The organism is Exiguobacterium sp. s125 (assembly GCF_018618605.1).
In the GTDB taxonomy this organism is placed as follows: domain Bacteria; phylum Bacillota; class Bacilli; order Exiguobacteriales; family Exiguobacteriaceae; genus Exiguobacterium_A; species Exiguobacterium_A oxidotolerans.
Map to the genome: position 1 here is coordinate 173015 of NZ_JACSMI010000001.1, position 230686 is coordinate 403700.

The window sequence follows — 230686 nt, forward strand, 5'->3', positions numbered from 1 at the left end:
GCAAATGCCTTTAAACACCGTTTTCCTTACGTCGAACAATATGATAGCGATGCCTGGGTCGGGGTACTGAAGCATAGCGTCATCTATTTCTTATCGATCACGGCGTCACTCGGGTTCATGATGCTTGTGCCGATGCGCAGGCTTCCACTCGTGACCCGGGCAGGGGAGCTGAGTCTCTACGTTTATCTTTTACACGTCTTCTTCGTCATGGCTTGGCGACAATATGTAACGGGTGCATTTGTAACAGAACCTTGGGTCGCTTTGTTGATCATTTTTGGCGTTGCGATTTTAATCGTCGGAATCATCGTTCACCCGGCAGTTGTTCGGATGTTACGCCCATTGATTGAAATTGACATCCGTCCGATTGTCGAGAAGCGGGAAGACCTTTCAAAAAAAGGTTAAATGCTATACACTTTAAAATAGATGGATTAATAGATGAAGGGCGTGGAAAGTATGTCATATAACTTAAACAACGCGGATGGTGTCGTAAACGTTTCTCAGCAGGTAATCGAGGTCATCGCCGGAGTTGCAGTCAAGGAAACAGAAGGTATCGCATTTACGCAAGATGATTCGAAACTGCAAGAAAAACAAATGGTCAAACTCGTTAAGGTCGAAGATGTCGGAGGCGAGATTACGGTCAGCCTGGCTGTTCATATCAAGTATGGTATGTCGATCATCAAGACAGCGGGTAAAGTGCAAGAACGGATTGTGCAAGACATGGAAAACATGTTGGCATTCCCACCGAAAGCAGTCGACGTCCGCGTCATCGGATTGTTAAAAGGATAAAAAAGGAACGAGGCGCTTCGTCAGTGGACGAGGCGCCTCGTTGTTGATTAGGGGAGGTAGCGGAGGGCGAACGTTTCAGTTGCCTTTGCCGAATAGTCAAACTGGAGGCGAATGGCATATTCGCTCGTTGAAAAAACAGATACAGCGGGGTGCTCGCTCTGCGCAAGCGTCGTTTCTCCGGTCACGAGTTCGAATGCCAACTGATCGAGTGTCAAAAGCTGATTACTTGGATTACGCACTAAGACAATCGCTTCAACGGAAGTCTCTTTTTTTAGAATCGATACCGGAAGGAGCGACCAACCGTCTGTCGGAGGAATCGGGTGAGAAAAAGCGATTTGGCGGATCCGTTGGCGTTCAGTCTCCGAGAAGGACGAATCAATCAGCACATCGGTCAACAATTCGTTCGAAAAGACAAGTTGGACCGGATCAGTAAGTGAATCCAGATCGACAAACACATCTTCTTCCGCAAACTCAAGCCAAAGCGGAATTGTTACCATTGGTAAAAGGACCGGTATCTCCTCGATACTAAGCGTTTTCCGGGCAATCAACTGGTCGCCGGACAGTGCAAGAACGACTAAATCATTCAGCTGGAAAGCTTGGTCAAGTGTATTTTGGAACAAGGCAATCAAGCGCAACGGCTTGTTTTCTAACCTTTGGAAGAGGTGGATTGCCATTTGACCAGGAGCGAGTCCAGGTAGTTGTGCCGCGACGTAGCGGAAGACATACTCATCTTCTTTGACGATTGGCATATCGTCCGTGAAATAGAGCGCAGGTTGAATAACCGGTGAATCAGTCGACGGTTGCATGAAGCATTCCTCCTTCAGTCGTAACACTTTCGAAGCGACAAAGACTAGAGACAATCTGTTTTTCAAAAGTAGAAATCGCATAAGTGAAGTAGTCCATTCCTTCCTGTTCAAAGATACGAACAGGTTGTTCCTGCGCATAACCGCGAAGATGAATCCCTTCCTTCAATGAATTCATCGCCGTTAAGTGACCCGTCCACTGTTCATCGAGTGCGAGCAGCATGAAGCGACGTGCTGTTTCTTCATGGGACGCAAGATGGTCTGCCATCGTGGTCTCGGTCTCTGCAATGAGTGGAGTCAATCGTTGTTTCATTTCTTCACGCGATTCGACGCGCTCGAGCAGGACCGGTTGTTGGACGAGCTGTTCAAGTTCCGATGTCAGTAATGCCAGTGGCCATTCTTCTGGAACGAGCGCGTCATGGAGATGCTCATCGACTAAGGCATGAATGACACGAGCAGCAAAGGGCTGTACAAACCCTTCAAGGGACTCGGACTCAACAATTTGATTGCGAAGACGATAGATCGCGAGGCGTTGCTCACTGATGACATCTTCTAGCTGGACGAGTTCATCACGGACGCTCCGGTTGACGGCTTCACATGTCTCCTGCGCATAACTCATCAACTGGCGCGCCTCTTTTAACGTGACAGGACCTGCGACATCGGGAAGCTTTTTTTGAACACGGGTGAGGCGGTCTTTTGCGAAGCGGCGGGGAAGCTCGTCTTCGAGCGATAAATAGAAGCGCGTCAATCCTGGATCACCTTGGCGACCGGCCCGGCCGCGAAGTTGATTATCGATGCGGACCGACTCGTGGCGTTCTGTCCCGATGACCAACAATCCACCTTGCTGTTTGGCAGAGGCATCGAGGACGATATCCGTTCCACGACCGGCCATGTTCGTCGCAATCGTAATCCGGCCGGCTTGTCCGGCTGACTCGATGATTCGGATTTCTTGATCAACCGTCTTTGCATTCAAAATCTCATAAGGCAACTGTTCGCGCTCCAGGACGTGAGCAACTTTTAGGGATTGTTCGATTGAAGTCGTCCCGATCAATACGGGTTGTCCTGTTTGATGTGCGAGTCGTGTTGCCTGTGCGATGGCCTGATATTTTTCCTGACGCGTCAAAAAAAGGACGTCTGGTTCATCGATTCGGATTTTCGGGCGATTCGGTGAAATCGATACGACATCCATCCGGTAAGTTTTCAGGAACTCATCGCGTGAGGTCGACGCGGTTCCCGTCATACCCGAAACATGACGGTAGAGGCGGAAATAATGTTGAATCGTGATTTGGGCTGTCGTCCGGTTTTCTTCAGTCACGGTAACATTCTCTTTTGCCTCGAGTGCTTGGTGTAGGCCGTCAGATAAACTGCGCCCTTCCATTAAGCGACCTGTGAATAAGTCGACGAGGGCGATTTTATCATCTTTGACGATGTAGTCGATATCGCGTGTCAAGACGACATGCGCGCGAAGTGCCTGGATGACATAATGAAACAAGACAGCATGTTCTGCCGCAAAGAGTTGATCGACTCCGAACGTTCGCTCAATCGTCTCGATGCCTTGGTCGGTTAAGGCAACCGCTTTAATTTCATCGTCAAACGTATAATCTTCCTCTGGCTGGAACGCTTCGATGACACGACGGACGAGTTGTTGGAGCGCTTCGTGAACGGTGTCACGTTCCGCCATGATGAGGGGGGTTTTAGCTTCATCAATCAAGATGCTATCGACTTCATCGATCAGAGCAAAGCGGGGAGGGCGTTGCAACCGGTCTTCTTTGCGCATGACGAGATGGTCGCGAAGGTAATCAAAACCGAACTCCGTTCCGACTCCGTATGTAATATCGGCAGCGTAGGCGGCTCGCTTCTCGTCAAATGATAAGTCGGAATGATTGATGCCGACCGTCAGTCCTAAAAAGCGATGGATTTGTCCGATTTGTTCCGCGTCACGGCGGGCCAAATATTCATTGACGGTGATGACATGGACGCCTTGCCCGTACAGACTCTGTGTAAAACTGGCGAGCGAAGCGACGAGGGTTTTTCCTTCCCCGGTCGCCATCTCGGCGATATGTCCTTCAAGTAGCGATAGGCCACCAATCAGCTGGACATCGTAATGGCGGAATCCGAGCGTCCGCTTACTCGCTTCCCGAACAAGCGCAAATGCAGTCGCAGTAATCGCTTCGACCGACTCACCCGTCTGAAGACGTTCTTTTAAAGAAGCGGTTAAGCGGCAGAGTTCGTCATCGGTCTTCTGTTGCATTTCCGCTTCTAGACTATTGATCGACAGGACGATTTTTTCATAACGTCGCATCCGGCGGCTCTGTTCGTCGAGCAGTTGTTTGACACGTTGAAACATACTGAGTCACTCCTTCAATTCCGATTCTAAAACTAACCTGATTATACCAGTTAAAAAATGTAAAACGAATAGTAAAGAGATAAAAAACGAAAACATTTATGCTTATTTGAAAGCGTTATCAATGTAAACTAATTTTTCCAGATAACTTCAAACGGTCTAAATGAAGAAATTTTTGATAACGCTTGCAAAGAGGTGTGTGAAGAGGTAAAATATTTCTTGAGGCAAGTGCAATCGTTTGCGCAAATCATTCGATTTCTTGTCTTTCATGTACGATGGATGAAAGGATGGATGTCGGATGGCACCAACGATTGAAGCGGTTATTTTTGACTTAGACGGCGTGATTACCGATACAGCCGAGTATCATTACTTAGCGTGGAAGCAACTCGGAGAGGAGCTTGAGATTCCGTTCGACCGGGATTTCAACGAAACACTTAAAGGTGTAAGTCGGACCGATTCGTTAGAGCGGATCTTGGCGCTCGGTGGAAAGCAGCATGCTTTCACGGAAGCCGAAAAAAACGCGCTTGCGACGAAAAAGAACGAGCACTACGTCGAGTTGATTCAACATATCTCAGAACAAGATCTTCTTCCGGGAATTATTTCGTTCTTGGATGAAATTCGGGTTGCTGGGCTGAAAATCGGTATGGCGTCGGCTTCGAAAAATGCGCTGACAGTCGTTGAGGCACTAAAGGTTCGACACTATTTCGATGATATCGTCGATGCGGCAACAGTTGCTCAGTCTAAACCACACCCTGAAGTGTTTTTACGGGCAGCTGAAGCGCTTGACGTCGATCCGAGTCGCTGTATCGGTGTAGAAGATGCAGCAGCCGGTATTACGGCCATCCACGCGGCAGGCATGTATGCTGTCGGCGTCGGACCGGAAACGACGTTACATGAGGCAGACTATCGTGTCGATTCGACAGATTTGCTTTCCCTTGAGCAAATCTTAGCTAGTCGCTAACGACAACGTTCCATTCCCTGATGGTTCGTTGTTTCATCTGATTGATCTCTTTTCATGTGAGGAAAAGGACCGCTTCCCTGAGCGGTCCTTTTTGCGTATAGACAAATTAAGCGGTTTTTAATCTTAACGGATGGTGAGAAGTTGCTTTCCTGCTTCTTCTCAAAACAAATTTTTTTCGCAATATTGGGAGATAAAGCGTCTTTTTTCGTTGCTTTCCTCGGGCGAGGCGCAAGCCGTTGCTCCTTGGTCCTCACGGCCAACGAGCAGGGTCTTGCCTGCCTCTGAACGTGCGTTAAAAACGCACTTTTTCCCGTAAGAGTCAACGAAATATGACGCTTTTTAGCTAATACCGTGACCAAAAAGCCGGGCATGGAGACGTTTTAGAGCGCAATCCGTTTCGAATCGCTTAGAACCGCGAAAAGCAATCGGTCGCGACCCTGCAGCTTTGCTGTAGCGGCGCGGAAGATTGCCGCTTTGAAGACGAGGCGAGACAGGGAAGCGCGAACGGATTGCATTTCCATACCATATGTTTACGCTTTTTAATAGTTTGTCTACACGCTGAACGCTAAAAGGATTGCGCATCGGTAGATGGCAATCCTTTTTTGTGATTGTATGTCATATTTTTTAGTCGGCTCGAAGTGTTGTGGAAAATTAAAGTGTCGCGAGAATTCCATCTGCGATCGCTTGTGCGTAACGTGCCTGATAGGCAGCGTTCGTTAATTTCGAACGATCCGTGCTGTTTGAAAGAAATCCGAGTTCTGTCAAAACGGCGGGAGCATTCGTGCCTCGGATGACCGCTAAGTTACCGAAATCCACACCGCGATTTCGCATACCGGCATAACTGACCAGCCGTTGTTGAATCGCATTTGCTAACTGAATGGATGTTGATCCGTTATAGTAATAGTTTTCGGCACCGGAAGCGCTCGTAGCGTTTGAGGCATTAATATGGATGCTGACGAATCGAGCAGTTGCATGTGAGTTCGCCATGACGCTCCGGTCGGTCAATGTCGGATAATAGTCATTCGTATACCGCGTTAATTGTAAATCGACTTTTCCTTCGAGAAGGCTTGCGACCTGACGCGCGACGGCGAGGACGATATCGCGTTCTGTTAGTCCGGCCCGTGTAGCACCGGGATCATAACCGCCATGACCAGGATCAAGGACGATCAATGGTCGATTCGAAGGAGCGGGTTGAAAGAGGGTTAAATACATCGACTCGACATAACCGGAGCGTCCGTCCGCTGTCTTGACCGCGACATAACCACGTGTTTTATGTGTACTGTTTGAGACGACGACCGGCGTACCGCGTCCGAGACGAGCGAGTTGGCTGCTTGAAGAAGACGGACCGGAGCGTAATGTGACCGTACTACCTGAGCTGATGAGGACATACATTTTTGAACCGCTGTAATCGACGCTCGCCGTGGAAGAAGAGGCGGGAGAAGAAGTCCCTTTTTTCAAGTAAGTACCGATGACATAACCCGTCGATCCGTTATAGGTCACTTTATGCCACGCGCCACTTGTAGATAGCGACTGAACGATGTGAGCTTTCGGAATCGTCAAGATCAGTTTCCCGGATGCACTCGGTGCGGTACGAAGATTTAACCGTTCGGTTGTTGTATAAGCAGTCGTTTTCGATGTTGTCGAAGCCGTGACTTTTTTTAAGTAAGAGCCGGAGACGTAGCCGGTTTTATTACTGTACGTGACTTTGTACCAGTTTCCGTCTTTATAGCTTGAGCTGATTTTTTTACCTGTTGGAATCGTCAACAGCCGTGTTGAAGAAGTCGTCGCTGCTTTGCGTAAAGAAAGTGCTGCGGTTGTTTGATAAGTTGTCTTCGCGAAAGTAGTCCCCGTGGCGACTTTCTTTAAGTATGTTCCTAGCACGTAGCCCGTCTTTCCTTGATAAGACAGTTTGTACCAATTCCCTTTACGATAAGAGGAGCTGATCTGTGTGTTTTTCGGAATCGTCGTCAACTTTTTCGACGTGGTTGTATTGGATGTCCGAAGATTTAAAGAATCTGTTGTTTTATAAGTCGTTTTCGTAAAAGAAGTACCGCTAGCTGCCGATACTAAAGAAGACGGAAACGCAACCGTGAGTAGAAGCAAAAGTACTAGTGCAAACGACAATATTTTAGTTAATTTGTCCATTAATTTTCCAGTCTCCTTTTGTGTAAAATCAATAGTTAGAACACCTTTACGAATAAAATAAGTGCTTTTGAGATAGTTTAATTTATAATTTATATGTTCCGTTCTAGCTCCTTTCTGTTAATATGAGGTGTAACCATTGTATCGGGTGTTTGATGAAAATATTACAGGATAATTAAATATTTAAAAAAATTATATATTACACAGACAATTTATAGTCTGTAATATTTCAATAAACATACAATTGAAACATAATTGAAATATTTATGTTTAATTTTGGAAGGTAGGGTAAACATGGGAACGAGTGAACACATTTATCGTGAGTTGATGGAGATTGAAGAGGAATACCGCCGTCTTCAACGGCGTGCAGAATACTTGATTGCAGAGTTGAGTCGTGGTGCTGGAGAGTATTCAAAAGAAATCGCCGTAGCACAAGAACGCCCTCTAAAACAACGGCGTGTCAATCAGCGTTACCCGCTTGAAGTGTACGTCCACCAAATCAGTGATTTGATGCGTGAACGTGAATCGATGTCGGCACGTGACATTCAAATGGAACTTGAATTACGTTACCGTCATCAAATCAGTAACATCTATCAATTGATGGCGAAAGTCGAGCAAGCGAACCCGGCAATCAAAAAGGTTGGCCGTGGGATTTATACATATGATCCGTCTGCTGAAGTCCCAATCTTCATGTGAGCCGCTCGTCGGCTCTTTTTTTTTATGATATAATTCGCGCAGGAGCGTGATGTTATTATGTTATGGACTGCGTCCATCGTCTGTTTTATCGCGGCCTTACTGATCACACCCGTCGTAAAACGCTTTGCGATTGCAGTCGGTGCCGTTGACAGTCCGGACGCGCGAAAAGTACATGTGCGAATCATGCCACGTCTAGGTGGTTTGGCGATTTATATCGCGTTCATGATTGGCTATTTTATTTTGCAACCTTCGAGTCCCTATGCGACTCATATTCTAGTCGGAGGATTCGTCATCATTTTGACGGGGGCCTTCGACGACCGATTCCAATTGAATGCCCGGTTGAAACTGATGGGACAAATTGTTGCTGCCGTCATCGTCTTAAATGGAGGTATTCGAATCGAATTCATCAACTTGCCGTTTGACCAGCAACTGTTTCTCGGTTGGTGGAGTGTGCCGTTGACGTTTCTTTGGGTCATCGGGATTACGAATGCCGTCAACTTGATTGATGGACTGGATGGACTCGCAGCCGGTGTCTCGAGCATCGTGTTGTTGACGTTGATCAGCCTCGCTGTCATCCAAGGAAATGTTTACGTGACGATCGTCGCAATTTTACTCTTGATGAGCACGCTCGGCTTTTTGTTCCACAATTTTTATCCGGCGAAGATTTTCATGGGGGATACAGGGGCATTGTTCCTTGGATACATGCTTGGTGTCTTATCGTTACTCGGTTTTAAAAACGTGACCTTGTTCTCGCTTGCCGTTCCCGTCATCTTGCTCGGGATTCCGATCTCCGACACGTTGTTTGCAATCGTCCGGCGTGTTCTTCAAGGGAAACCACCGTTCGCACCAGACAAAGCCCACCTGCATCATCGTCTGCTCGATCTTGGATTTACGATGCGCCAAGCTGTGCTCGTGATTTATGGGTTGTGTGCGATTTTCGGCATGACGGCGATTTTATTTTCACAAACGAATTCCGTCGGGGCACTCGTTTCGTTAATCATGTTATTGATTGTGCTCGATATCTTAGTCGAATCGCTGGGACTACTTGGCGAACGCTATCGTCCGTTATTGAATTTACTCGAACGACTTACATCAAAATGACCAATCAGCCGCTCAAAATTTGATTTTTGGGCGGCTGATTGACGATTAAGGAGACTATTATGAATCCGATAGCGGAAAAAGAACGGATTATTTATTTGGATGTCCTCCGTGGTTTTGCACTGTGTGGGATTTTGCTCGTCAACATGCCGAGTTTTCTCGGGGAACGGTTCGTGTCCGATATGGGACAAGTCGACCGATTGCTCCGGCTTTTCTTTGATTTGTTCATTCAAACGAAGTTTTATACGTTGTTCAGCGCGTTGTTTGGTGCTGGCTTTATCCTCTTCATCGACCGGCTCCGTCAAAAAAAGCGTTCGTTGTGGATTTTTGTTCGCCGTTTGACGATTTTATTTGCGATCGGTCTCATTCATTTATTGTTTTGGGAAGGTGACATTCTCCAAACGTATGCGTTTTGCGGATTCCTTTTGTTGCTCTTCGTCAAAACACGACCGCTGACCAAACTCTTCATCGGTCTTGCCCTCCAACTGTATACGGTCTCTCTCTATCTTTCAATTTATCTCTTTGCTCAATCAGAAGGCGATCGTTCCATCATTGAACCGGACGGTCGATTGACCGATCTTGTTGCTGGACGTGATCTCGGAGGTTATTTCATTTATCATGCGACCGTCCAATTGCCGGATGCACTCGGAAATACGTTGATGCTTTGGCCGGAAATTTTATCTCTCTTTTTAATCGGCGCCTATTTGATGGAACGCTTTTCAGTGCGGCCACCGACAACACGATTACTCATCGTAGGGTTCCTCGTAAGCTTGATTTTGTCACTCCCTGCACTAACGCAAATTATTCGCGTTCACCAAGGGCAGGTTGCAGATGGACTAATCAATTACTTTTTCGTCTGGTTATCCGGACGGACGCTCGCCATTACTTATGCGACAGGCATCGCCTTGGTCGTTCGAGCCGGGTTGCGAATGGAAGGGTTCCGCTTGCTCGGACGGATGGCGTTGACGAATTATTTGACGCACACACTCGTTTTTACAGTCCTTGTTTTCTTATCCGGGACATACGGCACGATTCCGCTGTGGCAAGGGACGTTAGGAGCTCTCATCTTATTAGCCTGCCAAACGTTTTTCTCGCGTTGGTATTTGCGACACCATCACCAAGGGCCAATCGAAGCATTGTGGAGAAAGGGGACATACGGAAAACAAAAGTCGACTGAATTGTAAGCTGTCACAAAAAATTTACAAACGTTTCGTATACTAGGTGTTGGAGGTGGAGAAATGAGTAGATGGATAGAAATCTTCATCGTCTCTTTGAAGCTCGGCTTGACATCGTTCGGAGGTCCTGTCGCGCATCTCGGATACTTTTATGAAGAATACGTCAAACGAAGGAAGTGGATTGACGAGAAAGGCTACGCCGATCTTGTGGCACTTTGCCAGTTTCTTCCCGGTCCGGCATCGAGTCAAGTCGGGATGGGAATCGGGTTGATTCGTGGTGGCGTCGTCGGTGCAATCATTTCCTTTATCGGGTTTACATTACCGTCGAGTCTGTTATTGATCATGTTCGCACTGCTTGCGACAACTTACGATTTGACCGATGCGGGATTCATTCACGGTCTGAAACTCGTCGCGGTGGCGATTGTTGCCGATGCTGTACTCGGAATGGGGATAAAGCTTGCTGTTGGACCGAAGCGGTTAGCGTTGATGTTGCTTGCGCTTGCAGGTGTCTTAATCTTCGATCATCCGCTTGCGCAAGTCGGTGTCTTACTACTGGCGGCATTGTTCGGATTACTCTTGTTTAAAGTTGAACCACAATCTGGTCAACCGTTAGCCATTCACGTATCACGCGTGTGGAGCATCAGTGCGCTCATACTCTTTTTCGGTTTGTTAGTCGCGACACCAATTTTAGCAACGGTGGCGACGGGAAACGTGCAGCTTGCGAGCATCATGTACAATGCCGGTGCACTCGTGTTTGGGGGCGGTCACGTCGTCTTACCGTTTCTCAACCAGGCACTCGTACCAGGATTTATGGACGGAACGAACTTTCTGGCGGGGTATGCCGCGGCCCAGGCCGTTCCCGGTCCACTCTTTACATTTGCGACCTACCTCGGGACGGTCATTTCAGGTGTGTCGGGTGGTCTGCTCGCGACATTGGCGATTTTTTTACCCGGTTTTCTGCTCGTGATTGGCGTCGTCCCGTTTTGGGATCGCGTCCGGATGAATAAACAAGTCGGACGGATGTTGATCGGCGTCAATGCAGCAGTCGTTGGTTTGTTGTTAGCCGCCCTATATGACCCCATCTTTACATCGAGCGTCGAGACGGGTCTCGATTTCTTCGTCGCCTTCGGGCTCTTTTGTTTACTTCGTTTTTATAACCAGTCGCCGTTACGCATCGTTTTACTTGGAGCAGTGATTGGAATGGTGTTAAGCGGGATTGGTCTCGCTTAACACAGAGGAGTGTCTAACCGGCCGTTACTTCATCTAGGTATGATACAAACTAAAAACGCCCTGTCTTTCTAATAGACAGCGCGTACAGCGTGTAGACAAACTCTTATGAAGCGTCAACATGCGATAACGAGAGACAATCCGGTCGCGCTTCCCTGTCTCGCCTCGTCTTCAAAGCGGCAATCTTCCGCGCCTCTACAGCAAAGCTGCAGGGTCGCGACCGATTGCTTTTCGCTTTAAAAGCGATTCGAGACAGATTGCGCCCTAAACCGTCTGCATGACTGGATTTCCGTCATAGTGTTACCTAAAAAGCGTCACGTTTCGTTGACTCCTGCGGGGAGAAGTGCGTTTTTAACGCACTTTTAGAGGCAGGCAAGACCCTGCTTCTTGTCCGTTAGGATCAAGGAGCAACGGCTTGCGCCTCGCCCGAGGAAAGCAACGAAAAAAGACGCTTGATCTCCCGATGGCACTTTGTCTACAGCCTGAACGCGCTGTCTTTCTAATAGACAGCGCGTAATCGTTTTGGACAAGGAATGCGAACTTTTCCATATGTGACTTGGATAGGTTTCAAGACGGCATGAGCGAAAAGTACGGAAATAGAAATGGCCGATGATTCCATAAAAGAGAGAATCATCGGCCATTTGATTGTTGTCGGAAACGTACGACATAAGGATTGATTTTACTCTGACTTATGAGTCAGCTCCATTGTTTCCAGTCTTACGCTTGAGGTGGACGAGGGCGATGTCTTGCCGGACGGTCGTCGCGTCTTCGATGAAACCGAATTGATGATAAAGCGCAATCGCCGGCGCGTTCAATTTTGCCGTTGAGACGAACTGCAGATCCTCTGCTGCAAGCGCATGGTGCAGTAAACGAGAGGCGACACCTTGCCGGAAAAAATCGGGTGCGACGAGCAGACGTGTAATCGTCCGATCGGAATACGTCAGGCAACCGATGAGTCCGGATTCGGACGTCAAGACGTAACCGAGCGGAGCTTCTTGCGTCAATTCAGCCGATGTTTGGCGCAAAGGTGGAAAATCGGTCGTACCGATTAACTCCGCCTCTATTTGATAAGCACGTTTTTGTAATGCGAACAACGCCTCAAAGTCAGTTTGCTTCAGTCGACGTATCATCTTTTGTCCCTGAATCGTCAGCTGATGCCTCACTTGCCTGGTTCGTCGGCAGAGCGAGTTGTTCTTTTAACATGTTTTTTGCTTCTTGGAGCGACTCTTCATCCAGCTTGTAGTAATAGCCGCCGTTGATTCGGGCATCCGATCCTTCTAAGTCGATCCGGTTGACGGTCGCGAGTGACTTGATGAACGGCTGCAGCTGGAATGCTTCCGTTAACGACATGTTCGTTTGGAAGTTATCGCCGGTCGCTTGCATCAATTGATTCAACTTTGTGATTGAACCGAGCGAAGTCGATTCATCGATGATGGCTTGTAAAATTTGTTGTTGGCGTTTTGTACGGCCGATGTCACCTTCGGGATCTTCGTAGCGCATCCGGGCATAGGCGAGTGCTTCTTCACCGGTTAATGTCTGAACGCCGGGATCGAGCTTGACGCCGCTCTGTTGATCAGATGAATCGAGTGTGTCGATCGGCAACTTGACGTCGACGTCGACTCCGCCAATTGCATCGACAATCGCGACGACACCATTAAAGTTGATTGAGCCATAATAGTCGATTGGGATATCGAGCAAGTTCTCGACCGTCTCAATCGTTGAATCGATTCCTCCGAACGCATACGAGTGATTAATTTTATCTTCGTAGCCGACAGACGGAATCATGACGAGGGAATCCCGGGGGATACTCAACATGCTGACTTTCTTTTCCGCTTTGTTGAAGGTGGCGACAATCATCGTGTCTGATCGTGAAGCAGTGTCACCAGGGCGTTCGTCCGTCCCGACGAGCAGGACGGAGAAATGATCTTTCGTCAAATCGACGGCCGCTGGACGTTTTTCTGATTTTTCACCACGGGATAATTTTACTTCTGTTTTGTTGGCTGTTTGAAAGGTTTTATATGCGACGTAGGCGAACGTAGCGCCACCTGTGACTAAGACGATGAGAAATACGGTGACGAAAATCTTAAACCAAGAGCGTTTTGATTTTCGGTTATTAGAACGAGATCGTGTAGAATCCTCCACTGTTCATTGCCCCTAACTTTACTGAATAATTAAAAAACTTTTAAATTCTTTACAAACAGTATAGCAGGTCGAGACAGAATGTCACGTCAGGTCACATCGTGCTCGATGTAGCGAGAACCATTTTCGTGTATCTTCGCTTGCCCATTCGTCAAGTTCGTCATCCACTCGATGAATGGGGCGACATCGTCTGAATTGACGAGGACGTCGATTTGAACATGATCGAGGTAATGGATTTGGTCGATGAGGTGACGCGTCGCCCGGAGTTCATTTTCTAATTTTCCGAGCCATGTGTAATCGACCGTCACTTCAAGGAGGTCGTGGGAAACGCGTTCGATGACGCCGATTGTATTCAATCCTTCTGAGACACTTGTGCCGTAAGCACGGATTAAACCACCGCCACCGAGCTTGATTCCTCCGAAGTAGCGGGTGACGACGACAACCGTATTCCGGAGATTACGTTTTTTCAACACTTCGAGCATCGGAACGCCGGCCGTTCCACTCGGTTCACCATCATCATTCGCTTTTTGAATGTCATTTCGTTCACCGATGACGTACGCTGAACAATTGTGATTGGCGTCATGGTGTTGCTTTTTAATCGCCGTGATGAAGCCCTGTGCTTCTTGCTCAGAGGTAGCGCGTGCTAAATATGTAATAAATCGTGACTTTTGTATAATGATTTCATGGAAACCATTTTCTTTTACTGTATAATAATTAAATAATGACATAATCAAAAATGTCCTCCTCGTTAACTAGTTCTTTCTAGCATAACGACGAATCGGGAGAGAGACAACCACGGGGGACTGGAGGGAGTAGCATGACGAATGAGATGAGGGAGCGGCTGTCCTTGAATGATATCGTACAGAACATCATTGGTGTCGTAGAAGAAAGTCGGGAAGAAATCGTTCGAATTACAGAAGATTCAAGAGAACAATACGCAGAAATCCAACAGGAGTTACGGGATTTGAAGACGCGTGTTCATGACTATATTAAAGAAGCCGAACGACTGGAACGACTGATCAAGGATTCAAAAGCACGACTCGTCGTCGTCAGCAAGAACTTCGATCATTACTCCGAACAAGACGTCAGAAGCGCCTACGAAACGGCGAATGCCCTTCAACTCGAGTCGTTCATCAACCAACGGGATGAAATGAACTGCCGAAAGCGGCGGGATGAACTCGAGCGTCGCTTAGTCCACCTTGATGAGACGATTGAGCGAGCCGATATGCTGATCAGTCGCGTCTCGGTTGTCCTGAATTTTTTGACGGACGATATGCAGGTCATGAATGAAAAGTATGAAAAGGCGATGCAAAAACAAGAGATGGGTTTAAAAGTATTTCAGTCGGCTGAGAATGAGCGACGGCGCTTATCTCGAGACATGCACGATGGACCAGCACAAACGCTTGCTCACGTTTTGATTCGTGCAGATTTGATTGAAAAGATTCACCAGCATAACGGAGCAGAAGCAGCCTTTGAAGAAATACATCGCCTCCGGATCTTGATTCGTGACGGGCTCGCGGATATTCGCCGGATCATTTATGATTTACGTCCGATGACACTCGATGATCTTGGATTTGTTCCGACACTCGAGCGTTATCTTCGTCATATGCAGGAAATTTCGAACATTCCGATTCATTTTAATTATCTTGGCGGTGGGGAGCGGATTGAGTCGACGTATGAAGTCGCTGTCTTCCGAATTGTTCAAGAAGCCGTCCAAAATGCAGTTAAGCATTCCAAAGCGAGTGATATTCGTATTATCATAGAACAGTATCAACATTCTGTCCGTATTCATGTGAAGGACAATGGGATCGGGTTTGACTTTGATGAAATTTTTGCTTCGTGCGATGAGTCGTTTGGACTTGTTGGCATGCGTGAGCGAATTGAATTGATTGATGGTTCGTTTGAAATCGAAACGAAACCAGATAAAGGGACGGTCATCAAGGTAGGGATTCCGATCGAAGAATCCGAAGCGAGAGGGGAAACACAGTGAATAACGAGCAAGTAAAAGTAGTCATCATCGACGATCATCAGTTATTCCGGGAAGGCGTCAAACGGATTCTTGATTTTGAAGAAGAATTCATCGTTGTCGCAGAAGGGGCGAGCGGAGCGGAAGTGATTCCACTCGTCGAAGCCCATCAACCGGATATCGTCTTAATGGATATTAATATGCCGCAAGTCAATGGTGTTGAAGCGACAAAACGTCTCATGGAGGTCCATCCGGATGTCCGCGTCATCATTTTGTCGATTCATGACGATGAAACGTACGTCATGCACGCGTTAGGCGCAGGAGCGGTTGGTTATCTTCTGAAAGAAATGGCGACGGATGAACTCGTGAATGCGATTCGTTCCGTCTATCGCGAAGGGGGATACGTCCACCCGAAAGTCACACCAAACCTTTTGCAAGAGTACCGTCGTTTGATGAAGATGAAACAAACGATGTCTTCCCAACCGATTGAAAAACGTGTCGCGGAAGCGCCGTTACACGTCTTGACGCGTCGTGAGTGCGAAGTACTGCAGTTGCTTGCTGACGGTTTCTCGAACCGGGCGATTAGTGATACGCTCTATATCAGTGAGAAAACAGTCAAAAATCATGTTTCCTCAATTTTGCGGAAAATGAATGTACCCGACCGGACAGGTGCTGTCGTCGAAGCAATCCGACGCGGCTGGGTCGTCGTCGTATAATAAAAAGACGGTTGCCAAAGCGGCGCCGTCTTTGTTTTTGTATCGAAATGAACTATGATACACTTAATAACGATTGTGACGTGTCAGAAAATTACAAGTCACGACGGAACTCTTAAAAGCGAGGAAATTCACGGATGAGCCAGATTGTGATTTTAACGGATAGTACAGCCTATCTGCCAACTACCTATTGTGAAGAAAATAATGTTCATGTCGCACCGCTCAGCGTCATTTTTGATGGTGACGCATACCGGGAAGGGTTCGATATCTCAGTCCCTGAGTTTTATGCGAAGATTCAAACGGGAAGTCTGCCAACGACTTCGCAGCCGAACATCGGTGACATCACGGATGCCTTTGAACGACTACCGGCGGGAACGGATATCATCGGAATTACGTTATCAAGCGGGATTAGTGGAACGTATCAAGCTTTACATACCATTAATATGATGGTTGATCACGTTCAAGTTCACCCGGTCGACTCACGAATTTCATGTATGCCGCAAGCATTCTTAGTGAAGGAGGCAGTTCGGATGCGTGATGCCGGGGCGACGGCAACAGAAATCGTCGCACGTCTTGAAAATCTTAAAGTGATGATTCGTGCGTATTTCGTCGTTGATGATTTAGAGCATTTACAACGGGGCGGACGTCTCAGTATGACGCAAGCCGTCGTTGGTTCTTTCTTAAAGATTAAACCGGTTCTTCATTTCGTCGATGGGAAAATCGTTCCGTTCGAAAAGATTCGGACGTTCAAACGGGCGGTTAAACGGATTGAAGAGATGATGGAAGATACGATTCATAATGAGGGTGCAGGATATGTCATCGGTGTCATCCATGCCGAAGACGATGCCAAAGCACGCGCTGAAATCGAAGTGCTCGAGCAACGGTTCCCGAAAGCGCAAATTGAAATGAGCGTGTTCGGTCCGGTTATCGGGACACACCTTGGTCCTGGTGCGATCGGGATCACGTGGTACAAAGCGGATTAATGAAACAAGTGTTGCACCGAGAAAGAACATCACTTCAATGGGATGTTCTTTCTTTTTTGACTCATCTTTACACTGCCGGCAGGAAGCGCACGCAAGACTGACGAAAGGAGGGGGAGTCTCATCAAGAAAGGGAGTGAGTCATGGATATTCGAGGACGCCTGATTCCGAGCGATCAAGTAAAGGTTTCGCTTGGTTCGAATGAACGTCGGTACCCTGCTGTGACATGGCGGTGTCAACGATGCGGGGGACTGCCGACACGCGGACCATGTACATGCGGGAAACGCTGTTACTATTGTCGGCACTGCCTCATCTTCGGTAAATTAAGAACGTGTGATACGCTCGTCACAGATGCCCGTCCGCTTGACTCCGTCCTGCCGAGTCGGCACGAGCCGCTCGCATTAACACCCGACCAACAACGGATTGCGACGGCGATTGAACGAACGATTGAGCAACAAGGACGTTTGCTCGTCCACGCTGTCTGCGGTGCAGGAAAAACACCGATGCTGTTTCCTGGCATCGAGACGGCACTGCGTCTGAAGAAACGTGTCCTCATCACGACGCCACGGGCGGATGTCGTCCGAGAATTAACGTTACACGTCAAACGTGCTTTTTTGGACGCGCGAATCGTCTCGTTGTTCGGCGGCTCGGAGGAACGTCTTCAGCTCGGAGATATTACGATCAGTACGACCCATCAATTGATTCATTACCGTGCTTGCTTTGACGTCGTCTTCATCGATGAGGTCGATGCCTTTCCCTATAGTACGGACCGGACGCTACATCGCTACGTCAAACGGGTGATGTGCCGCGCGGCATCACTCATCCTTCTCAGTGCAACCCCTTCCTTTAGGAACAAACGCCTGCCGACCGTCCGCCTGATGCGGCGGTATCACGGCTTCCCGTTACCCGTTCCGCAACTCCACTTTTCCTATACACCAGCCCATTTGATTGAATGGCTTCACAGTCACGCAGACAAACCACGACTCGTCTTTGTGCCGACCGTTGCCGTACTCGCGTTATGGCAGGAGCGACTCGAACAAGCGGGATTAACGGCTGAAACGGTCCACGCGGCAGATCCTGACCGGATCGTTAAGGTCGAACGCTTTCGGACGACAGCAACGATTTTATTGACGACGACGATTTTAGAACGTGGCGTCACCTTTTCGAATGTCCAAGTCGCGGTCGTCGATGCAGACGTGTCGTTTACGGCAGCGGCATTGATTCAAATCAGTGGACGTGTCGGGCGAGATGTCGATTTCCCGAGTGGGGACGTCATCTTTTTCGCAAATGATCGATCGAATGCGTTATACGAAGCAATCGCTGATATTCAGCGTGCGAACCGGGAGGGTTTCCGATGAATTGTCTGCTTTGCCAACAATTTTTTTTACCGAGCTGGTCATTGTCGAACGTATGGACTAGGCAAACGGTATGTCGAACCTGTAAAATAAAGTTTGTAAAAAGAGGGGAATGCACGGATTGTGGAAAACCGGGTCTCACCCTTTGCAGCGATTGTCAGCAGTGGCGGCGACTCGGTTATGATTTGAAGACGGACCCATTATTTTTATATGAGGCAACCGCAAAGGATTTTTTGAAGCGCTATAAGTTTTTAGGGGATACGGCGCTGTTGGACGTGTTTAAAGAAGAGCTGAAGAAGGTAAAAGTGAAACAGGATTTCATTGTGCCGATTCCGCTCAGTCGAGAGCGACTGAGCGAACGGCGTTTCAATCAGGCGGAAGGCATCGCCCGGATGATGCGTGGAAAGGTCACATTGTGTTTGGCACGTTCAGATGGTCCGGCGCAAAGTCGCAAGGCGAGGCGAGAGCGCCTGTCTCGGGCCAATCCGTATGAAGTGATCACTTCCGTCGAGGGGAAAACGATTTTACTCGTCGATGATGTGTATACGACGGGAACGACCTTGCATCAAGCGGCTTTGCGACTACATGAAGCAGGTGCAAAAGAAATTTCTGCCGTAACTTTATTTCGAAGTGTTTAAGAATTCTTCATTTCTGCCGATATTCATAATGAGGTGAAGGAAATGGATGTATTAAACTGCAAATCTTGCGGGAAATTATTTATTCGTCAATCTTCTGACCTGTGCATCGATTGCATTAGGAAAGATCATACTGATTTTGAGAAGGTGCGTGAGTTCCTGCGAGAACGGCGGAAAATCCGAACCTCACCTATTGATGTTGAGCAAGCGGTCGGGGTCAAACGAGAAACAGTCCTCCGGTACATTAGGGATGGGCGTTTACTGATGTCAGAAATCACACAGATGGAAATCACGTGTGAGAGTTGCGGGAAACCTACCCGTGACGGTACGATCTGTGCCGATTGTCGTGAGAAATTACGACGCGACCTCGCCCAAGCGATGCTAGATTCTTCTGCCCCTTCGAAACCGAGAACGTATCGAACATGAATTAAGAATCTTGTAATCTAGAAAGCAGGTGTTCACATGCGAATTGATTCTACGAAATGGGTGAATATGCCTAAAGCGTACGAAAGAAATCAAGCAGTAGAAGGAACAGAAGCAAAACGTACGAATCGGCCGGATGAAGTGACAATCTCGAGTGAAGCGCGTGCGCGTTTCAATGAGACACCAACATCACGGACCGAAAAAATCGAATCCCTTCGTCAAGCCATTCAGGATGGAACCTATAAACCAGACGCGAAAAAAATCGCGGAGCGTTTTTTGAACTTGTAAGAGGGACAACTATGACAGTAGAGGCGACTCGGGGCACGGATGCGCGGGTCGCTTTTTATATGAAGAGCAAACTGTGAGGAGGCAATCGGATGGAAATCCTTGAACAACTCGTAAGTGAGCACGATGCTTTATTGGATCTTGCAAAAGAAAAAAAGACAATTTTGATTCAAAATGATATGAAGCGACTCTCACAAATCGTCAAAGAAGAACCGGTACATCTGAAACGGATTGAACAGCTCGAACAACAACGGCTTGAACGGATGGGACAGGTGACGATGACCGAGTGGTTACAAGATCACCCGGAGGATGTCGCTTCATTACGCCGCTTGTTACAGACGATCGGTCAGCTCAAACGACTGAACGACTTGAACGCTGAATTACTCGAACAATCGCTTCATTATCTCGATTGGCACTTACAATTGCTGATCCCGGAAGCCGATGATTTTACATATGGTCAGTCCGCACTCGACCGCACACACTTTAACCGGAATGCTTAAGGAGGTAGACGAATGGCATCAACTTTTATGGGGCTTGAGACAGGACGTCGGGCACTGACGACGAACCAATGGGCGCTCCAATCCACAGGAAACAATATTGCGAACGCCGGAACGGCTGGTTTTTCACGTCAGCGCTTAATCATGGCGACGACAGAGCAACTCTCGATGTCGATCGGAACGGGCAAGATGGGGCAAATCGGCACAGGGGTCAAAGGGGAATTGCTTGAACGGGTGCGTGACGTGATGCTCGATAAACAGTATCGCGACGAAGCGACGAAGACATCGTACTATGGTACGAAAGAAGCGGCATTCGGCCGAATGGAAGACATCATCAATGAACCGTCGGATACCGGTCTATCAAAAGCTTTTGATGGATTTTGGGAGTCGCTTCAAACACTGTCGACGAATCCGCAAGATTCCGGGGCGCGCAGTGTCGTCCGTCAAAAAGCAGAAACCTTGACGCAAACGTTCAACTACATGGCGAAGGCGCTTAATCAAGTGCAAGGCGACCTGAAAAGCGAAATCGACGTCTCGACGAAAAAAGTCAACGATTTGTTCAAAAAAATTCACAATATCAATGCGGAAATCCATACGGTTGAGCCGCTCGGCGTCTTACCGAATGCGCTATACGATGAGCGGGACCGTTACTTTGATGAGCTCGCTGAATATGTCGACTTTGAAAAAGTCTCCGTCGACAGCGATGCGATCCAGCAAGGGCAGCTCGGAAATACCGTCAAAACGGCAGAAGGACGAATCGATGTCCGGATTAAACTACCGAACGGCGATAAGTTGCTTGCAGTCGACTCGGATTTACCGAAGGCCGGGACACTCACGTTCACGACCGATGCGAACGGACTCTATACAGGGTTTAAAACAGATTCACAAACGATTTCATTTGACACAGCAGGCGGCTTCTCATCAGGACGGCTAATCGGTCTGATTGAGATGTATGGTCATGTCGAGAATGGTCAAGCAACGGGCGAATACGTCAACATGCAAGGGCACCTCGATGAGATGGCAGCAACATTTGCCGAAGCCTTCAACACAGCCCACGCAGGGAATCTTAAAAAAGACGGGACGAATGGGACAAACGAATTTTTCGGTTCATCCAACGGTCCGATCACAGCGAAGACGATCGCACTAGGAAGCGAAATCAAGAGGAGTCTCGATAACATCGCGACGTCGACGGATGGAAACATCGGGGACAGCGCCGGTGCCTTGAAGCTCGCCAACATGAAGACGGCAAGCATTCGTTTCGACCAGTCGGATACGACAACGACAATCGGTTCCTTTTATCAAAACGTCATCGGTGACATGGCGGTCGCGACCGACCAAGTCGCGCGACTCGGGCAAAGCTCGGCCGTCTTGATGGAAAGCGCGGAACAGCGCCGTATGTCAGTCTCGGCTGTCTCAATCGATGAAGAGATGACGATGATGATTCAGTACCAACATGCTTACAACGCGGCAGCGCGTAATATCACGACGGTTGATGAGATGCTCGATAAGATCATCAACGGTATGGGAATCGTAGGACGGTGATGACTAAATGAGAGTAACGCAAACGATGCTGACGAAAACGAATATCGGACACTTATCGTCAAGCTACCAAAAATTAAGCACATTACAAGAGCAATTGATCAGCGGTAAAAAAATCCAACGTCCCTCGGAAGACCCCGTCGTCGCGATGCAAGGAATCCGTTACCGGACAGAAGTCCGTGAAGTCGAACAGTTCAAAAAGAACGTCAACGAAGCGACAGGTTGGATGGACTTAACCGATTCGGCACTGAACGAAGTGACGTCAGCGATGAGTCGTGTTCGTGAATTGACGACGCAAGCAGCAACGGATACGTATGACGCGACACAACGAAAAGCAATTCAAAGTGAGGTCGGGCAGCTGATTGAACACATCGGGACACTCGCCAACACGAAATACAATGAAAAAGTCATCTTCAACGGAACGAAGACGGATCAACCGTTCGTTTCGATGGAAGGTCTAAAAGAGTATTTAGCGACGCCTGGTAAGTCTGTCGATACGGTCTTTACGGACGGAAACCCGGGCGGTAAAGACAGCGAAGTAATCCGCTATGAAGTGTCGTCAGGAATCGAAGTCCAGGTCAATGTCTCGCCGACGAGCGTGTTTAGCGCAGAGACGTTTACAACACTAAAAAAATTATATGATGCGCTTGGTGGTGTCTCAGACACGGGAGCCGTCGATAGCTCAAACAATGGAGCCGAGTTGTCAGGGATGCTAAAGGATTTAGACACGATGCTGAATCAAACGGTCGAGACACGAGCGGATCTCGGAGCACGCGTCAATCGTCTTGAACTGAATGCGTCACGCCTTGAAGATCAAGAAATCATCGCGAAATCCGTCATGTCGGATAACGAAGACATCGAAGCGGAAAAAGTCATCATGGAACTCAAATCGTACGAGACGCTTCACCGGGCCGCACTCAGTGCCGGTGCGCGAATCATTCAACCGACACTACTCGATTTCCTACGTTAAGGAGGTGACGGGAGATGAACCTTCCGCATCTTGAAATGCGTCAAACGTCTGCTAAAATCGGTATCAATACGACACGGGCGACGCTTGAACAACACCAACAACAAGCGTCCTTGTCAATCGAGCAACCGAAAGGCGAGCTGTCGCTCGAAACGGTCGCGGCACGACTCGAAATTGATTCGTCACAGGCATGGATTGAAATCGGACGAATCCCGGCATTTGAATCCGTTCAGCGTTATGCTGATTACGGACGACAAATGGGACAACAAGCAGTCGGGCGGGCAGCAGCTGAAGGGGATCAGTTGATGCGGATCGAGCAACGGGGAGATGCCGTTGCTCGCATCGCGACATCCCGGCAAGCACCACCGGCAGAAGTGACGACGCTCGGCTTTACGCCACGCAGTCTCGACCGGGTCAAAATCAATTACACACCGGCAGAGGTGCGTGTCAACTATACGGCGCAAAAACCGCAAATCGATGTTGAGATACATCGACCGGAATTAAACGTCACGCCAGGCACGACAGAAATTTACCTACGGGAACAAAATCAACTGGATATGTGGCCAGTCGGCGGCATATTCGATGGGGAAGGATAATCACATGCATATCGAAACAGATTTTTTTGGAACGGTTCAAATCGAGGAAAGTGAAATCATCACGTTCGCTTCCGAAGTACCCGGTTTTCCAGAGGCACGTCGTTTTATCTTATTACCGTTCGGAGAAGGCATTCCGTTCTGGTCCTTCCAATCGATTGATCAAACGGAATGCGCATTCGTCGTGACGAATCCGTTTTGGATTGATCCGGAGTATGTCTTTGAATTACCAGAATCAGCGAAAGAACAACTCGGTATCCAAGATACGGCACAAGTCGCTGTCTATACGACGGTCACGTTACGTGAACGGTTCGAGGAGTCGACGACGAACTTACGCGCACCGTTCGTCATGGAGACGAAACGTCGGCAAGCGAAACAAGTCATCCTTGATGAAACGTATTCAAACCGGCATGTGATTGGTAGTCTAACGGAAGTAGGTGGTCGCTGATGCTCGTCTTAAAACGTAAAACGGGGGAAGCGATTCAAATCGGGGATGATATCGAGTTGACGGTTCTTGCAATCGAAGGGGACCAAATCAAACTCGGAATCGATGCGCCGCGTCACATCGACATCCATCGGAAAGAAATTTATCTTGCAATCCAAGATGAAAATGCGGAAGCATCTCGCAGTACCGGATTGATGAGTCAGTTGTTAAAACAGCGTTCTGAATAATGAGGTGAACTTCTTTTGTGCGCACGCGACCAAAAGAAGTTTTTTTCATTTCCACGAAAAAAATGCTCATTCCTTTCGAATCGTGTATAGTAATGTAGAGAAAAGAAACCTTTTTAGACAAAGAGGGAGTGTAAGCAATGAATGAGACGAAGCAGCTGAAAAAAGATGCGAATCGTGTACTAAAAGCGACGAGCCGAACCTTTTATATACCAATCAGTCGCCTATCGCAAGAACTGCAAGAGGCAGTCGGGTCTGCCTACCTGTGCATGCGTGCGATTGATGAGATTGAGGACCATGAAGACTTGCCGACAGACGTCAAGACGACGCTCCTTCGGGAGACGGCCCTCCAGATGCGTGGAACGTTTTCGGGAGCTGCTTATCAAGCATTGATTGCACCGTATGCAAATCAGTTGCCGGAAGTGACCCTTCGTCTTTCAGAATGGATTGCTTACTGTCCGGCGGGGATTCGGGCGAAAGTCCTTGAATCAACGGCAGAGATGGCAGAAGGGATGGCTGTCTGGGCAGAACGTGACTGGACGGTCGAGACGGAAGCTGATCTTGATGAGTACACCTATTATGTTGCCGGACTCGTCGGTGTCATGTTGTCAGATATTTGGTACTGGAAAGCGGGTATCGTCACGGATAAACAACAGGCGATTGGTTTTGGTCGGGGACTCCAAGCAGTTAACATCTTACGGAACCAACAAGAAGATGCAGAACGCGGTGTCGGATACTTCCCACCCGGTTGGACGACGGAGACGATGTTTACGTACGCGCAGGATAACTTGGCAGAAGCGGATTTGTATCTCGCGTCGATTCCGAAAGAGACGACGATCTACGAGTTTTGTAAGATTCCACTTGCCCTCGCACATGGAACGCTGGATGCGCTCGCTCGGGGAAAAGAGAAGCTCAGTCGACCAGAAGTCTTGAAAATCGTCGGAAGTGCGGTTTTAAAACGATAATGAACTGACTAAAAGAGAAACACTTACACATGACGCTTGGCAGGATGAGGCGTGTGGGTAAGTGTTTTTTGTCGTTAGCAGGAGTCCGGAACTTTAATGTTCTGCCGCGGTTTCTGAACAGTGTAGTAGCTGGGTTTAAACGTGTGGACAACGTGCAATCGGGAGAGAAGGCGTCTTCCTTGTTCGTTGTTCCTTAATCCCCACGGACAACGAGCAGGGTCTTGTCTGACTTTGAAAGTGCGTTAAAAACGCACTTTTTCCCGTAGGAGTCAACGAAACGTGACGCTTTTTAGGTAATACCGTGACAGAAATCCAGGCATGCAGGCGGTTTAGAGCGCAATCCGTCTCGAATCGCTTAGAACCGCGAAAAGCAATCGGTCGCGACCCTGCAGCTTTGCTGTATCGGCGTGACCGATTGCCGCTTTGAAGACGAGGCGAGACAGGGAAGCGCGAACGGATCGCATCTCGTTATAGCATGTTCACGCTTCATAAGCATTTGTCTAAGGTCTGAGCGTAGTCGCCGTGTTTTTCTCTAATTCGAATCATTTTAGTGAAGTCGTCCCAAACAAAAAAAGAGTCTAACCTACTGATAAAAAATCAGCTTGGATTGACTCTTTTTTTTGGGTTAAGAGATTGAAGGTACAGCGACTGTTCCTTAATTAAAGAGTTGCTGCGATTATTGATGTGAAATCATTTGATGTCTTCTAAATAAGATAGGACCTTGTCTTCATAGGCTTTGCGGTCATGGGCATAAGACTGGACATGTCCGCCGTTTTCCGTCACATAAAGCTCAGAATGTGGCGCCGCTTTTTGAAGGCGCATGCTTTCCGTGACCGGAATCGCATCATCGTCCTTGCCATGAATCATCAGGATGGGAAGATCAATCCGTCGAATCGCTTCAATCGGTTTGACACGTTCCGGGTTCAGCCCTGTCAGTGGAGGCGTCACTTGCAGGATGACGGGTGTGAACGGGAAGTTCGGCAACCCGCTCCAGACGGGGAGGTTCGTTTCTAAATAATTTTCTAAATCACTGAACGGACTATCCGCGATGACACCGGCGACATCTGCTTTTGGAGCCGTGACAAGGGCAGTCGAAGCGCCCATTGAGATACCATAAAGAACAACCGGCTCTGAAGCACGTGATTTGGCATAGCTGACAGCTGTCAGCAAGTCATCTTGTTCTTTTGCCCCGACCGTGACACGTTTTCCTTCCGAGATCCCGGACCCGCGGAAATCAAATGTTAAGACGTTATAGCCGGCATCATGAAATTTTTTGAAGAGCGGGAAGATGGGGACATCCGTCTGTTCCCGGTTTTTCCCATAGCCGTGAGCAAAGACGATTGTCAGTTTCGCATCCTCACTCGGAATCCACCAGCCGGATAGCCGCGTGCGATCTTTTAGCGAGCGGAAGGAGACGTCTTCATAAGCCAGTTTTTCTGCTTTTTTAGGATTCGTCGTCAATGCTTCCCGTTCCGGTTTCGTTAAGGACGAACCGACATAAGCAGAAATTCCGACGAGAGCAATCAACAAAAGAACGATGACGAGGATCAATCCCCCGATGATTTTCTTGCGATGTTTCTTCAACAACGGCGCGACTCCCTTTCTCGAACAACTGTGAATTAATGAATATCTTTTTTCTTGAAGCGGCCACCGTGGACGTCATGAATGTTGCCGATGGCGATGAAGGCCTGTTCGTCGAAGTCGCGGACGATTTCTTTTAATTTCGTTTCTTCGAGCCGGCTGATGACACAAAAAATGACTTTCTTATCATCCCCGGAAAAAGATCCTTCTCCATTTAAGTACGTCATGCTCCGACCGAGCCGGTCCATGATGGCAAGGCCGATTTCTTCGTAGTTCTCAGAAATGATCCATACACTCTTTGATTGATCGAGTCCGTCAATGACGACATCAATTGTCTTGAAGGCAATGAAATACGTAATCAGCGAGTACATCGCCCGGTCCCAACCGAAGACGAATCCGGCTGCTCCGAGGATGAAGACGTTAAAGAACATTACAATTTCACCGACGGAAAAGGGGGTCGAGCGACTGAAGGAAACAGCAAGAATCTCCGTTCCGTCGAGCGATCCACTGGCCCGGATGACGATACCGACGCCAATTCCGAGAATTAAACCACCGAAGACGGTCGCAAGGAGATCGACGTTCGTCATCGGTCCGATGCCTTCGAGTAATTTCGTCGCGACCGCCATGATGAAAATTGCATAAAGCGTAGACAGGGCAAAGGTCTTACCAATCTGTTTATAACCAAAAAAGATGAACGGGATATTTAAAAAGAAGAGCCATAATGCAAGTGTCGTATCCGTCAGTTTTGACCCAATGATGGAAATTCCGACAATCCCACCATCGATGATATTATTCGGAACAAGGAATCCTTTCAAACCGATTGCGAAGACGATGGCACCAATCGTCAATAACAAAAGGCGGCGTATAAGTTGCCATTTCGTCGTTCGTCGGTGAGCTTTCGTTTGGATCGCACCACTCATCGAATTCCCCCTTTTTGAAAAGTGTTTCTGTGTTTACTATAACAAAAAAGCACTAAGGCATGCGAGAGCAACCTTAGTGCGAATAATTAGATAAACGGTCGAATTGATTGGAAAAACCGTAAAACGAGTTCTGCTTCCGAAGTGTTCGTATAGGCACCGATATATTGTCCATGTTCGAAACCGATGACGGTCAGTGTGCAGCTGACAAGTTGTAACCCTTCGGATAAACGGACTTCGAAGGTCGCTGTGTTTAAAGGCAGCGGGACTTCTGTTGTGAAATAGAGGTGGCGTGTATCCGTCTGATGCGCATGAATGTCCGAATAATCGAAATCCAGCGCCATTTCATGGTGCGTCAACATCTTAATTTTCCCTTCAATCGAAAAACTGGGAGTACCTTCACTTGTCAGGGCGCAGGCTTCAATCGGATACAAAATTTCCCGTAACAAATAACTTTGCATGATTTCTGTTGAAACAGGACGACTGAACAAATATCCTTGAATGTTCGGACAATTGAGGTCACGGAACGTTTCCAGCTGTCGTATCGTTTCAATACCTTCTGCAACGACGGAAAGATTGAAGACGGACGCCATATAAAGAATGCTTTTAACAATGGCCTGTGCTTTTGCGTCATCAGCAATGTGCGTTGCAAACTGACGGTCAATCTTGACGACATCAATCGGATATCGCTGTAAATAAACCATCGATGAGTAACCTTTACCAAAGTCATCCAATGCAATTCGAACACCGAGGTGACTTAAGTGTTCGAGCATACGGTTCGTGTTCGGGTCTTCCATAATAAGTGCTGCTTCCGTGATTTCGAGTTCAAATAAATGAGGGGATAAATTGTATTTTAGCAATGCCTGCTCAATCTGATGTTCAAAACCGGGAATCAAGAAACGTTTTGGTGAGACGTTCACTGAAATTGGAATAAGATTTGAACCGGCCCGTGCCCAAGAGTTCATTGCTTGGCATGCGGTCTCAATGACCCAGTCGCCAATTGCAAGATGAAGTGAGCTTTCCTCAGCAAGGGGGATGAAGTCATTTGGCGGAATCCGTCCCCATTCTGGATGTTGCCAACGGATTAAAGCTTCAAGTCCAATGATTTTTCCGGTCCAGCTATCGACTTTCGGTTGGTATTCAAGGAATAGCTCGTTGCGTTCAATGGCATAGTGTAAGTCTTGTTCGAGTCGGTAACGTCTGTAGTAATCGATGTCAAGATTCGAAGCGTAATGATGAAACGTACTGTGATCTTCCCGTCGTGAACGGCGTAAAGCAGTGTAGGAATGTTTTAGCAGTTCAATCGCATCCTGACTGTCTCCCGGGAAACGACTAACCCCAGCAGAAATACGGGCGAACAATTCATACGGTTCAATCAAAATCGGATTTGCCGAGAGTGCGAGCAGTTTTTCCGCACAGGAAGTAATGTCATCACTGTAACTGGAGGGTACGAGCATGGCATACTCATCTCCCCCAAGATGGCCAAGGAATACTTCTTCCGGTTTAGTGATCGACAGAATGCGACTCGTCGCTTGTAACCATTGATCACCGGATGCATGGCCGAACGCGTTATTGATTTCAGAAATCCGGTTGAAGGAAACCGAAAGAACGGAGAAAGATTGATCGTTCTTCATCCATTCCTCAATGGTGTCCGTTAATAATTGACGGTTCGGCAATTCGGTGATTGCATCAATCAATGCGAGTTGCTGCAGCCGTTCCTCATACTCTTTTTGAAGCGTGATGTCATGCATGATACTGTTTGAATAGGCAATGTTCCCATCCAGGTGGAAAACAGGTAACTGTTGATCTTCAATCCATTTCCGTCGTCCATCTGGAAAGCGGAGACGATATTGAATCGTTCCGGATTTTCCAGAAAGCAGTTGTTGGATAAAATGTTTCATCGCCAGGTGATCCCGTTCGTCTATTCGCTCGAATAGCCATTTTTGACTTAAGCACAAATCCTCTGGCAATTCTTCAAAAATTTGAAGAAACCCCTGGGAGTGGAAGAGGACTCGGCCAGTAGAAGGGTCGATTTGCGAAATGGCTGCATCAAGCGCTTCGTAAATTTCACGTGTCTGTTCCCGTTCAAGCGTTAATTGGCGTCGCGCTTCGTTGACTTCCGATAAGTCATACAGGATAACGGAAATTAGTTCATTGTTTTCCGGGCGGCGAAATGCTTTTAAGCGTAATAATTGATATCCGTTTGAGGCATTTAAGACAGAAACCTCTTGTTCAAACATCTCCACTTCACAATCAATGAGTCGCTCCATATTAAACAGAAGCGGGTCAAAATCGCGCGGGTGAATGAGGTTATGTAACTGTTCGCGTGATAATGTCCCCAACTCGTCAGATGAAACGCCTAAGTAATTCATCAAAGAGGCGGAATGTTCGATGCTCCTCGTAGAAGGATCGTAATGGAAGACAACAAGTTCTGGAATGTGTTCCGTTAGTTCGAGCTGTGATCGAATTTGAACAACATCTTCTTCAAGTTGTTTTTCTCGAGTGATATCACGTGCGATCCCGTATACACCAATGACTCGATTATCTTGAAGAATGGGCATGTTCGTAATCTTTAAGGTCAGCCGATAATGATCGTTATGGAGGCCTTGGGCGGTGTAGTGAACGGTCTCTCCTGTAAGAGCACGTTCAAAAAATGCTGTGACTGCATCAATTTGTTCAGGGGGATTAAATACTCCAAAGTGTTCATACAGTGTTTCCGTGGAATACCCAAGCATTGCAGGCAATTTTTCATTGAAATATATGATTTCACCAAGATGGTTAAAAAAGAAAATCGCATCCGCGTTTTGATGGAAAAAGAATTCTGCGCTATCGGGATGTGAGAGTTCTAATCCACCAATGAATAGAGGGGATGTCGATGAACGACTTAGTCGTTGCATAGCGTCGAAAAAAGTCATAGCTATATCTCCTCACTAGAATGTAATTCAAGAATCTGTAATCCTATTTCTAGTATCGGTTCTAAGTGGCGACAATTGCAATTAAAGTTCGAAAAATAGACTGTTTTTTCAAAAAAAGAGAATCGGAATATCAAAAAACAAATAAAAGAACAGGTACAGAAGCACCTGTTCTTTTTGAATGGATTAAATGGCAAGATCGACAGATGTCTCGCTTGCATTCGGGTCCGTTGATTGATCCGTATTCTTTTCGTTCATTCCGTGGTGACGACCACCTTGTCTACCATCGCGTGGTCCTTGCTTAAGGTCGTCATAACTTGAGACCTGATCCGCACGTTCTTGCATCCGTTCCTTCATCGACGTCGCTTGTTTTTCTGTGATGGAACCGTCTGCTAGTTTCGCATCAATTGCAGCCGTTTGAGCGGTGAGGACCGCTTGCTCGAAGTCGTCGAAGGCGATATCGTTCGCTTTCGCAAATTCAGGAAGTGCTTGATCGGCAGCTTCGAATTTCGCTTCATCGAGTTTGAGACTCGCTAAGACCGTTGCAGTCGTGTCACCGAAGACGTCGCGTTGTCCGCCGTCACGTTTGCCTTGTCCTTGTTTTTCCCGATCCGGCAACTCGTCATAACTCGTCATGTCTGAGAACTCTTCAGTCATCCGTTCTTTAATCGTCGTCGCCTGTTTTTCCGTCATCTTACCGTCTTTGACGAATTGGTCAAGTTGTTCTGATTGTGAGGCGATGACCGCTTTTTTGTAGTCGGCGAACTGGATTGATTGGGCTTTCGCGAACGCGGCGAGTGATTGGTTTGCAGCATCGAAGTCCTCTTGATTTAAGTTGAGTGCGGCAAGGACATCTGCGACGAGTTCTTTATTAAAGAAACCGCCCTTGTCACCGTGACGTTGCCCTTTAGGCTGCTGTTCTTTCAATTCGTCATAGCTCGAGACTTTGCTGAAGCGCTCCGTTTGACGTTCTAACATATCAGCGGATTGTGTTTTCGTAAGATCCCCTGACGCGACAAGACTAGCGAGTTGTTCTTTTGTTGCTGCAAGTTCAGCGGCTTTGTAGTCGGCGAACGAGATACCTTTTTCTTCTGCGAGCTCAGCAATCGATGTCTTCGCTTCCCGTGCTGTTTGTGCCTCGTCTTCTGTGATGCCGAGTTTATCTAAGAGGATTGTAACGTCCATTTTTTTCATACCTTCGAAGTGATGACGCTCGGATTTCGTTTTCGATGCATCGCTATCATTTGTTGCAGCGAGAGCAGAAGCTCCTCCTACTGTTAATGCGCTGATTGTAAGTGCGGTGATCCATTGTTTTTTGAATTTCATGGTTGATCACTCCTTTCACCTTGTATGTTAGCGTGAATCGAAAACGAAGTTGTGAGGAAGTTGCAAAGAAATTGCCAAGAAAAGCAAATCGGCTGGAAAAGGCGGTACACTAAGCATGTGGAGGGATAACGATGAATATTTTATTGATTGAAGATGAAGTAAAGTTAGCACACGTGACAGAACGTTTTTTACGGCACCACGGATATGAAGTGACACTCGCGATGTCGATTGGACAAGCGAAGGACGCCTTAAGCAAAACGACGTTTGACGCGGTCCTCGTCGATGTTCGACTCCCGGATGGGGACGGCTGGTCGCTCGTCCCGTCGATTAAAGCGGTCGCTATGCCGCCCGTCGTCTTCATGATGACGTCGCGTGGTGAAGCGGATGACCGTGTATTCGGACTTGAGCTCGGAGCAGACGATTACCTCGTCAAACCCGTCGTCTTGAAAGAACTGACGATCCGGCTCGAGCGGGCGCTGAACCAGCGTCCGAAAGACACCGCCTTCCGGTTGGGTGACTTAACGTTGGATCCGAAAGCGCGTCTCGTCAAAAACGGCGAGCAGTCGCTTAGTCTAGCGAAGATGGAGTTTGAACTGTTGACATACTTCGTCGAACATATCGGTGAAGCACTCAGTCGCGATCAAATCCTGGATGATGTCTGGGGATATACGTTCGGTGGCGATACCCGGACCGTCGATACGCACGTCAAACAATTGCGTGATAAGTTACCGACGATCAAACAACAGTTAAAGACGGTCCACCGGGTCGGATATCGACTGGAGGCGATGGAATGAGTAAATTGATGCGGAAGTTTTTACTGGCGGTCGTCGCACCGCTCCTCGTCATGGGTAGCTTGAGTTTTATCTTGACGGCGGTGCTCGTCAATCGGTTTGCGGAAGACGAACGCTACAGTCAACTCGCACGTGAAGCAAATATCATTCAAGAAGCGATCGACGGCAATCAACCGCTTCCCCGTGACATTCAAGGTTTCATCACGATCGACGGACAAACGCAACGCCTCGGTGGACGAGGACCGCAACCGGTCAACTTACCGGCGCTCGAGAAGTTGCAGCAACAAGACGTGATTGATGTTCAGAATCAACGTTTGTTGACCTATCAGCTGAAAGAGGGGGACACGGTCATCACGACGATTCGAAATGCACCGCTCGCGAGTAGTGCGTTGAACGGTGTCTACTTGGCGATTGGTGTCGCGCTCCTCGTGACCTTGTTGCTTGCGACAGGGCTTGCTTATTATATGGGACGACAGTTCACGCGACCGATCGTCAACTTACGGTCCGTCGCCCAGCAAATCGGAGCTGGGAAAAAAAGCGTCCCGCTACCCGAACGACCGAATGATGAAGTCGGTGAGTTGATTGCTGCCGTCGATGAAATGCAGGAACAACTCCTCCAAAAAGAAACGTTGCAAAAGTCATTCATCGCCGGTATCACCCATGATTTGCGGACGCCGCTCGCAATCATCCGCAACGAAACGGAGGCGCTCGCAGCAGGAGTGATTCCGCTAGACGAACTACCGGATGTCACGGACAGCATCATCGAGGAGACGGATCGCCTCGGCCTATTGATTGATGAGACGCTCGTCTACTCGAAGCTTGCCGGAGGGATGATGCCGCTCGAGCGGGTTGAGACGCGACTAGACGACCTGGTGTTCGATACGATCGGACGGTTGGAGGCGACGTTTGCGAAGGAGGGGGTGGCACTTGTCGCTGAAGCTGTGCCCGTCACGCGTCGTGTTGACAGGCATATGTTCGAACGGGTCCTCGTCAACTTCCTGATGAATGCCCACGCTGCTGCTCCGCCTGATAGCCGGGTCATCATTCGGCTGACGGAGACTGAAATGACGGTCGAGGACGCGGGGCGTGGCGTCCCGGAGTCCGACCGGGCGACGATTTGGGATTTGTACGTCAAACAAGACGGCAGTTCCGGGCACGGGCTCGGGCTTGCGATTAGCCGTTTGATTCTCGACAGCCATGAACTGGTCTATGGCGTTCGAACGAGTCCGCAAGGCGGAGCGTGTTTCTTTATTCGTCTATAATGTAAAAAAAGCCCCGTTCCTCGTCGAGAGGAGCGGGGCTGTCAGTGCTTATTTTGATTCGTTTTCGTGGACGAGACTCGGTTTGACGAGTGTATAGAATTCATCACTCATGCCGACGCGGCTGCCCATTTGGCAAGCGAGTTCGAGTGTCTCTTGGTAAAATTTCGCGACGAGGTTGTGGTTTTTGATGTGCATGTCCTTCATCGCTTTTTCGACGCCGAGGACGACTTTCGCGATTTGGTCATCTGCATCATTACGGACAGGGACGACGTTTTCCGGGAGGTCGACTTCTTTATCGTGTCCGTTGAAGCGGAACGAAGCGCCGAATCCAAGATGCTCGAGGAAGAAGTGCGGTAACAATTTGCCGGCGAAGAATTGATGCCATTCCGATTCTTTCATCGCGTCCATATCCCGTTTGAAAGAAGTCGTTGCGAGTGCATAGCGGTCATGTGTATCTTTCATGAACTTCTCGAGGATTGGTACCTGCATCGCGAATGAGTTCTTGAGCAGATTATCGAGCTGTTCTTGTGTTAATTGTTCTTGTTCAGCCATCCTTTTAACCCCATTTCGTTTCGTTACTCTTATCGTAAGAAATTTAGACAATTCCGTCAAATCTTTTTCGAGAATAAGGTTTACCTATTGTACGAAAGGGAATTTTACTATTATCGCATACATAAAGGAGGAATCAGCATGAAACGAATCGCAATGACAGGACTATTAATCGGGGCATGTCTGATTCCGGTGACGGCCTTTGGTGCGACGAACGTCTCTTATCAAAAAGGGATGGTTCAAAACAAACAGCTTGGTTATTCGGTCAAGGCGACAGAGACGCTGAAGAAAGCGATCGCGCAAGACAAAGTCGAGCTGATCAAAAACAAGACGGTCAAGACGAAGTACGGTACCGTGACACGAAGCGGAACGTTTTCGCTCTATTATAAAGTGAAGGGAAAAGATCAGTTGCTCGTCAACTTGAACTATGAACCGAAGAAACTGTCGAAAAAACAGTTCGATCGTCAAGTCGGGTACGGCACGTATCTTGGGACGAAGGACAATAAAACGTACTATTATGTCCAACCGACGGAAGCCGTTAAAGGTGCAGTCGGGAACAAAACAATCGAACGCTTGATCACATATCACGTTCCGCGGATGATGAAAACATTTAAACTGCAGTAAGCATTAGCTTTTGCTAGTGCTTCTTTTAGTGGTTCGCTATAGTAAAGGTTGAGGTGAAGAGAGATGGAATTTACAGTAACGAAAGTCTTACAAACGACAGATGTCTTGCAACTTGAGAAATGTGTCAACGATCATGATGGAATTGAATTGAAGGTGGCGGCAGATTATGTCGGCGAGAATGATTTTGCTGTCTACGATGGCTCAAAATTGATTGGCTACCTGCAAGCCTTCGCGTATCTACCGACAGAATGGGAAGTCAACGTCTTCGTTGATCCCGATTACCGGCAGCAAGGGATTTTTAAATCGCTCGTCGAAACGGCGGCTGGCGTAGCGCGCGAAGCGGGTGCGGAAGCCTTTACGTTCGTCATTGATGATGCAAGTCAATCCGGTAAAGCAGTCTTGGGCAAGCTTGGGGCAGAGTACCGGATGACGGAATACAATATGGTGCTGAAAAAAGCGCAATTGTTCTTAAAAGCAGACCCTGATTTCGAATTACGCGAAGCGACGGCATCGGACCGTCCGTTCATCGTCGAGACGCTCGGACAGTCGTTCGGAAATACAGCGGACGAGGCGGAAGCGATTTATCAAGCGATTGAGACAGAGGATCGCGTCACGTATGTCGGTGTCGCGAACGGTCAGCCGGTCGGTGTCGTCCGTGCATATTTAGCATCCGAGACACAAGCGAGCATCCATGCGTTCGCCGTTCGTCCGGAAGCGCAGGGCAATGGCTACGGGAAGAAGATGTTGAAACTGATGGTCCAAGCGATGTTCCGGACAGGTCGAACGCAGCTTGAACTCGATGTCGAGACGGATAACGCACGGGCACTGGATCTCTATAAAGATGCCGGATTCGTCGTCGGTCGCGGTTATCAGTTCCACGTGCTTGAATTATAAGAAGTCTGAACGAAAGTCCACGGGAGTGGGCTTTTTTTGTGAAATCGTATAGCAAGCATAGACCTTAGGTCTTACTACTCTCTAAGAAAATAGAATATCGTTTCCGATCGTCCGCTGGCGCGCTTTCCTCGGGCGGAACGCAAGCCGCGATCGGCTTTTAGCCGACCGGGTCTCGCTTGTTCCTGACGGAAGGGACGAGCCCTTCCTTTTCCCGCAGGAGTCGCGCCCGGACGATAGGAGCATAAGCAGTTTGATGGAAAGTTCATGGGAGTGGGCTTGTTTATGTAATCGTTATAAAAGGCATAGGCGTTTGGGTCTTACTGATTTTAAAAAATAGAGTATCGTTTCCTATCGTCCTCGGGCGCGCTTTCCTCGGGCGGAACGCAAGCCGCGATCGACTTGCAGCCGACCGGGTCTTGCCTGTTCCTGACGGAAGGGACAAGCCCTTCCTTTTCCCACAGGAGTCGCGCCCGGACGACGGAAACTTTTTTGTTAGCAATTAGGGGACATGTAGCGAAGGAAACCACGTAAAAAAATAAGTTCATAATCTAAAGGAAGTCTGAAACCTCTCCCGTGTTTTGTCGTATACTAGATATATGGAAAAATAGAGGAGGCGACGACATGAATGATCGACAGGAATCATTACGGACGTTGAAGTGGGTGTCAGGTGGTTTAGAGGCCATCCTCGGGATTCCGATTCTCGGTGGATTGATTGTTCTCGGGTCAGGTTATAACGCTTTATGGTTGATGCTTGCGTTCCACATCGTGGTTGTGGTGTTGACGGCGCGGGCCGGCAATGTGTCAAAAGGAAACATCGTCGGAATCGTCGCATCGACAGTCGGTGTCATTCCGGTCGTCGGGATGTTATTACACATGGCAGCGGCCATCACGATTTTACTTGACGCGGCATTTGGTAACCGGATCATTACACGGACCCACGTCGAGCGGGTCGAACCGATTCGTCCCCGTCCGGTCCGGAAAGAACAGGAGAAACAGGAAGATCATCCGTTTTGAGCACTTTTGATTGACAGTGAAATCCGATCCGTGTAAAGTAAAGACCAAGTTAAGCCATATCAAACAAATCAACGACGCGGAGTAAGTACCGTCAACACTGCCGACAAAGCGAGTCAGGAAAGGTGAGAGCCTGACGCGGTAAGCTGATTAGGGAATGGACCGCTGAGAGCCTGTTGAACGATTGCAGTAGACAGGACGGTTGCCCCCGTTACAAGGCTAGCTGGTTGTTGGACCAGCGACAAGAGGAGATTTTTAATCTCAACTAGAGGTGGCACCGCGCGGATACAGGCGCCCTCTATGCAGCAGCTTTTGCTATGCATAGAGGGCGTCTTTTGTTTTACGTCAAGGAACGCCGAATCATCCAACGCACATTATCTTTAGGAGGAATTTTTTATGAAGAAGACATTGATCGCGGCGGCAAGCACGGCGTTCCTACTCGCAGGATGCTCGACGACAGACACAGAACAGGCAGCACCAAATGAAAACGAAAAGAAAGTCCTGCACACGATGGAAAGTTATGATCTCCTGTCGGTTGACCCGGCAGATGCCATCACGTCGAACATCTTCAACCAAATTTATGAAGGACTGTACCGCTTCGATGAAAACAATGAACTCGTCCCGGCAGCTGCTGCGTCACACAGCGTATCGGAAGACGGTAAAGTCTATACGTTCAAGCTCGACCCGACGGCGAAATGGTCTGACGGAAAACCCGTCACGGCAGAAAACTTCCGCTATGCTTATGAGCGCGTCATCGAGACGAACTCCCCGTTTGCGTACTTGCTTGAGCCCGTCAAAGAAACGAAAGTCATCGACGACGAAACGTTACAAATCGAACTGAAACGACCGACGCCGTACTTCCTCAGCATGACGACGTTCGGGACGTACATGCCGGTCCGTGAAGACATCGTCAAAGCACAAGGCGACAAGTTCGGGACGGATCCGGAGACGAATGTCTACAACGGACCGTTCACGTTCAAGAAGTATCAAGCGGAGCAAGGCTACACGCTCGCGAAAAATGCTGACTACGCCGACCAAAAACAAGTCAAGATTGACGAAGTCGACGTCAAAATCATCAAGGACCCGATGCTTGCGATCAACTTGTTTGAAACAGGCGAACTCGATGTCGCACCGCTCAACTCGGAAAACGTCATCAACTATAAAGATAAAAAAGAGTACAACACGTTCAGTGATTCACGGATGTTCTTCATCCGGATGAATCAAAAAACGGACGCTTTAAAAGACAAGCAGACCCGCCAAGCGATTGACGTTGCTTATAATAAAGAAGCGTTGACGGAAACGTTACTCGGAAACGGCTCGTTACCGGCCGACTATATCGTCCCGCAAGAGCTTGATCCGCAGTACGATAAAACACGTCAAATCACGTCATCATTCGACGAAGCGCAGGCGAAGAAAGTCCTCGAACCGCAAAATCTAGAATTGACGATGATCATCGAGGACGATGACGTCTCGAAAAAAATTGGGGAGTACATTCAAGGAACGTTAAAGCGTCAAAACCTCGACGTCAAACTCTTGCCATTGCCGAAGAAGGAACGTCTTGCCCGTGAAGGACGAGGGGACTATGATTTGTCACTTGCAAGCTGGGCACCGGATTATCAAGACGCGACGACATACTTGAACTTGTTCATGACGGGAAATCCGTTCAACATGATGGATTACTCGAACAAAAAGTATGACCGTCTCTTGCAACAGGCAGAAAAAGAACTCGATCAAGATAAACGGTTGGAACTGTTGAGTCAGGCTGAATCGCTGTTACTCGACGATCAAGCGATTTCGCCGGTCTACCAACGCAAAAACGCCTTCTTGCAAAACACGGAAGTCACGCACCTCGCCCGACACAACGTCGGGACAGACATCTCGTATAAGTACGTTGAAATTGATCGTAAGTAAAACATCAGCCGTTCGCCTTATCATGTTTAGATGACAAAGCGGACGGTTTTTTGTGTCAGGAAGAGTTTTTCTAAATGGGTATTGTCATGTTGCGCTTCCTTATCTCGACGCGTCTTCCAGGCGGCAATCTTCCGCATTTCTTCACTTCACTGCAGGGTTGCGACTGATTCCTGTTAGCGGTTTAAAGGGATTCAGACGGAATGTGTTCTAACCCGTCTGTATGACTGGATTTCAGTCACGTTATTCCCTAAAAAGCGTCACGTTTCGTTGACTCCTACGGGGAAAAGTGCGTTTTTAACGCACTTTCAGAGGCAGGTAAGACCCTGCTCATTGTCCGTGAGGATCAAGGAGCAACGGCTTGCGCCTCGCCCGAGGAAAGCAACGAAAAAAAGACGCTTTTTATTACCTGATGTTCCTTTGTCTACACGTTGCTGTACTAATTTATCGTTGGCATAAATCAAATTGTTATTTTGTGACAAGTAAATCCTATAACCGACTTTGAAATCAGGTCAATCCTATTAAAGCGTTCTCATATCTTGCCGATAAGGAGAATGTTGAGAAAAGAATCAGGAAGGGAAGTTACGGATATGAGCAAGTTACGTAGCAATTTAAAGATTCGGTTATTTGTATGGGTTCTCGTGATTTCAATCATTACAGGCGGAATTTCTGCCCAGCTGACATTATTCCTCTCGCGTGGAGTCGACGTCGCAGAAAACCAGGCGATTTTATTTGGAGCGGGCATTGGGTTAGTCTTGTCGATTCTCGGATCACTGTTGATTCAATTGATTCTCCGTCAGCCGATCAAAGCAATCGAAAAAGCGACACAAACGGCACGTGAAGTCGCGAACGGTAACTTTGATGTGGATTTCGAAGAAGCGAAGCGTGGTGACGAAGTCGATCAGTTGATGCATGAACTCGAAGTGATGGTGGTACATATCCGCAAGCAAGCGACACAGATGGGTAGCTCAAGCGACAAGCTGACGGCGTCAGCCCAGGAAATCGCGGCAGCCGTTCATGAAGGCAACGCGTCAGGAGAAAGCATCCGGACTGCAATGGCGGAACTCTCGACGAAGATGAACGAAAACGTCGATCAAGCCTATCTCTCGATGGATGCACTCGGTACCGTCAAACGAACGATGGATGAAGTCGCAAAAGAAATGAACGAAGCCTTGAAATCCGCGACGGTCATGCAGACAGAAGCCGAGAACGGCAAGACGCTCGCAACGGATTCGGTTGAAGCGATGCATATGATTTCTAGTAAGATGGAACAATCCGCGACACTGAACGGTCGTTTGACGGATATGACAGGTGAAATTTCACGAATCACGGACGTCATCAGTGACATTTCAGCACAGACGAACTTACTCAGTTTGAATGCCTCGATCGAAGCAGCACGTGCCGGAGAAGCCGGTCGCGGTTTCGCCGTTGTTGCGGCGGAAGTCAAGAAGCTTGCTGAACAAACAGCGACGTCAGCAAAAGAAATCACCGATTTGATTTCCGGTGTCAAACGTCTCGTCAACGATACGGCGAATGCGATGACGGACGTCCAAAAAGAAGTCGCGACCGGTGTCGGACTTGTCGAACAAGCAGGGTCGTCATTCGAAGAAATTCACCATTCAACAGAACATGTGTATTCACGTGTTAAATCGGTTGACCAGCTTGTCGTGAAGTCGGACAAAGAGATTGACCAAGTCGGTTTGACGACGGCGAACATCCTCGCGATGGTTGAAGAAGCATCGAAACATGCGGAGCAAGTCTTGCAGGCTTCTAGTCATCAGGCGGCTTCACTCAGTGAAGTCAACGGTGCGATGGAAGAGCTCGTCGCAGTCGCGGAACAACTGCAAGAAGAAACGGGCGCGACGCGTCTCTAATTTAGAAATCGCAGGCGGAAGTCCCGTCTGCGATTTTTCTTTTGAATTTTTTTATTTTTTTTTTGAGAGAAACTGTTAAACATTTCGGCACGGCGACGATATATAGAGTGGAAGCAGTCATCGACTACAACCATCGCGCTACCCTTGGGCCGGCCAGGGGGCGCATCTCGGAGAAGAAGGATCTTCAAAGAGACAAAAAAATTATTCCTATGGAGGGAAACTTAAAATGATTATCAATCACAACCTTAACGCAATGAATGCTCATCGTAACATGAGTGCAAACACAGCAAACGCTGGAAAAGCAATGGAGAAACTTTCTTCAGGTCTTCGTATCAACCGTGCTGGTGACGATGCTGCAGGACTTGCAATTTCTGAAAAAATGCGTGGTCAAGTTCGTGGGTTAGAACAAGCTTCACGTAACGCACAAGATGGTATTTCGTTAATTCAAACTGCAGAAGGTGGTTTGAACGAAGTGCATTCTATTCTCCAACGTCAACGTGAACTTGCTGTTCAATCTTCAAACGATACGAACGTTGCTGCTGACAGAACTGCATTGAAAGATGAGTTCGATCAACTTTCTTCAGAAATCGGACGTATCAAAGATAATACTACCTTCAATACGAAACAACTTCTTGATGGATCAGATGCTAACGGGAAAATTCATGTTGGAGCAGATGCGACGCAAACAATTGATATCGATTTCACTACTGCTGGAGTTGATTTAAGTGCTGTTTCTACGGCAGTTTCAGCTCTCGATATCAGCACACAAGCTGGAGCAGATGGTGCGATTACTACTGTTCAAACACAAATTGAATCTGTATCGTCTGGTCGTTCGTACCTTGGTGCACTTCAAAATCGTTTAGAGCACACAATCAATAACTTGAACAACGCTTCTGAAAACTTAACTGCTTCAGAGTCACGTGTTCGTGATGTAGACATGGCGAAAGAAATGATGAATTTCACTAAAAACAACATCTTAAACCAAGCATCACAAGCAATGCTTGCTCAAGCAAACCAACAGCCACAAGCTGTTCTTCAATTACTCCGTTAATCAAAGGTTAAGCTATTACGACTAAAAAAGGTCATGGACTCGTTCCGTGACCTTTTTATGTATTTTATAAAATGTCTATTATAATTTTTTAGTACAATGCCGATATACTACATAGAGAATAAATAAGGAGTGTTGGTCTATGAATTCCATTAATACGGAGATTCGGCTTCACCTGCCTGCAAACGTCTTATCATACGAAGCGACACGGAACGTCTTTGTTGAAGCGAACCAAGAAGAACTAGAGCAAGATGGGGTTGTCGTCTTGCCTACATCTCAACATGTTACGAAGCTTGAAACAGCAATTGAAAAAGCGAACTCCCAACTCGAAATACAACGGACTGGTTTGAAGTTCGTAAAACATGAAAAACTAAATGAATTTTATATTCAAATCGTTGATATGAATGATAATGTCGTGCAAGAAATTCCAAGTAAAAAAGAATTGGATTTTTTCGCTGCATTTATGGAATTTAATCAATTAATCGATAAACGGGTTTAATTTAGAAAGGACTGATTGGATGGCAGTACTTCGATTAAGTGGTCTCGCAAGTGGGATTGATACGGAAACGATGATTAAACAATTAATGCAGGTGGAACGTGCGCCAGTCGATCGTTTAGCCCAAAAGAAACAAACATTGACGTGGCAACGTGATGCATATCGAGAAATTAACCGAGCATTGCTTGACCTGCGAACAGCAGCAAGTGATATGATTTTATCTAAAAACTATACAGCAAAAACTGTGACCAGCTCTGATTTATCAATAGTAAGTGTTTCTGCAAGTTCTATAGCAAGTACCGGAAGTGTAACGATTGACAGTATTGGTCAGCTAGCTTCAGCTTCTTCTGTGAGTATGACAACAACGGCAGGTCGACCAAGTAGCACCACACTTACAGATAGTGGTTTATTTGAAGCAGACGTTAACGGTAAAATTAATGTTCAAATCAATACGTTTTCTTCTGATGGAACGGCTATTAATGAAACGATTTCACTCGATGCTACACAGAAAATCTCTGATTTAACTGCAGCGATTAATGGTAAATCAAGTCTTGGCATGAATGCAGTCTATAATGAAATTACAGGGAAACTAGTTTTAACGAAAACGAATACAGGAAAACTTAATCCGAACGGATCAGACATTTCGATTGTAGATGTTAATGCTGGAATAGAGAAAGTAAATTCTCAAACCGCTACTTTAGGGCAAGAGGGTCAAAATGCCAAGTATACAATTGGTGGTCAAGAATTAGAACAACGAACAAACACGTTTACACAAAATGGATTAACAATCACTTTAAACAAGATATCGACAACACCAACAACATTGAATACAAAACTTGATGTGCAAACAAATTTTGATTCTATTAAAAAATTCGTTGATAAATACAACGATATGATTGATAAAATGAATAGTAAAGTGAATGAAGAAAAGTATAGAGATTATCAGCCGTTAACTGATGCTCAACGAACAGAATTAAGTGACGATGAAATTAAAAAATGGGAAGAAAAAGCAAGTAGTGGTATCTTACGTAATGATAGTTATTTACAAAGCGGGATGAACCAGTTTCGCAGTGCGATTTCTTCAAAAATTGACACCGGTTATACATATCAATCAGGAACGGATACGATTGCCTTGAACTATATGTCACAAATTGGAATTACAACTACAGGCGATTTCCGTGATGGTGGTAAATTGCAAATTAATGAAACGAAGTTGAAGAGAATGCTCGAAGAACAACCGGATGGAGTTTACAAGTTGTTTACGACGGATGCACCAGGACCGGTTACGAATCCAGATGGAAGTCTTACACAAAATTCTAATGGATTAGATGGATTTGTTCGTCAAATTCAAGTATTTGCAACTACTATGCGGAGTAAAGTATCACAGGTTGCAGGTCTAGATGGTGCAGTCGCGACGACGTATCGTCTCGGCCAATCACTTGCTGACGTCGATAAGAGTATCCTTTCATGGGAAGACAAATTAACAGCTAAAGAAAATGCCTATTACCGCCGCTTCGCGGCGATGGAACAGGCAATGAATCAAGCGAACAGTCAATCGGCAACACTCGCTTCATACTTAGGACAATAAGGAGGGTTTCTGACGATGAATCCATATGCGACGTACCAAACGAACTCGGTGACGACAGCATTGCCGCAAGACTTGACGTTGATGTTGTATGAAGGACTGATTAAGTTTGCAATGATGGCGAAACGCAATATCGAACAAGGAAATATTCAAGATAAAAACACGTATATTCAAAAAGCGCAGGCCATCATCATGGAGCTCCAACTGACGCTCAATAAATCGATTGCTCTATCAACGGATTTAAATAATTTATATGATTACATGCAGGGACGCTTGATTGATGCGAACATCAAAAATGATGTGACGGCGATTGACGAAGTGATTGGGTTCGCGGAAGAATTTCGTGAAACATGGAAAGAAGCGATAAAGCTCGCCCGTCAACGATGAGTCCACTCGATCCGCTGCGCCTGAAGACGAAACATTTGATGGAACTACTTGAGCAGACACCGGAGGAAGAAGTTTATGACGAATGGGTCGTCAAGATTCAAAACTTGCTGAATGAACGGGAAGCGTTCATTGCCGCTCATTCGAACTTGCTTGCCGGGGCCAATCAAGCGGTTATTCAAGAGCTTGTCGCCGAAAGTCGGAAACTGGACTTGAAATTATCTGAAGAAACCGCTAAATTAGGGGTACAAATCAATCAACTCCGACAGACGAAAGTCAGCCGGAAATCGTATATCGACCCGTACGAAGAAGTCGAAGGTAGTTTTTCACCATATTTTGATTCTCGTCAGTAACTTTCTTATTCCAGGGAGGGATCTTGCGTGACTAAACGTGAAGAGAAAAAACGTACCGTGCCGAAACCGTTTTACCGATCAGATGGTTCGTACGATCAATTCATCGAACCGGACGTCGAGTCCGAATCTTGGGAAGAGGCGGAACGCCCGATTTCGGACGGGCCTGACGTCTATGAAGAAGAAAAATATCGACGCGAGTCGTAACAAAAAAGGGCATCCTGTATGGATGTCCTTTTTTGTTATGATATTTAGATTTGGTGCCGTTCCCGATACAGTTCCCAGTGTTCCCGTGCCTCTTTTTTGATTCGGTCAGATATTTTTTGACTCTGAAAGATAAGGCTATACCATTGCTTCGCGTCATCTGTCCGCTCGAGACTCGCATAGAGATCGGCAATTCGTAATAATAAAACATCATGCGGAATCCCGGTCCGGACAGCATCGGTATAATTGAGATAAAGCGCTTCGTACTTCTCGACCGACCGCTCCATCCAGAGCACTTCCTGCTCTTTGTTTGCAAGCAAACGATTTAACCAGGCGATTCGGACGCCGAGCATCGCGAGGATACTCTCTTTTTGGAGTGTCACTTGAGCACTATAAAGACAAAGCTTATAAAGCTGGATTGCCTGCTCCGCTGTCCGCTCAGTCGTAGCGAACGCTAACACCGGTAAAGCGGGAAGAATGTCCGTCGTCAGTCGTTCCCGGACGTCCGGACGGAGCTTCTCGAACGCTTCATGGAAGATGAAACGGCAATGGGTGCATTGAACCGGTTCGTAATAATAGACGTTTGGTCCGTCATAGTGAATGAAACCGTCGAAGTCGGTCTGCACGACACGGATCTGTCGACTTAAGACGCGCTTCGTTTCTGTTTCCTTCAAGCAGTACGGGCATTTACATTTTTTTGAGTAGATAGCAGGCATTAGATAAAACTCCTCGGGATCGATTTAGACAAAGACGTTGACGAGCATCCCTTTGATTTCTCCGACTTGGTCGAGAATGTCGAGACGGCGTGACTCACCGGAGATGACGGTGTTTGTCAGCTCGAGCAGCTTCGTGTCGACCTGTTCGACGACTTTGTAGATTTTCGTCCGTCCGCGCCGGTTGAAGCCGCGTTTTTCCTCGAGTTGCTGCGATTGATCAAGGGCATCTTTTAGGAAGTCCTTGATTTTCTCTTTGTAGCTCTCGAGGTTCTCGATCGTCTGGCTCTCGGCGAGCAATTGTCCGTGTTCTTCGACGAGTGTCAACTTTTGTTGAAGCCGTTCGTAGCCTTTATGCTCGCGTTTATCTTGCATCAACGCAGAAAACGTCGTCGACGCCTCGACCTCGCGTGGTCCGGTCTTCGGTGTCTGCAGGCGGCTCGTTTCTTGGATGCGCCGGATATCCATAGCTGTCGTCCTCCTTGATTAGTTGAGTAGTTGTAAGACGCCTTGCGGTAAAGCGTTCGCTTGGGCAATCATTGCCATTCCGGATTGATTCAAAATATTGTATTTTGCATATTCCATCATTTCACGCGCCATATCAGCATCACGAATCCGCGACTCCGATGCCGTCAAGTTTTCTTTACTGACGCTGAGGACGGATGTCATCGCTTCGAAGCGGTTTTGGATGGCACCGAGTTTCGACCGTTGCGCTGAAACCGTGTCGATTGCTTGCGTATAACGGCTGATGGCATCATTCGCGTCCTGTTCCGTCATCACGCTGAGGGCGTATTCGGGTGTGCCGTCGACGCTTGGGACATCGAGTTTGCGGACATCGGTGTTCAGCTGGGTAGTCGTGCTGATGCCGATGCTTTGCGCCCGCATATCGTCAATCGTTAAGGAAATCCCTTCGTTCGCGCCTATGTTTGTCTGGATGAAGATCGCATTGTCTTCCGTGCTGAAGTTACCCGTCAATAAGTCTTTCCCGTTGAACTGCGTCGTTTGCGCGATTCGTGAGACTTCATTTGTCAATTGGTTGATTTCTTCCTGGATGGCTGTCCGGTCCTCTGTCGCCAGTGTTCCGTTGCCGGCCTGGACGGCGAGCTCGCGCATCCGTTGTAATAAGTTATGTGTTTCGCTCATGCCGCCTTCAAGTGTCTGAACCATCGAGATTCCGTCGAGGACGTTTTGCTCCGCTTTATCAAGCGCTTTGAGACGGTTCCGCATCTTCTCCGAGATGGCGAGACCGGCCGCGTCATCGGCGCTGCGGTTGATTTTTTGTCCGCTCGACAGTTTATCCATCGTCGTCTTGACGTTCAGTTGGTTAGCACTTAAATTCCGGTACGCTTTCAGTGCCTGTACGTTATTGGTGATCCGCATTAATAATCCATCCCTTCATACCGTTCATGGTGTGCCGCCCGGACGAGCGGTCGTTCTTTTTTCAGACTGGCGGCTTGCCACGTGACGAGCAGTTCTTCTGCGAGTTGAAGCAGTTCGTCTAACACGAGTGGCGTCCGGTAGGCCTGTAACGTCTGGTCTGCTAAATACTGGTAAAGGGCGTCGAGTTGACCGGTGATGATGCCACCGTCGTCATGGAGCCCTGCTTGTAGTTTCGTTAAGAGTTGATACGCTTTTTGCAACCGTTCGTTGATTTCATCGAACCGGTTGTCGTCGAGGGCGAGCAACGACCGGTCGTATTGCAGGACGAGTCCCTGGAGCATCGTTTCCGTCAATTGTTGCGGTGTCATTTGAAACAGTTCCTGTTCTGTCATCAGTCCCGTCCTTTCGCATGATCGAGTTCTTCAATCAATAACAATAATTCGGCCATCACGTCGTAGAGTTGTGGCGGAATCGCCGTTCCAAGATCGAGGTCGAGTAAGTGACCGAGCAACGATGTATCCTGTTCGATCGCGACACCACTGGCGCGCGCTTCCTGTAAAATCCGGTCGGCGGCTTGCCCGGTCGCCCGGGCGACGACGACGGGAGCGTTGCCTGAATGTTCATCATACCGTAGAACGGCAGCTGATTTTCGATGTTTTAAATCAATTTTTTGATACATGGCTCCTCCTTAAATCCGGTAATCGTAGCCAGCTGGTGTCTCTGCCGGTTTGACAGGTTCTGGCGTCGCCTGTTCTTTTGTAAATGGACTGAAGCGAATCCGGACATCTTGGAAGCCGGTCGCTTCTAACGCCTCGGTCGTCCGCTCGAGGAACGGGGTTGCCAGTCGCTCGAGAATCGGCACATCATTTTCAATCGTAATCTGCATCTTCCGGTTGACCGTTTCGACGCGGACGCCGATGTCACCGAGCCGCGGGGTTTCAAGCTGGACATAGAGTGTGTTGTTTTCCCAGTCAATCACTTCGTCCGGGCGTTTGTTTTGCAGATGGACGTGTAAGCCTGCTGTCCCTTCGACAAGTTGAATAGGAAGGGCGAGCAACAATTGTTGGAGCTGTTGACTGGCATCCGGTTTATTGACTTGTTGTTGTGTCGTCAAAAACGTTTGCAGTTTCGCTGCTTCCGGGTTCGCGGCTGGTGTCGCGAGCTTCAACTCGGCCGTCTGCAGTTGGAGTGTTTTTTGGACCGTCTCCTGTAAGACGCGCGGGCTGTTTTGGCTTGGTTCATATGGCAGCGGGCGGCTCGGTGCTTGTGAGGTCTGTGTTTGTCCGCTGACAGGACGAGCCGGTTGATTGAGCTCCGGTAAGTACGTCGTCCGGACGTTCGCCGGTGTGAAGCGGAACGCTTCGAATCCGATCCGGACTTCCTGGAGAAGTGCTTTTGCTTCCGTTCCGCGACCAGTCGCGGCAAGATCGGCACCGCGCTCCAGTTTCGAGAGCCACTGAATCAATTGTTTTTCGTCCCGCATCGATGTATGGAGCATCGCATCCGTCTGTTGGAACGTTTGGCGAAGCCGGTTCGCCGTACTCTCGATGACTTGTGCCATCTGTGCCGGACGCCCTTCAACGAGCGGTTCAATCTGTTTGAGTTGCGAGACGATCGTTCGCTGATTACTCCGGAAGTCGTTCGTCATCTCGGCCAGCCGTGGCGTGACTTCGCGGACGACCGTCAACGCCGACCGGACGGGTTCCGTCGTCTGGCGCGCAGCGGTCAATGCCGTTAACTGCTCGAGCTTCGTCGGTTCCGGCGCTTTGAGCGTGACGGGGAAGTGCGGACGCAGTTGCTCCCGTGCCTGCGTCAACGCACCGCGTTCGATCGTTTCGACAATCGCGGCTTGCTCGTTCAGGGGCAGGTGATTTGCGATTTGCCGAAGCCTTGGTGCATTCGCTTGCTCGATGTCTGCTTGTGTCGGCAAGGTCGTTCGAGCAACGTCGAGCGCGATGGCAGTGCCGAGTGTCGGTTTATCGACGACGGCCTGACGTTCCGGTAACAGGTCGACGAGTGAATCCGTTTCAGTCAGCAGGCTGCTGATCAACGCATCGACGTCCGTCGGCAAGGCACTGTCGGAAGGGCGTGAGACGAGAGCGACGACGAGATCTTTGTACGTTCCCTGAAGAGCGGCGACGAGCCGGGCGACGGTTTCCTTCGTTTGCGGCAATTGTCCTGTCGCAAGCAGTCGGGCGACAGCTTGCTTTAACTCTTGTGGCAATTCGTCGAGTAAGGTCGGATCGATGCCAGTTGCATCGGTCTTGACGGAGCCTGTCGGCGCTATGTCCGGGGTATCCGTCAATTGTTCAATCAAATAGCCTTCTGCTGTCGCTCCCTTTACCTTAAACTGGAAGTCTCCTGTTGGGACGTCACCTGTAAACGTCATCTCGATTTGGTCGCGTCCGACTTGGACGAGCGCTGTATGCGGACCCGTTTTTTCAAGGACGGTCCCGCTATACGTCTTTTTGTCGGACAACGTCGTCGGTGGCGACGGAACGGCCGGACTATTTGGTTGCAACTGGATGTTCATCGAGGCACCTCCTGTTTCATAATTTCTTCATCTTATTATATATCGGCATAAATAAAAAAGGATTGAGCGAAATTATCGCCCAACCCGTTTTTTTTAATGTTTAATTGAATTAAAGCGTTCCTCTAGTGTCATCGCGTTCAATTGTTGGTAACGAGCCATCAGCTCGCCAGTTGCTTTCATTTGGTTACGGACAATGTAAGGAGAGGCGTTTACAGGAAGGATCATGCCATTACGAGTTTGGAGTTTCGTTTGTCCGTCTTCCTCGATGACGTCGGACATGTGGCTCCAGGCGTACCACTCGCAATCATCACGTTTTGGTGATTTGGTAGGGAAAAAGACAAGACCGAGCGTCGGTTCGATGACGACTGGAACTTTTCCTTTGACGGAAGCGACACGTTTTGCCGTGACGATCCGTTCCTCGATGGAACTGTTGTACTGCCTGCAAGATAGTTGCAGGAGTTGATACGGACGAAGCGGGGTCATGATCGTTGAGCCGTCTTCTAGGACGATGATGGATTGTTTCATCATGTCATAGCACGGCAGGATCGCGACGGTCCGTTTCGTGATTCGGTATTTTTCGTCATTATGGAATGGTCGCATTCGACTACATCCTCCTCAATTAGGACAATGGATAAAATAGGTAATTACTAACGATATAATACAATACTACACCTGTAATGACAATGTAATTTTTTGAAAAGAACAGCAATAGATCGCGCTATTTATTTAAAATCATCAATGAATTCGCATTAATCAGAATTTTCAATTGTCAATAATTCCTTCTTTTGATAGACTAAGCGGTAGAGAGCTTGCTCTCGAACTCTGGTTTGCGAAGGGAACGTGAATTCGAATGGAACAAGGTAAAGTAAAATGGTTTAATGCTGAAAAGGGTTACGGCTTCATCGAGACATCGGACGCAAAAGACATTTTCGTCCACTTCTCAGCAATTCAAGCAGACGGCTATAAGTCACTTGAAGAAGGCGAAGAAGTTGAGTTTGAAGTCGTTGACGGCGATCGTGGCCCACAAGCTGCGAACGTTACAAAAATTTAATCCGAATAGCAGCCGCCACCGTCTTTAGGCATTGTCTAAAGGCGGTTTTTTTGTTTCGATTTAGTTTCGTAAGGGTATATACGCTAATATCACCACACAAAACTATTATAGTACGCTAAAGATTGAGGAGGATGTTCAACATAATGTCATCGTTTTCATTTCCTTGTATCATTTATCGTGGTATAATAAATACGAACCAAAAGAATTTTGAATCTTCAGAAGGAAACGACTGAAGTTTAGCGAATTCATAGGTTCAACCGGTTACTTAAGGAGGAGTTTACATGATCTACAACATTCGCGGTGAAAACTTGGACGTCACAGATGCTCTCAAGGATTACGTCGAGAAAAAGCTTGAAAAGTTAACTCGTTATTTTACAACTCCTACGGAAGCGCAGACGGCTTATGTCAATCTCAAAGTCAATAATGAGAAACAAAAAGTTGAAGTGACGATTCCAATGCCAAACCTTTTGCTTCGTGCAGAGGATGTAAATGGCGACATGTACGCAGCAATCGACCTCGTCGTCGATAAGCTCGAACGTCAAATCCGGAAACATAAAACGAAAATCAACCGGAGAGGACGCGCCAAAGAAGGCGGCATTGGCGAATACTTCAAAACGCTCGAAGGACCGGAGGCAGAAGCACCTGTCTACGAAGAGGATGAAGCGGAACTCGAACTCGTTCGAACAAAACGTTTCACACTCAAGCCGATGGATACGGAAGAAGCGATTCTTCAAATGGACATGCTCGGTCACACGTTCTTCGTCTTCTCAGACGCTGAAACGGGTAACACGAACGTCGTTTACCGTCGAAAAGATGGTCGTTACGGCTTGATTGAACCAGAATAATGAATGTACAAGGGACTCGCTCTTAGGAGTGGGTCCCTTTTTGATATGTTAGAAAACTATATCTTAAGTCGATGCGTATGCTACATAGATCGAACAGGACGAGACGTCACGTCGTCCGCTTGTTGAAATTTGACGCTGTATTCGGTACACTGAATAAAGGAAAAATCTCGGAATTCTGTTCATATAAAGAATCGTTCGAAGTAAGGGGACTGTATGGCATGGCTAATTTTCTAAAAGAGTTATTCGCACCGACGAAACGTGTCCTGAAAAAAGCAGAAAAAGTGGCAGACGCCGTCGAAGCATTCGAGGAACAAATGGGTGCTTTATCAGATCAAGAATTAGAAGGTAAAGTGGTGGAGTTCCGGACGCGTCTTGCGGGCGGAGAAGATTTAGATGATATCTTACCGGAAGCATTCGCCGTCTGTCGTGAAGTATCGACGCGTGTCTTAGGCATGCGCCATTATCGTGTCCAATTAATTGGGGGATATGTCCTTCACAACGGTGATATTGCTGAAATGAAGACTGGGGAAGGGAAAACGCTTGTCGCGACGCTTCCTGTCTATTTGAACGCACTCGCCGGCAATGGCGTCCACGTCATCACCGTCAACGAATACTTGGCGAAACGTGACCGTGACATCATGGAGCCGCTCTATGCGGCGCTCGGTCTATCGGTCGGTTTAAACCTGTCAAGCATGTCGCGTCAAGAAAAACAAGCAGCCTATAGCTGTGATATCACGTACGGAACGAACAATGAGTTCGGTTTCGACTACTTGCGTGACAACATGGTCCTGTATAAAGAAGACCGTGTTCAACGTCCGCTTTCTTATGCTGTCGTCGATGAAGTCGACTCGATCCTCGTCGATGAAGCACGGACACCGTTGATCATTTCAGGTTCTGCTGAGAAATCGACGGCCCTCTACTCACAAGCAGATACGTTCGCGAAGATGATGAAGGCAGATGAAGACTATACGGTCGACATCAAAACGAAAAGTGTGCTCTTGACGGAGCAAGGAATCGACCGCGCTGAAAAATACTTTGGCATCGACAACCTGTTTGGTCTCGAGCACGTCGCCCTCAACCATCACTTGAGTCTCGCGCTCCGTGCGAACTCCGTCATGCACCGCGACGTCGATTATATGATTCGGGAAGATGAGGTCATGATCATCGACCAATTCACGGGTCGTGTCATGGAAGGACGTCGTTACTCAGAAGGACTGCACCAAGCGATTGAAGCGAAGGAAGGCGTCGAGATTCAACGTGAATCGATGACACTTGCAACGATCACGTACCAAAACTTCTTCCGGATGTATACGAAGCTTGCCGGTATGACCGGTACGGCGAAGACGGAGGAAGAAGAGTTCCGGAACATCTACAACATGCATGTCGTTCCCGTTCCGACGAATAAGCCCGTCATCCGTAACGATCAGCCTGATTTGATTTTCAAGACGATGAACGGGAAATTCGCTGCTGTTGCAGACGAAATCGAACGTGCCAACCGCGAAGGACAACCGGTCCTCGTCGGTACGGTCGCCGTCGAAACGTCTGAGCTCCTCAGCGGGATTCTCAAGAAGCGCGGCATCCGCCACGAAGTCTTGAACGCGAAAAACCATGCACGGGAAGCAGAAATCATCGAGAACGCGGGACAAGCGAACTCGGTCACGATCGCGACGAACATGGCCGGACGCGGTACCGACATCAAGCTCGGTGCAGGTGTCATCGAAAAAGGCGGTCTCTACATTCTCGGGACAGAGCGTCACGAATCACGCCGGATCGATAACCAGTTACGTGGCCGGGCCGGTCGTCAAGGTGACCCGGGGGCTTCACAATTCTACTTGTCACTCGAAGATGAATTGATGCGCCGTTTCGGATCCGATTCCCTGCAATCGATGATGGATCGTCTCGGAATGGACGACTCGCAACCGATTGAAAGCCGGATGGTCTCACGTGCCGTCGAGTCCGCTCAAAAACGGGTCGAAGGAAATAACTTCGACGCACGGAAACAAGTCCTCGGTTACGATAACGTCATGGCTGATCAACGGAAAGTCATGTACGCGGACCGGGCAGCGATCCTTGACGCCCAGTCTGTCTCAGACATCGTTCGTCCAATGATGGAACAAACGATTGAATCAGGTGTGCATCAGTACACGCCAATCGAGTTCGTACCGGAAGAGTGGAGCATCGGTGCACTCGCGGATTGGTCGAACCAGACGCTTGCCGTCGAAGAAAAAGTGACGGAACAAGAGTTGTTCGGCAAAGAACGCGAAGAAATCATCGAACTGCTCAAAGAGCGGACGTTCGCACACTACGAACACAAACGGTCGGAAGTACCGGCTGAAGCGTTTGACGAGTTTGAAAAAGTCATCGTCTTACGTGCCGTCGACCAACACTGGATGAACCACATCGATCAGATGGATCAGTTGCGTGAAGGGATTCACCTTCGTGCTTACGGTCAAAACGATCCGCTGCGGGAATACCAGTCGGAAGGTTCAATGATGTTCGATACGATGAACGCGGCAATCGCGGAAGAAGTGACACAATTCGTCCTTCGTGCTGATCTTGACCCGAACTTGAAACGCGAAAAAGTCGTCAAGGATGAAGTCGCCGTCTCAGGCAAAGAGGACAAGGTCGTCAAAAAAGCGCCTGTCCGCAAAAATCCGAACGACCAAATCGGACGCAACGACCCATGTTGGTGCGGATCCGGTAAAAAATACAAGAACTGTCACGGCCGTCAGGCATAAGTGATGAATCGACTGAAAGAGGCGGGAGATTCCTGCCTCTTTTGACGGAAAGAGAAGGTGGAACACAATGGAATTAGCAGAAATACGCAACACCGCCGAGTGGATGGAGAAGAAACTCGGAGAATATAAGGCATCGCTTGATTTAGAAACGAAGATTTCCCGGATTGAAGAGCTCGAAAACGAGATGACGTTCCCGGACTTCTGGAACAATCAAGAAGAAGCGCAAAAAGTCATCGACGAGTCGAACGGTTTGAAGGCGATGGTCGATAAGTACCAACACCTCGCCGATGGACACGAAAACATCGTCCTGACGTATGAATTGATTAAAGAAGAGCCGGACGTCGAGTTACAAGAAGAACTCGAGTCGGAACTCGGAGACATCAAACAGAAGTTCGACGAGTTTGAATTACAAATCTTGTTGAACGGCGAATATGACGCGAACAACGCAATCCTTGAGCTGCACCCGGGTGCGGGTGGGACCGAGTCGCAAGACTGGGCTTCGATGTTACTCCGGATGTATCAACGTTTTTGCGACAAACAGGGCTGGAAAGTCGAGACGATGGACTACCAACCAGGTGACGAAGCCGGTGTTAAATCGGTCACGCTCCGTATTCAAGGGCACAATGCCTATGGATACTTGAAGGCGGAAAAAGGAATCCACCGTCTCGTCCGGATTTCACCGTTTGATTCGTCAGGCCGCCGTCATACGTCGTTCGTTTCATGTGACGTCATGCCGGAGTTCAACGATGACATCGATATCGACATTCGGACGGAAGATCTTCGTGTCGATACGTACCGGGCGTCAGGTGCCGGTGGACAGCACATCAATACGACCGACTCAGCCGTCCGGATCACGCACGTGCCGACGGGCGTCGTCGTCTCGTGTCAACAAGAGCGTTCGCAAATCAAGAACCGTGAAGCGGCGATGAAGATGTTGAAAGCGAAACTCTACCAACGTGAAATCGAGGAGAAACAAAAGAAACTCGATGAAATCCGTGGCGAAAAATCGGATATCGCGTGGGGTAGCCAAATTCGTTCATACGTCTTCCATCCATACAGCATGGTCAAGGATCACCGGACGAACTATGAAGTCGGGAATACGCAAGGGGCAATGGATGGAGACATCATGGGCTTCATCGATGCCTACCTTCGTTTACTCAATATGTAAGAAGCACCTACCGTCGACGGTCAAGTCGGCGGTTTTTTTCAAAAGGGAGGACATGAGATGATCATTCGTCAGGAAAAATTTAAGGATGCAGCCGCGATTCGCCGCGTGCATGAAGCGGCGTTCGAACAGGCAGCTGAAGCGGATTTAGTCGACGCTTTGCGGGAAGATGACGAGGCGGCACCACGTTTCAGCCGGGTCGCCGTCGCTGACCGGGGAGAAATCGTCGGGCACGTCTTACTGAGCCGGATTTACATCGAGGACGTCCCGTCGCTCGCCCTGGCACCGGTCGGGGTCATGCCGGTCTGGCAACGCAAAGGCATCGGGTCAGAGTTGATCCGCCAAGTCATTGAGGACGCTCGGGAAGCGGGGGAACACCATATCGTCGTGCTCGGTCACGACAGTTATTATCCGCAGTTCGGATTCGAACGGGCGATCGATTACGGGATTGAAGCACCATTCCCGGTCCCGGCTGAAGTATTTCTCGTCATGCCGCTCGTCCGAAATGGCTTAACGGGCGTCAAAGGGACGGTCCGTTATCCGAAACCCTTTAGTGCGGTATAAGAGAACCACTGCGAGTTGGTCGGACGGGCTAGTCGTCACTTCCCTTTTTGCGCTAAAATAAAAAACGGGTTCTAGATTTTAAGGTAAGGGGAAATGCAACGCCATGACATCAACGCGTCAGGAAGTCGTTCGCGACTATGTTTATTTATTATTAGGTTCATTATTCGTCGCCAGTGCGTTCAGTCTGTTTCTCGCACCGAATCAACTCGCCTCAGGAGGGGTCAGTGGGCTATCGATTGTCTTGAATGATTTATTCGGGATTTCACCCGGACTGTTCCAGCTCGTTGCGAACGTCCTATTACTCGCGATCGGCTGGATGATTCTCGGGATGGGGTTCGGCGTCAAGTCACTCGTCGGATCGATTTTTTTGCCCGTCGTCATCTTGATTTATGAACGGTTCGAGGTCCCGGCAGCGACGATGAATCCGATGCTCGCTGCGATTTTTGGCGGGGCCGGCGTCGGAATCGGACTCGGTCTGATTTTTAAAGGTCGGGCGTCGACCGGCGGGATGGATTTAATCGCCCAGATTCTACACCGGTTTACGAAGTTACCGATTCATTTGTGCATCGCCTTGCTTGATGGGACAATCGTCATCAGTGCCGCGATTATCTTCTCGCTCGAAATTGGTCTGTATGCGCTCGTCGCCTTGTTCATCACGATTAAGATGATTGATATCGTCCAGCTCGGAATCACGAACGATAAGCTGGCCTACATCATTTCTGATCAACGGGAAGCCCTTGTTAAAGAGATCTTCCAGACACTTGATCGCGGCGCAACGGAAATCGAGGCAGCGGGTGCCTATACACGGAAGCGGAAGCCGATGCTGATGGTCGTCGTCCGTCAAGGTGAAATCACGACGTTGAAAGAAATCGTCAAACACATTGATCCGGAAGCGTTCCTTGTCGTCAGTGAGGCCCATGAAGTACTCGGGCTTGGGTTCACGGATGACAAACGGTATCGCAATGTTCCGTAAACACATCGAAAACGTGAAGTTTTTGTGAAATCACGCTTAGAAAACATCAAGAACGGTTATACTCTAATAGGTAAGAACGTTGATTGGTATTTTTTAAGGGGGGGTATACGGATGAAATTAAAAAATCTTTTACTCGCGGCAGGACTTGGCGCGACACTCGTACTCGGCGCTTGCGGCAGTGATGATTCCAGTTCTTCGGATACAACGAAAGAAGACACGTCGATGAATGATGATTCTTCAAAAACAGAATCAGCAGTTGATGCGGAAAAAATCTTCGCGAATAACTGTGCCTCATGTCACGGGAACAATTTAGAAGGAAATGTTGGACCAAACTTAACAAAAGTCGGTTCAAAGTATTCGTCTGAAGAGATTCAGGACATCATCAAGAACGGTAAAGGGCAAATGCCTGCCGGAATCCTGAAAGAAGACGAAGAAATCGTTGCTGTTGCTGATTGGTTAGCAGAAAAGAAATAAGCATAACTATGTGATAGTATGGGATAAGAGATGACAGACACGACACGTGTTCGTCATTTCTTATCCCTTTTTTTATGAAAAACAGCCGGAATTGACATTTGATTGTAATGTGGTTTTTTTTCATGCCTGTTATAATGGGAATCGGTAGGTTTTAAGACCTAGCTGATCACCCCAGTAATCAAATAAGGATGTGAAGTAAGTGATCAAGATGCAACAAGTTAGTAAAATATACCCGAACGGAGTCACTGCACTTCGTGAGGTCAATTTGACGATCAATCAAGGTGAGTTCGTCTATATCGTTGGTCCTTCTGGAGCCGGCAAATCAACATTCATGAAGATGATGTACCGCGAAGAGAAACCGACGAGCGGTTCATTTTTGTTTAAAGGAATCGAAGTCGGTAAATTAAAAAACCGTCAAATTCCAGAACTCCGTCGCCAAATCGGCGTCATCTTCCAAGACTTTAAACTCCTCCCGTCATTGACGGTTTATGAAAATGTCGCATTCGCACTCGAAGTTGTCGGAGACGACAAAGCGCAAATCCGTAAAAAAGTAAACGAAGTCCTCGATCTCGTCAAACTCAAACATAAAGCGCGGAACTATCCGGATGAGTTATCGGGTGGGGAACAACAACGGATTTCGATTGCCCGAGCCATCGTCAACCGTCCGTCACTCGTCATCGCTGATGAGCCGACAGGAAACCTTGACCCGGATACGGCATGGGAAATCATGGAGGTCTTCGAAGAGATTTATCGCCGTGGGACAACGGTCGTAATGGCGACACACAATCGAGACATCGTTAACAAAATGCGTCATCGTGTACTGGCGATTGACGGTGGAAAAATCGTCCGTGACGAAGAGAAAGGAATGTACGGCTATGAAGTTTAATGGATTCCGTCATTTACGGGAAGGGTCGAAAGGTCTTGTCCGAAACGGCTGGATGACATTCGCCTCTGTCAGTGCCGTAACCGTGACATTATTACTCGTCGGAATTTTTGCGATGGTCATGTTCAACGTCAACAAGATTTCAGACAACGTCGAAAAAGACGTCGAAATTCAAGTGTTCGTCGAACGCGAGGCCGATCAAGCAAAAATCGACGCCGTTGGTTCAAAATTAGAACAGATGCCGGGTGTCGCGTCTGTCCGGTACAGTTCAAAAGAAGATGAACTGAATCGTTTTAAAGAACAGTTAGGAGAAGGATCGCAGGCGTACCAGTCGGTCGAGAAGGATAACCCGCTTCACGATCGCTACATCGTCAAAGCAACTTCACCAAATGAGACAGAAACTATTGCAAATACAGTCAAAAAAATGGAAAATATAGATAGTGTCGAGTATGGCGAAGATTACGTCGAGAAGATGTTCAACTTCCTTGAAGGGGTACGCGTCGGTGGAATCATCTTAATTGTCGGTCTGACCTTCATGGCGATGTTCCTCATCTCGAATACGATCAAAGTAACGATTTTCTCGCGTCGTCGGGAAATCGAAATCATGCGTCTCGTTGGAGCGAAAAACGGCTTCATCCGTGCACCGTTCTTCGTCGAGGGACTCTTGATGGGTGTACTCGGAGCATTGATTCCAATCGCTGTCGTTTATTTTGGTTATGAAGTGACATACAATGCCCTTCAACCACAACTCGTATCTTTAAATGCATCAATCTTTAACTTGATTCCACCAGGTGAACTATCCGTTCAAGTCGCATTGATTTTACTTGCGCTCGGTGCCTTCATCGGAGTATGGGGATCAACGACGTCACTCGGACGTTTCTTAAAAGTATAAGTTACGCAAAAACAAAATATAGAGGAGAGATGCTTCTCATGAAGGTTCGATTCTGTTCAGCTGTGCTCAGCTTGGCCCTGGTTGGTTCAAGTGTATCCGTTCACGCCGTGTCTAAAGAAGAATTGTTGAAGGAACAACAGGAGATCGAGTCCCGTCTGCAAGAGACGGAACGATCACAGAATCAGACATCTGAGAAGTTAATCTTGACGAAAAAAGAACGCCGCCTCGCAGAGGAGCGTTTGGATGAAGTCAACAGCCGTTTGGATGATTTAGCGAGTGAAATTGCAGATCAACAAGCGGCTGTTTCTGCATCAAAAGAAGAGTTGCAAGCGATTGAAGAAGCGATTAAACAAACATTGTCCGAGTTACGGGCGCAGGAAGATTTACTTGGGAACCGGCTTCGTGCCGTTCAGCGGGATGGCGACATCAAATACATCGAAGTGTTGCTCGACTCAAAAGATTTTGGCGATTTAATCTCGCGTTTTAGTACTGTCAGTGAAATCATTAAACAAGATGATGGTGTTTTGAATGCCTATAAAGCAAATGTCACGGAATTGACGGAGCAACGCGCAAGTCAAGAACTCATCCTCGGTCAGCTAAAAAAAGACCAACGGAAACTGTTGATTCTGCAGACGCGGATTATCGCGGAATCTGAGTTGAAACGAAAACTGGTCGTCCAATTGAACGATCAGGTCAAACAATTGAAGCAGGAGCAGTTCACGAAGGCGGAAGAAGCCCAAATCTTAGCAGATCAGCAACAATTGATTAGCACGCAACTGACGGAACTCGAAGAAGCAGCACGTGCCGCTGAACAAGCAAAGATAAAGGCGGAAGCAGAACGTCTCGCCCGTATCGAGGCAGCGAAACGTGAGCAAGAGGAAGCGGACGACACGCAGGCAGCGGACCGGACGGCATCGCCAACGACGAAAACGCAGCCGGTACCATCTGCGACGGATCATGCAAAGCCATTTCAATTACCTGTCTCCGGTTACGTGTCCAGCCCGTTCGGTCCACGGAACAATCCGTTGACCGGCAAGTCGGAGATTCATACGGGCATCGATCTCGTCAATGCTAAAGGAACACCGATTCAGGCGGCGGCAGGTGGTATCGTCCTGCGCGCCGGAAGTGCGACAGGATACGGGAATGTCGTGATGATCACCCATCTGATCGACGGGAAAGTCTGGACGACGGTTTACGGACATCTTGATTCCGTCGCCGTGGAGGCAGGGCAAACGGTCATGCCGGGGACGGTCATCGGAAAGTTAGGTTCGACAGGCTGGTCGACTGGTCCTCATCTTCACTTTGAGATTCATCAAGGGGAGTGGGCGGTCGGACAACCGAACGCGGTCGATCCAGCCCCGTACATCTTTTGATTGACCTATAGCTCTTTAGCGAAAAGATAGGGTAACCTATCTTTTTTTGCTATACTGAAAAAAATAGCAGGTTTACACCGGAAACGAGGAATCAAGCGTGAAAAAATCTACAACGGCAGTCATAGCAGTCAGTACATTCGGACTTGGCCTAGGGGCAGGCGCAGTCGGTATGTTAGCAACAGGTGGTACCGACACGGTGACGACCAGTTCATCGGGCGAATCGGGGGACTGGAAAAAGGTTGATCAAGTCCGCCAGATGATTTCACAGTATTACCTAGAAGATGTCACGGATCAAGAATTGCTTGAAGGAGCACTCAGTGGGATGACGGAAGTGCTTGACGATCCCTACTCGGTCTACATGGATGAATCGGAAACGGCGTCGTTCAACACGAATCTGTCTTCATCGTTTGAAGGAATTGGCGCGACACTGGAGCAAAAGGGTGAGGCAATTGTCATCGTCGCTCCGATTAAAGGGGCACCCGCTGAAAAAGCAGGAATCAAGCCGGGTGACGTCATTATAGAAATCGATGGCAAGTCGACGAAAGGTCAAAAGACGGATCAAGCTGTCAAAAAGATTCGTGGTGAAAAAGGGACGGAAGTCGTCTTGACGATTCAACGCGGGGGACAAGACCCGATGAAAATCACGATTGAACGCGATACGATTCCGATTGAGACCGTTTATTCGGAAACAGAACAAGTGAACGGGAAAACGATTGGTGTACTCCAAGTGACTCAGTTCTCTGACCCGACTGCAGAAGAGTTCGAAAAGCAACTCGCTGCTCTCGAAGCGAAGAATATCGATGGACTCGTCATTGACGTCCGGGGAAACCCGGGCGGACTGTTGACGGCAGTTTCGAAAATGATTGCGCCATTCATTCCGAAAGATACACCGATTTTCCAGGTCGAAGACAATAAAGGCGACCGGACGCAGGAATTCGGGAAGGCGGACGCGAAGAAACCTTATAACATCGTCGTGTTGGAAGATAGCGGTTCCGCGTCAGCGTCAGAAATTTTAGCCGCCGGTCTGAAAGAAGGCGCCGGTGCAGAAGTCGTCGGTACAAAGTCATTCGGTAAAGGAATCGTCCAAAGTGCGTATGACTTAAAAGATGGCAGTGACCTGAAGCTGACAACGAACAAATGGTTGACGCCAGACGGGAACTGGATTCACAAAAAAGGAGTTAAACCGACCGTTGAAGTCAAACAACCCGCGTATTTCAATGTCACGAAAATATTGACGGATGACAAAGCGCTCAATGTCGGGGACTATGGAAAAACTGTCGAAAATGCACATCTCGTGCTCGAAGCGATCGGTTACGATCCGAAAGGGCAGGATGGGTATTATGGCGACACGATGAAACAAGCAGTCGAACAACTTCAAAAAGATGCCAAGCTCGAAGTCACGGGTAAGATTGACCCGGTGACGGCTTCCGAGATGGAGACACGTCTCTTGAAAAAGTTAGAAGACTCGAAAAATGATGTACAACGCATCAAGGCACTTGAAGTTGCCGCTGAATAAATCACGGAAAGAGGTCTGAATGGGCGTGGAATTATTCGATGGAATCGGTTGGACAGTGATTAGTCTTATCGCTAGTCCAATCCTGTGGTTAGCCATTCTAGTCAGTGTTGTAATCGGTATTCGTCGCGTCAGGCGAGAACGGAACTTGTTCCGCTCGAAATCACGCGATCAACGGACCGACATTTTTGAGACATTACTGCCCGGTCTGCTCGTCGGGATTGTCTTATCTGCAATCAGTTTGAGTTTACAGGTGACCGTCAGCCCGGTCTTCATTGTCGCCTTTACGGCGCTCGCCGCCGTGACATTGGTGATTGGCGTCGTCCGGTTTAACTTGCCGCTTTGGCCGCTCAGCGTTTTGGCACTTATCGGGTGGTTCGTGACGGATGAACGGATGGACGGGATTAAAGAGGTCGACGCGACGACGTTGCTGTTGCTTGCGAGCTTGACGTTGCTGGCAGAATTGGCACTTGTCGCGTGGCGCGGTCAAAAGCAGTTGTCCCCATCACTCGTCTTATCGAAGCGGGGGCGTTTCATCGGTGGGTTGTCCGCGAACAAACTGTGGTTGATTCCGTTGCTCGTCATTGTTCCAGGCAGTAGTCTCGAGGAATGGTTTCCGCGGTTCGCTTTTCCGGAGTACGTCCCGCTCGTGCTCTTTTTCCCGCTCGGCTTCAGTTTTCTGTTCACAGGAAAATTGCCGGCTGAGTTGATGCGTCCATTGATTCGGGGTCGCGTCATCACATTGTTACTCGCGGTCTTGTTGACACTGGGTGCGTACGTGACGAACCGGGAAGAATGGTTATTCGGTCTACCGCTCCTGCTCGTCTTGCACATCATCTTGCACCAACGGGTCAAACGTTTGAACCGTTCAGCGACGCCGATTTTCCTCAATGGAAAACGGGGTGTCGTCATCCTGGGGACGTTCCCTGGATTACCGGCATCAGAAATGGGGCTCGTACCCGGAGAAGCCATCTATAAGGTCAACGGTGATTTTGTTGATTCCGAGACGAGCTTCTATGAAGCGATTCAAAAGCATAAACCGTACTTACGTCTCGAAGTGATGAATCATAATGGAGATGTTCGGTTTGCACAACGGGCTTTTTATGAACAAGATCATCATGAACTCGGCATCATGTTCGTCAGTGAGCCGGGGAATCGCCGGACGAAAATTCGAACGCTTCAATAATGAACATCCTCTATCACGTAAGTGGTAGGGGATGTTGTTGTTTCTTGAGTGAACTTTATCTTTTTCAGAGATAATCCGTACCGGGACTTTTTCTTTTTTGGAAAAACGGGTAACTTCCTAGAAGGAGCACTTCATAATCGAATGTTTGTTCGTAAAGTGATACAATAAAGATAGATTTTTTACGGAATGAGGGGGAAGTTAGCGATGGATTTTGAGTTAGTGTCACCATTTGAACCAGGCGGCGATCAGCCGGCTGCCATTAAACAATTGGTCACCGGCGTCAAGAACGGCGAGCGGCATCAAACGTTGCTCGGAGCGACCGGAACCGGTAAGACGTTCACCGTCTCGAATGTCATCAAAGAGATTAAAAAGCCGACGTTAGTCCTGGCGCATAATAAAACACTGGCCGGGCAACTGTACTCGGAGTTCAAAGAATTTTTCCCGAACAACGCGGTCGAGTACTTCGTCAGCTTTTATGATTACTATCAACCGGAAGCGTATGTCCCGTCGACGGACACGTTCATCGAAAAAGACTCGTCCATCAACGATGAGATTGATAAACTCCGTCACTCGGCGACATCTTCCTTGTTTGAGCGAGATGACGTCTTGATCGTTGCGTCCGTCTCGTGTATCTACGGTCTCGGTAACCCGGAAGAATACAATAATCACGTGTTGTCGCTTCGTGTCGGCAACGAGATGGGGCGTAACGAGATGCTCCGTCGTTTGATTGACATTCAATATGAACGAAATGACATCGACTTCCAGCGCGGGCGGTTTCGTGTCCGTGGTGATGTCGTCGAGATTTTCCCGGCGTCACGAGACGAACAATGTGTCCGTGTCGAATTTTTTGGTGACGAAATCGAACGGATTCGCGACATGGATCCGTTGACAGGTGAAATCATCGCCGATCGTGAACATATCTCAATCTTCCCGGCGTCCCACTTCGTGACGGGGGACACACGTCTTCAAAAAGCAATCGCGAACATCGAAGTCGAACTTGAGACGCAACTCGCGAAGATGCGTGAAGACGGGATGTTACTTGAAGCGCAACGTCTTGAGCAACGGACGAACTACGATCTCGAGATGATGCGTGAAATGGGTTACTGCTCAGGAATTGAAAACTATTCCCGTCATTTAAACCTGATGCCGGAAGGATCGACGCCGTATACGCTCATCGATTACTTCCCGAAAGACTTCTTGCTCGTCGCCGATGAGTCGCACGTCACGTTACCGCAAATCCGCGGGATGTATAACGGTGACCAGGCGCGGAAACAAGTCCTCGTCGAGCATGGTTTCCGTTTGCCGTCAGCGAAAGATAACCGGCCGCTTCGTTTTGAAGAGTTTGAAGAGAAGGTCAGTCAAGCAATTTATATCTCAGCGACGCCGGGACCTTATGAGCTCGAGCACTCAAAAGAGATGGTCGAACAAATCATTCGTCCGACGGGACTCGTCGATCCGACGATCGAGATTCATCCGATCACGGGTCAAATCGATTACTTGATGGACAACATCCGGGACCGCGTTGCGAAAAATGAACGGGTTCTCGTGACGACATTGACGAAAAAAATGTCGGAAGACTTGACCGATTATTTAAAAGAACACGGTGTCAAGGTCAACTACATGCACTCGGAAATCAAGACGCTCGAACGGATTGAAATCATTCGCGATCTGCGGCTTGGTAAGTATGACGTACTCGTCGGGATCAATCTGCTTCGTGAAGGACTCGATATTCCGGAAGTGTCGCTCGTGACGATTCTCGATGCGGATAAAGAAGGTTTCTTACGGTCCGAGCGATCATTGATTCAGACGATCGGACGGGCGGCCCGGAACTCGGAAGGGCACGTCGTCCTGTTTGCAGACAAGATTACAGATTCGATGCAACGGGCAATGGATGAGACGGAACGTCGGCGCAACATTCAGCTCGCGTTCAATAAAGAACACGGCATTACGCCGAAAACGATTCAAAAAGATGTTCGCGGTGTCATCAGTACGACGATTGAAAGTGATGATACGGTCGAAAAACTGGAGAAATTCAATAAACTGAAAAAACCGGAGCGCGAAACGCTACTCGAACAGTTGGATCAAGAGATGCGACAAGCAGCGAAAGACATGCAATTCGAGCGCGCAGCAGAGCTTCGAGATCTTATATTAGAATTGAAAGCAGGTGCCTAAGTTGGGAGACAAGAAAAACAAGATTATCATCAAAGGCGCTCGCGTCAATAACCTTCAAAACATCGATGTCGAAATCCCGCGCGATCAGCTCGTCGTCTTGACGGGCTTATCGGGATCCGGGAAGTCATCACTAGCGTTCGATACGATTTATGCGGAAGGGCAACGACGTTATGTCGAAAGCCTCTCCGCTTATGCACGCCAGTTTTTAGGGCAGATGGATAAACCGGACGTCGATGCGATTGAGGGACTTAGTCCGGCAATTTCAATCGATCAAAAAACGACGAGTAAAAACCCCCGCTCGACTGTCGGGACGGTGACGGAGATTTATGATTACCTCCGTCTGCTGTATGCGCGAATCGGCAAACCGATCTGTCCGAACCACGGGATTGAGATCTCGAGTCAAACGATCAGTCAGATGGTCGACCAAGTGATGGAGTTACCTGAGCGGTCGCGGTTGCAGATTTTGGCACCAATCGTTTCCGGACGAAAAGGGGCGCATGTCAAAGTCTTTGAAGATTTGAAAAAAGAGGGCTTCGTTCGTGTCCGTGTCAATGGCGATACGATTGATTTAACGGATGACATCGCACTCGAAAAAAACAAGAAACACTCGATTGAAGTCGTCGTCGACCGTGTCGTCGTCCGACCGGACGTCGAATCACGGCTCGCCGACTCACTCGAAACAGCACTTCGCCTCGCGGAGGGACGTGTCATCGTCGATACGATGGATGGCAATGAGCTCCTTTTCAGTGAGCATCATGCGTGTCCCATTTGTGGTTTCTCAATCGGAGAACTCGAACCGCGGATGTTCTCGTTCAATTCGCCATTCGGGGCCTGTGCCTCATGTGACGGACTCGGGACGAAACTTGAAGTCGATGTCGATCTTGTCGTACCGCATGCAGACAAGTCACTCAACGAAGGGGCAATCGTCGCGTGGGAACCAACGAGCTCACAATATTATCCGCAATTGCTCAAAGCAGTCTGTGAGCACTTTAAAATCGACATGGATACGCCGTTCGAACAGTTGTCAGACGAACAACGCGACATCATCTTAAACGGCAGCTCGAAAGAAGAAATTCACTTCCGTTATGAAAATGACTTTGGCATGGTCCGCAACACGGATCTGTTCTTTGAAGGTGTCTTGAATAACTTGCAACGTCGCTACAAGGAGACGTCGTCGGATTACATCCGCGAACAGATGGAAGGATATATGGCGAAAAAAGCATGTCCGACTTGTAAAGGGCATCGTCTGAAACGCGAATCGCTTGCTGTCAAAGTATCCGGTATCCACATCGGAGAAGTGACGAAGATGTCAGTCAAGCAAGCCGTCATCTGGTTCGAAGAGTTACCGGCGAAACTATCGGAAAAAGATCAAACGATTTCGCGGATGATCGTCCGCGAGATTCATGAACGGTCGTCGTTCTTAGAAAACGTCGGTCTCGATTATTTGACGATTTCCCGTGCTGCCGGCACATTGTCCGGTGGGGAAGCGCAACGGATTCGTCTCGCGACACAAATCGGCTCCCGTCTGACAGGTGTCCTCTATGTCCTTGACGAACCGTCAATCGGCTTACACCAACGTGATAACGACCGATTGATCAGTACGCTGAAAACGATGCGCGATCTCGGAAATACGTTGATCGTCGTCGAACATGATGAAGACACGATGATGGCAGCGGATTATCTGATTGATATCGGACCCGGTGCCGGTGATCACGGCGGCTTCGTCACAGCGGCCGGTCGACCGGAAGAATTAATGAACGACGCGAATTCACTGACCGGACAATATTTGTCGGGGAAGAAGTTCATTCCTGTGCCGACTGAACGGAAACAACCGGACGGACGGGCGTTACGAATTAAAAAAGCGTCAGAAAATAACTTAAAAAATGTCGACGTCGATATCCCGCTCGGCTTGTTTGTTGCCGTGACCGGAGTATCAGGTTCCGGGAAGTCGACATTGATTAATGAAATTCTCTATAAGACGATTGCACATGAGATGAACCGGGCAAAAGAAAAGCCGGGAGCGCATAAAGGCATCACAGGACTCGACCAAATCGATAAAGTCATCGACATCGACCAATCCCCGATCGGTCGGACGCCACGTTCGAACCCGGCGACATATACCGGTGTCTTTGACGACATTCGTGATGTTTTCGCTTCGACGAACGAAGCGAAGTTACGCGGCTATAAAAAAGGACGCTTCAGTTTCAACATCAAAGGTGGCCGGTGTGAAGCGTGTCGCGGAGACGGGATCATTAAAATCGAGATGCATTTCTTGCCGGACGTTTACGTTCCGTGTGAAGTCTGTCACGGGAAACGGTATAACCGCGAGACGCTCGAAGTAAAATATAAAGGTAAAACGATTTCGGACGTTCTTGCGATGACAGTCGAAGAGGGACTCGAGTTCTTCGAAAAAATTCCGAAAATCAGCCGGAAGCTGCAAACGATTGCTGACGTCGGATTGACGTACATGCGTCTCGGACAGCCGGCGACGGAACTGTCGGGCGGTGAAGCACAACGCGTGAAGCTTGCTTCGGAACTGCATAAGCGGTCGACTGGGAAAACGATTTACATTCTCGATGAACCGACGACGGGACTGCATGTCCATGATATCGCCCGCCTGTTGAAAGTCTTGCAACGCCTCGTCGACAACGGCGATACGGTCCTCGTCATCGAGCATAACCTCGACGTCATTAAGACGGCGGATTACTTGATTGATCTTGGTCCGGAAGGTGGCGATGGTGGAGGTATGATCGTTGCAACAGGAACACCGGAAGACATCGTGCAAGTCAAGGAATCGTATACAGGACATTACTTGGCACCTGTTTTGGAACGGGACGCAGCCCGAATCGAATCATGAAACTTTTTTGACGGAGGATTCGTAAAAGGGAAGTAAGGGAAGTAGAACGAAAGAGTGAATAAGTTTTCCTGCGTCATAGCGTGTTCAGAAAATAGGAGGGGAATGTTCATGAAACAAGATATGCGTCAGTTGATACTTGAACAGGTAAAAGAAGGAAAGTTGACGATCGATGAGGCACTCGATAAGCTCGAACGCCTTGAAGCACTCGATCAGCAACAATCGACGACAGCAAGTAATCATAAGTATGTCGATGAACCGGAACAGTACGACCGCGTCGATCATTACACGGTTGATTCACTGACGTCGAAAGTGATGTCTGCTTTTGATGGTCTCGTCAACCGGATTAAAGAGAGTGATCTCTCATTAAATCAGACGTCCGGTCCGAACGTCACGTACGTCAAACAATTCCCATTCAGTGGAGAGACGATTCATTTGGATTTATTTAATGCCAATGCCGTCGTCGAACCAAGTGATTTAGAGGAGTGTGAGTTGACGGTGACGGGGCGTCCGCTTCGCCAAGTCAATGAGGAGCAAGCGCTCGAACAACTTCAAGCGTCGCTTCAACATTCCGTCTCCGCTAACACGCTATCGATTCGCTTGAAAGATAAACGCGTCCGGGCGACGATCCACTTAAAAGTTCCGCGTCGTCACTACGAGGCGTTCGTGTTACAGACGTTGAATGGTGAGATTACGTTATCGTCGCTTGACGCGACGAGCGTTCAACTGATGACAGCGAACGGACGGATCCATGTCCGCGATCTTTACAGTGAGGATTTGAAAGCTTCGACGGCGAACGGTTCGATTGAAGTCGAAGAGTCAGAAGTCAAAATGTTAAAAGCGAAGACGGCGAATGGTCAAATCATCGCGAACGGGGTTTTTGAACGTTCTGAGCTGAAAACCGCGAACGGCAATGTCCGTTGTGAACTCAAAACAGCCCATGACGCGAAGATTCAAGCGTCGTCACTCGCGGGAAGCATCGCTTTGATGTTACCGCATGGTGCTGAAGTATATGGTGAGCTGGAAACAAACTTTGGTGGGTTGAATTGTAACCTCGATGAGATGGAAGTGATTCGCGACCAAAAAGATGTCGTGAACCGTAAACTTCATTTCGTCTCCGGTCGTGATCGGACGCCGAAAATTGAAGTCGAAGCCGATACGAAAACGGGAACGATTTCCGTGACGCACGGTGTTCACTTAAGTCCGCAAGCGTTCTAATCAAAAATCCCGCCTGCTTCCTGAAACCGGAGCCGGCGGGATTTTTTTATCGCTTCCTGATGAAAATGTATGATCAAGCATCGCAATCAAAAAATGATGTGCGTTTGTCTACAATCAAAAAGAAGGGGATGCGCATCATGTAGATGGCATCCCCTTCTTTTCGATTAGTAGTTATAGTCTTCATCCATCATGGGTTCGTCCCAGTTCATATTGTCGAAGTTGTTCATGTCGTACCCGAATGAAATGAATGTGATGACACCGATAATCGCTAGGACGATTGCGGCAATAATTAAGCCGATTCCCATCCAGCTTTTACGACGGACACGATTCCAATAAAAGATGATGGCAAGAATGAATGAAATGAACGATCCGCTTAAGAAGACACCGATCAATGAGATGATGAAAAATAAGAGCGATGTCTGATTTTGATCACGCGAATAGGACTTCCACATATCAATTAACGAGATGATGATGTAGACGAGTCCGAGGATTGCAAGGATCCCGCATAAAATCATAATGATAATCATTCCGATACCACTACCTGACATATTCATCATTATCAAAACCTCCTTTCTTGTTTTCTCTAACGTTATTCCTTTCCCAAGATTATCAGCTTCTAATCGAATTCATTGATTTTAGCAAAAATATGGTACAATACTTCAAGTGAAAGGGGCTGATTGAGCGTGCAAGCAAAAGTGCGAACAGCTGAAATCGTAAAGCAATTCAATTTAAAAATTGTCACCGGAGAAGAAGGACTACATCGTCCGATTTTAACGGCTGATCTCTGTCGACCCGGTCTTGTCCTCGCTGGTTATTATGCGTATTATCCGGCAGAACGTCTGCAAGTCCTCGGGAAAACAGAATTGACGTTTTTCAACAACCTGACGTATGAGGAACAGCTCGAACGAGCAAACGTCCTCTGTACAGATGAAACACCAGGGATTTTAGTGACGCGCGGGTTTGAGGTACCGGAAGCGATCATCAAAGCAGCTGACGAAACGAACGTACCGCTCTTGACGACGAAGGGACATACGACATCGGTCGAATCTCAAATCACGAACTTCCTCGAAGCGGAACTCGCCCCGACGACAGCGATGCACGGCGTCCTCGTCGATATTTACGGGGTCGGCGTCTTCATCAAAGGGGCAAGTGGGGTCGGTAAATCCGAGACGGCACTCGAACTCGTCAAACGGGGACACCGCCTTGTGGCAGACGACTCCGTTGAAATTCGTCAGACGGGTGACGGCATCTTAGTTGGGACAGCGCCGAAATTGATTCAGCACCTCCTTGAGATTCGCGGAATCGGCATCATCGACGTCATGACGTTGTTCGGTGCAGGTGCTGTACGGTCGCATAAAAAAATCAGCCTCGTCTGTAATCTGGAAATTTGGGATCAAACGAAAGTCTATGACCGCGTCGGTCTTGATCAAGAGACGTTACAAATCATCGATACGGAAATTCCGTTTTTGACGATTCCGGTTCGTCCCGGGCGTAACCTTGCCGTCATCATCGAAGTCGCGGCGATGAACTATCGTCTGAAAAATATGGGCATCAACACAGCAGAAGAATTCGCCGGACGTCTCGCGCAAGCGATCGAAGACGGGAATGGTGGTCTATGATGGGGACACTCGCAACGGTACAACCGACATTCGACCGCGTCGCGATTGAGCTCGGTCCGATTCCAATCTATTGGTATGGTGTCGTCATCGCCTTGGGCGCAATCGTCGGCTTGATGATCGCCATCTTCGAATCGAAGCGGATCGGTTTCAACGAAGAATACGCGGTCGATGTCGTCATCTGGTCGATTCCGATCAGCATCATCTGTGCCCGGATTTACTATGTGGCTTTCGAGTGGCAGTATTACGGTCAACATCTCGATCAAATCATCAACATCCGCCAAGGCGGAATCGCGATTCACGGTGCCATCATCGGGGCGATTTTGACAGTCATCCTGTATACGCGAAAGAAAAACATTTCGTTTTGGCAAATCGCCGATATCCTGGCGCCGTCACTCCTGTTCGGTCAAGCGGTCGGACGCTGGGGTAACTTTTTCAACCAAGAAGCGCACGGGGGAGAGACGACATGGTCGTTCCTGCAAGATACGTTGCACTTGCCGAACTGGATCGTCAATCAGATGTATATCGACGGCGTCTATTACGTGCCGACGTTCCTCTATGAGAGCATTTGGAACATCATCGGCGTCATCTTGTTGATTGTCTGGCGGATGAAGTTCAATCCGCGTCGCGGCTACGTCTTCCTCGGTTATCTCGTCTGGTACTCGATTGGACGTTACTATATTGAAGGACTCCGGACGGATAGTCTGTTGATGGGGGACGGACTGCGGACGGCACAAATCGTCTCGATTTGTTTAATCGTCTTCGGACTCGTCATGATGGTCATCCGGAAAAATGCTGTCCGCTACTTGGATGGAACGACACGGGAGGCGAAGTGAAACGATGATTAATACGATTCTATTTGATTTAGACGGTACGTTGATTGATACGAACCCGTTGATTCTAAAAAGTTTTGAACATACGCTCAGTTACTACTATCCGGAACGGACGTTTACGGAGGCAGAATTGCTTCCGTTCATCGGTCCGACACTGAAAAAATCATTTTCAGAGCTCAACGCCAAGCAGTGGAAAGAGATGGTCGCCTTTTACCGCAGCTATAACATCGCGATGCATGACGCACTCGTCCTTGAATATCCGGGTGTCCTCGACGGTTTACGCCGCTTGAAGGAACAGGGCTACAAGATGGCGATCGTGACGTCAAAAAGTCGTCGCGTCGCCTTAAAAGGGATTGAGCTGTTCGGACTGACGTCACTGTTTGAGACAATCATCGCAGCAGACGATGTGACGGAAGAAAAACCAGCCGTCGAACCATTTGAAAAAGCGATGGCACTTCTCGGTTCGACAACAGACGAGACAATCATGGTCGGGGATAACGACACGGATATCAACGGCGGGAAAAATGCCGGGTTGAAAACCGTTGCTGTCGGCTGGGCCATCAAAGGACGTCCGTATCTCGAAGCATTAGAGCCAAGCGTCATCATCGACTCGATGGAACACCTGAGTGACTGGATCGAGGCGCAAAATGGCACGGCGGACTGATCGCTATCACGTCGGGGCGACGAATCCGTTATGGCACATGTACCGGACGGTTTCGTTCTTCAAGATCATGTGGTGTTTCCTCATCATTACAATCGGACGGTTTTCACCGTCGCTCCGCTTTAAGAATGGCTTGTACCGGACGTGTCTCCGGATGAAGATCGGCGACCGGACGGCGCTTGCCTTGATGGTGATGCCGGACACGATGTTCCCGGAACGGATCTCGATCGGCTCGAATACGATCATCGGCTTCAACACGACGATTCTCTGTCATGAGTATTTGACGACCGAGTACCGGATTGGTAACGTGACGATTGGTAGTGACGTCTTAATCGGCGCGAACGTGACGATTTTACCAGGGGTGACGATCGGGGACGGTGCTGTCATCGGTGCCGGTTCCGTCGTTCACCGGGACATCTTACCGAACGAACGCGTCTCGAGTCAGCCGCTTCGCCGGCATGAAATGTGACGAAACTGTGAGAAGGAGGTCGATCCGCAATGAATTATATTCGCTTCACCTATAAGACCGGAAAGTATTTCGGAAGATTATTCGCAGAACGTCCACAAGGTCTCGTCGTTGAAGTCCTCGCCGTCGAGAAACATCCGACGCAAGGTGATCTGCATCAGCCGAACCAAGTTGACGTACCGCTCTTCCATATCCGTACCGCCTTACATCAACACGAAAAAATCACGGTTTCTCCAAGCGTCGTCTATGCATATGACGGAGAGATTCCAGCGTATTCCGACAGCTTACGCCAAGCATTCGAAAAAGATGTTGAGCGTCTACAAAACAAGAATCCGCAAGAAGATGCTTTTGTACGAAAATGCTTAGAGAACTACAAGGAACTCGAAACCATTTATGCGAAACGCTGGGCGTAAACCCCGGCGTTTTTTTCTGTTGCAACGCTATCCGAGATAGGTTATTCTTGTCTCTGCAACTACGAAACTAGATTTATATTATGGGGGCTTGAATCACTATGGAATTAACGGAATACAAAGCAGACCCCTTTGCGATTACAACGCGCCAAGCGGAACTTTTTTATTTTCGCGGACGGAAGGCGCATCGGGAAGGGAGACTCGAAGAGGCGGTCTATCATCTTGACGAAGCGACGACGCTTCAACCAGAAGATGTCCGTTACCTACTACGTTACGCACGTGTCCTGTTCGAAACGGGAGAAATCAATCATGCGAACGACGTATTGAAACGTGTCCGTGCACTCGATGAGTCAAATACCGAATCACTCTTTTATTTAGCGAACAACTATGCGCACGTTTCTTTATATGAAGAAGCAAAAGAATATGCGCTCGAATATTTAAAACATGCGCCGGCAGGCAAACACGCAGAGGCATCGGCCGCACTCGTGGAATTGATTGATCTTGAGCAAGAGCTTGAGGATGACGATGAAGATGAGTTGATTCGTCTCCATGCACAAGCCCAGCGCCAAATCGATAAAGGGATGTTGTTTGCAGCACAGGACACACTCGAGTCCTTGATCGCGACGTACCCGACATTTTGGCCAGCCTACAATAACTTGGCAATCGTCGAATTTTATCTCGGTGAAAACGACCGGGCTTTCCATTCGCTTGAACGCGTCTTAGAAGGAAATCCGGGAAATCTCCACGCGCTTTGTAATACGCTCGTTCTCTTACATGAGATGGGGCAGGATGAAGAAGCGCACCGTCTGTCACGGAAGCTCGAACACGTTCGTTCCGTCAATCTTGAAACACGTTATAAAGTCGCATCGACTCTTGCGATTATCGGTCGTCATGACTTAGCGTACGAAGAATTGAAATTGCTTGAACGCCGTGGCTACCGGGGCGACCCACTATTTGGTCACTGGTTATCGATTTCTGCATTCAAAACAGGACATGTCGAAGAAGCCGCAGCCTTCTTACAATCAAAAGAGGCCGCGAGCTTACGGGAAGAACAAGAGGCATACGACATTCGTCATAACCTTCAGTTTCGTTCAGCCTTGATTCAAGCGTTGAAAACGGAAGATGATGTCTCACGCATTTTCACGGCTTTGCTACTCGGGAAACTAAATGACGAGGAAGCACGGTTGGCCCTTTCGATGATGCCAGAAGTGACGGATCACGAAGATGTCCTGCAGCTGACAGAACAAATTTTGCATGAGATGAATGGACGGGGCGATATCGTCGATGAACGGATTCATCGTGCCTTACAGACGATTCGTCTCGCAGAACATTACGTGTCTGACGAAGAGCGGATGAGTCTCGAAGGCGATTTTTATGAACGGTTTGCCCGACTCGTCCTCAGTGGCGAAACGTTCGACTCGGTCGAACGTTCAGCCGCTGCATTAATCCATCTGTTTCACGAGTTACGGGAAGGGATGTTGATTGAAGAGTGTGCCGAACTGGTTGATGTCTCCTTTGACGAGGTGGCGATGACGATTCGTGCCTACAAACAACACCTGACACCTGCTCGGGCAAAATGTTAGACGTTTGCCATATTCTCACCTATACTCAAATTACAACGAAACTTAAGATGGGGTGGAAACATGACAGAAACTGCTGAAAAAATTTATGATGTCATCATCATCGGTGCAGGTCCTGCCGGAATGACGGCAGCACTTTACGCATCACGCGCAAACCTTTCAACACTGATGATCGAACGCGGTATTCCAGGCGGTCAAATGGCCAACACGGAAGATATCGAAAACTATCCGGGATACGATAGCATCCTTGGACCGGACCTTTCACAAAAAATGTTCGATCACTCGAAAGCATTCGGCGCAGAATATGCGTACGGTGACGTCCGTAGCATCGAGGATGGACGTGCTTTTAAAACGGTCCATGCACACAACAAGGATTATCATGCGCGGGCGATCATCATCGCATCGGGCGCACAATATAAGAAAATCGGTGTACCGGGCGAAGAAGAGCTCGGCGGTCGTGGTGTCTCGTATTGTGCCGTTTGTGACGGAGCTTTCTTTAAAGAAAAAGAATTGTTCGTCATCGGTGGTGGGGATTCAGCGGTCGAGGAAGGTGTCTACTTGACACGTTTCGCGAAAAAAGTCACAATCGTCCACCGTCGCGAAGAATTACGTGCACAAAAAATTCTTCAAAAACGTGCGTTCGATAACCCGAAAATCGATTTCATCTGGAATCATACCGTCAAACAAATCAACGAACAAGACGGTAAAGTCGGTTCGATTGATTTAATCAATACGAAAACGGCAGATGTGACGACACATCCAATCGATGGTGTCTTCATCTACATCGGAATGAACCCGATCACAGGTTACGTCCAAGATCTTGGTATCTTGAACGATCAAGGATATGTTGTGACGAACGAAGGCATGGAGTCAAACATCAAAGGAATCTTCGCAGCTGGAGACGTCCGTGAGAAAACGCTCCGTCAAGTCGTTACGGCAACGAATGATGGTTCGATTGCTGCTCAAAATGCACAGCATTATATCGAAGCGTTACTCGAGGAATTACAGGAATCATCACAGGTGTAAGACAGGAACCAGCTTTGTTGGAGGGGACTTCAATGAGGCTGGCTCTTTTTTTATGCTATACTGAATTTGGAATAAAAAATACACGCGGAACTGTTGTCTGGAGGGCGAAAAGATGGAAGAGAATCAACCGCAATTGGTCATCATCACGGGAATGAGTGGGGCTGGAAAGAGTGTCGCCATGAATAGCTTTGAGGACTTAGGCTATTTCTGTGTCGACAATCTCCCACCGACGTTACTGCCGCAATTGATTGAAGTGATTGGGCAAGTCCGTCCGAAAATTGCCGTCGCCATCGATACACGTGCTCGTGATTTTATTGATAGTTTCTTTGTCGTTTACGAAGATTTGAAAAAAACGAACCTGCAGATTCGTATGTTGTACTTAGACGCACGCAATGACGTCCTCGTGCGCCGCTATAAAGAGTCGCGGCGTTCGCATCCACTGGCGCCGACTGCGTCACCACTGATCGGTATCGAGCGAGAGCGGACGCTGCTCGAAGGATTCCGTGACAAAGCACAGATGCTGATCGATACGAGTGACATCAAACCGCTTGCACTGAAAGAACGCTTGCTCAAAGAATTTACGGAAGGGGAACGGATTCCCTTTACCGTCAATGTGATGTCATTTGGTTTCAAGCACGGACTGCCGCTCGATGCCGATCTCGTCTTTGACCTTCGTTTTCTGCCGAATCCGTTTTACATCCCGGAGTTACGTCCGAAAACGGGACTCGATCTCGAAGTATCGTCATACGTCATGAAGTGGCCGGAAGCAAAATTGTTCTATAAAAAGCTTGTCGACTTGCTCGAGTTCCTGATTCCCCAGTACGAACGGGAAGGAAAATCACAACTCGTCGTCGCCCTCGGCTGTACAGGTGGTAAACACCGCTCGATTACGTTTGCGGAAGCAATCAGTAAAGAATTTGAAAACCAGTATCACGTCGTCACGAATCACCGGGATTATGTTCACGCGAAGGAGGAAAAGTAATGAAATGGGAACGGAAAGTCGTCGCGATTGGCGGTGGAACGGGCTTGTCGACTCTTTTGCGTGGACTGAAGCATTATCCGCTCGACATCACGGCCATCGTCACGGTCGCGGATGACGGGGGGAGCTCGGGGCGCTTACGGACAGAGTTCAACATGTTGCCGCCGGGTGACATTCGAAACGTCATCGTCTCGCTATCGAAGTCCGAGACATTGATGGACCGGATCATGCAGTACCGTTTTGAAACGGGAGAAGGACTTCACGGTCACTCGCTCGGAAACTTGATGCTGACGGCTGCGACGCAGCTCTGTAACGGCTCGTTCGTCGAGGCGATTGGCGTCATGGGACAACTGTTGAATGCGGAAGGGAAAGTCTATCCGGCGACGGAGCGGACGATTACGTTATGTGCGGAGTTCGAAGACGGGACGATCGTCAAAGGCGAGTCGTTGATTCCGAAAGTCGGCAAGGTCATCGAACGGATTTATTTGGAAGAGGAAGATGTCCGTCCGGTACCGGAAGCGATTCAAGCGATTCTTGAGGCCGATGTCATCGTCCTCGGACCAGGGAGTCTCTATACGAGTATCATCCCGAACGTCTTGATTGATGAAATCCGGGAAGCGATTAAACAATCGCTTGCACCTGTCGTCTATATTTGTAACGTCATGACGCAACCGGGTGAGACGACGGCCTTCACGGCGAATGATCACTTGACTGCGCTCGAACGTTTTCTTGGGCAAGGCGTCGTCGATACAATCATCGTCAATAATGAATCAATCGATGCAAGCTATTTGCGAAAATATCAAAAAGATCATGCCGATATCGTCACTTACGATGATGAACGTTTCGTCGAGGCGGGAATTGAAGTGCTCGCGGACGATATCGTCGACTATAACCATCATTTCATCCGTCATGACGCGGACGCGGTCGCGAGCCTCGTCATGCGGAAAGTATTATCGATTCGACGGGTGCGTCAACTCGAAGGGAAGGAGGAATTGACGTGAGTTTTGCTTCAGAAGTTAAAAAAGAATTAACACAGATTGCCATCACGGATCACGAGATGAAGGCGGAGTTAGCGGCGCTCGCACGGATGAACGGTGCGATTTCGTTCGGACTCGGCCGCGGATTGACACTTGATATTTCGACTGAAAATGCGTCGATCGCGCGACGGATTTATTCATTATTAAAACGGGCATACGGGGTCCATCTGGATCTACTCGTCCGAAAGAAAATGCGCCTCAAAAAAAATAACGTCTACATCGTTCGCGTGAAGCAACAAGCCGATAAGATTCTGCAGGATTTAGGCATCCTCGGCGAAGGATTCACGATGATTCGTTCAATCAGCGATACGATTTTAAAAGATGAACGGCGGGCACGTGCCTATTTACGGGGGGCGTTCTTAGCCGGAGGGTCACTGAACAATCCGGCGACGTCGTCGTACCATTTAGAAATCTTCAGTCTCTATGAGGATCACAATGCGGCGCTTCGGAGTTTGACGAATCAATTCGATTTGAATGCAAAAGCAATCGAGCGTAAGAAAGGGCACATCCTCTACATCAAGGAGAGTGAAAAAATCTCTGATTTCCTCAAGGTAGTCGGGGCGACCCATTCGATGCTTCGTTTTGAAGATGTCCGGATTTTAAAAGATATGCGGAATTCGGTCAATCGTCTCGTCAACTGTGAGACAGCGAACCTCAACAAAACGGTCGGGGCAGCGCTCCGCCAAGTGGAGAACATCAAATTTCTCGAACGGACGGTCGGACTCGATGTCTTACCGGACAAGTTACGGGAAATCGCGATTTTACGCGTGACGCATCAAGACGTGACGCTGCAAGAGCTCGGCGAGATGGTCGAGAGCGGCTCCATCTCGAAATCAGGGATCAATCATCGATTGCGGAAAATTGATCAAATCGCGGATAAACTCCGGAATGGTGAGTCGTTGACAGGTGCGCTCTAAAGGGGAAACTTGCGAGATGAACCATAGTCTACTATAATATATAGTCGATGCAACTAAATGTTCGAATTAAGGAGTTTTTGAAATGGCTAACGAAAAAAAACGTATTTCGCTGACAGTCGATGCGAAATTTGATGAAGTCTTGACGAAAAAAGCAAAATCAATCGGTGTACCGAAAAGTACACTCGTGACATTCGCAACATCACTCTTCCTTAAGCAATTGCAAGCAGAAGAAGAGCTTTCACCACATGCGAACGGGATTTACACATTGATTCGTGAAAACCACGACATCGTGTCTGATATTACAGATCTCATCGACTAACACAAACGATCCTTTTCAGGTTCGGGACGAACTTTCATGATTTAATGAAGTTCATGCCCGGCGTGGAGAGGATTTTTTTTTGAAGACAACAAAAAAACGACCGCTGATGTAAAAACATCAACGGTCGGTCGGGTTAACAGATTAAGCGCGCTCCATGACGCGGTCGATGAGACCGTAGTCAGCTGCTGCTTGAGCAGACATGAAGTTATCACGCTCTGTATCGCGTTCGATGACTTCAAGTGGTTGTCCTGTGTTTTCTGCCATGATTTTGTTTAAGTGTTCACGCATTTTGATGATACGTTCTGCATGAATTTTAATGTCTGACGCTTGTCCTTGTGTGCCGCCGAGCGGTTGGTGAATCATGATCTCAGCGTTTGGAAGGGCAAAACGTTTTCCTTTTGCGCCTGCTTGTAAGAGGAAAGCACCCATTGAAGCGGCCATTCCGATACAAATTGTTGAAACTTGTGGTTTGATGAAGTTCATCGTATCGTAAATCGCCATACCCGCCGTGATTGAACCGCCCGGGCTGTTGATGTAGAGCGAAATTTCTTTATCTGGATCCTCTGCTGCTAAGAAGAGCAACTGGGCAACGACTGAGTTGGCGACGTTATCGTCAATCGCGCTCCCGAGAAGAATGATACGATCCTTGAGCAAACGTGAATAGATATCGTAAGCACGTTCCCCGCGGTTGGTTTGTTCGATGACTGTTGGAATTAACATAGTCTTTGCCTCCTTATGATGGTATGTAGCTCATATTCGACTTATTCCTATCATAATCCTTTGGTCAATATTGGTCAAAAGATACGATGCGACTTTTATGTATTTTTCCTGAATGGCATTGAATTAAACATATCAATATAGAAAAAAAGGCAATACCGCGAACGGCATTGCCTGTAGATTCAAAGATGGTACACCCGGAGAGATTTGAACTCCCGACACCTGGTACCGGAAACCAGTGCTCTATCCCCTGAGCTACGGGTGCATGTTTTTTACTGAACAATTAATAGTATACCGACATTTTTTCAGGAAAGCAATACTCGATTGATAAATTCAACATTTTTTTTCGGGCGAAAGATGCTTAAGGAGGACTTTCTAGACGGTCGGAAGATTTTTTTCCTCTATACTATATAGAAGAGTTAAAGATGCAATGGAATGAAGGGAGATCCGACGATGGAACAGCGCCAGGAACAGACGCAACGAATGACGTTATCGACGTCCCAATTGTTTCAGTTGACGATTCTTGAAGAATCATTTGCTGAACTCGAAGAACATGCATACCGAATCATACGCCGGACAAGCGCTTATCGGAATAATCTCAGTAAAACAATCGACGTTGATTTTGGCCGCGTCGCAGACCGTGTCGCTTCATTTGAAGCGACGCTTCTTCAGCAAATACGTTTAGAATCGGTCAGACAGGAAATAGGATATATGGCGGAACAACTCATGACGTACTTAGATACGGATGGATTATTGCGGACGACGGATGCGCAACTGGCAACATTGTTAGAGGCGGACGTCAGTCTCGTAAAACAAGCACGACACGTTTTACAACGGTGTGAACCGACGGGAATTGCGGCACGTTCCGCGCACGAATGCCGGTTGTTGCACGCGCTCGAACTAGATGACGCGTTATTGATTGATGTCGCGACGGATTTGAATGAAGGGATTGCTGTCAAACAAGTACTTCAAGACATTGATGATGCAACAGACCGGATACGGATCAAAGCGGCGCTCGATCGGTTACCAAAAGCACCGGTCCTTCCGGAGACGACCGTTCTGACGATTCCGGAAGCAGACATCGAATACCGTGACGGCGAGTTGACGATCAACTGGTCTGATCTCGAAATCGACCGGAGCTGGGCGGACCTCGATGAAGCAAAACCGTTCTTGAGTGCATATGAACGGAGACGGACGACGCTTCGGGCGATTCTGGACGTCATCATCGAGCGACAGCTCAATTGGTTTAAAGGAAAGCTCGAGCTCGCGCCGCTGACGAAAAAAGAAGTGGCGGAAGTGACGGGGCATCATCCGTCGACGGTTGGACGGGCGATTGCGAACAAAACGGTCAAGACGATTCAGGGCACGATGTTACTCGAAGATTTTTTCGTCTCACGGACGACGACCGGGACGTCGAGTTTCTTAGTTAAGGTCCGGATCGCTCAACTGCTCGAAGCGTCGCCTGTTCCGATGAGTGATCAACAATTGACGGACCGTCTCACAGCGGAGGGAATTACGGTCGCGAGACGAACGGTCGCAAAATATCGGGCAGCCCTTGGTTTGACCCAAGCGGACTTCGAGAGACGAGAGGAAAATTCATGATGCGAACAAAAGAAAACATGCACTTAACACTCTATTCACGTCCGGGTTGTACACTATGTGAGGAAGCCGCCATCTTGCTCGATTTTGTATTAGATGAATTTCCCGAATGGACATTCGAAGAAATCAACATTGACAACGATGCGGCGCTCAGTCTGAAGTACCTCTACGAAATACCGGTTCTCGCACATCAAAACGAAATCTTAAGTTATGGAAAATTTGAGACAGAGGCGGTAAGAAATCGTTTACTTGAAAAAAGATGACGGTCGAGACTTGAAACAAAACCAAGGTACTGTTATGATAGCAATGTACCAAGTGGGACAAGATATGACACGCGGGACGTAAAGTGTCCAGCAATTTGAGAGGAGCGGGAGTTACATGATTCGGCAGTTAGTACAGATCCAAAAGCGAATCGTGCCTGATCTGATTGAAGAAATGCAGACACGTTACGACATTCTTCATTATGTACGCCTGATGCAACCGATTGGACGACGAACACTTGCGACGAGCCTTGGCTTGACGGAACGCGTTCTACGCCGGGAAGTCGACTTCTTAAAAGAACAAGACTTACTGGAAGTTGCGACGCAAGGCATGTCCTTGACGGATGAAGGGCGGACGGTATTACGAAGCATGCACAGTGTGATGGCGGAACTCGCCGGGATCTCCGATATGGCGAAAGCCTTAAAAGAGAAGCTTGGTGTAAAAGACGTCGTCATCGTACCGGGTGATTCGGATCAAACCTTCTGGGTGCAACGCGATATGGGACGGGCAACAGTTGCCCGCTTAAAACGTGAACTTTCAAAAGACCACAATACGATCGCAGTTACAGGTGGAACGACGATGGCTTCGGTCGCGGCGATGATGTCGCCCGATAAGGAAAATCGTCCGATGACGTTTGTACCCGCACGAGGCGGTCTTGGCGAAACGCTTGAACTTCAAGCGAATACGGTCTGCTCACGCATGGCTTCACGTGCCCAAAGCGACTATCATCTGCTTCACATTCCAGACATGGTCAGCACCGAGACATTCGTCAAGATGGTCGAGGAGCCGAGCATTAAAAATGTCTTACAGATGATTAAAGATGCTTCAATCGTGGTACATGGAATTGGTGAGGCAAAAACGATGGCAAAACGTCGTCGTGCTTCGACAGCTCTTTTGGAACAGCTCGAAGACGAGCAAGCCGTCGCAGAAGCATTCGGATATTATTTTGATCGGGACGGAAACATCGTCCACCGTGTCAAAACGGTCGGACTACAACTCGACGACTTGAAAAAAGTCGAACACGTCGTGGTTGTCGCCGGTGGTCATTCGAAAGCAGAAGCGATCAATGCCTACGTCAAACAGTCTCCAAACATCATCCTTATTACGGATGAAGGAGCCGCAACAACGATTTTGAAAGGGTAGCCCCCTTTTGAATAATAGATAACTCGCTTTACACTAAAAGGAGGAAAATTATCATGGCAGTAGTAAAAGTTGGTATTAACGGATTTGGACGTATCGGGCGTTTGGCACTTCGTCAAATTCTTCAATTTGAAGGAATCGAAGTAGTCGCAATCAACGACCTCACAGACACTAAAATGCTTGCACACCTTTTAAAATATGATACGACTCAAGGTCGTTTCGACGGAGAAGTTGAAGTACACGACGGATACTTCCTCGTAAACGGTAAAGAAATCAAAACACTTGCTAACCGCAACCCAGAAGAACTTCCATGGGGCGAGCTCGGTGTTGACATCGTTCTCGAATGTACTGGTTTCTTCACAGACAAAGAAAAAGCTGAACTTCACTTGAAAGCTGGAGCTAAAAAAGTTGTTATCTCAGCACCTGCTACTGGCGACATGAAAACTGTCGTTTACAACACGAACCACGAAATTCTTGACGGAACTGAAACAGTTATCTCTGGTGCTTCATGTACTACGAACTGTCTCGCTCCAATGGCGAAAGTTCTTCAAGATCAGTACGGAATCGTTGAAGGTCTTATGACAACTATCCACGCTTACACTGGCGACCAAAATACACTCGACGCTCCACACCCTAAAGGTGACTTCCGTCGTGCACGTGCAGCAGCTGCTAACATCGTTCCTAACTCAACTGGTGCTGCTAAAGCAATCGGCCTCGTTCTTCCAGAACTTCAAGGTAAACTTGACGGATCTGCACAACGTGTACCAGTCGCTACAGGTTCACTCACTGAGCTCACAACAGTTCTTGAGAAAAAAGTTACAGTTGAAGAAGTTAACGCAGCTATGAAAGCAGCAGCGAACGAGTCTTACGGTTACACTGAAGACGAAATCGTTTCTTCTGACATCGTTGGTATCTCTTACGGATCACTCTTCGATGCAACACAAACTAAAGTTGTTACTGTCGGCGACAAGCAACTCGTTAAAACAGTTGCTTGGTATGACAACGAAATGTCTTACACTAGCCAACTCGTTCGTACACTCAAACACTTCGCAGAAATCGCTAAGTAATTCGAGCAATTAAATAGCAATTGAATAAGAGCGGAAACTACCAGTCTCCGCTCTTATTGCGAAAAAAAGTCTGGAGGGGCGTCACAGCCCCTCACTATACGTATGAGACGGAGGACGAATGTATGAATAAGAAATCAATTCGCGACATCGATGTACAAGGTCAACGCGTGTTTACACGTGTCGACTTCAACGTACCACTAGAAGACGGTAAAATTACGGACGACACACGGATTCGTGCGGCACTTCCAACAATTAAACATTTGATGGATGGCGGAGCGAAAGTCATTCTCGCAAGCCACATGGGACGTCCTAAAGGCGAAAAAAATCCTGAGTTCTCACTTGCACCAGTCGTAGCACGCCTCAGCGAATTGCTTGGTAAAGACATCAAGCTCGTTGAAGAAGCGTATGGCCCGGTCGCTGAAGAAGCGGTCAGCAAGCTTGAAGCAGGAGACGTTCTCGTTCTTGAAAACGTTCGTTTCTACCCTGGAGAAACAAAAAATGATGCTGAACTCGCTGAAGGATTTGCGAAACTCGCAGATATCTTCGTCAACGATGCATTCGGTGCAGCTCACCGTGCACATGCTTCTACAGAAGGAATCGCGCACCATGTCGATACTGCTGTAGCGGGATTGTTGATTGAAAAAGAACTTCAAGTTCTCGGGAAAGCGATCTCGAACCCGGATCGTCCGTTCACTGCAATCATCGGGGGATCGAAAGTAGCCGACAAAATCGGTGTCATCGATCACTTGCTTGATATCGTCGATACGTTGATCATTGGTGGGGGATTATCTTATACATTCCTCAAAGCTCAAGGTTATGAAGTCGGAACGTCACTTCTCGAAGTAGACAAAATCGACCAAGCGAAAGAATTCATGAAAAAAGCAGAAGACAAAGGCGTCAAGTTCTTAATGCCGGTCGACTGTGTCATCACGAAGGAATTCGGCGAAGAAACATATGTAGGACCACGCGATATCGACAGTATCCCAGCGGATCACATGTCACTTGATATCGGACCAAAAACAGTCGAACTGTATGCGGAAGCAATCAAGAACTCGAAACTCGTCGTCTGGAATGGACCGATGGGCGTATTCGAACTTGATAAATACGCAAACGGAACGAAAGGTGTCGCTCAAGCACTTGCTGATAGCGACGCATACTCAATCATCGGTGGTGGGGATTCTGCTGCAGCAGCTGAGAAATTCGGTCTTGCAGACAAGATGAGCCATATCTCGACTGGTGGCGGAGCGAGCCTCGAGTTCATGGAAGGTAAAGCCCTTCCTGGTGTCGAAGCGCTTAACGACAAGTAATCCAATAGTTCACAAGGGAGTGTTTCTCAATGCGTAAACCAATCATCGCAGGTAACTGGAAGATGAATCTAACTCTGAAGGATGCAGTCGCATTCGCAGAAGAAGTAAAAGGCAAAGTACCAGCTGCATCGACTGTCGATGCTGCTGTCTGTGCACCAGCTGTATTCCTTGCTCATTTAACGGAAGCAGCAGCTGGAACTGATCTTAAAATCGGTGCTCAAAACATGTACGATCAAGAAAGTGGTGCATTCACAGGCGAAATCAGTCCTGTCATGCTAAAAGAGCTTGACGTGACATACGTCATCCTCGGTCACTCTGAACGTCGTGAGTACTTTGGTGAAACAGATGCATTCATCAACAGCAAAGCGAAAAAAGCGTTCGAGCACGGTCTCGTTCCAATCGTTTGTGTAGGTGAAACACTTGAAGAGCGCGAAGGCGGCAAGTTCGAAGACGTCATCCGTGAACAAACGACAAACAGCCTTAAAGGCTTGACTGTCGACCAAGTGAAAAATCTCGTCGTCGCATATGAGCCTGTCTGGGCAATCGGAACAGGTAAATCAGCGACAGAACAAGATGCACAAGATTCTTGTAAATTCGTTCGCGACGTCGTCGCTGCTGAATTCGGTACAGAAGCTGCAGAAGCAGTTCGTATCCAGTACGGTGGCAGCGTCAAGCCGGAAAACGTCAAAGAATATATGGCTCAACCTGACATCGACGGAGCACTCGTTGGTGGAGCAAGTCTTGAGACAGGATCGTTCCTCAAACTGTTGGAGGCGATTTAAATGAAAAAACGTCCAGTCGCACTTATCATCCTTGATGGTTTCGGTATGCGTGATGAAGAATTCGGGAATGCTGTGACAGCGGCAAACAAACCGAACTTCGATCGCTTTTGGAACAAATATCCGCATACGTTGTTGAATGCGAAAGGGGAATACGTTGGTTTGCCTGAAGGTCAGATGGGGAACTCAGAAGTGGGTCACCTCAACATCGGGGCAGGTCGCGTCGTCTACCAATCGCTATCCCGAATCAACAACGCCGTCAAAGATCGCTCGTTCTTCTCGCGTCAAGCGATGAACGATGCGGCAGGTCACGTGAAGAAACATGATTCAGCACTCCATATCTTTGGTTTAGTATCTGACGGTGGAATCCATAGTCACATCAATCACTTGTATGCTGTTCTTGAATTCGCGAAACTTCACGAAATCGAAAAAGTCTACTTGCATGCCTTCACGGACGGCCGCGATTGTGATCCACAATCGGGTGCTGGTTTCCTTCGTGACGCGCAAGCGAAGATGGATGAGTTACAAGTCGGTCAATTCGCAAGTGTCTCTGGACGCTATTATGCAATGGACCGCGACAACCGTTGGGAGCGCGTCAAGAAAGTCTATGACGTCATCACATACGGTGAAGGCCCGACAACAAAAGACCCAATCGGCATGGTAGAAGAATCATACAAGACGGACGTTACGGACGAGTTCATCGAACCAACCGTCGTCGTGCAGGAAGACGGTACGCCAGTCGCACCGATCCACGACAACGATGCAATCATGTTCTTTAACTACCGCCCTGACCGTGCGATTCAACTGGCGAAGGTCTACAAAGAAAAAGCTGGCTTCACAGGATTCGAACTTCCGGACAATGCACCGAAGAACCTGTTGCTCGTCTCCATGACGAAGTACTCGGATGCGATTGATACGGATATCGTCTTCCCGCCAGAAGATATCAAAAACACGCTTGGGGAAACACTCTCGAAGCAAGGCTTAAAACAATTACGGATTGCGGAAACTGAAAAGTATCCACACGTCACGTTCTTCTTCAACGGACAACGTGAAGAACCGTATGAAGGCGAAGATCGTATCTTAATCCCGTCGCCAAAAGTCGCAACATACGACTTACAACCAGAGATGAGCATTTATGAAGTAACGGATGCGCTTATTGAAGCGATCAATTCCGACAAACATGATGCCATCATCCTGAACTTCGCGAACCCGGACATGGTTGGTCACTCGGGTATGCTCGAACCGACAATCAAGGCAATCGAAGCAGTTGATGAATGTCTCGGTAAAGTCGTTGACTTGATCGTCAGCAAAGGTGGCGCAGCAATCGTGACTGCTGACCACGGAAATGCCGATAAAGTGCTCAATAAAGATGGCAGCAAGATGACGGCCCATACGACAGAACCGGTACCATGTATCGTGACAGTCGAAGACGTCGAACTTCTCGAGCCACTTACAGGCGCATTAGCGGATTTAGCACCAACATTACTTGATCTACTTGGCGCAGATCAGCCGTCAGAAATGACGGGTAAATCCATCGTATTAAAGAAATAATCCCGTCGATGGAATAAACGTCTAACAAAGCAACACACACTATTTTTTCAACTAAAAGGAGCGAATTTAAATGTCAATGATTACAGAGATTTATGCACGCGAGATTCTTGACTCACGCGGTAACCCAACAGTAGAAGTAGAAGTATATACAGAAGACGGCGGCTTTGGTCGCGCACTCGTCCCATCAGGCGCATCAACTGGTGAGCACGAAGCAGTAGAACTTCGTGACGGCGACAAAGCACGTTATCTCGGTAAAGGTGTCTTGAAAGCAGTTGACAACGTCAACGAAAAAATCGCACCTGAAATCATCGGTTACGATGTTTTCGACCAAGCTGGAATCGACAAAAAAATGATCGATCTCGACGGAACAAAAAACAAAGGTAACTTCGGCGCTAACGCAATCCTCGGTGTTTCGATGGCTGCTGCTCGTGCTGCTGCAGATGAGCTTGGACTTCCACTTTACACGTACCTCGGTGGATTCAATGCGAAAACACTTCCAACTCCAATGATGAACATCATCAACGGTGGATCACACGCTGACAACAACGTTGACTTCCAAGAGTTCATGATCATGCCTGTTGGAGCTCCAACATTCAAAGAAGCACTTCGTATGGGTGCTGAAATCTTCCACGCGTTGAAATCAGTTCTTAGCGGAATGGGTCTTAACACAGCAGTTGGTGACGAGGGTGGATTCGCTCCAAACTTGAAATCAAACGAAGAAGCAATCACAGTTATCCTTGAAGCAATCGAAAAAGCTGGCTACAAAGCAGGCGAAGATGTTTACCTTGCAATGGACGTCGCTTCTTCTGAGTTCTACGACAAAGCAGCTGGAACATACAACCTCGCTGGCGAAGGCAAAGTCCTTTCTACAGAAGAGCTTGTTGAATTCTACGCACAACTCGTCGACAAATACCCAATCATCTCAATCGAAGATGGCTGTGACGAAAACGACTGGGACGGCCACAAACTTCTCACAGACCGTATCGGACACAAAGTTCAACTCGTTGGGGATGACTTGTTCGTAACAAACACAGAAAAACTTGCTGAAGGTATCGAAAAAGGCATCGCTAACTCGATCCTCATCAAAGTTAACCAAATCGGTACGTTGACTGAAACATTCGACGCAATCGAAATGGCTAAAAAAGCTGGTTACACAGCAGTCGTTTCTCACCGTTCTGGTGAAACAGAAGATTCAACAATCGCTGACATCGCTGTTGCGACAAACGCTGGTCAAATCAAAACGGGTTCACTTTCACGTACAGACCGTATCGCGAAATACAACCAACTTCTCCGCATCGAAGACATGCTTTCAGATGTTGCTGTCTACGATGGTATCAAATCATTCTACAACCTCAAGAAGTAATTTACGGATTGAGTCGACAGTCTCTCGCTTAGCGAGGGGCTGTTTTTTTTTGTTGATGATGAGAAGGAAGAATCAAGCTCAAGCATTACTCCGCTCGCTTTTCTAGGGCGGGACGCAAGCCGCGGATATCTTAATCAGATGTCCGGGTCTCACCTGTCCCTGACGGAAGCTAAGCTTCCTTTTCCCTTTAGAAGTCGAGCGGGGTATGCTTTTCGCTTTTGTAGGCATTGATTAACAGAGTTGTACTCTGGCTCACGTAGGACACAATTTGCTAAACTTCTAGCAGGTAGCAGAGGTCTAAGTGTCCTCTACCCTAAAAAGCCGGGCACGGGTCTATTTTGTTGGTATAGATCCTGTCAGATAAGATGGGAACTACGACAATTACTTGCTTCATGTGACTCCTACAGGAAAAAGCACATGAATGGCAAGTGAGTGAGACGTAAGTGCTTCCCTAACTTTTTTACGCAGAAAAAACGAGATCCGACTCAATGTCGAATCCCGTAATATTAAAATGAAATTTTATGCGTTGAAATCAATCCTCAATAAACGTAACGAGGTAATGATACGGTGAATACAGTGGTGCTTTCGTGACAAAAAATTCAGGTAAATCTGTGTCGATGTCAAGATTGCGCAAGGTCTCCGGATCCAGGCATTCTTGCACAAGCCGCTTGATATCACTCAGCAATTCATCATGAAGATTGGTTTCAACAGGAAATGATCGTTTTGCTCCATCTTTTAGCAACAAGACGACGGGTGGAAGTCCACGCAGTAAATCGACTTCGAGTGGTTCTTTGTTGTTTTTAAAAAAATCATTTAAACAGCTGACGACTTTCATTGAATATTCTTCTTTCACCGAAACCCCCAACTTTCTCTTATATCCTTGATTTAACCTCTATCCTCTAGTTTAGTTCCCTAAATTAAGCTAGGATATGCAGTCAAGTCGCAGTTGTTGCATTAATCGAATCAATAACCGGGTACAGAAGAAAGAACGGGGAGGGAAGAATCATGTTGTTTCGTTATTTATTTCTAGGAATGGAGACATCGATTGACGATATTCCGTTACGTATCATCTATTTCACGGAATTGATTCTATTCATCGGACTTTATCAAATCACGAGTCGTTTCTCACGACAAAGTTTAATCATCGGAACCATCCTGGGTGTCGGGGGATTAATTGCCTTACTACCGGGTGCGATTTATATCTTACGGTACAATCCGCAAGATGCCATCATCGATGTTACATTTTTGCTGATCTACTTATTCGAACCGCTCGCGATCCTCGCGTTCGTCATTGCGATCCTTCGAAGAGCTTTCAAAAAACGACACCAACACTCTTGAAAAGTACGGAAAACGTTCGTATGAAACGTTTTTTCGTACTTTTTTGCTATGTATGGAGTTTTAGAAAGTAAGCGGAATAAAATAAATAAAATATATTTTACGGAAAACGGTTGATGTGTAACCGGTTACACAATATGATACATATTGTAAGCGTTATCAAAAGAAAGAGGTGGCGAAATCATGTCGACCATCCGGGAAGTAGCGAAAGTGGCAAATGTATCAGTCGCAACGGTATCACGCGTCATGAATGAAAAAGGATATGTCAGCGAAAAAGCGCGTGTGGCGGTGCTTCAAGCGGTTAAACAGCTTGATTATCGACCGAATCGTGTCGCCCGTTCCTTGTTTCAAAAACGATCAGGATTGATTGGATTGATCGTACCGGACATCACAAACCCTTATTTTCCCCAACTGGCACGTGCCGTCGAGGATATGGCACATAAGCATGGATATCAAGTGATTTTGTGTAACACGGATGAACAGTTTCAGAAAGAACATGAATATATCCAGTCTCTCGAAGCAATGCATGTCGATGGATTGATCATTACGACGAACTACTCGAACAACCCGAACTATGAAACCATCGAAGTGCCGATCGTCGCACTCGACCGGGTGTTACAAGGAGCAATCCCGACCGTCACATCAAACGGGTACGACGGCGGGAAGAAGGCAGCTCAATTTTTACTCGATCACGGAGCGGATGAACTCGTCGTCATCAGTGGGCCGTCAAAGTTACCGACGATCAAAAAACGCCGGGATGGTTTTGAAGAAGTCGCAGGAAAACATCTCGTCGCAAGCATCGAGTCACCGTTTCATTTTCAAGGCGCACTCGACGCGGCGAACTATTTGTTCGACCACTATACCTGTAACGGAATTTTTGCAGCGAACGATGTCATCGCAGCGGCAACGATTCAAGTCGCGGCAGAACGCGGGATTGCGATTCCTGAGCAACTGCAAGTCATCGGGTATGACGGAATCGAGCTCGGACAAATGATTTCACCGCCACTGACGACGATCGCCCAGCCGATTTATCAGATGGGGGAACTGGCGGCGAAGTTGCTGATTCAACGAATTGAAGGAAAAGAAATCGCGGCCGTCCATCATGAGTTGACGGTCGAAGTCATCGAACGGGAAACGACGAAGCGGAAGGATGAACAAATATGAAACAAATCAGTGTAGTAGGGAGTATCTCGATGGACCTGGTCGTCGAAAGCGATCGTCGTCCGTCAGCGGGTGAAACAGTCATCGGCTCAGCGTTTCATACCGTCCCGGGCGGTAAGGGGGCGAATCAAGCAGTCGCGGTCGCCCGGCTCGGCGGGAGTGTCGAGATGGTCGGGTGCATCGGTGACGATGCGAGCGGGACAGCGATTCGCCAAAACTTTGAAGCGGAACACGTCGGGACGACGCACCTGCAGACGATAACGAACGAACGGACGGGAACGGCGCACATCACGCTCGCGGAAGGGGACAACTCAATCGTCGTCGTCCAGTCGGCGAACTTAGCCGTCGTCTATGATGAGAGCCAGATCGACAGCTTGCTCGGTCAGACGGACATGATTTTATTACAGCTCGAAATTCCACTGGAAACGGTCAAACAGGTGGCGCGTTACGGAAAAGAGCACGGTATTCCCGTTATCTTGAATCCGGCGCCAGCCATCGTCCTTGACGACGAGTTGCTCGAAAACGTGACGTACCTAACACCAAACGAACATGAATGTGGCTTGATTTTCGGACAACAGCAATCTCTTGAACATTGGTTAAGCCAGTATCCGAATAAATTGATTGTAACGGAAGGCAGTCGCGGTGCTCGCTTCTATGACGGAGACGCCATCGTGACGGTGCCGGCGATTAAGACGGACGTCGTCGATACGACGGGTGCCGGCGATACGTTCAACGGAGCACTCGCTGTCGCGTTGACGGAAGGAAAGTCACTGACGGAAGCGATTCGCTTTGCGAACAAGGCAGCCGGTATGTCCGTCCGGGCGCTCGGTGCTCAAGGCGGCATGCCGACACGGGAACAGATGGAGGTCGAAGTATGAAACGACACGGCATTTTGAACAGTCAAATCAGTAAAGTCTTAGCAGATCTCGGTCATACCGATATGATCGTCATCGCTGATTGCGGCTTACCGATTCCGACGGGCGTTGCGCGGATTGATTTAGCGCTGGAACTCGGGACACCGGCGTTTGCCGACGTCTTGCGCGTCGTCGCGGACGACATGGCGGTTGAACAGGTGACACTGGCGTCGGAAATCAAGGAAGCAAACGAAGCGGCGCTCACTACGGTGAGTCAATTAAACGTGACGACGGAATACGTCTCGCACGAAGCGTTTAAAGAGCTAACGAAGCAGGCGAAAGTCATCATCCGGACAGGTGAAGCGACACCTTACGCCAATGTAATTTTACACGCCGGCGTCATTTTTTAAGGGGGAAGCATGATGCACATTAAGATGACAGGAATCACAAAAGCGTTTGGTCCCGTGCCCGTCTTAAAGGGTGTCGACTTCGAACTCGCGACAGGTGAAATTCATGCCTTGATGGGCGAGAACGGAGCCGGTAAGTCAACGCTGATGAAAATCTTGACCGGTGTCCATAAAGCGGACGAGGGAACGATTCAAGTCGATGGTGTCGAACAACACTATAAAAATCCGAAACTGGCGGAAGAAGCGGGGATTGCCTTCATTCACCAGGAGTTAAACATTCTGCCTGATTTGACGGTGACGGAAAATCTGTTCCTCGGTCGTGAGTTGAAATCGCGCTTCGGTGTGTTGAAACAGGCGGAAATGAAACGGCTCGCGGAACGGGAACTGGCGGAACTGAACGTCTTCATGGATGTCAATCAACTGGCGCGGACGTTATCGGTCGGGCAACAACAGATGATTGAGATCGCAAAAGCACTGATGACGCACGCAAAGGTCATCATCATGGATGAACCGACAGCTGCCTTGACGGAACGTGAGATTCGCGCCCTGTTCAGTGTCGCGACGGCGTTACGCGAGCAAGGCGTCTCAATCGTCTACATTTCGCACCGGATGGAGGAAATCTTCGAACTGTGTGACCGGATCACCGTCTTGCGGGACGGGGTCTCCGTCTCGACCCACCGGATCGCTGAGACATCATTTGAACAGATCGTCCGCGAAATGGTCGGACGCGAAATGGGTGAACGCTACCCGGAACGCAAGGTCACACACGGTGACACGGTCTTAGAAGTAACGGGAGCGACGGGGAAACGGTTTGAAGACGTCTCGTTCTCCGTCCGTGCCGGTGAAATCGTCGGCTTCTCCGGTTTGATGGGAGCGGGACGGACGGAAGTCATGCGTGGTCTGTTCGGTGTCGATCGCCTGAAGGCAGGAACAATCAAGCTGAATGGCAACGTCATCAACATCAAATCACCGCACGATGCAATCAAACAAGGACTTGGTTTCTTGACGGAAGACCGAAAAGGCGAGGGTTTGTTCCTCGACTTTTCACTCCGAGAGAACATCTCCTTGCCGACGATTCGGTCGTTAGCGAAGTCGGGTGTCATCTCCGATCAGTCGGAGCGCCAGTTCGCGGAAGGCTATCTCAAGTCGTTATCCGTCCGTCACAGCTCGATGGATCAACCGGCGAAGTCACTTTCCGGCGGGAATCAGCAAAAGGTTGTCCTCGCGAAATGGCTCGGGACGAAACCGGATGTCTTGATCCTCGACGAACCGACACGTGGTGTCGACGTCGGGGCAAAAAAAGAAATTTACCTGATTATGAATGAGCTCGCCGCGTCTGGTGTCGCAATCATCATGATCAGTTCCGACCTCCCGGAGATTCTCGGGATGAGTGACCGCGTCTACGTGATGCGGGAAGGGCAAGTGAGCGGGATGCTCGAACAACAAGAGGCGACGCAAGAAAGTATCATGACACTTGCGACAGGAGGACAATGAGATGGAATTGATGCAAGGGAAACTGACGGAAAAGAAACCGCGCCGGCTCGGAATCGGGCAGAAGCTCGGTCCGCTCGCCGGGCTGTTCGCGATCGTGCTCGTCGTATCGATTATGGAACCGGACTTTTTAACACTCAATAACTTATTCAACATTTTACGCCAAGTGTCGATCAACGCCTTGATCGCCTTCGGCATGACGTTCGTCATCTTGACGGGTGGGATTGATTTATCGGTCGGTTCGATTCTCGCCTTATCGTCGGCGTTCGTCGCCGGACTGATGACGGACGGAACGTCAGCCATTATTGCCGTTCTCGCCGGACTGATCGTCGGTGCTATCATGGGTGCGTTAAACGGCATGGTCATCTCACTCGGGAAAGTCGCACCGTTCATCGCGACACTGGCGACGATGACGATCTTCCGTGGCCTGACGCTCGTCTATACGGACGGACGACCCATCACGGGACTCGGGCAAGGTGGATGGTTTGAATTATTCGGTCGGGGTTACTTCTGGATCTTCCCTGTACCGGTCGTGACGATGTTAATCGCCTTCGCGGTCCTTTACTTCATCTTGAAGAAAACGACGTTCGGGCGTTACACATATGCCATTGGTGGAAATGAAGAAGCGGCGAAATTGATGGGGATTCAAGTCAACAAAGTCAAAATCATGATTTACTCGCTATCCGGCTTGATGGCAGCACTCGCCGGCATCATCCTGACGTCACGCCTCAACTCGGCGCAACCGACGGCAGGAACATCGTATGAGCTCGACGCAATCGCAGCCGTCGTCCTCGGCGGGACAAGTCTATCCGGTGGTCGCGGTTGGATCGTCGGAACATTGATCGGGGCCTTGATTATCGGGACACTCAACAACGGCTTGAACTTACTCGGTGTGTCATCGTTCTTCCAACTTGTCGTCAAAGGACTCGTCATCCTGTTCGCCGTCCTCGCAGATCGGAAACAAACGACGTAATCATACACATTTTGAAGGAGGAAATTACAGATGAAAAAATTACTTGCACTCGTCATGATGGCCTTGATGGTATTCGCAGCCGCGTGTTCGACAGAGCAGCCAGGCAGTGACACAGAAAAAGAGACGAAGACAAAGGACTTTAAGATTGGTCTCTCAATCTCGACACTGAACAACCCGTTCTTCGTTTCACTCAAAGAAGGAGCCGAAGAAGAAGCAAAAGCACAAGGCGCAACACTGCAAGTCGCCGATGCACAAGATGATGCGGCAAAACAAGCAAGCGACATCGAAGACATGATTCAAAAGAAAGTCGATCTCATCTTGATCAATCCAACGGACTCAGCAGCAGTCGGTGCGGCCGTCCAAACAGCAAACGATGCCGACATTCCAGTCATCACAGTCGACCGGAACGCTGAAGCCGGTGACGTCATCGCCCACATCGCGTCGGATAACGTCGCAGGTGGAAAACAAGCGGGTGAATACATGATCGAACTCGTCGGCGACAAAGCGAAAGTCGTTGAACTTGAAGGAATTCCGGGTGCTTCCGCAACGCGTGACCGCGGCGAAGGGTTCCACGCGGCAGTCGACGGGAAACTGGACGTCGTTGCAAAACAATCAGCCAACTTCGACCGGGCAAAAGGTCTGTCGGTCATGGAAAACATTCTTCAAAACAACAAAGACATCAAAGCAGTCTTCGCCCACAATGACGAAATGGCACTCGGTGCGGTCGAAGCATTGAAAGCAGCCGGCATGGAAGATGTCAAAGTCATCGGATTTGACGCGACAGACGATGCCGTCAAAGCTGTTAAAGATGGCAAGATGGCAGGAACCGTTGCGCAAAAACCGACAGAAATCGGGAAGATGGGCATCGATACAGCGATCAAACACTTGAAAGGCGAGACAGTCGACAAGAACATTCCGGTCGAACTCGATCTCATCAAACAATAAGTCTTCTATCATCAGTCGCGCCGGAGCAATCCTTGAGCGGCTGATGTTTTTTTGCAGGAACTGGAATCCGATAAATCTATTCCTTGTTCCCGTACCTGTTTTTCTCTATAATGAAAGAAGCGTATATTATTGAAGGAGGATCATCGATGATCATTCATAACGTGGCTCTTGTCGGCCTCATCGTCGTTTCCGTTCTTCTCATCATCGTCGTTCTCTTGATGTCAGGCCGTACGGCTGGACTCGGAGCATTAACTGGTGGGGCAGAACAATTATTTGGTCGCCAAAAAGCTCGTGGCTTGGATGCGGTCCTGAATCGTGTGGCATCTGTTTTAGGAGCTTTATTCTTTATTTTGGCGTTACTCGTCGCTTTTTATAAGTGAGTATTGAAACGACAGCCGTACGTTTGCGCTGTCGTTTTTTCTTGTTTTCTCGATTTCTAAATTTTCATTTTGGGGTATAGAGTTAGAGGGGGAATCATTTTATGAAAATTACATTACCAAAACCATTCTTTTTTGAAGCCGGCAAACGGGCTGTCTTACTGTTACATGGCTTCACGGGATCGAGTGCCGATGTCCGGATCCTCGGTCGTTACCTGCAAAAACAGGGATATACATCACTCGCCCCACAATATAAAGGGCACGCCGCCCCACCCGAAGAGCTGACGAAGACCGGGCCAGCCGACTGGTGGCAGGACGTCCTCGACGGGTACGAAGAGCTCGTCGCGAAAGGGTACGACGAAATCGCCGTCTGCGGGTTATCGCTCGGTGGCGTCATGTCACTGAAACTGTCGATGAACCGTCCCGTCAAAGCGGTCATTCCGATGTGCGCACCCGCCTATATTAAAAGTGAAGACGTCATGTATGCAGGCGTTACCGAGTACGCTATCGAATTTAAGAAACGAGAAGGAAAGTCACCGGAACAAATCGAACAGGAAATGGCAGCGTTCGAACCGATGCCGACCTTAAAAGATTTACAAGCGTTGCTAAAAGACACACGCGATTCACTCGAAGATGTCTACGCACCGACACTCGTCGTCCAGGCCCGCAATGATCATATGATCAATACGGACTCGGCCAACATCATTCATGATGGTGTCAGTGCCTTCCAAAAAGAGCTGATCTGGTATGAGAACTCAGGTCATGTCATTACGCTCGACAAAGAAAAAGATAAGCTCCATGCGGACATTCATGACTTTTTAGAATCGTTGAACTGGAGCAATTAACTGGAGGTGTCACGTTGGAATTACGTGAACGAATACTCGAGGTCATCACGGCGGAAGAACGTCCGCTGTCGATCGATCAATTAACGAAAAAACTAGAACTATCGGATACAACAGAATTCAAAGAATTGATCCGGACGTTGAACGCACTCGAAGAAGAGGCACTCGTCGCCCGGACGCGTTCGAACAAATACGGCACGCTCGCGCAAATCGGGCAAGTCGCCGGGAAAATCTCCGTCCACCAACGCGGATTCGGATTCGTTTCACCGGAAGACGGTTCAGCAGGCGATATCTTCCTGCCGGCGCCGGAACTCGGCAACGTCTATAACGGCGACCGTGTCCTCGTCAAAGTCTTTGCCGAATCAAACGGCGGCGACCGCCGCGAAGGCAAGCTGCTGAAGATTCTTTCACGCGGACCGGCTGATTTCGTCGGGACGTTCGTCAGTCCTAAAGGACGGATTGAATCGATCGCCTACATCGAACCGGATGACTCGAAGCTGACGTTCTTACCGGTCGTCGCGGACGAAGATACGCTCGGTGCCGTCGATGGCCATAAAGTCCTCGCCCGGATCACAAAGTACCCGGACGGACGTTACGCCGGGACCGCAAAAGTCTTACAAATCATCGGTCATAAAAATGACCCAGGTGTCGATATCTTATCAATCGTCCACAAGCACGGCATCAACGTCGACTTCTCGGACGCAGCGATTGCGGAAGCGAACAACATTCCCGATCAAATCGATGAGAAGGACCTCGTCGGTCGCGTTGACTTACGTAACGAAGTCACAGTCACGATTGACGGTGCTGACGCGAAGGACTTGGATGATGCCGTCCACGTCAAAAGACTTGCGAACGGCAACTATGAGCTCGGTGTCCATATCGCTGACGTCTCACACTACGTCAAGGAAGATTCACCGCTTGACGAAGAAGCACGCGAACGCGGGACGAGTGTCTATCTCGTCGACCGAGTCATTCCGATGATTCCGCACCGCCTGTCGAACGGGATTTGTTCACTCAACCCGCACGTCGATCGGTTGACGCTGAGCTGTATCATGGAAATCGACAAGAACGGTGCTGTCGTCAACCAAGAGATTTTACAGAGTGTCATCAAGACGACGGAGCGGATGACGTATACCGATGTCCGGAAAATCATCGAACGCGAAGACGAAGAAGTGATTGCGAAATATCACGATCTCGTCGATAACTTCGATCAGATGGCGGAACTGGCAGCGATCCTCCGCGAACGCCGCTCGCGCCGCGGGGCGATCAACTTCGACTTCCCGGAAGCGAAGGTCCTCGTCAACGAAGAAGGCAAGACGAGCGATATCCTGTTACGGGAACGGTCCGTCGCTGAGAAGTTGATTGAAGAGTTCATGCTTGCAGCGAACGAAACAGTCGCCGAGCACGTCCAACATCAAAAACTGCCGTTCATGTACCGGATTCACGATGAGCCGAAATCTGAGCGTCTCGATACGTTCTTCAAGTTCATCGCCAACTTCGGCATCAATGTTGAACGCAAGGGCGAGTCGGTCACACCGAAGACGTTGCAGACAATCTTAAACGCTGTCGAAGGCGAACCGGAAGAAGCCGTCGTCAGTACGGTCATGTTACGGTCGCTCCAACAAGCGAAATATGACGTCGAGCCGATCGGTCACTTTGGTCTGTCGACCGATTTCTACACGCACTTCACGTCACCGATCCGCCGCTATCCCGACTTGATGGTCCACCGTCTCTTACGCGAGTACATCATCTTTAATGATAAATCGCAAAAGACACAGGACCGTTATGCGGAAATGCTGCCGGAAATCGCCGATCACGCCTCAAAACGTGAACGCCGTGCCGTTGACGCCGAACGCGAAACGAATGCCCTGAAGAAAGCCGAGTACATGGAGCAACACATCGGCGATACGTTTGAAGGGGTTGTCAGTGGCGTGACGAACTTCGGCATGTTCGTCGAGTTACCGAACACGATTGAAGGACTCGTCCACATCCAAGCGATGACGGATGACTTCTACCGCTATGATGAAGCGAACTACCAGTTGATCGGCGAACGGACGAAACAACAGTTCCGGATCGGCGATGTCGTCGAGATTAAAGTCACTGGTGTCAACATCGATGAGAAGACGATTGACTTCGCGGTCGTCGGGATGCCGGAACGCCAAACGAAAAAACGCTTTGAGTCGAAGACGATCCGCTCAAGCGGCGGACGTCCGGGACAAAAACGCGACGACAAGAAAGACGACCGTCGCGGCAAGTCGAAACGTCCAAGTAAGCCGAAGGACCAGGCAAAAGGCAAAGGCTTCGCCGGGAAAGACAAGAAGGATAAACCGCCATTCCATAAAGCGGTCTCGAATAAAAAACGGAAGCGCAAATAAGCGCTTCTGTTTAGAAATGTGGTGGAAGAGAGATGCCAAAAGGGACAAGTTCAAAAGTATTAGCCAACAACAAACGGGCGTCGTTTGATTATGCGATTGAAGATACGATCGAAGCGGGTCTCGTCTTGACGGGAACCGAAATCAAATCGGTCCGTAAAGGAAAAATCAGTATCGGCGACGCGTTCGTCCGCTTCGACGGCGGGGAAGCGATTCTCTGGAACTCGAACATCGCCCACTTCGAACAAGGGAACCGGTACAACCACGAACAGCTCCGTCCGCGGAAACTGTTGCTGCACAAAAAACAGATTGCGACCTTGATGGGATCGGTCTCGCGCGACGGTTACACGATCGTGCCGCTGAAGGTCTACATCAAGAACGGCTACGCAAAATGTCTGATCGGACTCGGCCGCGGGAAGAAGAAATTCGACAAACGTGACGATCTGAAGAAGAAGGATGCGAAGCGGGATATCGACCGTGCGTTACGCGACAAGCAAAAGTATTGAACCCGTAACACTTTTCTGCTATTATAATAGTATTCGGAAAGCCCCAATTTTATATCTTGGGGACGTTACGGATTCGACGGGGGTAGTTCGGTCTTCTGTGGCGTGTCGAGGGGTCGGCCTCGTTAAAACGCATCAGCCATAACTGGCAAAACTAACACACAACTCGCAGCAGCGTAACAGTTGCTACGGATCCTAGCAGCCGTCGCCTGGTCGGCTGATTTCTAGGGTCTCACTTTAAACAGGCTACGCTTGGACCCTTCCGTCTGGAGGGAAAGAGAAGAGATGGAATCAGACTGGTCGGACGGACGCCTGTCAATTGGCAGCCTGACGACGAGATCCCAATAAATTGACTACACACGTAGAAGCTTAAGTATACGATGCCTTCGGACGTGGGTTCGACTCCCACCGTCTCCATACCTTGAAGTAGCAAGAATTTAAAAAACACCATTATCCATTTTGGATGATGGTGTTTTTTGTTACTATAAGACTATCAATAGTTTACTGGGGGTTAAATCTATGAGGAGCAGAATTTATCAAAATTTAACTGAATTACACAATGCTGAATTGGAAGAAGTAGAAAAAATAATATCAAATTTTAATCAAAATATAGAGTATGAAATTAAAAATGTTAAAGGTAGAGATGTGATTAATAACAATGAAGTAGAAAAAGATTTAAGAATCGTATTAGACTATTATAAAGAATATTTAAACAGATATGCCAAATTGAAATTTCCAAATAGATCTTCTATTATGAGTGAAGTAATGAATATTATGCCGAATATTCATGTATATCATACTTATACTATCTTTAAATTTGATATTGAAAAATTTTTCTATAATATTGATTTTAAAAAAATACGAAAATATATAGATGATTTTATAAGCTTACATTCTCATGAAAAAAAATTTTTTGAAGTTTATACTAAAAATCAAAAAGAATTGATTCCAGGAGTAGGACTGCATAACTCGATGATGGAGATATTAGGACATTATTTTGATATGAAAATTAAAGAGAAATTTGAAAAACATTGTATTTATTATGCTAGATACGTAGACGATGGAATAATAATTTTTGATGAGGAAATCGATGAACTTGAGATAAAAAATGAAGTATCAAAATTACTTAAGAATATCTTTGGGGAGAATGTGAAGTTAAGTCAAAGTAAAACAAAATGCTATAAAAAAAGTTTTAATGGAAAAATTGATTTTGAATATCTAGGATATCATTTTTTAAGAGAACAAGGCAAAAAATTTAAATTTGGAATTGCAAATTCTAAGATCCAAAAATATCAACTGAAAATTGATGAATATATTGAAGAATATGTTTCTGGAAATCAAGATGAAGAAGCAGTAAAAATTTTAGATTTTAAAATTGATGCTTTATTTAAAAGAGTCGTATACTATGGCACCTCAAAAAATAGCACAGTTTCTAGATGGCAAGTTAGAGGAATAAGTGATAGTTACAAAGAGTTAAAAAGATTTATGGATGGAAATTCAGACGTTGAAAAAATCACTAAAAATACTTTTACTTTCTTTGAGAAGTACGTAGGAGTATCTTTTGGGAGAATTGGAAGAAATAGAATTGAGATTCCACGATGTATAAGAAATAAATTAAAAAATAAAAGATATTTAGCAAATTTTTATAAAAACAGAACTATCCTTATGCACCCTAACTTAGGCTGGAAGTATGACAAGCTGCAAAAATGTATGGAAGAAATTTATAAACTAAACACAATAAATAAATCATACGAAACTTTAGCAAAAGAATTTTTAATACACTATAAGTAAATCATCAGTAGGTCAAACTACAAACTTGTGTTAAGCGTATAGTATATTGACCTACCGAATCATTTTTAAACAAGCCCAAAAGAAAAGAGCTAATAAAAAACTCTCCGCTTTAGAAACTAGTTTGATATTGTGTAAAAACAAGATACCATTTCCTTATTAAGGGGTCAATAAATCATGTCTAAAAAAACTACATTTAACAGACAAAAAGAAGATTATCTAATATCAGATATACTTCCTTTTGAAAAAGGAAACTTTTTTACGAATAAGTATTTTTATGAATATATATTAGATAATAAAAAAACGGTAAATAAGATAACTAAAGGCATAAAAGCAGGTACAGAGACGTTTGATTCTAAGTGGCATTCATCCCCGTTAAAATTTAAAGTTAAAAAGAAGAATAACTTATTTAGAGAAATCTCAATAATGAACCCTCTAGGTTCTCTAGAGTCTTTAATATTTATGGAATGCTTTGAAAAAGATATATTAAATATTATACACAATAAAAAATCTTTTTCTGTTCGCAAACCACAAAAAGTGAACAGTTTAGTTTATAAAAAGGTTAGAAATCAAAAAGTATTCTATACTAACGACCTTGAAAAAAAGCAATTGCTTCTTAGCTTGGAATCTAGCGGCTCATATTTTAATCATAAACCCTTTAAAAAAATAACTGATTTTTATAATAGTAATTTATTTTCTTTTTATCAGGATAAATTTAGCAAGCTTTTATCTATTGATATTCAGGATTGTTTTCCAAGTATTTATACACATTCGTTCAAGTGGTTGATAAGTAAAAAAACGTATGATTCAAAAAATTTAGGAAAGACGTATTCTGTGTATAAAGGAATAGATTCCTTTTTACAGAACTTAAATGGTTCAAAAACCAACGGCATATTAGTGGGTCCAGAGATGATGAGACTATTGGCAGAATTTTTATTAGTACATATAGACGAACGAATAATGGAAAGACTTTTTTCAAAAAACATCATAAATGAAGTGGATTACAAAATTTTTCGCTTTGTAGATGATTATTTTATATTTACTGATAACAGCGAGGTAGAAAAAATTATTTCAAATGAAATTTCTGCTATTCTTAACCAATTTCATTTAAAAGTAAACGATAAAAAGTTTAAGCAATATGACAATTCATTTAGCTTTAATAAATGGATATATGAAACACAAAACTTTACACCATTGATTGAGAAAATAATGATAGAAAAAAAAGATGACGATTTTAGTTTTGATAACCTTTTTAAAGATATATCTGATTTAGGGTTGACCGAAGAGAATTCGAAGCAGATTAATCAGTGGATAAAAACTAATTTAATTATTGAAAATAAGCGTGCAAAGTATAACGATTTAAGGAATAGATTTTTAATTTTGCTTGAAAATACAAATGAGATTACTTTGACATCATCGTATGTATTGAGCGTAATATTAAATATAATTGAAAGATCAAATGATACAAATCACAAATTAAATATTAATACAAACGACTTGGTTTTAATGTTATTCTTTGTATACTCGAAAGATGTTACATATACTTCAACTCAAAAATTGATTAGAACATTAACGCTTTTAAAAGATAAATTCAATTTGGATATTAAAGAAAGTGTAGAAAAATGTTACGAAAGATTTGATTCAATTATTTTTAGCAATTATAAAAACGATTGGATAGACTTATTAGTGTTTAGTGCTATTTATAATATTCAATTTACTGTAAAAAGAATTGCTTCAATAACAAGTGAAATATTACAAGAAGAAAATCCGATTTTAATTGCAGGTCTGTGTCTTTACTATAATAGTATAAAGAACACAAAAAATATAAATGCAAAAGTTAATAAAATTATTCGAAATAACTTGTCAAAAACTAACTGGAATGATTTGTTTCAAGATGAGAAAATATGGTTTATTCTTATTTTTTATTCATATTCAGGTCTCAACCTAACAGTTAAACGAGAAATAAAATTGAAACTTAAAAAAAATATCGAAAATTTAGAAAGTACAAGTAGAGATGATTTAAAATCTGTATGTTTATCACAAAAATTAATACTAGAATTTATTTTAAATAAAGATAAGCACTTTATAGAATGGGATTTTGTTAAAGATAATTATTATTCTATGTATCATTACTTTACTAAGGATAGGACCATCTTTAATCCGGGTATGTTAAGTCAATTACAAATCTCTAGATAGATACTTTAGTAAAGTGTTTGTAATATAGTACATTATTTAAATTGGTGAGTAAAAATCTTTCTGAAGCGGAGCTGACATCTATGATACGACGTGCCACCTTGATGGACGGAAAGGCCTTATCGGATTTGATGCGACGGATTGATCGGGAAACAAAATATATGTTGTATGAACCGGAAGAACGCAGCATGTCGACGGAGCAAGCGGAAGCATTCATCGAACGATTTGGTCAGGCAGCAAACTCAGATATCTTCGTTGTTGATGTCGATGAGCAACTTGTCGGTTATGTGTTGGTCGTCGGTGGCAAACCAAGCCGAATCCGTCACCGGGCGAACCTTGTGATCGGCTTGCTCGATGCCTATACCGGTCAAGGGCTCGGTGCTGGATTACTCGAAGCCGTCGATGCCTTTGCCGTTGAAGCGGGACTCGTCCGGCTGGAACTGACAGTCCGGAAAGATAACCTGCGGGCAATCGAGTTGTATCATAAGTTCGGCTTCAACATCGAAGGGACACGAATTGCCTCGCTGTTCATTGACGGCGAGTACGTCGATGAACTGGCGATGTCGAAAATCTATACGACAGAAGAATCCTAAAAAAAGATGCTCGGTTGTCTCCTCTCAGATTGAGACGGGACAGACGAGCATCTTTTTTATTGGGACAATTTTTGTTGTTCAAAGTCGACTTCAAGGACATTTTTGGCGTAATCCTTGCCCCAGTCGTACATCGCGTCTAAAATCGGCATCAGGCTGTGACCATGTGGCGTCAACGAATATTCGACCTTCGGCGGAACGACCGGATACACTTCCCGGTGAATGATATGGTGATCTTCCAGCTCCCGTAACTGATTGACGAGCATTCGTTGCGTAATGCCAGGCATCAGGCTTTTCAGCTCTCCGAAGCGTTTGGTGCCTTCTTTACCAAGGTGCCAAAGGATCAGCATCTTCCATTTACCCCCGATGATCGATAGGGTCAATTCCTTTTCACAATTAAACTGCCGGTCTTCAAAATGTGGCATCAATCCACCTCCTTTTTCAGTATAGCCCTCTTGTCATCGATAGTATACTTTTCCGCACTATGTATGAAAAACCGCACTATGTAAATTAAAAGTGCGTACTTCCCAAGTTCGTCTATGAGGATTATATTTAGTCATGTTCCTTCACGAACGTCAGAAGGAAGTGCCAGGATCCATAAATAGAGAGAAGAATGGGAGAGATCAATGATGAAATTACAATTAGCAATTGATTTAGTAGATACAGCAGGTGCCATCGCTTTAGTCAAAGAAATTGGCGAAGAAAACTTAGATATCGTTGAGATCGGGACACCGGTCGTCATTAACGAAGGGCTCCGCGCCGTTAAAGAAATGAAAGCGGCATTCCCGAACTTAACGGTTCTCGCCGACTTAAAAATCATGGATGCTGCCGGCTATGAAGTCAGCCAAGCTGTCGCACACGGTGCCGATATCGTGACGATTCTTGGAGCAGCAGAAGATATGTCGATCCAAGGTGCGGTGGAAGAAGCGAAAAAATCAGGCAAGAAGATTTTGGTGGATATGATCGCTGTCAAAGATATTGCGACACGTGCGAAAGAACTCGATGAACTCGGTGTTGACTACATCTGTGTCCACACAGGTTATGATCTTCAAGCTGTCGGTCAAAACTCGTTCGAGGATCTCGCGACAATCAAGTCAGTTGTTAAAAATGCCAAAACAGCAGTTGCTGGTGGCATCAAAATGGAGACATTACCAGAAGTCATCGCAGCGCGTCCAGACCTCATCATCGTCGGTGGCGGGATTACCGGACAAGACGACAAACAAGGAACAGCGTCAACGATGCGTCGGATGCTGCAAGAGGCGTAAATGACACATATTCAAACGATTTTACAAGAGCTGACGTCGACGGTCGAAGCAATCGATCAAGCCGAGACGACGCAACTCGCCGAAGCTGTTCTGAAGGCAGACCGGATCTTTCTCGCTGGAGCCGGTCGTTCCGGCTTAATGGGCAAAGCGTTTGTCATGCGTCTGATGCACATGAACTTCGATGCGTATGTCGTCGGTGAGACGGTCACAGCGAACTTGCGTGAAGGGGACTTGTTGATCATCGGATCAGGATCCGGTGAGACGAAAACACTCGTCCCGATCGTCGAGAAAGCGAAACACATCGGTGGAACCGTCGCGGTCGTCACGATCGAGCCGACGTCGACACTTGCGAAGTTAGCGGACTTAACCTTGAAGCTGCCGGGAGTGCCGAAAGAGCGGACAGCCACGGCAGACGAAACGGTTCAGCCGATGGGATCATTGTTTGAACAAACGATGTTGCTGTTCTACGATGCCTTGATTCTTCACATCATGGCGGCGAAACAACTCGATTCAAAAACGATGTACGGCAAACATGCTAACTTAGAGTGAAATGGATATGTAAAAAAGATTAGTCCTCTTCTTAAAGTGAAGAAACGGCTAATCTTTTTTTGTAGTAGGGTTGATCCATTCATTACATCCATGACTGATTGGTCAGAATTTCTGAGCAATTTTTTGGTGTAAGGAAACTTGGATTCCCTTATTTTTGTAAATTAAATGCCAAACGTTGTTGTGAAACGTGCGATACTAAACGCATGACGAATCTTACGAAGGAGAGACACATGCGATTTAAACGATTTGATTTGATCATCACATTGCTTCTTGCGACTATCTTGACCGGTTGTGCAGAACCGGAACAACTTCGCTCCTCGAGTCATCAAGAAATGAAATGGATCGATGATACCACGGCTGATGGTGGAACGGCATCAGATGCCATCGTGAAGAGGATTAAAGTGGATGCATTTCCGCAAGATGCAGCTTCTTTTGAAGAGGGAGTCCGTCGCCACCTGAAATTTCAATTCAAGGACGGGACGTCGGCACATCCGACGGCGACCGATTTATGGAGCAGTGCCGTCGTCGGGGACCATGCCACGGCGACACTCCATTATCCGAAAGGGGCAAATCGCCTTGCCATCTTGACGTATCAACGACAAGCAGAGACCTGGATTTTAAAAGACATCCTGTTTGAAGACATCAAGCCGATAAAAGCTACCAGTGCGGCAAACGGTCTGAAACTGCCGTTCTCGACATTTCAAGCAATTGAGAGTAGTACAATTTCTAATCAAGATTCCAAGATGCTGTGGCTATTTCATACGAAAACGGATGCTGTAGTGATTACGGTCCTCCCGAAGCAGGACGTTGCTTCGTCTGACTGGAAAACAAGTACACTTGCAGACGGCCGAACGGCTTATATGCAGGAGAACAATCAAGGGGCGAACCTGTATTATGCGGACGGCGATCAACTCGTCCTTGTGACCGGCAATCTGTCGCTTTCACAACTGAAGCAGTTGGCGGTGACGATTACGCCTGTCAGCTCAGACAGTTTCCCTTACCCGATGTAACGCTAAAACCCGGACGCCAGGCGGCATCCGGGTTTTTTGTTACCATTTAAAATCAAAATCAGCCCCGACATCTTTCGCGAGGTGGGCATCCGATCCATAAACGAGTGGAATCGATAAAGACTGCGTGACTTGCAGGAGTTCCGGGTAAGGATAGGAAAGACCACATAACGGCTTACGAAGTCCTGCCGTGTTGACGTCGAGCGTGAAGTCCGCCTGACGGATTTTCCGTAACGTATCGTCAAGGTTCACCGGGTTTGACTCGAGCGGATAGGCTTGGATGAACTTTGTCGGCAACGTCAAGTGACCGAGGCGCTTCGGTTGGTGTTTCCCTAAGTCCGTCATGACGAGTGCCTGGATGCCTTCGTAGTAGCGCTCGTGGGCGGCTGTGACGCTGCCGAGTTTCGTGACGATCTCACCAAAACTTTCTTTACTGAAGTCGACCATGTAATAACGGTCCTCGATCCAGAGGTAATGTAGCGACAGAATGCCGTCCGTCAGCTCGGGGCCGTAGCGGGCGATGATGTCACGTGTCCCGTCGACGTCATGCTCCCAGTAGTCAAACTCCATCCCGATTCGGATCTCGATATCGTTTTTATATGTCTCGCGTAACGTTTTCAGTTCTTCGATGTAGCGTTCTGCCGTCGCAAACGACATCCCGGAGTCGTTATCGGGTGCCGGATCGGTGAGTCCTTCCGGCAACGGGGCGTGCTCGGTGAAGCTGATCCGTTCGAGACCTTGTAACAGGGCGCGTTCGATATACGCTTCGAGCGGATCCTTCGTTCCGTGCGGACAATACGGGCTGTGGACGTGACCGTCCCATTTCATTAAATGCATGACAAAACCTCCGATATGTTTTTTTAGGTAGTAAAACAGGCAAAAGGATTGACAAGCGGACCGCAAAAAAGGTATCTTATCGTTAAATAATTTAGCGTGGTACAGTGATAATAAGATAAAGGAGTGGCGACATGCAATCATTTTCTACGATTCGACTCAAGGACGGGGCGACAGACTATGTCGGACCGTCAGCAGAACGTCTGCAACGGGTCATCCGTCAGCTTGAGGATGGACTCGAACAATCTAACTATACCCGATTAATCACACCTTTAATTGAAGAAATTGGTGGACGGGAACAAATTCGGATGGACTTTACGACAAGTGTCGCCCGCGCCCTCAGTGAGCGTGGCCGTGAACAATATAAGCGTGTCTTTTACAGCGGTTCGGTCTTTCAGCCGGAAGAGAAGTTCCAAGTCGGGTTTGAGGAACGGGGCGAGATCGCAGCCGTCGAAGCGATTCAGCTGGCTGTCCGCCTGATTGAAGAGTTGACGGGCAAAGCAGTCACGTTATCGATCGGCGACGCCGGACTGATTGAACATTTGATCGAGACACGGGTCGGTGATCACCACTTGCGTGACCAGGTGACGCAGATGCTACGGTTGCGGAACGTGATTGAACTGAAACAAATCGCCCGGGAACTCGATGATGAATTGTTGGCAAAACTCCCACTGTTATTCGGACGTGAAGGCGCAGAACAAATCTTACCGTTCGTCGATGAAACACGCTTGAACGCCGTCCTTGATTTAGCGGACGCCGTCAATGCCGATCTCGACTTCGGACAGATGGGCTTACAGACCTATTATGACGGCGTGACGATCCACGGCTTCATCGATGGTGTGACGGAGCCGGTCTTAGTCGGCGGTCGTTACGACCGGTTATATGAACAGTTTGGTCAACAACAACAAGCGTTCGGCATCGGATTTTCGGTCGAACGGCTTGCGGAGGTGCTGTAAATGCGAATCGGAATCACGAAAGGACGCCTGTCGAAAGCGACCGAGCGTTACTTAAAAGAAGCGGGCGTCGAGACATGGGGCGCGATTGAACGTGAATTGATCGTCAAACGGGGCGAGCATGAATTCGTCTTCATGAAAGGATCGGACTTAATCCCGTACGTCGCCCAGGGCGTCCTTGACGTCGCGATCACAGGCAGTGACATCTTACTTGAGTCGGATCAAGAGTTATCGGAACTGACGGAGTTACCGTTCGGCGTCTGCCGGATGTCGGTCTGTGCGAAAGAGCCGCTCCAGTTCGAAGGCGGACGCCGGGTCCGGATCGCAACGAAGTATCCGGTCATCGCAAAACGCTACTTCAGTGAACTCGGCGTCGACGTCGATATCGTCCCGCTGAACGGATCGGTCGAATTGGCACCGCTCCTCGGACTCGCCGATGCAATCGTCGATATCGTCGAGACAGGCGAGACGTTACGGGCGAACGGACTGAACGAATATGAAAAAATCATCGACATCAGTGCCCGGTTCTTTACGAGTGAATGGACACTCAAACGCAAGCGGGTCGAAGTGATTCAATTACTGGAACAGCTGACAGAAGGAGTGACACGGTAATGGCAACGACAAAAAACTTCAGCGTCGACCGTGAGACGGAACAAGCCGTCCGGGCGATCCTTGAAGCGGTCGCAACTGATGGCGACGCAGCAGTCCGTCGTTATACGGCACAGTTCGACAACATCGAGCTGACGGATTTGCGATTAGACGAAGCACGGATTCAACAAGCATTCGAGCAAGCGGACACGAATTTAATCGACTCGCTCAAATTAATGGCGACACGCCTCGTCGAGTGGCACGAACAAGAGTTACCGTCCGACATCGAACTCGTCGAAGCAGACATCACACGGCGCCAACGGTTTCTTCCCGTCGATTCGGTCGGGATTTACGTCCCGGGTGGTGCGGCAAGTTATCCGTCGACCGTCCTGATGAACGCGATTCCGGCAAAAGTTGCCGGTGTCGAACGGATCGTCATGGTGACACCCGTGACAGGACTGACGGATGAAGTCTTAGTCGCGGCTCAAATCGCCGGTGTGACGGAAATCTATACGATCGGTGGCGCGCAAGCCGTCGCCGCATTGACGTTCGGTACGGAAACGATTGGTGCCGTCGACCTGATCGTTGGACCGGGGAACCGGTTTGTCGCCGAAGCAAAACGCCAAGTCTACGGGATCGTCGGGATTGATTCCGTTGCCGGACCGTCGGAAGTCGTCGTCATCGCGGATGAGACGGCGCACCCGGACCGGATTGCCGCTGATTTACTCGCCCAGGCGGAACACGACCGGGACGCGGTCGCGATTGCCTTCGTCCCGACGGAAGCGATGAAAGCGGACGTCGATGCCAATATCGAAACACGCCTGCAACAACTGCCGCGTCAGGAGATTGCACGCCGGGCGATGGAAAACGGTGGTGTCTTCGTCGCCTCGCTCGAGCAAGCGATCGAGGAAGCGAACCGCCTGGCAGCCGAACACTTGGAACTCGCCGTCGCCAATCCGCAGGATGTCGTCAAATCGATTCGTCATGCCGGGATGATTTTCCTCGGTCACGAAACGCCGGAGACGCTCGGTGATTACGTCGCCGGAACGAACCACGTCTTACCGACGTCAGGGACGGCACGCTTCGCGTCCGGCTTATCGGCCCGGACGTTCCTGCGTCACCAGACGATGCTCGAAGCGACACGAGAAGGTGTCCAGCGTCTTGCCAATGCCGCGAAGACCGTTGCCCGGGTCGAAGGACTCGAAGCACACGCACAAGCGATAGAAGTGAGGGAAAACTGATGCGACTCCACCAAAATGAACGCTTTACTGCTCATAGTACAGTTGGAATCGAGACGATTAAACAACTCGTCGAGACGTTTCCGTTAAACGAATATCCGGTCGAAATCATCGACCAAGTCAAAACGTCTTACAGCACCTATGCCGGTGTCCGCCCGACACAACTCGTGGCCGGGAATGGCTCCGATGAACTGATCGGTTACCTTTGTGCCCGCTACGCTGGTCCAGAGTCACCGGTCATCGCGTCACAACCGGACTTCGTCATGTATCAGTTTTATGCCGACCGCGCGCGGGGCGACTTCAGCAAAGTCCCGCTCCTCGACGGGATGGCACTCGACGTCGATGGCTTGATTGAGGCACCGGGGAACATCATCTTCATCAGTCACCCGCACAATCCGTCGGGGATTTTACGAAAAGAAGCCGACGTGCGCCGGTTACTCGACAGCGGCAAATACGTTGTCATCGATGAAGCGTATATCGACTTCGCCCTCGAGCAGTCGATGGTCGGCTTACTCGAGGAGTATCCGAACGCCATCATCCTCCGGACCTTATCAAAAGCGTTCGGACTTGCGTCCCTGCGCCTTGGCTTCCTGATCGCCAGTGAAGCGATCGTTGCGGAAGTCGAACAAATCAAGTCGCCGTACAATGTATCCGGTCTTTCGGCAGCGGTCGGGATCGCCATCATGGCCGAACCGGAACTTGATCTTGTCTTAGCGGAAACGTATGCGAGCCGGGACACGATTGCCCGTCTCGTCGAGCCGCTCGGAACAACCTATCCGAGTGCCGCGAATTTCGTTTATGTCGAATACGATGAAGCGGAACGTTTTACTGAACGGTGCGCCAAAGCCGGACTGCGGATCCGCTTGTTTGACGGAGCGTTCCGGATCAGTTGTGGTTCGGTTGAAGCAATGAACGTACTAGAAAGATGTGTAGAGGAGGAAATGCAATGCGTCGTGGGACAAGCGAACGAGTAAGTTCAGAATCAGAAATCAAGGTCGCGGTCGACCTCGCGGGAGGCCCGGTCGAGATCAAAACAGGCGTCGGCTTCTTTGATCACATGTTGACGTTATTCGCTTTTCAAGCGCGGATTGGACTCGTCATCGAAGCGAAGGGCGATCTTTGGATTGATGCCCACCATACGGTCGAAGATACAGCGATCGTCCTCGGGGCTGCCTTGACGGAAGCACTCGGCGACAAGGCCGGGATTGAACGCTACGGCGAATCGCGTGTACCGATGGATGAGACACTCGCGTCCGTCGTCCTCGACTTCAGTGGACGTCCCTATACGGTCTTCCGCGCTGAATTCAAAAATCCGAAGCTCGGTGATTTTGACACGGAGCTCGCGGAAGAGTTTTTCCAAGGCTTGTCGCGGAGCGCGCGGATGACGATTCATGCCGAGGTCCTCTACGGCTCGAACACGCACCACATGATTGAAGGCTTGTTCAAAGCACTCGGACGGGCAGTTCGCCAAGCGATCGCCGTGACGAGTGAAGGCGTGCCCTCGACGAAAGGACTGATTGATCAATGATCGCAATCGTAGATTATGGCGTCGGGAATATCGCGAACATCGAACGGGCATTAAAAGAACTCGGGGAAGCGGTCATCGTCACGAGTGACATCGAACTGCTCGGACAGGCAGAAGCACTCGTCCTGCCCGGCGTCGGTGCCTATGCCCCGGCGATGGCCCGGTTAAAAGAGACCGGCTTGATTGACTTCTTACAGGACCAAGCGACGAAAAAACCGTTCCTCGGGATTTGTCTCGGGATGCAGTTATTGTTTGAATCGAGTGACGAAAACGGTCGGACGCAGGGTCTGGGCATTTTACCGGGAACGATCGAGAAGTTACCGGAAACGGTCCGCTTACCCCATATGGGCTGGCACGAACTGACGAATCACGGCGAAGCTGTCTATTTCGTCCACTCGTACGGTGCCGTCTGCGAACCGGACTGGATCATCGATTCCGTCGAATACGGTCGACTCGTCCCGGCAATCGTCCAAAAGGACTTAGTGACGGGGATGCAATTCCACCCGGAGAAGAGTGGCGAAGTCGGACTGAAATTACTTAAAGAATGGAGAGAGACGACATGCAACTCTACCCAGCAATCGATTTAATGAGCGGACAAGCCGTCCGCCTCAAGCAAGGTGATTTTCAACAACAAACTTTTTTCGGGGATGCGCTGACCATCGCAAAACGGTTTAAGGACGACGGTGCGACAGCAATTCACCTGATTGACTTAGATGGGGCGAAAGCAGGCGAACCCTTGCACTTGAGCCTGATCGCCGATATCAAAAAAGAGACCGGACTGTTCGTTGAAGCAGGCGGCGGTGTCCGCAACATCGAGACGGTCGAAGCGTACGTCGGTGCTGGGATTGACCGGATATTGATCGGGACGGTCGCCCTCGAGGACGAAGCGTTGCTCGAACAGATGATTGAGAAAGCCGGTGACAAATTAGCGGTTGCCCTGGATGCAAAAAACGGTATCGTCCAGACACGCGGCTGGCTCGAAGCAAGTGATTGGACGCTCGAACGGGCAATCGAACACTTGATTCAAAAAGGTATCAAGACGTTTTTATATACCGACATCTCGCGCGACGGGATGATGCAGGGACCGGACGTCGACGGACTCGACCGCTTGAAACGGGACGGCGTTGAACTGATTGCTTCCGGTGGCGTGACGACGGTCGAAGATGTCGCCCGCTTAAAAGAAATCGGGATGGACGGTGCCGTCATCGGCCGTGCCTTACTCGACGGGTCACTCTCGTTGAAAGAGGTGCTGACCGTATGTTGATGAAACGGATCATTCCCTGCCTCGACGTCAAGGAAGGCCGTGTCGTCAAAGGCGTCAAGTTCCAAAACTTACGTGACCTCGGTGATCCCGTCGCCGTCGCGAAGTACTACTATGAACAAGGGGCGGACGAACTCGTCCTGCTTGATATCTCGGCGACACAAGAAGGACGGGAGACGATGCTCGATATCGTCGAGCGGGTCGCTGAAGTCATCTACATGCCGTTTACGGTCGGCGGCGGGATCAAGACGCTTGAGGACGCGAAACGCCTGATCCGCGCCGGTGCCGATAAAGTCTCTCTCAATTCGTCCGCTCTGCAGAATCCGCAACTTGTCCATGACGTCAGTCAGTTGTTTGGTGTCCAAGCGACGGTCGTTGCGATCGACGCCAAACGGACGGGCGACTCGTGGGGGGTCTTCTCACACGGCGGGACACAAGCTGTCGGTCGGGACGTCATCGAGTGGGCGCAGGAAGTCGTTGCGCTCGGCGCCGGTGAGTTACTCGTCACGTCGATGGATGCGGACGGGACGAAGGACGGCTATGACCTGGAACTGATTCAACGGTTACGCGACGTCGTCAACGTGCCGATTATTGCGTCCGGCGGTGTCGGGACACTTGAACATTTAGCCGAGGGTCTCGAAGCAGGTGCCGACGCTGCACTTGCCGCTTCGATTTTCCACGAAGCGACGTATTCGATGCCGGAGACGAAGGATTACTTGAAGGCGAGAGGAGTCGACGTCCGATGATCGAACTGAATTTTTCAAAAGGACTCGTTGCGGCGGTGATTTTAGACGAAACAACGAACGATGTCCTGATGGTCGGGTTCATGGATCAGGCCGCTTACGACAAAACGCTTGCGACCGGACTCGTCACGTTTTTCTCGCGGACGAAAAACCGGCTCTGGACGAAGGGGGAGACGAGCGGACATACGCTTGAGCTCCGTCGCATGTGGATTGATTGTGACCAGGACAGTCTGTTGATCACGGTCAAAGCGAATGGTCCGACGTGCCACACCGGCAACCGGACATGTTTCTATACAGAAGTGGAGGTGCCCCATGCTACATGAATTAGAGCAGACAGTAAAAGAAAAAATCGCAGCGAATGAGGACTCTTCGTACACGAACTATCTCGTCCAGTCTGGACGCGAGAAAATCGCGAAGAAGTTCGGGGAAGAAGCATTCGAGGTCGTCCTCGCAGGCGACGACACACTCGCGGAAGAAACGGCAGACCTGCTGTACCACTTGACGGTCTTGCTTGCTGACCGCGGTGTCTCGTATAAAGAAGTCGAAGCCGTGCTGAACGAACGACACGGTACGAAATCGACGTTCAAAGATCGTCCGGATATCGAACGGTGGTAAATCCGAAATCCACATTCCTTTGCGGGAAGTGGATTTTTTTGATGAAAAATCGGGAATAGGTTACAGTGCCCAGGACGTCATCAAATTGACAGAATGTTTTAATAGGCAGTCTTGCTGTTCGGGCGTATAATCAAGGGCATAGTCTGTCTTGTTTAGAAAGTAGGTGTTTGTTTGATCACAAAAAAAGAAATTACGAAAACGATTAAGGAACAGTCCAAAGAAACGCTCGAGGAGTTACTCGCCAAAGGGGATTCCTTGAAAGAAGAAATCGCCAGTGCGGTTACACACGGGCTCGGTGTCATCTTCAGTATCGTGGCACTCGTGTTGCTCGTGTTACAGGCGACGAAATCCGGTAGTGCATGGAACATCACGGCGGTCAGCATCTTTGGCGCGACGATGATTTTACTTTATCTGTTCTCGACATTGATGCATTCGCTGATGCATACGAAAGCGAACAAAGTCCTGCAAATTCTCGATCACGCAGGCATCTATCTCTTGATTGCAGGGAGTTACACACCGTTCGCGTTGATTACGTTACGCGGACCACTTGGTTGGACGTTGCTCGGCATCGTCTGGGGCGTCGGGACGCTCGGGATGATTTGGAAACTCTATTCGACGGGGAAACACGTCTGGATTTCGAACGTTTCTTATTTGGTGCTCGGCTGGTGTTGTCTCTTCGCCATTAAACCGATTTATGAAGCACTTGGTTTACAAGGGTTCTTGTTACTACTCGGCGGTGGACTCGCGTACTCACTCGGCGTCATCTTTTACGTTTGGGCTCGTTTGCCGTACAATCATGCGATTTGGCATCTGTTTGTTCTCGCAGGAAGTGTCTTGATTTTCCTCTCGATTTTCTATTACGTGGCACCGGCACCGATGTCATGAAGAAACTTCGCTTGCGGGACTGGCTTCCCTTTTCACTTTATTTATTGTTCGGACTCGGATTGCTCCTTTATTTCCGCTTGTCGGGGATGATGGAGCAATTTGATTTAGAGGCGTTGTCGAACTGGATTCTCGCGCAAGGCTTTCCCGGCATGCTGCTCTATGTCCTCGCTTATACAATCCGTCCACTCGTCTTTTTCCCGGCGAGCTTACTGACGATGTTCGGCGGTTATACCTATGGTCCGTGGCTCGGCACGTTGCTTGACGTCATCGGCGCGGGAACAGGCAGTTTACTCAGTTTTTGGATTGCCCGCCTGCTCGGACGGCGCGCTGTCGAGAAAATCATTGGGACCGGTAAGCTGACGGTATTCGACGACCGGATTGCTTCGAACGGTTTTACAGTCGTGTTGCTCGTCCGCTTGATTCCATTGTTTCCATTTGATGCAATCAGTTATGCGTCCGGTCTATCAAAAATTAAATTTAAGCAGTTTGCACTTGCAAGTTATCTCGGTATCATTCCTGGGGCGTTCGTTTACAACAACATCGGGGCGAGTCTGCGCGATCCGTTTTCGTGGCAATTTTTCTTAGCTGTCTTTTTATACGTATTGTTTTTTGCAGTTGGTTTTTTTGCACAACGATCTTTACGAAAAAAACAAAAGAGAGAGCATATGTAAGCGCTTTATGTCATAATATGAGTGCAGTGATGTGAACCGATACGGTAAAACAGCCTAGCATTTATTTAGGGGGAATAATGAGTGATGGAACGAGTACTACGGGATGGTTTTATCTTCTTATCGCAGAATAAGACATTGAATGGATTAGCGAAACGATATGGTCTGAAGTTTGGGGCTGGTCGCTTCGTGGCGGGGGATTCACTCGAAGCATCGAAACGGGCGATTCAAGATTTGAATGCAAAAGGATTATGTGTGACGATGGATCACCTCGGTGAGTTCATCTCGACTGGAGCCGAAGCGGAGATGATGACGCAAGAGTGTATCCGCGCCGTCGAAATGATTGCGGAAGAGAAATTAGACTCGCAACTTTCACTAAAGTTAACGTCACTTGGCCTTGATATTTCAGATCAATTAATTCGATCGAACATGGAACGGATTTTGACACGGGCGAAAGAGCTCGGCGTATTCGTGACCATCGACATGGAAGATGAACCACGTTGTGAAAAAACGATTCAATTGTTTGAAGAGTTGCGTCAGTCGTTTGATAACATTGGTACCGTCATTCAGTCTTACCTGTATCGTTCAGAAGACGACATCAAACGGGTCGGACGGTTTGAAACGAACCTCCGCATCGTCAAAGGGGCATACAAGGAGCCGGCGACGGTCGCCTTCCCGGAAAAAGAAGATGTCGACCACAACTACATCAAACTCGTAAAACTTCAATTGTCACTCGGAAATTATGCTGCGGTCGCGACGCATGACGACGCGATGATTGAACAAATCATTCGCTACGCGAAAGAAAATGGGATTGGAAACGATAAGTTCGAATTCCAGATGCTTTACGGCATCCGCGTCGAACGTCAGCTTGAGCTCGTGAAGCTCGGTTATAAAGTCCGTGTCTACGTCCCATATGGTCGTGACTGGTACGGCTACTTCATGCGTCGTTTAGCAGAACGTCCGGCGAATGTGGCGTTTGTCCTTAAAGGAATGGTCAAAGGGTAATCGAAAAATAGGGATGGAGCTGTCATGGCTTCATCCCTGTTTTGTGTATAATCGAAAAAAAATAGGGGGAATCCTTCATGTATCTAACAGAAGACCAACTGAAAGACCACTTGCAACAAGCAGACCTTGAAATCTCGGAAGTACTACTCGAACAGATGCTCCATCATATCGGAAGTCTCGACCCGGTCCTTCGGGATGAACTCATCTATTCGCGATTAGCCGAATGGATCCTGTCGGAAAAGTTCACCGCATCGTCGGCTGAACGGATCGCGTCGTTTGTTTTTAGTCAGGATGGATTGTTTTATCATCTGTCAGAGACAGATGAAACGGCGGTTTTCAGACGTTCTTTTTCAGCGCTTATTCTTGCCGTACTTTTAGAGAAGGATGCAACAGTTCATGTATTAGCTGAAAGTGTCTACGATGACATCTCGAGTCATTTGCTCAGATATCTCAACATGGAGGATGATTTCCGAGGATTTGTCCCGACTTACGGATGGGCACATAGTGTGGCACATATTGCAGATGTGTATGATGCGTGGTTTAAGCATCCGCGTTGTCAAATCCATCAGGAGCAAGCGGCAATAGCCCGATTCATCGAGATTTTGATGACGCCGGATTATGTCTTCGTTGATGAAGAACAGGAACGTGTCATCACGGCTTGGTTGGCAGCAAGAGAACGAGGTGTTGAAGATGACGTGTTGCTGACAATGCTTGAGAGACCGATCGAAGGATGGCTTGATTTACCGGTGACGTGGGGTGATGCTCAATTCAATGTTCTCCGGAATACAAAACAATTACTACGGACACTGTACTTTCGGGTGAAATGGCAAGACAAGACATCTACGCTCCCTGAACAGATCGAACACTTGCTGTTTCAAATCCATCAACGGTATCAGTAAAAATAAACAGACGTGTCCACTCGACTTCTACGGGAAAAGGAAGCGTAGCTTCCGTCAGGGACAGGCAAGACCCGATCATCGTTAGATGGGCGCGGCTTGCGTCCCGCCCGAGAAAAGCGGGTGGGCAACCGTCTGTTTTAAAACTTATGATTCTTTAACACTCAATCCATTTACCGTGTCCGAAACGCAAACAAACACGAGAACGCATGCGCTTGATCGAGTAACCGATGACCGGTCAAAACAGCCCCTTCTTTTTGAATGACCGCTTCGTCGAGCAATGTCCAACCACGTTCTTCTGCCAGTTGGACGAGTTCCCACGGCATCATCGTATTACCCATCGCGACTTCTTCGCCATATAAACGACGATAGGCTAAAGCCCGTGGTGCTGCCGTCGGTCCGAGCAGACTGATGATGACAATTGGTGCAACCCGCTCGATTTCCTGAAGGACTGCGAGCGGACGCGTCGACCACTCGAGTGAGTTGACGGCGAGGACGGCGTCAAACGCATCATCTACAAACGGTAACGCTTCACCGGTTCCGACGACGAAGTCGAGGGTCGGTGATTTGTCACGGGCAATCCGAATCATTTCCTCCGATAAATCAAGTCCCGTCATGTCAAAAGAATCCGCCAACAGTCGACAGGCTGCCCCGTCGCCACATCCTAAATCAAGCATCTTGCCAGCGGTGATGACCGACTTTAGGAAAGGAATGATCGTTTTACGACTCCCTTGTGTCCACATCATTTCCGAGCGTTCCGCCCAGTCCGTTGCCTTCTGATCCCACAGCTGTTCCGTCTGTTTCATGACATCTCCCCCTTGTTTCTTTTAGTCTAACAGGAAAATTTGACCAAAACGTGTTTTTTTATTGCTACTGAATCATTATTCATTTATGATGGAGAGGTAGAAGAAGCAGGGGAAAGATTGATGGGCTTCTTTTTTTGTCAGAATAATGAATGGTTGTTCATTCAATTACGAATCAGGGGGTATATCATGGCGAGTCAGATCGGTCAGCCGACCACACTTAAATTGACGAAACATATTCAATTCGCCGTCATCATCGGTTCAGGGGTCATGGGTGCAGGAATCGCGGCACACCTCGCGAATGCGGGAATTCGGACATTGATGCTTGATATCGTACCAAAAGAACTTACGGCACAGGAAGAAAAACAAGGACTTACGTTATCGGACAGAGCCGTCCGAAACCGGATCGCACGGGAAAACCGTCAAAAGTTGCTGAAACAAAATCCGGCACCGCTCGCTTCAAAGTCGTTGATCGACTTAATCGAAGTCGGTAATCTCGAAGACGACCTCGAACGCTTGAAGGAAGCGGACTGGATCGTCGAAGTCATCGTTGAACGTTTGGATGTTAAACAACAATTGTTCGCGACGATTGAACCATTCCTCCGTGAAGATGCGATCGTCAGCTCGAATACGTCAGGGATTTCGATCGAAGCGATGCGTGAAGGACGCTCGGCATCATTTAATTCACGTTTCCTTGGCACACACTTCTTTAACCCACCACGTTACCTCAAGCTACTCGAATTGATTCCGACGACGGACACTCATCCGGAAGTCGTCCGCTTCATGAAACAATTCGCGGAAGAGCGTCTTGGAAAAGGTGTCGTCATCGCGAAGGACACACCGAACTTCATCGGCAACCGGATCGGGACATATGGTCTGCTCGTGACGATGGAAGAGATGAAAAAAGGCGGCTATACGATCGGAGAAGTCGACTCCGTGACGGGACCGTTACTCGGTCGTCCGAGCTCAGCGACATTCCGGACGCTTGACGTCGTCGGAATCGATACGTTCGTCCATGTAGCGAACAACGTCTATGATCTGTTACCGGAAGGTCCTGAAAAAGATACGTTTGAAGTACCGGCGGAAATGAAGCGACTCGTCGCAGAAGGTTCGCTCGGTGCTAAATCAGGACAAGGTTTCTATAAGAAAGTCGGGAAACAAATCCTTGAACTCGATGTGAACTCATTTGAATACGTTGAAAAGAAAGCGCTTACCGAGCCGTCAATCGGTCAGGCGAAAGCTCTTCCCGGTGCCAAAAATAAATTGAAAGCCGTTGTTTTTGCGAACGACCGTGTCGGTGCACTCCTCTGGCCGATCCATGCGAAGACACTGCTCTACTCGGCACAACTGACACATGAAATCGCGGATGACATCAAAGCAATCGATGAAGCGATGAAATGGGGCTTCGGTTGGAAGATGGGACCGTTCGAGACATGGGACGCACTCGGTGTTGAAAAGACCGTCGCAAAAATGAAGCAGGATGGTTACGACGTCCCGGCATGGGTCGACGAGATGCTTGCGTCAGGCAACACAAGTTTCTACAACGAAAATGGTCAGCATTATGATGCGACGAGCAAAACGTATGTCGGCAGCGAACAGAACCCGAAAGAAATCCGTTTACGTGACGTCCGCAAGTCGAACGGCGTCTTGCTTGAGAACAACGGAGCCCGTTTACTGGATGTCGGAGATGACGTGGCGGTGCTTGAGTTTACGTCGAAAAGTAATGCAATCGGCGTCGACATCATGCAGATGATTGAACAATCGATTGACCTCGTCGAAAAAAATCACCGCGGACTCGTCATCGCAAACGACGGCAAAAACTTCTGTGTCGGTGCGAACCTCGCAATGATGCTGATGGAAGCAGAAGATGAAAACTGGTTCGAGCTGGACTGGATCATCAATAAATTCCAGCAATCGATTCAAAAAATTCGTTATTCGTCACGCCCGGTCGTCGCAGCACCACAAGGGATGACGCTCGGTGGCGGAACGGAAATTTCACTTCCGGCAGCCCGCCTGCAAGCAGGACTCGAAACTTACATGGGGCTCGTCGAAGTCGGTGTCGGCCTGATTCCAGGTGGTGGCGGAAACGTCAACACGTACCGTCGTTTACTTGAAAATACGCCGGATGGTTTAGTGAATATCGAAAAAGCAGCGCAAAAGACATTTGAAAACGTCGCGATGGCAAAAGTCTCGAAATCAGCGTTCGAAGCACGCGAACTCGGCTATGTCCGCTCTGTCGACCAGATTTCGATGAACCGGGATCACTTGACGTATGATGCGAAACAACTTGTCCTCGAGCTCGACCGGACAGGCTATACGCCACCTGCTAAATCCTTGATTCCAGTCGTCGGCCGGACAGGGAAAGCGACGCTTGAGCTGGCAACGCGGGAAATGTTCTATGGCGGTTATGTCTCGGAGCATGACTTGAAGATCGCGAACAAGTTAGCGCATGTCATCGCGGGCGGAAACGTTGCGTTCGGTACACACGTCGATGAGCAATACATGCTCGACCTTGAACGGGAAGCGTTCTTGAGCTTGATCGGTGAGATGAAAACACAACAACGGATGCAGCATATGCTTGTCAAAGGCAAGCCGCTTCGTAACTGACTGGGGGGATTCGAATGAAAGAAGCAGTAATCGTCGCTGGTGCGCGGACACCAGTCGGTAAAGCAAAAAAAGGGTCATTTAAAGCGATGCGTTCTGATGAACTCGCAGGAATCGCGATTAAGGAAACGTTGAAGCGTTCAAAATATGAGGGAACAATTGATGATGTCATTCTCGGTTGTGCTCTTCCGGAAGCGGAGCAAGGGATGAACATCGCCCGTTACGCGTCCGTTCTTGGCGGCTTGTCACACGAAGTACCGGCCATCACGATCAACCGGTACTGCTCGTCCGGTCTGCAATCGATCGCTGATGCGTCGATGAAGATCATGACCGGTCAAGCGACGGCCGTCATCGCCGGTGGTCTCGAGTCGATGAGTCAAATCCCGATGCCGGGACACGTCGTTCGTCCGAACCCATCAATCGTCGAATCGGAACCTGAATATTATATGAGCATGGGGCATACGGCTGAGCAAGTCGCAGCGACGTATCACGTCTCACGTGAAGATCAAGATGCCTTTGCCTTACGCAGTCATCAAAAAGCAGCAGCCGCGATCGCAGCCGGTAAGTTCACGGATGAAATCGTCCCCGTCACGGTGACGGAATACGTCGTCAACGATGACATGAAGGTCGAAGAAAAATCCTGGGTCGTTCAGCATGACGAAGGCGTCCGGGCAGACTCTTCAAAAGAAGGCTTGGCAAAACTCCGCCCGGTCTTCCGGCTTGGTGGCAGTGTCACAGCCGGGAACTCGTCACAAACATCAGACGGGGCAGCAGCCGTACTCGTGATGGAGCGTGAGGAAGCAGAGCGTCAAGGACTGCCGATTCTCGGGAAGTTCAAGTCGTTTGCCGTCGGCGGTGTCCGTCCGGAAGTCATGGGAATCGGACCGGTCGTCGCGATTCCGAAGGCCCTTGAACTCGCAGGAATCACACTCGAAGAGGTCGGCTTGATTGAATTGAATGAAGCATTCGCTTCTCAATCCCTTGGTGTCATCCGTGAGCTCGGTCTCAACGAAGACATCGTCAACGTCAACGGGGGAGCGATCGCACTCGGTCATCCACTTGGCTGTACGGGAACAAAACTGACATTATCACTCTTACATGAAATGAAACGCCGCAACGCGAAATATGGTGTCGTCTCGATGTGTATTGGCGGCGGCATGGGTGCTGCCGGTGTATTCGAATTAGTTGAAGGAGGAACAGGACAATGAGCCAAACGACAAACGAATTGATTAAAGGTGGAAGTTTTGTACTGGATGAATTAAAAGCGGAGCGTCTCTTTACACCGGAGGATTTTTCAGAAGAACATAAAATGGTCGGTGACATGACGGCGAAATTCGTCGAAGATCGTGTCGTTCCGGTGCTTGACCGGATCGAAAAACATGAGTTCGAACTTTCAGTCGGTCTCTTGCGTGAAGCAGGCGAGCTCGGTCTTCTCGGGGCAGACGTTCCGGAAGAATATGGCGGTTACCAAATGGATAAAATCTCGTCTTCAATCATCACAGAAAAATTCGCACGTGGTCGTTCATTCGCCCTCAGCTACGGCGCACACGTCGGAATCGGTTCACTGCCAATCGTCTTCTTCGGAAACGAAGAGCAAAAACAAAAGTACTTGCCGAAACTCTCGTCAGGTGAATGGATTGCGTCATACGCATTGACAGAACCGGGCTCGGGGTCAGATGCACTCGGTGCGAAGACGACAGCTGTCTTGAACGAAGCCGGGACACACTACATCTTGAACGGTGAAAAACAATGGATCACGAATGCCGGTTTCGCCAGTCTGTTCGTCGTCTATGCGAAAATCGATGGCGATAAATTCACGGCCTTCCTCGTCGAGGGTGAGTACCCGGGCGTCTCGACAGGTCTGGAAGAGCAAAAAATGGGCATCAAAGGGTCATCGACACGGACATTGATTTTAGAAGATGCGGAAGTACCGGTCGAAAACGTCCTCGGTGAAATCGGTCGCGGGCACGTCATCGCCTTTAACATCTTGAACGTCGGGCGTTACAAACTCGCTGTCGGTGCCGTCGGTTCATCAAAACGCGCGATTGATCTCGCCGTTCAGTATGCGAACGAACGGAAACAATTCAAAACACCGATCAGCTCGTTCCCATTGATTCAAGAAAAACTGGCGACGATGTCAGCCCAAACGTATGCGATGGAAAGCTCAGTTTACCGGACAGGCGGTCTCTTCCAAGATAGTCTCGATCAGCTGTCGGAAGAAGAAAGTAAAGATGGCAAACGCGTCGCTGATTCGATTGCCGAGTACGCGATTGAATGTTCAATGAACAAAGTCTTTGCGTCAGAGACATTTGATTATGTCATCGATGAGGCGGTTCAAATCCACGGCGGATATGGTTTCATGGCGGAATATGAAGTCGAAAACATGTACCGTGATTCACGGATCAACCGGATCTTCGAAGGAACAAACGAAATCAACCGTCTGCTTGTACCTGGTACGCTCTTGAAGAAAGCGATGAAAGGCGAGTTACCACTCTTAGCGGAAGCGCAGCGCCTCCAACAAGAAGTCATGAGCTTCATGCCGACAGAAGTCGGAACAGAACCACTCGACCGGGAACGTCACTTGCTCGCGATGATGAAAAAGATCTTCTTATTGACGGCTGGAACGGCTGTTCAGAAATATCAAGATAAGTTACAAGGCGAACAGGAAATTCTCGCGAACACGGCCGATATCATGAGTGCAATCTATGCACTCGAGTCAGCCATCGTCCGGACGGAAAAAGCGATCGCTTCGAAAGGCGCCGAGAAGAGCGAACTCAAAATCCGTTATACGGAAGTCTTCGCCCAACAGGCATTCGAAGGTGTTGAACGTGACGCGAAAGAAACACTCTACGCAGCAGCAAGTGGAGACGAGTTACGGATGTTACTGTCGGCACTGAAGAAATTCAGCCGTTACCAACCAATCAACTCAATCGGCACGAAACGTGCGATTGCCAAACGTTTGATTGAAGCTAACAAATATCTCGTCTAAGTCAGGTTTACGAGTTCGCCTTTGCAGGGAAAATCTCTGTAAAGGCGAATTTTTTTGAGGAGGGAATAGCGATGCGTGAAGATGTAAAAGAACTTCAGTTTGCAGTCGACTACTACAAATCGCTCGAGCGTTTATCGGATGAAGAGTGGCAGTCGCCGCTCGCGATCGATAAATGGACGGTACAGGAGTGTGTCGGCCATTTGTTCCTGTGGGACCGGTATTACCTCGATCATGCCGTCGCGAAGCTCCCTGACGATCGACTGACGTTAGTTGAGACGGACTTTGATGAATTCAACCGGTTAGCGGTCGAGTATGCGCATCATGTCGACGCATTGACGTTACTGAAAAAAGCAATCGCGGTTCGAAGCGAACTCGTGACGCAACTCGGACGGTTGACGGACGCGCAGTATGAACAGACGTATGAAGGGCGCTTTTGTCCCCGTGAGTTCGTCGCGTCGTTCATCGCCCACGATCACCATCATCAAGATCAAATTGATGCGGCACTCGCGCGCTTGAAGGAACACTGATCTATCTGCTAGTCTTAAAGGTGAGGTGATGAAACATGGTAACGATGTATGGCTATCCAAAGTGCAGTACATGTGTCAAAGCGAAGAGGGCGCTTGAAAACAACGGCGTCGAAGTCGATTACAAACACATCGTCGACGAGACACCAAGTGCCGCGACGATTCGCGAACTCCATCAAAAAAGTGGCGAACCGCTGAAAAAATTCTTTAACACGAGTGGTCAATCCTATCGTGCGGCTGGTCTGAAAGATCGTTTACCCGACTTGTCGGAAGAAGAGCAGTATGCTTTGCTCGCAAGTGACGGCATGTTACTGAAACGTCCAATCGTCACGGACGGGACAGATGTCACACTTGGATTTAAAGAAGAGATGTATCAAGGAAAATGGTATTAAGAAGCCGATTGAATTTGGTATACTAAAACCGTTAGTCCACTATAGAACACAGGGGGAATCGCAAATGAGTCAAGTCAAAGACAATCTACGGTATTCGGAAGAGCATGAATGGGTCGAAGTAACAGGCAACAAAGCACGAATCGGAATCACGGATTTCGCACAGCACGAACTCGGTGATATCGTGTTCGTTGAGCTTCCAGAAGTCGGAGATACGATCTCAATCAACGAGCCATTCGGTTCGGTTGAATCGGTCAAGACGGTTTCAGAGTTGTACGCACCGATTTCAGGGAAAGTCGTTGCAATCAATGAATCACTCTCCGATTCCCCAGAACTCGTTAACGAATCACCATTTGAAGGTGCATGGATGGTTGATATCGAGCTAGAAGATGAGTCGCAAGTTGAAGCATTGATGGATGCTGCGGCATACAAATCAATGATTAACGAGTAATACTTAAGGTAAGACGGACAGGGGTGAAACGATTTCGTTTCATCGCTGTCCTTTTTTTTGTATACTGGCTTCAGAAGCACTGGATAACAGGAGGGGTCAAGATGAAGGAAGTAACAGAAGTACCAGCAAACGGGTTGTTGTATGTCTATGCACCGATGTGCGGCACATGTGCCATCGCCAGTCGGATGCTCGACATCGTCGAAGCGACGAAAGACGAGGAATGGATCCAAAAAGCGAATGGAAATTTCATTCCTGAATTTCTAGAGCAGGCGCAAGTCATGAGTGTGCCGGCATTACTCAAAGTAAAGGATCATCAAGTCGTAGAGCGGTTATATGCGTTCCAAAACATCCAAAATGTCTTTGCGTTTTGTGCAGAATAACAAGAAAAATCATAGGATGATTTTTCTTTGTGTTAAATTGTCGGAATATTTACAATAATTCATTGACAATGACAATTTATGAATGGTATATTCATATCAACTTCTAGAAATGCTTTTATAGGAAGTCTGGCAGAGGTATAGAACCTGATGTTTCTCGTATTTAGAACCATTCAATGACATCCTAAATCTTTTTTTCTGTTTCCCCTTAAGTCGTCCCCCAAAGACGAAGCGGTTCAAAAAAGAGATGGTGGATTCGAATGGTCGATCTGACTACTGTGACATCTTGCTTTTATAGTTCGAAAGGGCGCCGTCCTCTGATGTGACGAACGAAGAAGTTCGCATCAGAGCTGGGTTTTCCTTCGTTGCATTTCTAACCACATTATTCGTGTTGTCGGTTCTCCGGCAACGCCTTTTTTTTGTTTCCGAAAGATTTTGAAGCTGTCGCCTTGCTAATCAGAATTGTCCCTGCTACAATGCGATTAAGGAAAAATACTTTAATTCATATCCGATTAGTCGGAATTAAAAGCGGGATGCGGAGGACGAAAAGGCATGACAGTACGTTTCATGGATGTATTTACAGAGTGGGCGTCATCTTACGACGACACAGTAACGGGGCAAGATCCGGAGTACAAAGAAGTCTTTCGCCGTTATGACGAAATATTAGAGACGGTCGCTGAAAAAGCGATGTCACCCGTTGCCGAATTTGGCGCAGGAACAGGCAACTTGACGCAACGTTTGCTTGCGCGTCATGAGCAGGTACTGGCGATTGAACCAAGTCCGGAAATGCGCGACATCTTAATCAATAAAATTCCGGCACTGGCTGTTCAAGATGGTCATTTCTTATCGTTTGAAGCAGCAGAGGCAAAAAGTTTTGTCTCGACTTATGCGTTTCATCATTTGACGGATGAAGAAAAAGGACAGGCCGTCGATTTGATGGCAGCGATTTTACCGGCAGACGGAAAGATCGTCTATGCCGATACGATGTTCGTTTCTGAGGCAGCACGTCTAGAAACGATTGCAGAAGCAAAAACTCAAGGGTTTGACAACCTTGCAGAAGATTTAGAACGCGAATTTTATCCACTGATTCCAGTGATGGAACAGATTTTTACGTCACGCGGATTTGACGTGACATTCACACAATACAATCACTTCGTCTGGCTCGTAGAAGCCGAGAAAATGGGGGAATAAATCATGACAATCAAAAAAATGAACGTAGAAAGCTTTAACTTGGACCATACGAAAGTCAAAGCACCATATATTCGTGTAGCAGGCTATAAAGAAGGTAAAGTCGACCAAGTCGTCAAATATGATATTCGTTTCACACAACCGAACGTCGAGCAAATGCCGATGCGTGCGATGCACACACTCGAACATTTACTTGCTGAAAACATCCGCAACTATTCGGACGACGTCATCGATGTTTCGCCAATGGGCTGCCAGACTGGTTTCTACATGGCGATGATGAACTTTGACTCAGTCGAAAAAATGAGTGAACTGGTCGAGAAGACACTGAACGACGTCTTAGCGGCTGAAGTGATTCCGGCACAAAACGAAACACAATGTGGGTTTGCGAGCGCACACGACCTTAAAGGAGCGAAGCACTATGCCGAGAAAATGCTTGCCGGTCGCGACGAATGGGACATCGTCTTCGGATGATCGCGAATTCAGTCCGCGACCTCGTCGGAAATACGCCACTGTACGAGATTACTTCATTCGATTTGCCTGCTGGTACGCGGATTTTGGCGAAGCTCGAATGGATGAACCCTGGGGGCAGCGTCAAAGACCGCCTCGGTATCCAACTCGTTGATGCCGCAATCGAACAGGGGTACGTGACACCAGGCGGAACGATCATCGAACCGACTGCCGGCAACACCGGCATCGGTTTGGCGCTCGCCGCTAAAAAATATGACTTACAGGTCATTTGTGTCGTCCCGGAAAAGTTCAGTCAAGAGAAACAGACGTTGATGCGGGCACTCGGCGCGACTGTCGTCAACACGCCGACTGAACTCGATATGCAAGGCGCAATCGATAAGGCAAAAGAACTCGGACAAACGATTCCGAACAGTTATGTGCCACTCCAATTCGAAAACGAAGAAAACTCGGTCACTTATCAGCGGACACTTGGTCCGGAGCTTGTGGCGGAACTCGGTCACATCGACTGGTTCGTCGCCGGATGCGGATCAGGTGGAACGTTTGCCGGAACGACGGCTTTCTTAAAAGAACGCTTCGGGACAAAAGGGGCAATCGTCGAACCGGAAGGCTCCGTCCTCAACGGAGGGTCAGCCGGACCGCATAAAACAGAAGGAATCGGGACAGCCAAATGGCCAAGTCTCGTTTCTCGTGATTTAGTTGATGAAATTCATACGATTTCTGATTCGGATGCTTTTACGAAGGTCCATGAACTGGCGGCACGTGAAGGGTTACTCGTCGGCAGTTCAGCAGGAGCGGCACTCGCCGCGGCGCTCGATATCGCCCAGCGCCATCCTAGAAGTACGATTGTTACCGTCTTCGCAGACAGTGCAGAACGGTATTTGAGCCAACAAATCTTTGAAAAGGTGGACGAGACACATGCGTAAAAAAACAGCGTTGATTCACGGAGGAACGGGTGTAGACAAGGCAACGGGTGCCGTTACACCGCCAATCTATCAAACGAGCACATATAAGCAAGAAAAAATCGGTCAATTAAAAGACGGGTATGAGTACTCGCGCACAGCAAACCCGACGCGGACGAGCATCGAACGATTGATTGCTGATCTTGAAGGAGGCGTCCGTGGATTCGCGTTCGGATCAGGAATGGCGGCGATCCATGCTGTCTTCAATCTGCTTCAGTCTGGCGACCACATCGTCATGACGGACGACGTCTACGGCGGAACGTTCCGCTTGATGCAACGTGTCCTACCGAAGTTCAACATCGAAGTGACATTCGTCGATACGACGGATCTCAGCGCGACGGAAGCGGCGATTCAGGACAACACGAAGATGCTCTACGTCGAGACACCGACGAACCCGTTATTAAAAGTGACGGACATCGAAGCGATCGCAGCCATCACGCGTCGTCACGACTTGAAGCTCGTCGTCGACAACACGTTCGCGACACCATACTTGCAACAACCAATCGCGCTTGGGGCAGATATCGTGCTGCATAGTGCAACGAAATACATCGGCGGACACTCGGACGTCGTCGCAGGGCTTGTCGTCGTCAACGATGATACGCTCGGCGAAGAACTTCACTTCATCCAAAACTCGACGGGTGGAATTCTCGGACCGCAAGACAGCTTCCTGCTTGTCCGTGGTCTGCGGACGCTCGGTATCCGGATGGAAGCGATCGAAGAGACAGCACATGAACTTGTCAGCTTCCTGCAAGCGCAAGACGTCGTCTCGAACATCTTCTACCCGGGGCTCGCATCGCATCCCGGTCATGCGATTCAACAAAAACAAGCGACTGGTTTCGGCGGGATGATCAGCTTTGATGTCGGTTCAGCTGCAAATGCAGAGAAACTTGTGGAAGCGTCACACTTCTTCACGCTTGCTGAAAGCTTAGGGGCGGTCGAAAGTTTGATTTCCGTTCCGGCACGGATGACACATGCATCGATTCCGGCAGAACGTCGGGCAGAACTCGGCATCACGGATGGTCTCGTCCGAATCTCGGTCGGACTTGAAGATGCAGAGGATTTGAAAGAAGATTTAACGCATGCTTTCAGTTTGCTCGAAAAAGTTTCTGAAAAAACTGTTTGACAAGCAAAATAACCCCTGCTAATATTCAAAATATATTAAAAACAACTAAATACCGATAACTCTTATCAAGAGTGGTGGAGGGACTGGCCCGATGAAACCCGGCAACCGCGGAATTTATTTCCGAAGTGGTGCTAATTCCAGCAGACGAACGTCTGCAAGATGAGAGCAAATGGTTTTGTGTACTGAAAGTGCGCGCGTTTGCTCTAAAACGTGCGCACTTTTTTTATGTTTAGGAGGGACAGTAGTGATTCGTTTACAGGATGTAGGAAAGATTTATCGCTCGAAGCGCGGCGAAGTCGAAGCTGTCGCAAACGTCGATCTCACGATTGAGCGCGGCGAAATTTTCGGAATAATTGGTTATTCCGGTGCAGGGAAGTCAACCTTGATTCGCCTGCTGAACATGTTAGAAGCACCGACAAGCGGTTCGATTCAAATTGACGGTGTCGAGATGACGACGTTACGACCGAAAGAATTACGCGGCGTCCGGAAAAATGTCTCGATGGTCTTTCAGCACTTCAACTTGCTTTGGTCACGAACGGTCGAAGAAAACATTATGTTCCCGCTCGAACTCGGCGGATATCCGAAAGCACGCCGGAAAGAACGGGTCGCCGAGCTGATTCAACTCGTTGGACTCGACGGTCGCGAAGGCGCTTATCCGTCACAACTATCCGGTGGACAAAAACAACGCGTCGGGATTGCCCGCGCACTGGCATCAAACCCGGACGTCTTATTATGTGACGAGGCGACAAGCGCCCTTGATCCGAAAACGACGGACTCGATCTTAGAGTTACTCGTCGACATCAATAAAAAACTAAAACTGACGATCGTTTTGATCACACACGAGATGCACGTCATTCAAAAAATCTGTCACCGGGTCGCCGTCATGGAGGCCGGGAAAATCGTCGAACAGGGTCCTGTTTCAGAAGTCTTCCGGCATCCGAAACAAGCGATGACAAAAGAATTCGTCAAACAACTGACGTCGTCTACAGAAAACGAGTTGACGTTCGCGAAACTCCGTGAGCGCTATCCGACAGGGAAAATCGTCCAGCTGACATTCGTCGGTTCGACAGCAGAAAGTCCGATCCTGGCAGAAGTCATGAAAGATTCGACCTTATTATTTAATATCATCGGCGGGAACGTCGGACAGACGCAAGACGGTGCACTCGGAACGTTGTTCATCCAACTGATTGGTGCGACACATGAAACACAAGCGGTCATCGCGAAGCTTCAAGCGAGTGACGTGGAAGTGGAGGTGGATCACCGATGACGACATTCTTTAACGACCTCGATTGGGAAATGGTCTGGACGGCGACTGGCAGTACCGTTTATATGACAGCCGTCGCGGGTCTAGCGACTTTCATACTCGGTTTAATCATTGGTCTGTTGTTGTATGCGACGAATGAAGACTTATTGTTTAAGAACCGGGCACTGTATTCCGTGCTCAGCTTTTTAGTCAACATCTTCCGTTCGATTCCGTTTATTATATTGTTGATTTTATTGATTCCAGTGACGCTCATCATCGTCGGATCGTTCTTAGGACCAACAGCGGCACTTCCGGCACTGATTCTTGGGGCGGCACCGTTTTACGGGCGGATGGTCGAACTGGCACTGCGTGAAGTCGACAAAGGTGTCATCGAAGCAGCGGAATCGATGGGGGCAACGAAGTTCCAAATCATTTATAAAGTGTTGATTCCGGAAGCACTACCAGCAATCGTCTCCGGTATCACCGTCACGCTCGTCGCGCTCGTCGGTTACACGGCAATGGCCGGAGTAGTCGGAGGAGGCGGACTCGGGGACATGGCATATATCGAAGGTTTCCAGCGTTCTCAAAACGATGTCATCGCCATCGCGACATTGTTGATTCTCGTCATCGTCTTCATCATTCAAATTATTGGTGACCTGCTCGTAAAAGCCATCGATAAACGATAATACTATTTTAGTTAACTTGGGAGGGATTATTCATGAAACTTTGGAAAAAATTCGTCGGTACAGCAGCAGTATCCGTCTTAGCAGTCAGTCTTGCGGCATGTGGGGAAGAGTCGTCAGGAGACGACGCGAAGACACTTGTCATCGGTGCTTCAAACGTTCCCCATGCTGAAATCCTAGAGCACGTTCAAAAAGAGTATGAAGCAAAAGGCTACAAACTCGAAATCAAAAAGTTCCAAGATTATGTGTTGCCGAACAAGGCACTCGCTGAAAAAGAAATCGATGCGAACTATTTCCAACACGTTCCGTACCTTGAGCAACAGGAAAAAGAGAACAAATCTTATAAATTTGAAAATGCAGGCGGCGTCCACGTTGAACCGCTCGGCGTCTACTCAAAGAAATATAAGTCGCTTGACGAGTTACCGAAAGGTGCAACAATCTTGACGAGCTCAAACGTCGCGGAGCGTGGACGTGTCTTGACGTTCCTCCAAAACGAAGGCTTAATTAAGTTGAAAGACGGTAAGACGACAGATGCTCAGCTTAGCGATATCGCGGAAAACCCGAAAAACATTGAGTTCAAAACGAATATCGAAGCGTCACTCTTACCGCAAGCGTATAAAAACAATGAAGGCGATGCTGTCCTCATCAACACGAACTACGCGATTGATAACGGTTTGAACCCGTTAGAAGACACGATTGCCCTTGAAGATGAGTCTTCACCATACGTCAACATCATCGTCACGCGTGAAGGTGATGAAAAAGACGAGCGTGTGACGGCATTGCTCGATATCTTACACGAGAAAAAGACACAGGATTGGATTACGAAAGAATATAAAGGGGCTGTCGTTCCGGTCAGCAAATAATTCACTCGAATGATGCATTCTTCCTATATAATGGAAGGATGCATTATTTTTTTAGTTGAAGGGGGATTCTAGGTGCACCGTTTACGACAGTTACATCCGCTGACGATCGGCGTCCTGCTCGGAACATTTTTCTCACGGCTCGGGACGTTCATCACGATGCCATTCTTTGCGATTTATTTATCGACGGTGCTGAAGTTCAGCCCGGTCGATGTCGGCTGGGTCCTCAGTATTTCAGCCGTCTCGAGTCTTGTCATGAGTTTCATCGGCGGGACCTTGTCTGACCGTTACGGGCGTCGGACGATGATGCTGACCGGAACACTCGGCTTCGTTTTCGTCTTCATCGCCTTGGCACAGGTCGAGACGTTTTGGGCGTTCTTTACCTTGAGTGCCTTGAACGGCGTGTTTCGCTCCATTTTTGAACCATCCGCCCGTGCCCTGATCAGTGACACGACGGATGAAAAAAATCGACTGTTCGTCTTCAACATCCGTTATGCGATGATCAATGTCGCGGCTGCGATCGGGCCGGGGATTGCGTTATTGCTCAGTGCCGGCAATACAGCGATTACCTTCTATATAACAGCCTTTGTTTATCTCGCGTACGGGATTGCGATTTTTATCCTGTTTCAGCGGTATCCGATCACAGAGAGTCACGGCGGGAAAAAAGTTTCGTTCGGCGCAACGGTTCAACTGTTGAAAACGGACGTCGCTTTCACGTTTGCCCTCGCCGGTATCATTTTCGGGATTCTCGGCTACAGTCAGTTCAACTCGACGTTGCCGCAATTTTTGACGACGACGACGTTACTGTCCGGTGGGACTAGTTTGTTTGCTTTATTGATCACGATTAATGCCGTGACCGTATTAATCGTCCAGTACCCGATCATGAAGTTCGGGATGAAGACGTCGCCGCTCGTCTCGATTACGGTCGGGATTGCGACCGTCGCGTTCGGTTTATTCGTCATGGGGAATGCCGGAACGGTCTGGTTGATGATCGGTGCGATGTTCATCTTCACGTGCGGGGAAGTGATGATGTTCACGATGACGGATATCTTGACCGATAGTTTTGCGAAACCGGAATTACGGGGCAGTTATTTCGGAGCGATGGGCTTAACATCGATTGGTCAGTCAATCGGACCGGTCATCGGCGGACAATTACTTTTTTATTTTGGCGCCGATCGTCCGTTGCCGATTTTTGGTTGCTTAGCCCTCTTGACATTACTCGGAATACCACTGCTCTTACTGTCACAGCGGGTTCACAGACGAACGAAGGTGGAAGAAGAGAAAGAAGTCGTATCACTTTAAAGTCATTCTCACTAAAAGGCTTCATTTTGAGAAAAAACCATGAGCGATGACGCTTGAATAATGTGGTATGATTCATTAAGATTAGAATGATACTAAATTAGTAACTCTCGTGAACTGAATCGTCAGACACGAAATGAATAGATGGAGGGATTCTACATGAAGGCTTCACACTTGAAGATTGAAGATCTACACGTCGCAATCGACGGCAAAGAAATCTTGAAAGGCGTTAACTTAGAAATCAAAGGCGGCGAAATCCACGCGGTCATGGGACCAAACGGGACAGGTAAATCAACACTCGCGTCTGCATTGATGGGTCACCCAACGTATGAAGTAACATCTGGATCAGTCACACTCGACGGAGAAGATGTTCTTGAGATGGAAGTTAACGAACGTGCGCAAGCAGGAATGTTCCTCGCCATGCAATACCCAAGCGAAATCAGTGGTGTTACAAACTCTGACTTCCTTCGTTCAGCAATCAACTCACGTCGTGAAGAAGGCGATGAAATTTCACTCATGAAGTTCATCCGTCAACTTGACGCGCAAATGGGACTTCTTGAAATGCCAGGCGAAATGGCACACCGTTACCTCAACGAAGGTTTCTCAGGCGGAGAGAAAAAACGGAACGAAATTCTTCAAATGACGATGCTGAAACCAGCAATCGCAATCCTCGACGAAATCGATTCAGGTCTTGATATCGATGCACTTAAAGTCGTTGCGAAAGGTGTTAACGAAATGCGTTCACCTGAGTTCGGTTGCCTCATCATCACGCACTATCAGCGTCTCTTGAACTACATCGAGCCTGATTTCATCCACATCATGATGGGCGGAAAAATCGTCATGTCTGGCGGAAAAGAACTTGCACACCGTCTTGAAGCAGAAGGATATGACTGGGTTAAAAAAGAACTCGGCATCGAAGAAGTCGAAATCGAAACAAAAGCGTAAGACGAGGGAGGAAGCATGATGACTGTAGAACTGAATCTTGCCGTAAATCGCGAGGCAGTGGCAGAACGTGCGACTCGCTTAGGGGAGCCCGCTTGGATGATTTCTAAGCGCCAAGATGCACTTGATCTTGCCCCAACGCTCGCATTGCCAAAAGTAGAAAAAATTAAAATCGGTGGCTGGAACTTCACAGAAGGCACAGCAGATCTTGAGACAGCAACAGGTCTCACGCCGGATATCGAAACATTAATCGGTGAAAACCGTGACCATATGTTGATCACGCGTAACGGACAACTTGTCCATGCGCAAAACAGTGAAGCAACGAACGGTGTCATCTTCACGACGCTTGAGGATGCGATGAAGCATCATCCGGAACTCGTTGAGAAGTATTTCATGACAGAAGGCGTTAACGTCAATGAAGACCGTCTCGCAGCACTCAACGCAGCGCTCATGAACGGCGGAACATTCTTGTACGTACCTAAAGGCGTTAAGCTGACGGTACCGATGCAAGCGATTTATACGCTCGAACAAGCAGGCGGCGCACTTTACCACCACGCAATCATCGTTGCCGATCAAGACAGCGAATTGACGTATATCGAAAGCTTCGTCTCTTACGGTGAAGAAGCACATAACGTCAACGTCGTGACGGAAGTGTTCGTCGAAGCGAATGCAAAAGTTCTTTTCGGAGGCGTTGATACGCTTGCGAAAGGTGCTGTCACGTATATGAACCGCCGTGGTGTCGTCAAACAAGGCGCGAAGCTCGAATGGGCACTCGGTCACATGAATGACGGACATACGATCACAGAAACGAAAACGCATCTCGTCGGGAACGATTCGTTCTCAGATACGAAAGCCGTTACTGTCGGTCGTGGCGATCAAAAACAAAACTTCAACGTCCGGACAGATCATTTCGGTAAAGGATCGGAAGGATTCATCTTGATTCACGGTGTTCAAAAAGATTCGGCGACGTCGATCTTCAACGGAACGTCAATGATTCACCATGGTGCGTCGAAATCAAACGGAGTCCAAACGGAACGTGTGCTCATGTTGTCTGAAAAGGCACGTGGTGACGCGAACCCGATCCTCTTGATCGATGAAGATGATGTCATGGCAGGACACGCGGCATCTGTCGGCCGTGTCGACGAACTTCAACTTTACTACTTGATGAGCCGTGGGTTGTCACGTAAAGAAGCAGAACGCCTTGTCGTTCACGGTTTCTTACAACCTGTCGTCTCTGAGCTTGCGATTGACTCCGTCAAGGAACGTCTCGTTCAAGTGATTGAAGGGAAAGTAAACTAATATGGGAATCGATGCATCCATCCGCAATCAGTTTCCGATTCTTGACCAACAGGTTAATGACCGGAAACTCGTCTATTTAGATAGTGCGGCTTCGTCACAAAAGCCGCTCGTCGTCATCGAAGCGATCGACAACTACTACAAGACGGTTCATTCGAATGTGCACCGTGGCGTCCATACGCTCGGAACACGAGCGACGGATGCGTACGAAGGTGCGCGTGAGAACGTACGTCGTTTCATCAAGGCGCAACACTATGAAGAAATTATCTTTACCCGTGGGACGACGACGGCGATTAATATCGTCGCGTCCAGTTACGGAATGGAGCATGTGCAAGAAGGCGACGAGATCGTCGTCACCTATCTTGAGCACCATGCGAATCTCATTCCGTGGCAACAAGTCGCGAAAAAGAAAAAAGCGAAATTGAAATATGTTGATTTGACAGCTGATGGTCGCGTGACGATTGAAGCCGTCAAAGCACAAATTTCCGATCGGACGAAAGTCGTTGCGATGGCACATGTCTCGAACGTCCTCGGTACGATCAATCCAATCAAAGAAGTGGCGCAACTCGCGCATGCCGTCGGTGCCGTCATGGTCGTCGATGCAGCGCAAAGTGCACCGCATCAAAAAATTGACGTCGTCGATCTCGACTGTGATTTCCTGGCGTTCTCTGCCCATAAAATGTGTGGACCAACAGGAATCGGCGTCTTATATGGTAAAAAAGCATTACTGAATGCGATGGAACCGGTCGAATTCGGAGGCGAGATGATTGATTACGTCGGACTTGAAGAATCGACGTTCAAACCATCACCGTACCGTTTTGAAGCCGGTACACCCATCATTGCGGGGGCAGTCGGTCTGTCGGCAGCGATTGATTTTCTAGAAGAAATCGGTCTAGAGAACATCGAAGCCCATGAACGCGAACTCGCGCGGTATGCGATGGCACAGATGCGTGAAATCGATGGATTAACGATTTATGGTCCAGAAGAACGTGTCGGTCTCGTCACATTCAATCTCGGCGATGTCCATGCACATGATGTCGCGACGGTACTCGACATGCAAGGCGTCGCAGTCCGCGCCGGTCATCACTGTGCACAACCACTGATGCGTTGGCTCGGTGCCAGTTCAACGGCACGAGCAAGCTTCTACTTGTATAACACGCAAGAAGAAGTCGATGCCTTAGTGACAGGACTTCGTCAAACGAAGGAGTATTTCAGTCATGGATTTTAACAATCTCGATCACTTGTACCGTCAAGTGATCATGGATCATTATAAAACTCCTCGTAATCGCGGTGCGATCGAGGGAGGCGTGACGATCGATATGAACAACCCGACGTGTGGAGACACGATTCGCTTACAGCTCGCGATCGAAGACGATATCGTCCAAGATGCGAAGTTTGACGGCGAAGGATGTTCCATCAGTATGGCGTCCGCGTCGATGATGACACAGATCGTCAAAGGAAAAACGGTCGAAGAAGCATTACAACTCGCAGAAATCTTTTCTGAGATGGTTCAAGGGAAAGACTATGATGATGAGAAGTTTGATCTTGGGGACGCAGAAGCACTTTCCGGTGTGACAAAATTCCCAGCACGTATCAAGTGTGCGACACTTGCTTGGAAAGCGCTCGAACGTGGCGTGGAAGAAGGCAAGTAACTTCGGTCAGTAAGTAAGAGGAGGAAATGAACATGGCTAAGAACATGCCTGAAATTGGCGATTATAAATATGGTTTCCACGATCGCGATATCTCGATCTTCCGTTCTGGACGCGGCTTGACGACAGAAGTCGTCGAAACGATCTCGAAAATGAAAGAAGAACCACAATGGATGCTCGACTTCCGTTTGAAATCGCTTAAGATTTTCAACGAACAAGCGATGCCAGCTTGGGGTGGCGATTTATCAGATCTTCGTTTTGACGACATCACGTATTACGTGAAACCGTCGGAACGTGCTGAAAAATCATGGGATGAAGTACCGGAAGAAATCAAACGTACGTTTGACAAACTCGGTATCCCGGAAGCAGAACAAAAGTACTTGGCAGGTGTTTCGGCACAGTACGAATCAGAAGTCGTTTACCACAACATGAAGAGTGAACTTGAAGATCAAGGGATCGTCTTCAAAGATACAGATACAGCACTCAAAGAGAACGAAGACTTGTTCCGTGAGTACTTCGGTAAATTGATTCCGCCGACAGATAACAAATTCGCTGCCCTTAACACAGCGGTTTGGTCGGGTGGATCGTTCATTTACGTACCAAAAGGCGTCAAGATGGATACGCCGCTTCAAGCCTACTTCCGGATCAACTCGGAAAACATGGGTCAATTCGAGCGGACGCTCATCATCGTTGACGAAGAAGCATCTGTGCACTACGTCGAAGGATGTACGGCACCGGTCTATACAACGAACTCGCTTCACTCGGCGGTCGTTGAGATCTTCATCAACAAAAACGCGTATTGCCGTTACACGACGATCCAAAACTGGGCAAACAACGTCTACAACCTCGTGACGAAACGTGCGATCTGTGAAGCCGGCGCGACGATGGAATGGGTCGATGGTAACATCGGTTCGAAATTGACGATGAAATACCCAGCCGTCATCTTAAAAGGTGAAGGATCACGTGGGATGACATTATCAATTGCCATCGCGGGTAAAGGACAACACCAGGATGCGGGTGCGAAAATGATCCACCTTGCGCCAAACACGTCGTCAACGATCGTCTCGAAATCGATTTCGAAACACGGTGGGAAAGTTACGTATCGCGGAATCGTCCACTTCGGCCGTAAAGCGACCGGAGCGCGTTCGAACATCGAATGTGACACACTCATCATGGATAACCAATCGACATCGGACACGATTCCGTACAACGAAATCCTTAACGATAACATCTCGCTTGAACACGAAGCGAAAGTATCGAAGGTCTCGGAAGAACAATTGTTCTATCTCATGAGCCGTGGGATTTCACAAGAAGAAGCAACGGAAATGATCGTCATGGGCTTCATCGAGCCGTTCACAAAAGAATTGCCGATGGAATATGCGGTCGAAATGAACCGTCTCATCAAGTTCGAGATGGAAGGTTCAATCGGATAATCTAACTCCGAAAAAGAATTTTACACTCCTCACGCGCTTTATCCGTTTTCCTTTAGGAATCGGGTGAGGCGCGTGATTTCGTTTAGATTAAAATCTGCTCTCGTACTTTTTTAGGCGAAGCCGGATTAGACAAGAATAAGCTTCTTCCTTTTCTGTTGCTTTCCTCGGGCGAGGGGCAAGCCGTTGCTCCTTGACCTATCGGGCAATGAGCAGGGTCTTGCCTGCCTCTGACAGCGCAAGTTGCCTTGCGCTTTTTCCCGTAGGAGTCAACGAAAAAGAGAAGCTTTGTTTAGGTTGTGCCGTAGAGTAAGGCGAGTCGAGACATGGAAGCGCGACACGGCAGTATGGTGATGTCGGCTCTTCGATCTTCATAAGATAGCATTTGTCTCCAGTATCTGACTTTAACGAAAGTCAGATTGGTTGCTAAAGCGATTATCGCCGAACGCTTTTTCCAGTAGGAGTCACGAGAATCAACGTGTTTTCAAGATGTGATTCGAGAAGGGAAAGCGTGTCGGATAACACGAACTATCCGTCTGGCATACGGTCTTATTTTACTGGGGTATTGTTGATTGTTCTTTCCGACAACGGGTAGAGAGTAAGAAACAGCTTCTAGAAAGGAAGGATGACCGATGCGATCGATCGTCTACTCATTTCAAGTATCGCTTGACGGCTATCTCGAAGATGAGCAAGGCTTACTCCCCTTTACACCTGACAAGGAACTCCATCGTTACTTCAATGACTACGAAAAACAGTTTGATACACATTTCTATGGACGGAAATTATATGAAATGATGCATCCGTTTTGGTCGAACGTAAGCGACACGGAAGAAGTCACAGAAATTCGTGACTATGCACTGATTTGGACAGGAATCGAGAAGATTGTCTTCTCCCGGACATTGACGCACGTCGATGGGCATGCCCGGCTCGCAACAGGGACGATTGAAGAAGAAGTCGAACGTTTACGGAGGATGCCCGGCAAACGGATATCCGTCGGTGGCGCAAATCTTGCTGCACAATTCATGCAACGTGACTTGATTGATAAATACCATGTTGTCGTCTATCCTGTTCTGCTCGGAGGCGGAAAACGGATGTTTGGACGACTCGACCAATCACTTGCTTTACGGCTTGTCGAACAACGGCACTTTGCTTCTTCCGGCTGTGTTGTCCTTCGATACGAACGAACACGCTGACGACAATCTTCGAGAAGAAGTTTTCGATTTAGCTGTGATATGATAAGAAAATAGACAGTGCAAAAAAGCCTGCGTCAAAAAAAGCGATAGGTCTTTTTTGTCGTAAGGAGGGATAAGCGGATGATTTATGTCGGCGTGACCGGTTGGGGGGATCATGATAGCCTCTATCCGACACCGCAAGACCGAAAAGAAAAACTGGCTGCCTACGCGGGACATTTTCCGGCAGTCGAAGTCGATTCGACGTTTTATGCGATTCAACCGGAACGAAACTATCAAAAATGGGTCACAGAAACACCAGACGCCTTTCGCTTCATCGTCAAAGTACACCGGGCGATGAGCGGGCACGATCGGGACAACAAAGATCCGCTCGGTCCGATTTTCGAACAATATATCGCGTCAATTGAGCCGATGCGGCAGAGCGGGAAGATTGCTGCGATTCTCGTTCAACTGCCACCTTGGTTCGACGTTAGTAAAGTTCACCTTGAATACTTGCAAACTGTTCGTAAATCGCTTGCGGGACTCCCGGTTGCGATCGAATTCAGAAATCCGTCCTGGTACTCCGACGAATATCGGGAACGGACACTTCGTTTTTTAGCAGAGCATCAGTTCATTCATACGATTTGTGATGAGCCGCAGACAGAAGACGGTTCCGTCCCGTTTGTTCCTGTCGTCACGCAAGAAACAGCGTTCGTCCGCTTGCATGGTCGGAACAAAAACGGCTGGCTGAAAAAGCCGGGACAAAGCAGTGACGACTGGCGGAAGGTCCGTTGTTTATACCGGTACTCGGAAGAAGAATTACAAGAATTAGCAGAACATGTCCGGACGCTTGCAGGACAAGCGAAAGACGTGTATGTTTTCTTTAATAACAATTCAGCAGGCGATGCCGCGCCGAATGCGAAACGTCTGATTGAGATCCTTAATCTCGATTATGAACTCGCTCCCCGGCAAATCTCGTTGTTTTAATTTTAGAGGAGGCTTTGAGCGTGAAGTTACACGTCATCCATTATAATGATCTTCATTCACACTTTGATATGTGGCCTCGCTATATGTCGTTCATCAAGGAACACCGGACGTACGACTCCCTTGTCTTTGATTTAGGGGATCATGCAGACCGTGTCGCACCGGCGACGGAAGCGACGCAAGGAAAAATCAATACCCATCTCTTAAATGAGTTAGCACCGACTGCCGTGACGATCGGAAACAATGAAGGAATCACGTTTCCCCATGACTGGCTTGCGGCACTCTATACAGAAGCGACGTTCCCTGTACTCGTCTCGAATATGACAGCACCGTTCGCGAAGTCTGGCATGATTCAGGAACTTCCGACCGGTAACGTCGGAGTCTTTGGTCTGACGGCCCCTTACTATGAACTGTATGAGTTGCTCGGGTGGACAATCGAAGACCCGTTCGAAGCAGCAGCGCGTGAAATCGAGTCGCTTCGCGGACAGGTCGACGTCCTGATTTGTTTGAGTCATCTTGGGTTTTATCAGGATGAGGAACTGGCAGAACGGTTTCCGGAGCTTGATTTAATCATCGGAGCCCATACGCATCATGTCTTAGACGATGGTGTCGTCAAGAATGGTGTCTTGATTGCTCAAGCCGGTAAGCACGGTCAATACGCAGGTGAGATTTATCTCAACACGGATACCGGTGAAAAAGAAGCCGTCTTGCACCCGCTCCACGACTATGCGGCGGATGAAGCGAGTTCCGGATTACTCGACCGGGAACAATATGCGGCTGAAAAAGTGATGAAACAACCGATTGGCAGGACATCAGGTCTAGCGAATGACTGGTTTAGTCCGTCACCGTTCTCCCAACTGTTAGCAGAGACGATGCAGGACTGGTGTAAAGCAGATATTGCTTGTGTCCCGGCTGGTATATTGCTCGGTTCGCTATCTCCGGGTCCTGTCTCTTCCTTCGACCTGCACCGGTTATGTCCGCATCCCATCAATCCGTGTAACGTCACGATGACAGGACGGCAACTGATGACGTTCATGGAAGAAGTCGAAACGAATCAGTTTGAACAGTTAAAAGTCCGTGGACTCGGTTTTCGCGGGAAATTGATGGGGAAAATGCATTACGCAGGACGTGACTCCGTTTTAGCCACACTGGACGAGTCGGCGCACTACACGGTCGCGATGCCAGACATGTTTACGTTTGGACCTCTCTTCCCAGCAATCAAAGACATGCCGAAACAGTATTTCATGCCGGAGCTTTTACGAGATTTGCTATTTAACCGGCTATCGGAGAAGTCAGAATTCACTGAATTGCATGCCCCTAAACGATAATTGTTTGGTATACTGAAACAGAAAATAAATGACTTTTTTGGGGGATGAAGGGGGAAGTGTATTTATGGCTAGAGGAGAGATTCAACGGAAACCAGAATGGCTAAAAATCAAGTTGAATACGAACGAGACCTACACAGAGCTTAAGAGTATGATGCGAGAAAAAAAGCTACATACTGTCTGTGAGGAAGCGAAGTGTCCGAACATCCATGAATGTTGGGCCGTTCGCCGGACAGCGACGTTTATGATTCTTGGGAGTATCTGTACACGGGCTTGCCGTTTTTGTGCTGTGACGACAGGACGTCCGAATGAACTCGATTTAGAAGAGCCGACACGTGTCGCAGAATCGGTTCGTCTGATGAACTTGAAACATGCAGTCATCACGGCAGTAGCACGTGACGACCTGAATGACTTCGGGGCAGGAGTTTACGCCGAAACGGTCCGTGAAGTACGACGGATGAACCCGGAGACATCGATTGAAGTCTTGCCATCTGATATGGGTGGAAACTTTGATGCGCTCCAAACCTTGATTGAAGCGAAACCGGACATCATGAACCATAACATCGAGACGGTTCGACGCTTGACACCGACGGTCCGCGCAAAAGCAACGTATGACCGGACACTCGAATTCCTTCGCCGTTCAAAAGAGCTTGCTCCCGAAATCCCGACGAAATCAAGTTTGATGTTAGGACTTGGTGAAACGTGGGAAGAGATTTTACAGACGATGGATGATCTTCGTGCGAACGACGTCGATATCATGACAATCGGTCAGTATCTTCAACCGACGAAAAAACACCTGGATGTCATCAAATACTATACACCACAAGAATTTGCTGAACTAAAACAAATTGCGCTTGGCAAAGGCTTCTCACACTGTGAAGCCGGTCCACTCGTCCGCTCTTCTTATCATGCGGATGAACAAGTCAACGCAGCGAAAAAAAATAAAGCTGCTTTACCAATCGATTGAGTAAATGAAACCGTCTCAGTAGCCGACTGGGACGGTTTTTCGTCTGCGCGGAGATTCGTTTTCAGAAATGAATATGCTATGATAATAGGAGCAGGGGGTGGAAAAATGATACAAGTCAATCGCGAACGATATGAAATCGTCGAAGAAAAGCGTGAAGGTTTCAATGAGGAAGCTTTCATCGGACGATTCAGTGATGTCCTCGAAAAATATGATTACATCGTCGGAGATTGGGGGCACGGTCAACTTCGACTACGTGGCTTCTATAATGACGATCACATCAAGGCGACGTTTGATACGAAGATTTCGCATGTTGCGGATTATTTATATGAATACTGTAATTTCGGCTGTGCTTATTTCATCGTCAAGCGGATGGAGCCGGTAGAAGGAGAAGAAGCACCACCTCGCTTCGACGGATCTTCGGCCAATACGTTGAAGCTTAAACGTAAATTTTCTCCGACTGAAGAAGCATAGTAATCAAAAAGACATATTTAAAAGCGTTTCTGATGGGCTGATTTCGGCTATTACTATAAGTATCACGTACCTATAGGGGGAACCATACATGAGAATCGTCGGGATTTATAAAACTGTGCCAGAAATCGTTAGTGCTGTTCATGATTTGCGTGTCGCCGGAGTCATTTCAACGGACTTAAAAGTCGTTGCCCATGACCGCTATGATTTAGATCAAATCGAAGACATGGCAGATTTGCATAATCACCAAACGTCAACGAAGCTGTCGCAAGAAGAGCATATGAACCTATGGCATGAGATCAAAGGGATCTTCAAAAAGAAAGAAGCTGCTTCGACGACGCATACAGATGTGTTGCAAGCGAGTGGCTTAAGTAAAGAAGATGTCGACCGTGCAAACAAAGCAGTCGAAGACCATCAATTCGTCTTGCTCGTCGGGGACGAGGCAGATCAGCATTCAGAGCGTAAAGCTCATGATGATTCAGACAATACGAATGTGTTCAGTGGACCGAATACACTGAATGAACGCAATGATCGTCTCCTCTAAAATGCTTAAAAAGCAGCTCCATCCTTCACGGATGGAGCTGCTTTTTTTCATGTGAGACCAATGTATTCACTTAAATACCGTTCGAGTTCATCAGCTGCGTCTTCTTCGAGGTCGAAGGCATGAGCGATATAACCCGGTTCGTCAAAATCATCGGCACCGATGATTGCGAAGCGGTTCGAGAGTAAATTCAGCACTAAAATCTTTCCGAAAAAATGTTCCGAGTGCGTGATTGCTAAATCGAACCGGCTCGTTTCACCAATCCAGCAAATAAACCGTGTTTTCGTTTGTTCGACATCATCATATAAAAAATCGCGTTCTTCCATCATGACGTGTAAAGTCCCTCATTTCCTAGTCTCTTTTCAGATTAAAGGGTTTGGGGAACATTTTGCAAGTACGGTTTGCGCGACAGACTGTGTTCCGCGATGACTTTACGTATGGTCCGTGTTTTTGAGCGCATGACGAGCGACGTCGTCTCTACGATATCGTCCGTGATGAACTTGACCCCGTCGAGCATTTCACCGGTCGTGACACCTGTCGCCGCGAAGATACAATCGTCACTCTTGATTAAGTCGTCGAGCGTCAATAATTGTAACGGATCAGCAAGTCCCATCCGAATGACACGGGCCGTCTCTTCGTCGTCCATCGGGTGCAAGCGTGCCTGCATGTCGCCACCCATTGCTTTAACAGCAGCAGCGGTGATGACGCCTTCCGGTGCACCGCCCGTTCCGATGAAGATGTCGATGCCTGTTGCCGGTGAAAGGGGGGCAATTCCGGCAGAAACATCGCCGTCCTCGAATAACCGGACGCGGGCGCCCATCCGCATAGCGGCTTCGCGGAAGTGGTCGTGACGGGGGCGGTCTTGCATGATGACCGTCACGTCTTCAATCCGTTTATTGTTCAGTTCAGCTGCCTTTTCAATGATGACTTCGAGTGGATCGTCGAGCGAGACATGTCCTTTTAAGTTCGGACCGACCGTTAATTTATCCATGTACATATCAGGAGCATGCAAGAGTGCGCCTTGGTCTGCGACAGCGATGACGACCATGGCGTTACCGAGTCCTTTTGCGACGATGTTCGTGCCTTCGAGCGGATCGACTGCGATGTCGACGATCGGACCATTTGTCGTGCCGAGTTGTTCGCCGATGAACAGCATCGGTGCTTCATCGAGTTCACCTTCTCCGATGACGACTGTTCCTGTCATATTGACCGTATTCAAGACTTCACGCATCGCTGTCGTTGCGGCATCATCTGCCTCGTTCTTTTTCCCACGACCAATCCATTTTGCAGATGCGAGGGCAGCAGCCTCTGTTGCGCGGACGATTTCTAATGCAAGTTCCCGTTCCATGTATAAATAACCTCCAAGTCACTTAATGTGACATACTATTTTGGGTAAAAATCTAAATTGAGGATAACACATTGAGGAATGTGATGCAAATGGCGTTTCTGCTTTTCATGGACCGCCGATAGGTCTAAAATGGAAGATGTGAGGGGGAATGCTAGATGTATTTCGTGAATCGGGAAAAGATTGAACAAACGGTGATTTGTTTCGAGACAGCGCTTCGTCAAAGCAAAGAGTTAACGGGGGATGCGGTGACGACAGCTTTAGCGTTGGAACGGATCGGGTTTTTAGTCATCGAAAGTATCATTGATATCGGAAATAGTATGATTGATGGTTTCATCATGCGTGATCCGGGAAGTTATGAAGATATCGTATTGATTTTAGAAGACGAGCGGGTGATTGACGCAGAACTCGCGACGAGCTTAAAACGAATCGTCGCACTGCGGACACCGATCGTCCGTGAGTTTACGAAGTCGAGTACAGCAGAAGTCCGGACGGTCTTGAGCGAAGAAGAAATAGAGCTTCGTCGATTTCCGTCCGCGGTCCGTCAATACTTAGAGACAGAACTCGGACCCGTCTCGGCATTTTTACCAAACGAGGAGTGAGTCAGGATGAAAGCGAAAGGTTATTTATTCGATTTAGACGGCACGATGTATAACGGAACAGAACCTGTTCAAGAAGCCGTTGATTTTGTCAATCGCTTGCAAGCAGAAGGCGTGCCGTACCTGTTCGTGACGAACAATGCATCGATGACAGCAGAAGCCGTCGCTGAAAAACTACGCGGCATGGGCGTTCATTCCGATGCAGGACATGTCTTAACGAGTGCGATGGCGACAGGTCGCTACATCGCAGAACTCGACCCAGGTGCAAACGTCTATGCAATCGGTGAACACGGGTTGCTCGATGCCTTAGAACAACAAGGACTTCAAGTCGTTGCCGATGAGCATGCGGATTACGTCGTCATCGGACTCGATCGTCAAATCACGTATGAGAAGTTAGCAATCGGTGCACTGGCGATTCGGGCAGGAGCACGATTCATCTCGACGAACGGCGATATCGCAATTCCGACAGAACGCGGCTTCTTACCAGGAAACGGTGCCTTGACGTCGGTTTTACGCGTGACGACAGAAAAAGAGCCGTTTTATATCGGGAAACCGGAACCGGTCATGGTCAACATCGCTGCTGAAATGATTGGTCTTGCGAAGGAAGATGTCATCATGGTTGGTGACAACTACCATACGGATATCTTATTCGGAATCAATGGTGGGATTCGGACGATGCATGTCAACTCGGGTGTTCATACGCCTGTCTTTATTCAAGGGCAGGATGTTCAGCCGACGTACATGGTCGATTCGCTTGCCGAGTGGATTTTATAACCATAAAAACCCCCCGACGACGGATGTCATCGGGGGTTTTTTTCGAATTAGAAGACTTGTTCTACTTCAACGACGCCAGCTACTTCTTCAAGCAGGGCACGTTCGATACCAGCCTTCAATGTGATTGTCGAACTTGGGCAACTGCCGCAAGCTCCCATCAAACGAAGTTTAACGATACCATCTTCAACATCTACGAGCTCAACGTCTCCTCCATCACGAAGAAGGAACGGACGCAATTTTTCGAGGACTTCATTCACTTGATCAAACATTTCCATGCGTAAACACATCCTTTCTTATAAATTCATTGTAACAGGGTTGAAAAATGTTCTCAATCTGGAAAACTTGTATACTGAGAAAGAGTAAACGGAAGAAGGGGGATATCTGATGGAAATCAAGGTATATGGGGCAGCTGTGACGTGTCCGAGCTGTGTCGGGGCACCGAGTTCGGAAGAGACGTTCAGCTGGTTACAGGCTGTACTTGGACGGAAATATGAAACGGAGTTAACATTTGTTTACGTCGATTTTGAACAGGCGACGACACGTGACAGTTGGGTGGATGCTTTAAAAGACGACGAATATTTTTACCCACTCGTCTTACTCGATGGCGAAATGATTGACGAAGGGTATGTTCAACTGAAAAAAGTCACGCGTGCGATTGATCTGAAATTGAATCAGGCTGCGCAGTAAACTTCATTGACGTTTAAAAATCCCCAAAGTACCTAAGCGGACTTTGGGGGTTTCAGCGTGTAGACAAAGTAGTATGGGGTGATCAAAGCTTGTTTCTTCTTCGTTGCTTTCCTCGGGCGAGGCGCAAGCCCCTTGATCCTGGCGGACAACGAGCAGGGTCTTGCCTGCCTCTTGGCAGCGCGAAAAAACGCGCTTTTTCCCGCAGGAGTCAACGAAATGAAAAGCTTTTTAGGCCGGTGTAAGAAAAGGTGAGGAGAAAGCAGAGGCATGTAAGCCTCTTTACTCTACATAAGTGGTGTATACAGCCTAAAATCCCCAAAGCGCCTAAATGGACTTTGGGGATTTTGCGTTTATTTAATCTTTTTATGTTTCCATAAGACACCTGATTTTAGAAGGCGTGGCACTTTTCCCGTCAGGGCCTGTTTACCCATGACGATTCCGAATCCATCTGATTTTCCGAGTGACCCGAGCATGCCGCGTAATTTGATTTCCGGTAATTTCGGAAGTTTTTTTCCGGCCCATTTCGCTTCAAGGACATCAACGACTTGATCCGCTTGATGCTCTGCGAGCTGTCCGCTTGGTGCATACGGGAGGCTCGCGCAATCACCGATGACGAACAAGTTATCGTATTCCGGAACGTGATGATGCTCCGCTAGTTTAATCCGTCCGCCGCTATCTGCTTCAAATCCGAGGTCACGGACAACTTTGACGGGTTGCGTTCCGGCTGTCCAAATCGTTAAGTTCGTCGGATAGACGTCCTCACCGTTGCGGACATCATCTGCTGTGACAAGGGTGACGTTCGAATTGTTGATGACATCGACGTCATGCTCCTCGAACCATTCCTGAACGTAAGAGGATACTTTATCAGATAAGAACGATAGGACAGATGGACCACGATCGAATAAACGAATCTTCAAGTCCTTGCGACTTTCGTGGAGTTCACTTGCCAGTTCAACACCCGAGAGACCGGCACCGACAATCGAGACCGTCGCGCCGGGCGACAGTCCACAAATCGCTTGATGCGTTTTGCGTGACTCTTCGAGTGTCTGAATGCTATAAGTAAACTCTTGAGCACCCGGTATGTTATGGTATTTATCTTCGCAACCTAATGCGATGATGAGATCGTCATAAAAAAGTTCTGTCCCGTCTTGCAAGAACACAGAATTCGTCTCTGGCGAGATGTTAACGACATGTCCATATTTATATGTGAGATGTTTCCCCTCCGGAAATTCAATCCGGACATCACGATCGGATAATGTACCTGCTGCAAGAGCGTAATACTCGGTCTTTAGTGCGTGATACGGCAATCGATCGACAAGCGTCACGGCGACCTCTTCATCTTTGAAGCGTTCACAAATTCGCATTCCGCCATATCCGCCACCTAAAACGACTAGTTGCTTCATAACTTAAAATCCCCCTTAGTTCCCCTAAATCAGTCTGACCTTGTATAATACGACAAGAGGAAGGTAAATTCCTGCTTAAAGGAGGAAAAAAAGTGAATCCCATTATTGAATTTTGTATCAGTAACTTAGCGGCAGGGACCCAAGTCGTCATGTCACAACTCGAACGCGACCCGAATGTCGATGTCGTCGAGTATGGTTGTCTTGGCTACTGCGGCATCTGCTCGCTTGACCATTTTTGTCTTGTTGACGGCCAGACCGTCATCGGAGAGACACCGGAAGAACTGTTAGAAAACATCTACGCTAAAATCGAAGAAAATGAACTCTAAAAAAATCCCCCACCTCAAATGAAGTGGGGGATTTTGTCGGTCGGCGGGCGCGCCTAGGACTTATGCAGCTTGTTGACGACGGTTGATCCAAGGTTTTAATTTTAAGAACAGCGGAATGAAGAGTGCTGAGATGAAGAGGGCCTTGATGATGTTGAACGGCAAGATACCAGCGATGATCGTTGTCCATTTGACAGCCGGATCAAGCATGTAGTCCATCCCGAAGAACCAAGCATATGCCGGGAGGATCAAAACATAGTTGAGAATCGCAAGTCCAAGTGCCATGGTAATTGTTCCTGCGACTAAGCCGGTTGCAAGACCTTGCGTTGATTTCTTTTTATGGTAGAACCAGCTGACAGGAAGAATGAAAGCAACACCCGCTGCAAAGTTTGCAAGTTCGCCGACCGGAACACCGCTTCCGCGGAAAATATAATAGAGAACGTTCTTCAATGCTTCGACGATTACACCCGCTACCGGTGAGAACATGATAGCAGCAATCAACGCCGGGACATCACTGAAGTCGATTTTTAAATAGTTCGGTAAAAAGGGTAGTGGGAAGTTGAGTAACATAAGAACAAATGAAATTGAACCTAACATTGAGAGTGTGACCATTTTTTGAGTGCGTTTCATACGAGTAAAATCTCCTTTTTTTCGTTCCTCTCGATGAAGTATTGGCATGACTGCGTCCAAAATAAACCCCCGTTGAATAAGATTCAACAGGGGAGAAGTCCGCAATAAAATAAGCCTATCCGAAATGTGCAAAATCGGAATAAGTCTATATACATGCCGCCATCTTCTCCCATCCAGACTATACTGTCGGCTCCTGAGTCACACAGAATCAGCAAATAGCGCCCTATTCGCTCGCGGGCTTCAGACAATGGTCTGTTTACCGCCGGTCGGGAATTTCACCCTGCCCTGAAGATGGAACGATTTAATTTTTTTGATACAATTCATTTATACAACGAATTCAAGATAGTTTCAAGCAACTAGGTTTCGAATCCGCATGAAATTGCGTATACTATAGAAAAAGGGAAGGTGATTACATGATCCAATTAACAGAAGCAGCTGCTCTTCAAGTCAAAGAGATGATGCAACAAGCGCCGGACGATGAAAGAAATCTCCGCATGCTCGTTCAAGGTGGCGGATGCAGTGGTCTCTCCTACGGAATGGGTTTCGATAGCCAAAAGGAGACGGACCTGACATTTGAGCAACATGGTGTCAATGTCATCGTCAATGAAAAAGACTATCCGGTCGTCAAAGGATTAGAAATTGACTATAAACAATCGATGCTCGGTGGCGGATTCACAATCACGAATCCGAATGCAATCGCGACATGCGGCTGCGGGACATCATTTAGAACAGCGACGAACGCCGGGACACCCGGTGGTTGCTAACTCACAACGTGGACCTCAGAGTCCGCGTTTTTTTGTTTTTTCGTGAGATACAGGATTTTAAGAATCGGGTAGAGAAGACAGTAGGGCAACGGAATGAGTACGTCATCATTAAGGAGGACTATCGATGCGAAAAGTGTTGATTTTTGGTGGGACACGTTATTTTGGAAGACGGCTGGCATTACGACTCGCTGACGCCGGCGATGATGTGACGCTCGTCACACGGGGGGAACATACGCCACCTGTCGCGAAGGGCTTGACATTCTTTAAAGGGGACCGGACGTCAAGCAGTACGATGAAAGATTTAGGGAGTCAAAACTGGGATATCATCTACGACAATATTTGTTTTAATCCATATCAAGCAAAACTTGCCGTCGATGCATTCGAAGGAAAGGTCGGACGCTACATCTTAACGTCGACGATGTCCGTCTATGACGGGGGAGGAGCAAATCTTTCAGAGCGGGATTTCAATCCGTTTCCCGGGAAATATGACTTGGAACAGGAACATGATTACGGGGAAGGAAAGCGCCAAGCAGAAAGTTATTTCTTTCAACGGGCGACATTTCCTGTTATCGCCGTTCGCTTCCCGGTCGTCTTAGGACCGGATGATTACACGGAACGTCTCGTCTTCCATGTGAAACGTGCGCTCGCAGGGACTCCTGTGGTGGCTGAAAACCTCTATGCGAAAATGGGATATATCTCAAGCTATGAAGCGGCCTCGTTCCTTGAATGGTGTGGTCGTTCGACGATGACAGGACCGATCAATGCAGCGAGTGACGGGGTGTTATCGATTCAAGATTTGATGGATAAGATTGACCGTGTCGCAGGAACGGAATCAACGTTCGCGACGACGGGCGACGATGAATCACCACTGGCGCCAGAACGTGATTTCTACATGGATACGTCAGCAGCGAAAAAAGCCGGCTATTTATTCCAACACGTCGACGAGTGGCTCGATCGACTCATTGAAGAGGAGGTACGAAATCACAAATGATTACGTTAGTAAAACCGTCCGTCCATCTCGAAACGGAGTATTTAGACTTTTTGGCAGAATGGGAACAATCCGGGGAACCGATTGTCCCGAGTGTCGTCAGCAAAACTTTTTTACCCCTCGCTGACTTTTTAGAGGAGCAGGAACAAGAGGCATTGACGGCTCCAGAGAACTGGGTGACGCACTCGACCTATTGGTTTTACGACGGGAAACAAATCGTCGGTGCTGTGAACTTCCGTCATGACTTAAACGATGGTTTAAAACAAATCGGGGGTCATATCGGATACGGGATTCGGCCGAGCGCCCGGAAGCGCGGTTACGCGACGGAAGGTCTGCGTCAAGCACTTGAAGTCGCAAAAGAACGTGGACTAGAATCGGTCTTGATTACGTGCAGTGCAGACAACATCGCGTCAGGACGTGTCATCGAAGCGAACGGCGGAGAAGAACTGGAGTCATTTATGAAAGAAGACGGGTCACGTGTACGACGATTCAATGTCCCGCTGTCTTAACATCATTCTAATCATCCTACTTTGATTAGGATGATTTTTAATTTGAGGGAGGGGGTTTCGAGATGCAGATACGGCGAGCGACGTTAGACGACGCTGAAGCAATCGCCACCGTCCACGTTTCAGCGTGGCAAGAGACATACCGCGGTATCATTCCTGACGACTACCTCGATCAGTTGTCGACAGAAAAGCGTGCCGCTGCATGGCGGGAATTGTTAGTTGATGGACTTGTTTTTGTTGCTGTCGACGCAAAAGGTTTGATTGGTTTTGCCCACGGCAAGCAAAATCAAACAGAATCGACAGAAGGGGAACTGTCAGCGATCTATTTGTTGCGTTCGTATCAAGGGCGCGGAATCGGTCGCGCCTTAGTCAACCGTGTCGTCCGTCAGTTGGAGGAACATGGTGTTACGTCACTCATCATTGCCGTGCTCGCGGATAATCCGGCCTGCCACTTTTATGAACGACTCGGAGGTATCCGTGTTTCCGGGTGTGTGATCGAACGGGGTGGGAAAGAACTGGAGGAACACCTTTACCGGATTGATTTACCCCTCTCCTTTTCGTAACGAAGGAAGCGGAAATCAGTCGGGTTTCGTTTGGGAAAACTACGAAAAAAGAAGCGTTCCTTCGATTTACACCGAGGAAACGCTTCTTCATGTCCATTAATGATTTTTTACTTTTTCGAACAGGCTGGTCGAGTGTTGTGGATGACGGGCGGACGGATCGACGAGTAGTTTCGCTTGATTGACAGCAATCGGTGCTTCACCGAAGCCGGTCGCAATCAATTTGACACGACCGTCGTACGTCGCGATGTCACCACAGGCAAAGATGCCGGGGATCGCCGTCTCCATTTTCGAATTGACGCGAATCGAATTGCGTTCAAACTCGACTTCCCATTCTTTTAACGGGCCGAGCGACGAAACGAAACCGAAGTTGCAGACGACGTCATCTGCCCCGACGACGACGACTTCTTCCGTTTCCGCATGTTTGAACGTCAGAGTTTCGATACTCTCTTCACCGGTAACGGATTCGAGCGTATACGGTGTCATGACATTGACGGATGAGTTGTGGAGCAGTTCGACTGAATGTTCATGTGCACGGAACTTATCGCGACGGTGAACGAGCGTGACGGATTTCGCGATCGGCTCAAGCATCAATGACCAGTCGACAGCGGAATCGCCACCACCGAGTAAGACGACTTGACGATCTTTGAAGCGATCCATTTCATTGACGAAATAGTGCAAGTTACTCGTTTCGAACCGTTCAGCATCGGCAACACCAAGTGGACGGGCAGCGAACGAGCCGTTACCTGCCGTCAAGATGACGGTCTTCGTGAAGTGTTCTCCTTTGTTCGTCACGAGGCGGATGATTCCGTCTTCGAGGCGCTCGTAGGCGACGACCGTTTCGCCGAGGACATACGTCGGGTCGAATTCATTTGCTTGTTCAAGCAAACGATCGACTAAATCCTGAGCTTTGACTTTCGGGAAGCCGGCAATATCATATATATATTTCTCGGGATAAAGCGTCGCCAGTTGCCCACCGAGTTGGGGGAGACTTTCGATGACTTTCGTCTTCATCTGACGCATCCCTGAATAAAACGCGGTGAACAATCCGACTGGACCGCCCCCGATAATCGTGACATCATATGGTTGGTACATCTGATTCCCTCCTATAGTTGGATACTCCTATTATATAGGTAGGAGGGGCGGGTGTTGCAAGTACGGGAAATCTTACATTTTTTTCAGCATTTCTAGAATTTTCTTTTGCAATCCGTCAGAAAAAGTGTTTCAATAAGCTTATAGACATGTGAACATTATTTGAACAAAGTTTTTGAGCATTTATTTGTAATTGAATGTGAAGAAAATCACAACAAAACTACCATTCGTAAGGAGTATCAGAACATGAACACACCTAACATTGTTATTCTTGGAGCCGGCTACGGTGGATTGATCACAGCAGTCAACCTTCAAAAGAAACTTGGCGTCGATCAAGCCAACATCACATTGATCAACAAACACGACTATCATTACCAAACTACTTGGTTACATGAACCTGCGGCAGGTACGATGTCAGCAGAACAAGCGCGCATCTATATCAATGATGTCATCAATCCTTCACGCGTCAAACTCGTTAAAGGGATTGTTGAAAAAGTCGATACGGCAAGCAACACAGTGAAACTTCAAGACGGTGGAGCTGTTCCTTACGATTACGTCGTCGTTGCACTCGGTGGCGTTCCAGAGACTTTCGGAATCAAAGGATTGAAAGAGAACGCTCTAACGATCAGCTCATTGAACAGTGTCCGGAAAATCAAAGAACACATCGACTATTCATTCGCAGAATACAAAACGACTGGTTCAACGGATCGTTCACTTCTGACGATCGTCGTCGGTGGAGCTGGATTTACAGGAATCGAGTTCATGGGTGAGCTCGTCAACCGGATTCCAGAGCTTTGTAAACAATACGATATCCCACGCGAACTCGTGCGTGTCGTCAATATCGAGGCAGCTCCGACTGTCCTTCCTGGATTTGATGCAGATCTCGTCAACTACGCACACAAATGGCTTGAGCGCCAAGGGATCGAGTTCAAACTCGGTAACGGCATCAAGGAATGTGGTCCTGGAACGGTTACGTTTGGTCCACTCCAAGGTGATACAACAGAAACGATTGAAGCGAACACAATCATTTGGACAGGTGGCGTCAGTGGGAACCCGGTCGTTGCGGCATCAGGTTTCGAAGCAATGCGTAACCGTGTTGTCGTCGAGGAAGATCTTCGTGTCCCTGGACATGACAATGTCTTCATGATTGGTGACTGTTCAGCAGTCATGGACCCAAGTTCAAACCGTCCATACCCGCCAACAGCACAAATCGCGACACAACAAGCGCATAAAGTCGCTGAAAACATTTCAGCACTCATCGGTGGACGTGAAACATCGACGTTCACATATGAAAATAAAGGAACAGTCGCATCACTTGGTCATAAAGATGGGATCGGTATGGTCTTCGGTAAGAAGATTTATGGTCGTAACGCATCATTCATGAAAAAAGTCATCGACAACAAACATTTCCTTGAACTGAAGAAAATTGGTCTTGCGATCAAAAAAGGTAAATTCTAAGTTCACCTTTTAGGCAAATGTACACTCGTGCATTTGCCTTTTTTGTCGGTTATACTAGACGAAGAGATTTAAAGGGGGAACATTATGCATATTATCCAAGCCGTGATCGGGAGTGTACTTTATCTCGTCATGTTCTTTAGTATTGGTTTTATCTTAAACATGTTGTTACGTAGCACATGGATTATGCTCGTCTTATATCCGGTCATCATCATCATGATGATTGATAATCAGTCGACGCTTGAATATTTTACGAATGCGAAAAAAGCAATTCCAGCGTTAGGTGATCGAATCATGGGTTTGCAGACAGCGGACGTTACGATGTTTGCGGCAGGACTTGCCGGTATCATCATTGCCGGAATGTCGATTCGTTTCCTGCGTAAAAGTGGTTACCAAATGTTTTAAAGCCTACTTGAGTAAGTAGGCTTTTTTAGTGCGTGGAAACACGTTATAATAAAAACAGTGTCTTTAAAAAATGTGTAAGAGCAGATAGGGTTGAGAGCGAATGGATAAACAAATGTACCACGTTATCAAAGTCTTGAATAATAATGTCGTCATTTGTTCGACTGGTGCAAATCAGGAAGTCATTATCCTCGCAAAAGGGATTGGCTTCGGACGGAAGCCAGGCGATCAACTGACGGATCTTGAAAAATTAGAAAAAGTCTATACCTTGAAGGATAAAGAAGAGCAAGACCAATATAAAGCACTCGTCGGGCATTTAGATGAAAATTTCGTCGCCTTGATGAATGATATCGTCTCGATGATTGAAACGCGGTTCGGTAAGCGCGTTGATGAACATATCCATATCGGACTGACGGATCATTTGACGTTTACGTTCAAGCGGCTCGAACAAGGGATGGAGGTCACGAATCCCTTTTTAGCGGAAACGGAAGCTTTGTATCCGGAAGAATATGCGCTTGCTGAGGAAATCGTTGAATTTATCAGTGCCGAGATGAATTTTTATCTTCCGCCGGCAGAAACAGGATTCATCGCACTCCATATTCATTCGGCGACGAACTTTAAAGATGTGCTCGAAGTCAATCGTCATCATCAACTCGTCGGATTAATTGCGAGTCATATCGAGCAACGGCTAGAAATTAAAATCGATCGAAAATCGTTGGATTATAAGCGTTTAATTCGCCATCTCCGCTCGGCGATTGAAAGGGTTTCCAATGGGGAGTACCTAGAGGCGCCAGAAAAAGTAGAAAAGCTATTGCGTGAAGAATATCCCCTGTGCTATGATACTGCTTGGGAGCTGATGTCCATCATGGAACGTCAGTTGAAGAAAGCGGTACCGCGCGGTGAGGCGACGTATCTTACGATGCATCTGCAACGCTTAGTGCAGTACGATTTAGGTAAATGACCGCACGGACTACGTGTTACTGATACGATCAGGCATGAGTGGGAAGTCGGACAAAATAGTTTATTTCCGTTAGATTCATTTCGCGGGATAAGTGTATTTTGTTCTACAATCCGCTCGTGCCTGATTTTTTTCTGTAAAAATCGGTCGGATGTCTGACTTTTTTCAACCTGTCATTGGTATTATTCATTATTCCTAGATTTTAGATTAAGAGGAGGAAACACACATGTTCAAACAGATTTTCGCTGTTCTTCAACGTGTCGGTAAAGCGTTAATGCTTCCTGTTGCGATTTTGCCAGCTGCCGGGATCTTACTTGGATTCGGTAACGCGATGCAAAATCCGAACTTGACGTCAAAACTCGAGTTCTTAAAAAATGATGCGATCATCAAGGTTGCAAAATTGATGGAAGCAGCCGGGGATATCATCTTCGGTAACTTAGCACTCTTATTCGCGGTCGGTGTCGCGATTGGTTTAGCAGGGGACGGCGCAGCCGGACTTGCAGCAATCGTCGGATTCTTGATCATGAACAAAACGATGAGTGTTTGGCTCGGCGTTACACCAGAAATGGTCGCAAACGGTCAAGGGTACGCAAACGTACTTGGTATTCCGACACTTCAAACAGGTGTCTTCGGTGGTATCATCATCGGTTTACTCGCAGCCTGGGCTTACGGTAAGTATCATAATCTTGAATTGCCGCAGTTCCTCGGATTCTTCGCAGGTAAACGTTTCGTTCCAATCGTTACAGCAGTCGTTTCATTGTTCGCAGGTCTTGTACTTGTCTTCGTATGGCCATTCGCTCAAGACGGGTTGAACTCATTCTCTCACTTCATGATGGAGAAAAACCCGACGCTTGCAGCTTTCGTCTTCGGTCTCATTGAGCGTTCATTGATTCCGTTTGGTCTTCACCATATCTTCTACGCACCGTTCTGGTTCGAATTCGGTTCGTACACGAACGCAGCAGGAGATGTTGTCCGCGGTGACCAAGCAATCTTCTTCGCACAGTTAAAAGACAACGTTGAATTAACAGCTGGTACGTTCATGACTGGTAAATTCCCGTTCATGATGTTCGGTCTTCCAGCAGCAGCACTTGCAATGTACCATGAAGCACGCCCAGAGCGTCGCGCAGTCGTTGGTGGTCTTCTTGGGTCAGCAGCACTTACAGCTTTCTTAACAGGTATCACAGAGCCAATCGAATTCGCATTCTTATTCGTTGCTCCAATCTTGTTCGCAGTACACGCAGTTTTCGCTGGTCTTTCATTCATGACAATGCAACTCTTGAACGTTAAAATCGGGATGACATTCTCTGGTGGATTGATTGACTTCCTTCTCTTCGGTGTCCTTCCAGGACGTACGCAGTGGTGGCTCGTCATCGTCGTCGGTCTTGTTCTTGCAGTCGTTTACTACGTTGGATTCCGTTTTGCAATCCGCAAGTTCAACCTGAAAACACCAGGTCGTGAAGATGAAGTACAAGAAACTTCATTGGCTCAAGGTTCTGAGCTCGCAGCGGGCATCCTTGACGCACTCGGTTCTGAATCAAACATCAAACATCTTGACGCATGTATCACACGTCTTCGTGTTGAAGTTCTCGACAAGTCGAAAGTCGACAAAAACGAATTGAAAAAACTTGGAGCCGCTGGTGTCCTTGAAGTGGGTAACAACGTTCAAGCGATCTACGGACCAAAATCAGATAACATCAAATCTGAGATCCAAGCCGTCATCAATTCACGTAAACAAGAAAAATCAGTTTAAGTCTTTAAGTAAAGTGAGTCTTCCGAAATCGGGAGGCTCATTTTTTTGTGTTTCAAAGAATTGTTGTGATTAGTTTTGCGGGAGAAAGATTCAGGGTATGAACTAAATAGTCTGGTCAAAAAAAGGAGGGAAATCACTGATGTGGAAAAATGTATTCGGAGTGTTGCAACGGATTGGTAAAGCATTGATGTTACCAGTTGCCATCTTGCCGGCAGCGGGGCTTCTACTGGCCTTTGGTACGGCTTTTCAAAACCCGAACCTGACGCAGTATCTGCCTTTTCTCGAAAATGATTCGCTCGTCGTCATCTGGCGTGTCATGCAAGACGCAGGGGATATCATCTTTGCGAACTTAGGATTACTGTTTGCCGTCGGGGTTGCGATTGGTCTTGCGAATGGGGAAGGGGTCGCAGGGCTTGCTGCAATCGTCGGATTCTTGATCATGAACAAGGTTATCAGTTCATTCCTACAAATCACACCGGAAAAAGTTTCGGAAGCGCAACAATCAAGTGACTTATCGTACGCAACTGTATTAGGGATACCGACCTTACAAATGGGGGTATTCGGAGGGATCATAGCGGGGTTAATTGCCGCATATAGCTATAATAAATTCTTTAAAATCAAACTACCGGACTTTCTTGGATTCTTCGCCGGTAAACGGTTCGTACCGATTGCAACAGCGCTATTCAGTTTAGTCGCTGGTTTTGCACTGTCCTTCATCTGGCCGCCGATTGGGAGTGGGATTAACACGTTCTCGAAAACAATCATCGAGTCAAATGAAACGTTATCAGCCTTCATCTTTGGCTTAGTCGAACGGTCACTCATTCCATTCGGTCTTCACCATATTTGGTATTCAAGTTTTTGGTTCCAATTTGGTGAGTATACGGATAAAGCAGGCACGGTTATCAACGGGGACCAGCGAATTTTCTTCGCTCAGTTAAAAGATGGTGTTCCGTTCACGGCCGGGACGTATATGACCGGGAAATATCCGTTCATGATGTTCGGACTTCCGGCAGCTTGTCTCGCGATGTATCATACGGTTGCGAAAGATCGTCGTAAAGCAGTTGAAGGACTCTACTTCTCTGCTGCTTTAACATCGTTCCTGACAGGGATCACGGAACCAGTCGAGTTTTCATTCGTGTTCGTGGCACCGTTATTGTTTGCAGTCCACGCTGTTTTTGCAGGATTGTCATTTATGATCATGGACATCTTGAACGTTAAAATCGGGATGACCTTCTCAGGTGGATTGATTGACTACACCTTATTCGGAATCTTACCGAACAGGACCGCCTGGTGGCTCGTTATTCCGGTTGGTTTGGTCTTCGCCGTCATTTATTACTTCGGATTCCGTTTTGTGATCACGAAGTTTGATTTAAAAATTCCAGGACGTGAAGCAATTAAGGAAGGGGCGGCAACAGCTGGTGCGACGGCTGGTGAGCTCCCATATGAGATTCTGCAAGCGTTTGGTGGACCATCGAATATCAAACACCTCGATGCGTGTATCACACGTCTGCGGATTACCGTTAATGATAAATCGGGTGTCAACAAGGATCGTCTGAAAGAACTTGGCGCAGCCGGTGTATTAGAAGTTGGCGATAATGTCCAAGCCATCTTCGGTCCGAAATCAGATGGCATCAAGACGGAAATGGCAGAAATCATGAACGATCCAAATTATCAACCACCTGAAAAACCAGAAGCTGACCCGATTCCGCAAGTTCCGACTGGAGCTGAGTCACGTGGGGAAGAACGGGAAGACTTAGCAGGATCAGGTGGAGAGTATGTACCAAGTGACGGATACGTCTCGCCGCTGAGCGGAACGATTCGTTCGCTTGATGATGTACCAGATCAAGTCTTCTCTGGCCGGATGATGGGGGACGGGTATGCAATCGAACCAACTGAAGGTTATGTTGTTTCTCCAGTGTCCGGTGAAATCACGACCTTCTTCCCAACGAAACACGCGATTGGAATCCTGGCCGATAATGGTGATGAGATTTTAATTCACATCGGAATCGATACGGTTTCACTCGAAGGAAAAGGTTTTGAAGCACTCGCGAAAGCGGGAGATCGTGTTGAGCCAGGAACACCACTGCTGAACGTCGATCTCGAACAAATTCGCCCGCTTGTGCCGTCACTCTTAACGCCGATCATTGTCACGAACAGTGGTGACCGAAAAGTAACGGTTGATATTGGCCGGACGGTTGAAGCAGGAGAGAAAGTCACGTATGAGATTAAATGACGTCATTTAAAAAATAATGGGACCTCGAAATCGTATTCGACGAAATTGTCGGATACGATTTTTTTTGTAGTCCAAAACATTCAGTAATGAGAATTTGCACATATGATGATACAATGAGTAAGCTATTATGAAGATTAGCTATATTTTAAGAAAGAGGTGAGTCGATGGCTTCGACTACAACAGAAACAAAGACAAAGACGAATTATGTCGTTCTTGGATTATTGATCGGGATTTTAGTAGCGGCGATGGACAATACAATCGTTGCAACAGCAATGCCGACGATTGTCAGTGAACTGAATGGTTTTGATCAATATGCCTGGGTCACGTCCGCTTACATGATCGCGACGGTCGCGGGGATGCCAATTTTCGGTAAGTTAAGTGACATGTATGGGCGGAAACGATTTTTCTTATTCGGTATGTTGCTCTTCATCGTAGGGAGTATCCTGTGTGGTGTCGCAGATTCGATTACAGAGTTATCGATTTATCGTGCCGTTCAAGGACTAGGTGGCGGTGCCTTGATGCCGATTGCTTTTACGATCATTTTTGATATTTTCCCACCAGAGAAACGAGGGAAAGTCAGTGGTTTGTTCGGAGCAGTCTTCGGGATTTCAAGTATTTTCGGACCATTGCTTGGAGCCGTTTTGACGGACGCAATTAACTGGCGCTGGGTGTTTTATATCAACATTCCACTTGGTTTAATTGCATTGGCGCTCGTTTCTTTATTCTATAAAGAATCACCGATCCACCGGACTCAAAAAATTGATTATGCGGGTGCCGCGACATTGGTCGCTGGATTAGTCACGTTCCTGCTCGGGCTTGAACTCGGTGGGAAAGAGTATGCGTGGAGTTCACCACAAATTCTTGGTTTGTTTGGTTTATCACTCGTGTTATTTATCCTCTTTGGTCTGATTGAACGCCGGGCGGCTGATCCGGTCATTACGTTCAGTCTGTTCAGTCGTCGCCTGTTCGCAGCGACGCAAGGAGTCGCATTCTTTTATGGATTCGTCTTCATCTCCGCAAGTGTCTTCATTCCGATTTTCGTCCAAGGTGTCTTTGGCGGCAGTGCGACGAACTCAGGTCTGATCTTGATGCCGATGTTGATTGCTTCAGTAGTTTCGGCGCAACTCGGAGGACGTCTCCCGAATAAATACGGGTTCCGAAATGTCATGATGCTCTCGGCCGTGTTCTTTGTTCTTGGTGTTTATTTATTAAGTACGATGTCACTTGAGACGACACGGACTGCCGTTACGATTTATATGATCATCTTAGGTTTTGGTGTCGGCTTCAGTTTCTCTTTATTGAATCTTGCAAGCATCAATGGCATCGAGATGAAACGTCGTGGTGCGGCGACATCGATGGGCTCGACGTTCCGGACAATCGGGATGACACTTGGTGTAACGATTCTCGGAATCGTTCAATCACGGACGTTTACGTCATCTGTTAGTGAGCAATTACCTGGCGGCAGCGCACCGGACGGTGGACAGTTCCCGACAGCAGCAGCATTTGCGAAGATGCCACCGGAAGTGGCGACAGCGATTAAAACAGCACTTGCAGATTCGATTTCCTCTGTTTATATGTGGGCGTTGATTCCAGCGATACTGGGTGTCATCTTCGTGTTCTTCATGGGTAATGAACGACCAATCTTAAAAGAAGAACAAGGCGATCGACCACAAACGAAACAAGCATAATTCAAGTCATTTTTGATAGGAAAGAGACTGACGTAAAAGGAATCACTCTTTCACACGCGTGTTTTTCTCCAACAGGAAACAGGATACGCTCTCCTGTGGGATTCGAATAAAACGAGTGCATACTTTTTCCTTTTCGATGTGCGGCTTAGATACACATCAGTCAGGACCGAGAAGAATAGATATCGAAAACGCCAATGAGTCCGTATGTGAAAGACGGAATCATCGGCGTTTTTTTGCGTACAGGGCGGAACGTTCATCCTCGACTCCTATGGGAAAAGGAAGCGCGATCAGCGCTTCCGTCAGGAATAGGGAAGACCCGGCATGACCGCATGAAACGCGGGTTGCTGCGGCTTACATTCCGCCCGTGGAAAGCGAGGATGTCGGAACCGTCCGTCACTAAGACTGATGTTAGAGTAACTTTGGAGTCAACCCTTTTTTTGTATTCAAGAAATCGAGGCTCCTACAGGAAGCGCACAGATGAATATTAGCTTTTGAACTAGGGTGTAGGAAAAGCGACATTGGGCAACATGTGTTATGTAGACGAGTCGAGATGGGGAAGCGCGGTCAGGGCAGGCCATACCTATAAAAACTTTTTAATCTTCATAAGGGTTAGTCTACAGTCTGTATAAATAACGGTTCCTTTTGACGCGACAAAAAAACACGCCCCGAGATGGGACGTGTCCGAAAAAATTATTTTTTAATATCGAATGTCGTGCTGAGGAAGTTGACGACGTCTTCGGCTGTATCCATGTCGAGGACTTGCTCAACGATTGCTTCACACTCTGTTTTGTTCAGGCGCGTCATCAAGCTGCGTGCGCGAAGGACAGAAGAAGCAGACATTGAGAATTCGTCGAGTCCGAGTCCGAGGAGGATTGGGAGTGCGAGTTCTTCTCCCGCCATCTCACCACACATGCCGACCCATTTACCGGCTTTGTGTGCTTCTGTGATGACGTTGTTCAAGAGGTTCAAGATGGCAGGATTGAACGGTTGGTAGAGATACGAAACTTTTTCGTTCATCCGGTCTGCCGCCATTGTGTATTGAATCAAGTCGTTTGTTCCGACAGAGAAGAAGTCGACTTCTTTCGCGAATTGTTTCGCCATGACTGCTGTCGCCGGAATTTCGACCATCATTCCGACTTCGATGTCGTCAGAAACCGTTACACCTTCACCTTGAAGGTTCGCTTTTTCTTCAAGAAGTAACGCTTTTGCTGCACGGAATTCTTCGAGTGTTGCAATCATCGGGAACATGACAGCAAGTTTGCCGTATGCACTTGCACGAAGCAACGCACGAAGTTGTGTCCGGAACAAGTCAGTTTGGTCCAGGCAAAGACGAATTGCACGGTAACCAAGGAACGGGTTCATTTCGTGTGGAAGGTCAAGGTATGAAAGTTCTTTATCCCCACCGATATCAAGTGTCCGGATGACAACTTTTTTATCGCCCATCGACTCGAGAACTGTTTTGTATGCTGTGAATTGCTCATCTTCCGTCGGGAACGTTTCCGCATCCATGTAGAGGAACTCAGTCCGGTAGAGACCGACTGCTTCCGCACCGTTTTCAAGTACACCTTTGACATCGTTTGGTGTTCCGATGTTTGCTGCAAGCTCGACGTGATGACCGTCTGCTGTAACTGTTTTTTCGTTTTTGAGTTTTTTCCATTCTTCTTTTTGAGCGATATATGCTGAGCGTTTTTCTTCGTACTCTGCGATTTGTTCGCTTGAAGGGTTGACGATGACATCGCCTTCCGCTCCGTCAAGAATCAAGAAATCACCGTGTTTGACTTCAGTCAGGACGACTTTTGTCCCGACGACTGCTGGAATTTCAAGAGAACGTGACATGATCGCCGAGTGCGAAGTCCGTCCACCGATGTTCGTCGCAAAACCTTTTGCGTACTTCCGGTTGAGTTGGGCAGTGTCTGATGGTGTTAAGTCTTCTGCAATGATGATGACTTCTTCGTTGATTTGTGCAGGTGTGACGAATGTAATACCGAGAAGATGTGCCATTGTCCGTTTTGTTACGTCACGGACGTCAGCTGCACGTTCGCGCATGTACTCGTTGTCCATCGATTCAAAGATTGTCACCATCATTTGTGAGACTTCGTCGAGTGCTTGCGCTGCGTTCGTTTTGTCCTCGTCGATTTTTGCGTTGACTTGGCTGACGATTTCAGGATCTTCGAGGATCAACAAGTGAGCTGAGAAGATTTCTGCTTTGTCTGCACCGAGTTCTTTTAATGTGTTCTCACGGATGATTTCGAGTTCACCTTTTGATTGAGCGATCGCTGCCTGGAACCGTTCTTTTTCAGCCGCTGAATCCTCGATTTTATTGTTTGGAATGTCAAAGACAGGTGTTTCCATCACGAATGCCTTTGCAATCGCGATCCCTGCAGAAGCGCCAATTCCCTTGATATGTTGTGCCATGTGCATTACCCTCTTTTCAGTAAGTTTTTTTCGCCGCAACGACGTCGTTTCTCTGCTATCTATAGATACCCATAAACGCATCTCTCTTAACGGGTCGACTGCGAACTCTCCCTTTGAATGAAAACGTAGACATTTCTGTCGTTACCAAAATGAACGTTTCTATGAAGTGCCTGTACTTTTCACCTGTTAATCCTATCACATTGTGAAACGGGCAACAATTGTTTGGAGCCGTGCATTTCGACAAATTACCGAACGTCAAAAATGAGAGCGTTTTCAAGCTGCGTGATGGCTATCAGTTGGAAAATGGCGCAAAACACTTCATACTTATTAGTAACACTAAAGGGGGATTTTTAAGATGCGATTAAAACAAGTAGATCAGCAAGCAGACATCGAAGTACTCGTCGTCGGTATCTCAGGAAATGCACAAATGGAAGAACGGATTCAGGCACTTTATCCGGAGCGGTTTGATGAGTGGGTCCGCGGTGGAGATATTTCGACGAAACAAGGCGAACTCCGTTTGTTGCCGACTTTGACGGGGACGATTGCCCGTGTGTTATTTGTCGGTCTTGGTAAAGCGGACCGTCTATCTCAAGATGAGTTACGTCGACTGTTAGGAAAAGCCGCCCAATTTTTAAAAGTCCGGAAGCTATCGAACGTCACGGTTGATGCTGCGACATTCCCGGGGAAACCTGCCGAGTTGATCGCTGAGACGTTTGCACTTGCTACATATGACGTCAAACACTACAAAACAGGTCCAAGCGTTTCGTACGAACTCGATTTGACGATTTGGTCCGATGAAGGGGAACAAGAAGCAGTACGCGGGCATGCCCTCGCTGAAGCAACGAACTTAGCCCGTCGTCTCGTCACGATGCCTGGGAACATCCTGACGGCGCCGGCACTCGCTGACGAAGCTCGTTTCATTGCGGAACGTCATGGACATGCGTTAAAAGTCATTGAAAAAGAAGAGATGGAAGCACTCGGCATGGGGGCGATGCTTGCCGTCAATCAAGGCTCGACAATCCCGCCGAAAATGATTGTCCTCGAATATAAAGGGGCGGGTGATGCAGCACCAATCGCCGTCGTCGGAAAAGGTGTCACGTTCGATACAGGTGGTTACTCGATTAAACCGAAAGACGGTATCGTCGGCATGAAGGGGGACATGGGTGGTGCAGCAGCCGTCCTCGGCTTATTCGAAGCCCTCGGTCGACTCAAGCCGAACGTCAACATCCTTGGAGTGATTCCGGCAACGGACAATATGATTTCAGGTGATGCCTTCAAGCCGGATGATGTCATTACATCGATGGCTGGAAAAACGATTGAAGTCTTGAATACGGATGCGGAAGGGCGTCTCGTCTTAGCGGACGCTGTCACCTATGCAAAAGAATACAATCCGAAAATGATTATTGATCTCGCGACATTGACGGGTGGAGTGCTCGTTGCGCTCGGGACAGAAATCACTGGAGCCTTAACGAACGACCAAGCTCTGTACAGTCGCTTCGAAGCCGTTACAAAAGAGACGAACGAGATGATTTGGCAGATGCCGTACGTCGATCAATTCATTAAACAAGTGCGCCGGTCGGAAGTCGCTGATTTAAATAACTCACCGGGACGGATGGGACACATGATCTTTGGCGGAGCGTTCGTTGGTGAATTCGTCGGGAAAACGCCATGGCTCCATCTTGATATCGCCGGAACATCAGAGCAAAAATCAGCATCGGAGCTTGGTCCAAAAGGGGCGACAGGTGTCATGGTTCGAAGTCTTTACCGGTTCGCTGAACAAGAAGGATGAGATGGCTGAACGTCCTCTTACTCATCATGACGGTGCTCAGCATCGTCTGGTATGTAGAGTCGGGTTCACGCGTTTCGCTAGCGTGGGCTACGTTTTTAGGAGTCTTTACGGTCTTGTTATTACTGAAGGTGCTACGGGAGAAAACGAATGCACGTCACCGGGATTGACGCGGCAAAAGCCGGCTGGGTCGCTGTCTCGATTGAAGAGGGGCAGTTTTCCTATCAAATCGTCGAACACCTCGATCAACTCGAAAATAGCGACGTACTCTACATCGACATGCCGATCGGACTTGAGACAGGAGCGCGACGTCTTGTCGATCAGCTGTTACGAGACGAGTTGAAGCCGGGGCGGACGAGCAGTGTGTTTAATGCACCTTTAATTACAGCGCTTGACGCGCAGGACTATGCAACGGCAAACGAGCAGTCAAAACAAATGGCAGGGCTAGGCCTATCAAAACAAGCCTGGTACTTGTTGCCGAAGATTCGGGAAGCCCGAAGCTACTACCGAACCGGCATGTATGAGGCGCATCCGGAAGTCTGTTTTGCCCGCCTGACGGGACGACCGGCCCGCCATAACAAAAAGACGGTCCAGGGGATAAAGGAGCGGACAGAATTGTTACGACAGTTCGCATGTCCTGCTTTTTGGGAACAATCCGTCAAAGGGGTTGCGACTGACGACTGGATTGATGCCTGTCTGCTTGCCGTCGCGGCGACTTGTCCGGTGGAATATCTCCCGAACCATCGACCGGTTGATGCGACGGGTCATCCCTTATATGCGGCAGCACCTAAAAAATCACCCTCACCGGAATGGTGTGGGTGATCCTTTAATAAAGTCCCATAAATAATGAAAGATTTGTGCATTATATAACGCTTTGATGATGACGGCGACGAGCGGTCCGAGAATCAGACCGAAGACCCCGAAAAATTTAATCCCGACGAACAAGGCAATCAGTGCCGTAATCGGCTGGATGCCGATATTGTCACCGACGATTTTCGGTTCCATGATATTACGCTGCAAAATGACGACTGCATACAGAATACCAAGTCCGATCGCAAGTCCCGTATCTCCTGTGATGATCGAGTAAGCAATCCACGGTAAAAAGACAGACCCTGTACCTAGATACGGCAAGATGTCAAAGAAAGCGGCAATGAAAGCAATCGCAAACGGATGATCGACACCGAGAACCAAAAGACCGATTAAGACGATGAAAAATGTAATCGTAATCAATGTCAATTGGGCTTTGATGTAGCCGAACAGGGCGGACCGAAGACTCGAAACGACCGTTTCTGCACGTGCGAACCAGGGGAACATCTCATACTGTTTCATCCTGATTTCATATTTGTGCCAGTCTTTCGCGAGGAAAAACCAGGCGAGCAGAACGATGACGAGAATCAAGGCGATTGAAGGTAAGGTCGCTAACACACTTTGCAACATCGTGGCGATACTTTTAGATCCCTCGCCGATGAAGCTTGCAAGTGAGCTTCCGAGTGATTCGATACTGTTTTGAACCGTATTCTGTTGTGACGGACCGAGTGACCGGAGCGCTTCCGAAGCGTCGTTCCACATCGGGGCCAATTTGTCATTGTAGAGCTTTTGGAAGTAGAGACTGAGTTCCTGGATTTGGTCCGGGAGTTGATTGGCGACGAAGACGAGTCCTCGAATCAGTTGCATGACAATCAAGACGAGTGACCCAATCAAAAGACCGCTCATTAAGATGATGGACAATAACGCACCCCAACCACGGTTGAGTCGAAGACGTTTTTGGAAAAAGTCGACAAGCGGACGACTGAGTAGGGCTAATAAAAATGCGAAGACGAACGGATACATCAACGAAGACAGGCGGATGATGATAAAACCTGTGAGAAACAAGGCGAGTATGACACCGATGAAACGAGCCAATTGCCAAAGACGTTCAGTCGACACGAGCAACACCTCTTATATATATGTAATACCATCATCATAGCATGTTAAGGAACGAGAACGTAGTTCAAACAGAGGAGGAATTTCGATGAAACGAAAAGAAGTGGGACTAATGGTTTCCTTGGCGATCGCAAGTGGTGTAGCCGTCCGTGAATGGCGTAAAAACCGAAAATTTACTGAGCAGTATCAACGACAAACGCAGCGGCAGTTGATTAAAGAAATGACGGAGGTCGAGACGGATGCAGGAGATGATTCTACTTCAACAAAAAGTCGATGAGACGATTCGAGCGTTAGGTGGTTATTTTCGTCCGCTCTCTGGCCTCGCGCGCTTGATTGAAGAAGTCGGGGAAGTGGGAGAAGCGTTAGAAAAAGAGGACACGACGTTACTTTGTGCCGAACTCGTCGACGTGTTAATGATTTCAACATGTCTGTCAAACCAATACGTGACCGATTTAGCCTCGGAGCATCAGCAGTTGAAAACAGAACGGGACGAAGCGGATGCCTCGTTTTACCGACTCGTTCATGAAGCAGGTCAGGTCGCCCGGGTCATGAACGGCTACGAAGGAGACAAGCCACCGAAAAAGACAGATGCAACGCTTACGGTCGGTACGTCACTCGCCCGTCTACAGCGCGAGTTGTTCCGGTTTGCCCGTCCATTAGGTCTTGATTTGTTAAAAGAAATCGATCGGACGAATGAAAAGAACCTCGTGCGTGACAGTAAGCGTTTCGCACTGACACGAGACCCCATTACGGAGGCGACGATTGATCATTACCGGAGTGCGACCGGCAGTGAGGAGCGACTCTGGGGTGCGCCCGTGTATGAAGCGGAACGTTCCTTAGAAGAGAATATCCAACAGGCACTACCGTCGTTGCGACGCTTTTTACGGTGTGCTCGTAATGAGGGAATCGAGGCATTTGTTCTGGAAGCACCGATTGAGCGAAGTGATCAATTGGTCGCTGTCAAAGAACAAGCAGAAGAAATCGGACGGATCATCAAGGAACAAACCCCTTTGTCCTTTAAAGAAGCCCCGTACCGAATCGATGTATATGCTTCACAGTTAGGGCCGGTGTCACCGTTTCACTCAGAGGACGAACACCGGATGTTTTTGTTGCTTTATATTGATGCGTAATTAGAAAATGACGCTAAAAAGCGAACCGCCTCGTAAGGTGGTTCGCTTTTTGTGTGTTGAAAGAAAACGGTCGGGAAAATCATGTCAGACGATCAGCAACTGCCGTTCGTTGTTCAAGTTGTTGCATGAAGCGAGAAATACGATGGATGGCTTCTTGCAGTTGTTCGATTGAACTGGCATAGCTTGCGCGAACATAACCTTCACCACTCGCCCCGAAGACGGAACCAGGAACGACGGCAACACGTTCTGCTAGTAACAGTTGTTCTGCAAAGGCTTCACTCGTCAAACCCGTATCTCCGATGTATGGAAAGGCATAGAAGGCGCCCCCGGGTGAATGAGTCGGGAGACCGGCTTCATTCAAAGCTTTGACGAAGTAGTTACGACGTTGGCGATAACTACGGACCATGTCAGGAACCGTCTTGTTGCGTGAACGGAGTGCTTCGATCCCAGCGAATTGGACGAGCGTCGGTGCACACATCATGCCGTACTGATGGACTTTCAGCATACACGCCGTGATTTCTTTTGGCGCACAGGTAAAACCGAGACGCCAACCTGTCATCGCAAAGGCTTTTGAGAAACCATTGATGACAATCGTGCGCTCCCGCATTCCAGGTAACGTCGCGAAGCACGTCGCCTCTTCCTCATACGACAACTCTGCATAGATTTCGTCACTGATGACATATAAATCATGTTTGTTTGCGAGGAGGGCGAGATCTGCGAGTTGATCGCACGTCATGACAGAACCGGTCGGGTTGGACGGAAAACAAAAAATGATGGCCTTCGTCCGTGCCGTGATCTTGGCTTCAATCGTCTCAGGAAGAATGGCGAAGCCGTCTTCCGGGCGACAGGCAGCAGCAACAGGAATTCCGCCTGCGAGCTCAATTAAAGGCGCATACGAGACAAATGCCGGTTCGACGACGATGACCTCGTCACCAGGATTAATCAGCGTCCGAAAAGCTAAGTCAAGTCCTTCGGATGCACCGGTCGTGACGATGATTTCGTCTTCGACTTGATACTCGATTGCAAATTTTTCGTGCATATAGTTTCGGATTTCTTGCCGTAACTCGACTAAACCGGCATTGGCGCTATATGCCGTATACCCTTGCTCGAGTGCTGCGAAGCTTGCTTCCCGGACGTTCCACGGGGTGACGAAGTCGGGTTCGCCGACGCCGAGCGAGATGACATCTTCCATTGAACCGGCTAAGTCGAAGAAGCGACGGATGCCGGACGGTGCTAATTGTTCGACGCGTTCAGAAAGTGACTTCATGGAGACACCTTCAATCGTTTATCGCCGTCATCCTGACTGAAGAGGACACCATCGTGTTTGTATGTCTTCAAACGGAAATGGGTCGTCGTCGAAATGACGGAATCGAGTGTCGATAGTTTTTCCGAGACGAATTGCGAGACTTCCTGAAGCGACTTTCCGTCAAGGACGACTTGTAAGTCGTAAGCACCTGACATCAAGTAGAGCGACGTGACTTCCGGGAAACGATGAATCCGTTCTGCGACTTCATCAAAGCCGCGGCCCCGTTTCGGTGTAACTTTGACATCGATGAATGCCGTGACGCCATGGTGGGAATTGATTTTTTGCCAATCGATGACTGCCGTATAACCTAACAAGACACCATCTTGTTTAAAACGGGCAATCGAGTCGATGACTTCGTCGACTGGCAGGTCGAGCATTTGAGCAGCGAGTGTCGAATCGACAGGACCACTTTGTGATAGTAACTCTAAGAGTTCTAATTGTTTTTCTGTATACACGGGATTCACTCGCTTTCTGTCAATTGTCCGTCAAACGTCCGGCGTGTCTCACGTAACCGGGCACGGCGTTCAGACTGAACAATATGAAAATTTTTCATTTCGGTCGTTGGCAACTCGTGTTTAGCGACGAGACGGTCGAAGTAGACTTTTCGTGCCGCATCTTGCTGAGCGGATTGATGATTACCGGACGGATTAAAGGCATAGAGGACCGTCGCGCGTGCTGGATGAAGCACGAGGTGGTCCTTCCCGACACGGAGAATCCAGTCCCAGTCCCAGTAGTTGAAGACGTCTTCATCAAACGTACCAAGTGTTTGGTGAAGTGATTTGCGATACATTGATCCGGATGGGATGAACGTCGAGTCTTGCTTCATCGCGTCACGGTCATATGGATAGGCGAATGGCTCCGTATCGATGACGGTCCGGCGTCCATTCTCCCAGCGATACGTAAAGAGTTCGGCATCTGCATACGTCAAGTCTGCCCCGGCTTCTAAATCGCCGAGCGATTCCTCGATATGAGAAGGCAACAATAAATCATCATCATCATGGAGCAAGATGAATTGACCGTTCGCGATTGTCACGCCGTGGTTGCGAGCCCGGACGTGATGATTTTCAGGTAAGTCGACATGGATAAGTGTTAAGCGGTCTTCAAAAGCACGTACGACGGGAATAATCGAGTCGCCGTTGTTGTTCAAAAGAATCACTTCGAAATCTTGATAGTATTGACGGGTCAATGCTTCGAGCGCCTCAGATAACTCACGTGGGCGATTGTACGTCGGGATGATGACAGATACCATTGGCATGAGAATCGGCTCCTTCAACAAAGACACCTGCAACATCCAGGTGTCTTCATGTATTCCTTACATCTGTTCTTCGATAACTGGAAGTAATTCATTCCATTCAGCGGCTGGTTCTTTCGTTACTGTGACAAAATCACCGTAAGCGAAGAGGTTATCGATGCCATCGATCGTAATCAATGCTGCGAGTAATGCGTCCTCTGGTGTATCGTCTTTTTTGACACTCGTACTTTTTGAGCCGAAACGGTCTCCGTCGAGCGTGATTTTTACTGAGTTCGGGTTTGGTGTGTAGTCTACTTGCATAATAAGTCTCCTTTCAAAGTTCACACGAATCTTCGCACAAAAGTAAATTCGTTGCGAGTGTTGTTAGTTCCTGCTGATCGGGTTGTTCCCCAAACGATTCTTCAAATATTTCACCAATTGCTAGTGCAAGTGGGCTTACTTGATCGTGAATCGTTAATAGCACTAGTATAGCAGACATTTCCGTTGGATAATTTCCTGACCCTAGGAGAAAAGGATCATATTTATTTAAAAGTTCTTCTGAACTCAAAACGCGTTCAACTCCTTATCTCAATATATCTCAAAAGGCGGTGGTCTGCGTTTTTAAATTTGTTTGACCTGATTTTTAATGCAAGGGGTTATTTTTTGCTGATTCAGTGATAACCTATATCTTGTACATAAATAGGTTTAAAAACGCTTAAAACGTCTATATATAGAGTGACACTTTAATAGTTCTTTCTATATGTAGGACGTCTTTTTTTAGTTTAGCGCATTTTTTACTGCAATGCGAACCTGTTTAACGATAGAGAATGGGAGTGGTTCATAGTGGCATCTCCACTGAATACAGCACGCATCTATAAGGGTGCAATGACAATAGAAGATGTATATCTCGTGATTCGACAAGTGACAGCGTCTTATCCAGAACTCGACATCGAACGTTATACAGAACGCGCGATTCGGGCGCTCGAAGGGAAAACCCTCCAGGCCGATCAAGTGTATGAATTGTTGACGATGCATGCGCTCGACATGTTAAAAGCAGAGGAACCGAACTGGACGTTCGTCGCGACGGCAACGTACTTAAATCGTCTTTATCTCGAGGCAAGTGAAAATCGTGGATATGTAGCAGATGAACGTTATGGATCGCTTTACACGTTGATTGAAAAGCTCACTGAAATTGGTATTTTCACACCACATTTACTTTCAGCCTACACGAAGGATGAAATCGAAGAACTCGCTGCGACAATCGATCCTTCACGCGACCAACTCTTCACATACATTGGTCTCCGGACGTTAGCGGATCGTTATCTTGCCCGGGATCACGTGAAAAAATTATATGAACTACCACAAGAACGCTTCATGATTATCGCGATGACGTTGATGCAGACAGAACCGAAAGAACGCCGGGTCGAGCTCGTCAAAGAATCGTACTGGGCTTTGTCGAACCTCTACATGACGGTTGCGACGCCAACGCTTTCGAATGCCGGGAAATCATACGGACAGTTATCGTCTTGTTTCATCGATACGGTAGATGATTCACTCCGGGGGATTTACGACTCGAATACGGACGTTGCGACACTTTCAAAAGGCGGCGGCGGAATCGGCGTCTACATGGGTAAAATTCGTTCGCGCGGATCAGACATTAAAGGATTCAAAGGTGTTTCGAGTGGTGTCATTCCTTGGATGAAACAATTGAACAACACGGCAGTCAGTGTCGATCAGCTCGGTATGCGTCAAGGTTCAATTGCGGTCTATCTCGACATTTGGCATAAAGATATCCTCGAGTTCCTCGATGCGAAACTCAACAACGGGGACGAGCGATTGCGGACACATGATCTCTTTACGGGCGTGAGTTTACCGGACCACTTCATGCGTACGGTTGAAGCGCGTGGCGATTGGTATTTATTCGATCCACACGAAATCCGGACCGTGATGGGCTTTAGTCTTGAAGATCATTTCGATGAGACGGAACAAGGGGGCAGCTTCACTGAAAAGTATGAAGCCTGCGTCAACGAACCGCGTCTCAGCCGGACGAAAGTTTCGGCGATTGATCTCGTCAAACGTTACATGCGTTCGCAACTCGAGACCGGAACACCGTACATGTTCTTCCGTGACGCGGTAAACCGTGCCAATCCGAACAAGCATGCCGGCATGATCTATTCGTCAAACCTCTGCTCGGAAATCATGCAAAACATGAGTCCGACGACCGTGACGGAAGAATACACGGAAGATGGAAAAATCATCATTACGAAAACACCGGGCGATTTCGTCGTCTGTAATTTATCTTCGATCGCCCTCGCGCGCGCCGTTCGTTCGGATGTCCTCGAACGGTTGATTCCGATTCAGATGCGGATGCTCGACAACGTCATCGATTTGAATACGATTGACGTCCCGCAAGCACAAATCACGAACCAAAAATACCGTGCCGTCGGTCTCGGGACGTTCGGTTGGCACCATCTGCTTGCACTCGAAGGGATTCGCTGGGAATCGGTCGAAGCCGTCCAGTATGCGGATCGTCTTTACGAAAAAATCGCTTATTTGACGATTGATGCATCGATGCAACTTGCGAAAGAAAAAGGGGCATACCGTTTATTCGAAGGATCAGAATGGCAAACAGGTGAATACATCAAACGTCGTCACTATAAATCAACTGCCGAGCTGAACTGGGATCGTCTCCAAGCAGATATCACAGAGCATGGTATGCGAAATGCCTACCTGATGGCAGTCGCACCGAACTCGTCGACAGCAATCATCGCCGGTAGTACGGCATCGATTGATCCAATCTATAAAAAAGTCTACGCAGAAGAAAAGAAAAACTACAAGATTCCTGTGACAGTTCCGGATTTGACGCCGGATACGAACTGGTTCTATAAATCAGCGTTTGAGATTGATCAACTGTGGAGCATTCGTCAAAATGCATCACGTCAACGTCATATCGACCAAGCGATCAGTTTTAATCTCTATGTCAAAAACAACGTCAAAGCGACTGAATTACTCGAGATGCACATGGAAGCATGGCAACTCGGGATGAAGACGATTTATTACACACGTTCGACAACCGTCGAAATCGATGAATGTGAGTCGTGTTCGTCATAAGAAAGGAGACGATATCATGAAGGCAGCAATCGTATATGCGTCAATGAGCGGTAACACAGAGGAGGTTGCGGAACTGATTGCGAAAGCCTGTTCCGACATGCACGTCGAACCCACGATGATGTTCGCTGATGATGTGACGACATATCAATTAGCACCTTATGATATCGTCTATTTTGGTTCTTACACATGGGGCGACGGTCAATTACCGGATGAAATGCGTGACTGCCTGAAGCTTGTCTTAAAGGAAAGTCCGCACAAAATTCCGCAAGCTGCCGTCTTCGGTACGGGCGATAAGATGTTCGTCAAGTACTGCCGCGCCGTTGATGAAATGGCCTACCATCTCGCGAAATTTGGTGTGCCGCTCGCCGGTGAACTGTTAAAAATCGAACAGTCACCACGGAATCGTCCGCATACCGTCAAAGAATGGACGAAACGAACGATCCTGCAATTACAGCAAGAAGGAGTCGAACAACATGGAACAGTTACAAAAGATCAAACTGCTTGATGCCCGCCATCCGAATCGTGCGACAGCGATTATCGGTGGGGAGACGAGTTCAATCGTCAACTGGAACGATATCGCCTATCCGCAGTTTTATTCAATCTATAAACAGCTTTTGTCGAACTTTTGGATTCCGGATGAGATTTCGATGTCAAAAGACATGCAACAGTGGAACCAGTTGAGTGAGCGAGAACAAGATGCGTTTGAACGGATCATCGGTCTGCTATCAATCTTGGATTCGGTCCAAACGCGTTACATCCTAGAGTCGGCGATGTTCACGTCAGATGCGTCGATTCATGCAATTCTTGCGATCATCGCGCAACAGGAAGTCGTCCATAACCAGTCGTACAGCTATGTCTTATCGAGTCTGGTTCCACTTTCGGAACAAAACCGGATTTTCGATATCGCAAAAGATGACGATATGGTCATGAAGCGGAATGCCTTTATTCTTGATTTATATGAAGATTTCCAAAACGACCGGACACCGGAAAACTTTGCGAAATCACTCGTCGCATCAATCGTTCTTGAAGGAATCAACTTCTATTCTGGTTTTGCCTTCTTCTATAACTTAGCGCGTCATCAAAAAATGGTCGGAACGTCGACGATGATCAGTTACATCCAGCGGGACGAACTGCAACACTCGTACTTCATCAGTCAATTGTTGCGTGCCGTCTTGACGGAACACCCGGAAATCGATGCCGATGGTTCATTCACGAAGTTCGTGTATGCCACATTCGAGCGTGCCGTCGATCTCGAAATCGAGTGGAGTGAGTATGTCCTGCGTGACTTGGACGGACTCGATGTCAGTGAAATGCGTGATTACGTCAAATATCTCGCGAACAAGCGCCTTCGTGTCATTGGTCTCTCCGATCTCTATGAAGGACATGACGAGGACGTCATGCCGTGGATTCGTGCGTATTCGGATGACTCGATGAATGCGACGAAATCCGATTTCTTCGAACAAAAATCACGTTCGTATGCAAAAGTGACGGATGCGAACGGATTTGACGATTTGTAAGCAGTAAATGAATCTTTAAATTTTGATTGCTTCACGATTCGTTTTCCTTTACGCTAGGACAGGTGAGGTCATGTTCGACTCCTGCGGAAAAACAAGTTAATCATGACCCTGGAAGATGCAACGCATCTGAAGCGGGCATGATGTCTTGTCCGCGGAAAGCGAGCAGACCGAACCGGTCCTTTTTGCGTTGAGGAGTAAGAAGAAACAAAAAAAGGGCCGGACTCGAAAAGTCCGGCAGAATCAGGGGGAATACTTGAAGTCTTGCTACTAAAATGTTCCCTCGGAAAATAAAAAATAAACAATTTAAAAAATATTTTTTACCATCCGTAAAAAGTATGTTATTATAAGTTGATGAATTTAGTTAGGGAGTGTATAAACTATGGCAAACTTTGAAAAAGACCAAGTCGTTACTGGTAAAGTAACTGGTATTCAAAACTTCGGTGCTTTCGTAGCACTTGACGAGCAAACACAAGGTCTCGTCCACATCTCAGAAATCTCACACGATTACGTAAAAGACATCAACGATTACGTAAAAGTTGGCGATGAAGTAACTGTTAAAGTTCTCGACATCGACGAAGCTAACAAAAAAATGAAGCTTTCGATCAAAGCAACTCAGGAAGCTCCAAAACGCGAAGCACGCGCTAAAGGCCCACGCAAAAACGCTGGACGCCGCGATGCAGGTCCTGCTTTCAAACAAGAAGAAGCTCCTGGCTTCAACGTGTTAAAAGGCAAATTGGAAGAATGGATTGAAAAATCAAACTTCCAAAAATAAGAATTTTTAAGAGAATCGACATCGGTCGGTTCTCTTTTTTTTTACGTTTTTTTGCGTTATAAGCATTAAAATAGATGCGAAAGGGGAATGTGTGGATAATGTAAGATGTTCATTACTTATCGAGGGGGCAACACACAATGGAAAACTTTCAATATCGCAATCCAACGAAATTAATTTTTGGTGACGGTCAAGTCAGCCAAATCAAAGAAGAACTTAAAACACTAAATGCTAAGAAAGTCATGCTCGTCTTTGGTGGCGGAAGTATTAAACGCAACGGCGTCTATGACGACGTTACACGCGAACTGAACGAAGCAGGAATCGAATACGTCGAATGTGATGGCGTTGAACCAAACCCACGCATTGAAACAGCAGAGCGCGGCATTAAGATCGCACGTGAAGCAGATGTTGATGCATTGCTCGCACTAGGTGGTGGTTCTGTCATCGACTGTACAAAACTGATCGCAGCAGGTATTCCGTATGAAGGTTCAGCATGGGATCTCGTCATCGGGAAAGCGACTCCGGAAACAGTCATTCCATTCGGTACCGTCTTGACACTTGCAGCAACCGGTTCAGAAATGAACTCTGGTTCTGTCATCACGAACTGGAAAACGCAAGAGAAATACGGTTGGGGTAGCCCGCTTACATTCCCGACGTTTTCAATCCTTGATCCAAAATACACGGTCAGTGTTCCAAAAGACCAAACAATTTACGGGATTGTCGACATGATGAGTCACTGTCTTGAGCAGTACTTCCACACAGCACACGCACCTGTCCAAGAACGGATGACAGAAGGCGTCATGAAAGCTGTCGTCGAAGCAGCACCAAAACTCGTCAACGATCTTGAAAACATTGAACTTCGCGGAACGATTCTCTTCGCAGGTACGATGGCACTTAACGGCGTACTTCAAATGGGAGCACGCGGTGACTGGGCTTCACATAATATCGAGCATGCCGTCTCAGCGGTTCATGACATCCCACACGCAGGTGGTCTTGCAATCCTCTTCCCGAACTGGATGCGCCACGTGTTAGACGAGTCAAACGCACATCGTTTCGTCACACTCGGTGAAAACGTCTTTAACGTCGACACAGAAGGTAAATCAGAAATCGAAGCAGCGCATGCGACGATCGATGCAATCAGTGCATTCTGGACATCACTCGGTGCACCAAACCGTCTCGCAGACTACGACATCAAAGAAGATACAGTCGATTCAATCGTCAAGTCAGCAATGACACGCGGTGATTTCGGTAACTTCAAATCACTTGGTAATGAAGATGTTCGTGAAATCGTAACGGCAGCGTTATAAGTTTCTCTAACATTTGCTAATCTTTTCACAAAAGACTTGAACGACCTTCCTTCTTGCGTTTTAATGAGAAGGAAGGTCGCATTTGTTTGCGAATGAATAAGGAGGACGATGGAATGACAACGGTACGTTTTGATTATTCGAAAGCATTACAATTCGTAGGGCAACATGAAGTAGATTACATGGCAGACACGGTTAAGACATTACATGGAGCGATTCATAATGGCACAGGTGCCGGCAGCGACTTCCTCGGATGGGTCGACTTACCGACGAACTATGACAAAGCGGAGTTCGCTCGCATTCAAGAATCAGCTGAAAAAATCAAATCAGATTCAGACGTCTTGCTCGTCGTCGGAATCGGTGGATCTTACCTCGGAGCGCGTGCCGCAATCGAGATGTTAGGTCATTCCTTCCACAACCTGTTATCAAAAGACGAGCGGAAGGCGCCACAAATCATTTATGCGGGTCATAACATTTCATCGACGTATCTGCACGATTTATTTGAAGTGCTTGAAGGAAAAGACGTCTCGGTCAACATCATCTCTAAATCAGGGACGACGACGGAGCCGGCAATTTCATTCCGATTGTTGAAATCGTTCATGGAAGAGAAATACGGTCAGGCTGAAGCAAAAAACCGAATTTATGCAACGACGGACAAAGCACGTGGGGCGTTAAAAACACTTGCTGACTCAGAAGGATACCAGACGTTCGTCATTCCGGATGATGTCGGTGGACGTTTCTCTGTCTTGACACCGGTCGGTCTTTTGCCAATCGCTGCTGCTGGTATTTCAATCGAAGAATTGATGGCTGGCGCGCGTGACGCACAAGAGAAATTTGCGAACGAAAACCTGGCTGAAAATGAAGCATATCAATATGCTGTCGTCCGAAATGCATTATATGCAAAAGGAAAAACGATCGAGCTTCTCGTTAACTACGAACCAGCGTTACATTATGTATCAGAATGGTGGAAACAGTTGTACGGAGAATCAGAAGGAAAAGACTTCAAAGGGATCTTCCCGGCAGCGGTCGACTTCTCGACAGATTTACACTCGATGGGTCAATACGTGCAAGAGGGGCGTCGTGATTTGTTTGAGACGGTCATTAAAGTCGGTCAAGCGCGTCATGAATTGACGATTGAAAAAGATGCACAAGATCTTGACGGCTTGAACTTCCTCGAAGGGAAATCAATCCAATTCGTCAACGATAAAGCGGCAGAAGGGACGTTACTTGCTCATACAGATGGTCAAGTTCCGAACTTAACAGTCGAATTACCAGAGATGACGCCGTACCATCTCGGATTCTTGTTCTACTTCTTCGAAAAAGCTTGCGCGATGAGCGGTTATCTTCTTGGAGTTAACCCATTCGACCAACCGGGTGTTGAGGCATATAAGAAAAATATGTTCGCACTTCTCGGAAAACCTGGTTTTGAAGCAGAAAAAGCAGAGCTCGAAGCACGCTTGAAATAAGTTGGAAAGGCATCTCCTGGATGACAGGGGATGCCTTTTTTTGTCATTCTCCTCGATTCCTACGCACTTTCACTTTTAGAATGCTTTCGAAACAGGTAAAGTGAAGGTAGAAGAAGAAATGAGGTGCACGTACGTGATTAGATTTTTAGATTACTATCAAAATCAAGTTGAGTTGAGTTTCGATGATCATCCTTTCTCGACAAAACCTCTCCATGTCTGGGTCATTGCCGTGTACGAGGGGAAATGGCTATTGACGCATCATAAGCAGCGCGGGTACGAGTTTCCTGGGGGAAAAGTCGAACCGGGTGAAACAGCGGAAGAAGCGGCACGCCGGGAAGTGATGGAGGAGACAGGCGGTAGCATCGCAAGCCTCGCCTACATTGGTCAATATCGTGTCGAAGGACGAGGCGATACAATCATTAAGAATATCTACTTCGCCGAAATCGAATCACTCGTTCCGCATCTCGCTGTCGATGAGACAGACGGAGCCTTTTTGTTGGACGACCTCCCGCAGCGTCTTGACGCGAATCGAAAATACAGCTTTATGATGAAGGACCGTGTCCTTCCGGAGACACTTCGTGTACTCGCCGAACGCCGATTGGTTTGAATTGCCGAAGCAAGGTCCCTTCCGGACGTTTCGTATATACTATGAAACATCTGATCACGAACGGGTCGGTGCCTATGTCGTTTTACCGACACGTCCGAATGGGCAAGGGATGCTGTATTTACGTGGCGGGACACGTAATATCGGAATGGTTCGACCGACGCGACTGATGCAGTTTGCTCAAGCCGGATTTTTAGTCATGGCCCCTTTTTACCGAGGGAACTTAGGAGGCACAGGGAAGGAAGATTTTGGTCATCATGATATTCGTGATGCAACAGGGGCATATGATTGGTTAACCCGTCACGCGGAACGCGTCTCGGTGTTTGGCTTCTCTCGTGGTGGGCAGATGGCCTTGTTGTTGGCACATCATCGCCCGGTCGCGCGCACGGTCTCATGGGCAGGGGTGACGAATCTCGTCTGGACATATGAAGAACAGAGAACGATGCAAAAAATGTTACGCCGTTTCACGGGTGGATTGCCAGAGACGCAACAACAAGCGTATCAAATCCGTTCGCCGCTCTACGCCGCTCCACAAGGGCAAGTCTTGCTGATTCACGGACGGTACGATCAAAAGGTTCGCTTACGTCATGCAACGAATTATGCTGCGCGCTATCCGAGTCAGACGCGGCTTCGTATTTACGAGCAGGCCCATCAATTTCCGTTGCACGAAAAATTTGCTGTGACGAAGGAAATCATTGATTGGATGTTGCGCTGATGGAACATAGGATGTAGTCACCTCGAACAGCCGGGGTGACTTTTTTTAGGAAATCAGTAACATTGATATGTTTTAAAAAAGCATTTTTTAAACAAAAAACAATATTTGGTATACTAGAAAATATGAAGTGAACAATAGGGTGGAAGACAAAAGGGGAGAACGGGATGGAAATCTTGCTGGCACGACAACCAATCGTGAATCGATCCGGTGCCATCGATGCATTTGAATTATTATATCGTTCAGTGGAAGCGCCTGCTATTTTTGATGGTGAATTAGCGACGATGGACGTGTTGACGAATACGCTCGTCCATTTAGGTGTCGATCGAGTGGCAGAAGGAAAACGTTTATTCATCAATTTCACCGGTGATTTATTACAAGGTGAGCTGATTGATCACTTAGATCCGGAACGATTTGTCATCGAGGTGCTTGAGACCGTCGTCATCGATTCACATATGCTGTCGGTTTTGAAAAAATGGAAAGAGGCTGGATTTCAATTGGCCTTGGATGATTTCGTGACGGATTTATTACGAAATCATGGTCCAGAGTTGTTTGATTTAATTGATTTAATAAAAATTGATATCGAAGCAATCAACCCACGTGAACAAAGTGCGATTTTACATATCGTTAAACGAAACTATCCGCATATCCGTTTGTTGGCAGAGCGTGTCGAAACGCATGAAGATCATCTTCGTAGTTTGAGCATGGGGTACGACTGGTTCCAAGGCTATTTTTATGCAAAACCGATGTTGATGAAAGGGAAGGCTGTTCCGCCACAATTGCCTGTATTGTTAAAGATGTTGAAGTGGCTCGAATCAGATGAGTATTATGACCAAGTCGTCGATGAAATCGAAGGAAATCCATACATTAGTGTGCAAGTCCTCCAGCTCATCAATTCTCCCGGGATTGGTCTTCGAAATACCGTCGAATCCGTTCGTCAAGCGATTTCACTACTCGGGTTTTCACAACTTAAAAGTTGGATTTCGTTAATCGTTTTACGAGAGATGCGACTTGCGAGTCCGTACAAGTGGTCAGACGAGTTGTTGCGTTCTTCACTGCATTGTGCCAAGTTATGCGAGTTATTTGCACTTGAAACAAAGACGTTACGTCCGGAAAGTGCCTACATGATTGGCTTACTCTCGCATATCGATGCATTACTGTCAGTCGATATTGATGAAATCATTGATCAATTACCAATCGAGTCGACGTTGAAAATCGTGTTACAAGGAAAAGATCATCCGTTTCGTGATTGTTTATTGCTCGCGATTAGTGCCGACCGTGGTGAATTTGAACAGTTTGAAAAACTAACCCATCGTTTTGGTATTTCAAAACAGCGTGCCTATGCACTATTAAAAGAGAGTCAAGATTGGTTGACTAAAAAAGAACTTCATTTGCAACCGGATGAAGAAGATTCAATCGTCTGATGGACGTTAAAAGGCACCAGCTCACTGAACATACAGTGTCTGGTGCCTTTTAATTATCTTAATTTAATTAAACACGTGGCCCTGCTGATTTGATTTCAGTAGTTGCACTGTCGAACCGTGTGAAATTTTGTTTGAATTTAGTCGCCAAAGCCCGTGCTTGTTGTTCATACGCATCAGCATCCGACCAAACTTTGACAGGGTTGAGCAAGTCGCTTGGGACACCAGGGACTTCGAGCGGCATGTGTAGCCCGAAAATCGGATGCTCTTCCGTCGGGATATCAGCGAGTGTGCCGTTGACAGCTGCATTGACCATCGTCCGTGTATATGCAAGCTTCATCCGACTTCCCGTCCCATATGCGCCACCCGTCCAGCCTGTATTGACGAGGTAAACCGTGACACCGTGCCGGTCGATGAGCTCACCGAGCATCGTTGCATATTTTTCAGGAATGAGCGGTAAGAAGGGTGAACCGAAGCATGTCGAGAATGTCGCTTCCGGTTCTGTTACGCCACGCTCTGTCCCGGCTAACTTCGATGTATACCCGGATAAGAAGTGATACATCGCTTGCTCCTTCGTCAACTTACTGATTGGCGGCAGGACGCCGTAAGCATCAGCTGTTAAAAAGACAATCGTTTTCGGATGTCCGGCGCGTGATGGTACTGCAATATTATCAATCGCTGTAATCGGATAAGCGGCCCGTGTGTTTTCCGTTTTTGACGTATCATCATAGTCAGGAATTCGTGCATCATCGAGGACGACGTTTTCAAGGACAGTGCCAAACCGAATCGCATCAAAGATTTGTGGTTCTTTTTCGCGCGATAGGTTGACCGTTTTTGCGTAACAGCCACCTTCGATATTGAAGACGCCGTCGTTGGACCACCCGTGCTCATCGTCACCAATCAATTGACGACTGTCGTCAGCAGACAGTGTGGTCTTACCAGTACCGGATAATCCGAAGAATAAGGCGACGTCACCCTCATGACCGACGTTAGCCGAGCAATGCATCGATAAGACGTCTCGTTGAGGTAAAAGGTAGTTCATGACAGAGAAAATCGATTTTTTGATTTCGCCCGCATATTCTGTTCCACCGATTAAGACAATCCGATGTTCGAATGACATGGCGATGAACGTTTCGGAATTCGTTCCATCGACTTTCGGATCTGCTTTGAAGTGAGGCGCATAAATAACCGTGAAAGGCTCAAAAGCAGCTTCTGTCGGATATTCACGCAAAAATAGTTGTTTTGCAAACAAATTATGCCAAGCATATTGTGTCACGATCCGAACCGGAAGGGTAAAATGAGTGTCTGCACCAGCAGCAGCTTCTGTGTAGTAGAGCTGATCTGCTTCATTCATGTAGCGAAGAACTTTTTGTAAAAGTTGCGCGAAGTTGTCTGCTTCCATCGGTTGATTGACATGGCCCCAATCGATATGTGACTCGCATGACTGATCGCGAACAATGAACTTGTCTTTAGGTGAACGACCTGTAAATTTCCCCGTTTCTACAGACAGAGCGCCATTTTCAGCAAGAACCCCTTCTTCGTTACGAATTGCATGTTCGACTAGCTCAGCAACAGATAGTTGTTTGAACACATGCTCCTTCTTGAGTAGCTCTTCGATATTCAGGACCGTCATCGGCATCCTGACCCCACCTTTCCCCTACGTTGGTTTAGCTCTGACATTTAGTATGACACATTTATTATATATGACATACTAAAGGATGAGCAATCCTTTTTTAGCGCTGATTTCTATTTATTTGGAAACGCTTTCAGCATTAACAGTTTAACATCTCTTCGGGAAAGTTTCGACTAGAAATTAAAACGTAGCTTGACAGAGTGGTCACAACTTTATATCATGTAATTCGTAACGGATACTCTTATTCTGAGCAGGTGGAGGGAACAAGGCCCGAAGAAACCCGGCAACCGTCCTACATTAAGAATTCTATTAATGAAGGAAAAGGTGCTCTCCTGAAGCGAAGTAAACACTTCGAACGATAAGAGGGTAAAGGAAGAACGCACAACCTTTCCCTGACCATTTTTTGGACATGGAGAGGTTTTTTTCATTTTACCGTCCCACTCAACTAGGGGAAATGAGTACACCGTCAAATTCTTTTTTGGGAGGGTCAAACATGACAAACCTTAATCGCCGACTATTTACGTCGGAGTCAGTTACTGAAGGTCACCCGGATAAAATCTGTGACCAAATCTCGGATTCTATCTTAGATGCAATCCTCGCAGCCGATCCGAATGCTCGTGTCGCTGCTGAAACATCTGTCACGACAGGACTTGTCCTCGTCGCAGGTGAAATCACGACATCGACTTATGTCGATATCCCGAAAGTCGTTCGCGAAACAATTCGTGAGATTGGCTATACACGCGCTAAATATGGTTTCGATGCAGACACTTGTGCTGTATTGACTTCAATCGATGAGCAATCAGCAGATATCGCTCTCGGTGTTGACCAAGCGCTTGAAGCACGCGAAGGTAACATGTCAGATGAAGAAATCGATGCAATCGGTGCAGGGGACCAAGGTCTCATGTTCGGTTATGCAACGAAAGAAACGCCTGAATTGATGCCACTTCCGATCTCACTTTCACACAAACTTGCTCGTCGTCTCGCAGAAGTCCGTAAAACTGGACAACTTGACTACCTCCGTCCGGATGGTAAGACGCAAGTAACTGTAGAATACAATGAGAACAACGAACCGGTTCGTGTCGATACAATCGTCATCTCAACACAACATGCAGAAGAAGTGACGCTTGAGCAAATCCAAGCAGACCTGAAAGAGCATGTCATCGCACCTGTGATTCCATCAGAATACATCGATGCGGAAACAAAGTTCTTCATTAACCCGACAGGTCGCTTCGTCATCGGTGGACCACAAGGTGATGCAGGATTAACTGGACGTAAAATCATCGTTGATACGTATGGTGGCTATGCACGTCATGGCGGCGGCGCATTCTCTGGTAAAGATCCAACAAAAGTTGACCGTTCTGCAGCATATGCAGCACGTTACGTCGCGAAAAACCTCGTAGCTTCTGGTCTTGCAGATAAAGCAGAAGTTCAACTTGCGTATGCGATTGGTGTCGCGCACCCAGTATCGATTGCAGTTGATACGTTTGGAACAGGTAAACTTCCAGAAGCACAACTCGTCGAACTCGTTGCCGAAAATTTCGATCTTCGCCCAGCAGGGATCATCAAGATGCTTGATCTTCGCCGTCCGATTTATCGTCAGACAGCAGCTTATGGTCATTTCGGTCGTACAGATATCGAATTACCATGGGAGCAAACAGATAAAGCAGCAATTCTTGAAGAACAAGCGAAACGATTCGCTTAATTTTCAGTTCAGAAGCAGACTCGCATGAGTTTGTTTCTGAACTTTTTTTGTTTGTCTCGAACTTTGCAGGGAAACGAATGATTTTTCTAGAAAAGGGTAAAAGAACATGTACCGGTAAACGGAAAAAAGGGGGAGTCCGATATGGAGATACGCGAAGCAATTCCTACTGATGCGGCACGCATTCATGATATTGCCATTACCTCTTGGATGGATACGTATGAAGAGATTTACTCGGAAAGCTCGAAAGCCCATTTCGTACAAGAGGCGTATCCGCAAGAAGAAGTCGTTCGAGCAATTCGGACGGCGGAGGAAGCGCGGGGAGAATATTTCAATGTCGCCATTATCGAGGAAGAAATCGTCGGTTTCATCCATGCAATCGATGTTGACGGCACGTGGGAAATCGTTCGCTTGTACGTACTACCGAAATATCAACAAAATGGGATTGGGCGAAAGTTGATTCGTGAACTTGAACACCAAGGTGCTTCCCCAATTGAAGTCTACGTTGAATCAAGAAACTATAAAGCGCGCCAGTTTCTAGTCTCTTTCGGTTTTAAAGAAGAAAGTGAAACGACTGAAGAAATTTTCGGTCAAGTGGAACCTGTGACACGCTTAAAGCGTATATATGAATGAAAATCCGACTTAAGATGGTTTTTGACATCAAGATGTAAACGTTATAATACAGAGATACTTGTATGAAGAGGTGAGTTTGTGGAAGATCAAGCAACAGGAATTATCGTACTCGTCTATCCCCTTCAACTGCGAGCGACGCCGAGCGATGCATTAATTCGAGTCCTTGAAAAGGATTATGAAGTGTTACGTGTAGATGCTCCGCGCCGGATATCGCTTGAGGAACATCAACAACTGCTGAAGGATGCTTTACGAGAAGCCGGAAAACGAAAGTTACCGATTCACATCATCGCCTGCAGCATGGGCGCACTCGTCGTCAACCGGCTACTGCAGGAATATGAATTGCCGATTGCGAGTTTGTCGTATATTTCGCCACTATTTGATTGGCATAATTCAAAACAACTCGGTGGCGTCAAACAAGTATTTGCAAGTGCATTCGATCGTTTTCGACCGGATGCGCCACTCGGGATGTTGCCGTTTGGTCAAAATAGTGAAGATACGGCACGTCTCGGAGAGTTGACATATGCACAGTACCGGGAGATTGAAGAAGAAATCGTCCTACATGATGAAGAGCGGAAGAAATTACCACGAGTCAACCTCGCTTGTTTTTATGCACCGGACGATCAATTCGCGGACGTAAAATATACGTTAGAGATTTGCCGGAAAATGGGTGGCGATCAAATCTATCTTCAACGGCTCCATGGATTTCCGCATTTCAGCTTTGAACGTCTCAATACGCGGTTCGCTGAAAAATTATTGCTTTTTTTGAAGATGGTTGAGGAATGACAAAAAAGACGCTGTCGTGCTGACAGCGTCTTTTACTATTAATCGAGTGTTTGCTTTTTTAATTTTTTTTCGATGGCGATGATGAAAGGTGGATTGTTTTGTTGATTGAGAAAACGATACTGTAAGACGGCGTAGTCTTGCTGCGAAAGACTTTCGACATAATCGAGAACAGCATCCCGTTCACGTCTTCCTTCTACATGTCCATGATAGATGACGAGGACGATTAAACCGCCGGGTACGAGGACAGGTAACAAAGCACCTAGCGCTTCTAACGTATCTTCACCGGTCGTCGTGACGGACTTGTCACTTCCTGGTAAATAACCAAGATTGAAAACGCCCGCTCGAATCGGACGGGCTTCATTAACGAGGCGTGCGCCAACATGAATATGACTTTCGTGGTAGAGATCGACCCACTCTTTGACGTGAGCGGTTTCTAGACGACGTTTCGTTTCTTCAATCGCTTGTTCTTGTACATCGAAGGCGATGACACGACCGTCTGGTCCGACTTGTTCCGCAAGAAACAAGGTATCGTGACCATTTCCGGCAGTCATATCGACGACACAATCTCCTTCGTGGATGACAGATTCTAAGAGTTCTTTGGCGTAAGGTAAGACGCGGGCTAGTGACATGGGTTCAGACTCCTGTTCAAGTAAGATTATTCTTTGTTCGTTCATCACGTATTCTTTTGTTCCTGATTATACCATTATTCCGATGATTCATTCAAAATGAAGTTTCTTGACAGAACACAGAACAATTTCGTAAAGTGGCAAGGGTGAGAACTATATTGGAGGACACCTATTATGCCGAAATTACCTCGTGCGGTCTGGATCCTCGTGTTGGCGATGGCGATCAATACGACAGGAGCCTCTTTTTTATGGCCGTTTAATACATTATATATTCATGAATACTTAGGCGAATCCATGACCAAGGCAGGAATGGCCTTGTTCGTCAACTCTGCGCTCGCAATCGTCGGAAATTACATGGGTGGAAAAGCGTTTGATCGTTTAGGTGGGAAGCGGACGCTCATCATCAGTGTCATCGGACTCGTGATTGCTTCGATTGGTCTGCTGTTGTTCCATCAGACATTCATTGGTTATGTGACGATGCTTGGATTGATCGGTTTCGTCGGGGGGATGGTGTTCCCGACGATTTACGCATTAACCGGTCTGATTTGGCCAAAAGGCGGACGACGTGCCTTTAATGCAATCTATGTAGCACAAAACGTTGGAGTTGCGCTCGGTACGGCAGTCAGTGGTCAAATTGCTGCGATTGATATTCAATTTATCTTCATCGCGAACTTATTGCTCTATGTAGTGTTTGCGATTGTTCTGTTCATAGGTTTGAACTGGATTCAGGCGCCGCAGGTTAAACGACAAAAAGAGTTTACGACGGAAGAAGTCCGTGAGCCGTTATCGAAGGAGTCGGTTCGGACGATGCTCTACGTTTCAGTCGGGTATGCGTTGCTTTGGTTCGTTTACGTACAATGGCAAGGAACGTTTGCCGTCCACACGAAATCACTTGGTGTGACGATTTCCGAGTACTCGATTTTATGGACAATCAATGGAGCATTAATCGTCTTCGCACAACCGCTCTTGACGCCGATTTTAAGATGGTTCGGAGATGATTTAAAACGTCAATTATTGACGGGAACGGGCATCTTCTTATTATCCTATCTCATCGTACCGTTTGCTGAAGGGTTTGAAATGTTTCTTGTTGCGATGGTCATTTTAACGATTGGAGAGATGTTCATCTGGCCAGCTGTCCCTGCGATGGCGGCACGACTTGCACCGATCGGTAAAGAAGGGGAATTCCAAGGGTACGTCAACATTGCGGCTTCCGCTGGACGGATGATTAGTCCGACGGTCGGTGGATTGATTTACGATTTATCTGGGATGAATGCGGTCTTCTTGACGCTAATCGGATTGATTTTACTTGCAGGTATCGTATTTGTTCGAGCAATTCCTAAAATCAATTAAGATATCTTAGACCAACTGTTTCGAAAAAGAAATAGTTGGTCTTTTTTTGCTGGACGGAATAAAAGAAATCAAACAGGGTAGTGACTTAAAGAGGTAAAATTTAATTAATTAATCAAATTAAAGAAATTTAATTTTATTTTTATGGTCTGTTTTTTAACAGGAGGTGTACCATAATGGCAAAGTGCGTTTTCATCGACGATCAGGCAACTTGGACAGCACTTATTCGCAATCAGCCGCTAGACATCTTTTACAGTTATGAATACGTTATGTTAAATGCACGAGAAGGGGAACATCCCGGGTTGATTTATTTTCAAGGAGAGGCCGGGAAACTGTTTTATCCTTTCTTAAAACGAGCTATTTTTGATACGGAGTATTGGGATTTGATTACTCCATACGGATATGGCGGTCCTGAAGTGGTGGGTGATTTGACTGAAAAGGAGTGAGCAGAGGCTCGAACTTCCTTTTATGACTGGGCATTGCAGAAAAAGATTGTCACAGAGTTGATCCGATACAATCCGTTGACTGAAAATCAGCGGTTTGCGCACCACTGGACGCAAAAAGAATTTATTCGACATACTACGAGTATCGACTTACGACCATCCGTAGAAGAAATTACACAGACATTTCATAAAAAGACGCGGAGTATGGTTCGGAAATCATTGGCTTCTGACTTAGTTGTCCGACGAGGGACACACGAAGATTTACAATCATTCATTCAGTTGTATTATCAGACGATGGACCGAAAGGATGCCTCGAGCCATTACTACTTTTCTCGAGACTACTTCGAACAGTTATTTGAGTCGACGAGCCTCTGTACGCCGCTCCTCTTGATTGCAGAACTTAACGAGGAAATCATCGGAGGTTACTTCGTTTTACTTGGCCGAGAATTTGCACATGGTCATTTGATTGGCTGTAAGCGGGATGAACATAAGGTCTATCCAAATCAACGGTTAGAATTTGAGGCTATTTTATGTGCGAAAGATGCCGGGTTGGTCGAACAGCATTTAGGTGGCGGGTATAAAGAGCGTGATAGCCTGTTCGAGAGTAAGTGTCGCTATACGGGCTATCGTTTATTTGAATATCATTTAGGAAAAAATGTTCTACTGCCTGCTCAATATGAACAACTGTGCCAGCTCTATGGAGACGGAGAGTTGGAACATTATTTTCCGGGATATCGTTCGCAACCAACACTGATTTCGAAATGATAAAAACGACAGTCCATCACTGTCGTTTTTTTTGTTAAAATCAAAAAAAGGAGTGAATGGGATGCAAACGAGGGGTTTAATCTTCGATATGGATGGCGTCATTTTAGATAGTGAAATTCGCTACTTTGGGGTACATAAAAAAATGTTTCATCAACTCGGGATTCCACTTGATTTAGTTCAATATGCGACCTTCATGGGTAAGACGGGCGACGAGATGTGGCAGGAATTAATTGAACAACATCGCTTACCGCATCAAACGGATGTGTTACTTGCACAGGAACATGACTTATTTCAACAACACGCCAAGCCGGAAGACTGTGGATTAAAGGAAGGGGTTCATGAGTTGATGAGTATCGCTCGAAGCGAAGGTTACGGGATTGCAATTGCATCATCGAGTTCGCTTGAAAAAATTGAACGCGTCATCGCATTTTATGGGTTGACAGTCGACGCCTACACGAGCGGTTTTGAAGTCCCGCGCTCTAAACCGGACCCAGCTATCTTCGAGCTGACAGCAAAACGGATGGGTCTCGCCCCAGAGTCATGTATCGTCATTGAGGACGCGGCGAACGGCATGATGGGGGCGAAAAAAGCTGGGATGGAAGTCATCGCGTTACTCGACGACCGGATGCCGGGGCAGATGTTACATCACGCGGATCATCAGGTTTCAACACATGCTGCGATTGGAGAAATTTTACGGAAACGTTGACGGTTGATTAAGATTCAGATTAAACTAACTAATAGATAGTCAGATGCAACGAACTGAAGTAGTAGTGGAGACATTCCGTTTAGAGAACTGGTGGGTGGTGCAAACCAGTCGGAACTGTCCATGAACTCGTCAGGGAGCATGATTCGTGAACAACGAGTAGCGAATCCGGTCCTTCACACCGTTATCTGTGAGTCAAGCGGTCTGTCATTGACAGACAACGTGGGTGGTACCGCGGAAGCCAAACCGGTCTTTCGTCCCTATTCTTAGGGGCGGAGGACCGGTTTTTTTAATCAGAGGAGGAAGAATAGATGTCGTATAATCATCGTGAGATTGAACCAAAATGGCAAGCGCGCTGGGAACAGGATAACGCGTTCGTAACGACGGAAGACCCAAGTAAGGAAGGCTTTTATGCCCTCGACATGTTTCCTTATCCATCGGGAGCAGGACTGCATGTCGGACACCCGGAAGGATACACGGCAACGGATATCCTCGCACGGATGAAACGGATGCAAGGGTATAACGTCCTTCACCCAATGGGATGGGATGCGTTCGGACTCCCGGCAGAACAGTATGCACTCGATACGGGGAATGACCCGCGTGAGTTCACGGCACAAAATATTGAAACGTTCAAACGTCAGTTGAAAGACCTCGGTTTTTCATATGATTGGGACCGTGAAATCAATACGACGGATCCGAAATACTACAAATGGACACAGTGGATCTTTACACAACTGTACGAAAAAGGACTTGCGTTCGTCGATGAAGTGGCAGTCAACTGGTGCCCGGCACTTGGAACGGTCCTTGCGAATGAAGAAGTCATCGATGGATTGTCTGAACGTGGAAATCATCCCGTCGTCCGTGTCCCGATGCGCCAGTGGGTCCTTAAGATTACGGAATACGCGGACCGTCTCCTCGACGATTTAGATGAACTCGATTGGCCGGAGTCGGTGAAAGAAATGCAGCGGAACTGGATTGGTAAATCGGAAGGTGCGGAAATCGACTTTACGATTGACGGCCACAAAAAACAAGTCACGGTCTTCACGACACGTCCGGATACAGTCTTCGGCGCAACGTACCTCGTCTTAGCACCGGAGCATCCATTCGTCGCGGACATCATGACAGCAGAACATCAGGCAGCAGTCGAACGTTATATCGCGTCTGTTCAGACGAAATCGGATCTTGAACGGACGGATCTTGCAAAAGAGAAGACAGGTGTCTTCACGGGTGCGTTCGCCGTCAACCCGATTTCTGGCGAACGTCTTCCGATCTGGATTGCCGACTATGTTCTTGCGACGTATGGAACAGGTGCCATCATGGCCGTTCCGGCACATGACGAACGCGATCATGAGTTTGCGAAACAGTTTGACCTTCCAATCATCGAAGTCGTAAAAGGCGGAAATGTCGACGAAGCAGCGTATACGGGAGAAGGGGAGCATGTCAATTCACAAATGCTCGACGGTCTCTCGAAGGCGGACGCAATCGAAACCATCATCGCGGAACTCGAAACGAACCAAGTCGGACGGAAGAAAATTACGTATCGTCTGCGTGACTGGCTCTTTAGCCGTCAACGCTATTGGGGCGAGCCGATTCCAGTCGTCCATATGGAAGATGGAACGATGAAGACGCTGGATAAAGAAGAGTTGCCGCTTGAACTTCCGATGATTCCTGAAATCAAACCGTCGGGAACAGGAGAGTCGCCGCTTGCTCTTGCAGAAGAGTGGCTCGACTATACGGATCCTGTGACAGGGATGAAAGGACGCCGCGAAACGAACACGATGCCACAATGGGGCGGTAGCTGCTGGTACTACCTTCGTTTCATCGATCCGCATAATGAAGAGGCACTCGCGGATCCGGAGAAATTAAAATACTGGCTTCCGGTCGATATTTATATCGGTGGGGCAGAACATGCGGTCCTTCACTTACTGTACGCACGTTTCTGGCACAAAGTGTTATACGACATCGGCGTTGTTCCGACGAAAGAGCCATTCCAAAAGCTGTATAACCAAGGGATGATTCTTGGCGAAAACAACGAAAAAATGTCTAAATCACGCGGGAACGTCATCAATCCGGATGAAATCGTCAAATCACACGGAGCAGATACGCTTCGTCTGTACGAAATGTTCATGGGACCACTCGATGCGTCCGTATCTTGGTCGGAAAATGGGCTCGACGGTGCACGTCGCTTCCTTGACCGCGTCTGGCGTTTGTTCGAACGGACTGCAGACATTCAAGATGTCGAGACGGTTGATGCCGACTTTGAACGTGTCTATCACCAGACCGTCAAGAAAGTGACGGAAGACTTCTCGAACATTCAATTCAACACAGGGATTTCGCAGTTGATGGTCTTCGTCAACGAAGCGAACAAACAGCAAGTGTTACCGCGTCACTTCCTTCGTGGATTCATTCAGTTGTTGACACCAGTCGCACCTCACCTCGGGGAAGAGTTATGGGAGCAACTAGGGTTTGAAGAGACATTAACGTATGCGGCATGGCCGACATATGATGAAACGAAACTCGTCAGTGATACGATAGAGTTCGTCATTCAAGTCAACGGAAAAGTCCGTTCAAAATTGACAATCAGTATCGACGCAACAAAAGAAGAAATCGAAGCACTCGCTTTTGCAGATGAAAAAACAAAAGAGTGGATTGGCGACAAGACGGTTCGTAAAGTCATCGTCGTACCGAAAAAGCTCATCAATATCGTAGCAAACTAATACGAATCCCCTTGCCCATGTAGTCATGGAGGAAGGGGATTGTTTTTGAATTCAGTCTCGCGTCCGCTTTTTTTTTAGTGCGCCTTCTGCTACACTGAATCAGAAACCGAGAGAGAAAGGCGATTTGTGTAAATGAAACGATCCTATATAGTCTATACAACGATTTTTGCCGTCGTCTCCGGTCTGATCCTTTGTATTCTACTCGTCTTCTCAAAACCAGAGACGTTAGTGCAAATTCAAGAGACCTTCACAAAAATCGAGACGCAATCAAAACACCAAGCGGCTGTCAAACAAGTGCCGCCAAGCCTTCCTTCTTCGATTCCGAATCCGGAAGAACCATTAATCAAGGATGTTCAACAGATGTTATATGATGATTCGATTGGTTCCTATCTTGTTGTGACGGAAGATTATCATTTCTTTGAAGTCAGTGGGACGGGCGAGCGAATCAATGCTTCCTTCCAATTGAAGAATGATGGCAAACTGTTACTCGCAGGGCTTGACGGAATGGCACTCGTTGATGGTGAAACGGTAGCATTACTGACATCAAATCAAATTCTTGTGACGATTACGCGAAAAGACGGTGCATGGTCGGAAGAAACGCGTGAAAAAATCAAAGGCACGACCATTCGAGATAATTTTCATGGGCTTGGGTACGATGCTGAAGAAAAAGAATTTTACACGATCAATAACATCCGGTCGTTAGGGCGCATCGAATTGACGTATTTTAAAATGAAGCAAGATGAAATTAAAATTGATCCTGATGCGACAGCAAAAGAGAAAAAGAAACTCAAGAAAAAGCAGAAACCTCCGTATTTGACGGTTGTTACGCGAGATCGAATCGATGCTGCAGATGGTATGCGGGCAGATGCAAAAAAAGCATTTGAAGAAAATTTCCGTCCGATTGGACTCGCAGAACGACAAGGGCGCATTTATACGTTGGACTCCGATTCCTTGTATCTTTATTCGATTGATGCGAAGGATAAGACGATCACGGGAGAATCTGCAAGTCCGAAAGTATACGGGGCAGAAGGAATCTTTGTTCAAGACAATGAACTGTTTGCTTTGGTCGAAACAGATAAATTTTCGAGCCGTTCGTTTACCCCGATCGATTGATCAAAAAAATTAAAAAGGTGTTCGTTCGTGAAAAAAATCACGAACGAACACCTTTTTTAAATTACGTCGTTTGATTGAGTAGAGCAGCATTCGTTCCGGCACAGTGTCCTGTTACAAAAGCAGCTGTAATGTTGTAGCCGCCGGTATAACCATGAATGTCTAAAATTTCTCCGGCAAAGAATAGACCGTCTGCTTTTTTCGACATCATCGTTTTTGGATGGATTTCTTTGATTGAGACCCCTCCGCCCGTGACGAAGGCTTTATCAAAATCAAGTGTCCCGGTCGCATGAAGTGGGAAACGTTTTAATGTTGTCAGCAGTTGCGTGAAATCTTGTTTCTTCACTTGCGTACAAACTTCGTCACCAAAACCGATTTGTGTGAAGAGTAATTCAAGCAAACGTTCCGGTACGAATCCCTTTAAGGCGTTTCGGACGGTTTTTTTCGGATTGGCTGCAAGCGCAGCCTGAAAACGTTCCGTCAATGCTCCGATTGATTCTTCTGGGAATAAGTCGACGGATAAATGAACGATTCGTTCGCCGGAGCGTTTGCGTTCCTTGATTGTATATTGGCTGCAACGTAGTGCGATCGGACCGCTCAGCCCGAAATGCGTAAAGAGCAAATCACCCGTGTGTGTTTTAATGGCTTTATCTTTTTTTCCGTGAACCGTCAAAGCGACGTCGCGGAGCGAGAGCCCTTGAAGTGATTTCGCTTGAATAAAAGCATCGTTCAGTAAGATCGGGACTTCGGTCGGGAAAAGTTCGGTAATCGTATGACCAGCTTTTTCAGCCCATGGGTACCCGTCACCGGTCGAACCCGTATGGGGCACGGATTGTCCACCGACTGCAACGACACAACTGTTCGCTTCAAGGCGTGTGCCGTCTTGCATGAGAACGGCTGCAAATGAACCGTCTGTGTGAAACTCGAGCGACGCGACTTCTGCATTCGTTTGAATCTCGGCACCGTGCGCTCGGATTTGATCAATCAAGACACGGACGACGTCAGCTGCTTTATCCGAGACAGGGAACATCCGCCCGTTATCTTCTTCTTTTAACGCCACACCAAACCCTTCGAACAGGTCGATGATCGACTCGTTACTGAATTGTGAAAAGGCGCTGTATAAAAAACGTCCGTTTCCTGGGATCGACTGGACGAGTTCGTCGAGCGGTTTACGATTCGTGACGTTACAACGCCCACCACCGGAAATCGCAAGTTTTCTTCCCAATTTATTTCCTTTATCGAGCAGGAGTGTTTTCGCGCCTGCTTGTAAAGAGGCGAGCGTTGCCATCAAGCCGCTCGGTCCGCCTCCGATTACGATTACATCGTACATGCTGTCACCTCATTGAATAGTTTTCTGCTTGTTCCACTTTAGCAGAAGTTCGGTCTGTAAACAAACCGTCTCTTTCTTTTATGAGAGGGGAGCGGTATAATGATTTGCAATTGTGCATCATAGAACTTGTTAATTGAGACAATATATTATAGGTTGTCAAGCGTTGAACTACCTCCACCTACGCTTCGCTTAGAGGTAGAGGATTCCTGATCTTGGTTGTTTTCAAACTAAGAGTGTCGGACAATTGACGTGTCGGAAGACACGTCTTGCCCGAAGACGATTCATCTCCCACTCACACTAGGACTACGCGCTGAACGTTTAAAAGTGGGAGTATTCTCGTCTAATTTTAATAAAAAAAGAAAGCGTGAGGGAAGTTACCATGGCCACTGTTAACAAAAAGCAATCGACTTCATCCAGTAACTCGGGATTCGTTCGTGGAACGATGCTCTTGTCTGGAGCATCACTGATTTCACGAGCCCTTGGTCTGATTTACCTGTTTCCTTTTCAGTTTATGGTCGGTGCGACCGGCATCATGTTTTATACGTATGCGTATAACTACTATGCAATCATGATCGGGCTGGCGACAGCGGGTATTCCAGTCGCCGTCTCTAAATTCGTCGCTAAATATAATGCACTTGGCGAATACGATACGAGTGAACGTCTGTATCGTTCTGGATTAAAGATCATGTCTTTGACCGGTATCGTTTCGTTCATCGCCTTATTCTTACTTGCCCCCTATCTTGCACATCGGGCAATTCCTGGCGGTGACGTCAATTCGGATTCTTACATCGATGCCGTGACGATGACGATTCGCGGGGTCAGCTTCGCGTTATTACTCATCCCACCGATGAGCATGACGCGCGGATATTTTCAAGGTTACCAATCGATGGGACCCACAGCAATTTCGCAAATTCTTGAACAAATCGTTCGAATTGTGTTTTTACTGGCAGGTGTTAGCATTGCGATTTATATCTTCGATGCGGATGCAGCATGGGCCGCAACGATTGCGACCTTCAGTGCATTCATTGGAGCAATCGGAAGTGTGGCAATCCTCGTTTACTATTTCCGGAAGCGTGCTCCCGGATTACAAGAATTACGTGACAGTCAAACGGTTCAATCACCGGAACGGCCGTTAACAGATCTTTACAAAGAACTTTTGACATATGCGATTCCGATCGTCATGGTCGGGTTATCGACGCCACTTTATCAAGTCATCGATCAAAATACGATGAACGCAGCCTTGCAAAGTATCGGGTATACACTTGAGGCAGCGGGTAACGCGACAGCGTATTTAATTGCCGACAGTCATAAAATCGTCCTGATTCCTGTTTCGGTCGCAACCGGATTGTCGTTGTCGGCAACGCCGTTGTTGACAGCATCATTCACGCAAGGCAACATGAAAAAAGTTAAAAAACAAATTTCACAAATTTATCAATTGGCATTTTTCGTCACGATTCCAGCCGTCGTCGGGATGATTTTATTGAGTCAAGAGACATTCCATGTCCTCTTCCCGAAAGACCAGGAGGCATGGGTGTATCTTTTAAGTTATGCTCCAAGTGCGCTGTTCCTAGCGCTTTACTCTGTAACGGCAGCCGTCTTACAAGGAATCAATCGCCAATACTTTACAATCATTGCGACACTTGCCGGACTAGTGACGAAGTATTTACTAAACGCACCGTTGATTCATTTGACAGGTGACGGAACGGGTGCCGGGTATGCAACGATTCTCGGGTACCTCGTCGCGACAGGGTTAATGTTCTTCCGCATCACCCAAACGGTCGATTTTCCGTTCAGTAGTGTCTTGCGCCGGACATCGTTAATCACGATCATCAGTGCCATCATGGGTATCGGTGTTGCACTCGTGAAATGGGGAATGGTTGCATTCTTGCCAGAAACGACACTTGCGTCGCTCGCGATTTTAATCGTCGGTGCGGGACTTGGCATCGTGATTTTTGCCGGATTAGCCATTTGGACGGGACTGGCAGAAGCAGTATTAGGAAGAAAATTTTCAATGAAACGAGGACGTGGCAATGCGGCTAGATAAATTGTTATCCAATATGGGGGCAGGCTCCCGTAAAGAAGTCAAACAACTCTTAAAATCCGGTGCGATTCAAGTAGATGGTGAGATTGTACTCGACCCGAAACAGCATGTCGATGTCGAGACACAAGATATTCTCATGTATGGTGAACCTGTCGTTTATCAAAAATATATCTACTTGATGATGAACAAACCGCCTGGTGTAATCAGTGCGACGGAAGACAAGCGGGACCAAACAGTGATTGAGTTATTGTTCGAGGACGTGACATACTTCAAACCATTCCCGGTCGGGCGACTGGATAAAGACACGGAAGGTTTATTACTGTTGACGAACGACGGTTCATTTAATCATGCGTTGATGTCACCGAAAAAACATGTTGCGAAAACGTACTATGCAGAAGTCATCGGTACGTTGACGGAAGAAGACGTGATTGAAGTACAAGAAGGTGTCACGTTGGAGGATGGATATAAAACGAAACCGGGGAAACTCGTAATCTTAGAGGCGACGGATGAGACATCGACTCTGGAACTGACGATTACAGAAGGCAAGTTCCATCAAGTCAAACGGATGATGCTGGCGTTAGGAAAAGAAGTGACGTATTTAAAACGTCTATCGATTGGTGAATTGCCACTTGATTCGACACTCGAACCAGGTGAGTACCGTGAACTGACGCGTGGCGAGTTAGCGCTGTTCGACTGGACACCGGAATAAGTGTCGTGTCAAAAAACGCTCCTGCACTTGGCAGAAGCGTTTTTTTATTTGGATTCCATCAATTGAAGAGCAGATTAAACGTTCCGGAGTGCTTCCGCGATTGGGAAAGGACCGCTTAATACTTCGAATTGACGTGATTGTGTTTTGTGGTCGACTAATGTCACGAGCAGTGTGGCGACATCGGCACGTGGGACTTTACGATCTTCGTACGATTCAAAGTGTTCTTTGATTTCGACTGTACCACTTGCGTCCTCATCACTCAATGGACCAGGGCGGACGATTGTGTAATCAAGTCCACTCGCTCTTAAGTGTTCGTCGGCAGCGGACTTTGATTCGAGATAAACTTTTAGTTCGCCACGCGGATTATCCGTACCGACAGAGCTGAGCATGATGAAGCGTTCAATTCCGTTTGCTTTTGATGCATCGATGACTTTGATGGCTCCATCTTTATCGACAGCGCGAGTCAATTCGTCCGATGCTCCACCGGCACCTGCTGCGAAAATCGTAACGTCAGCATCTTTAACGACATTCGACATGTCTTCTGTTAAATCACCGATTCGTACTTCAGATGCACCAAGAGCGATTAAATCGTTTATTTGATTTTCTTCTCGGACCACAGCAATCGCTTGATGTTGTCCTTGTTTTGCAATCAATTCAACCATTTTTCGACCTGTTGTTCCGTTTGCTCCAATAATAATGATATTCATTCAAATCATCTCCTTCTCTAGACTAGGTATACCCGTCTGTTAAAAATAAAAACAAAAAAAGACGCGAAGGATTCGCGTCGTAAAAGAAAAATAGTGTTGAAACTGCTTGATTAACCGGCTTGGCGTTGCTTTTTACTTGATGTCCAAGTACCACGTCTTGGGCTCACAATGAGATTGTTGTATTCGAGCACATTCAAATCCCGTTGAACGGTCCTTGATGTGATGCCAAACTCTTCAACCAACTCTGCTGTCGTAGTAGCTCCGTTCTCGTTGATAAAGAGATAGATCGACTTAATTCGGGTCAACATACGGTCTGTAGAATCTTTCATTGGTATAACCACTCCCCCAATGGATAGAATAGTGTTCTAAAACTTCGGGTGACAATAGACGGTGATATATCAAGTTGTTTCGTCTTTAGTATAACTCTTTCAGTATAGAATGCAAGTAATTTAACCGAACGTTATTGAAAAAAACATACAAATTGAACATTGATTAACGAATGTAATCGTTTTATTATTTTTTAATGTTCGTCTTAATAAGAGAAATGGAAGAATTAAGATTTTGGATGTTCGTAATCGCCGAACATTCGCTATACTGAAAAGGTGAACGTATTAACGGATAAGGGAGAGGTGTCATATGGTAAATTGGAAAGAAGAAGTTTTAACGCGACGCGAAGCACTTTTGACAGACTTAAAAGAGTTGTTACGCATACCGAGTATACTCGATGAAACAACAATTCAAGAAGGGGCGCCGTTTGGTCTAGAAGTCAAACGTGCACTTGATTGGATGTTAGCGACTGGGGAGCGCGATGGGTTCAAAACAAAAAATGTCGACGGTTATGCAGGGCACCTTGAATATGGTGAAGGTGAAGAACTGCTCGGGATTCTTTGCCATCTCGACGTTGTTCCTGCTGGAGGGGACAGCTGGACGTATGGACCGTTCAATCCGACGCTAGCGGACGGAAAACTATATGCACGTGGTGCGATTGATGATAAAGGACCGACGATTGCGGCATACTATGCGTTAAAAATCGTCAAAGAGTTAGGGTTACCGTTATCGAAACGGATTCGTTTAATTGCTGGTGGAGATGAAGAGAGCGAATGGCGTTGTGTCAATCACTACTTCAAGCATGAAGAGATGCCGACGATTGGATTTGCACCAGACGCTGATTTTCCAATCATCAATGCTGAAAAAGGATTATATGATGGCCTTTTGATCCAAGGGAAACCAGCACAAACTGCAGACACAGGTTATCATCTCGTAACGTTCGTAGGCGGAGAACGTCCGAACATGGTACCGGGTCATGCGACAGCGACGGTCCATGTAGCTGAACACGGATCGATTGAATCTTCATTCCATGCCTACCTGGAAGAGCAAGGATTGACAGGGACAGTGAAGCAAACGGCAGAAGGTCTTGTCTTTGACGTCTTCGGAGTAGCAGCGCATGCGATGGAGCCGGATAATGGTAAAAACGCGGCATTACACCTTGCTCGTTTCTTAAGTACGCTTCACCTCGACTACAATGGACGGCGTTACATCGAACTCGTCATGCATATGTTCCGTGATTCACGCGGTGTCGCATTGGGTGTCGCGGCATCAGATGAAACGGGGGATTTAACGATCAATGGTGGTGTCTTCCGCTATGAAGAGGGACAAGGAACGGCGTCACTCAATATTCGTTATCCGCACAGCGCTGATTTCACGGAGCGTCTACAGTTGATCAAGGAAGCGGCTTCGGCCTATGGTTTCGACCTTCAGACGCGGACGCACATGCCACCGCACCATGTTGATCCAGAACATGAATTGATTCAGACGCTCAGTGCTGTCTATGAACGTCACACGAATCAAAAAGCGGACTTGATTGCAATTGGTGGAGGCACGTACGCGCGTTCGTTAACAGCAGGTGTTGCATTCGGTCCAGTTTTCCCGGGTGGTCCGGAAGTCGCGCACCAAGTCGATGAATACGTTGATTTTGAAGAGTTATTGTTAGCGGTCGCGATTTATGCAGAAGCGATTTATGAACTAGCCAAATAATATGGACATGAATCCCCCGGCACATCGATGACGGGGGATTGATTCTTGAAAGGAAGTACACCGCGTGATTAATCGTCAAAAATATCACTTTCAGTCACTCTACTTTTTTATCTTCTTCGGGCAAGGTGCACTCATTCCGTACTTAACGCTTTATTTTTCGAATGATGCGTTTCAGTTATCTGGTTCAGAAATCGGGACGATTGTTGCGATCGGTCCGATTTTATCGATTTTGTTGCAACCACTATGGGGACTCGCGGCTGATCGTTTTGGTCGACCGAAACGTCTGTTGCTCGTTGCGCTCCTCGCAGCAGCAGGATTTACTGTCAGTTATTTACTGACATCGGTCTACATCCTGCTCTTATTGATTGCATGTTTATGGGCCTTATTCCAATGTGCACATATTCCGTTAGTCGATACACTCGCCATTGAATTTTCGAAGCGGAAATCAGTCGATTATGGCGCACTTCGTTTATTCGGTTCAGCTGGTTTTGCGCTTGCTGTCTTCGTACTTGGGCAGGTGACAGAAGGGGGGACGCTCGGAGCGATTTTTTATGCAAGTGGAGCAGCGCTGATTTTAGCGTTCTTAGTATTGATTGGTATCGAAGCAGCTCCAGTCCAGTTGACGGTCAGTGAACGGATGCCCGTTTCACGACTATTTTCAAATAAGCGCTTCCTGTTATTTTTAGCAGGTGGAAGTCTCGTCTTTGGTCCGATTTTTGCGAACAACTATTATTTCGGAAGTTATGTTACGATTCGAGGCGAATCGACGGCACTCGTCGGGACCTTATTTTTTGTAGCTGTCCTCTGCGAAATTCCGTTCATGCGAATTGCGACACGTGTCTTAATGCGATTTGGCGCGATTCCTGTCCTCACGTTTGTCTCAATTTTATCTGCTGTTCGAACGGGATTGCTTGCTTTAGAACCACCGGTCTTCTCGTTATGGATCCTTGCGGCACTACAAGGGATGATTGTTGGATTACTGATTCCCGTTGCGCTGGACTATGTGCGTTCGCTTGTCCCATCATCAATGGTAGCTACGGCTGTCAGTACATATATGGCTACTACGACGGGACTTGCGACCGCGATTTTCAATTTGATGAGTGGCGTTGTCCTCGAACAATGGACAATTTATAGTGTCTTTTGGGTATATACAAGTAGTAGCTTGCTTGGGGCAGTGCTCTATCTGATAAGTGGAAGGATCAAGGAGTGATTAAATTGGACCGACATTATTTTATCGCGATTCCTGTACCGCTCCTCGAGTTGAAGCAGTTATCTGAAGCGGTTAATCTTGGTCATTACTATCAACAGGTCTACGGCCAGGAAGACTTTCATCTGACATTACATTTCTTAGGTGGATTGACGGAGCGCGAATTGAATGAATGGCAATGTCGTCTTAAAGAAATTGCAGCTACTGTTCAGCCGTTCACTTTGATAATCAATCATCTCGTTACGTTCGGTAATGAGGACCGTCCACGTGTTTTCGCTGCGGGGGTGGAAGAGACGACTTCTTTATTACGACTCGCGAATCAACTGGCTCCGGAACGACATAAACCATTCGTTCCTCATATCACACTTGCGAAACGCTGGAATGTAGACTGTGAAGAACCATTGCCAGACATGACGCTACAAGCGAAAATTAATGTCACGGAACTTATTTTATATGAAATCCATCCAGCTGATCGTCCGAGATATCGAATCAATACCTTAGCTAGATGCGGGAAAGAACAGTGAGGTGATCTCATGGCGTTATTGATGAAGTTATATGATTTAGAGAGTAAGTATGAGAAGAACCCGCTCGAAGTCTCAAAACGCTACAAAGAGCAACGGCAGTTAGACTACGAGAATCTATTCCATAAGTGGGAAGCTGGAGAATTGTTTCCGGGCGAGACGATCGTCCGTCCTAAGAAATGGTGGCAATTTTTCAAATCTCCTGTCGTCGTCCAGTTACCAGGGAAACAGATCTCAAAGCCAGCGTTTGATAAATGGTATAAAAAACGAGTCGAGATTCAAAAGTTGCTCTATGTAGCGGGCGGGGCAACTGAAGATGAGATATGGAAATTGCCGCTTCGGCGACACCTCGACTTTTATCAGATGGTCCATCTGTTAAATGATCAATACGGTTTGTTTTATCGTGCTGTCATTCATTATCAACAAGGAGAAGTCGAGTTAAGTTCCTTTGCCGTCGGCCCATCCGCGATTTATTTACTCGATTGGTTGGATGGAGAAGAGAGCATCTATCATATTAAACGAGAGAAATTATGGCGTGAGCAGCCGTTTAAGGCACCGACGAAAAACATTCTGAATCCGTTGATCAGTTTGAAACGGACAGAAGATATTTTACGGCTTGTTTTAGGAAGTGAACTTGAACTACCAATCGAACGAGTCGTCATTGCGTCGAAAGGTTATTTTGATCAACTGCCGAAAGAGTCGAAAACTACTTATGTAAGTAAAGTCGATTTTGCACACTGGTTACACAAAATGAATACATCCGCCCCCTATACAAAAGCTTTTCAAATGCGAGTTTGTGAAAAGATACTAAAAGAAACGTCATCGATCACATTTCAAATGGCGGTCAATGATCAAGAGAATGAACGGATTCAGACGTGAGGAGGGAGCGGCAAAAATTTTGATGTTGTCGCGCACATATGACGAAAATGAAAAGTAGCGAACTAGCGCTGATGCACCCACAATTAATTTCAGCGGAATTTTTGACGTTTCAATCGATTTTGGTCGAATCGAAACAGTCATTCACTAAAGAAGACGTGCAGTTAGTTTCAAATCAGGCAATCATCGATTATGCTGTCATTTCGCAACAACAAGACGGAGGAGTCGCACGTCTCATTTTGGAAGTAGAGGGAGCGATTGAGTTAGGGAGTGTGTATGAATTAGTGAGTGCGACACAGGGACGGATTCGAATCTTTCCGGGGCGTGTTGTTCAAACATCGTTGTTCGATCGTAAATATAGTTACGAAGGACCGCTTGGCGTCATGATAGATGATGGGATGTTATCGCTTTTTGTCTGGTCACCGATTGCGGAACGTATCGAGTGTGTCATCTACGATACAACAGAAACAGTTCTGAAAACGAGCGAGATGAAACGGGGCGATCGTGGTGTTTACCAAATTACGTTAGCTCGCGAATATGAACACGCCCGATACCGTTATCGCGTGACGACGTACTTAGGGACGACCGAAGTCGTCGATCCATATGCAAAAGCAGTGACGGCGAACGGACGGTTCGGCGTCCTGTCAGATGTCGATCAAGAAATCAGGCAGCGATTTCCGAAGCGGAAAAAACGTCCGATTCTTGTGAAACCGACGGATACAGTAATTTATGAAGCGCATATCCGGGACTTCACGATTGATGCGACATCAGGATCGACGCACCCGGGACAATACCTGGGTGTGTCCGAGCGGGGGACGCGTTCTCCGGCTGGGAAGAAGACGGGACTCGATTATTTGCTTGACTTGGGCGTAACACACGTTCAACTTCTACCGGTACATTTGTTCGGTTCGACGGATGAAATTACACGTTCACCATACAATTGGGGATACGACCCCGTAAACTGGTTCGCACTGGCGGGTAGCTATGCGAGTGATGCGACAAATCCGCGGACGCGGATTTTCGAGTACGTCGAGATGATTGATCAGCTGCATGCTGCCGGTATCCGGGTCACGTTTGATGTCGTCATGAATCATGTCTATATTCGTGAGCAGGCTGCACTCGAACATCTTGTTCCTGGTTACTACTTCCGTTATGAACTCGACGGGACGCTGGCGAATGGAACGGGCGTCGGAAATGATACAGCATCAGAACGTTTTATGATGAAACGATTGATTGTTGACTGCGTGACCTATTTCGCGGAGGTACTCCAAATTGATGCCTTCCGATTTGATTTGATGGGAATTCACGACGTGGAGACGATGAACAGCCTTCGGACGGCGCTTGATGCGATTGATCCGACAATCCTCATCTACGGGGAAGGATGGGATCTTGCGACACCGTTAGCCGCACGGCGAAAAGCGATTAGCTCCTCTGCTGCACGGATGCCTGGGATTGGTCATTTTAATGATGTCTTTCGGGATGCACTGAAGGGATCAACGTTTAATGAACATGACCGTGGATTTGTGTCGGGCGATCTTTGGAAAGAAGGAGAGGTTCGAAACGGAATAGCCGGAAGTGTGACGCTTGAGAATCAAACGTACGGTCGTTTCCCAGAGCCGACCTACTCGATTAACTACGTCGAAGCACATGACAATCATACGCTGTTTGATAAATTGAGCCTTGCTAGACCGGATCTCGATGAAAACCAACTTCTACGAATGAGTCGTCTTGCACAAACGATTGTGATTTTAGCAGAGGGAATTCCATTTCTTCATGCCGGGCAAGAATTTGGTCGGACGAAACAAGGTGTCGAAAACAGTTATAATGCACCCGATGCCATTAATCGATTGGATTGGACATTGCGGGATCGTCATTTTGAGATGGTCGACTATATTAAAAATATCTTACAGATTAGACGGATGCACGGTGGTTTCCGCTTGCACTGGGCGAATCAGATTCAAGAATCGCTTCATTTTTTACCGATGCGACCGGGTGTCATCGCTTACGAAGTGGATGCGATTCACTCTTATGATGCCTGGCAACGAACACTCGTCGTGCATAATGTGACGGATGAAACAATCGAGATTGCGCTCGATCACCCGATGTGGAATCTTCATGTTCAAGGTGATGAAGCATCCGTCACCCCAATCGAAAAAGGCGTCGCCAAGATTAAAGTGCTTCCGTTGTCAACGACGATTGCGACATGTTAAGATATTCATTGTGCCTTATGGCAAATCTATTAAAAAGTTGAGCGGATTATGATGGAATTAGATATTTTAGATGCGCTTGGCGAAGGCTGGACGCTTACGCCAGCAGGCGGCATTACAGGTGAAGCGTACGTCGCTTCGACTGGACAGTCAAAATTATTTTTGAAGCGGAACTCTTCTCCGTTCTTAGCCATTTTATCGGCGGATGGAATCGTTCCGAAGTTGCTTTGGACTAAACGAATTTACAGTGGGGATGTCATCAGTGCGCAACAATTCATTGAAGGAAACGAGCTCGAACCGGAAATGATGGAGCGTCCAGAGGTGGCCCGATTACTAGGGAAAATACATGATTCAAAAGAGTTGTTGTTCATGTTACAACAACTTGATCAACGACCGATTGAACCAGACGAGCTATTGCGTCAATGCCGGCTCTATTTTCAACCGGCAGAGCTACGTGAAGCAAACTTGATTGAACAGGCGATTGGTTATTTAGAGACGCATTTAGCGCTTGTCCGAACGGATGAGCAAGTCGTTTGTCATTCAGATTTAAATCACAACAATTGGTTGACGGGGGCGGATGGTCATCTCTATCTAAATGATTGGGATGATGCGATCATCGCCGATCGTGCCTATGATTTAGGGATGATGCTCTATAGTTATGTTGACGAGGAATACTGGCCGGAATGGTTTGCGAGTTACGGTCATCCGTTGACCCTTGAATTAAAACAGCGCATGCATTGGTACGTGGTGGCGCAAGCGATTTTGTCGATTTACTGGTATGAAGATGCACAACATCCAGATGCGCCAGAAAGTTATGTTTTTCTCGCGCAGTTGCTCGAAAATGAAAATAACTAAAAAACCGCCAAAGTGCAATAAGCGCTTTGGCGGTTTTAGTTGAAGCGAAAAAATTAACCACAGATTGTAGACAAACTCTTATAAAGAGTGGACATGCTATATCGAGATGCAAACAATTCGCATTGCCCTGTCTTGCCTCGCCCGAGGAAAGCAACGAAACGTGACACTTTATCTCCTGATAGAACTTTGTCTACAGCCTGAACATTAACCTTCTGCTATTTTTATTTCTTGTTCGATGTCATGACTTTCAAGATCTGCTTCTCGGTAAGCAGCTGTCGTCGGTAGACGTAAATCAAGGCGTGGTTTTTCTTCGAATGAGACGGTGACGTTCTTGACCGTGTAATCGAAGACGTGCCCGCCACCTTCGCGGGCTTGATCGATGAAGTGTAGATGGTATCCGGCGACGGCAATCCCATGACCGAAGCGTGGTGTATAGTAGCCGGCAAGTGTCCCTTCCGTCTGTTCGAACGTCCGTGCACTTTGTGTCGCAACGGCTTCCGTGATTGGGACGAATGGTTGTTCTTGGCGCGCGACCGTCCGTGTCTTGACTTCCGTGAACTCTCCATCGATTCGCACGGCATAAAAGCTGTTGATTGTCGCGAGTTGCGTGCTTAGCCAATGCTCGAAGTCTTGTTTCGTCATTTCTTGATCGATTTGAATCGACTGTGTCGGAGTAAATCGAGTCAACGTACAAAACGGTGTCGTCGTTTCGGGGTCGAGCGGGCGGGCGCTCCCGTCAGAACGCAATTGATAAAAGGTATTATCAAAACCAATCATTTCTCCGTCGAGATGGTCGAAGGTTCCGATGCCGAAGTCGCGCCCGTCAAGAACGGACGCATAACTGACCTCGCTTTCGAAGACGCCGTCGAGTAACGCCATCATCGTCGAGATTTGAAGTAACGTATCATCGTTCGTCATCTGCTCATCTCCTTATCAGTTTAATTGATCCAAGTGTACTTCTTTTCCGAGCGCAGCATTATCGCTGTAATCGATCGGAACATCAATGATGACAGGTCCTTCTGTTTTCCAAGCTTCTTCCATGACAGCGACGAGTTCAGACGGATGATTGACGCGTAAGCCTTTTGCACCAAAACTTTCCGCATACTTCACAAGATCGACATCGCCGAATGATGTGCCTGATTTCCGTTTATATTTCATTTCTTGTTGGAACGCGACCATATCAAAGCCGCTGTCACGCCAAACGAAATGGACGATCGGAGCATTCAAGCGGACGGCTGTCTCAAGTTCCATTGCAGAGAAAAGGAACCCGCCGTCACCTGAAATCGAGACGGCTTTTTTACCAGGACGGACGAGTGTCGCTGCGATAGCCCAAGGTAATGCAACACCAAGTGTCTGCATCCCGTTACTGAACAAGAGGTGACGTGGTTCGTATGAACGGAAGTGACGCGCCATCCAGATATAATGTGAACCGACATCAACCGTTACGGTAACGTCATCTGCAATCTGTTCGCGTAATGTCTTCATGAAATAAAGTGGATGCGTCAATAGCGAGTCTTCGACGACCGGCGGGACGTCCCGCTCGACGAGCCGTTGTTGAAGACCGTTCAAGAATGTATCCGTGCTTGTTGACAAGGCGAGTGGCTTCAGACGATCGGATAACGCATCAATCGTTTTCGCGACGTCACCTACAAGCTCGCGATCAGGACGATAGAAGTGATCAATTTCAGCCCGCATTTGGTCGATATGAATTAATGTCCGTTCATTCGTTGGTTTGTTCCAAAACTTCGGATCGTAGCCGATCGGGTCATAACCAATGGATAAGACGAGATCCGCTTCAGCGAGCAACGCGTCACCTGGTTGGTTGCGGAATAGACCGACACGACCATAAAAATTAGATTCTAAGTCACGTGACAAAGTCCCCGCAGCTTGGAACGTTTGGACGACGGGAATCGAAACACGGTTCAATAAAGTGCGAATCGCTTTGACGACGTCCGGTTGACTGGAACGCATACCGAGCAGGAGAACAGGGAGTTTCGCTTGTTCGATCAGTGTGGCCGTCTCTTCGACCCATTCTTCTGGAGCAATCCCGAGTTTTGGTGTCGGTACGGCTTTAAAGGACGTGACGTTTGATTCGTTCAAACCGACATCTTGCGGAATACTGACGAAAGCAGCACCGGACGTCGTTTCGGCAGTCCGGAAAGCATTCGAGAGGACTTCTGGGATATTATCCGCATCTTGAACTTCCGCGCTGAAGTTCGTGATTGGCGTAAAGAGTGCTTGGTTGTCCATCGATTGATGCGTCCGTTTGAGTCGATCGGCACGTGAGACGGCACCGGCAATCGCGACGACCGGATCGCCTTCCGAGTTAGCTGTCACGAGACCTGTTGCGAGATTTGATGCGCCCGGACCAGACGTAACGAGGACGACCCCTGGTTTATCCGTCAAACGTCCGATTGCTTGGGCCATGAAAGCGGCATTTTGTTCGTGACGTGCGACGATTAATTCAGGACCACGATCTTGTAAGACGTTGAAAACAGAATCGATTTTTGCTCCGGGAATTCCGAAGATGTATTCGACCCCTTGCTCGATTAACGTATCAACGACCAAATCAGCTCCTGTTTTTTTCTGTACTAAATTTTCATTTTCTCTGTTTTCGTTTTTGTTCATTACAATTCTCCTTCTTTATCAACGTATTTTGTCGATTGATAGCTGTAATATAAAAACTGTTTCATCGAAATTATACATCTGTTTTAGTCAGAAACCAACCATAATCCTTTAGAAAGTAAAAAAGGCATCTTGTGACAGAACACAAGATGCCTACTGAATCGCGATTATTTAGCGTCAACTTTACCGAATGTCGCCCAAACGAAAAGAGCAGTCACGCCCATGACGAGAACGATCGGTGATGCCCACATGATTAAGAAATTTTCCAATGTCAAAACCTCCTTTAGGGATAGTCCGTATAGTAAGTGTAGTAGATTGCTCAGTAATTCTCAAGTGACGATCTGCTGAACATTCGACTCTGCTAAACGAATAACATCTTATATAATTACCCAAATCATGATAAACTTATCTGCGGATAATTTAAGAATTGAAAGGATGAACAATATGCGTTTACGCCACAAGCCTTGGGCGCTGGATTATATGAAAGAACAGGCATCGATCTATATCGCGGACCCGGCGACCTTAAAAGGAAACTGGTCAGAAGAATTTAAAAATGAACATCCACTATACATTGAGGTAGGTTCCGGAAAAGGGGCATTCATCACGGGTATGGCAAAGCAACACCCGGATATCAACTTCATCGCGATTGAATTATTTGAAAGTGTTGCGGTTGCAATCGTTCAAAAATTGGTCGAAGAGCCACTACCTAACGTCCGTGTCTTGACGGTCGATGCAAAAGACTTACGTGACTTCTTTGAAAAGGGAGAAGTCACTCGTGTCTACTTAAACTTCTCTGATCCTTGGCCGAAGTCGCGTCATGCGAAACGACGTCTCACATATAAGACGTTCCTCGCGACGTACGAAGACATTTTGCCGGAGCAAGGTCAGATTCACTTTAAGACGGATAACCGTAAACTATTTGAATCGAGCCTGATGACGATGTCAGCTTACGGTATGACATTCGACTGGATGTCGCTTGATTTACACGTTAATGAGCCGGAAGATAACGTCAGAACGGAGTACGAAGAACGTTTTTCAGCACTTGGTCAACCGATTTATCGGATGGAAGCAACGTACGGAAAATGATTTAGACAAAAAGTTTTCTTATTTTCCTGGTATTTCTTTCACACTTTTTTCTTATTAATTGGTACAATGTTGTTGACTGAAGAACTTGTACTTACAGGTAAAGGGGGAATTTGGGGATGTGGCAAAAAAGCTTAGCCTTCGTAACAGCACTCTTTCTCGCGCTGAGTATCGGTCAATCGGTATTCGCTGCGATTGATACGTCAGCAATGGAAAAGGCTCTCGACGAGGAATTAAAGAGTTCGCATTACGATTATAAAAAAGGTTCTGTAGAAATCGAGGACCCGAAAACATTCACTGGTGAAAAAGGTGAAGAAATCATCGGCGGAATCGCTGTCATCGAGACAGTCCGTGATGGCATCTTTATCACAATCAAACGTGAAATCCACTTCTATAACACGGAGAGTAAAGAGATGTTGACGAACGCAGATGCTGCGAAAGTAGATGGCGTCAAAGAATACATCGACAAAAACTCGAACAACTTACAGCAGAAAGTAGTCTACTGGTTACCGATGTTATTGATGATCTTGTTGATTGCCGTACCAGCAATTGTACTTTATGTCGTCGTACCACGTCTTTATTCGACAAGTGAATACATGAACCCGATCTACGAACGTAACGATAACCCACGTTAATCGTTGTCGGACAAAACGAAATACCCGCCTAAGAGGAAGTAAGATTCCGAAGAGGTGGGTTTTTTTTTGAACTAAAAAAATAATACGACGAGAAATGCCAAAATGGCAGGCAGTCCTTGTTTGTAGAGAATCGAGACATTTGCTGTCGCTGCACCGTACAGGGCGGCGATGATGACACAACTTAAGAAAAACAGTTGAATGACAGATGAATCAAGGACAAGACCGAGAATCAATCCGGCAGCAAGAAAACCATTGTATAATCCTTGATTGGCAAACAATGTTTTGATGCGTGGATCTGCTGCGATTTCCTTCGTCAGTCCAAACGTACGAAGCGCTGGTTTTGAAGATAAGAAAAACATTTCAAGAGCTAAAATATAGAAATGTTCAAGGGCAACAAGTAAAACAAGAATCGTTCCGAGTAGGTTCATGAAAGTTCGCTCCTTAAAAAAAGACCATACTTCGACTGACGAAGTATGGTCCCGATATTATGCGTATTCGAGTAAAGCGCCTGTTTCTGCATCAACTGTGAATTGATACGTTTTTTCATCGTCACCTTCAAGGACCGAGATGCCACCTTTGTAGCTTTGGTAGTCACGTGACTCATATGCGTACGCCTCTGGTGTTGCAGAGATCCATGCACCTTGGACACGTCCTTTTGCTGAAAATGTGCGTTTCGTGATTTCGAGAGCTTCCTCGGCAGATAGTTGTTTGTTGTCGACAGCCTTCTTAACTGCGAAAGTTGCAACGACAGCTGCTGCCAAACCGATAATCCAATAGCGTTTTTTCATTAAAATTTCCCCTCCTTACAGGTTTCTATACCTACTGTACCAAATAATTCGTCAAGATAGAAACAAAAGCTTAAGTGATTGAAGCATTTTTTTGTATAATAGAAAAATAGGAGGCGATACATAGTGAATGAAAAGACAAAAGATCTATTTAAAACATTGACGGAATTGAACGGGGCTCCGGGGTTTGAGCATGAAGTCAGACAGTTCGTCCGAGAGCGGATTACACCGGTGACGGATGAAATCGTTACAGATGGTATCGGATCGATTTTCGGTAAACGGACGGGTCAGGCCGATGGTCCGAAAGTGATGGTCGCAGGTCACATGGACGAAGTTGCCTTCATGGTCACACAAATCACGAAGAACGGGATGCTTCGGATTCAGCCGCTCGGTGGTTGGTGGAGTCAAGTTCTACTTGCACAACGCTTTTCGATTTGCGGCGATCATGGAATCATTCCGGGAATCATCGCATCGACACCGCCACATCTCTTAACAGAGGAAGTGCGGAATAAACCAATGGCGATCAAAGACATGTTTATCGATATCGGGGCGGATTCAAAAGAAGAAGCGGAATCGTTTGGCGTTCGACCAGGAATTCCGGCTGTTCCATTCTTCCCGTTCACACCGATGGCGAATCCGAAAAAAATCATGGCGAAAGCCTGGGACAATCGGTACGGGGTCGGTATGGCGATTGAGTTGCTTGAAGAGACGAAGGCAGCCGATCATCCGAATGTCTTATTCTCTGGTGCAACTGTCCAAGAAGAAGTAGGATTACGCGGAGCACAGACGGCGACGAACATGATTGATCCGGATGTCGCATTTGTTGTCGACGCTTCACCAGCGAACGATGCTTCAGGCGATAAAACGGAGTTTGGTCAACTTGGTCAAGGTCCTTTGTTACGCATCAAGGATAGCGTCATGATTCTATCGAAGGAAATGACGGATTATGTACTTGATACGGCAGAATCGAATCAGATTCCGTATCAGTATTATGTTGGAGCGGGCGGGACGGATGGCGGTGTCATTCATCGTTCGAACAATGGGATTCCGACGACGGTCGTTGGCTTACCGGCTCGCTATATCCATACGCATGCTTCAATCATGCATACGGATGACTACGATGCGGCGAAAGAGTTGTTGAAAAAACTCGTCACGCAATTGGATGCGACAACGCTCGCGACACTACAAGTGAAGTAAGCAATCCGGAAGGTGGATTTGTCTCTATGGACAAATTCACCTTCTTTTTCGCGAAACACATGTCTTGTCAGATGAAATAACATTTGTGTTTTCTTTTATGGGGAATTTGTTATAATAACGTTGATTTGACGAAAAGGACGTGGCGACTTGTTAAAAGATAAAGGAATATCATTAAGCCCTCGGATTTATTTCATTACAGTGCTCAGTTATATGGCGCTCGGTTTATTTAGCTCGTTGATTATGGGATTGATTCTGAAAACGATTGGCGACGGTTTGATGACACGTGGAGTCGATGCATCGATTCTCGTCACGATTGGGGATCAAGCGATTGCGTTGACAGGACCAGCGATTGGTGTTGCTGTCGCGTTCGCTTTAGAGGCACCGCCGTTGATTTTATTTTCAGCAGTCGTTGTCGGAGCGTTCGGTTATGAAGCAGGCGGACCTGCCGGGAGCTATATCGCGGCGTTGATTGCGACGGAGTCCGGAAAACTGTTTTCAAAAACGACGCGTCTCGATATTATCGTGACCCCTTTACTTACGTTAGTGATCGGCTTTTTCAGTGGGAAGTATATCGGTTCATGGATTGGAACGTTGATGACGGATCTCGGAGAAGTCATTCGCTGGGGAACGGAACGCGAACCGCTGCTGATGGGAATTTTTGTTGCGACGGTCATGGGACTCGCATTGACAGCGCCCATTTCAAGTGCTGCTTTAGGCATCATGTTAGGACTGGATGGATTAGCCGCAGGGGCAGCGACGATCGGTTGTGCAGCCCAAATGATTGGATTTGGTGTCATCAGTTATCGTGATAACGGGATTGGTGGATTGATTGCACAAGGGGTCGGGACATCGATGCTTCAAGTCGGAAACATCATCCGTAATCCGTGGACGATCATTCCCCCGACGCTTGCCGGTGCGTTGTTGGCACCATTCGCGACAGTCTTGTTCAGTCTCGAGAGTAATCCGGCGGGTTCTGGAATGGGGACGAGCGGATTAGTTGGTCCATTGATGGTACTGAAGACGATGGGCTTCACGACAGAATATTATCTTGCTGTCGGTATCCTATGTTTCGTCGCTCCGGCAATCATCAGTTATCTAATTTATCGGGTATTGTACCGGTATGGACGTATTAAGGACGGCGATTTAAAAATCGACTATTGAATCTAAAAAAAGGGCTGACTCATAAGTCAAAAAAAATAATCCTTGTGGCGGACGTTTCCGTCCTCCATCAATCAAAAGGCCGATGATCCCACTTTTCACGGGATCGTCGGCCATTTCTAATTAATTGAGAGTCGTTCACGCTTTTAAGTCAGTCCCTTTTGTCATTATAAAGAAAAACCGAACGAACTCGAGTAGAAACTCGTCAGAAATACGTAGAGATAAATTAAATAGAGGGGGGTCAAGTAACGCATCCGGAAAACTGGTAACTTTCGGGCGACACGTTTCCCGAGTGCTTCAAGGACAAGGATAATCGCAAACCCGATAACTAAGAATGTTAAAATCTCAGGTAATCCTCGTTCAGAATCGATAAAAGAGTAACCGTAGCGAAGGCAACTCGTCATTCCGACGAAGCCGACGAAACGTTCGAATGGATGTTTAATAGGTTGGTCCGTCATAGTGATTTCCTTTCAAGGCGTTTTCTAGTTGAAGTATAGCAAACAGAGCGTGAAAACGCACAGAAACATTCGAATATGCTATGATGTACCCAATGAAATTAAGAAGTAATCAAAGGAGGAACTACCATGAAAAAACTTGATTCTCAACAACTATTTGAAACAGCGAAGCAAGGAAATGCTGTTTTTCTCTTTTCAGCAAACTGGTGCCCGGACTGCCGCTTTCTCGATCCGTTCATGCCAGAAATCGAAAGTAAATTCAGTGAGTTTGAATTTTATTACGTCGACCGTGATGAACATATGGAAATTGCCCAGGAAATGGACATCTTCGGCATTCCTAGTTTCGTTGCCTATCGTGGAAACGAAGAAACAGGACGTTACGTCGGAAAAGAACGTAAAACACCTGAACAAGTGACCGAATTTTTAGAAACAGTCTGACACGAAAGCGAGCGCTGTCTCGCTTTTTTTCATTAAGAAAGGATGGAAATGACCCATGGAACTGCAACAAATTCGCCGTATGGTGACGGAAGCATTTGAAGAAGAACGTTATACGACGTACTTTGATCGTGAAAAATCGGTCCTTCGGATTGAACGAAAACAAGACCGGACGGGCGTTGACCTTGGATTAAACCCGCTCGTCGCAAAGGCAAAGCGGCGAGGTGTCATTGCTGTTGAAGAGACGATTGAGTACATCAAAGCGGTTCTAGAACAAACGGAGCCTATCTCATTAGTCGGAAATGAACAAAAAGTATTACCAGTCATTCGAGCGAAGTCGTTCGCTGACGAAACGAAAGATGGCAAGCGAATCATCAGTACGCCACATACGGGTGAAACAAAAATCATGTACGCTCTTGACTTAGGAGCGACCTATCGCCTAATTGATGAAGATTTAGTTGAACAGGCGGGGTGGACGACTGAACACTTGTCTGAAGCAGCACGCTTCAACTTGAAGTCGCTCGAAGCACCATTCAAGGTCGATGAAGTCGCAGGAAATGTCTTTTATTTCTTGAGTACAGGAGATGGCTATGAGGCTAGCCGCGTCCTCAACAAACAATTGTTAGCAGATTATGCAGACAAAGTGACAGGTGAATTTTCGATTGGGATTCCTCATCAGGACGTCTTAATTTTTGCGGATATCCGAAATGACGCGGGCTATGATGTCTTGCAACAGCTAATGTTTGACTTCTTCACAAATGGACGTGTACCGGTTACGGCACTCCCATTCCTATATGAAGACGGAAATCTTGAACCGGTCTTCGTCCTTGCGAAAAACAAGCATCCGAAACCTTGAATAATCTGATACAATAAGCATTGTGAGAAAGTCTGAAGGGAGTCATGGATTGAATGAATGTGTTTTATAATAAAGAAGGTGTCGGAGACGTCTTGATGGTCATCTTATCAGATGCACCACGAGCGGAAGTTACGGCTGAACGTGCAGGTGCTGTCGCGACGATTTTCCATCATGAGCGCGTGATTGGATACAATATTTTTGAAGCGTCACAGCAATTTGAATTGAATGCAGTCGGACCAGTTGAACTGACACCCGAACTCGTCAAAAAAATTCAAAGCGTTTTAGCGGACAACGGCGTAGCGCTTGTAATCGATGACATCGATTACTCACCAAAATTCGTTGTTGGATACGTTAGCTCTTGTGAAAAACATCCGGATGCGGATAAACTATCGATTTGCCAAGTCGAGGTGGACGGAGACACACTTCAAATTGTTTGTGGCGCGCCGAACGTCGCAGAAGGACAAAAAGTTGTCGTTGCTAAACCAGGGGCGGTCATGCCATCCGGTTTAATCATTCGACCTTCTGCACTTCGAGGTATACCGTCAAGCGGGATGCTGTGTTCTGCCCGTGAACTCGCATTACCAGACGCACCACAAGAAAAAGGAATTCTTGTATTAGAGGATTCAGCACATACTGGAGAGGCATTCTTAATCGGCCGTTGATTCGGCCGATTATTTAACAAGATGGAGGGGTGAAGGAATGAGCAATCGTTACGAACAGTCATTGAAGGAACAAGCGGCACGGATTCGACGGGAATTAGCGGGCGAAAAAGAGACGACTCCAGTCGAACGACCGAAAAAAGAAGAGCGAGAAGATCGCTTCGTGTTGACGGATGTTCCATCGCCTATTTACGGATTCCAACGGCCTAAAAAGCAACGGTCGATCCAAGAAGATGTAACTTCGATTGAATCGGAAATGGACGTTTCAAGTGAATCAGAAGAGGGAAAAACCGATGAGGCGCTTGAGAACATGACAGATGAAACAATTGAAGCGTCAGGGATCGAGACGATGGAACAGACGGACTTAACCGAAGTAGACGCAGGTCTTGTTCCAGTGACGGATTCTGAACTACTCAACCCTGACCCATCAATCGAGTCATCAACTGAAGCATTTGCTGTAGAATCTTTTGATTCAGCTCTAACGGAACAAGAGCCAGTTGAAGAAGAACCGGTTACTGAACTAAAACAACAAGATGAATCATTAGAAGTGACATCTTTAAGTGAAGACACGGAACAACCTCCCGTCGAAAACGGAGATGAGATTTCTTCGGAAAACACCGTCGAACATGTCCTTGAGACGGAAACCGTGCAAGAACAACATGTCTTCACGGAAAAGCGCGCTGAAGAAAAAACACAAGTACAGTCAAGTGCAGTCAAGAAACCTGTTGGACCGCCTGTCAACGTTGTGATGACAACTAAAGACTTAATGGCGATGTATCGTGCACGACGTGAACAAAATAATTTACATGGTAAAAAATAAATCGGTTTGCTATAATGGTACAGGTTTTGTACCCAAGCCCGATGGTACGAACCGGAACGTGAATTGGAGGGCTTTTATATGACAAAGTATCATTTTGTTGGGATTAAAGGGACTGGAATGAGTGCACTTGCCCAAGTATTACATGAGATGAACCATCAAGTACAAGGTTCTGATATCGAAAAACACATCTTTACTGAGGACGCTTTACGGGCGAAAGGTATTCCGTTTTTCCCGTTCAACGCCGACAACATCAAAGAAGATCAAATCATCATTCAAGGAAATGCGTTTGGTGATGAACATCCAGAAATCGCGCGGGCAAATGAACTTGGTTTAACAATTTATCATTACTACGATTTTTTAGGTCACCTAGCAGACGAATATCGTTCAGTCGCAATCACAGGGTCACACGGTAAAACATCGACGACAGGTCTGTTGTCACATGTCTTAAGCGGAATCACGCCAACCGCATTTCTGATTGGTGACGGTACAGGTGCAGGTGTCGAAGAGGCAAAAGCATTTGTGTTTGAAGCATGTGAATACAAACGTCACTTTTTATACTACAAGCCAGATTATGCAATCATGACGAACATCGATTTTGATCACTCGGATTATTTTACAGGCATTGATGACGTCGTTTCGGCGTTCCAAGAAATGGCGATGCAAGTCAAGCAAGCGATCGTTGCTTGTGGGGACGACGAGCATCTTCAAAACATTCAAGCGAATGTGCCTGTCCTCTACTATGGTTTTGGACAGAACAATGATTTCCGCGCTGAAAATGTCGCATCAACACCAGACGGCACATCATTCGATGTCTATTTACGGGATGATTTTTATGGCACGTTCCTGATTCCGGGATTCGGTCAACATCATGTCTTGAATGCTTTATCGGTCATCGCAATCTGTCAGTATGAAGGGTTGAACAAAGAGGATGTCGCGGAACGTCTCGCTTCATTCGGAGGAGTCAAACGTCGCTTTAGTGAATCAGATTTCGGATCACAGATTTTAGTCGATGATTATGCACACCATCCGAAAGAAATTAGTGCGACGATTGAATCGGCACGTAAGAAATATCCGGACCGGGAAGTCATCGCGATTTTCCAACCGCATACGTACACACGCCTAAAGTCATTCATGGATGATTTTGCGACATCGCTTCGGGAAGCGGACGCTACGTATCTCTGTGAGATTTTCGGATCGGCGCGAGAGCAAGAAGGGCAAGTTCGGATTGAGGATCTCCAAGAGAAGATTCCGAATTCTGACATCTTGACGCGAGATAATGTTTCGATTTTAAGTAAACATGACAATGCTGTTCTATTGTTCATGGGTGCGGGGGATATCCAAACGTACCAACAGCAGTATGAAGGAACAAAATAAAATGTTTCATCAGTAAAAGGCATGGGTGCATTCAGGCATCCATGCCTTTTTTGTCGGTTTCGTGAAGTTAAGAAAAGATGACGTACGCCGAACCATTTTTTTTATTGCATCTTGAATTGAATTTTGGAATAGTGGGGGTATGTTAATTTAGGAAGGAATCAATCACATGGGACAAATTTTCTTGATTTTATTATTGCAGCTCATTTACGTGCCTGTCCTGACACTCCGGACAATCATGCTCGTCAAAGGGCGGACTGTCATCGCCGGTGTCTTCGGGACGGTCGAAACGTTAATCTATATCTTTGCTTTAGGCGTCGTGTTCCGTGACTTGACGACGCTCGGAATGGTCGTCTACGCACTCGGATTCGGGCTCGGTATTTTAATTGGTGGCTTCGTCGAAAGAAAACTTGCGATTGGCTACAATATGATTCAAGTCCATACACAAGAATTTCCGGCTGAACTGATTCAAGTCATCCGCGATAACGGATTTGGTGTCACCCATTACCAAGGACAAGGACGAGACGGTGTCCGGTACCGGCTCGATGTACTTGCTGCACGGACGCGGATGAAAGTATTGCGTGGTTTAGTCGAAGAATATGAGCCAAAAGCATTCCTCGTTGCTTTCGATTCGGTCGACTTCAAAGGGGGATACATGCTGAAGGGGTTAAAACGTCAAAAGTAATGAAAACTTTTGAAGAACATCACGGGATTCTCCACAAAAAGATGTTTACTCTATGTTATTTAAGGATAAAGATGATATAGAACAAATTACAATTCGTGAGAGGGGTAATCGAAGATGATTAGTAATCACGCAAAAACAGCACTAAACCAACAAGTTGCAAACTATGGTGTTTTATTCGTAAAACTCCATAATTATCATTGGTACATTAAAGGACCAGAATTTTTGACGTTACACGTTAAACTAGAGGAATTGTACACGTGGGTATCTGAGCAATATGATGTTGTCGCAGAACGACTGTTGATGAACAATGGAAATCCTTCAGCGACAATGAAAGAATATTTGGAGCAGACGACGCTTGAAGAAGCAAAATCTGGCTTATCTGCCGATCAGATGGTTGAATCCGTCATCAGCGACTTCCAACAAGTACGTAAAGAAATGCTTGAAGCGATTGAACATTTAGAGGCGCAAGACGTGACGGTCGAAGATGATTTACTGGCTCAAGCAAAAGAAATCGAAAAACAAATTTGGATGTTGCGTGCGACACTAAAAAAATAAGTGAACAAAAACGGATGACTGCATCCTTAGAGGATTCGGCCATCCGTTTTCTACTTATTTTAGATTTTCCGGGTTCAAGACGTCGAGTTCAGGAAGGACGAATCGTCCATCTTTACGAATCAAGACATCGTCAAACCAAATTTCACCGCCGCCATAATCCGGGCGTTGAATGTTGACCAAGTCCCAATGGACCGAAGAATCGTTTCCGTTATAGGCTTCAGCGTAAGCTTGACCCGGCGTAAAGTGGAAACTGCCATCAATTTTTTCGTCAAATAAAATATCTTTCATCGGATGTTGGATGAATGGATTGACACCAATCGCAAACTCACCGACGAAACGGGCGCCGGCATCTGTATCAAACACTTGATTGATGCGCTCCGTATCGTTCGCCGTTGCTTCAACAATTTTTCCGTTTTCGAACGTCAATTTTACGTTTTCGAACGTAAATCCTTGATAAGGTGACGGTGTATTATAGGAAATGACGCCGTTGACGGAATCTTTGACAGGGGCCGTAAAGACTTCACCGTCCGGAATGTTGGCATTACCGGCACACTTGATTGCGGCGATGTCTTTAATCGAGAACGTTAAATCTGTCCCGTCCCCGACGAGGCGGACACGATCGGTCTTGTTCATCAGCTCGACGAGTGGTTCCATCGCCTTGCCCATTTTCTCGTAATCCAGCGTACAGACATCAAAGTAGAAGTCTTCAAACGCTTCTGTCGATTGGTTGGCAAGTTGAGCCATCGAAGCTGTCGGGAAACGGAGGACGACCCATTTCGTTCCTTTAACACGATCTTGGGTATGCATTTTCCCTAATGTTTGTCCGTATAACTTCATTTTGTCCGATGGCACGTCAGATAATTCATTGATGTTATCCCCGGCACGTAAGCCGATATAAGCGTCCATCGCTTGCATCTGCTTTTGCTCGATGTCAGCCATCAATTGAAGTTGCTCTTCTGATGCATTTCGGTATAATTTTCGTAGAATACGATTATCTTTCAACAGGACGAATGGAAGTCCGCCTGCTTCATATGCAGCATCAACGAGTGCTTCGACTAATTCGCGCTCAATTCCGAAATTTTCAATTAAAACTTTTTCACCAGGAGCGAGTGCAACAGAATAATTAATTAAGTTCGTTGCAAGTTGTGTAAGACGTGGATCGCGCATGAATAGTTCCCCCTCTAATTTGCGTATGTAGGTTTCATCTATCATTGTAACGGAAATAAACCAATTGGAGTAGCAGGAACGACTCGAGATACGTCGAACTACCAACAAGACACTAGCAAAAGAAATTGGAGGCATGAATCATGGAAATCACATTAGGCGGTATCGCCGGACTAGTCGCTGCGATCGCATTCGTAGTGCTTGTTATCTTCCTTGCGCGCGTACTTGGTGCAGCAAGCAAGACACTAAACAATGTCGCAGACACGACAGCAGGACTTGAACGCCAGCTGGACGGAATTATGATGGAGACGACGGCGTTGCTACATAAAACGAATCGTCTTGTCGATACAATCGAAGAAAAAACAGAGCTCCTTGCGCCGGTTGCGAATTCGATTGAAGAGTTAGGCACATCGCTAAACAAAGTGACGGATTCTGTTCGAACTGTTTCTGATACAGTAGCAGGGGCAGCAGATACGAACAAAGAACAGATTGCTCAAGCGGTTCGTTGGGGTTCAGTCGCTGTTGAACTCTTTAAAAAGAATAAACCGGAATCAGGTCAACCTGTTTCATCTTCTAGTACGGCTACGACAACGGTGGAGAAAAAACAACGCCGCCGTTTCCGTAAACAGGCAGATACACCGGTGACACCGGAAGTCGTGTCAGTGCCGGATGTTGAAAGTATTCCAGATGAATTGAAGGGAGATCGTAAATCATGACAAAACAACACCCATACCAAGCCCAGGACCAAAATACTTCAAAAGGTGGCGGCTTCTTAGCAGGCATCATCGTTGGAGGATTGATTGGTGCAGTCGCTGCGTTACTTTCAAGTCCGAAGTCAGGAAGCGAGATGCGTGGCATGCTCGATGAGCGTACAGCTCCTGCACGTCAACGCTTGAATGAACAGACGCAAGTGGTCCGTGAAAAAGCGGAGCCGCTCGTCGGCGAATGGATTCAACTGGCAAAAGATAAAGCAGCACCGGTCATCGAAAAAGCGAAAAAAAATTCAACTGTTCAAGAAGCGGCACAATACGCTGGTTTTGAAAAAGACCAGGCAAGCATTGACGCAGCACTCGCAGAAGCAGAACAACTCGTACGAGACATCGAACGTGAAATCGGTGAGGAAGTGAACGGTGCAGCTGTTGCGGAACAACTCGATACAGAGACTGTCGCTGATCTTTCAGAACTGCGTGAAGGTTTAGAAGAAGATCAAGAAGATGAGGCTGAGGAAAACGATCCGCAAGCAGACATGGCAAACGAGAAAAAGCCGAAGAAGTAATTTACTGAACGTATTAGCTGCTTTTAGTAGCTAATACGTTTTATTTTTTTGTATAATTTGATTTGATAAGAGCACATCAAAAAAAGAATGGGTTCGAGTAGTTCTATCATGTACAATCGGCATGAAGTCGGCTATAATTAGTTGCTATTACGAGCTATATGCTGATTAGGGAGTGGTAGACAGATGGATCAACAAGCAGAACTAAAGCGTTTACGCGATGAACTTGATTTAGTAAACGCTGATTTACTAGAATTAATCAACAAGCGGGGCGAAATCGCCGTCGAAATCGGTAAAGTAAAACGTGCGCAAGGGCTTGACCGTTACGACCCGGTACGTGAACGTCAGATGCTTGAGTCGATAGCCGAAAATAATCATGGTCCTTTTGAAAATGGGCGCCTTCAGCATATGTTCAAAGAGATTTTTAAAGCGTCACTTGAACTACAAGGGGAAGACCGGACACGTAAATTGCTCGTGTCACGTAAACAAAAACCAACGAATACGATTATCCGTGTTGGAGATGATGTCATCGGTGACGGATCCCAACAACTGATTGCTGGACCTTGTGCCGTTGAAAGTGAGGAACAAGTTTTTGAAGTAGCCGCACAGCTTGCAAAGCATGGTGTTCGCTTCATGCGTGGCGGGGCATACAAACCACGGACATCGCCTTACGATTTCCAAGGGCTCGGTTTAGAAGGATTGAAGATGTTAAAAAAAGCAGCAGATGCGCATAACTTACATGTCATTACCGAAATTATGACACCGAGTGCCGTTGAATCTGCTTTACCATATGTTGATATCATTCAAGTCGGTGCACGTAACATGCAAAACTTCGATTTGTTAAAGGAAGTCGGGCGTACGAACAAACCCGTTCTTTTAAAACGTGGTCTTTCAGCAACACTCGAAGAATTCATGTACGCAGCTGAATACATCATGGCGAGCGGGAACGATCAAGTCATCCTATGCGAGCGCGGTATTCGTACTTACGAACGCGCGACACGGAATACACTTGATATTTCTGCCGTTCCTATCCTGAAGCAAGAAACGCATCTTCCTGTCATGGTCGATGTCACACACTCGACAGGACGAAAAGATATTCTTTTACCGACGGCGAAAGCTGCATATGCTGTTGGGGCGGATGCCGTCATGGTCGAAGTGCATCCATTCCCCGCATTGGCACTGTCTGATGCGAACCAACAACTTGATTTTAAAGAATTCGATGCGTTCGTCGAAAACTTAACGTCAACTTTTCCGGCACTAAACGTTCAATGATTTTGTAAAAAGGGTAACCTATAGCGAATGAAAACGTTTTACAATGAAGGAAGAATGGGAAAAGAAAGATATCTTTTCCTGTCTTCCTTTCGTGTTGTCTAAAAATGAAAATGAGAATGAAAACGAAATGATTGTTTAAATAAGGAGGAATTTGCTTTGAACAGTAATATTACAATTTATGATGTAGCACGCGAAGCCGCTGTTTCGATGGCGACTGTCTCCCGGGTAGTTAACGGAAATCCGAACGTCAAGCCATCCACGCGCAAGAAAGTCCAGGATGCAATCGATCAACTCGGGTATCGCCCAAATGCCGTCGCACGTGGACTCGCAAGTAAAAAAACGACAACGGTCGGAGTCATCGTACCGGATATCTCAAATATTTTCTTTGCCGATTTAGCACGTGGGATTGAAGATGTCGCGACGATGTACAAATACAACATCATTTTATGTAATTCCGATCAAAATCGTGAAAAAGAAATCCATCTCTTGAATACGTTGCTCGGAAAACAAGTCGATGGCATCATTTTCATGGGTGGACGCCTTCATGAAGATTTAGTCCGCGAATTCAAAACATCCCCTGTGCCGATCGTATTAGCAGCGACGCTCAATCAAGACTATGATCTTCCTGCTGTCAACATCGATTACGAGAGTGCGGCATATGACGCCGTCAAATCATTGATCGATCATGGACATAAACGGATCGGGTTCATCACGGGTCCACTCGAGCAACAGATTAACGGTGAGAAGAAATTTGCCGGGTACCGTAATGCCCTGGAAGAAGCCAATCTTCCGTTTGACGAACAAAATGTCGTTTTAGGAAACTACACGTATGATTCAGGAATGAAGGCAATGAACCAACTGCTTGAACTCGGTGAGGAGTGCCCACGTGCAATCTTCGCTGGGACGGATGAAATGGCTCTCGGTGTCATTCATGCCTTACAGGACGCAGGTCACCGTGTTCCTGAAGACTTCGAAGTCATCGGACACGATAATACACGTCTCGCGACGATGATTCGTCCGAAGCTGACGACTGTCGTGCAACCGATGTATGATATCGGAGCAGTTTCGATGCGTCTGTTGACTAAAATCTTGAATCAAGAAGAAATTGAAACAAATGATGTAACGTTACCGCACCGGATTGAGCACCGGGACTCTACACGTTCATGATGTTCAAACAAAAATCGTCCTCTTTCCTAGTCGAGTCTAGGAAAAAAGACGATTTTTGTTTTGTTCTAAATTATTTAAGGTGTCACGGTAATAAGTTGATCTTGATGGTGATGCAACTGATCATTTTCAACATGAAGCCGGACCGTCGTTTGACCGGCTTGTGCTAATTTAACTTGACCGACGTACATATCGTCTTTCAACGTTAGTGGAATGTACGTATGTTTTTCGACACCTTCTTCGATGACTTCGACTTGGACATCTGCTTTTAAGACTTCACCCTTTTCAAAAATATGAAACGAAACGGGGAGCGTCGCACCTGCCGTGACTTTCGTTGCCCCCATATAGTGAACGGCAAGATTTTCGCTCGAAGCATGATCATGATCGGCATCGTCGTGTGAAGCTTCTTCATGCGAATGATCCATTACAGTAAAAGAAATTTTATCCATGTGATGTAGACCCTTTTTATCATTGATATGATAGAGTCCTTCGTATTCACCTTCAGCGAGTGTTGCTTCTGCTTGGTAAGAACCCGTTTTTTTCAAAGAAGCTTTAATTTTTTTATGAGCAGTATCTTTTTCATCTGCTTTCCAAATCTCGAACGTCACATCTTCTACATTGACTGCTTTTTTATCTTCGACAGCAGTTGCTTTAAATATGACCTTTTCATCAGCCATCGTTTTTGCTGGAACCTCTACTTTGACGTCGACTGCCGGTTTCCCACTACCTTGCATCGCGTCGTGGTCCATCGCTTTTTCTTCGCTATTGTTGCATCCTGCAAGAAATAGACCAGTTGCAAGTACGGCAACACTCATCCCCATCATTTTCTTCATGTTCAGTCCCCCAATTATTCATTTACTATGTAAAGTATTGAAACCTTATTTAGTATACCAATAACTTGTGAAATCCGAACGAAGTATATGTGAAAAGTACAGGACAATTTTTAATCACTCGAGTAGGGTGAAGCTTCTGATAAACGGTCTTTTTTCGCGTCATCGATAAATGGCCATAGGAGTCGTTTAACGGTTTCCCAGTTTTTTTCCTCGATTTCAGGTCGACGGGGAATCGAAGGATACACTGGCAATTGATCTGCCCACGTAGTCGGAACCGTCGTGCTCTGTTTTGTCCATCGCTCAATCCAGTCTTTCGGGAGGTCCCCACTAAATGGTGCACGATTTGTCAAAGCTGCGAAGACTTGACTCCAGGCGCGGGGAACGACACGGTACCAATCGTATCCTCCTCCGCCTAAAGCGACAATCCGGCCTTTCGTATAACGGTTTGCTGCTTCGACAGCGATTTGCGGAATTTGTTCATAACTTTTCATCGTGAGCGACAAGTGAGTCAATGGATCAAGCGCGTGGGCATCGGCACCATTTTGCGTAATGATCAAGTCAGGTTGGAACAACTCACAGGCTTCGAACAAGGCAGTCCGATAGGCGAGTAAAAACGAAGCGTCTTCCGTAAAAGCATCAAATGGAATGTTCCAACTGAAGCCATAACCCTCTTCAGATCCGCGCTCTGTCACCATACCTGTCCCCGGGAAGAGATAACGTCCTGTTTCATGCAGTGACAGCGTCATGGCATCGGAACGATTATAAAAAGCCCACTGGACACCATCGCCATGGTGCGCATCGGTATCGACATAAAGAATACGACACGCATATTTTTCAATCATCGCCGCCATGGCGACTGCTGTATCGTTGTAGATACAAAAGCCTGAAGCACGACCACGAAAACCATGGTGCAGACCACCCGCGATATGAAATGTCCGTTTATATCGTCCGGACAAGACGAGTTCGCAAGCCTCAATTGTTCCACCGACGAGTAGTGCGGCACCTTCATGCATGTCAGGGAAGACGGGTGTATCTTCTGTTGCGAGCCCATACATCTGTGCCTTCATTGGTGTCAGTTCACCTTGACCCGCCAGCTTGACGGCTTGAATATAATCGGCATCATGTACGAGTCGTAACTCCTCATCCGTTGCGCGACGTGGTGCGATACAGTCGACGTCCTTGAGTGCCCCCATCGTCTCTAAGAGAGAGACGGTCAAGTCCAGTCGAATTGGGTTGAAAGGATGTGTATCGGAAAAACGATAATTCGTTTCTTCCTCACTGTAAATATAAGCAAACTCTTTCATCGGCTGACGTCGGGACCGAGTACATCGAATCCTTCCTTCCGTAACTTTTCGATGATTCGAATCGGATTCATCGTCTGGACACGAAAAGCGACGATGCGGACATACGGATCAGGCGTAGGATACACGAGGACATTTAAGATATTGATATTCGTTTTGGCGAGTAGATTCGCAATCTTTGCTAATGTACCCGCTGTATTTTCAACACGCACTTCGATTTGTGAGCTCGGCTCGAGCGCTCCTGTTAATTGAACGAATGTCCGAAGCAAATCGGTTTCTGTCATTAAGCCGACGAGACGCCGTCCCCGAACAATCGGTAAGCAAGATAAGCGATGTTCATAAAATAAAATCGCGGCGTCTTCAATGAAATCAAGCGGGTGTGCCGTGATAGGAGTTTGTTGCATGATACTTGAAACGGAATTTTGTTGATCAACGTGAAGGGTATCTGGATGAAAGACACTGCTTGCACTTTGGAGCTCTTTTAGACCGATGAGACCGACAAGTTCATGACGGGCGTTTGTCACGGGAATATGGCGAATCTCATGACGTTGCATCAATTCTGCGGCATGCGCAATAGAATTTGTTGGTTGAATCGTAATACAATTCGTCTTCATGATTTGTTCGATTAACATGCTATTCCTCCTTTAATCGTACATGAAGCGACGGCGGAGCCGTAAAGCATCGAAATGAGCGACGACTTCTGGTGCGACATGTTTCCCGATACGTGCCATTAAACAATTAGCCGGATGCGATGCAATCTCTGGATCATCGGTCGGGAAAAAGACGAGGCCCCCGTGGTTCATCATCTTTTCCATGATTTTTCGATAGTCCCAAACAGATAGTCCACTGCCTTTTAAATCCCAATGCCAGTAATACTCGGTCGTCAAGATTAAGTAGTTTTCCATGGCCGGATCGAGCATCGATACTTCGAGAAGCTTTTTACCAATCTGTTGACCGCGAAAACGAGCAGACACTTCAATCGCACCTAGCTCTAAAATATATGGATTATTTCCTTCGCTCCATGTCTCATAAGGATCAGGGTAAAGGAATGTGACATAGCCGATGATTTCTTGATTTTGCCTGGCGATAATGATCCGTCCTTCATCTAAATCTGCGATTTCAAGGAGCGCTTGATGCTG

235 protein-coding genes, 1 tRNA gene, 1 other RNA gene, 2 pseudogenes, 3 riboswitches and 2 other annotated features (2 of these 244 cut by a window edge) are annotated in these 230686 nt (G+C 47.4%); of the genes and pseudogenes, 185 read left to right on the forward strand and 54 right to left on the reverse strand.

Annotated features, from left to right (window positions below; all coding sequences use genetic code 11):
• Both KNQ05_RS00770 and KNQ05_RS00775 read left to right on the forward strand, forming a co-directional pair.
• On the forward strand, positions 1-402 hold the 3' end of the coding sequence (locus KNQ05_RS00770; RefSeq protein ID WP_088837812.1) for an acyltransferase family protein. Its footprint begins 666 nt before the window's first position; only the last 402 of its 1068 coding nucleotides appear in the window; its start codon lies off the left edge, out of view; it ends in the stop codon at positions 400-402.
• 51 nt (positions 403-453) lie between these two features.
• Positions 454-786 (forward strand): Asp23/Gls24 family envelope stress response protein, encoded by a 333-nt coding sequence (locus KNQ05_RS00775; protein ID WP_235195173.1) that lies wholly within the window; start codon positions 454-456, stop codon positions 784-786.
• A gap of 47 nt (positions 787-833) precedes the next feature.
• On the opposite strand, the gene KNQ05_RS00780 is transcribed toward KNQ05_RS00775, so the two are convergent.
• Positions 834-1592 (reverse strand): SLAP domain-containing protein, encoded by a 759-nt coding sequence (locus KNQ05_RS00780; RefSeq protein WP_088837810.1) that lies wholly within the window; start codon positions 1590-1592, stop codon positions 834-836.
• Entirely contained in the window at positions 1576-3936 is a 2361-nt protein-coding gene (secA, locus tag KNQ05_RS00785) for a preprotein translocase subunit SecA (RefSeq protein ID WP_214804285.1), read from the reverse strand. The genes KNQ05_RS00780 and secA (KNQ05_RS00785) overlap by 17 nt, the downstream gene beginning before the upstream one ends.
• A gap of 295 nt (positions 3937-4231) precedes the next feature.
• On the opposite strand from secA (KNQ05_RS00785), the gene pgmB reads away from it, so the two are divergent.
• The gene (pgmB, locus tag KNQ05_RS00790) at positions 4232-4894 is read left to right on the forward strand and encodes a beta-phosphoglucomutase (RefSeq protein WP_214804286.1); all 663 of its coding nucleotides are present in this window, start codon (positions 4232-4234) and stop codon (positions 4892-4894) included.
• 651 nt (positions 4895-5545) lie between these two features.
• Here the strand turns inward: pgmB and KNQ05_RS00795 are convergent.
• On the reverse strand, positions 5546-7039 hold the full coding sequence (locus KNQ05_RS00795; RefSeq protein WP_214804287.1) for an N-acetylmuramoyl-L-alanine amidase: 1494 nt from the start codon (positions 7037-7039) through the stop codon (positions 5546-5548).
• A 291-nt stretch (positions 7040-7330) separates the two neighbouring features.
• Between KNQ05_RS00795 and KNQ05_RS00800 the strand changes: the two genes are divergently transcribed.
• From KNQ05_RS00800 to chrA, 4 genes are read left to right on the forward strand one after another with little or no spacing between them, the layout of a single operon-like run.
• Positions 7331-7732, forward strand: coding sequence for a Rok-like winged helix domain-containing protein (locus KNQ05_RS00800; protein ID WP_029331484.1), 402 nt, complete (start codon positions 7331-7333; stop codon positions 7730-7732).
• 57 nt (positions 7733-7789) lie between these two features.
• Entirely contained in the window at positions 7790-8833 is a 1044-nt protein-coding gene (locus KNQ05_RS00805; RefSeq protein WP_214766783.1) for a glycosyltransferase family 4 protein, read from the forward strand.
• Between the two features lie 59 nt (positions 8834-8892).
• Positions 8893-10014 (forward strand): DUF418 domain-containing protein, encoded by a 1122-nt coding sequence (locus KNQ05_RS00810; protein ID WP_214804288.1) that lies wholly within the window; start codon positions 8893-8895, stop codon positions 10012-10014.
• Positions 10015-10068: 54 nt separating this feature from the next.
• Positions 10069-11235 (forward strand): chromate efflux transporter, encoded by a 1167-nt coding sequence (gene chrA / locus KNQ05_RS00815; RefSeq protein ID WP_214804289.1) that lies wholly within the window; start codon positions 10069-10071, stop codon positions 11233-11235.
• Between the two features lie 686 nt (positions 11236-11921).
• Here the strand turns inward: chrA and KNQ05_RS00820 are convergent.
• The 3 genes from KNQ05_RS00820 to KNQ05_RS00830 all read right to left on the reverse strand — a co-directional run bounded on the left by KNQ05_RS00820 (position 11922) and on the right by KNQ05_RS00830 (position 14099).
• Positions 11922-12362 carry a GNAT family N-acetyltransferase gene (locus tag KNQ05_RS00820; RefSeq protein ID WP_088837802.1) on the reverse strand — a complete coding sequence of 147 codons (441 nt, stop codon included), beginning with the start codon at positions 12360-12362 and terminating at the stop codon, positions 11922-11924.
• Positions 12337-13374, reverse strand: coding sequence for an LCP family protein (locus KNQ05_RS00825; protein ID WP_214804290.1), 1038 nt, complete (start codon positions 13372-13374; stop codon positions 12337-12339). The genes KNQ05_RS00820 and KNQ05_RS00825 overlap by 26 nt, the downstream gene beginning before the upstream one ends.
• Before the next feature lie 86 nt (positions 13375-13460).
• On the reverse strand, positions 13461-14099 hold the full coding sequence (locus tag KNQ05_RS00830; protein WP_088837800.1) for a YigZ family protein: 639 nt from the start codon (positions 14097-14099) through the stop codon (positions 13461-13463).
• Positions 14100-14188: 89 nt separating this feature from the next.
• On the opposite strand from KNQ05_RS00830, the gene KNQ05_RS00835 reads away from it, so the two are divergent.
• The 14 genes from KNQ05_RS00835 (at position 14189) to KNQ05_RS00900 (ending at position 24958) form a co-directional block, all read left to right on the forward strand.
• Complete coding sequence (locus KNQ05_RS00835) at positions 14189-15361, forward strand: sensor histidine kinase (RefSeq protein ID WP_088837799.1); 1173 nt, start codon at positions 14189-14191, stop codon at positions 15359-15361.
• Positions 15358-16053, forward strand: coding sequence for a response regulator (locus KNQ05_RS00840; RefSeq protein WP_088837798.1), 696 nt, complete (start codon positions 15358-15360; stop codon positions 16051-16053). Before KNQ05_RS00835 ends, KNQ05_RS00840 begins: the two co-directional genes overlap by 4 nt.
• Positions 16054-16187: 134 nt before the next feature.
• Positions 16188-17033 carry a DegV family protein gene (locus tag KNQ05_RS00845; RefSeq protein ID WP_088837797.1) on the forward strand — a complete coding sequence of 282 codons (846 nt, stop codon included), beginning with the start codon at positions 16188-16190 and terminating at the stop codon, positions 17031-17033.
• Positions 17034-17173: 140 nt separating this feature from the next.
• The gene (locus KNQ05_RS00850) at positions 17174-18388 is read left to right on the forward strand and encodes a helicase-related protein (RefSeq protein WP_214768857.1); all 1215 of its coding nucleotides are present in this window, start codon (positions 17174-17176) and stop codon (positions 18386-18388) included.
• 272 nt (positions 18389-18660) lie between these two features.
• Complete coding sequence (locus KNQ05_RS15635) at positions 18661-19023, forward strand: ComF family protein (protein WP_353048309.1); 363 nt, start codon at positions 18661-18663, stop codon at positions 19021-19023.
• Positions 19024-19284: 261 nt separating this feature from the next.
• Positions 19285-19446, forward strand: coding sequence for a hypothetical protein (locus tag KNQ05_RS00860; RefSeq protein WP_157898496.1), 162 nt, complete (start codon positions 19285-19287; stop codon positions 19444-19446).
• Between the two features lie 36 nt (positions 19447-19482).
• Positions 19483-19731 (forward strand): flagellar biosynthesis anti-sigma factor FlgM, encoded by a 249-nt coding sequence (gene flgM / locus KNQ05_RS00865; RefSeq protein ID WP_088837793.1) that lies wholly within the window; start codon positions 19483-19485, stop codon positions 19729-19731.
• Positions 19732-19820: 89 nt separating this feature from the next.
• Positions 19821-20228: a flagellar protein FlgN gene (locus KNQ05_RS00870; protein ID WP_088837792.1), complete on the forward strand. Its 408-nt coding sequence runs from the start codon at positions 19821-19823 to the stop codon at positions 20226-20228.
• Positions 20229-20240: 12 nt separating this feature from the next.
• Positions 20241-21767, forward strand: coding sequence for a flagellar hook-associated protein FlgK (gene flgK / locus KNQ05_RS00875; protein ID WP_214768855.1), 1527 nt, complete (start codon positions 20241-20243; stop codon positions 21765-21767).
• A gap of 7 nt (positions 21768-21774) precedes the next feature.
• Positions 21775-22734, forward strand: a complete 960-nt coding sequence (flgL, locus tag KNQ05_RS00880) for a flagellar hook-associated protein FlgL (RefSeq protein ID WP_214768854.1) — start codon at positions 21775-21777, stop codon at positions 22732-22734.
• Positions 22735-22748: 14 nt separating this feature from the next.
• Positions 22749-23327 (forward strand): DUF6470 family protein, encoded by a 579-nt coding sequence (locus KNQ05_RS00885; protein ID WP_088837790.1) that lies wholly within the window; start codon positions 22749-22751, stop codon positions 23325-23327.
• A 4-nt stretch (positions 23328-23331) separates the two neighbouring features.
• Positions 23332-23772, forward strand: a complete 441-nt coding sequence (fliW, locus tag KNQ05_RS00890) for a flagellar assembly protein FliW (protein WP_239456754.1) — start codon at positions 23332-23334, stop codon at positions 23770-23772.
• Positions 23772-23996: a carbon storage regulator CsrA gene (csrA, locus tag KNQ05_RS00895; RefSeq protein ID WP_029331452.1), complete on the forward strand. Its 225-nt coding sequence runs from the start codon at positions 23772-23774 to the stop codon at positions 23994-23996. Before fliW ends, csrA begins: the two co-directional genes overlap by 1 nt.
• 137 nt (positions 23997-24133) lie before the next feature.
• On the forward strand, positions 24134-24958 hold the full coding sequence (locus KNQ05_RS00900; protein WP_214804291.1) for a squalene/phytoene synthase family protein: 825 nt from the start codon (positions 24134-24136) through the stop codon (positions 24956-24958).
• A 690-nt stretch (positions 24959-25648) separates the two neighbouring features.
• Here the strand turns inward: KNQ05_RS00900 and KNQ05_RS00905 are convergent.
• From KNQ05_RS00905 to KNQ05_RS00920, 4 genes are all read right to left on the reverse strand, one after another.
• A complete protein-coding gene (locus KNQ05_RS00905) occupies positions 25649-26545 on the reverse strand; it encodes an alpha/beta hydrolase (RefSeq protein WP_088837787.1) in 897 nt (298 codons plus the stop codon).
• 32 nt (positions 26546-26577) lie between these two features.
• A complete protein-coding gene (locus KNQ05_RS00910; RefSeq protein ID WP_214804292.1) occupies positions 26578-27459 on the reverse strand; it encodes a YitT family protein in 882 nt (293 codons plus the stop codon).
• Positions 27460-27545: 86 nt separating this feature from the next.
• A complete protein-coding gene (locus tag KNQ05_RS00915) occupies positions 27546-30371 on the reverse strand; it encodes a sensor domain-containing protein (protein ID WP_214804293.1) in 2826 nt (941 codons plus the stop codon).
• A 183-nt stretch (positions 30372-30554) separates the two neighbouring features.
• On the reverse strand, positions 30555-31694 hold the full coding sequence (locus KNQ05_RS00920; protein WP_214804294.1) for a hypothetical protein: 1140 nt from the start codon (positions 31692-31694) through the stop codon (positions 30555-30557).
• 131 nt (positions 31695-31825) lie between these two features.
• Between KNQ05_RS00920 and KNQ05_RS00925 the strand changes: the two genes are divergently transcribed.
• Positions 31826-32488: a response regulator transcription factor gene (locus KNQ05_RS00925; RefSeq protein WP_088837783.1), complete on the forward strand. Its 663-nt coding sequence runs from the start codon at positions 31826-31828 to the stop codon at positions 32486-32488.
• Positions 32485-33747: a HAMP domain-containing sensor histidine kinase gene (locus KNQ05_RS00930; protein ID WP_214801960.1), complete on the forward strand. Its 1263-nt coding sequence runs from the start codon at positions 32485-32487 to the stop codon at positions 33745-33747. Before KNQ05_RS00925 ends, KNQ05_RS00930 begins: the two co-directional genes overlap by 4 nt.
• Before the next feature lie 48 nt (positions 33748-33795).
• Here the strand turns inward: KNQ05_RS00930 and KNQ05_RS00935 are convergent, their stop codons facing one another.
• Positions 33796-34299: a hypothetical protein gene (locus tag KNQ05_RS00935; protein ID WP_088837781.1), complete on the reverse strand. Its 504-nt coding sequence runs from the start codon at positions 34297-34299 to the stop codon at positions 33796-33798.
• Positions 34300-34437: 138 nt separating this feature from the next.
• Here KNQ05_RS00935 and KNQ05_RS00940 point away from each other — a divergent pair, with 138 nt between their 5' ends.
• The 11 genes from KNQ05_RS00940 (at position 34438) to KNQ05_RS00990 (ending at position 44677) form a co-directional block, all read left to right on the forward strand.
• Entirely contained in the window at positions 34438-34920 is a 483-nt protein-coding gene (locus KNQ05_RS00940) for a hypothetical protein (protein ID WP_088837780.1), read from the forward strand.
• A 63-nt stretch (positions 34921-34983) separates the two neighbouring features.
• On the forward strand, positions 34984-35814 hold the full coding sequence (locus KNQ05_RS00945) for a GNAT family N-acetyltransferase (protein ID WP_214801963.1): 831 nt from the start codon (positions 34984-34986) through the stop codon (positions 35812-35814).
• A 621-nt stretch (positions 35815-36435) separates the two neighbouring features.
• Positions 36436-36828: a hypothetical protein gene (locus KNQ05_RS00950; RefSeq protein ID WP_214801966.1), complete on the forward strand. Its 393-nt coding sequence runs from the start codon at positions 36436-36438 to the stop codon at positions 36826-36828.
• 62 nt (positions 36829-36890) lie between these two features.
• Positions 36891-37127, forward strand: a binding site (T-box leader).
• Between the two features lie 94 nt (positions 37128-37221).
• Entirely contained in the window at positions 37222-38736 is a 1515-nt protein-coding gene (locus KNQ05_RS00955; RefSeq protein ID WP_214804295.1) for a peptide ABC transporter substrate-binding protein, read from the forward strand.
• A 587-nt stretch (positions 38737-39323) separates the two neighbouring features.
• Positions 39324-40607, forward strand: a complete 1284-nt coding sequence (locus KNQ05_RS00960; RefSeq protein ID WP_088837777.1) for a methyl-accepting chemotaxis protein — start codon at positions 39324-39326, stop codon at positions 40605-40607.
• Positions 40608-40833: 226 nt separating this feature from the next.
• Positions 40834-41658: a flagellin N-terminal helical domain-containing protein gene (locus KNQ05_RS00965; RefSeq protein ID WP_088837776.1), complete on the forward strand. Its 825-nt coding sequence runs from the start codon at positions 40834-40836 to the stop codon at positions 41656-41658.
• A gap of 139 nt (positions 41659-41797) precedes the next feature.
• Positions 41798-42154 (forward strand): flagellar protein FlaG, encoded by a 357-nt coding sequence (locus KNQ05_RS00970; RefSeq protein ID WP_088837775.1) that lies wholly within the window; start codon positions 41798-41800, stop codon positions 42152-42154.
• A 19-nt stretch (positions 42155-42173) separates the two neighbouring features.
• A complete protein-coding gene (fliD, locus tag KNQ05_RS00975; RefSeq protein WP_214804296.1) occupies positions 42174-43739 on the forward strand; it encodes a flagellar filament capping protein FliD in 1566 nt (521 codons plus the stop codon).
• 15 nt (positions 43740-43754) lie between these two features.
• Positions 43755-44123, forward strand: a complete 369-nt coding sequence (fliS, locus tag KNQ05_RS00980; protein WP_214801972.1) for a flagellar export chaperone FliS — start codon at positions 43755-43757, stop codon at positions 44121-44123.
• Positions 44087-44473 (forward strand): hypothetical protein, encoded by a 387-nt coding sequence (locus KNQ05_RS00985; protein ID WP_251132182.1) that lies wholly within the window; start codon positions 44087-44089, stop codon positions 44471-44473. Before fliS ends, KNQ05_RS00985 begins: the two co-directional genes overlap by 37 nt.
• 27 nt (positions 44474-44500) lie before the next feature.
• Positions 44501-44677, forward strand: a complete 177-nt coding sequence (locus KNQ05_RS00990; protein ID WP_204251403.1) for a hypothetical protein — start codon at positions 44501-44503, stop codon at positions 44675-44677.
• Positions 44678-44721: 44 nt separating this feature from the next.
• Here the strand turns inward: KNQ05_RS00990 and KNQ05_RS00995 are convergent, their stop codons facing one another.
• The 7 genes from KNQ05_RS00995 to KNQ05_RS01025 form a co-directional block, all read right to left on the reverse strand.
• Positions 44722-45390 (reverse strand): DUF2225 domain-containing protein, encoded by a 669-nt coding sequence (locus KNQ05_RS00995; RefSeq protein WP_088837771.1) that lies wholly within the window; start codon positions 45388-45390, stop codon positions 44722-44724.
• Between the two features lie 24 nt (positions 45391-45414).
• Entirely contained in the window at positions 45415-45855 is a 441-nt protein-coding gene (locus KNQ05_RS01000) for a YaaR family protein (protein WP_214766822.1), read from the reverse strand.
• A gap of 18 nt (positions 45856-45873) precedes the next feature.
• Positions 45874-46767: a flagellin N-terminal helical domain-containing protein gene (locus KNQ05_RS01005; protein WP_214766824.1), complete on the reverse strand. Its 894-nt coding sequence runs from the start codon at positions 46765-46767 to the stop codon at positions 45874-45876.
• Entirely contained in the window at positions 46767-47159 is a 393-nt protein-coding gene (locus KNQ05_RS01010; RefSeq protein WP_214804297.1) for a flagellar export chaperone FliS, read from the reverse strand. The genes KNQ05_RS01005 and KNQ05_RS01010 overlap by 1 nt, the downstream gene beginning before the upstream one ends.
• On the reverse strand, positions 47159-47446 hold the full coding sequence (locus tag KNQ05_RS01015) for an EscU/YscU/HrcU family type III secretion system export apparatus switch protein (RefSeq protein ID WP_088837768.1): 288 nt from the start codon (positions 47444-47446) through the stop codon (positions 47159-47161). The genes KNQ05_RS01010 and KNQ05_RS01015 overlap by 1 nt, the downstream gene beginning before the upstream one ends.
• 9 nt (positions 47447-47455) lie before the next feature.
• Positions 47456-49300 (reverse strand): hypothetical protein, encoded by a 1845-nt coding sequence (locus KNQ05_RS01020; protein WP_214804298.1) that lies wholly within the window; start codon positions 49298-49300, stop codon positions 47456-47458.
• Between the two features lie 93 nt (positions 49301-49393).
• The gene (locus KNQ05_RS01025) at positions 49394-49900 is read right to left on the reverse strand and encodes a competence protein ComK (RefSeq protein WP_088837766.1); all 507 of its coding nucleotides are present in this window, start codon (positions 49898-49900) and stop codon (positions 49394-49396) included.
• A gap of 250 nt (positions 49901-50150) precedes the next feature.
• On the opposite strand from KNQ05_RS01025, the gene KNQ05_RS01030 reads away from it, so the two are divergent.
• From KNQ05_RS01030 to KNQ05_RS01100, 15 genes are all read left to right on the forward strand, one after another.
• Complete coding sequence (locus KNQ05_RS01030) at positions 50151-50351, forward strand: cold shock domain-containing protein (RefSeq protein WP_214804299.1); 201 nt, start codon at positions 50151-50153, stop codon at positions 50349-50351.
• Between the two features lie 281 nt (positions 50352-50632).
• Positions 50633-51196: a ribosome hibernation-promoting factor, HPF/YfiA family gene (hpf, locus tag KNQ05_RS01035; protein WP_026827559.1), complete on the forward strand. Its 564-nt coding sequence runs from the start codon at positions 50633-50635 to the stop codon at positions 51194-51196.
• Positions 51197-51414: 218 nt separating this feature from the next.
• The gene (gene secA / locus KNQ05_RS01040; protein WP_088837764.1) at positions 51415-53934 is read left to right on the forward strand and encodes a preprotein translocase subunit SecA; all 2520 of its coding nucleotides are present in this window, start codon (positions 51415-51417) and stop codon (positions 53932-53934) included.
• Positions 53935-54001: 67 nt separating this feature from the next.
• Positions 54002-55102: a peptide chain release factor 2 gene (gene prfB, locus KNQ05_RS01045; RefSeq protein WP_034800913.1), complete on the forward strand. Its 1101-nt coding sequence runs from the start codon at positions 54002-54004 to the stop codon at positions 55100-55102.
• A gap of 57 nt (positions 55103-55159) precedes the next feature.
• Positions 55160-55663 (forward strand): GNAT family N-acetyltransferase, encoded by a 504-nt coding sequence (locus KNQ05_RS01050; RefSeq protein ID WP_088837763.1) that lies wholly within the window; start codon positions 55160-55162, stop codon positions 55661-55663.
• A gap of 103 nt (positions 55664-55766) precedes the next feature.
• The gene (locus KNQ05_RS01055) at positions 55767-56636 is read left to right on the forward strand and encodes a YitT family protein (protein ID WP_159173397.1); all 870 of its coding nucleotides are present in this window, start codon (positions 55767-55769) and stop codon (positions 56634-56636) included.
• 111 nt (positions 56637-56747) lie between these two features.
• The gene (cccB, locus tag KNQ05_RS01060) at positions 56748-57110 is read left to right on the forward strand and encodes a cytochrome c551 (protein WP_088837761.1); all 363 of its coding nucleotides are present in this window, start codon (positions 56748-56750) and stop codon (positions 57108-57110) included.
• 199 nt (positions 57111-57309) lie between these two features.
• Positions 57310-57996 carry a cell division ATP-binding protein FtsE gene (gene ftsE / locus KNQ05_RS01065; protein ID WP_088837760.1) on the forward strand — a complete coding sequence of 229 codons (687 nt, stop codon included), beginning with the start codon at positions 57310-57312 and terminating at the stop codon, positions 57994-57996.
• Positions 57986-58885: a permease-like cell division protein FtsX gene (ftsX, locus tag KNQ05_RS01070; RefSeq protein ID WP_029331384.1), complete on the forward strand. Its 900-nt coding sequence runs from the start codon at positions 57986-57988 to the stop codon at positions 58883-58885. Before ftsE ends, ftsX begins: the two co-directional genes overlap by 11 nt.
• A 38-nt stretch (positions 58886-58923) precedes the next feature.
• A complete protein-coding gene (locus KNQ05_RS01075; protein ID WP_088837759.1) occupies positions 58924-60258 on the forward strand; it encodes a murein hydrolase activator EnvC family protein in 1335 nt (444 codons plus the stop codon).
• 97 nt (positions 60259-60355) lie between these two features.
• Entirely contained in the window at positions 60356-61774 is a 1419-nt protein-coding gene (locus KNQ05_RS01080; RefSeq protein ID WP_088837758.1) for a S41 family peptidase, read from the forward strand.
• A gap of 19 nt (positions 61775-61793) precedes the next feature.
• A complete protein-coding gene (locus KNQ05_RS01085; RefSeq protein ID WP_088837757.1) occupies positions 61794-62957 on the forward strand; it encodes a PDZ domain-containing protein in 1164 nt (387 codons plus the stop codon).
• A gap of 204 nt (positions 62958-63161) precedes the next feature.
• Positions 63162-65129: an excinuclease ABC subunit UvrB gene (gene uvrB / locus KNQ05_RS01090; RefSeq protein WP_088837756.1), complete on the forward strand. Its 1968-nt coding sequence runs from the start codon at positions 63162-63164 to the stop codon at positions 65127-65129.
• A 1-nt stretch (position 65130) separates the two neighbouring features.
• Positions 65131-67986 (forward strand): excinuclease ABC subunit UvrA, encoded by a 2856-nt coding sequence (uvrA, locus tag KNQ05_RS01095; RefSeq protein ID WP_214766837.1) that lies wholly within the window; start codon positions 65131-65133, stop codon positions 67984-67986.
• 108 nt (positions 67987-68094) lie between these two features.
• Positions 68095-69201 (forward strand): DUF4097 family beta strand repeat-containing protein, encoded by a 1107-nt coding sequence (locus tag KNQ05_RS01100; protein ID WP_029331375.1) that lies wholly within the window; start codon positions 68095-68097, stop codon positions 69199-69201.
• Positions 69202-69365: 164 nt separating this feature from the next.
• On the opposite strand, the gene KNQ05_RS01105 is transcribed toward KNQ05_RS01100, so the two are convergent.
• The gene (locus KNQ05_RS01105; protein ID WP_214804300.1) at positions 69366-69758 is read right to left on the reverse strand and encodes a hypothetical protein; all 393 of its coding nucleotides are present in this window, start codon (positions 69756-69758) and stop codon (positions 69366-69368) included.
• Between the two features lie 126 nt (positions 69759-69884).
• On the opposite strand from KNQ05_RS01105, the gene hprK reads away from it, so the two are divergent.
• From hprK to KNQ05_RS01160, 11 genes are all read left to right on the forward strand, one after another.
• Positions 69885-70820: an HPr(Ser) kinase/phosphatase gene (gene hprK / locus KNQ05_RS01110; RefSeq protein ID WP_029331373.1), complete on the forward strand. Its 936-nt coding sequence runs from the start codon at positions 69885-69887 to the stop codon at positions 70818-70820.
• Positions 70820-71653, forward strand: coding sequence for a prolipoprotein diacylglyceryl transferase (lgt, locus tag KNQ05_RS01115; RefSeq protein ID WP_088837753.1), 834 nt, complete (start codon positions 70820-70822; stop codon positions 71651-71653). The genes hprK and lgt overlap by 1 nt, the downstream gene beginning before the upstream one ends.
• 4 nt (positions 71654-71657) lie before the next feature.
• Entirely contained in the window at positions 71658-72314 is a 657-nt protein-coding gene (gene ppaX / locus KNQ05_RS01120; protein ID WP_214804301.1) for a pyrophosphatase PpaX, read from the forward strand.
• On the forward strand, positions 72298-72780 hold the full coding sequence (locus tag KNQ05_RS01125; RefSeq protein WP_214804302.1) for an acyltransferase: 483 nt from the start codon (positions 72298-72300) through the stop codon (positions 72778-72780). Before ppaX ends, KNQ05_RS01125 begins: the two co-directional genes overlap by 17 nt.
• Positions 72781-72809: 29 nt before the next feature.
• Positions 72810-73190, forward strand: a complete 381-nt coding sequence (gene kapB, locus KNQ05_RS01130; RefSeq protein WP_088837750.1) for a sporulation phosphorelay system protein KapB — start codon at positions 72810-72812, stop codon at positions 73188-73190.
• Positions 73191-73288: 98 nt separating this feature from the next.
• Complete coding sequence (locus tag KNQ05_RS01135; protein ID WP_214804303.1) at positions 73289-74770, forward strand: tetratricopeptide repeat protein; 1482 nt, start codon at positions 73289-73291, stop codon at positions 74768-74770.
• A 60-nt stretch (positions 74771-74830) separates the two neighbouring features.
• Positions 74831-75793 (forward strand): thioredoxin-disulfide reductase, encoded by a 963-nt coding sequence (gene trxB, locus KNQ05_RS01140; RefSeq protein ID WP_029331364.1) that lies wholly within the window; start codon positions 74831-74833, stop codon positions 75791-75793.
• Between the two features lie 112 nt (positions 75794-75905).
• Positions 75906-76775: an RNase adapter RapZ gene (gene rapZ, locus KNQ05_RS01145; protein WP_029331363.1), complete on the forward strand. Its 870-nt coding sequence runs from the start codon at positions 75906-75908 to the stop codon at positions 76773-76775.
• Positions 76775-77773 carry a gluconeogenesis factor YvcK family protein gene (locus tag KNQ05_RS01150; protein WP_029331362.1) on the forward strand — a complete coding sequence of 333 codons (999 nt, stop codon included), beginning with the start codon at positions 76775-76777 and terminating at the stop codon, positions 77771-77773. Before rapZ ends, KNQ05_RS01150 begins: the two co-directional genes overlap by 1 nt.
• Positions 77770-78726 (forward strand): DNA-binding protein WhiA, encoded by a 957-nt coding sequence (gene whiA, locus KNQ05_RS01155; protein WP_088837747.1) that lies wholly within the window; start codon positions 77770-77772, stop codon positions 78724-78726. Before KNQ05_RS01150 ends, whiA begins: the two co-directional genes overlap by 4 nt.
• 82 nt (positions 78727-78808) lie before the next feature.
• Complete coding sequence (locus KNQ05_RS01160) at positions 78809-79045, forward strand: hypothetical protein (protein ID WP_029331360.1); 237 nt, start codon at positions 78809-78811, stop codon at positions 79043-79045.
• A 141-nt stretch (positions 79046-79186) separates the two neighbouring features.
• Here KNQ05_RS01160 and clpP read toward each other — a convergent pair.
• Positions 79187-79771 (reverse strand): annotated as a pseudogene (clpP, locus tag KNQ05_RS01165) (ATP-dependent Clp endopeptidase proteolytic subunit ClpP); the annotation flags it as partial.
• A 180-nt stretch (positions 79772-79951) separates the two neighbouring features.
• A tRNA-Arg gene (locus KNQ05_RS01170) sits at positions 79952-80027 on the reverse strand.
• A 188-nt stretch (positions 80028-80215) separates the two neighbouring features.
• On the opposite strand from KNQ05_RS01170, the gene KNQ05_RS01175 reads away from it, so the two are divergent.
• The 8 genes from KNQ05_RS01175 (at position 80216) to eno (ending at position 88829) form a co-directional block, all read left to right on the forward strand.
• A complete protein-coding gene (locus KNQ05_RS01175) occupies positions 80216-81364 on the forward strand; it encodes an RNA polymerase factor sigma-54 (protein WP_214804304.1) in 1149 nt (382 codons plus the stop codon).
• Entirely contained in the window at positions 81361-81624 is a 264-nt protein-coding gene (locus KNQ05_RS01180) for a glutaredoxin family protein (RefSeq protein WP_088837745.1), read from the forward strand. The genes KNQ05_RS01175 and KNQ05_RS01180 overlap by 4 nt, the downstream gene beginning before the upstream one ends.
• 118 nt (positions 81625-81742) lie before the next feature.
• A complete protein-coding gene (locus KNQ05_RS01185) occupies positions 81743-82765 on the forward strand; it encodes a sugar-binding transcriptional regulator (RefSeq protein ID WP_029331355.1) in 1023 nt (340 codons plus the stop codon).
• 53 nt (positions 82766-82818) lie between these two features.
• On the forward strand, positions 82819-83829 hold the full coding sequence (gene gap, locus KNQ05_RS01190; RefSeq protein WP_088837744.1) for a type I glyceraldehyde-3-phosphate dehydrogenase: 1011 nt from the start codon (positions 82819-82821) through the stop codon (positions 83827-83829).
• Between the two features lie 122 nt (positions 83830-83951).
• A complete protein-coding gene (locus tag KNQ05_RS01195; protein WP_088837743.1) occupies positions 83952-85136 on the forward strand; it encodes a phosphoglycerate kinase in 1185 nt (394 codons plus the stop codon).
• Positions 85137-85165: 29 nt separating this feature from the next.
• Positions 85166-85918, forward strand: coding sequence for a triose-phosphate isomerase (gene tpiA / locus KNQ05_RS01200; protein WP_088837742.1), 753 nt, complete (start codon positions 85166-85168; stop codon positions 85916-85918).
• Entirely contained in the window at positions 85919-87466 is a 1548-nt protein-coding gene (gpmI, locus tag KNQ05_RS01205; RefSeq protein WP_214804305.1) for a 2,3-bisphosphoglycerate-independent phosphoglycerate mutase, read from the forward strand.
• Positions 87467-87536: 70 nt separating this feature from the next.
• Positions 87537-88829, forward strand: coding sequence for a phosphopyruvate hydratase (eno, locus tag KNQ05_RS01210; RefSeq protein WP_023469213.1), 1293 nt, complete (start codon positions 87537-87539; stop codon positions 88827-88829).
• A 532-nt stretch (positions 88830-89361) separates the two neighbouring features.
• On the opposite strand, the gene KNQ05_RS01215 is transcribed toward eno, so the two are convergent.
• The gene (locus KNQ05_RS01215; protein ID WP_088837740.1) at positions 89362-89682 is read right to left on the reverse strand and encodes a hypothetical protein; all 321 of its coding nucleotides are present in this window, start codon (positions 89680-89682) and stop codon (positions 89362-89364) included.
• Positions 89683-89834: 152 nt separating this feature from the next.
• On the opposite strand from KNQ05_RS01215, the gene KNQ05_RS01220 reads away from it, so the two are divergent.
• From KNQ05_RS01220 to KNQ05_RS01290, 15 genes are all read left to right on the forward strand, one after another.
• Positions 89835-90167 carry a hypothetical protein gene (locus KNQ05_RS01220; RefSeq protein WP_029331344.1) on the forward strand — a complete coding sequence of 111 codons (333 nt, stop codon included), beginning with the start codon at positions 89835-89837 and terminating at the stop codon, positions 90165-90167.
• A gap of 180 nt (positions 90168-90347) precedes the next feature.
• Entirely contained in the window at positions 90348-91328 is a 981-nt protein-coding gene (locus KNQ05_RS01225) for a LacI family DNA-binding transcriptional regulator (RefSeq protein WP_088837739.1), read from the forward strand.
• Positions 91325-92203, forward strand: coding sequence for a ribokinase (gene rbsK, locus KNQ05_RS01230; protein ID WP_214804306.1), 879 nt, complete (start codon positions 91325-91327; stop codon positions 92201-92203). Before KNQ05_RS01225 ends, rbsK begins: the two co-directional genes overlap by 4 nt.
• Entirely contained in the window at positions 92200-92589 is a 390-nt protein-coding gene (gene rbsD / locus KNQ05_RS01235) for a D-ribose pyranase (protein WP_214804307.1), read from the forward strand. Before rbsK ends, rbsD begins: the two co-directional genes overlap by 4 nt.
• A 12-nt stretch (positions 92590-92601) precedes the next feature.
• Positions 92602-94080, forward strand: coding sequence for a sugar ABC transporter ATP-binding protein (locus KNQ05_RS01240; RefSeq protein ID WP_214766855.1), 1479 nt, complete (start codon positions 92602-92604; stop codon positions 94078-94080).
• A 10-nt stretch (positions 94081-94090) separates the two neighbouring features.
• Positions 94091-95050, forward strand: a complete 960-nt coding sequence (gene rbsC / locus KNQ05_RS01245) for a ribose ABC transporter permease (RefSeq protein WP_029331338.1) — start codon at positions 94091-94093, stop codon at positions 95048-95050.
• 30 nt (positions 95051-95080) lie between these two features.
• The gene (gene rbsB / locus KNQ05_RS01250; RefSeq protein ID WP_214766857.1) at positions 95081-95995 is read left to right on the forward strand and encodes a ribose ABC transporter substrate-binding protein RbsB; all 915 of its coding nucleotides are present in this window, start codon (positions 95081-95083) and stop codon (positions 95993-95995) included.
• Between the two features lie 146 nt (positions 95996-96141).
• Positions 96142-96375 (forward strand): preprotein translocase subunit SecG, encoded by a 234-nt coding sequence (gene secG, locus KNQ05_RS01255; protein ID WP_029331335.1) that lies wholly within the window; start codon positions 96142-96144, stop codon positions 96373-96375.
• Between the two features lie 101 nt (positions 96376-96476).
• The gene (locus KNQ05_RS01260; protein WP_214768830.1) at positions 96477-97217 is read left to right on the forward strand and encodes an alpha/beta hydrolase; all 741 of its coding nucleotides are present in this window, start codon (positions 96477-96479) and stop codon (positions 97215-97217) included.
• A gap of 14 nt (positions 97218-97231) precedes the next feature.
• On the forward strand, positions 97232-99589 hold the full coding sequence (gene rnr, locus KNQ05_RS01265; RefSeq protein WP_214804308.1) for a ribonuclease R: 2358 nt from the start codon (positions 97232-97234) through the stop codon (positions 99587-99589).
• A 32-nt stretch (positions 99590-99621) separates the two neighbouring features.
• A complete protein-coding gene (gene smpB / locus KNQ05_RS01270) occupies positions 99622-100092 on the forward strand; it encodes an SsrA-binding protein SmpB (RefSeq protein WP_088837732.1) in 471 nt (156 codons plus the stop codon).
• Positions 100093-100150: 58 nt separating this feature from the next.
• Positions 100151-100509, forward strand: a transfer-messenger RNA (tmRNA) gene (ssrA, locus tag KNQ05_RS01275).
• A 99-nt stretch (positions 100510-100608) separates the two neighbouring features.
• The gene (locus tag KNQ05_RS01280) at positions 100609-101880 is read left to right on the forward strand and encodes a reverse transcriptase domain-containing protein (protein ID WP_214804309.1); all 1272 of its coding nucleotides are present in this window, start codon (positions 100609-100611) and stop codon (positions 101878-101880) included.
• Positions 101881-102054: 174 nt separating this feature from the next.
• On the forward strand, positions 102055-104073 hold the full coding sequence (locus tag KNQ05_RS01285) for an RNA-directed DNA polymerase (RefSeq protein WP_214804310.1): 2019 nt from the start codon (positions 102055-102057) through the stop codon (positions 104071-104073).
• 80 nt (positions 104074-104153) lie between these two features.
• A complete protein-coding gene (locus KNQ05_RS01290; protein WP_041256191.1) occupies positions 104154-104663 on the forward strand; it encodes a GNAT family N-acetyltransferase in 510 nt (169 codons plus the stop codon).
• Positions 104664-104719: 56 nt separating this feature from the next.
• Here the strand turns inward: KNQ05_RS01290 and hxlR are convergent, their stop codons facing one another.
• Complete coding sequence (gene hxlR / locus KNQ05_RS01295; protein ID WP_131972332.1) at positions 104720-105085, reverse strand: transcriptional activator HxlR; 366 nt, start codon at positions 105083-105085, stop codon at positions 104720-104722.
• A gap of 204 nt (positions 105086-105289) precedes the next feature.
• Here hxlR and hxlA point away from each other — a divergent pair, with 204 nt between their 5' ends.
• From hxlA to KNQ05_RS01310, 3 genes are all read left to right on the forward strand, one after another.
• Positions 105290-105925, forward strand: coding sequence for a 3-hexulose-6-phosphate synthase (gene hxlA / locus KNQ05_RS01300; RefSeq protein WP_026827605.1), 636 nt, complete (start codon positions 105290-105292; stop codon positions 105923-105925).
• Positions 105926-106474, forward strand: a complete 549-nt coding sequence (gene hxlB / locus KNQ05_RS01305) for a 6-phospho-3-hexuloisomerase (protein ID WP_214766870.1) — start codon at positions 105926-105928, stop codon at positions 106472-106474.
• Positions 106475-106704: 230 nt separating this feature from the next.
• Positions 106705-107484, forward strand: coding sequence for a hypothetical protein (locus KNQ05_RS01310; protein ID WP_214804311.1), 780 nt, complete (start codon positions 106705-106707; stop codon positions 107482-107484).
• A 39-nt stretch (positions 107485-107523) separates the two neighbouring features.
• Here KNQ05_RS01310 and hisJ read toward each other — a convergent pair whose 3' ends face one another.
• On the reverse strand, positions 107524-108318 hold the full coding sequence (gene hisJ / locus KNQ05_RS01315) for a histidinol-phosphatase HisJ (protein WP_214766874.1): 795 nt from the start codon (positions 108316-108318) through the stop codon (positions 107524-107526).
• Between the two features lie 131 nt (positions 108319-108449).
• Here hisJ and KNQ05_RS01320 point away from each other — a divergent pair, with 131 nt between their 5' ends.
• From KNQ05_RS01320 to KNQ05_RS01380, 13 genes and pseudogenes are all read left to right on the forward strand, one after another.
• On the forward strand, positions 108450-109271 hold the full coding sequence (locus KNQ05_RS01320) for an ATP phosphoribosyltransferase regulatory subunit (RefSeq protein WP_214766876.1): 822 nt from the start codon (positions 108450-108452) through the stop codon (positions 109269-109271).
• The gene (gene hisG, locus KNQ05_RS01325) at positions 109272-109880 is read left to right on the forward strand and encodes an ATP phosphoribosyltransferase (protein WP_029331313.1); all 609 of its coding nucleotides are present in this window, start codon (positions 109272-109274) and stop codon (positions 109878-109880) included.
• Complete coding sequence (hisD, locus tag KNQ05_RS01330) at positions 109880-111097, forward strand: histidinol dehydrogenase (protein ID WP_214804312.1); 1218 nt, start codon at positions 109880-109882, stop codon at positions 111095-111097. Before hisG ends, hisD begins: the two co-directional genes overlap by 1 nt.
• Positions 111097-112068: a pyridoxal phosphate-dependent aminotransferase gene (locus tag KNQ05_RS01335; RefSeq protein WP_214804313.1), complete on the forward strand. Its 972-nt coding sequence runs from the start codon at positions 111097-111099 to the stop codon at positions 112066-112068. Before hisD ends, KNQ05_RS01335 begins: the two co-directional genes overlap by 1 nt.
• On the forward strand, positions 112041-112622 hold the full coding sequence (gene hisB / locus KNQ05_RS01340) for an imidazoleglycerol-phosphate dehydratase HisB (protein WP_088837717.1): 582 nt from the start codon (positions 112041-112043) through the stop codon (positions 112620-112622). Before KNQ05_RS01335 ends, hisB begins: the two co-directional genes overlap by 28 nt.
• Positions 112619-113206, forward strand: a complete 588-nt coding sequence (gene hisH / locus KNQ05_RS01345) for an imidazole glycerol phosphate synthase subunit HisH (protein WP_088837716.1) — start codon at positions 112619-112621, stop codon at positions 113204-113206. Before hisB ends, hisH begins: the two co-directional genes overlap by 4 nt.
• Positions 113179-113883 (forward strand): 1-(5-phosphoribosyl)-5-[(5-phosphoribosylamino)methylideneamino]imidazole-4-carboxamide isomerase, encoded by a 705-nt coding sequence (gene hisA / locus KNQ05_RS01350; RefSeq protein WP_029331308.1) that lies wholly within the window; start codon positions 113179-113181, stop codon positions 113881-113883. The genes hisH and hisA overlap by 28 nt, the downstream gene beginning before the upstream one ends.
• Positions 113877-114626, forward strand: a complete 750-nt coding sequence (gene hisF / locus KNQ05_RS01355; protein ID WP_029331307.1) for an imidazole glycerol phosphate synthase subunit HisF — start codon at positions 113877-113879, stop codon at positions 114624-114626. The genes hisA and hisF overlap by 7 nt, the downstream gene beginning before the upstream one ends.
• A pseudogene (gene hisIE, locus KNQ05_RS01360) lies at positions 114623-115238 on the forward strand (bifunctional phosphoribosyl-AMP cyclohydrolase/phosphoribosyl-ATP diphosphatase HisIE). The gene hisF and the pseudogene hisIE overlap by 4 nt, the downstream one beginning before the upstream one ends.
• A 201-nt stretch (positions 115239-115439) precedes the next feature.
• Positions 115440-116123, forward strand: coding sequence for a PAQR family membrane homeostasis protein TrhA (gene trhA, locus KNQ05_RS01365; RefSeq protein ID WP_201302359.1), 684 nt, complete (start codon positions 115440-115442; stop codon positions 116121-116123).
• Positions 116120-116794 (forward strand): TVP38/TMEM64 family protein, encoded by a 675-nt coding sequence (locus tag KNQ05_RS01370; protein WP_088837713.1) that lies wholly within the window; start codon positions 116120-116122, stop codon positions 116792-116794. The genes trhA and KNQ05_RS01370 overlap by 4 nt, the downstream gene beginning before the upstream one ends.
• Positions 116795-116878: 84 nt before the next feature.
• On the forward strand, positions 116879-117796 hold the full coding sequence (locus KNQ05_RS01375) for a proline dehydrogenase family protein (protein WP_029331301.1): 918 nt from the start codon (positions 116879-116881) through the stop codon (positions 117794-117796).
• Positions 117797-117873: 77 nt separating this feature from the next.
• On the forward strand, positions 117874-118695 hold the full coding sequence (locus KNQ05_RS01380; protein ID WP_214804314.1) for a DUF2785 domain-containing protein: 822 nt from the start codon (positions 117874-117876) through the stop codon (positions 118693-118695).
• 170 nt (positions 118696-118865) lie between these two features.
• On the opposite strand, the gene KNQ05_RS01385 is transcribed toward KNQ05_RS01380, so the two are convergent.
• Positions 118866-119498 carry a class I SAM-dependent methyltransferase gene (locus KNQ05_RS01385; protein ID WP_214804315.1) on the reverse strand — a complete coding sequence of 211 codons (633 nt, stop codon included), beginning with the start codon at positions 119496-119498 and terminating at the stop codon, positions 118866-118868.
• A gap of 186 nt (positions 119499-119684) precedes the next feature.
• Here KNQ05_RS01385 and KNQ05_RS01390 point away from each other — a divergent pair, with 186 nt between their 5' ends.
• The 26 genes from KNQ05_RS01390 (at position 119685) to KNQ05_RS01515 (ending at position 145426) form a co-directional block, all read left to right on the forward strand.
• A complete protein-coding gene (locus tag KNQ05_RS01390) occupies positions 119685-122102 on the forward strand; it encodes a 3-hydroxyacyl-CoA dehydrogenase/enoyl-CoA hydratase family protein (RefSeq protein WP_214804316.1) in 2418 nt (805 codons plus the stop codon).
• A gap of 14 nt (positions 122103-122116) precedes the next feature.
• Positions 122117-123307, forward strand: a complete 1191-nt coding sequence (locus KNQ05_RS01395; RefSeq protein ID WP_214766892.1) for an acetyl-CoA C-acetyltransferase — start codon at positions 122117-122119, stop codon at positions 123305-123307.
• Positions 123304-125088 carry an acyl-CoA dehydrogenase family protein gene (locus KNQ05_RS01400; protein WP_088837709.1) on the forward strand — a complete coding sequence of 595 codons (1785 nt, stop codon included), beginning with the start codon at positions 123304-123306 and terminating at the stop codon, positions 125086-125088. Before KNQ05_RS01395 ends, KNQ05_RS01400 begins: the two co-directional genes overlap by 4 nt.
• 71 nt (positions 125089-125159) lie before the next feature.
• The gene (locus KNQ05_RS01405; RefSeq protein ID WP_214804317.1) at positions 125160-125615 is read left to right on the forward strand and encodes a DinB family protein; all 456 of its coding nucleotides are present in this window, start codon (positions 125160-125162) and stop codon (positions 125613-125615) included.
• A gap of 35 nt (positions 125616-125650) precedes the next feature.
• The gene (locus KNQ05_RS01410; RefSeq protein ID WP_214804318.1) at positions 125651-126004 is read left to right on the forward strand and encodes an arsenate reductase family protein; all 354 of its coding nucleotides are present in this window, start codon (positions 125651-125653) and stop codon (positions 126002-126004) included.
• A gap of 64 nt (positions 126005-126068) precedes the next feature.
• Positions 126069-126452, forward strand: coding sequence for a glycine cleavage system protein GcvH (gene gcvH, locus KNQ05_RS01415; RefSeq protein WP_029331292.1), 384 nt, complete (start codon positions 126069-126071; stop codon positions 126450-126452).
• Positions 126453-126553: 101 nt separating this feature from the next.
• The gene (locus tag KNQ05_RS01420) at positions 126554-126832 is read left to right on the forward strand and encodes a thioredoxin family protein (protein ID WP_214804319.1); all 279 of its coding nucleotides are present in this window, start codon (positions 126554-126556) and stop codon (positions 126830-126832) included.
• Positions 126833-127381: 549 nt separating this feature from the next.
• Positions 127382-128020 (forward strand): class I SAM-dependent methyltransferase, encoded by a 639-nt coding sequence (locus KNQ05_RS01425; protein WP_214768806.1) that lies wholly within the window; start codon positions 127382-127384, stop codon positions 128018-128020.
• 3 nt (positions 128021-128023) lie between these two features.
• Positions 128024-128488 (forward strand): S-ribosylhomocysteine lyase, encoded by a 465-nt coding sequence (locus KNQ05_RS01430; RefSeq protein ID WP_088837705.1) that lies wholly within the window; start codon positions 128024-128026, stop codon positions 128486-128488.
• Entirely contained in the window at positions 128485-129408 is a 924-nt protein-coding gene (locus KNQ05_RS01435) for a PLP-dependent cysteine synthase family protein (RefSeq protein WP_214766896.1), read from the forward strand. Before KNQ05_RS01430 ends, KNQ05_RS01435 begins: the two co-directional genes overlap by 4 nt.
• Positions 129401-130567: a bifunctional cystathionine gamma-lyase/homocysteine desulfhydrase gene (locus tag KNQ05_RS01440; protein WP_088837703.1), complete on the forward strand. Its 1167-nt coding sequence runs from the start codon at positions 129401-129403 to the stop codon at positions 130565-130567. Before KNQ05_RS01435 ends, KNQ05_RS01440 begins: the two co-directional genes overlap by 8 nt.
• A gap of 59 nt (positions 130568-130626) precedes the next feature.
• Positions 130627-130733, forward strand: a riboswitch (SAM riboswitch).
• 78 nt (positions 130734-130811) lie between these two features.
• Positions 130812-131834, forward strand: a complete 1023-nt coding sequence (locus KNQ05_RS01445) for a methionine ABC transporter ATP-binding protein (protein WP_214804320.1) — start codon at positions 130812-130814, stop codon at positions 131832-131834.
• A complete protein-coding gene (locus KNQ05_RS01450) occupies positions 131831-132496 on the forward strand; it encodes a methionine ABC transporter permease (protein WP_088837701.1) in 666 nt (221 codons plus the stop codon). The genes KNQ05_RS01445 and KNQ05_RS01450 overlap by 4 nt, the downstream gene beginning before the upstream one ends.
• Positions 132497-132528: 32 nt before the next feature.
• Positions 132529-133356, forward strand: coding sequence for a MetQ/NlpA family ABC transporter substrate-binding protein (locus KNQ05_RS01455; protein ID WP_088837700.1), 828 nt, complete (start codon positions 132529-132531; stop codon positions 133354-133356).
• A 72-nt stretch (positions 133357-133428) separates the two neighbouring features.
• Entirely contained in the window at positions 133429-134655 is a 1227-nt protein-coding gene (locus KNQ05_RS01460; protein ID WP_214768802.1) for an MDR family MFS transporter, read from the forward strand.
• Positions 134656-134811: 156 nt separating this feature from the next.
• Entirely contained in the window at positions 134812-135597 is a 786-nt protein-coding gene (sufC, locus tag KNQ05_RS01465; RefSeq protein ID WP_012371204.1) for a Fe-S cluster assembly ATPase SufC, read from the forward strand.
• An 18-nt stretch (positions 135598-135615) separates the two neighbouring features.
• Positions 135616-136893, forward strand: a complete 1278-nt coding sequence (gene sufD / locus KNQ05_RS01470) for a Fe-S cluster assembly protein SufD (RefSeq protein ID WP_088837698.1) — start codon at positions 135616-135618, stop codon at positions 136891-136893.
• Between the two features lies 1 nt (position 136894).
• On the forward strand, positions 136895-138118 hold the full coding sequence (locus tag KNQ05_RS01475; RefSeq protein ID WP_214804321.1) for a cysteine desulfurase: 1224 nt from the start codon (positions 136895-136897) through the stop codon (positions 138116-138118).
• Positions 138108-138542: a Fe-S cluster assembly sulfur transfer protein SufU gene (gene sufU / locus KNQ05_RS01480; RefSeq protein WP_029331275.1), complete on the forward strand. Its 435-nt coding sequence runs from the start codon at positions 138108-138110 to the stop codon at positions 138540-138542. The genes KNQ05_RS01475 and sufU overlap by 11 nt, the downstream gene beginning before the upstream one ends.
• Before the next feature lie 32 nt (positions 138543-138574).
• The gene (gene sufB / locus KNQ05_RS01485) at positions 138575-139972 is read left to right on the forward strand and encodes a Fe-S cluster assembly protein SufB (protein ID WP_028105809.1); all 1398 of its coding nucleotides are present in this window, start codon (positions 138575-138577) and stop codon (positions 139970-139972) included.
• Positions 139973-140601: 629 nt separating this feature from the next.
• On the forward strand, positions 140602-141162 hold the full coding sequence (locus KNQ05_RS01490; protein ID WP_214804322.1) for a dihydrofolate reductase family protein: 561 nt from the start codon (positions 140602-140604) through the stop codon (positions 141160-141162).
• 120 nt (positions 141163-141282) lie between these two features.
• On the forward strand, positions 141283-142125 hold the full coding sequence (locus KNQ05_RS01495; RefSeq protein WP_088837696.1) for a DUF72 domain-containing protein: 843 nt from the start codon (positions 141283-141285) through the stop codon (positions 142123-142125).
• Positions 142126-142145: 20 nt separating this feature from the next.
• Positions 142146-143450 carry a bifunctional metallophosphatase/5'-nucleotidase gene (locus tag KNQ05_RS01500; protein WP_214804323.1) on the forward strand — a complete coding sequence of 435 codons (1305 nt, stop codon included), beginning with the start codon at positions 142146-142148 and terminating at the stop codon, positions 143448-143450.
• A 64-nt stretch (positions 143451-143514) separates the two neighbouring features.
• Positions 143515-144414 carry a lipoyl synthase gene (gene lipA, locus KNQ05_RS01505; protein WP_088837694.1) on the forward strand — a complete coding sequence of 300 codons (900 nt, stop codon included), beginning with the start codon at positions 143515-143517 and terminating at the stop codon, positions 144412-144414.
• Positions 144415-144519: 105 nt separating this feature from the next.
• Entirely contained in the window at positions 144520-144885 is a 366-nt protein-coding gene (locus KNQ05_RS01510) for a YutD family protein (RefSeq protein WP_088837693.1), read from the forward strand.
• Positions 144886-144973: 88 nt separating this feature from the next.
• Positions 144974-145426: a general stress protein gene (locus KNQ05_RS01515; protein WP_088837692.1), complete on the forward strand. Its 453-nt coding sequence runs from the start codon at positions 144974-144976 to the stop codon at positions 145424-145426.
• A 47-nt stretch (positions 145427-145473) separates the two neighbouring features.
• On the opposite strand, the gene KNQ05_RS01520 is transcribed toward KNQ05_RS01515, so the two are convergent.
• Positions 145474-145752 carry a DUF3055 domain-containing protein gene (locus KNQ05_RS01520; protein WP_088837691.1) on the reverse strand — a complete coding sequence of 93 codons (279 nt, stop codon included), beginning with the start codon at positions 145750-145752 and terminating at the stop codon, positions 145474-145476.
• Between the two features lie 38 nt (positions 145753-145790).
• Positions 145791-146771, reverse strand: a complete 981-nt coding sequence (gene glpX, locus KNQ05_RS01525) for a class II fructose-bisphosphatase (protein ID WP_088837690.1) — start codon at positions 146769-146771, stop codon at positions 145791-145793.
• Positions 146772-146926: 155 nt separating this feature from the next.
• On the opposite strand from glpX, the gene KNQ05_RS01530 reads away from it, so the two are divergent.
• Both KNQ05_RS01530 and KNQ05_RS01535 read left to right on the forward strand, forming a co-directional pair.
• Positions 146927-147370: a DUF86 domain-containing protein gene (locus tag KNQ05_RS01530; protein WP_088837689.1), complete on the forward strand. Its 444-nt coding sequence runs from the start codon at positions 146927-146929 to the stop codon at positions 147368-147370.
• 6 nt (positions 147371-147376) lie between these two features.
• Entirely contained in the window at positions 147377-148141 is a 765-nt protein-coding gene (locus KNQ05_RS01535; protein ID WP_088837688.1) for a TIGR01457 family HAD-type hydrolase, read from the forward strand.
• A gap of 47 nt (positions 148142-148188) precedes the next feature.
• Here KNQ05_RS01535 and KNQ05_RS01540 read toward each other — a convergent pair whose 3' ends face one another.
• On the reverse strand, positions 148189-148416 hold the full coding sequence (locus KNQ05_RS01540) for a NifU family protein (RefSeq protein ID WP_012371190.1): 228 nt from the start codon (positions 148414-148416) through the stop codon (positions 148189-148191).
• A gap of 109 nt (positions 148417-148525) precedes the next feature.
• Between KNQ05_RS01540 and KNQ05_RS01545 the strand changes: the two genes are divergently transcribed.
• Positions 148526-148828, forward strand: coding sequence for a DUF1462 family protein (locus KNQ05_RS01545; protein WP_088837687.1), 303 nt, complete (start codon positions 148526-148528; stop codon positions 148826-148828).
• A gap of 350 nt (positions 148829-149178) precedes the next feature.
• Here the strand turns inward: KNQ05_RS01545 and KNQ05_RS01550 are convergent, their stop codons facing one another.
• Complete coding sequence (locus tag KNQ05_RS01550; protein WP_088837685.1) at positions 149179-150231, reverse strand: NAD(P)/FAD-dependent oxidoreductase; 1053 nt, start codon at positions 150229-150231, stop codon at positions 149179-149181.
• 92 nt (positions 150232-150323) lie between these two features.
• On the opposite strand from KNQ05_RS01550, the gene KNQ05_RS01555 reads away from it, so the two are divergent.
• Positions 150324-150557, forward strand: a complete 234-nt coding sequence (locus tag KNQ05_RS01555; protein ID WP_088837684.1) for a YuzB family protein — start codon at positions 150324-150326, stop codon at positions 150555-150557.
• A gap of 60 nt (positions 150558-150617) precedes the next feature.
• Here the strand turns inward: KNQ05_RS01555 and KNQ05_RS01560 are convergent, their stop codons facing one another.
• Positions 150618-151184 carry an ECF transporter S component gene (locus KNQ05_RS01560; protein ID WP_088837683.1) on the reverse strand — a complete coding sequence of 189 codons (567 nt, stop codon included), beginning with the start codon at positions 151182-151184 and terminating at the stop codon, positions 150618-150620.
• A 157-nt stretch (positions 151185-151341) separates the two neighbouring features.
• A riboswitch (FMN riboswitch) is annotated at positions 151342-151481 on the reverse strand.
• 116 nt (positions 151482-151597) lie between these two features.
• On the opposite strand from KNQ05_RS01560, the gene KNQ05_RS01565 reads away from it, so the two are divergent.
• The 4 genes from KNQ05_RS01565 (at position 151598) to KNQ05_RS01580 (ending at position 154005) form a co-directional block, all read left to right on the forward strand.
• The gene (locus tag KNQ05_RS01565; protein ID WP_029331252.1) at positions 151598-151948 is read left to right on the forward strand and encodes a HesB/IscA family protein; all 351 of its coding nucleotides are present in this window, start codon (positions 151598-151600) and stop codon (positions 151946-151948) included.
• A 124-nt stretch (positions 151949-152072) separates the two neighbouring features.
• Positions 152073-152939, forward strand: coding sequence for an NAD-dependent epimerase/dehydratase family protein (locus KNQ05_RS01570; RefSeq protein ID WP_088837682.1), 867 nt, complete (start codon positions 152073-152075; stop codon positions 152937-152939).
• A complete protein-coding gene (locus tag KNQ05_RS01575) occupies positions 152936-153445 on the forward strand; it encodes a GNAT family N-acetyltransferase (protein ID WP_088837681.1) in 510 nt (169 codons plus the stop codon). The genes KNQ05_RS01570 and KNQ05_RS01575 overlap by 4 nt, the downstream gene beginning before the upstream one ends.
• 62 nt (positions 153446-153507) lie before the next feature.
• The gene (locus KNQ05_RS01580) at positions 153508-154005 is read left to right on the forward strand and encodes a GNAT family N-acetyltransferase (RefSeq protein WP_214768789.1); all 498 of its coding nucleotides are present in this window, start codon (positions 153508-153510) and stop codon (positions 154003-154005) included.
• Positions 154006-154101: 96 nt separating this feature from the next.
• On the opposite strand, the gene KNQ05_RS01585 is transcribed toward KNQ05_RS01580, so the two are convergent.
• On the reverse strand, positions 154102-155097 hold the full coding sequence (locus KNQ05_RS01585) for an NAD(P)/FAD-dependent oxidoreductase (protein ID WP_214804324.1): 996 nt from the start codon (positions 155095-155097) through the stop codon (positions 154102-154104).
• Positions 155098-155340: 243 nt separating this feature from the next.
• Between KNQ05_RS01585 and KNQ05_RS01590 the strand changes: the two genes are divergently transcribed.
• From KNQ05_RS01590 to KNQ05_RS01615, 6 genes are all read left to right on the forward strand, one after another.
• Positions 155341-156552, forward strand: a complete 1212-nt coding sequence (locus tag KNQ05_RS01590; RefSeq protein WP_088837678.1) for an NAD(P)/FAD-dependent oxidoreductase — start codon at positions 155341-155343, stop codon at positions 156550-156552.
• 84 nt (positions 156553-156636) lie between these two features.
• Complete coding sequence (locus KNQ05_RS01595; protein ID WP_029331243.1) at positions 156637-156954, forward strand: YuiB family protein; 318 nt, start codon at positions 156637-156639, stop codon at positions 156952-156954.
• 100 nt (positions 156955-157054) lie between these two features.
• On the forward strand, positions 157055-157912 hold the full coding sequence (gene glcT / locus KNQ05_RS01600; RefSeq protein WP_029331241.1) for a glucose PTS transporter transcription antiterminator GlcT: 858 nt from the start codon (positions 157055-157057) through the stop codon (positions 157910-157912).
• A 223-nt stretch (positions 157913-158135) separates the two neighbouring features.
• Entirely contained in the window at positions 158136-159659 is a 1524-nt protein-coding gene (gene ptsG / locus KNQ05_RS01605) for a glucose-specific PTS transporter subunit IIBC (protein ID WP_088837677.1), read from the forward strand.
• 139 nt (positions 159660-159798) lie between these two features.
• Complete coding sequence (ptsG, locus tag KNQ05_RS01610) at positions 159799-161892, forward strand: glucose-specific PTS transporter subunit IIBC (protein WP_214766915.1); 2094 nt, start codon at positions 159799-159801, stop codon at positions 161890-161892.
• A 164-nt stretch (positions 161893-162056) separates the two neighbouring features.
• A complete protein-coding gene (locus KNQ05_RS01615; protein WP_214804325.1) occupies positions 162057-163580 on the forward strand; it encodes an MDR family MFS transporter in 1524 nt (507 codons plus the stop codon).
• Positions 163581-164270: 690 nt separating this feature from the next.
• On the opposite strand, the gene ptsP is transcribed toward KNQ05_RS01615, so the two are convergent.
• Positions 164271-165995 (reverse strand): phosphoenolpyruvate--protein phosphotransferase, encoded by a 1725-nt coding sequence (gene ptsP / locus KNQ05_RS01620; RefSeq protein ID WP_214766917.1) that lies wholly within the window; start codon positions 165993-165995, stop codon positions 164271-164273.
• A 355-nt stretch (positions 165996-166350) separates the two neighbouring features.
• Between ptsP and KNQ05_RS01625 the strand changes: the two genes are divergently transcribed.
• The 3 genes from KNQ05_RS01625 to KNQ05_RS01635 are packed head-to-tail and all read left to right on the forward strand — an operon-like array spanning position 166351 to position 168603.
• Positions 166351-167784 (forward strand): leucyl aminopeptidase, encoded by a 1434-nt coding sequence (locus KNQ05_RS01625; RefSeq protein WP_214804326.1) that lies wholly within the window; start codon positions 166351-166353, stop codon positions 167782-167784.
• Positions 167781-167951: a hypothetical protein gene (locus tag KNQ05_RS01630; protein WP_214804327.1), complete on the forward strand. Its 171-nt coding sequence runs from the start codon at positions 167781-167783 to the stop codon at positions 167949-167951. Before KNQ05_RS01625 ends, KNQ05_RS01630 begins: the two co-directional genes overlap by 4 nt.
• Positions 167932-168603, forward strand: coding sequence for a DUF429 domain-containing protein (locus KNQ05_RS01635; RefSeq protein WP_214804328.1), 672 nt, complete (start codon positions 167932-167934; stop codon positions 168601-168603). The genes KNQ05_RS01630 and KNQ05_RS01635 overlap by 20 nt, the downstream gene beginning before the upstream one ends.
• Here KNQ05_RS01635 and ytvI read toward each other — a convergent pair.
• Positions 168583-169707, reverse strand: coding sequence for a sporulation integral membrane protein YtvI (gene ytvI / locus KNQ05_RS01640; protein WP_159173454.1), 1125 nt, complete (start codon positions 169705-169707; stop codon positions 168583-168585). The two genes, KNQ05_RS01635 and ytvI, sit on opposite strands and share 21 nt — an antisense overlap.
• Positions 169708-169792: 85 nt before the next feature.
• On the opposite strand from ytvI, the gene KNQ05_RS01645 reads away from it, so the two are divergent.
• Together KNQ05_RS01645 and KNQ05_RS01650 are read left to right on the forward strand one after the other, a co-directional pair.
• Positions 169793-169981 carry a hypothetical protein gene (locus KNQ05_RS01645; protein WP_088837671.1) on the forward strand — a complete coding sequence of 63 codons (189 nt, stop codon included), beginning with the start codon at positions 169793-169795 and terminating at the stop codon, positions 169979-169981.
• Entirely contained in the window at positions 169944-170834 is an 891-nt protein-coding gene (locus KNQ05_RS01650; RefSeq protein WP_251132453.1) for a MazG nucleotide pyrophosphohydrolase domain-containing protein, read from the forward strand. The genes KNQ05_RS01645 and KNQ05_RS01650 overlap by 38 nt, the downstream gene beginning before the upstream one ends.
• A gap of 79 nt (positions 170835-170913) precedes the next feature.
• Here the strand turns inward: KNQ05_RS01650 and KNQ05_RS01655 are convergent, their stop codons facing one another.
• The 5 genes from KNQ05_RS01655 to KNQ05_RS01675 are packed head-to-tail and all read right to left on the reverse strand — an operon-like array spanning position 170914 to position 173939.
• The gene (locus KNQ05_RS01655; RefSeq protein ID WP_214804329.1) at positions 170914-172101 is read right to left on the reverse strand and encodes an aminotransferase; all 1188 of its coding nucleotides are present in this window, start codon (positions 172099-172101) and stop codon (positions 170914-170916) included.
• Positions 172098-172595 carry an Lrp/AsnC family transcriptional regulator gene (locus tag KNQ05_RS01660; protein WP_051667304.1) on the reverse strand — a complete coding sequence of 166 codons (498 nt, stop codon included), beginning with the start codon at positions 172593-172595 and terminating at the stop codon, positions 172098-172100. The genes KNQ05_RS01655 and KNQ05_RS01660 overlap by 4 nt, the downstream gene beginning before the upstream one ends.
• A 5-nt stretch (positions 172596-172600) precedes the next feature.
• Entirely contained in the window at positions 172601-173395 is a 795-nt protein-coding gene (locus KNQ05_RS01665) for a glycosyltransferase family 2 protein (RefSeq protein WP_214768784.1), read from the reverse strand.
• Positions 173396-173452: 57 nt separating this feature from the next.
• Complete coding sequence (locus KNQ05_RS01670; RefSeq protein WP_088837669.1) at positions 173453-173692, reverse strand: NifU N-terminal domain-containing protein; 240 nt, start codon at positions 173690-173692, stop codon at positions 173453-173455.
• A 13-nt stretch (positions 173693-173705) separates the two neighbouring features.
• The gene (locus KNQ05_RS01675) at positions 173706-173939 is read right to left on the reverse strand and encodes a DUF1871 family protein (protein WP_214766927.1); all 234 of its coding nucleotides are present in this window, start codon (positions 173937-173939) and stop codon (positions 173706-173708) included.
• 317 nt (positions 173940-174256) lie between these two features.
• Between KNQ05_RS01675 and KNQ05_RS01680 the strand changes: the two genes are divergently transcribed.
• The 9 genes from KNQ05_RS01680 (at position 174257) to KNQ05_RS01720 (ending at position 184278) form a co-directional block, all read left to right on the forward strand.
• Complete coding sequence (locus tag KNQ05_RS01680; protein ID WP_251132187.1) at positions 174257-176482, forward strand: ribonucleoside-diphosphate reductase subunit alpha; 2226 nt, start codon at positions 174257-174259, stop codon at positions 176480-176482.
• Between the two features lie 16 nt (positions 176483-176498).
• Positions 176499-176987, forward strand: a complete 489-nt coding sequence (locus KNQ05_RS01685) for a flavodoxin domain-containing protein (RefSeq protein ID WP_029331225.1) — start codon at positions 176499-176501, stop codon at positions 176985-176987.
• Positions 176956-177999: a ribonucleotide-diphosphate reductase subunit beta gene (locus tag KNQ05_RS01690; protein ID WP_029331224.1), complete on the forward strand. Its 1044-nt coding sequence runs from the start codon at positions 176956-176958 to the stop codon at positions 177997-177999. The genes KNQ05_RS01685 and KNQ05_RS01690 overlap by 32 nt, the downstream gene beginning before the upstream one ends.
• 379 nt (positions 178000-178378) lie before the next feature.
• A complete protein-coding gene (gene yugI, locus KNQ05_RS01695) occupies positions 178379-178771 on the forward strand; it encodes a S1 domain-containing post-transcriptional regulator GSP13 (RefSeq protein WP_012371159.1) in 393 nt (130 codons plus the stop codon).
• 137 nt (positions 178772-178908) lie between these two features.
• Positions 178909-180075, forward strand: a complete 1167-nt coding sequence (locus KNQ05_RS01700) for an iron-containing alcohol dehydrogenase (protein WP_088837665.1) — start codon at positions 178909-178911, stop codon at positions 180073-180075.
• A gap of 113 nt (positions 180076-180188) precedes the next feature.
• Positions 180189-181538: a glucose-6-phosphate isomerase gene (locus KNQ05_RS01705; protein ID WP_029331222.1), complete on the forward strand. Its 1350-nt coding sequence runs from the start codon at positions 180189-180191 to the stop codon at positions 181536-181538.
• A 133-nt stretch (positions 181539-181671) separates the two neighbouring features.
• On the forward strand, positions 181672-182145 hold the full coding sequence (ytkD, locus tag KNQ05_RS01710; protein ID WP_029331221.1) for an RNA deprotection pyrophosphohydrolase: 474 nt from the start codon (positions 181672-181674) through the stop codon (positions 182143-182145).
• Entirely contained in the window at positions 182117-182857 is a 741-nt protein-coding gene (locus KNQ05_RS01715; protein ID WP_239456741.1) for an alpha/beta hydrolase family protein, read from the forward strand. The genes ytkD and KNQ05_RS01715 overlap by 29 nt, the downstream gene beginning before the upstream one ends.
• Before the next feature lie 164 nt (positions 182858-183021).
• Positions 183022-184278 (forward strand): EAL and HDOD domain-containing protein, encoded by a 1257-nt coding sequence (locus KNQ05_RS01720; protein ID WP_088837664.1) that lies wholly within the window; start codon positions 183022-183024, stop codon positions 184276-184278.
• A gap of 67 nt (positions 184279-184345) precedes the next feature.
• Here KNQ05_RS01720 and pckA read toward each other — a convergent pair whose 3' ends face one another.
• On the reverse strand, positions 184346-185914 hold the full coding sequence (gene pckA / locus KNQ05_RS01725) for a phosphoenolpyruvate carboxykinase (ATP) (protein ID WP_214804330.1): 1569 nt from the start codon (positions 185912-185914) through the stop codon (positions 184346-184348).
• A gap of 232 nt (positions 185915-186146) precedes the next feature.
• Positions 186147-186273: riboswitch (SAM riboswitch) on the forward strand.
• A gap of 128 nt (positions 186274-186401) precedes the next feature.
• Here pckA and metK point away from each other — a divergent pair.
• The 3 genes from metK (at position 186402) to KNQ05_RS01740 (ending at position 189023) form a co-directional block, all read left to right on the forward strand.
• Positions 186402-187610, forward strand: coding sequence for a methionine adenosyltransferase (gene metK, locus KNQ05_RS01730; protein WP_088837662.1), 1209 nt, complete (start codon positions 186402-186404; stop codon positions 187608-187610).
• Between the two features lie 141 nt (positions 187611-187751).
• A complete protein-coding gene (locus tag KNQ05_RS01735; protein ID WP_088837661.1) occupies positions 187752-188240 on the forward strand; it encodes a GNAT family N-acetyltransferase in 489 nt (162 codons plus the stop codon).
• A 78-nt stretch (positions 188241-188318) separates the two neighbouring features.
• A complete protein-coding gene (locus KNQ05_RS01740; RefSeq protein WP_088837660.1) occupies positions 188319-189023 on the forward strand; it encodes an alpha/beta fold hydrolase in 705 nt (234 codons plus the stop codon).
• Between the two features lie 38 nt (positions 189024-189061).
• Here the strand turns inward: KNQ05_RS01740 and mnmM are convergent, their stop codons facing one another.
• Complete coding sequence (mnmM, locus tag KNQ05_RS01745; protein WP_157898525.1) at positions 189062-189697, reverse strand: tRNA 5-(aminomethyl)-2-thiouridylate-methyltransferase MnmM; 636 nt, start codon at positions 189695-189697, stop codon at positions 189062-189064.
• 126 nt (positions 189698-189823) lie between these two features.
• Here mnmM and KNQ05_RS01750 point away from each other — a divergent pair, with 126 nt between their 5' ends.
• The 6 genes from KNQ05_RS01750 (at position 189824) to KNQ05_RS01775 (ending at position 196737) form a co-directional block, all read left to right on the forward strand.
• The gene (locus tag KNQ05_RS01750; RefSeq protein ID WP_214804331.1) at positions 189824-190999 is read left to right on the forward strand and encodes an MDR family MFS transporter; all 1176 of its coding nucleotides are present in this window, start codon (positions 189824-189826) and stop codon (positions 190997-190999) included.
• 173 nt (positions 191000-191172) lie between these two features.
• Positions 191173-191442, forward strand: a complete 270-nt coding sequence (locus KNQ05_RS01755; RefSeq protein WP_088837657.1) for a hypothetical protein — start codon at positions 191173-191175, stop codon at positions 191440-191442.
• 33 nt (positions 191443-191475) lie between these two features.
• Positions 191476-192204, forward strand: coding sequence for a peptidoglycan bridge formation glycyltransferase FemA/FemB family protein (locus KNQ05_RS01760; protein WP_088837656.1), 729 nt, complete (start codon positions 191476-191478; stop codon positions 192202-192204).
• A 61-nt stretch (positions 192205-192265) separates the two neighbouring features.
• Entirely contained in the window at positions 192266-192910 is a 645-nt protein-coding gene (locus tag KNQ05_RS01765; protein ID WP_088837655.1) for an HAD family hydrolase, read from the forward strand.
• 39 nt (positions 192911-192949) lie between these two features.
• Positions 192950-193172 (forward strand) — a binding site (T-box leader).
• 46 nt (positions 193173-193218) lie between these two features.
• Complete coding sequence (gene leuS, locus KNQ05_RS01770; protein WP_214767963.1) at positions 193219-195624, forward strand: leucine--tRNA ligase; 2406 nt, start codon at positions 193219-193221, stop codon at positions 195622-195624.
• 132 nt (positions 195625-195756) lie between these two features.
• Positions 195757-196737 (forward strand): hypothetical protein, encoded by a 981-nt coding sequence (locus KNQ05_RS01775; protein ID WP_214767961.1) that lies wholly within the window; start codon positions 195757-195759, stop codon positions 196735-196737.
• A 61-nt stretch (positions 196738-196798) separates the two neighbouring features.
• Here KNQ05_RS01775 and KNQ05_RS01780 read toward each other — a convergent pair whose 3' ends face one another.
• Positions 196799-198064 carry a BaiN/RdsA family NAD(P)/FAD-dependent oxidoreductase gene (locus tag KNQ05_RS01780; protein WP_088837652.1) on the reverse strand — a complete coding sequence of 422 codons (1266 nt, stop codon included), beginning with the start codon at positions 198062-198064 and terminating at the stop codon, positions 196799-196801.
• Positions 198065-198443: 379 nt separating this feature from the next.
• Here KNQ05_RS01780 and KNQ05_RS01785 point away from each other — a divergent pair, with 379 nt between their 5' ends.
• Together KNQ05_RS01785 and KNQ05_RS01790 are read left to right on the forward strand one after the other, a co-directional pair.
• Positions 198444-200108: a putative polysaccharide biosynthesis protein gene (locus tag KNQ05_RS01785; protein WP_088837651.1), complete on the forward strand. Its 1665-nt coding sequence runs from the start codon at positions 198444-198446 to the stop codon at positions 200106-200108.
• Positions 200095-200814 carry a pseudouridine synthase gene (locus KNQ05_RS01790; RefSeq protein ID WP_029331204.1) on the forward strand — a complete coding sequence of 240 codons (720 nt, stop codon included), beginning with the start codon at positions 200095-200097 and terminating at the stop codon, positions 200812-200814. Before KNQ05_RS01785 ends, KNQ05_RS01790 begins: the two co-directional genes overlap by 14 nt.
• A 74-nt stretch (positions 200815-200888) precedes the next feature.
• Here KNQ05_RS01790 and KNQ05_RS01795 read toward each other — a convergent pair whose 3' ends face one another.
• Both KNQ05_RS01795 and KNQ05_RS01800 read right to left on the reverse strand, forming a co-directional pair.
• The gene (locus KNQ05_RS01795) at positions 200889-201521 is read right to left on the reverse strand and encodes an SDR family oxidoreductase (protein WP_214802046.1); all 633 of its coding nucleotides are present in this window, start codon (positions 201519-201521) and stop codon (positions 200889-200891) included.
• A gap of 110 nt (positions 201522-201631) precedes the next feature.
• Positions 201632-201850, reverse strand: coding sequence for a DeoR family transcriptional regulator (locus KNQ05_RS01800; RefSeq protein WP_029331202.1), 219 nt, complete (start codon positions 201848-201850; stop codon positions 201632-201634).
• A 307-nt stretch (positions 201851-202157) separates the two neighbouring features.
• Between KNQ05_RS01800 and pepV the strand changes: the two genes are divergently transcribed.
• The 6 genes from pepV (at position 202158) to KNQ05_RS01830 (ending at position 209221) form a co-directional block, all read left to right on the forward strand.
• Positions 202158-203555, forward strand: coding sequence for a dipeptidase PepV (gene pepV, locus KNQ05_RS01805; protein WP_088837649.1), 1398 nt, complete (start codon positions 202158-202160; stop codon positions 203553-203555).
• Between the two features lie 64 nt (positions 203556-203619).
• A complete protein-coding gene (locus KNQ05_RS01810) occupies positions 203620-204765 on the forward strand; it encodes an MFS transporter (protein WP_214767959.1) in 1146 nt (381 codons plus the stop codon).
• Positions 204766-204770: 5 nt separating this feature from the next.
• Positions 204771-205286: an RNA 2',3'-cyclic phosphodiesterase gene (gene thpR / locus KNQ05_RS01815; RefSeq protein ID WP_214767957.1), complete on the forward strand. Its 516-nt coding sequence runs from the start codon at positions 204771-204773 to the stop codon at positions 205284-205286.
• 9 nt (positions 205287-205295) lie between these two features.
• On the forward strand, positions 205296-206162 hold the full coding sequence (locus KNQ05_RS01820; protein ID WP_214804332.1) for a hypothetical protein: 867 nt from the start codon (positions 205296-205298) through the stop codon (positions 206160-206162).
• Positions 206163-206200: 38 nt separating this feature from the next.
• The gene (gene pulA / locus KNQ05_RS01825) at positions 206201-208369 is read left to right on the forward strand and encodes a type I pullulanase (RefSeq protein WP_251132452.1); all 2169 of its coding nucleotides are present in this window, start codon (positions 206201-206203) and stop codon (positions 208367-208369) included.
• A gap of 51 nt (positions 208370-208420) precedes the next feature.
• The gene (locus KNQ05_RS01830) at positions 208421-209221 is read left to right on the forward strand and encodes a phosphotransferase (RefSeq protein WP_214805046.1); all 801 of its coding nucleotides are present in this window, start codon (positions 208421-208423) and stop codon (positions 209219-209221) included.
• A 204-nt stretch (positions 209222-209425) separates the two neighbouring features.
• On the opposite strand, the gene budA is transcribed toward KNQ05_RS01830, so the two are convergent.
• From budA to cydS, 3 genes are all read right to left on the reverse strand, one after another.
• Positions 209426-210139 (reverse strand): acetolactate decarboxylase, encoded by a 714-nt coding sequence (gene budA / locus KNQ05_RS01835; protein WP_029331195.1) that lies wholly within the window; start codon positions 210137-210139, stop codon positions 209426-209428.
• A 15-nt stretch (positions 210140-210154) separates the two neighbouring features.
• Positions 210155-211849 carry an acetolactate synthase AlsS gene (gene alsS, locus KNQ05_RS01840; protein WP_214767953.1) on the reverse strand — a complete coding sequence of 565 codons (1695 nt, stop codon included), beginning with the start codon at positions 211847-211849 and terminating at the stop codon, positions 210155-210157.
• 164 nt (positions 211850-212013) lie between these two features.
• A complete protein-coding gene (gene cydS, locus KNQ05_RS15800) occupies positions 212014-212115 on the reverse strand; it encodes a cytochrome bd oxidase small subunit CydS family protein (protein ID WP_371816015.1) in 102 nt (33 codons plus the stop codon).
• A gap of 175 nt (positions 212116-212290) precedes the next feature.
• Between cydS and trmB the strand changes: the two genes are divergently transcribed.
• Together trmB and KNQ05_RS01850 are read left to right on the forward strand one after the other, a co-directional pair.
• The gene (trmB, locus tag KNQ05_RS01845; RefSeq protein ID WP_088837643.1) at positions 212291-212932 is read left to right on the forward strand and encodes a tRNA (guanosine(46)-N7)-methyltransferase TrmB; all 642 of its coding nucleotides are present in this window, start codon (positions 212291-212293) and stop codon (positions 212930-212932) included.
• Positions 212933-213048: 116 nt separating this feature from the next.
• The gene (locus KNQ05_RS01850) at positions 213049-213564 is read left to right on the forward strand and encodes a hypothetical protein (protein WP_029331192.1); all 516 of its coding nucleotides are present in this window, start codon (positions 213049-213051) and stop codon (positions 213562-213564) included.
• Between the two features lie 71 nt (positions 213565-213635).
• Here KNQ05_RS01850 and KNQ05_RS01855 read toward each other — a convergent pair whose 3' ends face one another.
• Both KNQ05_RS01855 and KNQ05_RS01860 read right to left on the reverse strand, forming a co-directional pair.
• Positions 213636-213992 (reverse strand): DUF1304 domain-containing protein, encoded by a 357-nt coding sequence (locus KNQ05_RS01855; protein ID WP_214768764.1) that lies wholly within the window; start codon positions 213990-213992, stop codon positions 213636-213638.
• Between the two features lie 57 nt (positions 213993-214049).
• Positions 214050-214352: a PepSY domain-containing protein gene (locus KNQ05_RS01860; protein ID WP_029331190.1), complete on the reverse strand. Its 303-nt coding sequence runs from the start codon at positions 214350-214352 to the stop codon at positions 214050-214052.
• Between the two features lie 123 nt (positions 214353-214475).
• On the opposite strand from KNQ05_RS01860, the gene KNQ05_RS01865 reads away from it, so the two are divergent.
• Together KNQ05_RS01865 and KNQ05_RS01870 are read left to right on the forward strand one after the other, a co-directional pair.
• On the forward strand, positions 214476-215546 hold the full coding sequence (locus KNQ05_RS01865; RefSeq protein ID WP_088837642.1) for a M42 family metallopeptidase: 1071 nt from the start codon (positions 214476-214478) through the stop codon (positions 215544-215546).
• Between the two features lie 147 nt (positions 215547-215693).
• A complete protein-coding gene (locus tag KNQ05_RS01870) occupies positions 215694-216707 on the forward strand; it encodes a PTS sugar transporter subunit IIC (RefSeq protein ID WP_214804333.1) in 1014 nt (337 codons plus the stop codon).
• Positions 216708-216871: 164 nt separating this feature from the next.
• On the opposite strand, the gene KNQ05_RS01875 is transcribed toward KNQ05_RS01870, so the two are convergent.
• Positions 216872-217162: a hypothetical protein gene (locus tag KNQ05_RS01875; protein WP_214766598.1), complete on the reverse strand. Its 291-nt coding sequence runs from the start codon at positions 217160-217162 to the stop codon at positions 216872-216874.
• Between the two features lie 126 nt (positions 217163-217288).
• Here KNQ05_RS01875 and KNQ05_RS01880 point away from each other — a divergent pair, with 126 nt between their 5' ends.
• The 7 genes from KNQ05_RS01880 (at position 217289) to KNQ05_RS01910 (ending at position 222540) form a co-directional block, all read left to right on the forward strand.
• Positions 217289-217597 carry a thioredoxin family protein gene (locus KNQ05_RS01880; protein WP_029331186.1) on the forward strand — a complete coding sequence of 103 codons (309 nt, stop codon included), beginning with the start codon at positions 217289-217291 and terminating at the stop codon, positions 217595-217597.
• A gap of 55 nt (positions 217598-217652) precedes the next feature.
• Positions 217653-218450 carry a DUF1444 domain-containing protein gene (locus KNQ05_RS01885; RefSeq protein WP_214766596.1) on the forward strand — a complete coding sequence of 266 codons (798 nt, stop codon included), beginning with the start codon at positions 217653-217655 and terminating at the stop codon, positions 218448-218450.
• A 53-nt stretch (positions 218451-218503) separates the two neighbouring features.
• Entirely contained in the window at positions 218504-219112 is a 609-nt protein-coding gene (ytpR, locus tag KNQ05_RS01890; RefSeq protein WP_214766594.1) for a YtpR family tRNA-binding protein, read from the forward strand.
• A 37-nt stretch (positions 219113-219149) separates the two neighbouring features.
• Positions 219150-219929: a hypothetical protein gene (locus tag KNQ05_RS01895; RefSeq protein ID WP_088837638.1), complete on the forward strand. Its 780-nt coding sequence runs from the start codon at positions 219150-219152 to the stop codon at positions 219927-219929.
• 78 nt (positions 219930-220007) lie between these two features.
• A complete protein-coding gene (murC, locus tag KNQ05_RS01900; RefSeq protein WP_214766592.1) occupies positions 220008-221303 on the forward strand; it encodes a UDP-N-acetylmuramate--L-alanine ligase in 1296 nt (431 codons plus the stop codon).
• Between the two features lie 166 nt (positions 221304-221469).
• Complete coding sequence (locus tag KNQ05_RS01905) at positions 221470-221985, forward strand: DUF5698 domain-containing protein (protein ID WP_088837636.1); 516 nt, start codon at positions 221470-221472, stop codon at positions 221983-221985.
• Positions 221986-222099: 114 nt separating this feature from the next.
• Entirely contained in the window at positions 222100-222540 is a 441-nt protein-coding gene (locus KNQ05_RS01910; protein ID WP_029331180.1) for a Dps family protein, read from the forward strand.
• 54 nt (positions 222541-222594) lie between these two features.
• Here the strand turns inward: KNQ05_RS01910 and KNQ05_RS01915 are convergent, their stop codons facing one another.
• Entirely contained in the window at positions 222595-223707 is a 1113-nt protein-coding gene (locus KNQ05_RS01915) for an aminopeptidase (RefSeq protein WP_088837635.1), read from the reverse strand.
• A 140-nt stretch (positions 223708-223847) separates the two neighbouring features.
• Between KNQ05_RS01915 and KNQ05_RS01920 the strand changes: the two genes are divergently transcribed.
• The 4 genes from KNQ05_RS01920 (at position 223848) to ccpA (ending at position 227416) form a co-directional block, all read left to right on the forward strand.
• Positions 223848-224420: a DUF948 domain-containing protein gene (locus tag KNQ05_RS01920; RefSeq protein ID WP_029331178.1), complete on the forward strand. Its 573-nt coding sequence runs from the start codon at positions 223848-223850 to the stop codon at positions 224418-224420.
• Entirely contained in the window at positions 224417-224980 is a 564-nt protein-coding gene (locus tag KNQ05_RS01925) for a YtxH domain-containing protein (protein WP_214804334.1), read from the forward strand. The genes KNQ05_RS01920 and KNQ05_RS01925 overlap by 4 nt, the downstream gene beginning before the upstream one ends.
• Before the next feature lie 183 nt (positions 224981-225163).
• Positions 225164-226249: a bifunctional 3-deoxy-7-phosphoheptulonate synthase/chorismate mutase gene (locus KNQ05_RS01930; protein ID WP_088837633.1), complete on the forward strand. Its 1086-nt coding sequence runs from the start codon at positions 225164-225166 to the stop codon at positions 226247-226249.
• A gap of 156 nt (positions 226250-226405) precedes the next feature.
• Entirely contained in the window at positions 226406-227416 is a 1011-nt protein-coding gene (gene ccpA / locus KNQ05_RS01935) for a catabolite control protein A (protein WP_088837632.1), read from the forward strand.
• 74 nt (positions 227417-227490) lie between these two features.
• Here ccpA and KNQ05_RS01940 read toward each other — a convergent pair whose 3' ends face one another.
• From KNQ05_RS01940 to KNQ05_RS01955, 4 genes are all read right to left on the reverse strand, one after another.
• On the reverse strand, positions 227491-228246 hold the full coding sequence (locus KNQ05_RS01940; protein WP_214804335.1) for a FixH family protein: 756 nt from the start codon (positions 228244-228246) through the stop codon (positions 227491-227493).
• Between the two features lie 110 nt (positions 228247-228356).
• Positions 228357-229550 (reverse strand): acetoin utilization protein AcuC, encoded by a 1194-nt coding sequence (locus tag KNQ05_RS01945; protein ID WP_088837630.1) that lies wholly within the window; start codon positions 229548-229550, stop codon positions 228357-228359.
• Positions 229547-230179: an acetoin utilization AcuB family protein gene (locus KNQ05_RS01950; protein ID WP_088837629.1), complete on the reverse strand. Its 633-nt coding sequence runs from the start codon at positions 230177-230179 to the stop codon at positions 229547-229549. Before KNQ05_RS01950 ends, KNQ05_RS01945 begins: the two co-directional genes overlap by 4 nt.
• A gap of 12 nt (positions 230180-230191) precedes the next feature.
• Positions 230192-230686, reverse strand: partial view of a GNAT family N-acetyltransferase gene (locus KNQ05_RS01955; RefSeq protein ID WP_214766586.1) — the 3' portion only. It continues 138 nt past the right edge of the window; the window shows 495 of its 633 coding nt (coding positions 139-633); the start codon falls outside the window, past its right edge; the stop codon is at positions 230192-230194.

Excerpts from the sequence above, each read along its gene's own strand:
- KNQ05_RS00775 (WP_235195173.1), top strand. The coding sequence starts at position 454 with ATGTCATATAACTTAAACAACGCGGATGGTGTCGTAAACGTTTCTCAG.
- KNQ05_RS00780 (WP_088837810.1), bottom strand. The coding sequence starts at position 1,592 with ATGCAACCGTCGACTGATTCACCGGTTATTCAACCTGCGCTCTATTTC.
- secA (WP_214804285.1), bottom strand. The coding sequence starts at position 3,936 with ATGTTTCAACGTGTCAAACAACTGCTCGACGAACAGAGCCGCCGGATG.
- pgmB (WP_214804286.1), top strand. The coding sequence starts at position 4,232 with ATGGCACCAACGATTGAAGCGGTTATTTTTGACTTAGACGGCGTGATT.
- KNQ05_RS00795 (WP_214804287.1), bottom strand. The coding sequence starts at position 7,039 with ATGGACAAATTAACTAAAATATTGTCGTTTGCACTAGTACTTTTGCTT.
- KNQ05_RS00800 (WP_029331484.1), top strand. The coding sequence starts at position 7,331 with ATGGGAACGAGTGAACACATTTATCGTGAGTTGATGGAGATTGAAGAG.
- KNQ05_RS00805 (WP_214766783.1), top strand. The coding sequence starts at position 7,790 with ATGTTATGGACTGCGTCCATCGTCTGTTTTATCGCGGCCTTACTGATC.
- KNQ05_RS00810 (WP_214804288.1), top strand. The coding sequence starts at position 8,893 with ATGAATCCGATAGCGGAAAAAGAACGGATTATTTATTTGGATGTCCTC.
- chrA (WP_214804289.1), top strand. The coding sequence starts at position 10,069 with ATGAGTAGATGGATAGAAATCTTCATCGTCTCTTTGAAGCTCGGCTTG.
- KNQ05_RS00820 (WP_088837802.1), bottom strand. The coding sequence starts at position 12,362 with ATGATACGTCGACTGAAGCAAACTGACTTTGAGGCGTTGTTCGCATTA.
- KNQ05_RS00830 (WP_088837800.1), bottom strand. The coding sequence starts at position 14,099 with ATGTCATTATTTAATTATTATACAGTAAAAGAAAATGGTTTCCATGAA.
- KNQ05_RS00835 (WP_088837799.1), top strand. The coding sequence starts at position 14,189 with ATGACGAATGAGATGAGGGAGCGGCTGTCCTTGAATGATATCGTACAG.
- KNQ05_RS00845 (WP_088837797.1), top strand. The coding sequence starts at position 16,188 with ATGAGCCAGATTGTGATTTTAACGGATAGTACAGCCTATCTGCCAACT.
- KNQ05_RS00850 (WP_214768857.1), top strand. The coding sequence starts at position 17,174 with ATGGATATTCGAGGACGCCTGATTCCGAGCGATCAAGTAAAGGTTTCG.
- KNQ05_RS00860 (WP_157898496.1), top strand. The coding sequence starts at position 19,285 with ATGTCAGAAATCACACAGATGGAAATCACGTGTGAGAGTTGCGGGAAA.
- flgM (WP_088837793.1), top strand. The coding sequence starts at position 19,483 with ATGCGAATTGATTCTACGAAATGGGTGAATATGCCTAAAGCGTACGAA.
- KNQ05_RS00870 (WP_088837792.1), top strand. The coding sequence starts at position 19,821 with ATGGAAATCCTTGAACAACTCGTAAGTGAGCACGATGCTTTATTGGAT.
- flgK (WP_214768855.1), top strand. The coding sequence starts at position 20,241 with ATGGCATCAACTTTTATGGGGCTTGAGACAGGACGTCGGGCACTGACG.
- flgL (WP_214768854.1), top strand. The coding sequence starts at position 21,775 with ATGAGAGTAACGCAAACGATGCTGACGAAAACGAATATCGGACACTTA.
- KNQ05_RS00885 (WP_088837790.1), top strand. The coding sequence starts at position 22,749 with ATGAACCTTCCGCATCTTGAAATGCGTCAAACGTCTGCTAAAATCGGT.
- fliW (WP_239456754.1), top strand. The coding sequence starts at position 23,332 with ATGCATATCGAAACAGATTTTTTTGGAACGGTTCAAATCGAGGAAAGT.
- csrA (WP_029331452.1), top strand. The coding sequence starts at position 23,772 with ATGCTCGTCTTAAAACGTAAAACGGGGGAAGCGATTCAAATCGGGGAT.
- KNQ05_RS00900 (WP_214804291.1), top strand. The coding sequence starts at position 24,134 with ATGAATGAGACGAAGCAGCTGAAAAAAGATGCGAATCGTGTACTAAAA.
- KNQ05_RS00910 (WP_214804292.1), bottom strand. The coding sequence starts at position 27,459 with ATGAGTGGTGCGATCCAAACGAAAGCTCACCGACGAACGACGAAATGG.
- KNQ05_RS00915 (WP_214804293.1), bottom strand. The coding sequence starts at position 30,371 with ATGACTTTTTTCGACGCTATGCAACGACTAAGTCGTTCATCGACATCC.
- KNQ05_RS00920 (WP_214804294.1), bottom strand. The coding sequence starts at position 31,694 with ATGAAATTCAAAAAACAATGGATCACCGCACTTACAATCAGCGCATTA.
- KNQ05_RS00925 (WP_088837783.1), top strand. The coding sequence starts at position 31,826 with ATGAATATTTTATTGATTGAAGATGAAGTAAAGTTAGCACACGTGACA.
- KNQ05_RS00930 (WP_214801960.1), top strand. The coding sequence starts at position 32,485 with ATGAGTAAATTGATGCGGAAGTTTTTACTGGCGGTCGTCGCACCGCTC.
- KNQ05_RS00935 (WP_088837781.1), bottom strand. The coding sequence starts at position 34,299 with ATGGCTGAACAAGAACAATTAACACAAGAACAGCTCGATAATCTGCTC.
- KNQ05_RS00940 (WP_088837780.1), top strand. The coding sequence starts at position 34,438 with ATGAAACGAATCGCAATGACAGGACTATTAATCGGGGCATGTCTGATT.
- KNQ05_RS00945 (WP_214801963.1), top strand. The coding sequence starts at position 34,984 with ATGGAATTTACAGTAACGAAAGTCTTACAAACGACAGATGTCTTGCAA.
- KNQ05_RS00950 (WP_214801966.1), top strand. The coding sequence starts at position 36,436 with ATGAATGATCGACAGGAATCATTACGGACGTTGAAGTGGGTGTCAGGT.
- KNQ05_RS00955 (WP_214804295.1), top strand. The coding sequence starts at position 37,222 with ATGAAGAAGACATTGATCGCGGCGGCAAGCACGGCGTTCCTACTCGCA.
- KNQ05_RS00960 (WP_088837777.1), top strand. The coding sequence starts at position 39,324 with ATGAGCAAGTTACGTAGCAATTTAAAGATTCGGTTATTTGTATGGGTT.
- KNQ05_RS00965 (WP_088837776.1), top strand. The coding sequence starts at position 40,834 with ATGATTATCAATCACAACCTTAACGCAATGAATGCTCATCGTAACATG.
- KNQ05_RS00970 (WP_088837775.1), top strand. The coding sequence starts at position 41,798 with ATGAATTCCATTAATACGGAGATTCGGCTTCACCTGCCTGCAAACGTC.
- fliD (WP_214804296.1), top strand. The coding sequence starts at position 42,174 with ATGGCAGTACTTCGATTAAGTGGTCTCGCAAGTGGGATTGATACGGAA.
- fliS (WP_214801972.1), top strand. The coding sequence starts at position 43,755 with ATGAATCCATATGCGACGTACCAAACGAACTCGGTGACGACAGCATTG.
- KNQ05_RS00985 (WP_251132182.1), top strand. The coding sequence starts at position 44,087 with ATGGAAAGAAGCGATAAAGCTCGCCCGTCAACGATGAGTCCACTCGAT.
- KNQ05_RS00995 (WP_088837771.1), bottom strand. The coding sequence starts at position 45,390 with ATGCCTGCTATCTACTCAAAAAAATGTAAATGCCCGTACTGCTTGAAG.
- KNQ05_RS01000 (WP_214766822.1), bottom strand. The coding sequence starts at position 45,855 with ATGGATATCCGGCGCATCCAAGAAACGAGCCGCCTGCAGACACCGAAG.
- KNQ05_RS01005 (WP_214766824.1), bottom strand. The coding sequence starts at position 46,767 with ATGCGGATCACCAATAACGTACAGGCACTGAAAGCGTACCGGAATTTA.
- KNQ05_RS01010 (WP_214804297.1), bottom strand. The coding sequence starts at position 47,159 with ATGACAGAACAGGAACTGTTTCAAATGACACCGCAACAATTGACGGAA.
- KNQ05_RS01015 (WP_088837768.1), bottom strand. The coding sequence starts at position 47,446 with ATGTATCAAAAAATTGATTTAAAACATCGAAAATCAGCTGCCGTTCTA.
- KNQ05_RS01020 (WP_214804298.1), bottom strand. The coding sequence starts at position 49,300 with ATGAACATCCAGTTGCAACCAAATAGTCCGGCCGTTCCGTCGCCACCG.
- KNQ05_RS01025 (WP_088837766.1), bottom strand. The coding sequence starts at position 49,900 with ATGCGACCATTCCATAATGACGAAAAATACCGAATCACGAAACGGACC.
- KNQ05_RS01030 (WP_214804299.1), top strand. The coding sequence starts at position 50,151 with ATGGAACAAGGTAAAGTAAAATGGTTTAATGCTGAAAAGGGTTACGGC.
- hpf (WP_026827559.1), top strand. The coding sequence starts at position 50,633 with ATGATCTACAACATTCGCGGTGAAAACTTGGACGTCACAGATGCTCTC.
- secA (WP_088837764.1), top strand. The coding sequence starts at position 51,415 with ATGGCTAATTTTCTAAAAGAGTTATTCGCACCGACGAAACGTGTCCTG.
- prfB (WP_034800913.1), top strand. The coding sequence starts at position 54,002 with ATGGAATTAGCAGAAATACGCAACACCGCCGAGTGGATGGAGAAGAAA.
- KNQ05_RS01050 (WP_088837763.1), top strand. The coding sequence starts at position 55,160 with ATGATCATTCGTCAGGAAAAATTTAAGGATGCAGCCGCGATTCGCCGC.
- KNQ05_RS01055 (WP_159173397.1), top strand. The coding sequence starts at position 55,767 with ATGACATCAACGCGTCAGGAAGTCGTTCGCGACTATGTTTATTTATTA.
- cccB (WP_088837761.1), top strand. The coding sequence starts at position 56,748 with ATGAAATTAAAAAATCTTTTACTCGCGGCAGGACTTGGCGCGACACTC.
- ftsX (WP_029331384.1), top strand. The coding sequence starts at position 57,986 with ATGAAGTTTAATGGATTCCGTCATTTACGGGAAGGGTCGAAAGGTCTT.
- KNQ05_RS01075 (WP_088837759.1), top strand. The coding sequence starts at position 58,924 with ATGAAGGTTCGATTCTGTTCAGCTGTGCTCAGCTTGGCCCTGGTTGGT.
- KNQ05_RS01085 (WP_088837757.1), top strand. The coding sequence starts at position 61,794 with ATGGGCGTGGAATTATTCGATGGAATCGGTTGGACAGTGATTAGTCTT.
- uvrB (WP_088837756.1), top strand. The coding sequence starts at position 63,162 with ATGGATTTTGAGTTAGTGTCACCATTTGAACCAGGCGGCGATCAGCCG.
- KNQ05_RS01100 (WP_029331375.1), top strand. The coding sequence starts at position 68,095 with ATGAAACAAGATATGCGTCAGTTGATACTTGAACAGGTAAAAGAAGGA.
- KNQ05_RS01105 (WP_214804300.1), bottom strand. The coding sequence starts at position 69,758 with ATGATGAATATGTCAGGTAGTGGTATCGGAATGATTATCATTATGATT.
- lgt (WP_088837753.1), top strand. The coding sequence starts at position 70,820 with ATGGGGACACTCGCAACGGTACAACCGACATTCGACCGCGTCGCGATT.
- ppaX (WP_214804301.1), top strand. The coding sequence starts at position 71,658 with ATGATTAATACGATTCTATTTGATTTAGACGGTACGTTGATTGATACG.
- KNQ05_RS01125 (WP_214804302.1), top strand. The coding sequence starts at position 72,298 with ATGGCACGGCGGACTGATCGCTATCACGTCGGGGCGACGAATCCGTTA.
- kapB (WP_088837750.1), top strand. The coding sequence starts at position 72,810 with ATGAATTATATTCGCTTCACCTATAAGACCGGAAAGTATTTCGGAAGA.
- KNQ05_RS01135 (WP_214804303.1), top strand. The coding sequence starts at position 73,289 with ATGGAATTAACGGAATACAAAGCAGACCCCTTTGCGATTACAACGCGC.
- trxB (WP_029331364.1), top strand. The coding sequence starts at position 74,831 with ATGACAGAAACTGCTGAAAAAATTTATGATGTCATCATCATCGGTGCA.
- rapZ (WP_029331363.1), top strand. The coding sequence starts at position 75,906 with ATGGAAGAGAATCAACCGCAATTGGTCATCATCACGGGAATGAGTGGG.
- KNQ05_RS01150 (WP_029331362.1), top strand. The coding sequence starts at position 76,775 with ATGAAATGGGAACGGAAAGTCGTCGCGATTGGCGGTGGAACGGGCTTG.
- KNQ05_RS01160 (WP_029331360.1), top strand. The coding sequence starts at position 78,809 with ATGGCTAACGAAAAAAAACGTATTTCGCTGACAGTCGATGCGAAATTT.
- KNQ05_RS01175 (WP_214804304.1), top strand. The coding sequence starts at position 80,216 with ATGGAACAGCGCCAGGAACAGACGCAACGAATGACGTTATCGACGTCC.
- KNQ05_RS01180 (WP_088837745.1), top strand. The coding sequence starts at position 81,361 with ATGATGCGAACAAAAGAAAACATGCACTTAACACTCTATTCACGTCCG.
- gap (WP_088837744.1), top strand. The coding sequence starts at position 82,819 with ATGGCAGTAGTAAAAGTTGGTATTAACGGATTTGGACGTATCGGGCGT.
- KNQ05_RS01195 (WP_088837743.1), top strand. The coding sequence starts at position 83,952 with ATGAATAAGAAATCAATTCGCGACATCGATGTACAAGGTCAACGCGTG.
- tpiA (WP_088837742.1), top strand. The coding sequence starts at position 85,166 with ATGCGTAAACCAATCATCGCAGGTAACTGGAAGATGAATCTAACTCTG.
- gpmI (WP_214804305.1), top strand. The coding sequence starts at position 85,919 with ATGAAAAAACGTCCAGTCGCACTTATCATCCTTGATGGTTTCGGTATG.
- eno (WP_023469213.1), top strand. The coding sequence starts at position 87,537 with ATGTCAATGATTACAGAGATTTATGCACGCGAGATTCTTGACTCACGC.
- KNQ05_RS01220 (WP_029331344.1), top strand. The coding sequence starts at position 89,835 with ATGTTGTTTCGTTATTTATTTCTAGGAATGGAGACATCGATTGACGAT.
- KNQ05_RS01225 (WP_088837739.1), top strand. The coding sequence starts at position 90,348 with ATGTCGACCATCCGGGAAGTAGCGAAAGTGGCAAATGTATCAGTCGCA.
- rbsK (WP_214804306.1), top strand. The coding sequence starts at position 91,325 with ATGAAACAAATCAGTGTAGTAGGGAGTATCTCGATGGACCTGGTCGTC.
- rbsD (WP_214804307.1), top strand. The coding sequence starts at position 92,200 with ATGAAACGACACGGCATTTTGAACAGTCAAATCAGTAAAGTCTTAGCA.
- KNQ05_RS01240 (WP_214766855.1), top strand. The coding sequence starts at position 92,602 with ATGCACATTAAGATGACAGGAATCACAAAAGCGTTTGGTCCCGTGCCC.
- rbsC (WP_029331338.1), top strand. The coding sequence starts at position 94,091 with ATGCAAGGGAAACTGACGGAAAAGAAACCGCGCCGGCTCGGAATCGGG.
- rbsB (WP_214766857.1), top strand. The coding sequence starts at position 95,081 with ATGAAAAAATTACTTGCACTCGTCATGATGGCCTTGATGGTATTCGCA.
- secG (WP_029331335.1), top strand. The coding sequence starts at position 96,142 with ATGATCATTCATAACGTGGCTCTTGTCGGCCTCATCGTCGTTTCCGTT.
- KNQ05_RS01260 (WP_214768830.1), top strand. The coding sequence starts at position 96,477 with ATGAAAATTACATTACCAAAACCATTCTTTTTTGAAGCCGGCAAACGG.
- smpB (WP_088837732.1), top strand. The coding sequence starts at position 99,622 with ATGCCAAAAGGGACAAGTTCAAAAGTATTAGCCAACAACAAACGGGCG.
- KNQ05_RS01280 (WP_214804309.1), top strand. The coding sequence starts at position 100,609 with ATGAGGAGCAGAATTTATCAAAATTTAACTGAATTACACAATGCTGAA.
- KNQ05_RS01285 (WP_214804310.1), top strand. The coding sequence starts at position 102,055 with ATGTCTAAAAAAACTACATTTAACAGACAAAAAGAAGATTATCTAATA.
- KNQ05_RS01290 (WP_041256191.1), top strand. The coding sequence starts at position 104,154 with ATGATACGACGTGCCACCTTGATGGACGGAAAGGCCTTATCGGATTTG.
- hxlR (WP_131972332.1), bottom strand. The coding sequence starts at position 105,085 with ATGCCACATTTTGAAGACCGGCAGTTTAATTGTGAAAAGGAATTGACC.
- hxlA (WP_026827605.1), top strand. The coding sequence starts at position 105,290 with ATGAAATTACAATTAGCAATTGATTTAGTAGATACAGCAGGTGCCATC.
- hxlB (WP_214766870.1), top strand. The coding sequence starts at position 105,926 with ATGACACATATTCAAACGATTTTACAAGAGCTGACGTCGACGGTCGAA.
- KNQ05_RS01310 (WP_214804311.1), top strand. The coding sequence starts at position 106,705 with ATGCGATTTAAACGATTTGATTTGATCATCACATTGCTTCTTGCGACT.
- hisJ (WP_214766874.1), bottom strand. The coding sequence starts at position 108,318 with ATGCATTTAATGAAATGGGACGGTCACGTCCACAGCCCGTATTGTCCG.
- KNQ05_RS01320 (WP_214766876.1), top strand. The coding sequence starts at position 108,450 with ATGCAATCATTTTCTACGATTCGACTCAAGGACGGGGCGACAGACTAT.
- hisG (WP_029331313.1), top strand. The coding sequence starts at position 109,272 with ATGCGAATCGGAATCACGAAAGGACGCCTGTCGAAAGCGACCGAGCGT.
- hisD (WP_214804312.1), top strand. The coding sequence starts at position 109,880 with ATGGCAACGACAAAAAACTTCAGCGTCGACCGTGAGACGGAACAAGCC.
- KNQ05_RS01335 (WP_214804313.1), top strand. The coding sequence starts at position 111,097 with ATGCGACTCCACCAAAATGAACGCTTTACTGCTCATAGTACAGTTGGA.
- hisB (WP_088837717.1), top strand. The coding sequence starts at position 112,041 with ATGCGTCGTGGGACAAGCGAACGAGTAAGTTCAGAATCAGAAATCAAG.
- hisH (WP_088837716.1), top strand. The coding sequence starts at position 112,619 with ATGATCGCAATCGTAGATTATGGCGTCGGGAATATCGCGAACATCGAA.
- hisA (WP_029331308.1), top strand. The coding sequence starts at position 113,179 with ATGCAACTCTACCCAGCAATCGATTTAATGAGCGGACAAGCCGTCCGC.
- hisF (WP_029331307.1), top strand. The coding sequence starts at position 113,877 with ATGTTGATGAAACGGATCATTCCCTGCCTCGACGTCAAGGAAGGCCGT.
- KNQ05_RS01370 (WP_088837713.1), top strand. The coding sequence starts at position 116,120 with ATGAAGAAACTTCGCTTGCGGGACTGGCTTCCCTTTTCACTTTATTTA.
- KNQ05_RS01375 (WP_029331301.1), top strand. The coding sequence starts at position 116,879 with ATGGAACGAGTACTACGGGATGGTTTTATCTTCTTATCGCAGAATAAG.
- KNQ05_RS01380 (WP_214804314.1), top strand. The coding sequence starts at position 117,874 with ATGTATCTAACAGAAGACCAACTGAAAGACCACTTGCAACAAGCAGAC.
- KNQ05_RS01385 (WP_214804315.1), bottom strand. The coding sequence starts at position 119,498 with ATGAAACAGACGGAACAGCTGTGGGATCAGAAGGCAACGGACTGGGCG.
- KNQ05_RS01390 (WP_214804316.1), top strand. The coding sequence starts at position 119,685 with ATGGCGAGTCAGATCGGTCAGCCGACCACACTTAAATTGACGAAACAT.
- KNQ05_RS01395 (WP_214766892.1), top strand. The coding sequence starts at position 122,117 with ATGAAAGAAGCAGTAATCGTCGCTGGTGCGCGGACACCAGTCGGTAAA.
- KNQ05_RS01400 (WP_088837709.1), top strand. The coding sequence starts at position 123,304 with ATGAGCCAAACGACAAACGAATTGATTAAAGGTGGAAGTTTTGTACTG.
- KNQ05_RS01405 (WP_214804317.1), top strand. The coding sequence starts at position 125,160 with ATGCGTGAAGATGTAAAAGAACTTCAGTTTGCAGTCGACTACTACAAA.
- KNQ05_RS01410 (WP_214804318.1), top strand. The coding sequence starts at position 125,651 with ATGGTAACGATGTATGGCTATCCAAAGTGCAGTACATGTGTCAAAGCG.
- gcvH (WP_029331292.1), top strand. The coding sequence starts at position 126,069 with ATGAGTCAAGTCAAAGACAATCTACGGTATTCGGAAGAGCATGAATGG.
- KNQ05_RS01420 (WP_214804319.1), top strand. The coding sequence starts at position 126,554 with ATGAAGGAAGTAACAGAAGTACCAGCAAACGGGTTGTTGTATGTCTAT.
- KNQ05_RS01425 (WP_214768806.1), top strand. The coding sequence starts at position 127,382 with ATGACAGTACGTTTCATGGATGTATTTACAGAGTGGGCGTCATCTTAC.
- KNQ05_RS01430 (WP_088837705.1), top strand. The coding sequence starts at position 128,024 with ATGACAATCAAAAAAATGAACGTAGAAAGCTTTAACTTGGACCATACG.
- KNQ05_RS01435 (WP_214766896.1), top strand. The coding sequence starts at position 128,485 with ATGATCGCGAATTCAGTCCGCGACCTCGTCGGAAATACGCCACTGTAC.
- KNQ05_RS01440 (WP_088837703.1), top strand. The coding sequence starts at position 129,401 with ATGCGTAAAAAAACAGCGTTGATTCACGGAGGAACGGGTGTAGACAAG.
- KNQ05_RS01450 (WP_088837701.1), top strand. The coding sequence starts at position 131,831 with ATGACGACATTCTTTAACGACCTCGATTGGGAAATGGTCTGGACGGCG.
- KNQ05_RS01455 (WP_088837700.1), top strand. The coding sequence starts at position 132,529 with ATGAAACTTTGGAAAAAATTCGTCGGTACAGCAGCAGTATCCGTCTTA.
- sufC (WP_012371204.1), top strand. The coding sequence starts at position 134,812 with ATGAAGGCTTCACACTTGAAGATTGAAGATCTACACGTCGCAATCGAC.
- sufD (WP_088837698.1), top strand. The coding sequence starts at position 135,616 with ATGACTGTAGAACTGAATCTTGCCGTAAATCGCGAGGCAGTGGCAGAA.
- KNQ05_RS01475 (WP_214804321.1), top strand. The coding sequence starts at position 136,895 with ATGGGAATCGATGCATCCATCCGCAATCAGTTTCCGATTCTTGACCAA.
- sufU (WP_029331275.1), top strand. The coding sequence starts at position 138,108 with ATGGATTTTAACAATCTCGATCACTTGTACCGTCAAGTGATCATGGAT.
- sufB (WP_028105809.1), top strand. The coding sequence starts at position 138,575 with ATGGCTAAGAACATGCCTGAAATTGGCGATTATAAATATGGTTTCCAC.
- KNQ05_RS01490 (WP_214804322.1), top strand. The coding sequence starts at position 140,602 with ATGCGATCGATCGTCTACTCATTTCAAGTATCGCTTGACGGCTATCTC.
- KNQ05_RS01495 (WP_088837696.1), top strand. The coding sequence starts at position 141,283 with ATGATTTATGTCGGCGTGACCGGTTGGGGGGATCATGATAGCCTCTAT.
- lipA (WP_088837694.1), top strand. The coding sequence starts at position 143,515 with ATGGCTAGAGGAGAGATTCAACGGAAACCAGAATGGCTAAAAATCAAG.
- KNQ05_RS01510 (WP_088837693.1), top strand. The coding sequence starts at position 144,520 with ATGATACAAGTCAATCGCGAACGATATGAAATCGTCGAAGAAAAGCGT.
- KNQ05_RS01515 (WP_088837692.1), top strand. The coding sequence starts at position 144,974 with ATGAGAATCGTCGGGATTTATAAAACTGTGCCAGAAATCGTTAGTGCT.
- KNQ05_RS01520 (WP_088837691.1), bottom strand. The coding sequence starts at position 145,752 with ATGATGGAAGAACGCGATTTTTTATATGATGATGTCGAACAAACGAAA.
- glpX (WP_088837690.1), bottom strand. The coding sequence starts at position 146,771 with ATGGAACGGGAACTTGCATTAGAAATCGTCCGCGCAACAGAGGCTGCT.
- KNQ05_RS01530 (WP_088837689.1), top strand. The coding sequence starts at position 146,927 with ATGTATTTCGTGAATCGGGAAAAGATTGAACAAACGGTGATTTGTTTC.
- KNQ05_RS01535 (WP_088837688.1), top strand. The coding sequence starts at position 147,377 with ATGAAAGCGAAAGGTTATTTATTCGATTTAGACGGCACGATGTATAAC.
- KNQ05_RS01540 (WP_012371190.1), bottom strand. The coding sequence starts at position 148,416 with ATGGAAATGTTTGATCAAGTGAATGAAGTCCTCGAAAAATTGCGTCCG.
- KNQ05_RS01545 (WP_088837687.1), top strand. The coding sequence starts at position 148,526 with ATGGAAATCAAGGTATATGGGGCAGCTGTGACGTGTCCGAGCTGTGTC.
- KNQ05_RS01550 (WP_088837685.1), bottom strand. The coding sequence starts at position 150,231 with ATGAAGCAACTAGTCGTTTTAGGTGGCGGATATGGCGGAATGCGAATT.
- KNQ05_RS01560 (WP_088837683.1), bottom strand. The coding sequence starts at position 151,184 with ATGAAACGCACTCAAAAAATGGTCACACTCTCAATGTTAGGTTCAATT.
- KNQ05_RS01565 (WP_029331252.1), top strand. The coding sequence starts at position 151,598 with ATGATCCAATTAACAGAAGCAGCTGCTCTTCAAGTCAAAGAGATGATG.
- KNQ05_RS01570 (WP_088837682.1), top strand. The coding sequence starts at position 152,073 with ATGCGAAAAGTGTTGATTTTTGGTGGGACACGTTATTTTGGAAGACGG.
- KNQ05_RS01575 (WP_088837681.1), top strand. The coding sequence starts at position 152,936 with ATGATTACGTTAGTAAAACCGTCCGTCCATCTCGAAACGGAGTATTTA.
- KNQ05_RS01580 (WP_214768789.1), top strand. The coding sequence starts at position 153,508 with ATGCAGATACGGCGAGCGACGTTAGACGACGCTGAAGCAATCGCCACC.
- KNQ05_RS01585 (WP_214804324.1), bottom strand. The coding sequence starts at position 155,097 with ATGTACCAACCATATGATGTCACGATTATCGGGGGCGGTCCAGTCGGA.
- KNQ05_RS01590 (WP_088837678.1), top strand. The coding sequence starts at position 155,341 with ATGAACACACCTAACATTGTTATTCTTGGAGCCGGCTACGGTGGATTG.
- KNQ05_RS01595 (WP_029331243.1), top strand. The coding sequence starts at position 156,637 with ATGCATATTATCCAAGCCGTGATCGGGAGTGTACTTTATCTCGTCATG.
- glcT (WP_029331241.1), top strand. The coding sequence starts at position 157,055 with ATGGATAAACAAATGTACCACGTTATCAAAGTCTTGAATAATAATGTC.
- ptsG (WP_088837677.1), top strand. The coding sequence starts at position 158,136 with ATGTTCAAACAGATTTTCGCTGTTCTTCAACGTGTCGGTAAAGCGTTA.
- ptsG (WP_214766915.1), top strand. The coding sequence starts at position 159,799 with ATGTGGAAAAATGTATTCGGAGTGTTGCAACGGATTGGTAAAGCATTG.
- KNQ05_RS01615 (WP_214804325.1), top strand. The coding sequence starts at position 162,057 with ATGGCTTCGACTACAACAGAAACAAAGACAAAGACGAATTATGTCGTT.
- ptsP (WP_214766917.1), bottom strand. The coding sequence starts at position 165,995 with ATGGCACAACATATCAAGGGAATTGGCGCTTCTGCAGGGATCGCGATT.
- KNQ05_RS01625 (WP_214804326.1), top strand. The coding sequence starts at position 166,351 with ATGCGATTAAAACAAGTAGATCAGCAAGCAGACATCGAAGTACTCGTC.
- KNQ05_RS01630 (WP_214804327.1), top strand. The coding sequence starts at position 167,781 with ATGAGATGGCTGAACGTCCTCTTACTCATCATGACGGTGCTCAGCATC.
- KNQ05_RS01635 (WP_214804328.1), top strand. The coding sequence starts at position 167,932 with ATGCACGTCACCGGGATTGACGCGGCAAAAGCCGGCTGGGTCGCTGTC.
- KNQ05_RS01645 (WP_088837671.1), top strand. The coding sequence starts at position 169,793 with ATGAAACGAAAAGAAGTGGGACTAATGGTTTCCTTGGCGATCGCAAGT.
- KNQ05_RS01650 (WP_251132453.1), top strand. The coding sequence starts at position 169,944 with ATGCAGGAGATGATTCTACTTCAACAAAAAGTCGATGAGACGATTCGA.
- KNQ05_RS01655 (WP_214804329.1), bottom strand. The coding sequence starts at position 172,101 with ATGAAGTCACTTTCTGAACGCGTCGAACAATTAGCACCGTCCGGCATC.
- KNQ05_RS01665 (WP_214768784.1), bottom strand. The coding sequence starts at position 173,395 with ATGCCAATGGTATCTGTCATCATCCCGACGTACAATCGCCCACGTGAG.
- KNQ05_RS01670 (WP_088837669.1), bottom strand. The coding sequence starts at position 173,692 with ATGCAAGTAGACTACACACCAAACCCGAACTCAGTAAAAATCACGCTC.
- KNQ05_RS01680 (WP_251132187.1), top strand. The coding sequence starts at position 174,257 with ATGACAATAGAAGATGTATATCTCGTGATTCGACAAGTGACAGCGTCT.
- KNQ05_RS01685 (WP_029331225.1), top strand. The coding sequence starts at position 176,499 with ATGAAGGCAGCAATCGTATATGCGTCAATGAGCGGTAACACAGAGGAG.
- KNQ05_RS01690 (WP_029331224.1), top strand. The coding sequence starts at position 176,956 with ATGGAACAGTTACAAAAGATCAAACTGCTTGATGCCCGCCATCCGAAT.
- yugI (WP_012371159.1), top strand. The coding sequence starts at position 178,379 with ATGGCAAACTTTGAAAAAGACCAAGTCGTTACTGGTAAAGTAACTGGT.
- KNQ05_RS01700 (WP_088837665.1), top strand. The coding sequence starts at position 178,909 with ATGGAAAACTTTCAATATCGCAATCCAACGAAATTAATTTTTGGTGAC.
- KNQ05_RS01705 (WP_029331222.1), top strand. The coding sequence starts at position 180,189 with ATGACAACGGTACGTTTTGATTATTCGAAAGCATTACAATTCGTAGGG.
- KNQ05_RS01720 (WP_088837664.1), top strand. The coding sequence starts at position 183,022 with ATGGAAATCTTGCTGGCACGACAACCAATCGTGAATCGATCCGGTGCC.
- pckA (WP_214804330.1), bottom strand. The coding sequence starts at position 185,914 with ATGCCGATGACGGTCCTGAATATCGAAGAGCTACTCAAGAAGGAGCAT.
- metK (WP_088837662.1), top strand. The coding sequence starts at position 186,402 with ATGACAAACCTTAATCGCCGACTATTTACGTCGGAGTCAGTTACTGAA.
- KNQ05_RS01735 (WP_088837661.1), top strand. The coding sequence starts at position 187,752 with ATGGAGATACGCGAAGCAATTCCTACTGATGCGGCACGCATTCATGAT.
- mnmM (WP_157898525.1), bottom strand. The coding sequence starts at position 189,697 with ATGAACGAACAAAGAATAATCTTACTTGAACAGGAGTCTGAACCCATG.
- KNQ05_RS01750 (WP_214804331.1), top strand. The coding sequence starts at position 189,824 with ATGCCGAAATTACCTCGTGCGGTCTGGATCCTCGTGTTGGCGATGGCG.
- KNQ05_RS01755 (WP_088837657.1), top strand. The coding sequence starts at position 191,173 with ATGGCAAAGTGCGTTTTCATCGACGATCAGGCAACTTGGACAGCACTT.
- KNQ05_RS01765 (WP_088837655.1), top strand. The coding sequence starts at position 192,266 with ATGCAAACGAGGGGTTTAATCTTCGATATGGATGGCGTCATTTTAGAT.
- leuS (WP_214767963.1), top strand. The coding sequence starts at position 193,219 with ATGTCGTATAATCATCGTGAGATTGAACCAAAATGGCAAGCGCGCTGG.
- KNQ05_RS01775 (WP_214767961.1), top strand. The coding sequence starts at position 195,757 with ATGAAACGATCCTATATAGTCTATACAACGATTTTTGCCGTCGTCTCC.
- KNQ05_RS01780 (WP_088837652.1), bottom strand. The coding sequence starts at position 198,064 with ATGTACGATGTAATCGTAATCGGAGGCGGACCGAGCGGCTTGATGGCA.
- KNQ05_RS01785 (WP_088837651.1), top strand. The coding sequence starts at position 198,444 with ATGGCCACTGTTAACAAAAAGCAATCGACTTCATCCAGTAACTCGGGA.
- KNQ05_RS01790 (WP_029331204.1), top strand. The coding sequence starts at position 200,095 with ATGCGGCTAGATAAATTGTTATCCAATATGGGGGCAGGCTCCCGTAAA.
- KNQ05_RS01795 (WP_214802046.1), bottom strand. The coding sequence starts at position 201,521 with ATGAATATCATTATTATTGGAGCAAACGGAACAACAGGTCGAAAAATG.
- KNQ05_RS01800 (WP_029331202.1), bottom strand. The coding sequence starts at position 201,850 with ATGAAAGATTCTACAGACCGTATGTTGACCCGAATTAAGTCGATCTAT.
- pepV (WP_088837649.1), top strand. The coding sequence starts at position 202,158 with ATGGTAAATTGGAAAGAAGAAGTTTTAACGCGACGCGAAGCACTTTTG.
- KNQ05_RS01820 (WP_214804332.1), top strand. The coding sequence starts at position 205,296 with ATGGCGTTATTGATGAAGTTATATGATTTAGAGAGTAAGTATGAGAAG.
- pulA (WP_251132452.1), top strand. The coding sequence starts at position 206,201 with ATGACGAAAATGAAAAGTAGCGAACTAGCGCTGATGCACCCACAATTA.
- KNQ05_RS01830 (WP_214805046.1), top strand. The coding sequence starts at position 208,421 with ATGGAATTAGATATTTTAGATGCGCTTGGCGAAGGCTGGACGCTTACG.
- budA (WP_029331195.1), bottom strand. The coding sequence starts at position 210,139 with ATGACGAACGATGATACGTTACTTCAAATCTCGACGATGATGGCGTTA.
- alsS (WP_214767953.1), bottom strand. The coding sequence starts at position 211,849 with ATGAACAAAAACGAAAACAGAGAAAATGAAAATTTAGTACAGAAAAAA.
- trmB (WP_088837643.1), top strand. The coding sequence starts at position 212,291 with ATGCGTTTACGCCACAAGCCTTGGGCGCTGGATTATATGAAAGAACAG.
- KNQ05_RS01850 (WP_029331192.1), top strand. The coding sequence starts at position 213,049 with ATGTGGCAAAAAAGCTTAGCCTTCGTAACAGCACTCTTTCTCGCGCTG.
- KNQ05_RS01855 (WP_214768764.1), bottom strand. The coding sequence starts at position 213,992 with ATGAACCTACTCGGAACGATTCTTGTTTTACTTGTTGCCCTTGAACAT.
- KNQ05_RS01860 (WP_029331190.1), bottom strand. The coding sequence starts at position 214,352 with ATGAAAAAACGCTATTGGATTATCGGTTTGGCAGCAGCTGTCGTTGCA.
- KNQ05_RS01875 (WP_214766598.1), bottom strand. The coding sequence starts at position 217,162 with ATGACGGACCAACCTATTAAACATCCATTCGAACGTTTCGTCGGCTTC.
- KNQ05_RS01880 (WP_029331186.1), top strand. The coding sequence starts at position 217,289 with ATGAAAAAACTTGATTCTCAACAACTATTTGAAACAGCGAAGCAAGGA.
- KNQ05_RS01885 (WP_214766596.1), top strand. The coding sequence starts at position 217,653 with ATGGAACTGCAACAAATTCGCCGTATGGTGACGGAAGCATTTGAAGAA.
- ytpR (WP_214766594.1), top strand. The coding sequence starts at position 218,504 with ATGAATGTGTTTTATAATAAAGAAGGTGTCGGAGACGTCTTGATGGTC.
- KNQ05_RS01895 (WP_088837638.1), top strand. The coding sequence starts at position 219,150 with ATGAGCAATCGTTACGAACAGTCATTGAAGGAACAAGCGGCACGGATT.
- murC (WP_214766592.1), top strand. The coding sequence starts at position 220,008 with ATGACAAAGTATCATTTTGTTGGGATTAAAGGGACTGGAATGAGTGCA.
- KNQ05_RS01905 (WP_088837636.1), top strand. The coding sequence starts at position 221,470 with ATGGGACAAATTTTCTTGATTTTATTATTGCAGCTCATTTACGTGCCT.
- KNQ05_RS01910 (WP_029331180.1), top strand. The coding sequence starts at position 222,100 with ATGATTAGTAATCACGCAAAAACAGCACTAAACCAACAAGTTGCAAAC.
- KNQ05_RS01915 (WP_088837635.1), bottom strand. The coding sequence starts at position 223,707 with ATGCGCGATCCACGTCTTACACAACTTGCAACGAACTTAATTAATTAT.
- KNQ05_RS01920 (WP_029331178.1), top strand. The coding sequence starts at position 223,848 with ATGGAAATCACATTAGGCGGTATCGCCGGACTAGTCGCTGCGATCGCA.
- KNQ05_RS01925 (WP_214804334.1), top strand. The coding sequence starts at position 224,417 with ATGACAAAACAACACCCATACCAAGCCCAGGACCAAAATACTTCAAAA.
- KNQ05_RS01930 (WP_088837633.1), top strand. The coding sequence starts at position 225,164 with ATGGATCAACAAGCAGAACTAAAGCGTTTACGCGATGAACTTGATTTA.
- KNQ05_RS01940 (WP_214804335.1), bottom strand. The coding sequence starts at position 228,246 with ATGAAGAAAATGATGGGGATGAGTGTTGCCGTACTTGCAACTGGTCTA.
- KNQ05_RS01945 (WP_088837630.1), bottom strand. The coding sequence starts at position 229,550 with ATGAAAGAGTTTGCTTATATTTACAGTGAGGAAGAAACGAATTATCGT.
- KNQ05_RS01950 (WP_088837629.1), bottom strand. The coding sequence starts at position 230,179 with ATGTTAATCGAACAAATCATGAAGACGAATTGTATTACGATTCAACCA.